The 230,686-nt window shown below is 65.5% G+C and carries 167 protein-coding genes, 1 tRNA gene and 2 pseudogenes (2 of these 170 cut by a window edge); 71 read left to right on the top strand and 99 right to left on the bottom strand.

Annotated elements, in window-relative coordinates; all coding sequences use genetic code 11:
- On the top strand, nucleotides 1-1,712 hold the 3' portion of the coding sequence (locus tag AC6RV7_RS05630) for a glycoside hydrolase family 2 protein (protein WP_500092928.1). The gene continues 1,012 nt to the left of window position 1, outside the view; only the last 1,712 of its 2,724 coding nucleotides appear in the window; its start codon lies off the left edge, out of view; the stop codon is at nucleotides 1,710-1,712.
- Between the two features lie 100 nt (nucleotides 1,713-1,812).
- Here the strand turns inward: AC6RV7_RS05630 and AC6RV7_RS05625 are convergent, their stop codons facing one another.
- The 18 genes from AC6RV7_RS05625 to AC6RV7_RS05540 form a co-directional block, all read right to left on the bottom strand.
- A complete protein-coding gene (locus tag AC6RV7_RS05625) occupies nucleotides 1,813-3,084 on the bottom strand; it encodes an L-rhamnose isomerase (RefSeq protein WP_500092927.1) in 1,272 nt (423 codons plus the stop codon).
- 86 nt (nucleotides 3,085-3,170) lie between these two features.
- The gene (locus tag AC6RV7_RS05620; RefSeq protein WP_500092926.1) at nucleotides 3,171-4,610 is read right to left on the bottom strand and encodes a rhamnulokinase; all 1,440 of its coding nucleotides are present in this window, start codon (nucleotides 4,608-4,610) and stop codon (nucleotides 3,171-3,173) included.
- A gap of 205 nt (nucleotides 4,611-4,815) precedes the next feature.
- Nucleotides 4,816-5,745: a lactate/malate dehydrogenase family protein gene (locus AC6RV7_RS05615; protein WP_500092925.1), complete on the bottom strand. Its 930-nt coding sequence runs from the start codon at nucleotides 5,743-5,745 to the stop codon at nucleotides 4,816-4,818.
- 108 nt (nucleotides 5,746-5,853) lie between these two features.
- Nucleotides 5,854-6,981 carry a class II aldolase/adducin family protein gene (locus tag AC6RV7_RS05610; RefSeq protein WP_500092924.1) on the bottom strand — a complete coding sequence of 376 codons (1,128 nt, stop codon included), beginning with the start codon at nucleotides 6,979-6,981 and terminating at the stop codon, nucleotides 5,854-5,856.
- A 36-nt stretch (nucleotides 6,982-7,017) separates the two neighbouring features.
- On the bottom strand, nucleotides 7,018-7,314 hold the full coding sequence (locus AC6RV7_RS05605) for a EutN/CcmL family microcompartment protein (RefSeq protein WP_500092923.1): 297 nt from the start codon (nucleotides 7,312-7,314) through the stop codon (nucleotides 7,018-7,020).
- 115 nt (nucleotides 7,315-7,429) lie between these two features.
- Entirely contained in the window at nucleotides 7,430-7,705 is a 276-nt protein-coding gene (locus AC6RV7_RS05600; RefSeq protein WP_500092922.1) for a EutN/CcmL family microcompartment protein, read from the bottom strand.
- Nucleotides 7,702-8,118: a DUF3788 family protein gene (locus AC6RV7_RS05595; protein WP_500092921.1), complete on the bottom strand. Its 417-nt coding sequence runs from the start codon at nucleotides 8,116-8,118 to the stop codon at nucleotides 7,702-7,704. The genes AC6RV7_RS05600 and AC6RV7_RS05595 overlap by 4 nt, the downstream gene beginning before the upstream one ends.
- A 17-nt stretch (nucleotides 8,119-8,135) precedes the next feature.
- Nucleotides 8,136-9,593: an aldehyde dehydrogenase gene (locus AC6RV7_RS05590; RefSeq protein WP_500092920.1), complete on the bottom strand. Its 1,458-nt coding sequence runs from the start codon at nucleotides 9,591-9,593 to the stop codon at nucleotides 8,136-8,138.
- Nucleotides 9,594-9,692: 99 nt separating this feature from the next.
- Entirely contained in the window at nucleotides 9,693-9,992 is a 300-nt protein-coding gene (locus AC6RV7_RS05585) for a EutN/CcmL family microcompartment protein (RefSeq protein WP_500092919.1), read from the bottom strand.
- A gap of 68 nt (nucleotides 9,993-10,060) precedes the next feature.
- Nucleotides 10,061-10,354, bottom strand: coding sequence for a BMC domain-containing protein (locus AC6RV7_RS05580; RefSeq protein WP_500092918.1), 294 nt, complete (start codon nucleotides 10,352-10,354; stop codon nucleotides 10,061-10,063).
- A 79-nt stretch (nucleotides 10,355-10,433) separates the two neighbouring features.
- Nucleotides 10,434-11,627 carry an acetate/propionate family kinase gene (locus AC6RV7_RS05575; protein ID WP_500092917.1) on the bottom strand — a complete coding sequence of 398 codons (1,194 nt, stop codon included), beginning with the start codon at nucleotides 11,625-11,627 and terminating at the stop codon, nucleotides 10,434-10,436.
- 80 nt (nucleotides 11,628-11,707) lie between these two features.
- Nucleotides 11,708-11,986, bottom strand: coding sequence for a BMC domain-containing protein (locus AC6RV7_RS05570; RefSeq protein WP_500092916.1), 279 nt, complete (start codon nucleotides 11,984-11,986; stop codon nucleotides 11,708-11,710).
- Between the two features lie 43 nt (nucleotides 11,987-12,029).
- Entirely contained in the window at nucleotides 12,030-12,302 is a 273-nt protein-coding gene (locus tag AC6RV7_RS05565) for a BMC domain-containing protein (protein WP_500092915.1), read from the bottom strand.
- A gap of 94 nt (nucleotides 12,303-12,396) precedes the next feature.
- Nucleotides 12,397-13,074, bottom strand: coding sequence for a PduL/EutD family phosphate acyltransferase (locus tag AC6RV7_RS05560; RefSeq protein ID WP_500092914.1), 678 nt, complete (start codon nucleotides 13,072-13,074; stop codon nucleotides 12,397-12,399).
- Between the two features lie 138 nt (nucleotides 13,075-13,212).
- Nucleotides 13,213-13,995 carry a DeoR/GlpR family DNA-binding transcription regulator gene (locus AC6RV7_RS05555; RefSeq protein ID WP_500092913.1) on the bottom strand — a complete coding sequence of 261 codons (783 nt, stop codon included), beginning with the start codon at nucleotides 13,993-13,995 and terminating at the stop codon, nucleotides 13,213-13,215.
- 193 nt (nucleotides 13,996-14,188) lie between these two features.
- On the bottom strand, nucleotides 14,189-15,472 hold the full coding sequence (locus AC6RV7_RS05550) for a class II aldolase/adducin family protein (RefSeq protein WP_500092912.1): 1,284 nt from the start codon (nucleotides 15,470-15,472) through the stop codon (nucleotides 14,189-14,191).
- Nucleotides 15,473-15,649: 177 nt separating this feature from the next.
- The gene (locus AC6RV7_RS05545; RefSeq protein ID WP_500092911.1) at nucleotides 15,650-17,842 is read right to left on the bottom strand and encodes a bifunctional rhamnulose-1-phosphate aldolase/short-chain dehydrogenase; all 2,193 of its coding nucleotides are present in this window, start codon (nucleotides 17,840-17,842) and stop codon (nucleotides 15,650-15,652) included.
- A gap of 128 nt (nucleotides 17,843-17,970) precedes the next feature.
- The gene (locus AC6RV7_RS05540; RefSeq protein ID WP_500092910.1) at nucleotides 17,971-19,143 is read right to left on the bottom strand and encodes an MFS transporter; all 1,173 of its coding nucleotides are present in this window, start codon (nucleotides 19,141-19,143) and stop codon (nucleotides 17,971-17,973) included.
- Between the two features lie 168 nt (nucleotides 19,144-19,311).
- Here AC6RV7_RS05540 and AC6RV7_RS05535 point away from each other — a divergent pair, with 168 nt between their 5' ends.
- On the top strand, nucleotides 19,312-19,827 hold the full coding sequence (locus AC6RV7_RS05535) for a GNAT family N-acetyltransferase (RefSeq protein ID WP_500092909.1): 516 nt from the start codon (nucleotides 19,312-19,314) through the stop codon (nucleotides 19,825-19,827).
- 260 nt (nucleotides 19,828-20,087) lie between these two features.
- Here the strand turns inward: AC6RV7_RS05535 and AC6RV7_RS05530 are convergent, their stop codons facing one another.
- Nucleotides 20,088-21,581: an alpha-L-fucosidase gene (locus tag AC6RV7_RS05530; protein WP_500092908.1), complete on the bottom strand. Its 1,494-nt coding sequence runs from the start codon at nucleotides 21,579-21,581 to the stop codon at nucleotides 20,088-20,090.
- Between the two features lie 4 nt (nucleotides 21,582-21,585).
- Entirely contained in the window at nucleotides 21,586-22,323 is a 738-nt protein-coding gene (locus AC6RV7_RS05525) for a DUF434 domain-containing protein (protein ID WP_500092907.1), read from the bottom strand.
- A gap of 129 nt (nucleotides 22,324-22,452) precedes the next feature.
- Here AC6RV7_RS05525 and AC6RV7_RS05520 point away from each other — a divergent pair, with 129 nt between their 5' ends.
- Together AC6RV7_RS05520 and AC6RV7_RS05515 are read left to right on the top strand one after the other, a co-directional pair.
- Nucleotides 22,453-22,752, top strand: coding sequence for a hypothetical protein (locus AC6RV7_RS05520; protein ID WP_500092906.1), 300 nt, complete (start codon nucleotides 22,453-22,455; stop codon nucleotides 22,750-22,752).
- Nucleotides 22,753-22,924: 172 nt separating this feature from the next.
- On the top strand, nucleotides 22,925-24,352 hold the full coding sequence (locus AC6RV7_RS05515; protein ID WP_500092905.1) for an MATE family efflux transporter: 1,428 nt from the start codon (nucleotides 22,925-22,927) through the stop codon (nucleotides 24,350-24,352).
- Nucleotides 24,353-24,445: 93 nt separating this feature from the next.
- Here AC6RV7_RS05515 and AC6RV7_RS05510 read toward each other — a convergent pair whose 3' ends face one another.
- On the bottom strand, nucleotides 24,446-25,207 hold the full coding sequence (locus AC6RV7_RS05510) for a TSUP family transporter (protein ID WP_500092904.1): 762 nt from the start codon (nucleotides 25,205-25,207) through the stop codon (nucleotides 24,446-24,448).
- A 197-nt stretch (nucleotides 25,208-25,404) separates the two neighbouring features.
- Between AC6RV7_RS05510 and AC6RV7_RS05505 the strand changes: the two genes are divergently transcribed.
- On the top strand, nucleotides 25,405-26,775 hold the full coding sequence (locus AC6RV7_RS05505) for a TolB family protein (RefSeq protein WP_500092903.1): 1,371 nt from the start codon (nucleotides 25,405-25,407) through the stop codon (nucleotides 26,773-26,775).
- A gap of 181 nt (nucleotides 26,776-26,956) precedes the next feature.
- Here the strand turns inward: AC6RV7_RS05505 and AC6RV7_RS05500 are convergent, their stop codons facing one another.
- From AC6RV7_RS05500 to AC6RV7_RS05465, 8 genes are all read right to left on the bottom strand, one after another.
- Entirely contained in the window at nucleotides 26,957-27,319 is a 363-nt protein-coding gene (locus AC6RV7_RS05500; protein WP_500092902.1) for a DUF1428 domain-containing protein, read from the bottom strand.
- A gap of 238 nt (nucleotides 27,320-27,557) precedes the next feature.
- Nucleotides 27,558-28,349 carry a 3-ketoacyl-ACP reductase gene (locus AC6RV7_RS05495; RefSeq protein WP_500092901.1) on the bottom strand — a complete coding sequence of 264 codons (792 nt, stop codon included), beginning with the start codon at nucleotides 28,347-28,349 and terminating at the stop codon, nucleotides 27,558-27,560.
- Nucleotides 28,350-28,537: 188 nt separating this feature from the next.
- Entirely contained in the window at nucleotides 28,538-29,683 is a 1,146-nt protein-coding gene (locus AC6RV7_RS05490) for a Gfo/Idh/MocA family protein (RefSeq protein ID WP_500092900.1), read from the bottom strand.
- Between the two features lie 167 nt (nucleotides 29,684-29,850).
- On the bottom strand, nucleotides 29,851-30,675 hold the full coding sequence (locus tag AC6RV7_RS05485; protein WP_500092899.1) for a sugar phosphate isomerase/epimerase family protein: 825 nt from the start codon (nucleotides 30,673-30,675) through the stop codon (nucleotides 29,851-29,853).
- Nucleotides 30,676-30,865: 190 nt separating this feature from the next.
- Nucleotides 30,866-32,248, bottom strand: coding sequence for a glycosyl hydrolase (locus tag AC6RV7_RS05480; protein WP_500092898.1), 1,383 nt, complete (start codon nucleotides 32,246-32,248; stop codon nucleotides 30,866-30,868).
- Between the two features lie 203 nt (nucleotides 32,249-32,451).
- A complete protein-coding gene (locus AC6RV7_RS05475) occupies nucleotides 32,452-32,988 on the bottom strand; it encodes a helix-turn-helix domain-containing protein (protein WP_500092897.1) in 537 nt (178 codons plus the stop codon).
- A 139-nt stretch (nucleotides 32,989-33,127) separates the two neighbouring features.
- Nucleotides 33,128-34,504 carry an oligogalacturonate lyase family protein gene (locus AC6RV7_RS05470; RefSeq protein WP_500092896.1) on the bottom strand — a complete coding sequence of 459 codons (1,377 nt, stop codon included), beginning with the start codon at nucleotides 34,502-34,504 and terminating at the stop codon, nucleotides 33,128-33,130.
- 133 nt (nucleotides 34,505-34,637) lie between these two features.
- A complete protein-coding gene (locus AC6RV7_RS05465) occupies nucleotides 34,638-35,990 on the bottom strand; it encodes a Gfo/Idh/MocA family protein (protein ID WP_500092895.1) in 1,353 nt (450 codons plus the stop codon).
- A gap of 203 nt (nucleotides 35,991-36,193) precedes the next feature.
- Here AC6RV7_RS05465 and AC6RV7_RS05460 point away from each other — a divergent pair, with 203 nt between their 5' ends.
- Nucleotides 36,194-40,132: a two-component regulator propeller domain-containing protein gene (locus tag AC6RV7_RS05460; RefSeq protein ID WP_500092894.1), complete on the top strand. Its 3,939-nt coding sequence runs from the start codon at nucleotides 36,194-36,196 to the stop codon at nucleotides 40,130-40,132.
- 19 nt (nucleotides 40,133-40,151) lie between these two features.
- Here the strand turns inward: AC6RV7_RS05460 and AC6RV7_RS05455 are convergent, their stop codons facing one another.
- From AC6RV7_RS05455 to AC6RV7_RS05405, 11 genes are all read right to left on the bottom strand, one after another.
- Nucleotides 40,152-41,405, bottom strand: a complete 1,254-nt coding sequence (locus tag AC6RV7_RS05455) for a rhamnogalacturonan acetylesterase (protein WP_500092893.1) — start codon at nucleotides 41,403-41,405, stop codon at nucleotides 40,152-40,154.
- Nucleotides 41,406-41,503: 98 nt separating this feature from the next.
- Nucleotides 41,504-42,370 carry a hypothetical protein gene (locus AC6RV7_RS05450; RefSeq protein ID WP_500092892.1) on the bottom strand — a complete coding sequence of 289 codons (867 nt, stop codon included), beginning with the start codon at nucleotides 42,368-42,370 and terminating at the stop codon, nucleotides 41,504-41,506.
- 174 nt (nucleotides 42,371-42,544) lie between these two features.
- On the bottom strand, nucleotides 42,545-44,203 hold the full coding sequence (locus AC6RV7_RS05445; protein WP_500092891.1) for a rhamnogalacturonidase: 1,659 nt from the start codon (nucleotides 44,201-44,203) through the stop codon (nucleotides 42,545-42,547).
- A 36-nt stretch (nucleotides 44,204-44,239) separates the two neighbouring features.
- Complete coding sequence (locus tag AC6RV7_RS05440) at nucleotides 44,240-45,931, bottom strand: GH35 family beta-galactosidase (RefSeq protein WP_500092890.1); 1,692 nt, start codon at nucleotides 45,929-45,931, stop codon at nucleotides 44,240-44,242.
- A 27-nt stretch (nucleotides 45,932-45,958) separates the two neighbouring features.
- On the bottom strand, nucleotides 45,959-47,110 hold the full coding sequence (locus AC6RV7_RS05435) for a PKD domain-containing protein (protein WP_500092889.1): 1,152 nt from the start codon (nucleotides 47,108-47,110) through the stop codon (nucleotides 45,959-45,961).
- 36 nt (nucleotides 47,111-47,146) lie between these two features.
- Nucleotides 47,147-49,093, bottom strand: coding sequence for a rhamnogalacturonan lyase (locus AC6RV7_RS05430; RefSeq protein ID WP_500092888.1), 1,947 nt, complete (start codon nucleotides 49,091-49,093; stop codon nucleotides 47,147-47,149).
- Nucleotides 49,094-49,193: 100 nt separating this feature from the next.
- On the bottom strand, nucleotides 49,194-50,567 hold the full coding sequence (locus AC6RV7_RS05425; RefSeq protein WP_500092887.1) for a glycoside hydrolase family 88/105 protein: 1,374 nt from the start codon (nucleotides 50,565-50,567) through the stop codon (nucleotides 49,194-49,196).
- A gap of 28 nt (nucleotides 50,568-50,595) precedes the next feature.
- On the bottom strand, nucleotides 50,596-51,513 hold the full coding sequence (locus AC6RV7_RS05420; protein WP_500092886.1) for an alpha/beta hydrolase: 918 nt from the start codon (nucleotides 51,511-51,513) through the stop codon (nucleotides 50,596-50,598).
- Nucleotides 51,510-54,341 carry a glycosyl hydrolase gene (locus AC6RV7_RS05415; protein WP_500092885.1) on the bottom strand — a complete coding sequence of 944 codons (2,832 nt, stop codon included), beginning with the start codon at nucleotides 54,339-54,341 and terminating at the stop codon, nucleotides 51,510-51,512. Before AC6RV7_RS05415 ends, AC6RV7_RS05420 begins: the two co-directional genes overlap by 4 nt.
- Before the next feature lie 185 nt (nucleotides 54,342-54,526).
- Nucleotides 54,527-54,697 carry a hypothetical protein gene (locus AC6RV7_RS05410; RefSeq protein ID WP_500092884.1) on the bottom strand — a complete coding sequence of 57 codons (171 nt, stop codon included), beginning with the start codon at nucleotides 54,695-54,697 and terminating at the stop codon, nucleotides 54,527-54,529.
- Nucleotides 54,694-56,079, bottom strand: coding sequence for a purine-cytosine permease family protein (locus AC6RV7_RS05405; RefSeq protein WP_500092883.1), 1,386 nt, complete (start codon nucleotides 56,077-56,079; stop codon nucleotides 54,694-54,696). The genes AC6RV7_RS05410 and AC6RV7_RS05405 overlap by 4 nt, the downstream gene beginning before the upstream one ends.
- Before the next feature lie 421 nt (nucleotides 56,080-56,500).
- Between AC6RV7_RS05405 and AC6RV7_RS05400 the strand changes: the two genes are divergently transcribed.
- The 5 genes from AC6RV7_RS05400 to AC6RV7_RS05380 all read left to right on the top strand — a co-directional run bounded on the left by AC6RV7_RS05400 (nucleotide 56,501) and on the right by AC6RV7_RS05380 (nucleotide 70,045).
- On the top strand, nucleotides 56,501-60,241 hold the full coding sequence (locus tag AC6RV7_RS05400; RefSeq protein WP_500092882.1) for a TonB-dependent receptor plug domain-containing protein: 3,741 nt from the start codon (nucleotides 56,501-56,503) through the stop codon (nucleotides 60,239-60,241).
- Between the two features lie 129 nt (nucleotides 60,242-60,370).
- Nucleotides 60,371-62,521 carry a tetratricopeptide repeat protein gene (locus AC6RV7_RS05395; RefSeq protein WP_500092881.1) on the top strand — a complete coding sequence of 717 codons (2,151 nt, stop codon included), beginning with the start codon at nucleotides 60,371-60,373 and terminating at the stop codon, nucleotides 62,519-62,521.
- Between the two features lie 162 nt (nucleotides 62,522-62,683).
- Entirely contained in the window at nucleotides 62,684-64,714 is a 2,031-nt protein-coding gene (locus tag AC6RV7_RS05390; protein ID WP_500092880.1) for a sodium:solute symporter family protein, read from the top strand.
- 229 nt (nucleotides 64,715-64,943) lie between these two features.
- The gene (locus AC6RV7_RS05385) at nucleotides 64,944-68,240 is read left to right on the top strand and encodes a glycosyl hydrolase family 95 catalytic domain-containing protein (RefSeq protein WP_500092879.1); all 3,297 of its coding nucleotides are present in this window, start codon (nucleotides 64,944-64,946) and stop codon (nucleotides 68,238-68,240) included.
- A 242-nt stretch (nucleotides 68,241-68,482) separates the two neighbouring features.
- Nucleotides 68,483-70,045, top strand: a complete 1,563-nt coding sequence (locus AC6RV7_RS05380; protein ID WP_500092878.1) for a rhamnogalacturonan acetylesterase — start codon at nucleotides 68,483-68,485, stop codon at nucleotides 70,043-70,045.
- A 48-nt stretch (nucleotides 70,046-70,093) separates the two neighbouring features.
- Here AC6RV7_RS05380 and AC6RV7_RS05375 read toward each other — a convergent pair whose 3' ends face one another.
- Nucleotides 70,094-71,152, bottom strand: coding sequence for a LacI family DNA-binding transcriptional regulator (locus AC6RV7_RS05375; protein WP_500092877.1), 1,059 nt, complete (start codon nucleotides 71,150-71,152; stop codon nucleotides 70,094-70,096).
- 161 nt (nucleotides 71,153-71,313) lie between these two features.
- On the opposite strand from AC6RV7_RS05375, the gene rhaM reads away from it, so the two are divergent.
- The 3 genes from rhaM (at nucleotide 71,314) to AC6RV7_RS05360 (ending at nucleotide 76,992) form a co-directional block, all read left to right on the top strand.
- Nucleotides 71,314-71,628, top strand: coding sequence for an L-rhamnose mutarotase (gene rhaM, locus AC6RV7_RS05370; RefSeq protein ID WP_500092876.1), 315 nt, complete (start codon nucleotides 71,314-71,316; stop codon nucleotides 71,626-71,628).
- A gap of 63 nt (nucleotides 71,629-71,691) precedes the next feature.
- Complete coding sequence (locus AC6RV7_RS05365; protein ID WP_500092875.1) at nucleotides 71,692-74,448, top strand: exo-rhamnogalacturonan lyase family protein; 2,757 nt, start codon at nucleotides 71,692-71,694, stop codon at nucleotides 74,446-74,448.
- Nucleotides 74,449-74,727: 279 nt separating this feature from the next.
- Nucleotides 74,728-76,992: a glycoside hydrolase family 88/105 protein gene (locus tag AC6RV7_RS05360; RefSeq protein WP_500092874.1), complete on the top strand. Its 2,265-nt coding sequence runs from the start codon at nucleotides 74,728-74,730 to the stop codon at nucleotides 76,990-76,992.
- 76 nt (nucleotides 76,993-77,068) lie between these two features.
- On the opposite strand, the gene AC6RV7_RS05355 is transcribed toward AC6RV7_RS05360, so the two are convergent.
- From AC6RV7_RS05355 to AC6RV7_RS05340, 4 genes are all read right to left on the bottom strand, one after another.
- Nucleotides 77,069-77,902 carry a sugar phosphate isomerase/epimerase family protein gene (locus AC6RV7_RS05355; protein WP_500092873.1) on the bottom strand — a complete coding sequence of 278 codons (834 nt, stop codon included), beginning with the start codon at nucleotides 77,900-77,902 and terminating at the stop codon, nucleotides 77,069-77,071.
- A 129-nt stretch (nucleotides 77,903-78,031) separates the two neighbouring features.
- Nucleotides 78,032-79,807, bottom strand: coding sequence for a glycoside hydrolase family 27 protein (locus AC6RV7_RS05350; RefSeq protein WP_500092872.1), 1,776 nt, complete (start codon nucleotides 79,805-79,807; stop codon nucleotides 78,032-78,034).
- A 301-nt stretch (nucleotides 79,808-80,108) separates the two neighbouring features.
- A complete protein-coding gene (locus AC6RV7_RS05345) occupies nucleotides 80,109-82,550 on the bottom strand; it encodes a beta-galactosidase (protein WP_500092871.1) in 2,442 nt (813 codons plus the stop codon).
- Nucleotides 82,551-82,585: 35 nt separating this feature from the next.
- A complete protein-coding gene (locus tag AC6RV7_RS05340; protein ID WP_500092870.1) occupies nucleotides 82,586-84,523 on the bottom strand; it encodes a family 43 glycosylhydrolase in 1,938 nt (645 codons plus the stop codon).
- Nucleotides 84,524-84,644: 121 nt separating this feature from the next.
- Between AC6RV7_RS05340 and AC6RV7_RS05335 the strand changes: the two genes are divergently transcribed.
- Together AC6RV7_RS05335 and AC6RV7_RS05330 are read left to right on the top strand one after the other, a co-directional pair.
- Nucleotides 84,645-86,396, top strand: coding sequence for a DUF885 domain-containing protein (locus AC6RV7_RS05335; RefSeq protein WP_500092869.1), 1,752 nt, complete (start codon nucleotides 84,645-84,647; stop codon nucleotides 86,394-86,396).
- A gap of 68 nt (nucleotides 86,397-86,464) precedes the next feature.
- Nucleotides 86,465-86,641: an FmdB family zinc ribbon protein gene (locus AC6RV7_RS05330; protein ID WP_500092868.1), complete on the top strand. Its 177-nt coding sequence runs from the start codon at nucleotides 86,465-86,467 to the stop codon at nucleotides 86,639-86,641.
- Nucleotides 86,642-86,644: 3 nt separating this feature from the next.
- On the opposite strand, the gene AC6RV7_RS05325 is transcribed toward AC6RV7_RS05330, so the two are convergent.
- Genes AC6RV7_RS05325 through soxR form a run of 3 tightly spaced genes read right to left on the bottom strand, consistent with a single transcriptional unit; the run spans nucleotide 86,645 to nucleotide 88,511 of the window.
- Nucleotides 86,645-87,505, bottom strand: a complete 861-nt coding sequence (locus AC6RV7_RS05325; protein ID WP_500092867.1) for an RNA polymerase sigma-70 factor — start codon at nucleotides 87,503-87,505, stop codon at nucleotides 86,645-86,647.
- A 14-nt stretch (nucleotides 87,506-87,519) separates the two neighbouring features.
- A complete protein-coding gene (locus AC6RV7_RS05320) occupies nucleotides 87,520-87,993 on the bottom strand; it encodes a carboxymuconolactone decarboxylase family protein (RefSeq protein ID WP_500092866.1) in 474 nt (157 codons plus the stop codon).
- Nucleotides 87,994-88,052: 59 nt separating this feature from the next.
- Entirely contained in the window at nucleotides 88,053-88,511 is a 459-nt protein-coding gene (gene soxR, locus AC6RV7_RS05315; protein ID WP_500092865.1) for a redox-sensitive transcriptional activator SoxR, read from the bottom strand.
- 65 nt (nucleotides 88,512-88,576) lie between these two features.
- Between soxR and AC6RV7_RS05310 the strand changes: the two genes are divergently transcribed.
- Genes AC6RV7_RS05310 through AC6RV7_RS05300 form a run of 3 tightly spaced genes read left to right on the top strand, consistent with a single transcriptional unit; the run spans nucleotide 88,577 to nucleotide 90,652 of the window.
- Nucleotides 88,577-89,182: an NADPH-dependent FMN reductase gene (locus tag AC6RV7_RS05310; protein WP_500092864.1), complete on the top strand. Its 606-nt coding sequence runs from the start codon at nucleotides 88,577-88,579 to the stop codon at nucleotides 89,180-89,182.
- A 39-nt stretch (nucleotides 89,183-89,221) separates the two neighbouring features.
- Entirely contained in the window at nucleotides 89,222-89,617 is a 396-nt protein-coding gene (locus AC6RV7_RS05305) for a muconolactone Delta-isomerase family protein (RefSeq protein WP_500092863.1), read from the top strand.
- 60 nt (nucleotides 89,618-89,677) lie between these two features.
- Nucleotides 89,678-90,652, top strand: coding sequence for a S1C family serine protease (locus AC6RV7_RS05300; protein WP_500092862.1), 975 nt, complete (start codon nucleotides 89,678-89,680; stop codon nucleotides 90,650-90,652).
- A 27-nt stretch (nucleotides 90,653-90,679) separates the two neighbouring features.
- Here AC6RV7_RS05300 and AC6RV7_RS05295 read toward each other — a convergent pair whose 3' ends face one another.
- Nucleotides 90,680-93,499 (bottom strand): M16 family metallopeptidase, encoded by a 2,820-nt coding sequence (locus tag AC6RV7_RS05295; RefSeq protein WP_500092861.1) that lies wholly within the window; start codon nucleotides 93,497-93,499, stop codon nucleotides 90,680-90,682.
- 256 nt (nucleotides 93,500-93,755) lie between these two features.
- Between AC6RV7_RS05295 and AC6RV7_RS05290 the strand changes: the two genes are divergently transcribed.
- Nucleotides 93,756-93,962: a hypothetical protein gene (locus AC6RV7_RS05290; RefSeq protein ID WP_500092860.1), complete on the top strand. Its 207-nt coding sequence runs from the start codon at nucleotides 93,756-93,758 to the stop codon at nucleotides 93,960-93,962.
- A 129-nt stretch (nucleotides 93,963-94,091) separates the two neighbouring features.
- Here AC6RV7_RS05290 and AC6RV7_RS05285 read toward each other — a convergent pair whose 3' ends face one another.
- The 9 genes from AC6RV7_RS05285 to AC6RV7_RS05245 all read right to left on the bottom strand — a co-directional run bounded on the left by AC6RV7_RS05285 (nucleotide 94,092) and on the right by AC6RV7_RS05245 (nucleotide 107,589).
- Nucleotides 94,092-94,277, bottom strand: a complete 186-nt coding sequence (locus AC6RV7_RS05285; protein ID WP_500092859.1) for a hypothetical protein — start codon at nucleotides 94,275-94,277, stop codon at nucleotides 94,092-94,094.
- A 51-nt stretch (nucleotides 94,278-94,328) separates the two neighbouring features.
- Entirely contained in the window at nucleotides 94,329-96,797 is a 2,469-nt protein-coding gene (locus tag AC6RV7_RS05280; RefSeq protein WP_500092858.1) for a glycosyl hydrolase 115 family protein, read from the bottom strand.
- 80 nt (nucleotides 96,798-96,877) lie between these two features.
- Nucleotides 96,878-98,296 (bottom strand): arylsulfatase, encoded by a 1,419-nt coding sequence (locus AC6RV7_RS05275; protein WP_500092857.1) that lies wholly within the window; start codon nucleotides 98,294-98,296, stop codon nucleotides 96,878-96,880.
- Nucleotides 98,297-98,354: 58 nt separating this feature from the next.
- Nucleotides 98,355-100,058 carry a uridine kinase family protein gene (locus tag AC6RV7_RS05270; RefSeq protein ID WP_500092856.1) on the bottom strand — a complete coding sequence of 568 codons (1,704 nt, stop codon included), beginning with the start codon at nucleotides 100,056-100,058 and terminating at the stop codon, nucleotides 98,355-98,357.
- A 195-nt stretch (nucleotides 100,059-100,253) separates the two neighbouring features.
- Nucleotides 100,254-100,634, bottom strand: a complete 381-nt coding sequence (locus AC6RV7_RS05265; protein WP_500092855.1) for a GxxExxY protein — start codon at nucleotides 100,632-100,634, stop codon at nucleotides 100,254-100,256.
- A gap of 371 nt (nucleotides 100,635-101,005) precedes the next feature.
- On the bottom strand, nucleotides 101,006-102,055 hold the full coding sequence (locus AC6RV7_RS05260; RefSeq protein WP_500092854.1) for a glycosyl hydrolase: 1,050 nt from the start codon (nucleotides 102,053-102,055) through the stop codon (nucleotides 101,006-101,008).
- Between the two features lie 88 nt (nucleotides 102,056-102,143).
- Nucleotides 102,144-103,391, bottom strand: a complete 1,248-nt coding sequence (locus AC6RV7_RS05255) for a glycoside hydrolase family 28 protein (protein ID WP_500093009.1) — start codon at nucleotides 103,389-103,391, stop codon at nucleotides 102,144-102,146.
- 41 nt (nucleotides 103,392-103,432) lie between these two features.
- Nucleotides 103,433-105,001 carry an alpha-N-arabinofuranosidase gene (locus tag AC6RV7_RS05250; RefSeq protein ID WP_500092853.1) on the bottom strand — a complete coding sequence of 523 codons (1,569 nt, stop codon included), beginning with the start codon at nucleotides 104,999-105,001 and terminating at the stop codon, nucleotides 103,433-103,435.
- A gap of 149 nt (nucleotides 105,002-105,150) precedes the next feature.
- On the bottom strand, nucleotides 105,151-107,589 hold the full coding sequence (locus AC6RV7_RS05245; protein WP_500092852.1) for a BNR-4 repeat-containing protein: 2,439 nt from the start codon (nucleotides 107,587-107,589) through the stop codon (nucleotides 105,151-105,153).
- A 218-nt stretch (nucleotides 107,590-107,807) separates the two neighbouring features.
- Between AC6RV7_RS05245 and gnpA the strand changes: the two genes are divergently transcribed.
- The gene (gnpA, locus tag AC6RV7_RS05240; RefSeq protein WP_500092851.1) at nucleotides 107,808-110,030 is read left to right on the top strand and encodes a 1,3-beta-galactosyl-N-acetylhexosamine phosphorylase; all 2,223 of its coding nucleotides are present in this window, start codon (nucleotides 107,808-107,810) and stop codon (nucleotides 110,028-110,030) included.
- A gap of 182 nt (nucleotides 110,031-110,212) precedes the next feature.
- On the opposite strand, the gene araD is transcribed toward gnpA, so the two are convergent.
- The 5 genes from araD to AC6RV7_RS05215 all read right to left on the bottom strand — a co-directional run bounded on the left by araD (nucleotide 110,213) and on the right by AC6RV7_RS05215 (nucleotide 119,147).
- Nucleotides 110,213-110,911, bottom strand: coding sequence for an L-ribulose-5-phosphate 4-epimerase AraD (gene araD / locus AC6RV7_RS05235; protein WP_500092850.1), 699 nt, complete (start codon nucleotides 110,909-110,911; stop codon nucleotides 110,213-110,215).
- Between the two features lie 38 nt (nucleotides 110,912-110,949).
- Nucleotides 110,950-113,154, bottom strand: a complete 2,205-nt coding sequence (locus tag AC6RV7_RS05230; RefSeq protein WP_500092849.1) for a hybrid sensor histidine kinase/response regulator — start codon at nucleotides 113,152-113,154, stop codon at nucleotides 110,950-110,952.
- A 118-nt stretch (nucleotides 113,155-113,272) separates the two neighbouring features.
- Nucleotides 113,273-115,681 carry a TonB-dependent receptor gene (locus tag AC6RV7_RS05225; protein ID WP_500092848.1) on the bottom strand — a complete coding sequence of 803 codons (2,409 nt, stop codon included), beginning with the start codon at nucleotides 115,679-115,681 and terminating at the stop codon, nucleotides 113,273-113,275.
- Between the two features lie 172 nt (nucleotides 115,682-115,853).
- A complete protein-coding gene (gene araA, locus AC6RV7_RS05220) occupies nucleotides 115,854-117,374 on the bottom strand; it encodes an L-arabinose isomerase (RefSeq protein WP_500092847.1) in 1,521 nt (506 codons plus the stop codon).
- 111 nt (nucleotides 117,375-117,485) lie between these two features.
- Nucleotides 117,486-119,147 (bottom strand): ribulokinase, encoded by a 1,662-nt coding sequence (locus AC6RV7_RS05215; RefSeq protein ID WP_500092846.1) that lies wholly within the window; start codon nucleotides 119,145-119,147, stop codon nucleotides 117,486-117,488.
- A gap of 217 nt (nucleotides 119,148-119,364) precedes the next feature.
- Between AC6RV7_RS05215 and AC6RV7_RS05210 the strand changes: the two genes are divergently transcribed.
- On the top strand, nucleotides 119,365-120,468 hold the full coding sequence (locus AC6RV7_RS05210) for a LacI family DNA-binding transcriptional regulator (protein WP_500092845.1): 1,104 nt from the start codon (nucleotides 119,365-119,367) through the stop codon (nucleotides 120,466-120,468).
- 577 nt (nucleotides 120,469-121,045) lie between these two features.
- Here AC6RV7_RS05210 and AC6RV7_RS05205 read toward each other — a convergent pair.
- Nucleotides 121,046-121,903, bottom strand: a complete 858-nt coding sequence (locus AC6RV7_RS05205; RefSeq protein WP_500092844.1) for a DUF72 domain-containing protein — start codon at nucleotides 121,901-121,903, stop codon at nucleotides 121,046-121,048.
- A 239-nt stretch (nucleotides 121,904-122,142) separates the two neighbouring features.
- Between AC6RV7_RS05205 and AC6RV7_RS05200 the strand changes: the two genes are divergently transcribed.
- The 11 genes and pseudogenes from AC6RV7_RS05200 (at nucleotide 122,143) to AC6RV7_RS05150 (ending at nucleotide 140,096) form a co-directional block, all read left to right on the top strand.
- Nucleotides 122,143-122,700, top strand: a complete 558-nt coding sequence (locus AC6RV7_RS05200) for a sigma-70 family RNA polymerase sigma factor (RefSeq protein WP_500092843.1) — start codon at nucleotides 122,143-122,145, stop codon at nucleotides 122,698-122,700.
- Between the two features lie 59 nt (nucleotides 122,701-122,759).
- On the top strand, nucleotides 122,760-124,922 hold the full coding sequence (locus AC6RV7_RS05195) for a serine/threonine protein kinase (RefSeq protein WP_500092842.1): 2,163 nt from the start codon (nucleotides 122,760-122,762) through the stop codon (nucleotides 124,920-124,922).
- A gap of 149 nt (nucleotides 124,923-125,071) precedes the next feature.
- A complete protein-coding gene (locus tag AC6RV7_RS05190) occupies nucleotides 125,072-127,960 on the top strand; it encodes a TonB-dependent receptor (RefSeq protein WP_500092841.1) in 2,889 nt (962 codons plus the stop codon).
- A gap of 248 nt (nucleotides 127,961-128,208) precedes the next feature.
- Nucleotides 128,209-130,980: a TonB-dependent receptor gene (locus AC6RV7_RS05185; protein WP_500092840.1), complete on the top strand. Its 2,772-nt coding sequence runs from the start codon at nucleotides 128,209-128,211 to the stop codon at nucleotides 130,978-130,980.
- A 96-nt stretch (nucleotides 130,981-131,076) separates the two neighbouring features.
- Nucleotides 131,077-132,099: an arabinan endo-1,5-alpha-L-arabinosidase gene (locus AC6RV7_RS05180; RefSeq protein WP_500092839.1), complete on the top strand. Its 1,023-nt coding sequence runs from the start codon at nucleotides 131,077-131,079 to the stop codon at nucleotides 132,097-132,099.
- Nucleotides 132,100-132,109: 10 nt separating this feature from the next.
- A complete protein-coding gene (locus AC6RV7_RS05175) occupies nucleotides 132,110-133,504 on the top strand; it encodes an MFS transporter (protein WP_500092838.1) in 1,395 nt (464 codons plus the stop codon).
- Nucleotides 133,505-133,517: 13 nt separating this feature from the next.
- A complete protein-coding gene (locus AC6RV7_RS05170) occupies nucleotides 133,518-134,468 on the top strand; it encodes a glycoside hydrolase family 43 protein (protein WP_500092837.1) in 951 nt (316 codons plus the stop codon).
- Nucleotides 134,469-134,532: 64 nt separating this feature from the next.
- Nucleotides 134,533-135,915 (top strand): annotated as a pseudogene (locus AC6RV7_RS05165) (glycoside hydrolase family 43 protein); the annotation flags it as partial.
- Nucleotides 135,916-135,933: 18 nt separating this feature from the next.
- Nucleotides 135,934-136,176: pseudogene (locus AC6RV7_RS05160) on the top strand (immunoglobulin domain-containing protein); the annotation flags it as partial.
- A 958-nt stretch (nucleotides 136,177-137,134) separates the two neighbouring features.
- Nucleotides 137,135-138,289 (top strand): aldose epimerase family protein, encoded by a 1,155-nt coding sequence (locus tag AC6RV7_RS05155; RefSeq protein ID WP_500092836.1) that lies wholly within the window; start codon nucleotides 137,135-137,137, stop codon nucleotides 138,287-138,289.
- A 118-nt stretch (nucleotides 138,290-138,407) separates the two neighbouring features.
- Complete coding sequence (locus tag AC6RV7_RS05150) at nucleotides 138,408-140,096, top strand: sodium:solute symporter (protein ID WP_500092835.1); 1,689 nt, start codon at nucleotides 138,408-138,410, stop codon at nucleotides 140,094-140,096.
- An 86-nt stretch (nucleotides 140,097-140,182) separates the two neighbouring features.
- Here the strand turns inward: AC6RV7_RS05150 and AC6RV7_RS05145 are convergent, their stop codons facing one another.
- The 4 genes from AC6RV7_RS05145 to AC6RV7_RS05130 form a co-directional block, all read right to left on the bottom strand.
- Nucleotides 140,183-140,794: a LutC/YkgG family protein gene (locus AC6RV7_RS05145; protein ID WP_500092834.1), complete on the bottom strand. Its 612-nt coding sequence runs from the start codon at nucleotides 140,792-140,794 to the stop codon at nucleotides 140,183-140,185.
- 19 nt (nucleotides 140,795-140,813) lie between these two features.
- Nucleotides 140,814-142,244, bottom strand: coding sequence for a LutB/LldF family L-lactate oxidation iron-sulfur protein (locus AC6RV7_RS05140; RefSeq protein WP_500092833.1), 1,431 nt, complete (start codon nucleotides 142,242-142,244; stop codon nucleotides 140,814-140,816).
- Nucleotides 142,241-143,017 (bottom strand): (Fe-S)-binding protein, encoded by a 777-nt coding sequence (locus AC6RV7_RS05135; protein WP_500092832.1) that lies wholly within the window; start codon nucleotides 143,015-143,017, stop codon nucleotides 142,241-142,243. Before AC6RV7_RS05135 ends, AC6RV7_RS05140 begins: the two co-directional genes overlap by 4 nt.
- Nucleotides 143,018-143,188: 171 nt before the next feature.
- Nucleotides 143,189-145,237: a sodium:solute symporter family transporter gene (locus AC6RV7_RS05130; RefSeq protein ID WP_500092831.1), complete on the bottom strand. Its 2,049-nt coding sequence runs from the start codon at nucleotides 145,235-145,237 to the stop codon at nucleotides 143,189-143,191.
- Nucleotides 145,238-145,490: 253 nt separating this feature from the next.
- On the opposite strand from AC6RV7_RS05130, the gene AC6RV7_RS05125 reads away from it, so the two are divergent.
- Together AC6RV7_RS05125 and AC6RV7_RS05120 are read left to right on the top strand one after the other, a co-directional pair.
- Nucleotides 145,491-147,371, top strand: coding sequence for a putative glycosyl hydrolase (locus AC6RV7_RS05125; protein WP_500092830.1), 1,881 nt, complete (start codon nucleotides 145,491-145,493; stop codon nucleotides 147,369-147,371).
- A 124-nt stretch (nucleotides 147,372-147,495) separates the two neighbouring features.
- Nucleotides 147,496-149,568 (top strand): carbon starvation CstA family protein, encoded by a 2,073-nt coding sequence (locus tag AC6RV7_RS05120; RefSeq protein ID WP_500092829.1) that lies wholly within the window; start codon nucleotides 147,496-147,498, stop codon nucleotides 149,566-149,568.
- A gap of 33 nt (nucleotides 149,569-149,601) precedes the next feature.
- Here AC6RV7_RS05120 and AC6RV7_RS05115 read toward each other — a convergent pair whose 3' ends face one another.
- The 13 genes from AC6RV7_RS05115 to AC6RV7_RS05055 all read right to left on the bottom strand — a co-directional run bounded on the left by AC6RV7_RS05115 (nucleotide 149,602) and on the right by AC6RV7_RS05055 (nucleotide 166,202).
- Complete coding sequence (locus AC6RV7_RS05115; RefSeq protein WP_500092828.1) at nucleotides 149,602-150,111, bottom strand: ORF6N domain-containing protein; 510 nt, start codon at nucleotides 150,109-150,111, stop codon at nucleotides 149,602-149,604.
- A gap of 58 nt (nucleotides 150,112-150,169) precedes the next feature.
- Nucleotides 150,170-152,191 (bottom strand): TonB-dependent receptor, encoded by a 2,022-nt coding sequence (locus AC6RV7_RS05110; protein WP_500092827.1) that lies wholly within the window; start codon nucleotides 152,189-152,191, stop codon nucleotides 150,170-150,172.
- Between the two features lie 152 nt (nucleotides 152,192-152,343).
- Nucleotides 152,344-153,600 carry a 6-phosphofructokinase gene (locus AC6RV7_RS05105; RefSeq protein ID WP_500092826.1) on the bottom strand — a complete coding sequence of 419 codons (1,257 nt, stop codon included), beginning with the start codon at nucleotides 153,598-153,600 and terminating at the stop codon, nucleotides 152,344-152,346.
- 311 nt (nucleotides 153,601-153,911) lie between these two features.
- The gene (gene purB, locus AC6RV7_RS05100; protein WP_500092825.1) at nucleotides 153,912-155,351 is read right to left on the bottom strand and encodes an adenylosuccinate lyase; all 1,440 of its coding nucleotides are present in this window, start codon (nucleotides 155,349-155,351) and stop codon (nucleotides 153,912-153,914) included.
- A 247-nt stretch (nucleotides 155,352-155,598) separates the two neighbouring features.
- On the bottom strand, nucleotides 155,599-157,083 hold the full coding sequence (locus tag AC6RV7_RS05095; RefSeq protein ID WP_500092824.1) for a DUF7305 domain-containing protein: 1,485 nt from the start codon (nucleotides 157,081-157,083) through the stop codon (nucleotides 155,599-155,601).
- Nucleotides 157,084-157,090: 7 nt separating this feature from the next.
- A complete protein-coding gene (locus tag AC6RV7_RS05090; RefSeq protein WP_500092823.1) occupies nucleotides 157,091-157,657 on the bottom strand; it encodes a prepilin-type N-terminal cleavage/methylation domain-containing protein in 567 nt (188 codons plus the stop codon).
- Nucleotides 157,626-158,123: a type IV pilus modification PilV family protein gene (locus tag AC6RV7_RS05085; RefSeq protein ID WP_500092822.1), complete on the bottom strand. Its 498-nt coding sequence runs from the start codon at nucleotides 158,121-158,123 to the stop codon at nucleotides 157,626-157,628. The genes AC6RV7_RS05090 and AC6RV7_RS05085 overlap by 32 nt, the downstream gene beginning before the upstream one ends.
- Nucleotides 158,124-158,253: 130 nt before the next feature.
- The gene (locus AC6RV7_RS05080; RefSeq protein ID WP_500092821.1) at nucleotides 158,254-158,925 is read right to left on the bottom strand and encodes a response regulator; all 672 of its coding nucleotides are present in this window, start codon (nucleotides 158,923-158,925) and stop codon (nucleotides 158,254-158,256) included.
- Entirely contained in the window at nucleotides 158,922-160,517 is a 1,596-nt protein-coding gene (locus AC6RV7_RS05075) for a CHASE4 domain-containing protein (RefSeq protein ID WP_500092820.1), read from the bottom strand. The genes AC6RV7_RS05080 and AC6RV7_RS05075 overlap by 4 nt, the downstream gene beginning before the upstream one ends.
- 125 nt (nucleotides 160,518-160,642) lie before the next feature.
- On the bottom strand, nucleotides 160,643-164,089 hold the full coding sequence (locus AC6RV7_RS05070) for a hypothetical protein (RefSeq protein WP_500092819.1): 3,447 nt from the start codon (nucleotides 164,087-164,089) through the stop codon (nucleotides 160,643-160,645).
- A gap of 3 nt (nucleotides 164,090-164,092) precedes the next feature.
- The gene (locus AC6RV7_RS05065) at nucleotides 164,093-164,842 is read right to left on the bottom strand and encodes a type IV pilus modification PilV family protein (RefSeq protein WP_500092818.1); all 750 of its coding nucleotides are present in this window, start codon (nucleotides 164,840-164,842) and stop codon (nucleotides 164,093-164,095) included.
- A complete protein-coding gene (locus AC6RV7_RS05060) occupies nucleotides 164,839-165,444 on the bottom strand; it encodes a type IV pilus modification PilV family protein (RefSeq protein ID WP_500092817.1) in 606 nt (201 codons plus the stop codon). The genes AC6RV7_RS05065 and AC6RV7_RS05060 overlap by 4 nt, the downstream gene beginning before the upstream one ends.
- Before the next feature lie 89 nt (nucleotides 165,445-165,533).
- The gene (locus tag AC6RV7_RS05055; protein ID WP_500092816.1) at nucleotides 165,534-166,202 is read right to left on the bottom strand and encodes a response regulator transcription factor; all 669 of its coding nucleotides are present in this window, start codon (nucleotides 166,200-166,202) and stop codon (nucleotides 165,534-165,536) included.
- A 155-nt stretch (nucleotides 166,203-166,357) separates the two neighbouring features.
- Here AC6RV7_RS05055 and rpsT point away from each other — a divergent pair, with 155 nt between their 5' ends.
- The 10 genes from rpsT (at nucleotide 166,358) to AC6RV7_RS05005 (ending at nucleotide 181,076) form a co-directional block, all read left to right on the top strand.
- The gene (gene rpsT, locus AC6RV7_RS05050) at nucleotides 166,358-166,618 is read left to right on the top strand and encodes a 30S ribosomal protein S20 (RefSeq protein WP_500092815.1); all 261 of its coding nucleotides are present in this window, start codon (nucleotides 166,358-166,360) and stop codon (nucleotides 166,616-166,618) included.
- A 124-nt stretch (nucleotides 166,619-166,742) separates the two neighbouring features.
- On the top strand, nucleotides 166,743-169,580 hold the full coding sequence (locus AC6RV7_RS05045; protein WP_500092814.1) for a PD-(D/E)XK nuclease family protein: 2,838 nt from the start codon (nucleotides 166,743-166,745) through the stop codon (nucleotides 169,578-169,580).
- A complete protein-coding gene (locus AC6RV7_RS05040; protein WP_500092813.1) occupies nucleotides 169,577-172,786 on the top strand; it encodes a UvrD-helicase domain-containing protein in 3,210 nt (1,069 codons plus the stop codon). The genes AC6RV7_RS05045 and AC6RV7_RS05040 overlap by 4 nt, the downstream gene beginning before the upstream one ends.
- Before the next feature lie 67 nt (nucleotides 172,787-172,853).
- The gene (locus AC6RV7_RS05035) at nucleotides 172,854-172,955 is read left to right on the top strand and encodes an AURKAIP1/COX24 domain-containing protein (RefSeq protein WP_220163614.1); all 102 of its coding nucleotides are present in this window, start codon (nucleotides 172,854-172,856) and stop codon (nucleotides 172,953-172,955) included.
- Nucleotides 172,956-173,212: 257 nt separating this feature from the next.
- Complete coding sequence (locus AC6RV7_RS05030; RefSeq protein ID WP_500092812.1) at nucleotides 173,213-174,265, top strand: hypothetical protein; 1,053 nt, start codon at nucleotides 173,213-173,215, stop codon at nucleotides 174,263-174,265.
- Entirely contained in the window at nucleotides 174,237-174,863 is a 627-nt protein-coding gene (locus tag AC6RV7_RS05025; protein WP_500092811.1) for a hypothetical protein, read from the top strand. Before AC6RV7_RS05030 ends, AC6RV7_RS05025 begins: the two co-directional genes overlap by 29 nt.
- Nucleotides 174,864-174,889: 26 nt before the next feature.
- Nucleotides 174,890-175,435 carry a hypothetical protein gene (locus tag AC6RV7_RS05020; RefSeq protein WP_500092810.1) on the top strand — a complete coding sequence of 182 codons (546 nt, stop codon included), beginning with the start codon at nucleotides 174,890-174,892 and terminating at the stop codon, nucleotides 175,433-175,435.
- The gene (locus tag AC6RV7_RS05015) at nucleotides 175,432-175,962 is read left to right on the top strand and encodes a hypothetical protein (protein ID WP_500092809.1); all 531 of its coding nucleotides are present in this window, start codon (nucleotides 175,432-175,434) and stop codon (nucleotides 175,960-175,962) included. Before AC6RV7_RS05020 ends, AC6RV7_RS05015 begins: the two co-directional genes overlap by 4 nt.
- Entirely contained in the window at nucleotides 175,959-177,707 is a 1,749-nt protein-coding gene (locus AC6RV7_RS05010; protein ID WP_500092808.1) for a secretin GspD/PilQ domain-containing protein, read from the top strand. Before AC6RV7_RS05015 ends, AC6RV7_RS05010 begins: the two co-directional genes overlap by 4 nt.
- A 36-nt stretch (nucleotides 177,708-177,743) precedes the next feature.
- The gene (locus tag AC6RV7_RS05005; protein WP_500092807.1) at nucleotides 177,744-181,076 is read left to right on the top strand and encodes an Ig-like domain-containing protein; all 3,333 of its coding nucleotides are present in this window, start codon (nucleotides 177,744-177,746) and stop codon (nucleotides 181,074-181,076) included.
- Between the two features lie 30 nt (nucleotides 181,077-181,106).
- Here the strand turns inward: AC6RV7_RS05005 and AC6RV7_RS05000 are convergent, their stop codons facing one another.
- Entirely contained in the window at nucleotides 181,107-181,718 is a 612-nt protein-coding gene (locus AC6RV7_RS05000; protein WP_500092806.1) for a CPBP family glutamic-type intramembrane protease, read from the bottom strand.
- Nucleotides 181,719-181,855: 137 nt separating this feature from the next.
- Here AC6RV7_RS05000 and AC6RV7_RS04995 point away from each other — a divergent pair, with 137 nt between their 5' ends.
- From AC6RV7_RS04995 to AC6RV7_RS04970, 6 genes are all read left to right on the top strand, one after another.
- Nucleotides 181,856-182,935: a polyprenyl synthetase family protein gene (locus tag AC6RV7_RS04995; RefSeq protein ID WP_500092805.1), complete on the top strand. Its 1,080-nt coding sequence runs from the start codon at nucleotides 181,856-181,858 to the stop codon at nucleotides 182,933-182,935.
- Between the two features lie 49 nt (nucleotides 182,936-182,984).
- Nucleotides 182,985-183,620 carry a sigma-70 family RNA polymerase sigma factor gene (locus AC6RV7_RS04990; RefSeq protein ID WP_500092804.1) on the top strand — a complete coding sequence of 212 codons (636 nt, stop codon included), beginning with the start codon at nucleotides 182,985-182,987 and terminating at the stop codon, nucleotides 183,618-183,620.
- Entirely contained in the window at nucleotides 183,617-184,417 is an 801-nt protein-coding gene (locus AC6RV7_RS04985) for a hypothetical protein (protein ID WP_500092803.1), read from the top strand. Before AC6RV7_RS04990 ends, AC6RV7_RS04985 begins: the two co-directional genes overlap by 4 nt.
- A 125-nt stretch (nucleotides 184,418-184,542) precedes the next feature.
- Nucleotides 184,543-185,952, top strand: coding sequence for a class II fumarate hydratase (locus AC6RV7_RS04980; protein ID WP_500092802.1), 1,410 nt, complete (start codon nucleotides 184,543-184,545; stop codon nucleotides 185,950-185,952).
- A 210-nt stretch (nucleotides 185,953-186,162) separates the two neighbouring features.
- Nucleotides 186,163-186,534 (top strand): RNHCP domain-containing protein, encoded by a 372-nt coding sequence (locus AC6RV7_RS04975; protein ID WP_500092801.1) that lies wholly within the window; start codon nucleotides 186,163-186,165, stop codon nucleotides 186,532-186,534.
- A 50-nt stretch (nucleotides 186,535-186,584) separates the two neighbouring features.
- Complete coding sequence (locus AC6RV7_RS04970) at nucleotides 186,585-187,007, top strand: secondary thiamine-phosphate synthase enzyme YjbQ (RefSeq protein WP_500092800.1); 423 nt, start codon at nucleotides 186,585-186,587, stop codon at nucleotides 187,005-187,007.
- Between the two features lie 107 nt (nucleotides 187,008-187,114).
- Here AC6RV7_RS04970 and AC6RV7_RS04965 read toward each other — a convergent pair whose 3' ends face one another.
- From AC6RV7_RS04965 to AC6RV7_RS04955, 3 genes are all read right to left on the bottom strand, one after another.
- Complete coding sequence (locus AC6RV7_RS04965; RefSeq protein WP_500092799.1) at nucleotides 187,115-188,758, bottom strand: fumarate hydratase; 1,644 nt, start codon at nucleotides 188,756-188,758, stop codon at nucleotides 187,115-187,117.
- 94 nt (nucleotides 188,759-188,852) lie between these two features.
- On the bottom strand, nucleotides 188,853-190,103 hold the full coding sequence (locus AC6RV7_RS04960) for a Gfo/Idh/MocA family protein (protein ID WP_500092798.1): 1,251 nt from the start codon (nucleotides 190,101-190,103) through the stop codon (nucleotides 188,853-188,855).
- Entirely contained in the window at nucleotides 190,100-191,086 is a 987-nt protein-coding gene (locus AC6RV7_RS04955) for a KpsF/GutQ family sugar-phosphate isomerase (RefSeq protein WP_500092797.1), read from the bottom strand. The genes AC6RV7_RS04960 and AC6RV7_RS04955 overlap by 4 nt, the downstream gene beginning before the upstream one ends.
- A gap of 76 nt (nucleotides 191,087-191,162) precedes the next feature.
- On the opposite strand from AC6RV7_RS04955, the gene AC6RV7_RS04950 reads away from it, so the two are divergent.
- From AC6RV7_RS04950 to AC6RV7_RS04935, 4 genes are all read left to right on the top strand, one after another.
- The gene (locus tag AC6RV7_RS04950; protein WP_500092796.1) at nucleotides 191,163-192,071 is read left to right on the top strand and encodes a Cell division protein CpoB; all 909 of its coding nucleotides are present in this window, start codon (nucleotides 191,163-191,165) and stop codon (nucleotides 192,069-192,071) included.
- An 18-nt stretch (nucleotides 192,072-192,089) separates the two neighbouring features.
- A complete protein-coding gene (locus AC6RV7_RS04945; RefSeq protein ID WP_500092795.1) occupies nucleotides 192,090-193,241 on the top strand; it encodes a pyridoxal phosphate-dependent aminotransferase in 1,152 nt (383 codons plus the stop codon).
- Nucleotides 193,242-193,350: 109 nt separating this feature from the next.
- Complete coding sequence (locus AC6RV7_RS04940) at nucleotides 193,351-193,851, top strand: Dps family protein (protein WP_500092794.1); 501 nt, start codon at nucleotides 193,351-193,353, stop codon at nucleotides 193,849-193,851.
- A 55-nt stretch (nucleotides 193,852-193,906) separates the two neighbouring features.
- Entirely contained in the window at nucleotides 193,907-194,068 is a 162-nt protein-coding gene (locus tag AC6RV7_RS04935; RefSeq protein WP_500092793.1) for a DUF1328 domain-containing protein, read from the top strand.
- 58 nt (nucleotides 194,069-194,126) lie between these two features.
- On the opposite strand, the gene AC6RV7_RS04930 is transcribed toward AC6RV7_RS04935, so the two are convergent.
- Genes AC6RV7_RS04930 through AC6RV7_RS04920 form a run of 3 tightly spaced genes read right to left on the bottom strand, consistent with a single transcriptional unit; the run spans nucleotide 194,127 to nucleotide 196,986 of the window.
- Nucleotides 194,127-195,050, bottom strand: a complete 924-nt coding sequence (locus tag AC6RV7_RS04930; RefSeq protein ID WP_500092792.1) for a PH domain-containing protein — start codon at nucleotides 195,048-195,050, stop codon at nucleotides 194,127-194,129.
- Nucleotides 195,043-195,600 carry a PH domain-containing protein gene (locus AC6RV7_RS04925; protein ID WP_500092791.1) on the bottom strand — a complete coding sequence of 186 codons (558 nt, stop codon included), beginning with the start codon at nucleotides 195,598-195,600 and terminating at the stop codon, nucleotides 195,043-195,045. Before AC6RV7_RS04925 ends, AC6RV7_RS04930 begins: the two co-directional genes overlap by 8 nt.
- Before the next feature lie 45 nt (nucleotides 195,601-195,645).
- Complete coding sequence (locus AC6RV7_RS04920; RefSeq protein WP_500092790.1) at nucleotides 195,646-196,986, bottom strand: aspartate aminotransferase family protein; 1,341 nt, start codon at nucleotides 196,984-196,986, stop codon at nucleotides 195,646-195,648.
- Between the two features lie 173 nt (nucleotides 196,987-197,159).
- Between AC6RV7_RS04920 and AC6RV7_RS04915 the strand changes: the two genes are divergently transcribed.
- Nucleotides 197,160-197,426 (top strand): hypothetical protein, encoded by a 267-nt coding sequence (locus tag AC6RV7_RS04915; protein WP_500092789.1) that lies wholly within the window; start codon nucleotides 197,160-197,162, stop codon nucleotides 197,424-197,426.
- A gap of 108 nt (nucleotides 197,427-197,534) precedes the next feature.
- Here the strand turns inward: AC6RV7_RS04915 and AC6RV7_RS04910 are convergent, their stop codons facing one another.
- The gene (locus AC6RV7_RS04910) at nucleotides 197,535-199,112 is read right to left on the bottom strand and encodes a methyl-accepting chemotaxis protein (RefSeq protein WP_500092788.1); all 1,578 of its coding nucleotides are present in this window, start codon (nucleotides 199,110-199,112) and stop codon (nucleotides 197,535-197,537) included.
- Between the two features lie 134 nt (nucleotides 199,113-199,246).
- Here AC6RV7_RS04910 and AC6RV7_RS04905 point away from each other — a divergent pair, with 134 nt between their 5' ends.
- A complete protein-coding gene (locus AC6RV7_RS04905; protein WP_500092787.1) occupies nucleotides 199,247-199,981 on the top strand; it encodes an MBL fold metallo-hydrolase in 735 nt (244 codons plus the stop codon).
- Nucleotides 199,982-199,993: 12 nt separating this feature from the next.
- Here the strand turns inward: AC6RV7_RS04905 and AC6RV7_RS04900 are convergent, their stop codons facing one another.
- The 8 genes from AC6RV7_RS04900 to AC6RV7_RS04865 all read right to left on the bottom strand — a co-directional run bounded on the left by AC6RV7_RS04900 (nucleotide 199,994) and on the right by AC6RV7_RS04865 (nucleotide 210,164).
- Entirely contained in the window at nucleotides 199,994-200,986 is a 993-nt protein-coding gene (locus AC6RV7_RS04900; RefSeq protein WP_500092786.1) for a dihydroorotate dehydrogenase-like protein, read from the bottom strand.
- A gap of 108 nt (nucleotides 200,987-201,094) precedes the next feature.
- The gene (gene nifJ, locus AC6RV7_RS04895) at nucleotides 201,095-204,709 is read right to left on the bottom strand and encodes a pyruvate:ferredoxin (flavodoxin) oxidoreductase (RefSeq protein WP_500092785.1); all 3,615 of its coding nucleotides are present in this window, start codon (nucleotides 204,707-204,709) and stop codon (nucleotides 201,095-201,097) included.
- 152 nt (nucleotides 204,710-204,861) lie between these two features.
- Nucleotides 204,862-206,241, bottom strand: a complete 1,380-nt coding sequence (locus AC6RV7_RS04890) for a glycoside hydrolase family 15 protein (protein WP_500092784.1) — start codon at nucleotides 206,239-206,241, stop codon at nucleotides 204,862-204,864.
- A 62-nt stretch (nucleotides 206,242-206,303) separates the two neighbouring features.
- Nucleotides 206,304-207,569 carry a cysteine desulfurase gene (locus AC6RV7_RS04885; protein WP_500092783.1) on the bottom strand — a complete coding sequence of 422 codons (1,266 nt, stop codon included), beginning with the start codon at nucleotides 207,567-207,569 and terminating at the stop codon, nucleotides 206,304-206,306.
- Between the two features lie 7 nt (nucleotides 207,570-207,576).
- A complete protein-coding gene (sufU, locus tag AC6RV7_RS04880; RefSeq protein ID WP_500092782.1) occupies nucleotides 207,577-208,032 on the bottom strand; it encodes a Fe-S cluster assembly sulfur transfer protein SufU in 456 nt (151 codons plus the stop codon).
- A gap of 78 nt (nucleotides 208,033-208,110) precedes the next feature.
- Nucleotides 208,111-208,530 carry a 6-pyruvoyl trahydropterin synthase family protein gene (locus AC6RV7_RS04875; protein WP_500092781.1) on the bottom strand — a complete coding sequence of 140 codons (420 nt, stop codon included), beginning with the start codon at nucleotides 208,528-208,530 and terminating at the stop codon, nucleotides 208,111-208,113.
- A 19-nt stretch (nucleotides 208,531-208,549) separates the two neighbouring features.
- Nucleotides 208,550-209,938 carry an oxygen-independent coproporphyrinogen III oxidase gene (hemN, locus tag AC6RV7_RS04870; protein WP_500092780.1) on the bottom strand — a complete coding sequence of 463 codons (1,389 nt, stop codon included), beginning with the start codon at nucleotides 209,936-209,938 and terminating at the stop codon, nucleotides 208,550-208,552.
- Nucleotides 209,939-210,074: 136 nt separating this feature from the next.
- A tRNA-Ser gene (locus AC6RV7_RS04865) sits at nucleotides 210,075-210,164 on the bottom strand.
- A gap of 299 nt (nucleotides 210,165-210,463) precedes the next feature.
- Between AC6RV7_RS04865 and nuoB the strand changes: the two genes are divergently transcribed.
- The 14 genes from nuoB to AC6RV7_RS04795 all read left to right on the top strand — a co-directional run bounded on the left by nuoB (nucleotide 210,464) and on the right by AC6RV7_RS04795 (nucleotide 228,256).
- Complete coding sequence (gene nuoB / locus AC6RV7_RS04860) at nucleotides 210,464-210,979, top strand: NADH-quinone oxidoreductase subunit NuoB (RefSeq protein WP_500092779.1); 516 nt, start codon at nucleotides 210,464-210,466, stop codon at nucleotides 210,977-210,979.
- Nucleotides 210,980-211,094: 115 nt separating this feature from the next.
- Entirely contained in the window at nucleotides 211,095-211,718 is a 624-nt protein-coding gene (locus AC6RV7_RS04855) for an NADH-quinone oxidoreductase subunit C (protein ID WP_500092778.1), read from the top strand.
- 116 nt (nucleotides 211,719-211,834) lie between these two features.
- Entirely contained in the window at nucleotides 211,835-213,076 is a 1,242-nt protein-coding gene (gene nuoD / locus AC6RV7_RS04850; RefSeq protein ID WP_500092777.1) for an NADH dehydrogenase (quinone) subunit D, read from the top strand.
- 114 nt (nucleotides 213,077-213,190) lie between these two features.
- A complete protein-coding gene (locus AC6RV7_RS04845) occupies nucleotides 213,191-213,679 on the top strand; it encodes an NADH-quinone oxidoreductase subunit NuoE family protein (RefSeq protein ID WP_500092776.1) in 489 nt (162 codons plus the stop codon).
- A gap of 41 nt (nucleotides 213,680-213,720) precedes the next feature.
- Nucleotides 213,721-215,082, top strand: coding sequence for an NADH-quinone oxidoreductase subunit NuoF (nuoF, locus tag AC6RV7_RS04840; RefSeq protein WP_500092775.1), 1,362 nt, complete (start codon nucleotides 213,721-213,723; stop codon nucleotides 215,080-215,082).
- Between the two features lie 124 nt (nucleotides 215,083-215,206).
- Nucleotides 215,207-216,958: an NADH-quinone oxidoreductase subunit G gene (locus AC6RV7_RS04835; RefSeq protein ID WP_500092774.1), complete on the top strand. Its 1,752-nt coding sequence runs from the start codon at nucleotides 215,207-215,209 to the stop codon at nucleotides 216,956-216,958.
- Nucleotides 216,959-217,059: 101 nt separating this feature from the next.
- Nucleotides 217,060-218,211, top strand: a complete 1,152-nt coding sequence (locus tag AC6RV7_RS04830) for a complex I subunit 1/NuoH family protein (RefSeq protein ID WP_500092773.1) — start codon at nucleotides 217,060-217,062, stop codon at nucleotides 218,209-218,211.
- A 110-nt stretch (nucleotides 218,212-218,321) separates the two neighbouring features.
- Complete coding sequence (locus AC6RV7_RS04825; RefSeq protein WP_500092772.1) at nucleotides 218,322-218,870, top strand: NuoI/complex I 23 kDa subunit family protein; 549 nt, start codon at nucleotides 218,322-218,324, stop codon at nucleotides 218,868-218,870.
- A gap of 111 nt (nucleotides 218,871-218,981) precedes the next feature.
- A complete protein-coding gene (locus tag AC6RV7_RS04820) occupies nucleotides 218,982-219,503 on the top strand; it encodes an NADH-quinone oxidoreductase subunit J family protein (RefSeq protein ID WP_500092771.1) in 522 nt (173 codons plus the stop codon).
- A gap of 93 nt (nucleotides 219,504-219,596) precedes the next feature.
- Nucleotides 219,597-219,905, top strand: a complete 309-nt coding sequence (gene nuoK / locus AC6RV7_RS04815) for an NADH-quinone oxidoreductase subunit NuoK (protein ID WP_500092770.1) — start codon at nucleotides 219,597-219,599, stop codon at nucleotides 219,903-219,905.
- Nucleotides 219,906-220,073: 168 nt separating this feature from the next.
- A complete protein-coding gene (gene nuoL, locus AC6RV7_RS04810; RefSeq protein ID WP_500092769.1) occupies nucleotides 220,074-221,951 on the top strand; it encodes an NADH-quinone oxidoreductase subunit L in 1,878 nt (625 codons plus the stop codon).
- A 118-nt stretch (nucleotides 221,952-222,069) separates the two neighbouring features.
- On the top strand, nucleotides 222,070-223,587 hold the full coding sequence (locus tag AC6RV7_RS04805) for a complex I subunit 4 family protein (protein ID WP_500092768.1): 1,518 nt from the start codon (nucleotides 222,070-222,072) through the stop codon (nucleotides 223,585-223,587).
- 82 nt (nucleotides 223,588-223,669) lie between these two features.
- Nucleotides 223,670-225,184 (top strand): NADH-quinone oxidoreductase subunit N, encoded by a 1,515-nt coding sequence (locus AC6RV7_RS04800; RefSeq protein ID WP_500092767.1) that lies wholly within the window; start codon nucleotides 223,670-223,672, stop codon nucleotides 225,182-225,184.
- 189 nt (nucleotides 225,185-225,373) lie between these two features.
- Nucleotides 225,374-228,256 (top strand): TonB-dependent receptor plug domain-containing protein, encoded by a 2,883-nt coding sequence (locus AC6RV7_RS04795; RefSeq protein WP_500092766.1) that lies wholly within the window; start codon nucleotides 225,374-225,376, stop codon nucleotides 228,254-228,256.
- Between the two features lie 107 nt (nucleotides 228,257-228,363).
- On the opposite strand, the gene AC6RV7_RS04790 is transcribed toward AC6RV7_RS04795, so the two are convergent.
- A complete protein-coding gene (locus AC6RV7_RS04790; RefSeq protein WP_500092765.1) occupies nucleotides 228,364-229,974 on the bottom strand; it encodes a ShlB/FhaC/HecB family hemolysin secretion/activation protein in 1,611 nt (536 codons plus the stop codon).
- An 11-nt stretch (nucleotides 229,975-229,985) separates the two neighbouring features.
- Nucleotides 229,986-230,686: the 3' portion of an MBG domain-containing protein gene (locus AC6RV7_RS04785; RefSeq protein WP_500092764.1), read on the bottom strand. Its footprint extends 3,868 nt past the window's final position; 701 of the gene's 4,569 nt are visible here — the last part of the coding sequence; its start codon lies beyond the right edge, outside the window; its stop codon occupies nucleotides 229,986-229,988.

Here is a 230,686-nt window from a genome sequence, read left to right as displayed (position 1 = left end):
TGCGGATGTCGCATTATCCGCCGGACGAACGCTTCCTCGAACTCTGCGACGAGGAGGGACTCTACGTGATCGACGAACTCGCGGGCTGGCAGAAGAGCTACGACACCGAGGTCGGACGCCAACTCGTCGAGGCCATGATCAAGCGCGACGTGAATCACCCGAGCGTGCTGCTGTGGGACAACGGCAACGAAGGCGGTTGGAACACGGATCTCGACGCGGAGTTCGTGCAATGGGACCCGCAGCGCCGCGCCGTGCTGCACCCATGGGCGACGTTCAGCGGTGTCAACACGGCTCACTACCGGCCGTTCTCGCAACTGGCCACGCTCGTGCAGGGACTCGAGATCCCGCGCGGCGCCAAGCCCGACGCGCCGCCGGTCGAGCATCCGCAGCCGCTGATTTATCTGCCGACGGAATTCCTGCACGGCCTCTACGACGGCGGCATCGGCGCGGGCATGGAAGATTATTGGACGCTGATGCGCAGCGGAAAAACCTTCGGCGGCGGTTTCGTCTGGGCGCTGGTCGACGAGGGCGTGCTGCGTCCCGACACCGGCGAGATCGACGTGAAGGGCAACCAGGGGCCTGACGGCATTCTCGGGCCGCGCCGCGAGAAAGAGGCGAGTTTTTACACCTTGAAGGAGCTGTGGTCGCCGCTCGTCGTGCACGAACGGACGCTGCCGCAAGAGTTCGCGGGAACTTTGTCGTTGAAAAACCGATACAGCTTCACCGATGCGTCGGCGTGCCGCTTCGTCTGGCAACTCCGCCGGCTGCCTGAGCCGGGCGCGACGAATGCGGCGACCCTGGCTTCGGGCGTGACGACGAGCCCCGCGATCGCTCCGGGCGAAACGGGAACGCTGCGGTTGGAACTGCCCGCGAACTGGCGCGAAGCGGACGTGCTCGCGCTGCGGATCGAGGATCCGCGCGGACGCGAAGTGTGGACCTACACGTGGCCGCTGCCGGGCGTGCAGCGTTTCGCGCAGCTTTCGGAAACGACGCCGGCGAGTGGCGTTCGCGCGGTGACGATCGGAAAAGCAGGCGCGCTCGATTTTGACGACGTAGCGCGCGGCATGCGTCTGCGGCCGGCGGGTGGCGCGGCGGAGTTGGTGGCGAGCGACATGCGCGAGGAGAACGGCGACCGGATCGTGACGCAGCGCTACACGGGTGGATTGAAAACGGTGGAATGGCGCCTGCGGGCGAACGGCTGGGTGGATTGCACGTATGAAGTCGCCGGCGTGAAGGGCGCGACGTTCCAAGGCGTGAGCCTGGACGCGTCCGACGTGGAAGTGCGCGGCAAAAGCTGGGTCGGCAACGGTCCGTATCGCGTGTGGCAGAACCGGCAGCGCGGCGTCACCTTCGGCGCCTGGGCCAATGCCTACAACGACACGATCACCGGCTGGCGCGGTTTCGTGTATCCGGAATTCAAGGGCGTGTTCTCCGACGTGCGCTGGCTCACGCTCGAGACGAGTGCCGGCCGGTTGACGGTGGTGCCGAAAACCGCGGGCCTTTACGTGCAAGTGATGAAGCCGGACGAGCCGCCCGCCGAGCTCGTCGCGAAAACGGCTGCCGCATTGCCCGACGGCACCTTATCGTTGCTGCACGTGATTCCCGCGATCGGGACGAAGTTCACGCGCCCTGAAGAAGGCGGTCCGCAAGGCATCGCCCCCGACGCGCAGGACACCTACCGCGGCAGCTTCAGCTTGCGCTGGGAAAAGTGAGCGGTTCGTCGGCGTAGACGCGCACGGCGGATTACACTGCGAAACGAAAAAAGGCGGGCCGGAAGGGCCCGCCTCTTTTGTGGGAAACGGAAGAGGTCGCTCAGCGCTGGGCGAGGACGGTGGTTTCGTAGCGGGCGACGTCGGCGAGCCAGTCGGCACCGGCGGGCACGCCGTCGCGCGCGCAAAGTTCGTCCCACACCGCGCCCCACGGCAGCGCCTTCGCGTGCTCCATCAGCGCGAGGCGCTCGTGGCCGCGGCCGGCGGTTTCCGCCTGGCGGAGCGTCTTCGACGGATCGAGCAGGCCGAGCAGGATCGCCTGGCGCGTCGCCCGCGCGCCGACCACGTAGGCGGCGATGCGGTTGATCGACGCATCGAAGAAATCGAGCGCGACGAACACGCGATCCCAGGCATTGCCGCGGGCGATCTCGAGGAAGAGGTTGCGCACGGCGTCGTCGAGGATGACCACGTGATCGCTGTCCCAGCGGATCGGGCGCGAGGTGTGCAGGAGGATGCGCTCGTGGAACTGCATCAGCGCCGAAACCTTGTCGGCCACGGACTCGGTCGGATGGTAGTGACCGAGATCGAGGCAGAGCACGAGATCGCGGGCCTGCGCGTAAGAGGAATAAAACTCCTGCGAACCGACGACATACTCCTCGCTGCCGAGGCCGAAGAGCTTGCCTTCGACGGCGTCGACGCAGAGTTTCCGGTCGACGGATTTGTCGGCGAAGATCGCGTCGTAGGATTCGACGAGCCGGCGGCGCGGCGACCAGCGGTCGGCAGGCGCGTCCTTGGCGCCGTCCGGTATCCAGTGATTATGGACGCAGGGCGTGCCGAGTTTCTTCGCGAAATGCTGCGCGATGCGGCGGCAGGCCTTGGCGTGATTGATCCAGAACTGGCGGATGGATTTGTCGGCGTGGGAGAGCGTGAAGCCCGACGCGGCCTTCGGGTGCGCGAAATAGGTCGGATTGAAATCGAGCCCGATGCGGCGTGACTTCGCCCAGTCGACCCAGCGGGAAAAGTGCGCGGGCTCGAGCGCGTCGCGGTCGACGTGGGCGTCGCCGGTCTCGGCGTAAAACGCGTGCAGGTTGAGCCGCTGTTTGCCGGGGAGAAGTTTCAGCGCGAGGTCCAGATCGGCGCGCATCTCGTCGCCGTTGCGGGCGCGACCGGGATAACCGCCGGTCGCCATGATGCCGCCGGAGTCGACGCCGGGCAGCGGCGTTTCGAGGCCGCGAACGTCGTCGGCCTGCCAGCAATGCAGCGAGATCGGGATGGAGCGCGCGCGCTTGATCGCGGCCTCGGTGTCGACACCGAACTCGGCGTAAGCGGCCTGGGCGAGCTTGTAGGCGGAAGAGATTTTTTTGGCGGAAGGCATGGGATTGGAAGCTATGTGCTAAGAGTCTAGAGCCGAGAGCAGGAGAGAAGAACGGAGGGAGAAATCGAAGGTTTCGCTCTGGGCCCTCAGCTCTGGGCTCTGGGCTTATAAACGGTCTGTTGAATGTTTTTCGCGAGCAGCGCGCGGAAGGTCGCGAGGTCTTTCACGGCGCGGAGCGCGATGAGCTGGCTGGCGAGGTTGCCGACCGCGGTGCCTTCGAGCGCGAAGGACACGACTGGCACGCCGGCGGCGTCGGCGGTGGCCTGGCAAAGGAGACGATTCTTCGAGCCGCCACCGACCATGAGGATGCGCGCGAAGCGGCGATTCGCCAGGCGTTCGAAGGCGCGCATCGCGTCCGCGTGGCCGCGGCCGAGCGAGTCGCAGATGAGGCGCATGTAGCCGGCGAGATGCTTGGGCGGCGCGGACTTTTTCTTTTTCAGCTGCGCGTCGATGGCGGCGCGCATCGATTTCGGATTGCTGAAAACGGGATCGGTGACGTCGAGGAGCGTTTTCGGCGCGGGGAGTTTTTCGGCGGCCTTGATGAGCGCGGCCCACTCGGCGTCGGTCTTCGGCCGGGCGGCGAATTCCTTCAACGTGCCCTCGAGGAGCCAGAGACCGATGACGTTGGTGAGCGGACGATACCGTCCATCGCCGGTGCGCTCGTTCGAGATGCGCGCGGCGAGCGCTTCGGCACCGAGCACGGGTTGATCGCTTTCGAAACCGACGAGCGACCACGTGCCGGAGCTCAGATACAGGTCGGTGCCGGCGGGATCGGCGGGCATCGCGTCGTAGGCCGCGGCGGTGTCGTGACCGGGCACGGCGATGACTTGCGTGCCTTTCAGTTCGGGCAACGAGGAGACCTTGCCGAGCTTCGTGCCGGCGAGGACGGGTTTGCTGAACCACTGCGGCGGCAGGCGGAAGTAATCGAGGGCGGGACGCGACCAGTTCGTCGAGTGGACGTCGATCAGCTGCGTGGTGCTCGCGATGGTGAACTCGTTCTCCATCCGGCCCGAAAGCAGGTAGTTGAAATAGTCCGGGAGGAAAAGGCAGCGCGTCGCGAGGTCCTCGATCGCGGGGCAGTTCGCCACGGTTTCGGCGAGTTGGAGGCTGGAGTTGTAGAAGACGTTCGGGATGCCGGTCGCCTCGTAAATACGCGCGAGCGCGGCGCGGGTGTTGGCGAGCTTTTGCAGGCCGGGCTGCGTGCGGGCATCGCGATATGCGTGGGCGGGAAAGACGAGCCGGCCGTCGTCGTTGACGAGCACGTAGTCAACGCCCCAGGTGTCGACGCCGACGGACGCGATGGACTTGAAGCGCGCGGCGGCTTGGCGGAGGCCGGTTTGGATTTCCGCCCAGAGGCCTGGGAGATTCCAGTAATCGTGCGACCCGAGCGACTGGAACGTATTCGGAAAACGGTGAACCTCGGTGAGCGTGAGCTTGTTCTTGGCCCAGGTGCCGACGATCACGCGACCGCTGGTCGCGCCGAGATCCACGGCGGCGCAATGAAGGGAGGAGGTGGAGCGGGGCATCGCAAAAATGAAAATCTCATGTGAGCGATATCGCTCATATAAGTCCAGCGCGATGACACCTCCCGCCACGCGCGGTTTCCTGCGGAGAAAAACAAAGTGTCATCTATTATATGACACTCTGCTGTTTCACGGGCGCGGGCTGGCTCGCAGGCTGGCGGGTGGGGCGGACGCGTGGCTCGCGGGCTTCGCGGTTAGGGGCGCGAGGCTAGCGCGGATTTACTTTGGTCCAGATCTCGCGGAGGGCGCGGGCGCTGGCTTGGAGCGACTGCTGTTCCTTCGGCCAGAGCGGCACCTCCACTTGCGCGAGAACGCCTTGGCGACCGACGATGCAGGGGACGCTAAGCGCGACGTCGTGCAGGCCGTATTTACCCTGCTGCAGCGAGGAAACGGGTAGCAACTGACGCCGGTCGAGCGCGACGGCGTGCAGGACCTCAGCAATCGTGACGGCGACGGCCCAACCCGCGCCGCCCTTGCGGCGGATGACTTCGGCGCCGCTGGTTTTCGTGCGCTCGAACACCTGCTGCTGAAAACTCGCGGTTGCGCCGGGCATCTTCTCGATCGGCAGGCCTCCCACGGTCGCGCTGGACCAGATCGGCACCATCGTGTCGCCGTGTTCGCCAAGGATCAGCGCCTTCACTTGCGTAGGCGCGAGCTGCAGCGAGTCGGCGATCAGCGAACGGAAACGCGCGGTGTCGAGCATCGTGCCGAGACCGAACACCTGCTGCCATGGCAGGCCGAGGCGGACGACGGCGAGCTGCGTGAGAATGTCGACCGGATTGGAGACGACGAAGATGAGCGCGTCCTTGCGAAACCCGGCGGCTTTCACCGACGCAAGAATCTGGTCGAAGAGCGCGATGTTGCGGTTGATGAGATCGAGCCGCGATTCGTCGGGTTTGCGCCGCAGGCCGGCGGTGATGAGGAAGACATCGCTGTCGGCGGCGCGGGTGTAATCGCCGGCGTAGATGCGCTGGTCGGCGATGGAAGACGCGCCGTGGACGAGATCGAGCGCCTCGCCGGCGGCGAGCTCGGCGTTGGCGTCGAGCAGTTGAATTTCGGATACGATGCCGGCGCACTGGAGCGCGAAAGCGGCGTTGGATCCGACGCGGCCGCCGCCGCCGATGATGGTGACTTTCATGGGATGGGAAGTAGCGAGTAGTGAGTAGCGGGTAGCGAGTAGCTGGATGGGCGGTAGTGACTGGGTGGCCGTGATGCTCGCTACTCGCTACTCGCTACTCGATGCTCGCTACTTCGTTGCGGTGAGCTGCTTCAGGATTTCGTTGGTGATCTGGCGGACGAGCGGTTCGAGCTCGGGATTCGATGCTGGCTCGGCGGGCGCGGGGGTGGCGGGCGAGGCGCAGACGGCGCCGGGGCGAAACTCGCTGTTGTCGTCGCAGAGCTCGCATTCCTTCAGATTCGCGCGCGGGTCGGGCATGCCGAGTTTCTGGCGGAGGTTGATCAGGTCGCGGAGCTTGTCGGGCCCGAAGCGGTGGAGGCCGCTGCCGAGGCCGGCGGCGATCGCGACGGTGCGGCAATACGCGTCGATGTTTTCCATCTTCCAGTAGGCGTCCTCGACGTCCTTGCCCCAGCAGATGACGCCGTGGTTCTGCATCAGCACGGCTTGGTGATCGACGCCCACGCGGCCGACCTCGTCGGCGTTGGCGGCGGTGCCGGGGGTCTCGTATTTGGCGAGGCCGATTTTCCCGAGGAAGACTTCGGCTTCGGGGATGAGGCGCGACGGGATGGTGGCGTTGGAGATGGCGAACGCGGTGGCGTGCGGCGGGTGGGCGTGCACGCAGGCCTTGGCGGCCGGCTGGCGTTTCATGATGCCGAAATGCGTCTTGGCCTCGCTGGTGCGGACGCGCGTGCCGGCGAGCTGGTTGCCGTCGAGATCGACGAGGCACATGTCCTCGGGCGTCATGAAGCCCTTGCAGATGAGCGTGGGCGTGCAGAGCGCGAGATTGTCGCCGACGCGGATGGTGATGTTGCCGCCGTTGCCGTCGGTATAGTCTTTCAACCAGAGCCGGCGTCCCATGTCACACATGCGGCGTTTCAGCTCCTCGATCGCGGGCGAGCGGAAGAAACGCTCGATCTCGGCGGGCGTTTTCGGATCGGTGCCGGGCGTCCAGCGGAACTCGTAATCGGGAATCGACGGGACCGCGGCGACCGCGGGATTTGAGATTTCAGATTTGAGATTTGAGATGGCGGCCGCAGGCGCGGGGCTTGCCACGACGAGGGCGGCGGAGCCGGGCTTCGCGCGTTTCTGGTCTTCGAGGAAGTCGCGCGCGGACGGCGTAAGCAGCGCGTCGGCGGGCACCGGTTGACCGGAGCGGACCAGGGTTTCGACTTCGCGGGCGGTGAGGACTTGAGGCATGTCGGTAAAGTGAAGGGTTGGCAGACTGGAACGGGTTCAGCGCGGCGGCGTGTAAGCGAGCTGGTCGACGATGCACGCGCAGTAGGCGTCGACGGGCGCGTCGCCGGGAAACGGCTGGGCGGCTTCGGCGCCTTCGGTGAAACCGATCGCGCTGCCGAGGCCGGCGCCGAGTTCGTCGTAAACGATCACGCTCGAGCCCTTCGGCAGCGGTGGCACTTTCGCGCCGGCGAACTGCGCGCGCGTCCACGGCTGCACGATCAGCAGCCGGCCGCCGGTGTAAACCGGCTCCTTCTGCGTGAGGGTGACGCGACCGATGACGGTGCCGAGGCGCATGGGAGTGAAAGTGAAAGGGAAAGTGAAAGGGACGGTGAAAGTGAGGGTGGTGGTGGAAGTGGAGGTGGAGGTTTCAAGTGGAGCTAGGCGGACACTTTCACTTTCCCTTTCACTTTCACTCCCGCGCCGAAGGCGCGGGATCGACGACGCCGATGATGAGGTTGCGGAGCGGGGATTTCGGATCTTTGACGAACTCGCGGGTGGCGGAGCCGTCGGTGGACAGGATCACGCGCTGGTGGAGTCCGGCGCCGAGCGGATCGACGGCGAGCACCGGTGCACCTTCATCGCGGCCGTCACCATCGAGCGGCTGGCAGACGACGGTGCGCGTGCCGGCCATGCTGGGATGGCAGGCGCTCGCCACGAGGGTGCCGTCGATGCGCGCGAGGATCATGCGGTTTGGGGCGCGAGCTTCAGCTCGACGAGCTGAAGGAGCGTGCCGACGTCGGATGATGTCGGATGAAAACGGATACCGCGGCCTTCGACGTAGGGACGCGCGTCGGCGACGAGCTGCTTGAGCCGGGAGGGCAGCGGGCTTTTCGCCGCGGCGGCGGCGGCTTTCTCGCCGAGCACGACGGCGACTTCGAACGAATGCGGCGTGGGCAGAAGATACAGCAGCGTGCGGCGGTGATGTTTCAGCCGGCAGAACGCCCCGAAATCCGTCTTCGCCGCCTTCCACTCCACCTCGAGCGGCGCATAAGCCTGCGAAAAGGTGGCGACGATCTCGTCCCAAAGCGTCGCCGCCGATTTCAGCGCGGCGCCGAGTTGCTGCGGAGTGGGCGCGGGTTTCGGGGATTTCGTTTTCACGGTGAAAAGCGGGCGGCTCAGTAGATCTTGAGGTTGTCGACCATCACGCAGCGGCGCGTGCGCGTGAACGTGCGCGGCGTGGTGATGCCCTCGCCGGTGGTGGTCGCGATCGAGTAGGAGAGGTAACCCTCGCCGCCGAGCCCGAGGCCGGCGACGCAGGCGCCGTTCTTGATGAAGATCGTCGTGTCGAGCGCGCGCGCCATGAGCGTCATGTGATCGACATTGAGCGAGTGGATGATGGCGGAGTGCTTGTAGCCGTGTTCGGCGCGGAGCGCGGCTTGCACGCCTTCCTCGACGGATTTCACGCGCACGATCGGAAGCATCGGCATCATCTGCTCCTCGACGACGAACGCGTGTGACGCGTCGGTCTCGGCGAACAGCAGCGGCGTGTCGGCGGAGACCTCCGTGCCGGCGTGGCGGGCGAGCACGGCGGCGTCGACGCCGACGAGTGCGCGGTTGAGCACGGGGTGCGAGCAGCCCCCGGCGTCGGCCTTGGTGGTGAAGGCGGCGGCGGTGAGCTTGTCGAGTTGCGCGCCGTTGAGCTGGCGCGCGCCGCGGCGGGCGAGCGCGGCGAGAAAGGCGTCGGCGACGGCGTCGAGGACGAAGACCTCCTTTTCGCCGATGCAGAGGAGATTGTTGTCGTAGGCGGCGCCGTGGATGATGTCGCGCGCGGCGGCGTCGAGGTCGCGGGTGCCGTCGACGAGCACCGGCGGGTTGCCGGGGCCGGCACAGATGGCGCGCTTGCCGGATTTCATCGCGGCGGCGACGACGGCCGGGCCGCCGGTGACGCAGAGCACACGGACTTCCGGCGCCTGGCAGAGGGCGTTGAAGGAATCGAGCGAGGGCTGCTCGACGGTGCAGACGAGATTCTCGATGCCGGTGGCGGCCTGGATGGCTTCGTTGAAGGCGCGGACGGCGAGCGCGGCGGAGCGGGCGCCGCCGGGGTGCGGGTTGAAAACGACGGCGTTGCCGGCGGCGACGATGTTGATGACGTTGCCTGCGAGCGTGGGGATCGAGTGCGTCATCGGGAGGATGGCCGCGACGACGCCGTAGGGCGTGTATTCCTCGAGGGTGATGCCGTGGTCGCCGCTGCGGGCGTCGGGGTGGAGCCACTCGACGCCGGGCACGAGTTTCACGATCTGGAGCTTCTCGATCTTGTGGTCGAGCCGGCCGATCTTGGTTTCGGCGAACTCGAACTGGCCCCATTCGACGGCTTTGTCGGAGCAGAGCGTCTTGACGATCTCGACGACCTTCGCGCGGGCGGCGACGCCTTTGTCGCAGAGTTGTCGATACGCGGCCTGGGCGGCGGCGACGGCGGACGGGGCGTCGGGAAACACGCCGAGGCGCGGGCCGGTGGCGCGCACCACGGCCGGGGCGCTGCCGGAGGCGAGGGTGACGCCCGGGCGCGTGAAGTTGCGGAGAACTTCTTCGACGACGGAACGGACGACAGATTCGTCGAGGGTGAGGGAGGACATCGGAAGAGGAGCGAGTAGTGGTAGCGGGGAGCGAGTAGATCGGGGACGCGGCGTGATTGGGAATGTCGCGACTCGTTGCTCGATGCTCGCTACGACGGTTTACACCAGGCGCTTGCCGAGGACTTCGACGGTGTCGACGTGGCCGACGACGGCGGCGTCGATCGGAAGCGTTTTCATGCCGGTGGTCTGGCGCGCGGAACTGCCCTGACAGAAGAGCACGAGGTCGCCGGTGCCGGCCCCGAGGGCGTCGACCGCCACGATGGTGTTCGCGCCTGGACGCAGTTTCGCCGGATCGGACTCGTCGACCAACATCGGGCGGAGGAGTAGTAGTTTCCGGCCGCGCATGGTTTCGTCCTTCTTGGTCGAAACCACGGAGCCGATGACACGGGCGAGGAACATGGATTTGAGGCGAGAGGCTTGAGGCTCGAGGCGAGAGGACGCGCTAAAGCCCCGGGAGGCGGCGCGGATTATTTTTTCGCGGCGGCGAGTTTGGGGAGGACGGCAGCGACATCGTCGTGCGGGCGGGCGATGACCTGTACGCTGACGACTTCGCCGTATTGGCGGGCGGCGGCGGCACCGGATTCGGTGGCGGCTTTGACCGCGGCGACGTCGCCGGCGATGACGGCGGTGACGAGCGCGTTGCCGACTTGTTTCATCGGGCCGACGAGCGTGACGTTGGCGGATTTGAGCATCGCGTCGGTGCCGGCGACGAGCGCCGTGAGACCGCGGGTTTCGAGGAGACCGAGGGCGGGTTGAGCCATGTTGGTTGGGAGTTGAGGGTTGAGAGAGAGGGGCGGACGAAAGGCGGGCGGAGGGAGCGCGAAAAGCTTACGCTTTCCGCTACCGAAGAGAGGCGGTGCGGGCGGAGAGGAGGCGTGCGGCTTCGCGGGCGACGACGAGTTCCTCGTTGGCGGGAATCACGAGCACGCGCGTGCTCGAGTCGGGTGCGGCGAGATCGGTTTCCGGGGCGGCGTCGGCGTTGATCTCGGGATCGAGCCAGAGGCCGAGCCCGCCGAGTCCGGCGCAGGCGGCTTCGCGGATCCAGGCGTTGTTCTCGCCGATGCCGGCGGTGAAGACGAGGGCGTCGCACCCGCCGAGCTCGAACCAGAACGCGCCGATCCAGTGGCGCAGCGAGTGGACGAAGGTGTCGATCGCGAGCTGCGCACGGGCATCGCCGCGATCGGCGGCGGCCTTGATATCGCGGAGGTCGGAGCCGACGCCGGAAAGCCCGAGCAGGCCGGACTCTTTCGTGAGCTGGCGCTCGGCTTCGGCGAGGGAGAGATTCAGGCGACGCATCGCGCACGGCAGCGCGGCGGAATCGAGGTCGCCGACGCGATTGTTCTGGGGCAGGCCGGATTGCGGGCTGAGACCCATGCTGCTCGCGACGGCGACGCCATCGACGATCGCGGTGACGGAACTCGAGCCGCCGAGATGGCAGGAGATGACGCGGAGCGGATCGCCGGGAACGACGCGGGGACCGTGGAGGTAGAGCCCGCGCACAATGTCGGCGACGTCGTTGCGGCCGAGCAGTTCGGCGGAGCGCTCCGCGACGTATTTGTGACTCGCGCCGTGGAAGCCGTAGCGGCGGATGCCGGCGCGGTGCCATGTATCCGGAATGGCATAACGCCGCGCGTAGTCCGGCACCCATTGATAAAACGCGGTCTCGAACAGCGCGACGCGCGGGACGTCCGGCAGGCGTTCGCGGAACAGCCGCAGGCCTTCGGCGTAGGGCGGGTTGTGCGCCGGCGCGAGGTCGGCCGTGTCGCGGAGCGCCTGCTCGACGGCTTCGTCGGCGAGCACGCAACCCGTGAGATCTCCGGCGAAGACGGTTTTGAAACCGACGCCGTCGAGGTCTGCCGCGCGGCGCACGTGGCCGCCCTCGGCGAGCTCGGTGAGCGCGCGATCGATCGCCGCACCGTGATCCGTCACCCGTTCGCTGCCGCCGCGCGCGAGCAGCTCCGCCTGCGCCCCTTCGATCGAGAAGAGGCGGTATTTGAAGGAGGTGGAGCCGAGGTTCGCGACGAGGAGTTTCACGGCAGAGATACGGCGGTGGTGCGAGGGCGAGGCGGGTGGCGGGGTCCAGTCAGGACGGTGGTGACAACCGGCCTACTTGGTCAGGCGAGCCATTTGCCGAGATTGGCGAGGTCGTCGTGTGGACGCGGAATGACCTGGAGGGCGATGACCTCGCCGACGCGCTTGGCGGCTTCGGCGCCGGCATCGACGGCGGCTTTCAGCGAAGCGACATCGCCGCGGAAAAAAGCCGCGACGTGGCCGGAGCCGACGGCCTCGTAGCCGGTCATCGTGACGTTGGCCGCCTTGAGGGCGGCGTCGGAGGCCTCGACGAGTGCGCAGAGGCCTTTGGTTTCAATCATGCCGAGAGCTTCTTGAGCCATGGGGCGAAAAGTTGAGAGTTGAGGGATGAGGGTTGGGAGCCGGTCAGCTGAGATTGAACTGCTTCAGCAGTTCGGCGTGCGGCCGCGCGATGACGTGGGCGCAGACGAGTTCGCCGACGCGTTTGGCGGCTTCGGAGCCGGCTTCGACGGCGGCCTTCACGCTGCCGACGTCGCCGCGGACGATTACGGTCACGAGACCGCCGCCGATCTGGACCTGACGGGCGAGCGTGACGCCCGCCGCTTTGACCATGGCATCGCTGGCTTCGACGGAGCCGACGTAGCCTTTGGTTTCTACCATGCCGAGTGATTCGCTCATGAGGAGTGGGGTTTGGCTGAGTTGCTAGTTACGAGTTGAGAGTCGAGTGCTGAGAGTTGAGAGGAGGGCGCGGGAGCGCGGCGGAGGTCGGACGTTAGCGGAGGAGCTCGCAGATCGTGTCGGGGCCGAGCTGGCAGGCGTTGGCCTCGTCGGTGTCGATGTGCACCTCGAGTTTGAAGTCGGGCGACACGCGCACGAGGAGTCGGTCGAACGTGATCGCGCACGTGCCGCTCACGCGGAGGCGGATGAACTCACCCGGTTTCACGCCGTAGAACGCGGCGTCATCGGGATGCATGTGCACGTGCGGCGCGGCGCGGATCACCCCTTCGGGCAACTCGAGAAAACCCGCCGGGCCCATCAGCATGCAACCGGGCGTGCCCTTGATCTGGCCGGACTGACGGACGGGGATGTCGAAGCCGAGCGAGATGGCGTCGGTGAACGCGAGCTCGACCTGGTTAAGATCGCGGCACGGCCCGAGGATGCGGAGATTCGAGATGACGCGACTGCGCGGGCCGATGAGCGTCACGGCTTCCTCGGCGGCGAACTGGCCTTCCTGATACAGCCACTTCTTCGGCGTCAGCTGGTGACCGCGGCCGAAAAGCGTTTCGACGGCCTGCGGCGTGAGATGACAGTGACGCGCACTGGCGTTGACCACGAGCGGGCGCGGCGCGCGGACCGACCGCGGGAGCGGTTGTCCGAGCCGTTGATAAAGCAGCCGGCGCACGACGTGCTCGATCTCTGCACGGTGAGGGGTGGCGGGTGCGGGCGACATCGCCCGGCGAGCATGCCAAAATCGGGCGCAACCGACTCGGCGGATTTTGTCGGAAACTGCGCATTATATGATCGGGAGTGATCATATAAATAGCCTAGAGCCCAGAGCTGAGAGCCCAGAGCTGAGAGCCCAGAGCGGCTAGCGGGCGGGGAGGTAGTGCGTGAGCGGGAGGGGAATCGCGGCTTGGGCGAGCGCGGCGGGCGGGGCGTCGGTGATCAGCGTGATGGGCTGGTCCCAGCCGACGACGCGGTGCGGCGTGGCGCGTCCGAGCTTGGTCGCGTCGAGGCAGAAATAGGCTTTGGCGGCGTGGCGCACGACGGCCTGCTGAAAGGCGGCGATTTTCGCGTGCGAGTTCGTGATACCCTTTGCGTCCATGCCCTCGCCGCCCAGGAACGCGGCGTCGAACTTCCACGCTCCGAGGGCGCGAATCGATTCCGTCCCGAGCAGGACAGCCTGCCGGTGCAGAAACATCCCGCCGAGCACATGGAGTTCGAGGCCCATCGTGCCGCCGAGCACGCTGGCGATCGGCAGGCTGTTGGTGACGACGATCAGTTCGGAGAAGCTGCGCCGGGTGAGGAGCAGGCGGGCCAGCGCCTGAACAGTGGTGCCGGCGTCGAGGAAGATCACGCCCTTGCGCGGCAGCTGCGTGAGCGCGACGGCGGCGATGCGAGACTTGGCCGTGCGGGCGCGGTGCGCGCGCTCACCGAGCGAGGCGAAGGTGGTGTTGTAGTCCGCCAGGGCCCCGCCGCGCGTGCGCGTGATGTGGCCGTGCGCGGCGATGGACGCGAGATCGCGGCGCGCGGTCGCTTCGGAAACGTCAAGCCGACGGCAGATCTCGGCGATCGGCAGGAAGCCGTCGGTGCGGATGAGCTGGCGGAGTTTCTCGCGACGCTGCTCGACGATGTGCAGGGGCACGCGCATGCGGCCGCGACGATGCGCGGCCGATATGGCGGGATTCAATCATGAAATGGCGGCGGGCCGCCGGACGAAAAAGCAGTGTGTGGCCGAGGCGGACCCAAAGTAGGACGGGTCTTTGACCCGCCTTTTTCGCGCTCCCCTGTAATCGAAGGCGGGTCAAAGACCCGCCCTACGATGGTGCGCGGGCTGACTCCTGCTACGGAATGTTGAACGCGGCGCGGAGTTCGTCGATCGACGCGGCGGGCATCGGCACGATCGGGCCGAGCGGGCGCGCGAGCAGCAACGCCTCGGCGGTCGCTTCGAGAACTTCGAGCCGGTCGAAGGCTTCGAGCAGCGTGCGGCCGACGACGACGGCGCCTTCGTTTTCGATCAGCACCACGGGGCAGTGCGTCGGCGAGAGCTGCGTCGCGATCTGCGCGGCGTCCTCGACGATGCGCAGGAACGGCAGCTTGGGCGCGTTATTGAGCACGACATAGCTCTCCGGGATCGTGTGCGTGCTCAGCGGCGCGTCGGTCATGCAGAACGCCGAGGCGTGCGCGGGCTGGGCGTTGATGATCGCGCCGATGCCGGGATGGCGCGCGTAGATCTCGGCGTGCAACCGCGCGGCGCGGCTCGGCTGCTGGCCGGAGGAGCAGGAGTCCCAGCGGACGCGCACGATGCCGGGGGGGCGGACTTCGAGCCGGTCGCGGCGGCGCGGGGTTATCAAAAAATCCTCGCCGGACAAACGCGCGGAAAATGCGCCCGCGGTGCTGATGAGCAGGCGTTGCTGATAGGCGCGGTGGAGGAAACGGCAGATCTGGCCGCGCAGGTCTTTTTCGTCGTTGCTCGGGAGCTGCAGCGGCAGGTCGCGGTAGACCGGCATCGTGTCGACGGCGAGGGCGTCGGTCGGCAGCACCTTGATCGGGCCGAGCGTGGCGGCGCGGATGAGCGTCTGGGCGGCGAACTCCAGCGTCTCGAAACGCTGGAACGCCTCGCGCAAATCGCGTCCGCCGATCACGACGCCGTGGTTCTCCAGCAGCACGCAGTCGGCGCCGGCGGCGAAGGTCTCGGCGATTTTGTCGCCGAGCGCCTGCGTGCCCGGGCACGCGTAAGGCGCGAGGGCGACGCGGCCGCAAACGGCGTGGACGTGCGACTGGACGCGCGTATCGGGAATTTTGCGACAGATGGAAAAGGCGACGAGCGCGCCGGGGTGCGCGTGGACGATCGCGCGCAGGTCGGGGCGGCGGCGGTAGATCTCGCGGTGAAACGGAAACTCGGACGACGGCGGGTGCGCGCCCTCGCGGCGGTCGTCGGGGCGGACGCGGACGATGTCGCCGGGCGTGAGCGCGCCCTTGTCGACGCGCGAAGGCGTGATCCAGATGCTGCCGTCGGGATCGAGGATCGACAGGTTGCCGCCCGAGGTGGTCGTCATCCGGTAGCGGTAGATCCGTTGCATGGTGGCGACGAGTTCGTCGCGGGGATGTAGCCAGCTTGCGTCCATGCGGATGAACTTACGGGTGAGCGTCGCGAATGCACGCGAATGCGCTCGCGGACAGTGACAATCCGGCGAAATCCGGGGTCACGTTTCGCGAATTCTGAAACAAAAAAGCCGCGACGGTCGGTCGCGGCTGAGAGGGCGGCGGGGGGCGCCGCCCGGGTCGAATTTTGTCGAAGGCGTTTACCGGAGAAACGCCTCGTGGAGACCGCCGTCGACCGTGATGATCTGGCCCGTGGTCTTGCTGAGACGCTGGCTGACGAGGAGGAAATACGCCTCGGCCTGATCGGCGGGCGTGATCGGCGCCTTCGTCAACGTGCGGTCCGCGTAGAACTGCGCGAGCTTCTTCACGAGCGACTCGGTCGCCTCGTCGTCGGTGTAGGGGATGTTGTATTTCGCGAGCGAGCCGATGACGCGGTCGCGCGGGAACATCGCCGAACCCTGCACGACGGTCGCGGGGGCGACGCCGTTGACGCGCACGAGCGGGGAGAGCTCGATCGCGAGCTCGCGCACGAGGTGATTGGCGGCGGCCTTCGAGGTGTCGTAGGCGAGCGAGCCCTTCTTCGCGACGGCGGCGTTGGCGGACGTGGTGAGGACGAGATTGCCGCGCAGGCCCTGTTCGCGCCACGTCTTCGCGGCTTCGTCGCCGACGAGATAGCTGCCGGTGACGTTGATGGCGAACGTGGTCGCCCATTTTTCGTCGGGGATGTGGCCGGTGGTGTCGCTCGGCACGAAGATGCCGGCGGTGACGCAGATGGAGTCGAAGCCGCCGTAGGCGAGCGCGACGTTGTCGAGCATCGCGCGGATCGAACTGCGGTCGGTGATGTTGGCGGCGAGGCCGAGGGCGGGGCCGCAGTTGGACAAACCTGTTCCGGCGACGCCGATGCCGACGCCGTATTTGTCGGTGATTTCCTTGGCGGTCGCCTGCGCAGCGCCCTCGATCAGATCAACGCACACGATGTGGGCGCCTTCCTTGACGAGGCGGTGGGCGGTTTCCTTACCGATGCCGGAGCCGGCGCCGATCACGACGACGACCTGGCGGGCGAGTTCCTTCTCGGCGGGCATGCGCTTGAGCTTCGCCTCCTCGAGCAGCCAATACTCGATGTCGAACGCCTCCTGCTGCGGCAGCGAGATGTATTCGTCGATCGCCTCGGCGCCGCGCATGACCTCGACGGCGCAGTTGTAGAACTCGGCGGTGACGCGCGACTCGGACTTGTCCTTGCCCCACGCGATCATGCCGAGGCCGGGGATGAGCACGACGGTCGGATTGGGATCGCGCATCGCGGGCGAGTTGGCGTGTTTGCACGCCGTGTAATAGGCCGCGTAGTCCTTGCGGTATTGCTCGAGGCCGGCGGTGAGCTTGGCCCTCAGCGCGGCGACGTCTTCCGACTGCGGATTCCAGTCGACGTAGAGCGGCTTGATCTTCGTGCGCAGGAAGTGGTCGGGGCAGGAGGTGCCGAGTTCCGCGAGCCGCGCGGCGTCCTTCGAGTTCACGAAGCGCAGGATCTTCGCGTCGTCCTGCACGGTGCCGATGAAGCGCTTCTGTTTCGAAACCTGGCCGCGGAGCCACGGCAGGATGGCGGCGAACGTGGCGCGGCGCTTCGCCTCGTCGAGCGTCTGGTATTTTTGTCCGCCGAACGCGGCGGCGTCGCCACCCTTGGCCGCGTATTTGTTTTCAATATACGCCGCGGCCTTCTCGATGAAATTGAGCGTGTCGGTGTAGCACTGCTTGTCGTCGTCGGCCCACGAGATGAAGCCGTGCTGGCCCATCATGATGGCGCGGATCTTGGGGTTTTCGCGCGCGATCTTCTGCATGGCGAGGCCGAGCTCGAAACCCGGGCGCATCCACGGAACGTAGGCCATCGCGCCGCCGAAGATTTCCTGCGTGAGCTTCTCGCAATGCTTCGAGGCGGCGATGGCGATGATCGCGTTCGGGTGCATGTGGTCGACATGCTTGCCCGGCAGGAAGGAGTGCAGCGGCGTGTCGATGGAGGACGCCCGCGGATTGAGATTGAAGGTCGCGTGCGTATACATGCCGACCATGTCGTCCTCGGCGGCGGACTTCAGGCCCTTGTCGGCGCGCGCGGCGTAAAGCTTTTGGAGGTCGAGCAGCTTCTGCTGGTAGAGCGACGAGAAATTCTCGCGCGTGCTCGTGCGGAGATCGCCGCCGGAGCCCTTGACCCAGAGGACCTCGACCGGCTGGCCGGTGAGCGGGTCCTTCTCGGAGATCTTCGACGACGTGTTGCCGCCGCCGGTGTTGGTGATGCGCTGGTCGCTGCCGAGGAGGTTGGAACGGTAAACGAGACGCGCGACCGGATCGAGCGACGCGGCCTTGGCGTCATCCCACAGGTAATTGACGAATTGGTAGGAGGGCATGGTGGAAAAGGAAACGGAGCGCCGACGGACGCCGGCGCGGGGGGAGGGACAGCTTCGCCCGGATATGATTGGGATCAATCATAAAACGGCGTTGGGTCCGGGGCCGACGGGAGATCCCCGTGGGGGTTTCAGGTGATCCGGTCGAGGCGGCGGATGGTGGCAAACAGCAGGACGGCACCCGCGGCAATGAGGCCGCAGATCGCCTCGAGCGAAAACGCCGCCAGCGAGCCGGCGGCGGCCGGGAGGAAGGCGCCGCCGATATAGGCGGCGCCGGACTGGCGGCCGATGACGGTCTGCACGGATTCGGGAGCGAAACGTCGCGGCACCTCGTGCATCAAACCCGGATAGACCGGCGCAAAGCCGAGGCCGGTGATCACCAGGGCGACCGCCGCGACCGGCGTCGACGGCGCGAAGGCGAAGAGCAGTGCGCCGACGATCGCCGTGAGAGCGCCGCCGGTCACGAGCCGGCGGTTGCCCCAGCGGTCCACCACGAAGCCGCTGCTGATGCGCCCTACCGTGATCGCGCCGTAATAGGCGGCGCCGCAGAGGCCAGCGATCGGGGCGGCGACGCCGCGGGACTCGACGAGGATCGAACTTGCCCACAATCCGGTGGTGCCCTCGATGGCCACGTAGATGGCGAGGATGGCGGCGGACAACCAGCCGGCGGGCGAGTTGGCGACGGTGGTGGGCGCGGGGCCGGTCTGATGCTCGACAGATGCGGCGATCTTCCGCTCGGGGACCGCGTTCCAGAGCCGGAGCGTGAGCAAAAAAAGACCGGCGAGCGAAAGCTGAACGCTGCCGAGCAACATGTAGCCGCCGCGCCAGCCGCCCGAGGAATCGAGCGCGCGCGCCATGATCAGAGGTCCGCAGGTGGCGCCGATACCCCAGCAGGCATGCAACCAGTTCATGTGCCGGCCGCTGTAGTGGCGTGCCACGTAGCCGTTGAGCCCCGCGTCAACGGCGCCGGCGCCGAAGCCGAGCGGCAGCGCCGCGACCACGAGCCAGAAGAGATTGGTGGCCAGGCCGAGGCCGAGGAGGGCAGAGCCGGTAAGCACGCAACTGACGAGGACGACCGGGCCGGTCCTGAAGCGCGCGATGATGCGGCCGCTGTTGAAGCCCGAGATCGCAGCCAGCAGCGTCACGAGCAGCAGCAGCACGCCCGCGAGCCCGATGGGCAGTTGCAGCGACTGGTGCATCCGCGGCCACGCGACGCCCAACGTGCCGTCCGGTAAGCCCAAACTGATATAGCCCAAATAAATGATGGGCAGCAGAAAGGCGGCGGCACGGGCGGACGGAGACATGACGGCAACGTGTTGGGCACGACCTCTCGCGCAACGCGAGCGATTTTCGAACATTGGAGAGCGCGCGGGGAGTTCGTCGATGGGTTGCAACGTCCGGATTCAATCGGCTGGCGCAACCCGGCCCGGCATGCGAGGGTCGCGGGCGTGGCGAGGCTGGACGAACGAACGATGGCGATCAGGCGGTGCGTGCCGGGCGACGAGGGCGCGTTGTCGCTTGTAGGCCAGGCGTCGTTTCTCGAGGCGTTTGCCGGCGTGCTCGACGGCGGCGACGTCGTGGCGCATTGCACGAAGCAACATTCGGTGGAAAACTATCGCGCGTGGCTGAGCGATCCGCGCACGAGCATCTGGATTGCCGAGGTGGCTCGCTGTCCGGTGGGTTATCTGGTGCTGACGACGCCCGACCTGCCGCTGCCGGACGTCGGGCCGTCGGATCTCGAAGTGAAACGCGTCTACCTGCTGCACCGGTTTCAACGTGAAGGCGTCGGCGCGCGGCTGATGGAAAAAGCGCGGACGCACGCGCAGGATCTCGGGATGAAGCGCCTGCTGCTGGGCGTATATGCGGAGAACAAGCGCGCGATCGCGTTTTACGAACGGCTCGGCTACGTGGTGGTGGGCGCGCGCGATTTTCGGGTCGGAGAACACACGTATCACGACCTCGTGCTGAGCCTCCCGCTCCGCGGCTGAACGCGGCCGCGCCCGGTCGTCACGCGGACGTGGAATCGAACGCGTTCAGACTGACACCGGTCCCGCTCCTCTGCGGCGCGAGCCCCGGCAGAGTGTCATACATTATATGACACTCTGCTGGGAGCGCGGCGCGTGACCGCGGGGCGGCTTTAGGCGGGATGGGCCGGGGGGGCGCGCGAAAGCAGCGGGGCGGAGGCGGCGTGGCGCGGTGCGGGAATGAGCGGCTGGCGCAGGCGGTGTCTGGGCGAGTTGCGGGCGAGCTAGCGGGACTCGGGTCGAACGGACGCGCCGGGGATCTTGAAGCTGTAGGCGTGGTCGCAGGGCGTCTCGCCGGGGGCGAGCGCGGGGACCGTGATCGTGAGCGTGGTGCCGTCGACCCGCGCGGCGAGCGGTTCGTCGAGGCCAAGCATCGTAACGACGGGATTCGGCGGACAATCGATACCGCGCAGCACGAGCTCGCGACCGGGCCAGCCGGCGGCGATCGCGTAGAGCGCGTCGGGTTTTTGAGTGAAGAAAACCTGTTTCACCGCGCGACCGTCCTTCGGTTGCTGGCCGACCTGGTCGAGCAGGTTGTAGTTCACCTTGTATTCGCCGTAGGCCTGCTCGGGACGCTGGCCGTCGGTCCATTGGCACGAGCGACCGGCGAAGCGCGTGCCGTAGATGGCTTCGCCGTTGATCTGCAGCCAGGCGCCGATGTCGAGGAGACGCTGCTCCATGAGCGGCGGGATGGTGCCGTCGGCGGCGGGGCCGATATCGAGGAGGAAATTGCCGCCGCGGCTGACGAGGTCGATCAGCACGAGGATGAGCTCGCGCGAGGATTTGTAATCGGTGGCGCGCTCGGCGCGGTTGAGACCGTAGGAAAACGCCATGCCGCGGCTTTCCTCCCACGCGTGCGAGTCGTCCTGGAGGCCGGCGGCGTATTCGGTGGTCCAATACCCGCCGTGGCGGTGGCGGGTCTCGCTGCCCCAACGGTCGTTGACGACGACCTCGGCACGGGCAGGGCTGTCGTTGAACAGCCACGCGAGCAGTTCCTCGCTGTGCCAGTCGCGGGACGGCAGATCCCATTCGCCGTCGCTGAAGATGATCGCCGGTTCGTAGCGCGTGACGACGTCCTTGAACTGCGGGATCATGTGTTCCGTGACGTAGCGGGCGCGGTCGGCGGTCCAGAGCGGGTTGAACCATTCGTAGAGCGAATAATAGAAACCGAACTTGAGTCCGCGGGCGCGCGAGGCGTCGGCGAGCTCGCGGAGGAGATCGCGGCGCGGTCCGATTTCGGCGGCGTTCCACGGCCGGCCCCAGGTGCGGGAGGCTTCGGCGCTGGGCCAGAGCGCGAAGCCGTCGTGGTGTTTCGAGGTGGGCACGACGTAGCGGACGCCCGCGCGCGCGAAGAGGTCGGCCCATTGCGCGGGGTCGAACAACTCGGCCGTGAAGCGCGGCGCGAAGTCGCGATAGTCGAAATCCTCGCCGTAGTTGCGCCGGTGAAACTCGCGGAACGGCGCACCCTCTGACTTTGAAGTTTGGATACGCTGCCAATACCATTCGGCGTATTGACCGACTTCCGCCCAGGCGGGAACGGAGTAGACACCCCAGTGGATGAACACGCCGAACTTGGCGTCGAGGAACCAGGCGGGCGTGGGCCGTTGGTCGAGCGAGGCCCAGTTCGCCTCGTAGCGCGGGGAGGCCGGAGCGGCGGCGGGGCTGGAGTTCGAGAGCAACACGAAGGCGAACGCGAGGAGCGGGCGAAGTCGGGGCATGGGCTTACGTTTTTTGGAGAGAAGAACCGTCGAGCACGAGGAGGGCGGGCGGGGGGTGGAGATCGCGGAGGATTTCGCGCGCAACATTGCACCACGCGCCGCAGTGGTCGAGGACAACGCTGTCGGTCGTGGCGATCGGGTCCGGCGTTTCGCGCAGAATTTTGTCGGGACTGAATTCGAGGCGAACGTCCCAGGGCCATTGATGTTCGGCGGCGAGGGTGGAGAGCAGCGTCTTGAGTCGTCCGCTGTTGCCCACGGGGCGGTCGAGCAACCAGTGACAGGCGGCGACGCCCCAGCGGGCGGTGGCGAGACCGACGAACCCGGCGGCGGCACGCGTTTCGGCGACCTCGCGGTAGGTGCCGTGCAGGCTGGCCATGTCGCGCACGCAATCGTCGCGTCCCTGGAGCAGCACGCCGCCGCCCAAGGCGGCTTCGAGCGTGATGAGCAAATTGTAGCCGTCGATCCACAGTTCGCGGCCGGCGAGTTCGGAAGGTTCGAGTTGGTGCGCGAGGCGCCGCGCGCGTTGGGCAGCGGAGCAGGCGCAGCGCGCGACGGCGAGCCGCTGCCTTTGCGTGAGTCCGTGACGGTCGCCGGTCAACGAGAGCGACGAGCGCAGCGCGTAGCCGCGATCGAGCAGCCAGCAAAGATCGGCGCTCGCCGCCTCCAGCGCGGGGCGGTGCGATGCGGAAAACTGCTCCGCGTCTTCGGGATGGGCCCCGCGGTGTTGGCGGGTGTCGGACATGCGATCAGTTTGACCGGAGCCGCGGGCTGCACAAATTCTCCGGCCGGCGAGGTGGTCGGTCGGTAACAAAAAACGCACGGGAAGGTCTCTGCGGATCCGCCCCTTCGCCTTTCGAAAGCCATGCAAATCATGTCCATTCTTCGCGCTCTCGCGCCGCTGGCGGCGCAAGCCGGCCGGCTCGTCGTGGACCTGCGCGCCTCGAGCACGAACGCGAAGCTCGACGAGCGTTTCGGGAAACTGGAGCAGGAAACCTTGCGCGCGGGCGAAGTGCTGGCGGGCGTCGCGCAGCAGTTGCAGGCGCTCGCGGAGCAGCTGCGCGTGCAAGCGGAGCAGGCGGAGGCGCTGCGGCGGCGCGCGAATGCGATGATGATCGTCGCGGGCGTGAGTTTGGCAGCTGCGGTGACCGCCCTCGTGTTGGCGGCAAACTAACGACGCGGCCGCACAGACGGCTTCCTCGATGAAATCATCGGGGAAATTCCGGGCGGCGTATCCGGTTTGAGGCGAACTACCGGTGGGCGCGCGAAATTTTTAAATTCTTTTGGACGGCGGTCGACTCCGCGGAGGTTCGAACGTCGTAGTCATCAAGCCCTCTTTCCCGCCGATGTCTTCTCCCGACGCCGTTCCCGCACCGCCCGTCACGCTCGAAACCCCCTCGCTGGCGCGGGCGGTGTGGCAGGCGTTCAAGGGCGAACAACACGATTACACGACGGCGCCGCTGAATCGCGCGGTGCTCCTGCTCGCAGTGCCGATGGTGCTGGAGATGGTGATGGAGTCGTTGTTCACGGTGGTCGACGTCTTCTGGGTTTCACGGCTGGGCCAGGAGGCGGTGGCGGTCGTGGGCCTCACGGAATCGGTGATGTCGCTGATTTATGCGGTGGCGATCGGACTCTCGATCGCGGCGACCGCGGTGGTGGCGCGGCGCATCGGCGAGAAGGCGCCGGAGCAGGCGGCGCAGGCGGCGGGACAGGTGGTGATGCTGGGCGCGGCCGTGGCGCTGACGATCGGAGCGGTGCTGGGTGTATTCGCGCCGGAGATACTGCGGTTGATGGGGGCGGATGCGGCGACGGTGGCGATCGGCGGCAACTACACCCGGATCATGCTGGGCGGAAACGTCACGGTTTTCCTGATCTTTCTGATCAACGCGGTGTTTCGCGGTGCCGGCGATGCAGTGCTGGCGATGCGCACGCTGTGGATCGCGAATGCGCTGAACATCGTGCTCGATCCGTGCTTCATCTTCGGCTGGGGACCGTTTCCGGAAATGGGCGTGGCGGGCGCGGCGGTGGCCACGAATATCGGCCGCGGCATCGGCGTGCTGTATCAGCTCTGGCACCTTATGGGTCGCGGGCGCGTGCACGTGCGGGCGCGGCATTTCGCGCCGGATCGCGAGACGATCGCGACGATCCTGCGGCCGGCGTGGAACGGCATCGGGCAGCTGCTGATCGCGACGACGAGCTGGGTGGGATTGTTCAAGATCCTGTCGGTGTTCGGCAGCGCGGCCCTGGCCGGTTACACGATCGCGATTCGCGTGGTGATTTTTGCGTTGATGCCGTCGTGGGGACTGGCGAATGCCGGCGCGACGCTCGTCGGGCAGAATCTCGGCGCGGAAAAACCGGACCGCGCCGAGCGGGCGGTGCGGATCGCGACGCGCTTCAACATGATGTTTCTCGGGGCGGTGGGACTCGTGTTCGTCGTGCTGGCCGGGCCGATCGTGAGCTTGTTCACGACTGAGCCGGACGTGCACGCCTTCGGGGCGCGGGCGCTGTGGGTCGTGAGCCTCGCGTTTCCGCTCTATGCGGCGGGGATGTGTTTCGAAGGGGCGTTCAATGGCGCGGGGGATACAGGCACGCCGACGAAACTGAACTTCTTCTGCTTCTGGCTCGGGCAGGTGCCGCTCGCGTGGGTGCTGGCGCATCCGGCGGGACTCGGACCGCTGGGCGTGTTCATCGCGGTGCCGGTGTCGTTTTCGTTTTTCGCGCTCTGGGCGGCGGTGCTTTTCCGGCGCGGGAAGTGGAAGCTGAAGAAGGTGTAGGCTAGAGGCTAGAGGTGAGAGGCTAGAGGTGAGAGGCTAGAGGTGAGAGGCTAGAGGTGAGAGGCGAGAGGCGAGAGGCTAGAGGCGTGAGGGTCAGCGGGTGTGGTTGGTCCAGAGGAGGCGGGCGAGGGTGAGGGTGACCATGGTAAGGAAGAGGGGACGGATGAAGCGGGCGCCGCGGGTCATGACCAGATGGGCGCCGAGCCGGCCGCCGAGAAGCTGGCCGGCGGCCATCGCGAGGCCGGCTCCGAGGTGCACGAGACCGGCGGCGGCGAAGAGGGCGAGCGCGGCGACGTTGCTCGTGGCGTTCATGATTTTCGTGAACGCGGTGGCGCGGGTGAAGTTCTGGCCGAGGAGCAGGACGAGCGCGATCGCCCAGAACGAGCCGGTGCCGGGACCGAAGAAGCCGTCGTAGAAGCCGAGGCCGAGGCCGAACGCGATGAAGAACAGCGACGCGGGGAGTTTCGGCGGATGGTCCTCGGTGCCGATCCGCGGGCGGAACAGCGTGTAAACGAGAATCCCCGCGAGCAACCACGGCACGAGGTCGCGCAGGATGCCCGGATCGATCTGCTGCACCGTGAAGGCGCCGAACAGGGCACCGGCGAGTGTCGCGAGAATTCCGATACGGCATTCGCGCAGGTTGACTGCGCCATGGCGGAGGAAGTGCGCGGAAGCCGAGACGCTGCCGAAGCTGGATTGAAACTTGTTGGTGCCGAGCGCGAGCGGGACGGGCAGGCCGAGATTGAGCAGCGCGGGCACGGTGATCAGCCCGCCGCCGCCGGCCACGGCGTCGACGGTGCCGGCCACCAGACCCACGAGGAAGAGCACCGGGTAGTGCCAGAGCGCCAGTTCCATGCGAAACCGGAGCCTCGCGGGCGGGCCGGGCAAACGGAAGCCTCTTTCAGCAGAGCGGTTTGACTGTCCGCCATGGCATCGTGGCCCAGCTGAGGTTTTCGATGCATCCGCGAGGGCCGGAGCGCGTCAGTTCAACGCAACGGCAACCAGTGGCGCGACGTCCTGGCTGCGATCGTTGTCCCCTCCCCTGTCTTTTCATGAAACGAACTGCTTTGCTCACGGCGGCGCTGGCTCTCGGCGCGCTGGCTTTCACCGCTCCCTCCGCGCAAGCCCAGATCGGGCGGCGCTTTCCCTCGGAGAAAAAGGTCGTGATCGATCCGGTGACCGGCACGCCGCTGACCTTCCTGACGAGCACGCCGGCCGGCGACTCCAAGATCTATCAGACGCATCACCAGTGGACGGCGGACGGCAAGTGGCTCGTGTTTCGCTCGAATCGCGTGAAAGGCCAGGCGATGGCGGTGAACGAGGAGACGGGCGACATCGTGCAGGTGACGGAAAACGGCTACACCGGCATGCTCTGCCTCGCGGACCATTCGATGAACCTGTATTTCCTGCGCACGCCGCGGGTGATTCTGGAGAACGCTTCCGGTGCGGCCGCGGTGCCGGGCACTCCGGAGAAGCCGACCGAGCCGTCGCAGATCGTCCGTGTGGATCTGGCGAAGGTGTTCGCCGACAGCGCCGCGGGAAAAATGAAACCGGCGAGCGAATACGAACACGTGTGCGGCACGGTGCCGCTCGAGTATGGTGCGGTCGGCGATGTGGCGCTCGATCCGACGGAAGAGTTCGTTTATTTCCGCGTCGGCAACAAGGAGATGGCGGGGAAACACCTGCCCGCCGGCACGAAGATCGAGGCCAACTACGGTCCGCGCAACATGGGCGCCGGTCCGACCGGGCTCGCGAGCATGAATCTGAAGACCGGCGAGGTGAAGTTCATCGTCGCGGTGCCGTTTCAGATCGGTCACGTGCAGACGAATCCCTGGGTGCCGGGCGAAATCGTTTTCTGCTGGGAAACCGGCGGCAAATCGCCGCAACGCACGTGGACCGTTCGTTCCGACGGCACGGGGCTGCGCCCGCTCTACGTCGAGCCGGAATACGACTGGGTCACGCACGAGGCGGTGATCACGAAGGATGAAGTGGCGATTGCGATCATGGGTCACCGCAAGGTCGGTGTGGACGACGAGTGGGGCCGGGGCGGCACGCGCGAGCATGCGACCGGGCTCGGCATCGTGAACCTGCGCAGGCGCGAGATGCGGATCGCGGGGCAGACGCCGTCGGGCAGCGGGCTGTGGCACGTCCACGGTTCCGGCGACGGACGCTGGGCAGTGGGCGACGATTTCTCGCGCAGCCTTTACCTCATCGATCGTCACACCGGCGAAATGATCATGCTCACGACCGGTCACAAGACGACCGCGGCGGATCACCCGCATCCGACCTTCAGCCCGGATAACACGCGCATCCAGATCCAGTCGGCGATGCTGTCGGAGGACAACCGCTCGATGAACATCTGCATCGTGCCGGTGCCGAAAACCTGGCTCGCGCGGACCTACAGCGAAAAGGCGCCGCAGTAAGGCGCCGGTTCGCGCTTCAATTTACCTCCCGCGATTTAAGCGCCCGCGACGAAAGCTGCGTCCGATACTGCAGGTGCCTGCCTGGGGGGCGGGCGGGACGAAGGCCTTCGCGCGGCGCGCCATCGCGGGAGCAATTTTTCAAGACCACGGCAGCCCGCGGCGGATGCGGCTGCCGTCGCGCTCAGGCACTGACTTCGATGGTGAAACCGCCGTAGGACATGCGGTCCGCGTCGAAGGGCGAATCCTTCGGATCGCACATCGCGGCGATGCGAGGGTCCTTCATGACCTTGGCGTTCACCTTGTCGCGGTGAGCGCGGGATTTGTAGACGATCCACGAGAAGACGACGGTTTCCGTGGGCTTGGTCTTGGCGAGTTTGTTGAAGGGAAGGCCGAACTTGGTCTTGAGGTCCTCGCCGACGGCCTCGCGGTATTCGAGTGCGCCGTGATCCTTCCAAACCTTCGAAGCGGCCTTCGCCATCTTGAGGTAAGCTTTGAGATTTTTCTTGGGAACGGGGATGACGAAGCCGTCGACGTATTGAGGCATGGGAGGTCCTTGGTTGAGGGTTGGGGTTTGATTAACGGAAAAGGGAGCGGGTCGTCTGTTGATTGACGTTTGGAGGCAGCGAAAACGGACGTCGCGACGGGATGGAACCACGAAAACACGAAAAACACGAAAGGGAAGGCGGAGAAGCTGGTCCACGGCTTGCACGGAAGTCACAGAAACGAAAAAGCCGCGCGGGAGGCGCGGCTCGGTGAGGAATGAAGTGGGGTGTTCCGCGCGATCACAGTCGCGGCAGCGTGAGGCCGCCGTCAACCATGATGACCTGGCCCGTTGAATACGGGAAGTCGCCCCGCGCGAGGGCGGCGACGGCGCGACCGACGTCGTCGGGCAAACCCCAGCGCGGCTGCACGCAGAGGCCGTCGGCGATGAGCTTGTCGTATTTCTCCGTCACGCCCGCGGTCATGTCGGTTTTGACCACGCCCGGCCGCACTTCGTAAACGGGAATGCCTTCGGCGCCGAGCCGCGTGGCGAAGAGTTGCGAGAGCATCGAAAGGCCGGACTTCGCGATGCAATATTCGCCGCGGTTGATCGAGATCACGGTCGCGGAGATCGAAGTGATGTTCACGATCGTGCCGGAGAAGGAGGCATCCGCTTTCTTCGCCGCCACCATGTCGCGCGCGACGGCCTGCGTGAGGAAGAAGACGCCCTTGAGATTGGTATCGAGGACGCGGTCGTAGCTTTCCTCGGAGGTTTCGAGCAAGTCGGCGCGGACCTTCGGCGCGACACCGGCGTTGTTGATGAGTAAGTTGAGAGTTGAGGGTTGAGAGTTGAGAGCGGCGACGAAGTCGCGCGTCGTTTTGAGGATGGCGGCGCGGCCTTCGGCGCTGGCGATGTCGCCTTGCGCGTAGGCGACGCGAATGCCGCGGGCGCGAAGTTGCGCGAGCGGTTCGGCGACGTCGGCCTCGGGACGCACGCCATTGATGACGAGGTCCCATTTCTCGGCCGCGAGCTTTTCGGCGATGCCGAAACCAATGCCGCGCGAGCCACCGGTGATCAGAGCGATTTTAGACATGAGGATCTGTTAACCACGAAACACACGAAATACACGAAAGTCGGAGTGGAGGAGTGCCCACGGAACACACGGAAGAATCAAAACGTGTCCGACGGAAACGACGGCCTGGCGGAAGATTCCGTGTTTTCCGTGTGCTCCGTGGGCCACAATCTGGTTTTCGTGTGTTTCGTGTATTTCGTGGTTTCGTTCTAGAGCTTCGGGACGTCGACCCACTGGCGTTCGGACCAGGATTTCAGGCCGAGCTCCGCGAGCTGGACGCCTTTCGCGCCTTCATACAACGACCAGGGGAACGGGCTGTCGGTGACGACGTGCTTCAGGAACAGCTCCCACTGCACCTTGAATGCGTTGTCGTAAGGACCTTGATCGGGCACGCGCGTCCAGCCCTCGAAATACTTGATCGGGCTGTCGATATCCGGATTCCAGATACAACGCGGTGTCGCGGAGAGGTGTTGCGCGGTGCAGTCGCGGAGACCCGCGACGGCGGTGCCGTGCGTGCCGTCGACCTGGAGCGTGAGCAGATCGTCGCGGCGCACGCGGACGGTCCACGAAGAGTTGAAATGGCAGATCGTGCCGTTGGTGAGCTCGAACGTCGCGTAGGCGGCGTCGTCGGCGGTGCAGCGATATTTCTTCCCGGCTTCGTCCCAGCGCTCGGGGATGTGCGTAGCGCCGAGGCAGGTGAGCGACTTCACATCGCCGAAGAGATTCTGGATCACATACTGCCAGTGGCAGAGCATGTCGACGATGATGCCGCCGTCGTCCTCCTTGCGGTAGTTCCAGGACGGGCGCTGGAGCTTTTCGTGTTCGCCGGTGAACACCCAGTAGCCGAACTCGCCGCGGACGGAGAGGATTTTGCCGAAGAAGCCGGTATCGATGAGATACTTCAGCTTGAGGAGGCCGGGCAGCCAGAGCTTGTCCTGCACGACGCCGTTTTTCAGGCCGGCGGCGGTGACCTCTTTCGCGAGGGCGAGGGCTTCGGCGGAGGTGGTGGCGGTCGGTTTCTCGCAGTAGATGTGTTTCTTCGCGGCGATGGCCTTGCGCACGCCGATGGGGCGCTGGCCGGTGAGGGTCGCGTCGAAATAGATCTGGTTGGCGGGATTCGCGAGTTCGGCATCGAGGTTGGTCGAGATGCGCGAGACGCCGGTGCGCGCGGCGAGCGCGCGGAGCTTGTCCTCACTGCGGCCGACGAGCACCGGATCGGGCAGGATGACCTCCGAGTCGGAGAGCTTCACGCCGCCCTGATCGATGATCGCCTTGATCGAGCGGATGAGGTGCTGGTTGGTGCCCATGCGTCCGGTGACGCCGTTCATGATGATGCCGATGCGGTGGGTTTTCATTGGTAAGAGATTCGAAGACGGAAAGTGTATCGGAGGCGGAGGAGGTTACACTGAGGTCACGGAGGAGGCACAGAGGCCACAGAGAGAAACACGATTTTTGCTCTGTGCTCTCCGTGATCACCTCCGTGCCCTCTGTGTCATGGATCGGATGGATCGGATGGATCGGGTCAGACGTGCTGGCGGTAGGCGGCGACGATGTTCCGGAGAAACTCGTCCTGGTCGGTCGCCCAGAGGCGGGTAGAGAAGATCTCGACTTCGTTGAAGCCGCGGAAGCCGGCGGCCTCGACCCAGCCGCGAATCTGGCGGAGCGGGATGCAGCCTTCGCCCATGAGGCCGCGGTCGAGGAGCAGATCCGTGGTCGGAGTGCGCCAGTCGCAGACGTGGTAGGCGAAGAGTTTCCCGAGCCGGCCGCAGCGGGCGATCTCCTGCTCGAGCGCCGGGTCCCACCACAGGTGATACACGTCGACGGCGACCCCGACCCACGGCGAGTTGAGCTGCTCGGCGAGGTCGTTGGCTTGGCCGAGGGTGTTGATGGCCGAACGGGAGTCGGCATACATCGGGTGGAGCGGTTCGATGCCGAGCTTCACGCCGGCGGCCTCGCACTCGGGCAAAAGCGCCGCGATGCCGTCGCGGATGTGCTGGCGGGCGTCGGCGAGCGGCAGACGCGGGACGGCACCGCAGACGAGCACGACGAGCGGCGCGCCGATCGCGTGCGCCTCGGCGATGGCGCGGCGGTTGTCGTCGAGCGCGCGGCGGCGATCGTCGGCGTTGAACGCGGGAAAGAATCCGCCGCGGCAGAGCGAGACGACCTCGAGTCCGTGGTCGCGGAGCAGCGTGCCGACGCGGGCGGGATCGCGGCCCTCGAGGGCGTCGCGCCAGACGGTGATGCCCTTGACGCCGGCGGCAGCGTAACGGGCGACGGCGGTTTCAATCGGCCACGGCTTCGTGGTGATCGTGTGGATACAGAGGCGTTCGAGCGAGGCAGGCGTCATGAGGAGGGAGGAACCACGAAAAACACGAACTACACGAAAACGGACTCAGAAGAGGGGCCCACGGAACACACGGAGGACACGGAAGGGAAAAAGGTCATCGCGAAGTAGGTCTGATTCTTCCGTGTCTTCCGTGTGTTCCGTGGGCCTATGGTTTGGTTTTCGTGTGTTTCGTGTTTTTCGTGGTCTGAATTCAGCGGTGGGGCAGGCAGCCGAAGAAGGTGAGGTAGGGCTCGTTGCGCGCGAGGCGTTGCACATAAAGCGCGAGTTCGCGGATGTGGTAATCGCCCCACATGCAGGCTTCGCCGCAGGGGACTTTGCGTCCGGCGGGGATGTGGTCCCAGCCGTTTGGACGGTGGTAGACCGTGTGCAGCAGCAGGCCCTGGTGGTCGGAGGCGGTGGAAAGGTAGGGCTCGGACAGAAGCGTGCGGAGCGTGGTGAGACCGGCCTGAGAGTAGCGGCGTCCGGCGGGTGTATCCAAACCGATGACACGACCGAGCCGGAGCAGACCCTGCGCGCCGATCGCGGCGGCGGAGCTGTCGACCGGTTCGTGATCGTTGAACGGTTCCGCGGGGCGATTCCGCCAGTCGCCGAGCTTGGCGAGGTTTGGCGCGCCGCCATCCCAATAGGGAATGCCGTCGGTGGCGGTGTTGGCGATATACCAATCGCAGGTGGCGGAGGCGGCTTCGAGGAAGAGCGTGCGCCAGCGTTCGCGTCCGCCGAGCGGGGCGAATTCGTGATCGGAGAGGGCGGCGAGGAATTCGAGCTGTTCGGCGAAGCCAAGCATCGCCCAGGCGAGTCCGCGGGTCCAGGTGGTGAAGCCGGAGTAGCCTTGCTGCGAATTCGGACAGCGGTAGCGGCCGTCGTTGGGGTTGAAGATGCTCTCGTGTGCGGTGCGGCCGCGCTCGTCGTAGGCGTCGCGGCCCTTGCCGTAGTAGACGGAGAACTTCGCGGTGGCGTCGGCGTGCTGCAGCGCGCGCTCGAGGAGGTTGATGGCGGCGTCGTTTTCGCCCATGAGCCGGTGGCCGAGCGCGTGGGCGACGAGCACGATCCGGCAGGAGCGGATCGTATCCACGAAAAGACTATGCGGACCGTTGAACGAGTAAATGTAGCCGCCGCCGCCGTGGATCGGAGACCAGCGGGCGGCCTGGACGGCGCCGGAGACCTTCAGCGCGAGCTCGCAGAAATCGAGGCGCGCGGGGTCGGTCGCGAGGCGGTTTTCGCGGAGGAGGCGCAGCCAGTTGCCGTAGGTGGAGAGATTGTTGAAACCGTGGTCGTGCACGCCGATGTGGCTGACGTGCGAGGCCATGCGACCGACGGTGTATTGTTCCGCGATGCCGGCGAAGCGGCGCTCATTGGTCGCGTCGAACTGAAGGAACGCGGAGCCGTAGTGAAAACCCTCGGTCCACTCGGTCCAACCGCGCGTGGTGTATTTGCCGGCGACGGTGAAGACGGGCGAACCCTTGGCGGGATCGTAGTGGCGGACGAGTTGGTCGATCTTGTCGCCGGAGAGTTTCCAGAAACGCTCAAGCGCCGGCAGAAGCGCGGCGGGTTGGAGGGAGTCGTCGATGCGCATGGGAGTCTAGAGGGGAGAGGGGAGGAACCACGAAATACACGAAACACACGAAAAGGAGCTGCGGCGTGGCCCACGGAACACACGGATTACACGGATTACACGGAAGGATGATGAAAACGGATCTGCGGGACGGCGATTCCGTGTGTTCAGTGTGTTCCTTGGGCTGATGGAGTTTTTCGTGTCTTTCGTGGTTACTGCACTGCTCAGTATCTTTTGTCTTTGCGGAGGTGGAGGATGATGAGGCGGACGTCGGTGAGCGCCTCGTAGGAGTGCTCGAGGATGGCGTCGAACTGGATGCTTGTGCCGCTCTCCAGCTCGAAAGTCTCGTGCGGGAGCGTGAGCCGTAGCCGGCCGGAAATGATCCAGCAGACCTCGGTGTCGTCGTGGTGAATTTCCGGTCGTTTGATCGACGCACCGGCGGGCGCTTCGCCGAGCAGGCCTACGACGTTCGCGAACCGGATCTGGCGGAACGTGAATTTGTCCGAGCGATACGTCGTTTCGTCGACCTGGTGCGCGAGCGGCGACTCCGTGAGCGCGAGCAGATCGGTGGCGCTGAGTCCGAAAGCGCGCGCGAGCCGGAAGAGCGTGTCGAGCTCGGCGGTGGCTTGATTGCGCTCCAGCTTGGAGATGACGGCGATGGACACCTTCGACGCCTCGGAAAGCGCGGCGAGCGTCATCTCGTGCTGTTCGCGCAGGCGGCGAATCACGCTGAAATCGAACTTGGGAGGCGGGGCGGCCATGTTTCGCTGACAGCAACTCTTAAGGCCGAGTGTTTCTGTCAACGAAAATAGCGAATCGGGCTGTTCCGGGCGAGGGAGCGCAAAAAAAAACGCCGCGCGGTGAGCGCGGCGTGGTCGTTGGGGAAAGCGCGGCTGGGGTTTACCAGCTCGCGGGAATTTCGATGGTCATCAGGTCGAGGCTTTTGCCGTCGGTGAGATGGCCGGACTGGATCAGCACGCGTTTGCTGTCGGGGCTGAAGATCGGGTGCGTGTGATCGGGCTTCATCTTGTGATCGGTGGTGAGCAGGACTTGGCGGCCGTTATTCCGATCGATGACGAAGATGTTACCCTTGAACGTGTCGGCCACGGCCCAGCGACCGTCGGGCGAGCCGTTGCAGTGCCAGTAACCACCGAGCTGGCCGTTGCCCATGTCTTCCTCGGTCTGGCCGATGATCTTCATGTCGTCGGTGCGGAGGTTGATCACGGCGACGCCGGTCGGGTGTTTCCGCAGGTAGGGCAGGTGGCCGATGATGAGGAACATGACCTCGTCGGGCTGCGAGACGGTTTCGTGCGTGATCCACTCGTCGGGCGTCTCGACGTAGAGAGGGCGGTTGCCCGAGCCGTCACCGCGCACGGTCCACATGCGCTGCGGGGAGTCGCCGGTGGTTTCGTGGCAATAGATGATTTCGCCGGCGACCCACGGATTCGTCTGCACGTGGCCCATGCGGAATTCGGTATCGATGACCTTGGTGATTTCGCCGGTCTTCAGGTCGATGCGGCGGATGCCGCCGGGGCCTTTGCCGGCCTCGGCGAAACGTTTCCGGGCGGCCTCGCGGGCCTCGCCCGGGTCGGTGTTGCGCGAGTCGACGACGGAGCGGCCGTCTTTCGTGCGATTCGCGTGGGTCGGCGCGGGGCGGGCGGGGGGCGGGCCCCAGGCGACGCCCCAGTAGGCGCAGGATTCGTCGGCATCGAGTGCGAAGCCGCCGGCGTCGCGCAGATCGGAAGGCAGCGTGCAGACGATGCGCTCGTAAGCGGACGCTTCCTTCACTTTGCCAGCGAGAGAATCGGGGATGAGTTTGCCGAGATCGATCTCGACGAGCTGGCGCGGGAGCGGCGGGGTGGCGTTGGCGTCGTTGGCGTTTGCGCCCCAAACCGGACCGCCGCGCATGACGTAGAGCTTCATCTCCTTCCGGGAGAGATTGAGGCTGCCGGTGCCGGACGCGGGACCGTCGGTGACCTGGATGATGTCGCCGGTCTTTTCGTTGACGAGAAACGCCTGCGGGCCGCTGCCGGCGCGGTCGGAGCGGAAGATGATCCACTGGCCGTCGGCGGTCCAGGTGGTGTGCGTCTGGTAGGGCTTGGCGTCGTTGGCGGCGTCGGACGTCAGCACCGTGACGGGCAGCTGGGTCACCGGATCGGTGTAGCTGCGCTTTTCGGAGGGGAAATGCCGGCCGAGATTGCCGGCGTAAACGGCAGTGGCGGCGAGTGCGGTGCAGGCGCCGAAGAGCGCGACACGAAGGAAACGAGAATTCATCATGCGGGGGTCAGGATTGGGTGAATCGGGGTGACGTCACCGGTCGCAAAAGGGTGCACCCACTGCGCGCGCGCCTTGGTCGGACAGTTTGGGAAACGCGTCTGCCTCCGATCGCAACCGGCCGCAGGCCTGCCGCCTAAACCAGCTCGCTGAGGCGCGTCGCTTCCGGGCGCAGCGCGACGAGGTCCGTCAGGTTCACGGGCTGGTTGCGCTGGATCGATTCGACGCCGGCAATGCCGACGAGGATGGACGCGGCGCCCTGCTCGTGGCCGGCGAAGCGGCCGAGCGGATCGGTCTGCGGCGAGGCGGGATCGTAGAACGAGCGGCAGAGGATCTCGTCGGCGCCGCCGTGGGCGCCGCCCTGCGCGGCGACGGGCACGAGGTAGCTGGATTTGAAATGGGGATACACGCGGATCCACTCGCCCTCGGCCTCGGCGCCGGGCTTCTCGTCGAGCTTGAAATCCTTCGGGCGCACCGCGCGGTTCATGTGGGTGCCGATGAACTCGTGGTATTCGAGGCGGCCGCGGTCGCCGTTGAACGACACGCGCATGCCCTCGCGCGGACTGTAACAGACGAGCGAATACGTGAGGAGCTGCCCGGTGCGGTAGCGGACGTTGAGCGACATCTGGTCGTAGATGGTGATGTCGTCGCGGAAGACATTGCGGTCGCGCAGATAGCCGGAGTCGCCCTCGCCGGCGCGGTAGATGCGGCGGAACGGCTCGCTCTCGTCGAGATCGAGGCGGAAGGGATCGTCCTTGGCCAGCGGTTCGCCCGTGTAGCGTTCGTAGCGCGTCAGGTGCGCATCGCCGCGGGCGACTGCGTTTTGTTTTCCGTAGAACACGAGATCGCCGTAGGCGAAGACCTGCTGTGGGATGGCGTCGAGCCACCAGTTCACGAGGTCGAAGTGATGCGTGCTCTTGTGCACGAGCAGCGTGCCGGACTCGTCAGCGTGGGCGTGCCAGCGACGGAAGTAGTCGGCGCCGTGATTGGTATCGAGGAGGTATTCGAGGGTGACGGAGTGCACGCGGCCGATCGTGCCGGCGGCGAGCAGCTCCTTCACCTTGGTGCGGAACGGCGCCCAGCGGTAGTTGAACGCGACGCGCAGCCGGCGGCCGGAGGCCTTTTGCGCGGCGAGGATGGCGCGGCATTTTTCGGCGTCGATCGTGAGCGGCTTTTCCGTGATCACGTCGCAGCCGGCGTGGAGCGCGCGGACGATGTAGTCGTGGTGCGTGGAGTCCTTCGAGCAGACGAAAACGACGTCGGGCTTGGTGGTGCGCAACAGCTCGTCGAATTTGTCGGCGGTGAAGGTCGGCACGGCGTGATAGGCCCATTCGCCGGCGAGCATGTCGTTGTAATACGCCATGCGGGCGGGGCTGAGATCGCAGAGCGCGACGAGCTCGTTGTGCTCGCTGTAGCTGGTGACGAGGGGCTCGACGAAGCTGATGGCGCGGCCGCCGGTGCCGACGAAGGCGTAACGTGTCTTGGACATTCGCGGGGAGTAAAAAGCAGGAATCTGGCAGCGTCGCGGCACCTGCAAACGACGTTGACCTCGGACCGTTGGAACCGGGTCGACGACGGTTGGAGAACCGCCCTCGGGGGAGGACCGGAGGGGCGAAATGAGCCCCGCGGCTTTATTTGGCGTCGCGCTGTGACGAAGGAAACGGAAAACCCCTCACGTCCACTTTTCTCCGCGTGCCGTCTTCCCGCCTTCCCGCGTCCGTCGCCCGCTGTTGCGGCCGGCGCCGGCGTGCTCATTTCCTGTCGATCAGCCTGATGTTGTTGGGCTGGCTGCTGGCGGGTGCCTGGGTCCGGGCGGCGGCGCCGGTCGCGAGCTGGGTGCAAATCACGGAGGACGAAGGCCTGGCGCATTCTGATGTTCGCGCGATTGCGCAGGACCCTGCCGGCTTCATGTGGTTCGGCCTGCGCCTCGGTGGGCTGGCGCGCTACGATGGCTACGAGCTGGTGGTGCGCCAGCACGATGCGGCGGATCCGCAATCGATGGGCAACCAGATTGTCTGGGCGTTGCTCGTCGACCGGGCCGGTGCGCTGTGGATCGGCACGGAAGGCGGGCTCGATCGTTACGACCGGCAAACGGATACGTTTCGGCACTACCGGCACGAGCCAGGCCGCGCCGAGGGTTTGCCGAACAATGTCGTCACCTGCATTTACGAGGATGCTTCCGGCCGGCTGTGGGTCGGCACCCGCGAAGGGTTGGCGCGGCTGGACGATCGGGAACGCGGCACATTCCGGACCTTTCTGCGGCCGCAGGTGGTCGAGGGTAGCACCGCGAAGGATACGATCCGTTCGATCGTCGAGGATCCGACCACCGGCTTGTTGTGGCTCGGCACGAGCGACGGCCTCGCGGCGTTCGATCCGCGCACGGGCGCGTTTCTGACCTGCCTGCACGATCCCGGCGATCTCCGCAGCCTGAGCCACAATGCCGTCAACAAAGTCGTCCGCGACACGGACGGCGCGTTCTGGGCGTTGACCGAGCAGGGCGCGAACCGCTTCCGTCCGCGGATCGAACGCGTCGAACGCCACGCCGTGCAGGAACCGCGCCTGAGTTTCGACCGCGTGTATGTTCCCGGCGACGCCGGTAATCCCGGTGCGAATTTCGTGCGCGATGCGCTCGTGGATCGCAAAGGCCGGCTGTGGTTCGCTACCCGCGGCGGCGTGCACCTGTTCGATCGCGCGACGGGCAAGTTCACCTCCTACCGGCGCGTGCCGGGCGATCCGAGCAGCCTCAATGACGATCTCGTGCAGGCGATCTTCGAGGATCGCGCGGGCAACATCTGGGTCGGCACGTATGCCGGCGGGGTGAATCGGCTGCGCAGCGACGTGAAGCCGTTTCGCACGCATCGTCACAATGCCGGCGATCCCCGCACGTTGAGCGAAAACCGGATCGCGGGCCTCGCGTTCGACCCCGCCGGACGCTTGTGGGCGAGCACGGTGAATGGGCTGAACCGACTCGATGACGACGGGTGGACTCGTTTCCTGCACGACCCGCAGGATTCCGCGACGCTGCCCAGCAACGATCTGTCGACGATCGCGATCGGGTCCGACGGCGTCGTGTGGGTCGGCTCGAACTATCGCGGCATCTATCGCTACGACGGCGTGCGCTTCAGCACCTACGCGACCTCGCCGTCGAATGTGCCGGCGCCGAACGGCACCTATTCGTTTACCGGCGGGCAGGTGAATTCGCTGCTGCCCGATCCGGCCGGCGGCGTGTGGGTGGGCGCGCGCAGCTACGGGCTCGACTGGCTCGAGGGTGAGCGGTTTCGGCACTATGCTCCGCAGGCCGCGGCACCGGGCCAGGCTTCGCAGCCGACGACGAATCCGTTGCTCGGATGGCTCGCGGAGAACGGCGAACTTTGGTTCGCGACCGAAACCGAGGGACTCGTGCGGCTCGACCGGACCACCGGTCGGTTTGCCACGTATGTGCCGCCGGACGAGGCGGGCGGAGGAAGCCGGAGCCTGCACTGCCTCGCGGCAGGAGACCACGACACTCTCTGGCTCGGCGCCGCGGATGGACTGCTGAAATTCGACCGGCGCGAACAGCGCTTCGTGCGCCAGTATGGCGTGCGCGACGGACTGCCGAATCCGGCCGTGATGACGATCGTGCGCGACCGCCGGGGACACCTCTGGCTCGGCACCGCGAATGGGTTGTCCGATTTCGATCCCGTGCGGGAGACATTTCGCAACTACGATAAAGCCGACGGCCTGCCGGCGAGCGTGTTCGCCCAACGCGCCGGCGCGCTCGGGCCCGACGGGCGCGTGTATCTCGGCACGCGCGCCGGCATCGTCGAGTTCACGCCGGAAGAACTCGAGGACAACCCGGTGCCGCCGCCGGTCGTGCTGACGGAGCTGCGCTGGATCGGCGCCCCGCCGAATACGGCAAATGGCCGGCCCCCGGCGGCGATCGTCAACCTCGGCGACATCCTTCACGTTCCCGCGGGGCAGCCCGGATTTCACCTGCGTTTCTCGGCGCTGGATTTCTCGGCGCCGGAAAAGAATCAGTTTCGCTACCGGCTCGAAGGCTGGGACAACGACTGGAACACCACGTCGGCGCGCGCGCGTTCGGCCACCTACACCTCGCTGCCGCCGGGGAGCTACACGTTCCGCGTCCAGGGGAGCAACGCCGATGGCGTTTGGAATACCACGGGCGCCGCGGTGCGGATCGAGGTGGCGCCACATTGGTGGCAGACGCTCTGGCTGCGCCTCGCGGCCGGCGCGATCGCTTTCGGCGTGATCGGCGGCGGCTTGCGCTGGCGCATGCGGGTGGTGCGGCAGCGCAATGCGGAGCTCGAGCGCCAGGTGTCGTTGCGGACCGCCGAGCTGCAATACGAGGTCACCGTGCGCCAGCAGGCCGAGGCCGATCTGCGCGAGTCGCATGCGCGGCTGGAGCAGCGCGTTTCGGAGCGCACCGCGCAACTCGCGCGGATCAACGCCAGCCTGCAGGAACAGATCGCCGAGCGGCTGAAAGTGGAGGCGCAGCTGCGGCAGTCGCAAAAAATGGAGGCGATCGGCCAGCTCGCCGGCGGCATCGCGCACGATTTCAACAACCTGCTCACCGTCATCCTCGGGCAGAGCGAATTGCTCAACGAGCCCGACCTGACGCCGGTCGAGCGGGAAAACGCGGGCCGCGACATCCGCGCCGCCGCGCAGCGAGCGACGAATCTCACGCGGCAGCTCCTGGTGTTCAGCCGCCATCAGGCGATGCAGCCGGAGACGCTCGATCTCAACGACGTGGTTGCGGGCGTGGGCAAGCTCCTGCGCCACGTCATCGGCGAGCGCATCGAGCTCGAGAGCCGCACCGCGGGCGAGCCGCTGCGGACGCATGCCGATCTCGGCATGCTGGAGCAGGTGGTGTTGAACATGGCGGTGAACGCCCGCGATGCGATGCCGAAGGGCGGGCGGCTCGTGATCGCGACGTCCGCCGCGACGGTCACCGCGGAGCATTGCCAGCGTGAGCCGCGCGCGCGGCCCGGCCCGCACGTGCGTCTCACCGTTTCGGATACGGGCTGCGGCATCCCGCCGGAGGTGCTGCCGCAGATCTTCGAACCTTTCTACACCACCAAGGCCGCGGGCAAGGGCACCGGGCTCGGGCTGGCGATTTCACTCGGGATCGTGTTGCAGCACCAGGGTTGGATCGAGGTCGACACGCGCCTCGGCGAGGGCACGACGTTTCACGTTTATCTGCCGCGCAGCGAACGGGTGGAGGCGACCGGCGATGCCGAGGCGGCGCCCGCGAGCTGTCCGCGCGGCGATGCCACCGTGCTGGTCGCCGAGGACGAGGTGGCGGTGCGCATGCTCGTGACGTCGATCCTGCGGCGCCAGGGCTATCGCGTGATCGAGGCGAAGTGCGGGACCGATGCGCTGGAGCAGTGGGCCACCCACCGCGACGAGGTCGATCTGCTGCTCAGCGACGTGGTGATGCCGGGCAAGGTCGACGGCCACGAACTCGCGGCCCGGCTGGCCGCCGACAAACCCGCGCTTCGCGTGCTGCTGATGAGCGGCTACGATCCGTCGCAACTCGCGTCGGCCGGCGAGACGCTCAAGCCGCAGCTGCGCAAGCCGTTCACCGCGGACGAACTGCTTGCGGCGGTCGCGCAGGCGTTGCGCGGCGGCTAAGCGGCCGCCGCGCGGGTGCTCAGTTGCCGCGCAGGCGCGTGTCGCTGCGGAGCGGACTTGCGGCGAACTGAAACGTCTCGGGCGCGTCGGGCTGGCCCGGGTCGAAGCCGGCGAAATCCGCGACGATCTTTTTTGCGAGCGGCAGGTTGGCGTCGCGGATGCCCTGCACCACGCACTTGGCGAGTTCGTAGGCGCCGTAGTTGTTGTGATGCGTGGCGTCCTTGCCGCCCTGGTTGAAGGCGAGCGGCGCGCGTTTCTGGCCGAGCGCTTCGTAGAACGCGACGCTCATGCGATCGAGATCGATCAGGGCGACATTCTCCTCGGCGGCGACGATCCGAACCGCCTCGGTGTAGTCGCCGTGCGTATTGCGGATTTTGCCCTGCTCATCGAACGTCCGGCGCTGCATCGAGGTGACCAGCACGGGCGTCACGCCGCGCAGGCGCGCTTCCGCGATGAACACGCGCAGGTAGGCGCGGTAGGTTGTGTGGGCGTCGACGTAGGTTTGCGGCCAGTTGCGCTTCTCGTCGTTGTGACCGAACTGGATGAAGAAGTAATCGCCCGCCTTCGCCTGGCTGAGCACCTTGGCAAGGCGCAGGCCGGAAATGAACGACTTCATCGTTTCGCCCGACTCGGCGTGATTGGCGACGGCGACTTTCTCGAGAAAGCGCGGTAGCATCTGGCCCCAGCTCGCGGCCGGCTCGTAAGGCTGGTCAGTCACCGTGGAGTCGCCGAGCAGGAACACGGTCGGAACGGCGGCCGGTTCGATGTCGATCGCGGCGACGCGCGGCGCGGAACCGTTGAACTCGAGCGTGAGCTTGTCGTCCCAGCGCAGCAGGTCGGTTTCGCGTTCGTTCAACACGACCGCGGTGCCGCCGGGAGCGAATTTCTCGGGCGGCGGGATCTGGCGGTTGCGGACGTTAACGAAGAAGCGGCGGGTGACGAATTCGCCGGCACGGGTGGTCACGCGCTCGAGCATGAGCTGGCGCGATTCGGCTTTCACGGTGTTGTCGGACGCGGTGGCGGCATCGCCGAACGTGACGCTCACGCGATAGTTGCCCTCCGGCAGCGCGACCGAAAAGAAGAACGGCCGGCCTTCGGCGCTCGGTGCGGTGCCGAGATCGAAGCCCGCGCCGTTTTCTGCGGGGAAGGTCGCGGTGGGTGCCATCGCCGCGAGATCGTAGTGCCGGGGCCACGACGCCTCCGCACGGGCGGTGGCGGCGAAGGCAGCCGCGATAATGACGGTGCGAAACGCACGGAGAAGCGAGGCGGTCATGGGCAGGGGCGCGGAGCCTCGCCAGGTTTCGGACGGCGCGCAACCTGTACCGTGCTCCGGTCAGTTCGAACGCCACCCGCTACGTCCGCCCGCGCCGCTCACCGCGACAGGTCGACATCCGTTTCCACTACCTGCGGTTCGCCGAACTCGACGACGCCTCGCCGCAACCGGCGGAACACGAACTCGGGCTCGGGCATCTCGCGGCCGAAATACGGGCCGCCGCTGAGGAGGAGCGCAGGCATCGACTCGCGCAGCGAGATGCCGGTGGCTCCGGCGGTGAGGCTGGTGCGCCAGAGCAGTCGGCGCCGGCCGTTGCTGAGAGCGGCGTAATCGTAGGCGGATACGATGGCGAAATAGATATCCTGCATCGCCTGATCGTGCAGATTCTCCTGCTTGGAAGGCAGCGGCACCAGACCTTCGGCAAACTGGATGCGCCGGAGGAGGAACGTTTCGAAACGCCGGCCGCCGACGAGTCGCATCCGCTCCAGGCGGTGCCGCAGCGCCAGTTCCGGAAACATCCGGCGCATCTCGAAATCCATCTGCGAGTGGACGCCCCAATGCAGAACCAGGAACACGGAGGGGGCATGTTCCGGGCCCGCCGGCAGGAAACCGCTGGCGCGAAGTGCGCGCCGGAGCACGTCTTCCAAATAGACGGGGTCGGGGGCGGTGAACCCCGCCACCGGTTGTCCGCGCTGCTGCATGCCGGAGTTATAGATCGCGTAGTAGGCGGGGCGCTCCGGTGCCGGGGCTGGCTGCGCTCGTCCATCGGGGGTGACCTCCGTCAGCACGGTCATTTCCAGCTGCGGATTGCGCTGAAACGCTTTGGGCAACAGCTCCAAATGGAAGCCCGGTTCCCGCTCGTTGGTCGGAGTGGTGAGCGCGGGCAGCGGCAGGTTTGATGCGCCTGCGACACGGGTCGCGACGGCCAAGCCGAAAACGGCTCCGCAACGGATGAAGGCATTCATGTTCGACTGAAGACTCTAGGCGTCAGTGAACCGGGGTGCGTGTGTGAACCTGGAGAGGATTGTCGTCCCTCCCCGCGCGTGGAGCAAGGAAACGATGCCGCAAGCAATCGAAGGCGGGTCAAAATCCGCCGCTACCGCGGAGTGCCGGAAGCCACCGAGCGGGACGAAGCCGCCCTAAAAGCTGCGATCGGACACGGCGTCGAAGCGGACGTCGTCGACGCCCGAACACCGGTGCGCTTCGAAATCGGCGACCTGTCGCAGCACGAAGCGCGGCGAAGCCGGGTCGGCGGGCAGGCGGACATTTTCGAACGTGACGCCCTCCGCCTGTTCGAGCACGACCAGCGGCCGGGTGTCGGCCGTCTGGAAGCGTAACGTAACCGCGGATACGGTCAGCGCGCGCACGTGACGCGCGTAGACGAAACTGGCGGGCAGCAGCCCGAACATGCTCGGCTCGGGATAAGCGGCGGCGCGCTGGGGCACCGCGAACGGATCGCGCGGACCCGTGATGCCTGCTTCATCGCCGCGGAGGAAAAACGGGTTCACGAGCTCCGCGGGCTGACGCGCGACGATCTCGGGAGAAAGGCCGCCGCGGGAGACGAGATGCAGGTCGCTGAGCGTGAGGTCCTCGATCGGATAATTCTCGAGCCCCGCGATCAGGATCGGATAACGCGCGTCGCAGTCGTTGACGGTGACATGGCTGATTTGCACCCGCCGGATGGCGCCGATCGGCGTGCCGGCGGGGCCGCGGGCGCGGTTGCCCAGTCGGAGGAAGATCGGCGCGTTCACGATTTCGCTCATCGCGAGATTCGTGACGGTGACATCCTCGATCACCCCGCCGTCGACGCTTTCGAGCGCGAGGCCGCGGGAGCGGACAAAGATGCAGTTCGCGATGGTGATGTTGCGAAAATCACCGTTCGACTCGGTGCCGAACTTGATGCGGCCGGTCGGACCGTCGCGATCGGGCGCGCGTTCCTGCGTGCGACGGAACGTGCCGTCGAGCATCGAGCCAACGTCGAAACCGCTCACCGTGCAGTTGGTGATGGTGACGTTCTCCGTCGAGCGGCGCTCGCCGAGCGCGTAACTGGCCTTGAGCACGATGGCGTCGTCGTTTGGCGTGTTGACGCTGCAGTTCGAGATGCGCACGTGGCGGCAGGCGTCGATGTCAAAGCCGTCGCGATTCGAGTCGACCTTGACGTTGTCGATCGTGAGGTGGTCGACGCCGGTGGCGAGGAGCGCGAAGTGGCCGGCGTTGAGCACGGAGAAATCGCGGAGCGTGACGTTGCGGCAGTTCTTCAGCGCGATGGCCTTGTTGCCGATGCCGCTCATGTCGCGTTCCGGGCCGCGGGCCTGGCCGCTGCCGGGTTCGCCGACCGGGCGTTTCGGCGGCGGTCCGTGGCGGACGAGTCCCGCAGTGCCGTCGATGAAGCCGGGACCGACGATGGAAACGTTTTCCAGGCCCTCGCCCCAGATCAGGCTGTTGCGCCAGTGACTGTGCCCGAAATCCTGATACAGATTGGAGGGATTCGGTTCCGGGTCGTCGTAGCGGCCGAGCCCGGAGGCGGGGTCGACCGCGACGAGGACGGCGCCGGGATCGAAGCGCAGCTGCAGGTGGCTGCGCAGCCGGAGCGAGAAGCTCAGGTAGCGGCCAGCAGGAAGGCGGACGACACCTCCACCGGCGGCGGCCGCCGCCTCGATCGCGGCGTTGATCGCTGGCGAGTCGAGGGCGACACCATCGCCCTTCGCGCCGAAATCGCGCACATTGAAATCGACGGGCGTCATGGCGAGAGCGGCGCTGGCGAGAAACGGCAGCAGGAAGAAACGGAGGAACGACATGCGTGACGGCGGGCGGAGCGTGGAGTGCGCGGCGGTTTACCGGTAGCGGTAGAGCGTCACGCGCTGGCTGGTCGGGCCGTCAGGACCGAAGCGGAGGCCGGCGCCGGACTGGCGCGCGGCAGCTTGTTCGGCGAGATGATAATTCAGCATGATGTCGTCGCCGCTCATCTTGCGGGTCGCAGTCCAGCGACCGTCCCGGAACGTGCCGGTTTCGGCGTCCGCGATGCCGTCGATCGGATCGCCCGGCGTGGCCGGAGAGAACGTGATCTGCACGTCGGTCGCGGTGACGAGGAATTCGTCGGGACCGAGCGCGGCGATGAGCGCGTAACCGGTGTCGCTCATGAAACTCTGGTCGCGGGAATTGCGGCGGAGTTCGACGTGCAAGGTGTGGTTGCCGAGTTTGATGTCTTGCGCGGGCTTGTCGCGGTTGAGCCAGGCGGCGCGGAGGGTGCCGGCGGATTGGTGTTCGAGAATAAAGGCGGACTGGTCGCGCAGCACGGCGTAGGCGCGGGCGAGCGGCAGGTTTTCGAGATCGGTCGGCGCGGGCGTGCCGGGAGGCGGGCGGAGGCCCACGAGACGCGCGGTGTTGTCGATGCCGAAGGGCGAATAGCCGATCGCGGCGTGCGCGCCGATGGCGTAGAACGCGTTGGCGACACCGGCGCGATCGCCGCGCGATTCGGGCACGAAGAGCGGATTGTCGGAACGGTGGAACGCGGCGACGTGCTCGTCGAAATTCGGCAGGTAGATGTCGGGGCAGTTGAGATCGATCGCGGGCGCGCCGGCTTTCCAGACGTCGAGCGAAAGCGGTTGCGGACCGCCGCTCGGATAATCGCCGGGGCGCTTGTCCTCCGGTTGCACGATCCAGGTGTTGGTGAACACGGGCAGCGGCAGCACGGCTTTGCCGGCCGCGGTCATGTGATGCATGTAGCGCGCGTAGTGCCACGCCATGAACAGTTCATCCGTTGCGGGCGAGTGGCCGAAGACCTCCGTCCAAGTGCCTTGAGCTTTCTTGCCGGCGGCGGTCCAGAGGCGGAGCAGCGCGGGCGAGAGGGTGGCTTCGTTGCGTTGCAGCGCGGCCATCAACTCCGACGGCACGGGCGCGGCGAAGGCGGTGTTGGCAGCGTCGCCGCGATCGCGGGAGTCGCCGAGGACACCGACCTCGTTCTGCATCTGAATCATGACGACCGTGTGCTGCGGATCGACGTCGCGCAGATGCTCCATGAATTTCACGTAGGCGCGGGTGTCGGCATCGCGCGCCGCGGTCGAAAACGGGCTGAGGATCTCGACGGAGTCGCCGCTCGCGAGGCGGACGCGCGGGAAGCGTGCCTGGTCGTGTTTCACCCAGGTGGGCACGAAGCTGGAAACGCTGTTCTTCCAGCTGCCGAACCAGAGAAACATGACGCGCAGGTCGTGCTCGCGCGCGCCGGCGAGCAGCTGGTCGACGAGGGTGAAATCGAAGCGGCCTTCCTCCGGTTCGACCCACGCCCAGGCGACGGCAACGAGCACGGTGTTGAGATTCAGCCGGGCCATGTTCGGCCAGACTGAGGTTTTCATGTATTCGAGATCTGACGACGCGGTGTTGGCGATCTCGCCGCCGCGGACGAGATAAGGCCGCCCGTCGACGATGAGCTGGGTGGCCTGGCCGCGGACTTCCAGCCGCGGGAGCTCCGGAGCCGCCTGCACCGAACAGGCGAGCAGCAGGGAGCCGAACAGGGAGCGGAGTTTCATGGGGAGAGAAAGCGACGGACGCTGGAATCAGCGGAGTTGCACGTCCCAGACTTTCGAGCGGCGGGCGGTGCCGTCCGGGCCGGAGACTTCGAGGACGATGACGTAGCTGCCGGGTTTGGCGTAGGCGTGCTGCGGGTGCTGCTCGGTCGACGTGGAGCCGTCGCCGAAGGTCCATTTCCAGGAGGTGACATTGCCGACCGAGAGATCCTTGAACGCGACGAGGCGTCGATCCATGTCGACGACCTGCCAGCTCCATTGCGCGGCGAGCTTCGGCACGAACTCGGGTTCGAGCGGCATGAGCCGGAAAGCGCACAACTCCGACGCGTGGCCGTAGGACGTGCGTTGCGGCGACAGTACCCAGAAGCCGCGCGGCGAGGGCCCGTCGTAGTCGATCACGATATAGGAAAGACCGATGATCTTGTCTTCGCGGAGCACGGATTCGACGGCGCGCTGCGGACCTTCGGGTCCGGCGTAGTCGAAGGGCGTGATCCAGAATTCGAGGGTGAGCTTGCCGGATTCGCCGTGTTTGAACTGGAAGGATTGCGCGGCATTCGCCCAGGGAAATTCCTTGGTCCATGTCGGCGCGCCCCACATCAGCGCCCAGTCCTTGTCCACCGCGGGCGTGAAAATATGATAGTTCTGTGCGTGCACCCCGTGAACCGTCCAGTTGGCGTCGTCGACGCTGATGCGGTCGTCCGGACGGGCGGCGGCTTCGCCCACGCGGTCGGGCGTCCAGAATTCCTTGTGGCCCTTGTCGATGAACGGGCCGCCGGAGGCGTCGCCGTCGACCATGATCTCGAAAGTGTCGTTGCGCAGGTCGGGCGAGGCGAAGTCCCAGTAATCGTCCTCGGCTTCGTAGAGGAAATAGAGCCGGTTGAGGCCCTTCACCCAGCCCACCTTCACGCTGAAGGCGAGGGTGCGGTCACCGGCGGCGGGCTGCGACTGCGACGTGTTGTGCATCTGGTCGCGGTGCACGGCGTAGCGCTCGGGCACCATGGCCCAGTCCGAGGCGTCGCCGTCGATGCGCGGGATCCGGTCGGCGGGGAATTGAAAGATTGGATACGTCATGTCCGGCTTCTCGAGGGCGGAGGCGGTGGACGCGAGGAACAGGCCGGACGCGGCCAGGAGCGCGCCCCGCAGGAACGGGGCGCAGCGAAGCACTTGTGGCAACGAGGACATCGGTCGGGCGGGTTGAAAAAGACGGCGGGCGCGCCCTTATGGATAACGGATCGCGGGCGGCGCAGGCAGCGGGGCGGATTCGGCGAGGTAGAAGCTGGGATGCGGCGGCTGGTTGTAGGCGACGTTCTGCCAGGCGACGCTCAGGCGATATTGCGGATCGTGCATCAGCGTGAAGAGCCGGTGCTTCGTCGGGATCGTGCTCGTGTAGATGCGCAGCTCGCGATTGTCGCGCGTGCGCCAGATGACCTCCTCGCGCCAGTCGCCCCAGAGGTCGCAGCTCACCGCGGGCGTCGCCTTGGTGCCGTTGTTCGAGGTGCAGGCGTGGGCGACGAGGAGCGGGTCGATGGTTTCCGTTTCCCAGTTCCATTTCACGATGCGGTTCTGATCGAGCAACTCGTGGAGTAGATCGCCGTCCCAGAGGAGGCCGAAATTGCACGGGAAACCGCGCGGACGGCGTTCGAGGAAACGGCGGCCGGTGGCGTCGTAGAGGCCGTCCATTCCAGCGCCCGCGGCCCAGCTCTCGGCGCCGGGGAAACGCGGATCGATGTTGAACGCGTTGCCGCGGCCGGGGCCTTCGCCCTTGTCGCCACCGGAATCGGCGGCTTTCACGGAAGGAATGGTGAAGATGGGGCGTCCCGTGCGGGCGTCGCGGAGGCTCATGCCTTGCTCATCGAAACGCTCCTGGATGTCGAAGATCTCGAGGCCGGGATTCGACGGCACGAGGTCGCCGACGTGCAACACGTCACCGTGTCCCCAGCCGGTCGAGTAGAGGCCGGTGCCGTCGTCGTCGATCACGGCGGCGCCGTAGACGATTTCGTCGCGGCCGTCGCCATCGACGTCGGCGACGGAAAGGTTGTGATTGCCCTGGCCGCGATAGGCGCGGTTCTCGGGCGAGGCATCGCTGTCGAACACCCAGCGTTGCGTGAGCGTGCCGTCGCGCCAGTCCCACGCGGCGAGCACGGCGCGCGTGTAGTAGCCACGGCACATGACGAGGCTCGGGCGTTCGCCGTCGAGGTAGGCGATGCCGGCGAGATAGCGGTCGCTGCGGTTGCCGTAGCCGTCGCCCCAGATTTCGGCGAGTTCCTCCGGTGTGGGATCCGATTTCGTCGGATGCCGCGCGGGGACGTAAGGCGTGGTGGCGAGCTCGGCACCGGTGCGGCCGTCGAAGATCGTGAGATACTCCGGACCGCGGAGAATATGGCCTTGCGCGTTGCGGTGATCGGCCTGCGGGTCGCCGATGACGCGACCGGTGCCGTCGATCGTGCCGTCGGCGGTCTTGCACGCGATCTCGGCGCGACCATCGCCGTCGAGATCGTAAACCATGAACTGCGTGTAATGCGCGCCCTCGCGGATGTTGCGACCGAGGTGAATCGTCCAGAGCAGCGTGCCGTCGAGCTTGTAAGCCTGCAGCAGGGTGTCGCCGGTGACGCCGGAGCGGGAGTTGTCCTGCGGATTTTGCTCCTGCTTCAATACGATCTCGTAATCGCCGTCGCCGTCGAGGTCGCCGACCGAGGCATCGCCTGGCGTGTAGCCGTCGGGGGTTTGCAGCGGGATCGCGTGATAAGGCAGCGGCGCGGCGTTGGCGGAAATCACGAACGGCGCGCTCGGCTCGCCCTCGCGGCCATCGATCACAGGGCGGACGAAGTAGCGCGTCTCGCGTTCGAGCCGCGCGTGCGCGTCGACCAGCCAGGTGACGTCGGCGAGGGGAGCGTCGTTCAATTTCCGGGTGCCCGTCCAGGGGTCAGGGCGCGAGCCGAAGGGCCCGGTGTCTTCGGGCGAACCGGCGCCGGTCGTGCGATAGACGTTGAAGGCGATGTTGGCCGGGTCGGTGGCGAACAGTCTCCAGGAAACGAATACGCCGCCGTCCGGCTGCTGGACGGCGACGACACCGCGGGAGAGGCGCTCCATGACGCGCGGGGCCGGCGCGGCGGCGGCGGCGATCGAAAAGAAAAGGGCGAGCGTAAGGCCAAGGATCGATTTCATGGCGAAAGAGACGGGTGGAGACGGCCGGACTCGCAGAGCCCGGATTTAGGAGAACGCGGCCGGATTTACGGCTCCGGCCGGAGAAAAAGGAACGAACGGCTCAGTGTCCGGTCGCGCGGTCGAAGTGCACGCCGCCGTCGTGGATCACCGCGACGGCGCCCTTGCCGCGGCGCAGCGCGATCATCTCGGCGCCGGCGAGCAGCACGGGACCGTAGCCGTGCGCGGCGTGGACGTTGGTCGGGCGGTAGTAATAGAACATCGGATCGAAGCCCATGCCGGTGCCGACGCAGGTGCCCTCGACCTGGCCTTGGGCGTTCACCTTTTGCGCGACGGCGTTCCAGCCGAGCGAGACGATGGGGCCGTAGGCCTTTTCGTCGAGCCAGCCGCGATTGATGCCGCGGGCGATGGCGTAGACGAACATCGCGGACGCGGACGTTTCGAGGTAGGAATCGTTGCGATCGAGCAACTGGTGCCAGAGCCCGGCGCCGCCTTGGCGCGTCGCCAGCCCTTCGACATGCGCGCGATATTGGGCGAGCACGTTTTCGCGGGCGGGATGATCGGCCGGCAGGACTTCAAGCAGTTCGGCCATGGCGACGATGGCCCAGCCGTTGGCCCGCGCCCAGTAGAAGGCCGGGTGGGGATCCATTTCCTGGATCCAGCCGTGGCGGTAAAGCTTCGTATCGGAAACAAACATACGCTCGGAGAACTGCGCGATCTGGCGGGCGGCGTCGTCGAAATAGCGCCGTTCGCCGGTCAGCGCGCCCATCTGCGCGAGCGCCGGGACGCTCATGTAGAGATCGTCGAGCCAGAGCGCGTTGGGCATCGGGCGGTTGCGGGCGAGGGTGCCGTCGGTCAACCGGAACTGGCGGTTCGAGATGAAATCGAGGAAGCGGTCGATGCTGGGGCGCAGGGCAGCGGTTTGCACGCCAGCGCGCGCGGCCTTGATCATGCCGGCGGCCATCGCGCCGGAGTCGTCGAGCGTGCGCGGCTGCCGCACCGAGCGGAGGCTGAGCATCGCCTCGCGCGGCGGCAGGTCGGCCGGGAGCGGCTGCGCACCAAAGTGGTTGGCGAGCGCGGCGAGGGTGCCGAGACGGCTGTCAACATAGTCGCGATAGCGCGCGTCCTCGGTCACGGCCGCGACATGCATCATACCGGCGTAGGTGACGCCCCATTCGTAGCTGGTGAGCAGAAACGTCGTGCGGGTGAGCGCGGGGTGCGCGGGAAGGTGGGCGAGATCGGTGACCGGCTGACCGGAAGCGCGATCGACGATCTGCGGCTTGGTCTCGGCGTCGACGTAGGCGAGGACGCGATCCAGCACGGTCTTGATCTCCGCTTCGGTCGCCGGCTCGTAGGCCACCGGATAATCGGGCCGCATCATGTGCAGCGCGGTGGGGGGCGGCGGCGTTTGCGCGAAAACGGGCAGGGTCGTCGCGAGCGTGAAGGACGCCAGGAGGAGGGATCGAAGGATGGACATGATGAAGTGAAGGCGGGGCGGTCGCCGGTCAGGATTTGGCCGGCGTCAACAGGTCGCGGGCGCGCAGCCATTCCTCGGCGCGTTTCGGCCACGCGGAAGAGGTGCCGAGTCCGTCGCGCATGCCCATGCCGTGGCCGCCGCGTTCGAACAGATACATTTCCGCGGGCACCTTGGCGCGGGTGAGCGCCTGGAAGAACAGGATGCTGTTTTCCACCGGCACCGCCTGATCGGCCTGCGTATGGATAAGCAGCGTCGGCGGCGTGTCGTTCGTCACTTGCTTCTCGACGGACATCAGCTGCAGCAGCGCGGGATCCGGATTTTTGCCGAGCAGTTGCTGGCGCGAACCAGCGTGAGTGTAGGGATCGTCGAGCGTGATCACCGGATACATCAAAATCAGGAAATCAGGACGCGCGTTGACACTGTCGAGCGGCGCGCCGGTTTTGCCCGCGGGATGATTGAAGAGCGTGCCGGCGCTGGCGGCGAGATGGCCGCCGGCGGAACTGCCCATGACGCCGATGCGCGCGGGATCGATTTTAAACTCAGCCGCGCGCGAACGCACGATGCGCACGGCGCGCAACACATCCTGCAGCGGCGCGGGGTGACCGAAATCGCCGACGCGATTCGTGAGGATGAACGACGTGACGCCGAGCGTGCTGAGCCAGTTCGCGTATTGTACGCCTTCGCGCTCGCGCGAGAGCCCGGAATAACCGCCGCCGGGACAGATGATCACCGCGGTGCCATTGGGGCGATCGATGGCGGGACGCACGAACGTGAGCGTGGGATTCGCGATGTGCGTGACCCAGCCTCGCCCGTCGACCTGCTCGGGGCCGACCTCCGGTTTCGCATTCGGCACGCCCTCGGGCCAGAGGGGAAACGTGCGGTCGTCGGTGACGGCGAATGCGCTCGAGAGCGCGGCGGAGAACAGGGCGAGGCGGAGGAATTTCATGGGGTCGATGGCGGTTGCAGCGGAACGAGGACGCCGAGCTTGACGGGGCCGAGCAGTCCGGAGTTGCGCGGCGTCCACCGCGCGGCGGTGAAAAGTCCGTCGGGGCCGACATTCTCGCGCCGCCGGGCGGGCATGTTGGCGTTGTAGAATTTTTTCCACGTGACGCCGCGCCGATCGAGATCGGCGATCCGGTTCGCCGCGAGGTTCGTGACGGAAATCGTCAACGTGTTCTCGTCGCGAAGCTGGTCCGCGGGAATCGTCACACGCCACGGCGCGCGAATCAGCGTGGCGAGCTCGCGGCCATTGAGCGTGACGCGCGCGCTGTCGGCGACGTGGCCGAGATCGAGCTCAAACGCGGACGCGCCGCCGGAGGGGCGCGGAAACGTCGTCGTGTAGGTCGCGGTGCCGGAGAACGCGCGGCCGAGATCGCCGGCGAAATCGGTCCACGAGCTCAGGGCCGTCAACGACGCATCGGCGGGGAGCTGCGGACCGCCGCGGACGAAATGCACCTGCCACGGTTCGCGGAGCTCAACCGCCTCGCCGTTCGCGCGCCAGTAGGACCACGCGGGGGCTTGGGCGGTGTCGTGGCGGAATTGCACGATCGTCGACGCGCCGGGTGCGAGTTGGAGGTAAACCTCGGAGACGGCATGCGAAGCGGAGTCCTGGTTTTTGCGCAGCGCGGCGAGGCCGAGTTGCCCCGTCATCGGTTCGAATTGCGCGGCACGGTCGGCGGAAGTGTTGAACGGGACCCACGCGTCGAGCGGACGATCGCTGCGGTTGACGAGGAAATACGCGGCGCCCTCGGGCGTGCGGCGTCGGACATATTCGAGGCCCAGGCTCACGAGTTTTTCCTGCGGGAGCCGGGACGCGGCGAGCAGCGCGTCGACGTCGGGGGCGAGGATGAAGCGTCCGCGGCCGACCGGGGCGACGCTCGTGTCGCCGTGGCGTTCAAGCCGGGCGCGAATCTGCGCGAGCAGGCGGTCGAATTCCGGCTGGCGTTGCGGGCCGAGGAAACCTGGCGCGCGGCGAGGGAGCTCGCCGACTACGAGGACGGTCGCGCCGTCGGACGCGAGCTGCACGAGCCGCGCGAGCGTATCCACGGGCATGTGACGCGTGTCGGGCAGGACGATGGCGCGGTAGCGCGAAACCGGAGCGGACGCGAGCAGCCGGTCGGAAATGAAGTCGAAGCCGACGCCGCGCTCGAGCAACGCGGCGCCGGTGGCGGCAGCGCTGGTGCCGATCGGATCGCGGCCGTGGCCGAAGTGTGGCATCGTGCCCTCGCCGCGCTCGGCCCAGCGGTCGTGGATATTGTAATACAGCAACACGTCCTCGTCGCCCTCGCCGTGTTGCAGGAAGGACTGGACGCGGGCGACGTAGGTGTTGAGCGCGCCGAAATCCTGCCAGAATGGATTCGCCGGGCTGAGCTCGACGGAGGCGTAGAACTGGAAACCCGGCCACGGATCGTCGGCGGGCGAGAGAGCCGTGCCGTGGTAGACGACATGGTTGATGCCGCCGAGGAAGAAGTCGTCGGCGTTGTCCTTCAGTTCGGACAAGGTGGTCAGGAAATGCTCGTTGAGCCAGGTGGCGATTTCGGCGGCGGCGAGCGGCTTGCCGGTGAGGTGCGCGGCGGAAGAGGCGAGCTTCATGGCGAGCCGGCCGTTGCCCTCTTGCTCGGGGATGTCGCTGGCGACGTAGAGATCGAGAATATTGGCGGGTGCGTTGTGCGCCTGATTGCGAATGAGGACGCCGCGACGGTTGGCCCACGCGCGCCAGGGCTGCGTGAATTGCTCCAGCAGGAGATCGGAAACGGTTTCGCGGTAATCGCTCAGCACCTGCTCATCGCCGTGGAAGAATCGCGGCAGCTGCTGGCGCAAATCGTAGCCGCGGAGCCGTTGGAACTCGGCGAAGAAACGCGGGGTGAAATCGGATTCGCCCTCGGAATCGTCGACTTCGTAGGAGTCGTTGAAGAACGCCCGCAGGCCGGAGAGATCGCGACCCGCGAACGCCTCGTCGAAGCGGGCGAGATAGTGGTCGAGCGCGGTGGAGGACAGGTGGTCGATGGCGTAGCCCTCGGCGCCGGGCGCGGCGCGCTCGACCATCTTGCCGTGCTGGCCGAGGAAAAGCGCGTAGAGCGTCCATCGCCCGCTGCCGGCGGGCGCGGTCCAGTTGAGCTCGCCCCGGGCGTCGACGCGATCGGTGAGGTCGATCGCGGGGCCGGTGTTGTCGCGATAGGCCATGAGCGACACGAGCGGGAGCGGCGTTTTGAAACGGACCTGGTCGATCGCGAGCTCCTGCAGGTTGTCGTTGGTGGCGACCGGTTGTTTCAGCGTGTCGAGGGCGACGCGGCGCGGGCCGGCGAAACGAAGGACGGGCTTTTGTTCGAAGGCGACGCGTTGTGTGAACGAGCTGCCGGCTTCGACTTCGAAGATGCGGTGTGCGAGATAGTGGGCGGCGTCGCGATCGGTGACCCACGGTCCGCCGAACGGCCAGCCGGTGCCGTTGGCGAGATCGATTCCGAGCTCGAGCCGCCGACCCTCGGCGAGCGTGTGTTCGAGCAGACCGACCCAGCGCGGCGAGAGAAAGGGGACGAATTGTTTTTCGTAACCGTGCACGCCGTAGATCGGCGTGATCTCGAGACCTCCGAGGCCGACCGACGCGCACGCTTCCATTGAAGCGGTGAGGGATTTTTCGTCGGCGATGTTGCCGAGCCACCACCAGCGGGTCCACGGCTTCGTCTCCGGGCGGACGGCGGGCCAGGCGAGATCCGTGGCGAACGCGGACGGAACGGCAATGAGCAGGGCAAACGAAAGCAGCAAGCGGGAGGGCATAAGGCGCGGGGAACGGCGCGGACGGGGAATGTCGTGCGCGTGGGGGAAGTCGCAAACGAAGGATCGTCGGATCGTCAGGAGCATGGGAGTTCTCCCGTAAAAGCAACCGGGCCGGTCTTGCGACCGGCCCGGCGTGGAAGCGTTGCGGATGTCGGCAGCGGTGGCCGGCGGAGGAGGTCGGTGTCTCAGGCGGTGCCGCCGTGAAGCCAGCGCGGTGCGGCGATGAACCACAGAAGCGTGCCGACAAGCATGGTGTGTTTCATGGCGGCGTCGGAGAGGACTCCGGCGGCGAAGAGGATGGCGGGACCGAGCGTGAGGACGAGCGCGAGAAGGGCGACGAGGCGGGCGAGTTTCATGAGGCGACGGCGACGGGCGCGGGGTTGCGGAGGAAGAGTTTGGAAAAAACAATATACAGGATGCCGCAGGCGATCCACACCGGCACGGTCATGTAAGATGCAAAAATGTTATATTGCTTGTACAAATAGAAGAAGACGGCGACCGGAAGCACCCACGCGAGGAGCGCGGCGACATTGAAGGGCGAGCCGGTGCGTTCGGCCCAGTTGGACGTGAGGTTCAGCCGCCGCGCGAAGTAGTGGTCCACGACGATGATCGCGCCGACGGGGGCGAGCACCGTCCCGTAGATGCCGACGAAATCGAGGAGCTTCATGGCGAACGCGGGGAAAAGCCCGGCGATGGTCGCGACCGTGCCGGCGATGATCGTGCCGGTGTTGCGCGAGATCGCGGGCAGCACGCCCTGGAAGGCGAGGCCGGCGCGATAGATGGTGGGATTGGCGGTGGTCCAGCCGGCGATGACGACACAGATCAGTCCGGCCCAGCCGGTGGCGGAAAAGACCATCGGACCGGGGGCGTTGGAGGCGTCGGCGCCGCGCTGCTGCAGTTCGAGCGCGAAGAGCAGCGAGGCGCAGATCCACGCGACGTAATGGCCGAGGAACATGCCGGCGGCGGCCGCCCAGCCGGAGGAGTTTTTCCGCGCGTAGCGGAAGATGGAAAGATCCGACATGCCGAGGTGCATGGCGGCGTTGCAGAGCCAGGAGAACAGCACGATGCCCACGAAGCCGATGCTGGCTTGGCCGTTGAGGGCGACGCCGGTCCAGATCTTCGACGGCTCGAGCGAGGCGAGCTTCGGGAGCGTGCTCAGTCCGCAGGCGACGAAAACGAGAAACATCCACGGCGCCGCGAGATGGCCGACGCGGGCGACGAAGGAATAGCCGCGCACCGCGACGACCGTCTGGAGCGCGCCGAGGATCACGACCACGACGCACCACGCGAGACCCGTCGGCATCGTGTCGGTGAAGGTCGGCATCTGCACGCCGGGGAAGGGGACGCCCACCGCGGTGGCCGACACCGTGACCATCGCGCCGGCGAGGAAACAGAAGAGGACGCCGTTCGCGAGATTGTATAACGACACGAGTTTGCGGCCGCAGATCTTCTCCAGCTTATAGTAAAGCGTCATTCGCAGGTCAGTGGCGATCGGCGTGGTGAGATAGCGCCAGGTGAGGACCGCGAGGATGTTGCCCAGCAAAAGTCCGACGATGACGTCGACGGCCGAGGCGCCCCACGCGATGAAGAGCGGCCCGAGCATGAACTCGGTGCCGGCCGTATGCTCACCGGCATACATGCCCCAGAAGGAGCTTGGGCCCTTGAGCGCGTGATTGGGCACGCGCTCGCGTTCGTATTCGTTGACCTCGGTGGTGGCGGTGGTGGATGCGTCTGCCATGATGACGGGGGTTCGGGCCGCGGTGATCCGGCGGCGGAGTGCGCCGATGCCGCACGAGCGCGCCGCGGCTGTCAATCTGCGCGTGCGCTCGCGCAATCGTGCCGGTCCGGTTGAACAATGCCGCGCGTCCGCTATGGTGGCGCCCTTACCCGGCGGATTTTCACCGGCACGAGCGCCCCTTCTCGTGAATCCCTTTTTTTGATACACCTCGCCGCAGCGGCGGATCGGACCTATTCCTTCGGACTGTCTGAGGGCTCGTTCGGTTGAGGCCATCCGACGAAGCGGCTTCACGTCAGGGCACGAAGTGCGAATCCCCGGACCCCGCTGCACCTTGGCGAATCCGTTTCGTCTCCCTCCGTGTCTCGTCGTCGCTCGGTTCGACGAGGTGCGTTTTTAAATAGTCCCCTTAGCTCCTAAGAACATGACCACACCACTACATACCTCGCAGTCATGCGTGCGATACCTCTCGGTATCTTTGTTGGCGATGTTGTCGGCGACCGTGGGCTGGGCGCAGACCGCTGCGCCGGCACCCGCGACGACGACGAATCAGGAAGAAGAAGATTTGATTGTGCTGTCGCCCTTCACGGTCGATGCCTCCAAGGACAAAGGCTATTTCGCGCAGAACACCCTCGCGGGTTCCCGCATGCGCATGAACCTGTCCGACCTCGGCGCCTCCATCAGCGTGGTGACGAAGCAGCAGATGGAGGACACCGCCTCGGTCGACATCAACGACGTCTTCCGTTACGAAATCAACACTGAGGGTTCGCTGACCTACACGCCCTCGACGCCGACGATGCGTGGTGACGGCGTGCTCGACGTGAGCGCGGGCGGCACGCAGGGCAGCTCCGTGTCGAGCTTCACCAATGCCACCGCGAATCGCGTGCGCGGTCTGGGCGCTCCCAGCACGGCGATCAACTACTATCCGTCGATCGCGTCGATCCCGATGGACGCCTATAACGTCCAGTCGCTCGAAATCAGCCGCGGTCCGAACTCCATGATCTTCGGCTTGGGCAGCCCGGCCGGTATCGTTAACCAGAGCACGGCGCAGGCGGTGTTGAACCGCAATAACAACCGCGTGACGGTCCGCGTCGACCAGTATGGCTCCTATCGTGGCACGCTGTCGTTCAACCGCGCGCTGATCGACGACAAACTCGCGATCTATGGCGCGTTCCTGTACGACAACCGCGAATTCGATCGCAAGCCGTCGTATGATATTACCAAGCGGCAGTACGGCGCGCTCACGTTCAAGCCGTTCTCGAAAACGGTCATCCGTGCGGACGTCGAAAACTACCGTAACGACAACCGCCGCCCGAACACCCTCACGCCGCGCGACTTCGTCACGCAGTGGAATCTGGCCGGTCAGCCGTCCTACAATCCCGTGACGCGTGAGTTCCGACTGGCCAACGGCCAGCTCGCGAGCGTCAACGTCAGCCACGCGACCTCGGCTCACATCCAGCAGGTGCGGAACTTCATCATGTCCCGCCCGGGCTATGATCCGACGAAGTGGAATGCCGCGCAGACCCAATACAATGGCATCAACATCTTCGGCCAGACGGCCCTGACGAGCCTCGGCGGCTTCAGCCCCGCGACCAACACGCCGTCCACGAACCCCCTCTACGTCCCCGGCATCGGCTGGTCGACGAACCGCACGGTACAGCAAATCGGCGGCGGTCAGCTCCAGAGCTGGTTCCAGCCGCTCTACGGCTACAACTACCGCTCGGGTTGGGGCACGCCCACCGATCCGGCTGCCACCGCTCCCTTCATCGTCACGGAAGCGCAGATCCTCGCCAACCCGACCTGGGCTGACATTTACAGCCGTGGCTGGACCCGCTCCGAAGGCTGGACCGCGATCAATAACGGTATGATCAACTACCGCTATCCCGGTGTGAGCGACAAGTCGGTCTACGACTGGGAGAAGGTTAACATCAACCAGATGAACTGGGGCGAGGAGAAGAACCAGAACTACCACGTCGAGCTGGAGCAGGAAATCCTCCCGAACCTCCACCTGAGCGGCGGCTGGTTCCGTCAGGACTACACCCAGAAGACGAACTACACCGTGGCCCAGCTGAACGTCGCCACGCTGTTCGTCGACACGAACACGCATCTGCCGGACGGCTCGGTGAATCCTTATTTCGGCAAGCCCTTCGTCGAGGACGTCGATCCCGACCGTTATATCAACAAGGCGCTCGACGATCACTATCGCGCGATGCTGGCCTACACGCCCGACTTCACGCAAAAGGACGGCTGGATGAAGTGGCTCGGCCGCCATCAGATCCTCGGTCTGTGGTCGCGCGACGAGTCGATGCGCACGGCGATCCGCCAGCGCTTCTCGTTCGTCGACAGCCCCACGCTCGAGGGGAAGGTCCGCTACATGTCCAACCAGAACAACAACGCCGCCGGCGCTCCCACCGGTTGGAACATGCAGGGCTCCTATCGCCGCCAGTTCTATCTCGCCGCTCCGGGCGACGCCAACGGTGTCGTGACCCGCTCTTCGGGCGAGTGGAACTACGTTGACTACACGGGTAACATCAAGACCTACGACTACCCGTCGAGCAGCTTCAAGGACATCACGATGCGGACCGCGTACAACACGTTCGACGGTTCGGGTCGCAGTCAGCAGCAGACCGACTCGATCAGCGCCTCCATGACCAGCTTCCTCTGGAAAGAGCGCCTGATCGCGACCTGGGGCGTTCGTAAGGACAAGTTCAAGGCCCGCACCAATGCGACCACCAACCCGGCGGTCCTCGATGAAGACGGCACCGTGCTGTATCCCGCCCTCACCAACGCCGATCGTTGGGTGAACGGCCAGTATCAGACCGATCTCCTCTTCAACCGTTGGAACCGCTGGTCGCGCGTCGAAGGCACCACCCGCACCCTCGGCGGCGTCCTCCGTCCGTTCCAGAATTGGAACAACATCGACCGCCGTGCCGGTCAGGGCTCGCTCTTCTGGCAGTTCGTCCGCGACCTGGGCTTCAGCTACAACAAGTCGGACAACTTCAATCCTCCGAACGGTGCGTTCGGCGACTTCTTCGGCAATGCGCTCCCGAAGCCGTCCGGCGAGGGCAAGGACTACGGTGTCCAGTTCTCCCTGCTGGATAACCGGCTCTTCGCTCGCATCACCTGGTTCGAAGCGAGCAACGAGAACGAGCAGTTCGGCGCCAATACCACGCTGAGCCGCCTCTCCGGCCACATCGACACGACCGCGTTCCGGAACTGGGCCCGCACGATCGCCATGATCAACCTCGGCCGCAATCCGACGTCGGCTGATTTCGCCACGGATATCTCCGAGGCGGAAGAACAGCGGATCCAGGCGGCGGCGGCTCAGATCTGGCAGCAGCCCTACGAGTATTACAACAGCCTCCCCTACAGCACCGCCAACGCCACGCGTAGCGCGGAAGCGACGGGCTACGAGGCCGAAGTGAACTACAACCCGACGCCCAACTGGACCCTGCGTCTGACGTTCGGTCGTCAGGACACCAAGTACGCCGGTGTGCTGAAGGAATATGAAGCTTGGTTCGCCGTCCGGAATCCCATCTGGCAGGCGGCCAAGGCCTCGAACTTCCTCCTGCCGCAATACCAGAACTTCGCCACCTACACGACGTCGGGCGGTCGCCCGGTCGATCTGACCAACTTCTGGACCAGCTACGGCTTCACCTCGGATATCACGCATGACAACGTCAACGGCTGGACGAACGTTGAGAACTACTACAACGCCGTCCTCGCTCCCCAGGTGACGCTCTCGCGCGATCTCGAAGGCCAGTCGGCTCCGGGCCAGCGTAAGTATCGCGGCGCCCTCCTCACCAACTACAACTTCACTGAAGGCCGCTTCCGGGGCTTCTCGGTGGGTGGTGGTCAGCGCTGGGAGAGCAAGGCCTCCATCGGCTACTACGGCCGCGCCAGCGGTGCGAACGGCACCTCGCTCGACGTCTCCGACGTCTCGCGTCCGATCTACGACGATGGTAACAGCTACACCGACCTCTGGATCTCCTACAGCCGCCGCATCCTCAACGACAAGGTGCGCTGGAAGATCCAGCTGAACATCGACAACGTGTTCGAAGATGGCGGTCTGCGCGTGGCTGGCGTCAACTATGACGGTTCGCCGTATGCCTTCCGCATCATCGATCCGCGTGGCTTCAAGTTGACCAGCTCCTTCGACTTCTAAGTCGGATCCCGGTTTGTCTCTCTACAAAGCTCCCTCCTCGTGAGGGAGCTTTTTTATTGATGACGGGCGAGCGGGCGACGCTTGCCCGCACCCCCGCAGCGGTCACGCTGCGTCTCGCTGAAACCCGTAATGAATCCCACGGCCGCAGCCTCCGCAAAACCGCGCGTGTCCGGGTGGTGGCCCGCCGTCCTCCTCGCGCTCGCGATCTTCGCCGCGTGGAGCAACAGCCTGAGCGCGCCTTTTCTCCTCGACGATCAGGAGTCGATCGTCGCGAACGCCACCTTGCGTCAGCCGCCGTCGCTCGCGTGGCTGCAACCGCCCGCCACCGCCGGCGAAACCGTGAGCGGCCGGCCGCTGCTCAATCTTTCCTTCGCACTCGACTACGCGCTGCACGGGCTCGATCCGCGCGGATTTCGCGCGACGAACCTTTCGCTTCACGTCACCGCCGCGCTGCTCCTCTTCGGCATCGTGCGTCGCACCCGGATCGACCGCCACGAGCCTGCGCCCGGCCAAACCGGCGCGGCCCTCGCCCTGGCCGCAATCTGGGCATTGCATCCGCTGCAGACCGCCGCCGTCACGTATATCGTGCAACGCGCCGAGGCGCTCGCGGGACTTTTCGTCCTGCTGACCCTCTACAGCTTCATCCGCGCGTCGGCCTCCGCTCCGGCCAAGTCCCGCTGGTTCGTCCTCGCGGTGGTCGCGAGTTGGTGCGGCGTGTTCACCAAGGAAACCGCCGCGATCGCGCCGCTCCTCGTGCTGTTGTATGACCGCACGTTCGTTTCGGGTTCTTTGTCCGCGGCGTGGCGTCGACACGCCCGCGTCCACGTCGCGCTGTTCGCGAGCTGGCTGCCGCTCGCCTGGCTCGTGCTGGCGAATCGCGGCCGCGGCGGCTCGGCCGGGTGGGACGCGGCGATTCCGCCGCTCGATTATTTCCTGACGCAGTGCGGCGCGATCGTGCACTACCTGCGGCTCGCCGTCTGGCCGGCGGGACAAGTCTTCGACTACGGCGTCACGACGGTCACCTCGGCCGCCGCGGTGGCGGGACCGCTGGTGTTTCTGCTGGCGCTGGGGGCGGCGACGCTTTGGGCGCTGATGCGGAATCGACCGGTCGGGTTCGCGGGCGCATGCTTTTTCCTGCTCCTCGCGCCTTCCTCGAGTTTCGTGCCGGTCGCGACGCAGACCATCGCCGAGCACCGGATGTATCTGCCGCTCGCCGCGGTGCTCGCGGCGGCGGCGCTCATGAGTCGAACGTGGCTCCAGGCCACCCGCGCGCGCGCCACGGCCGCGACCGCCATCGCGGCGGCGGTCGCGGTGACGCTCGGCGCGACGACCTTCGTCCGCAACCAAACCTATCGCACCGAGGAAACGCTGTGGCGCGATACCGTGGCCAAACGGCCGGACAATCCGCGGGCCCGCAACAATCTCGGCCGCGCCCTGGCCGAGGCCGGCCGGATCGACGACGCGATGACGGAGTATCGCGCCGCGATCGCCCTGCAGCCGAATCATGCCTTCGCTCATTTCAATCTCGGCACGTTGCTGCTGGCGCAAGGGCGACCCTTGGAGGCGGTCGATCACTTCCGTGCCGCGCTTTCCTCCGATCCGGATTACGTGAGCGCGCGAGTGAATCTTGGCGAGGCGTTGACGCAGCTCGGCCGGTCGGACGAAGCCGTGGCGGAATTTCGCGCGGCGCTGACGACCGATCCCGGCGCGCAGGACGCGCGCACGAACCTGGCCGCGCTGCTGCTCGACGCGGGAAACACGGCCGAGGCGGAGTCGCTGCTGGGGCAGGCGATCGCGGCGGATCCGTCGATCGCGGAAGCGCATTATCATCTCGCCCGAGCGAAGGAACGCCGGGGTGACGCGACCGCGGCGGAGCGCGACTATCGTGAAGCGGCACGCCTCAAGCCGGCCTGGGCGCCGCCGCGGCTCGCCTTGGGAAATCTCCTCGCGCGCCGCGGCGAAACCGCGGCCGCGTTGAGTGCGTTGCGCGAGGCGGTGACACTCGACCCGCGCTCCGCCGAGGCGCATTACGGCCTCGGCAATCTTTTGGCGAAGACCCGCGATTTTCGCGCAGCGATGAACGAATACCGCGCGACGCTCGAGCTGGCGCCGGCGCACATGGAGGCGCGGGTCAATCTGGCGAACTGCCAGCTCGTCACCGGCGCCGTGCGCGACGCAGTGGCGAGTTACGAGCAGGCGTTGCAGTTGCGGCCCGGCGACGAAACGGTGCGACGCAACCTGGAGCTCGCGCGCGAGCTGTTGCGCGGCGGGGCCCCTTGAGGCGCGGTGCGCTTGCGCTATTCTGACGGGTCGCGAACTGTCAGAGGGGTCCATCCGTCGCCGGTGTTGAACGCCATTCGTTTCGCTGCATGGTCTCAGCCGCCCCGGCGCCCCCCTGCCGTGCAGCGGTTTTTCTTAGCAACGCTCAATCCAACTTCTTTTATGCGCTTCGGCAGTCTCCACATCTTGGACATCGCGATCGTCGTCGCCTACCTCGCGGCGGTGGTTTACATCGGCAAGCGCGCGTCGGGCGGCAACAACTCCGAGGAGGGGTTCTTCCTCGCCGGCCGCAAGCTCGGCAAGCTCTACCAGTTCTTCCTCAATTTCGGCAACGCGACCGAGCCGTCGGGCGCGGTCAGCACCGCGAGCTTCGTCTATCAGCAGGGCGCGCCGGGTTCGTGGCTGTCGTTCCAGACCGTTTTCATGAATCCGTATTTCTGGTTCATGAATGTGTGGTTCCGCCGCGCGCGGCTCACCACGGTGTCCGATCTGTTCGAGGACCGTTTTGCCAGCCGCAAGCTGAGTCTCTTTTACGCGATGTTCCAGATTCTCGTCGCGTGCGTGTTTCTCGGATTCGCGAACGTCACCGCCTACAAGATCGCCTCCTCGCTCGTCGTGAAGCAGGAAACGCAGTGGACGGCTGAGGATCGCGCATCGATCGAAGGCTATCATCAGCTGAAGGTGCTGGAGAAGCAGGCGGCGGCGCAGACGTTGACGCCGGAGCAGTCGCAGGAACTCGAGCGGCTGCACGACCGCAACGCCCGCGGCGAGTTGCACAGCTACATCACGCTGCTGCCGGATTACCTTTTCTATGTCGTGTTCGCGGCCGTGGTCGGGAGCTACATCGTCCTCGGCGGCATGTCCGCAGCCGCCATCAACGAGGGGCTGCAAAGCGTGCTGATCATCGTCTTTTCGCTGCTGCTGATACCGGTCGGCCTGAACGCGATCGGAGGTTGGAGCGCCCTGAGCGAAAAGGTGCCCCAGCGAATGTTCGATTTGTTCGGCTCCGGTGACGTCGGCCAGTTCTCCGTGTTCAGCCTCTGCGCGATCCTGCTCGTCAGCATCGTCCAGAACGGCGGCCTGAGTCACAACATGGGCATCTGCGGATCGGCCAAAAACGAATTCGCGGCGCGCTCGGGCGTGTCGGGCACCTACCTGAAGCGCCTGATGATCATCCTGTGGGCGTTCGCCGGACTGATCGCCATCGCGGTCTTCGGCGTCGGCGGCCTGTCCGATCCGGATGCGGCGTGGGGCGCGTTGTCCAACCGCCTGCTCGGTCCCGGCCTGATCGGCCTCATGCTCGCGGGTGTGCTCGCCGGCACGATGTCGACCCTGGCGGCCAAGGCCCTCGCGATTTCGTCGCTCTTCGTCCGCAATGTCTACCGCCAGATCTGGCCCAACATCTCGCAGCAGCAGGGCGTCTTCTACGCGCGCTGCACGATCGTCGTGGTGCTCGTGCTCGGCGCGATCTCCGCGTGGCTGATGGGCGATTTTCTCTCGATCGTGAACATCGTGCTCACGGTCAACGTGCCCTTCGGCGCGTGCGTGCTGATGACGTATTTCTGGCGCCGGTTGACGGCGACGGGCGTCTGGGCGTGCGTGGTGCTTTCGACGATCACGATCCTCGTGATTCCGTGGACCGCGTCGAAGATTCCGGCGCTCTCCGAGAATCAAAACCTCACGCAGGTGGCGATGACGCCGACGGGCAAGCCAGCCGGTGTGTATTTCGCGACCGTCGTGCACGAGGTGCCGGACGACCTTTCGAGTCGGCTGGTCGGCAGCGGCCGCTTCAATCTCGAGTGCTGGCTGATGAGCAAGGCGGGCCTCGACGTCGCGTCGCTCTCGCCCAGCCAGCGGCTCACGGCGCAGTTCTTCTTCGACGCGCTGTTCCCGTTCATCGTCCTGATCGTCGCCAGCTGGCTCAGCCGGCCGACCGATCCGGCGCGCGTCGCGCAGTTCTACGGCAAGATGAAGACGCCTGTCGGCGACACGCCCGAGCTGGAAGTCGCCAACATGGAGGAAACGCGCCGCAATCCGACGCGCTTCGACCACACCAAGCTCTTCCCGCGTTCGAACTGGGAGTTCTGCAAGTGGGACAAGGTCGACACCATCGGTTTCCTCGCTTGCTGCGCGATCTCGTTCGGCATCGTGGGTCTCTTCGTGTTCGTGCTGCGCCTCGCCGCCCGCGGCTAGCGCGGAGCGTCAATTCCCCGTATGCCGAAGTAGGGCGGGTCTTTGACCCGCCCTCGATCGCAGGAAACGAGAAAAGGCGGGTCAAAGATCCGCCCTACTCAACATCGCAGGTGACTGACGGCGTCCGACTCCGCCCGCACTCTTCCACCCAGCCGCCGGCGCCCGAAGTTGCGGACGATCCTTCGCCCCGAAAAGGTGTCTCTCGCCTGCTCATTAGGCTTCTTTCCCCATGAACTCACTTCGCTGGTTCCGCCTGCTGAGCGCAGGCCTCGCCCTCCTGCTCGCGTCGGTCGGACTTCGCGCGTCCGATGACGTTTACCTGTTCACCTATTTCACCGGCAACGGCGAAGACGGCCTCCATCTCGCGTGGAGCGAGGATGGCTACCGCTGGGAGGCGCTCGACGGCGGCGCGAGTTTCCTCCGTCCCGCCATCGGCAAGGACAAGCTCATGCGCGATCCGTGCGTGCTGCGCGGTCCCGACGGCACGTATCACCTCGTGTGGACCTCGGGCTGGTGGGACAACCACATCGGCTACGCGTCGACGCGCGATTTTCTCACCTGGTCCGAGCAGAAATCGATTCCCGTCATGGCGCACGAGCCGGGCGTGCGCAACTCGTGGGCGCCGGAAGTCGCATGGGATCCGAAGCGGCAGCGGTTCATTATTTTCTGGGCGTCGACCGTGCCGGGGAAGTTTTCGGAAACGGCCGGTGCGTCGGAGGACGAACTCAACCACCGCATCTACTGCACGACGACCACCGACTGGAAGACGTTCACCCCGACGCGCGTGTTCGTCGACCCCGGTTTCAGCGTCATCGACGCGACGATCCTGCCGGATGCGAACGGGACGTTTCACCTGATCGTGAAGGACGAAACGCGCACGCCGCCGAAGAAGCACCTGCGGCTCGCAACCTCTGACGACATCGAAGGCCCGTGGGGCACCTTCGAGCCGCCGTTCACCCGCGACTGGGTCGAGGGCCCGACGGCGATCGGGGTCGGCGCCGATACGCTCGTGTATTTCGACGTGTATCGAGAAAAGCACTATGGCGCGCTGCGCTCCCGTGACCTCCGCACCTGGGAGGACGTGACGTCCGAGATCTCGCTGCCGCGCGGCGCGCGTCATGGCACGATGATCCGGGTGCCCCGCGAACTCGTGGACAATCTTCGCCAACGACGGCCCGGCCCCGAGCGGCTCGTGACCTTCGCCGCGCCCGCGACGCATTTCACGCAGTCGAGTCCGCTCGGCAACGGCCGGCTCGGCGCGATGGTGTTCGGCGGCACCGATCGGGAACGCATTGTCTTGAACGAAGCCGGCATGTGGTCGGGCTCGGTGCAGGACGCCGACCGGCCCGACGCCGCCGCGGCGCTGCCGGAGATCCGCCGGCTGCTGCTCGAGGGCAAAAACGCCGAGGCCGAGCGCCTCGTGGCGGAACATTTCACCTGCGCCGGCGCCGGCTCCGGCCGCGGCAGGGGCGCCAACGTGCCCTACGGCTCGTATCAGCTGCTCGGTAATCTCGAGCTCGTGTTCGAGGGCGATAGCGCGGCGAACGCGTATGGCCGCGAGCTCGACATCGGCGACGCCGTGACCCGGATCGCCTACGAGCGCGACGGCGTGCAGTTCGAGCGCGAAGCGTTCGTCAGCGCCCCGGACGAAGCGATGGTGATGCGGCTGCGCGCCAGCCGGCCCGGCGCACTTTCGTTTGAAGTGAAGCTCGACCGGCCCGAGCGCGCGACGACCGCCGCCACCGCGGACGGCACACTCGTGATGAAAGGCCGGCTCGCCGATGGCAAAGGCGGCGAGAATGTCGGCTTCGCGGCCGCCGTGCGCGTGCTGCCTCGTGGTGGAAAAGTGGAGACGCGCGGCGACTCGCTGCGCGTGACCGGCGCCGACGAAGTCCTGCTGCTCGCCACCGGCGCGACCGACCTTAAGAGCTTCGCCGGCCGTCCTGTGGACGATGCGGAAAAAGCGGCGCTCGCGGATCTGAATTCCGCGGCGGAGAAATCCTATGCGGCGCTCCGCGCGCGTCACGTCGCGCACTATCGCTCGTATTTCGATCGCGTTTCGCTCCGACTCGCCGGCACGCCGCCGGAGGCGCGGGCGGCGCTCACCGAGGAACGACTCGGCATTCAGGCGGCGGGCAGCGACGATCCCGGGCTCGCGCAGCTGTATTTCGATTTCGGTCGCTATCTGTTCATTTCGTCGACGCGCCGCGACGGTCTCCCGCCGAATCTGCAAGGCCTCTGGGCCGACGGTGTCCAGACCCCGTGGAACGGCGACTGGCACCTGAACATCAACGTGCAGATGAATTTCTGGCCGGCAGAGGTGTGCAATCTTTCAGAGCTGCACGAGCCGTTGTTTGCGCTCACGCGCTCGTTGCAGGAACCCGGCGCGCGCACCGCGAAGAAATATTACAACGCCCGCGGCTGGGTCGCGCATGTGCTGGCGAATCCATGGGGCTTCACCTCGCCCGGCGAAGGCGCGAACTGGGGCGCGACGACGACGGGCTCCGCCTGGCTCTGCCAGCATTTCTGGGAGCATTACCTGTTCACCGGCGATCGTGAGTTTCTCGCGACCGCGTATCCGACGCTGAAAGGCTCGGCGCAATTCTACCTCGACATGCTGATCGAGGAACCGACGCACCGCTGGCTCGTGACCGCGCCGGCTAACTCGCCCGAAAATGCCTTCCGGCTGGCGGACGGCACCGTGGCGCACGTGTGCCTCGGACCGACCTTCGACAACCAGATCCTGCGCTATCTTTTCAACGCCACCGCCGAAGCCGCGCGCATCCTTGGCGTCGACGCGGACCTGCAGCGTGAGCTCACGGAGAAAGTGAAACGCCTGCCGCCGACGCGCATTGCGAAGGACGGCCGCGTCATGGAGTGGCTCCAGGATTATCCGGAGGTCGATCCGCATCACCGGCACATCTCGCATTTGTGGGGACTGTTTCCCGGCGACGAGATCAGCCGCACCGGCACGCCCGAGCTGCTGGCCGCGGCGCGCCAGACCCTCGATGCCCGCGGCGACGGCGGCACCGGCTGGTGCCTCGCGCACAAGCTCGCGCTCTGGGCGCGGATCGGCGACGGCGAGCGTGCGAGCGACATCCTGCGCTCGCTGCTGGCGCCGGCCGGCGGCGGGGACGGAATCTCGACACAGGGGGGCGGCACGTATCCAAATCTTTTTGACGCGCACCCGCCGTTTCAAATCGACGGCAATCTCGGCGGCACGGCCGCCATCGCGGAACTGCTCCTGCAGAGCCGCGGCGCGCCCGGCGGCGTTTGGGAGATCGATCTGCTGCCGGCATTGCCCGAGGCCTGGAGCTCCGGCACGATGCGCGGCTTGAGAACCCGCGGCGGGTTCGAGGTCGATCTCGTCTGGCGCGACGGCTTTCTGGAAGCGGCGACGGTGCGCAGCCTGCGCGGCGAGCCGGTGATCGTGCGCTACAACGGAGAGACGCGCGAGCTGAAGGATCTCGCGAAAGGCAAAGCCGCTCAACTCGGCCCCAACCTCACGCTGGCCGCGACGCCCTGAACCACTAGTCTGGGAACACCATGCAAAAGGAACTGCGAATGACCGCGAATCGATGCGAAAGATCGAACTCTCCCGCCGCGCAGAAACGGGTAGGGACGGCTCTCCGAGCCGTCCGCGTCGTTAGCGCGCAAGCGCCTTTGCGCGCGCCGTTCAAAGCGCGAGGGGACACGCGCCCCTGCCTGTTTCCTCGTTGGAAATTTGCCGTCTCCGTTGTTTTTGGGTCGCTGTTCGCGATCAGCGCGGTGGCGCAGACGCCTGCGCCCGACCTCACGTCCAATCCCGCGGCCGCCCGGACGGAGTTGAATCCGGATCTGCCGACCGTGTTCATCGCCGGCGACTCGACGGCGGCGAAAGGCAGTGGCGCGGAGCAGCAGGGCTGGGCCGTGCCGTTCGCGGATTATTTCGATCCGGCGAAGATCAATGTCGCGAACCGTGCTCGTGGCGGGCGCAGCAGCCGCACGTTCATCACGGAAGGATTGTGGGAGCAGCTGCTCGCCGATGCGAAACCGGGCGATTTCGTGCTGATCCAGTTTGGTCACAACGACGGCGGCGCGATCAACGAGGAGCCCCCGGGCTCCAATCGTCCGCTGCGCGCCCGCGGTTCGCTGCCGGGCATCGGCGAGGAGACGCAGGAGATCGACAATGTGCTCACGAAGCAGCACGAGGTCGTGCACACGTTCGGCTGGTATCTGCGCAAGATGATCGCCGACGTGAAAGCGGTCGGCGCGACGCCGATCGTGCTCTCGACGACGGTGCGCAACATTTGGAAAGACGGAAAAGTGGAGCGCGGTCCGGGCGGTTATCGCGCCTGGGATCGCGAGGTCGCGGAAGCGACCGGCGTCGCATTCGTCGATGTCACACGCATCATCGCGGACCGTTATCAGGAGATGGGGCCGGAGCGCGTGGCCGCGCTGTTTCCGAAGGACCACACGCATACGAATGCGGAAGGCGCGGATCTGAACGCGGCGTGCGTGGTCGCCGGCCTCAAAGGCTTGCGGCGCGGACCGTGGGACAAGTTCCTGTCGGAAAAAGGCGCGGCGGTGACGGCCGATCGCATTGGTTGGCTCAATCTGCCGGAGCCGCGGAATCCGGAGTTGCCGACGCTTTTTCTGGTCGGCGATTCGACGGTGCGCAACGGTCGCGGCGACGGCGAGGGCGGGCAGTGGGGCTGGGGCGACGCGCTGCCGGCGCTGTTCGACCTGGATCGCGTCAATGTCGTCAACCGTGCGGTCGGCGGCCTGAGCAGCCGGACGTTTTTGACGCAGGGGCACTGGAGCCGCGTGCTGATGCTGGCGAAGCCGGGCGATTACGTGATCATGCAATTCGGCCACAACGACAACGGCCCGCTCAACGACGATTCGCGCGCGCGCGGCACGATCAAGGGCACCGGCGAACAGAGCGAGACGATCGACAATCTGCTGACGAAGGAGCGTGAAGTCGTGCACACCTACGGCTGGTATTTGCGCCGTTATATCCGCGAGGCGAAGGAGCGCGGCCTGAATCCGATCGTCTGCTCGCTCGTGCCGCGCAAGACTTGGAAAGACGGCAAGATCGTTCGCTCGGCCGACGGTTATGCCGGCTGGGCCCGACAGGTGGCGGAGCAGGAACGCGTGCCCTTCATCGATCTCAACGAACGCGTCGCCCAGGTCTACGATCGCATGGGGCCGGAGAAGGTGGATCCGCTGTTTGGCGATGCGCACACGCACACGAGCCGGCTGGGCGCGGAGTTGAATGCAGCCGTCGTGGCGACCGGTCTGCGCGACTTGCGGGATACGCGGCTGAAGGAATTTCTCCGCAGCGAATAGGCGCGGAGAGGGCGGCGGTGCCGCGATCGTTGGGACGGGCGCCGGGCTTCAGACCGGCGCCTCGACCGTGGATTCCTCCGGCGAGGAAACGGGCGGACGGAGGGTTTCGCCCTCGATCAGTTTCGCGGGGATCGTCGTCAGCGATGCTTCGTCGGGAATGCCGAATTCGTTATGCAGCAGCTGGCCGATCACGAGTTCGGCGGCGCGGGCGCCGAGTTGGGCCGCCTGCAGGTCGAGCGAGGCGCAGCCTTCCTCGGCGCGCAGCGAGTTGAGGCAGACGAAGCCGTGCGTCTTCGGGATCTTCGCGCCGCAGGCCTTCATCCAGGCCATCGCCTCCGGATAGTGGCCCATGACGACGTCGGGATCGTATTTCTTGAACCACGCCTCGAAGTCGGCACGCACGACCGACTTCATCCGCAACGCGGGCACCGCGGTGATTTTCGGCAGGTATTTCTGCAGGGCGAGGAAGGCGCCCTCCCAGCGAAACTGCAGGCGCTCGTCGAGTTGGATGTCCATGAACAACCCCGGCCGGCGGTAACCCCGCGCGTGCACCTCGCGCAGCAGCGTGATCATCGAGCGGTAATGGTCGGAGCACACGCAATGCAGCGACGGATGATCGATGAAGTAGTCGGCGTAGACCGCGGTGTAGCGCTGCCAGCTGAGCGACGAAAGATCCGGGAACCCCGACGCAGGCAGCACGACCAGCGCCTGGATGCCGCGCGTGTGGAGAATCGTATCCAGGCGGTTGAGACGCACCCCGTTGGGTCCGATCTCGAAACGCTCGACCTTGAAGCCGAGTTCGTTCGCGCGCTCGGAGACGCCCGCGAGCACGCTTTCGTTGTAGCGGATGGCATGCGAAGGCCGCGGCCCATCGACCATCTCGAGCGCGGCGAGGACGCCGCGAAACTTCTGGCCGCGCGAACGGCGAAGCAGCGACATGACGGCGCCGGTCAGTGGATTGCGCTCGTAGCCGGCCGCACGGGCGGCGGCGCGGACCCGCGCGACGGTGTCGGGGTTCACGCGCGGAGAGCCGCGGAGAGCGTCCGAAACGGTCGTGCGCGACAGACCGAGTTCTTTTGCCAGCGTGCGTAGGGTGGGAGCGGGCATCGGGGTCAGGTTCGTCAGGAGGGAGGCGAGTTCAACGTTAATTCGGTCAGTCCGAATTTTTCGGCGCGTTTCCACGAAAATTCGAACTGTCACCGCGGCAGGACGTGGCAACGTCGGGCAGGTTTCATTCGTCTTCTCTCAACCCTGACCCCTTCCCAACGATGATTCGCAAAGCGTTCGTCATGTCCGTCCATGCCGGCCACGAAGCCGAGTATGAGCGCCGTCACCGCCCGATCTGGGCCGACCTCGAGGCCGTGCTGAAATCGCATGGCGCTCACAATTACTCCATCTTCCTGCATCCGCAGACGCGCCAGTTGTTTGGCTACGTCGAGATCGAGGACGAGGCGCGCTGGGCCGCCATCGCGGCGACCCCCGAGTGTCAGCGCTGGTGGAAACACATGGCGGATGTGATGCCGAGCAATCCGGACAACAGCCCCGTCTCCACCGAGCTGCGCGAGGTCTTTCATCTCGCCTAAGCGCCAGGGCGGTTTGCCCGATCTTCGAACTCCAATCTCCGAACTGCGATCTCCGAAACTCCCATGTCCCAATTTACCCGCCGCCAATTTGTCCGTAACACCGCGCTTGCCGCCGCGGCTGCGAAACTCACGTCGTCCCTGCTGGCGCAGCAGAGCCCGGCCTCGTCCGCCACGACTTTTCGCGCCGGCGGAAAATCGGGCGTGTCGTCGGTGCACTGGCTCGACGGGACGGCCCCGAAGGCGTTGCCGGGAGTGACCTGGGGCATGCCGTGGCCGCGCGGCCGGCATCAGGCGGGGACGACTTTCACGCTGCGTTCGGGAGCCGGCGCGGTGCCGGTGCAGAGCTGGCCGCTCGCCACCTGGCCGGACGGTTCGCTGAAATGGACCGCGCATGCGGTGCCGGCCGATGCGGCGGTCGCCGACGGCGCCGAACTCGCGCCGGGCACGCCCGCCGCGCCGGCGAAGACGCTCCGCGCGAGCGACGCAGGCGGCGAGATTCACATCGATACGGGCGTGATCGCGGTGCGGGTGGCGAAGAAGGGCCGCGCGTTGATTCCGCTCATCCAGCGCGATGGCCACGATCTGCTGCGCAACGGCCGGCTGGTGTTGCTGCGGCAGGAATCGGCCGACGCCGTGGCGGCGCCGGAAAACTTCGAAGGCGAAATCGGACGCGTGACGCTCGAGCAGGACGGCCCGGTGCGCGCGGTGGTGAAGATCGAGGGCCGGCACGCGCCCGCGGGCAACGCGACGCGGGCGGCGTGGCTGCCGTTCGTCGTGCGGCTTTATTTTTACGCCGGCGGCGACGCCGTGCGGGTGATGCACACGATCGTTTACGATGGCGACGAGCGGAAGGACTTCATTCGCGGACTCGGCGTGCGCTTCGACGTGCCGTTGCGCGGGGAATTGCACGATCGCCACGTGCGTTTTGCCGGCGAGGGTGAGGACAACTTGTTCGGCGAGGCGGTGCGCGGGATCACGGGCCTGCGGCGCGATCCGGGCGCGGCAGTGCGTGCGGCGCAAATCGCGGGCGAGGCGACGCCGCCGGTCTCGGAGTGGGACAAACGCGTGTCCTCGCGTTTGCACTACGTGCCGGCGTTCGGCGACTGGAGCCTGTTTCAATCGAGCGCGGACGGTTTCGAGATCCGGAAGCGCACGAAGCCGGGCTTCACCTGGATCGGGCCGGGCCGCGGGCGTCGCGCGGGCGGATTCGGCTATGTCGGCACGCCGCAGGGCGGGGTGGCGTTCGGTTTGCGCAATTTCTGGCAGAGTCATCCGAGCGAGCTCGAGATTCTCAACGCGACCGGCGACGCCGCGGAGGTGACGGTGTGGTTGTGGTCGCCGCAAGCGCCGGCGATGGACCTGCGCGGTTATCACGACGACATGGACCTCGATACCTACGCGAAGCAGGTCGACGCGATGGAGATCACCTACGAGGACTACGAGCCCGGCTTCGACAAGCCCGAGGGCGTGGCGCGGACGAGCGAGGTTTATCTGTGGGCGGTGGCGGCGACGCCGTCGCGCGAGCGTCTCGTGGAGCTGGCGCAGGTGGTGCGCACGCCGCCGCTGCTGATCGCGTCGCCCGAATATCTGTCGTCGTGCGCGGTGTTCGGCGGCCTGTGGTCGCCGGTCAGCCGGGAAACGCCGGCGCAGATCGCGCTCGAGGAGCAGCTCGACTGGCATTTCCGGTATTACGAAACGCAGCGCGAGGAGCGGCGTTGGTATGGATTCTGGAACTACGGCGACGTGATGCACAGCTACGACGCCGATCGCCACGAGTGGAAATACGACGTGGGCGGGTTCGCTTGGGACAATTCGGAACTCTCGACCGACATCTGGCTCTGGCTGTATTTCCTGCGGACGGGGCGCGCGGACGTGTTTCGGTTTGCCGAGGCGATGACCCGGCACACGGGCGAGGTCGACGTGCATCACCTCGGCCGCTTCGCGCCGCTCGGGTCGCGTCACAACGTCCTGCACTGGGGCTGCAGCGCGAAGCAGCTGCGCATCAGCACGGCGGCGAACCGGCGCTATTATTATTATCTGACCGGCGACGAACGCGTGGGCGACCTCATGCGCGAGCAGATCGAGGCGGTGCGCGCGCTGGCGGTGATCCAGGCCAATCGCAAGGTTGCGCCCGACCGCGTAACGAAACCGGATCCGAACGCGAAGGAGGTTTACGCCGGCTTCGGCACGGACTGGGGCTCGGCCGCCTCCGCGTGGCTCACCGAATGGGAGCGCACGGGCGATGCGAAGATTCGCGAACGCCTGCTGGCGAGCATGCGGACGATCGCGGCGCAGCCGCGCGGTTTCTTCACCGGCGGCGCCCGCATCAATCTCGACAGCGGCGCCTTCGCGATCTCCGAGAGCGATCGCGTGAGCGTGTCGCACCTGAGCGCCGTCTTCGGACTGGTGGAGGTGTGCGCGGAGCTCGTGCAGTTGTTTGACGAGCCGGCCTTCCGGCAGGCGTGGCTCGATTACTGCATCTACTACAACGCGCCGGCGGACGAGCAGGCGAAGCGGTTTGGCCAGCCGCTGCGCGGAATCAGTTTGCAGCAGGGGCACTCGCGCCTCACGGCGTTTGCGGCCCGCGAACTCAACGATCCCGCGCTGGCGAAACGGGCCTGGTCGGAGTTTTACGGAGCCGAAGGCAGCGAGGGTCGCGGCCGCCGGGCGACGCCGGAAGCCAAGGTGGTCGACGGACCCGCGGTGCTGAAGCCCGTGCACGAGGCGGCCTGGGTGTCCACCAACGGCACGGCCCAGTGGGGCCTCGCGGCGATCGAGTGCATGGCCCTCGTGCCGGACGCGATGCCGTCCCGCCGGTGAACCCTTCGGCGGCCGCTTCGTGCTGACGAGGCGGCCCGCCGGCGACGTTTATTCTTACGGTCAGATTTCGCCTCAGTTGTCTCGCCGGCTCATTACAGGCGCATTCGAATGATCTGCCAAACGCACCTGCAAACCCGCTCTTGATCTCCACCCCTCTGTCCGGCTCTCGCGGTCCTTCGTGGTCGCAGAAACCCAGCCGGATCGCCGGAAAGTCACAAGCCTCCGAGTCACTGCAGCGAAAGCGTTCCCGCTGAGATCACCGTCACTTTCCGAATTCGTATGGGCTTCTATTTCGAAGATCACCAAAGCATGTTCGCGCAGGCTGGCCTGCAGGTTGAGCGCACGCTCGACGTCATCGTGCGGCGCTACCGCGGTCACAATCCGCCGCACCCGCCGACCTTCCGCGCCTACCGTCGCAGCGGCATCGTGCGCGGCCAGGACTATCGTTATCACGCGGATTTCAACGCCGAGTATCCGCAGGCGCCTGACGGCGCCTATGTCTACGCCTGGGGGCGGATCTGGTCGGAGGGCGAATCGGAGATCAAGTTCGACGTTTCGTGCCATTGCCCGACGGTGGTGTATCGCAACCAGCAGTGCGTCTTCCGGTCGACGATCTTCGAGGAACGCTATCCTGACGAGCGCCAGAGCCTGCACATCCGCCTCGACGCGGGCTGGAATCACCTCGTCCTGCGTTTCAAGAAGACGCGCGGCGGTTTCGGCGGGGTGTTCGGCACCTGGCTCGGCAAGCTCCCGTATTATTTCATCATGCCCACCCCGGATCGCGCCGGGCAGGAGGGCTGGCTGTTCAGCGAGCCGACGCGCACCGAGCTGCCGCTGGTCCCGGGCAAGAACTCGACCGAAGCGGAAACGGGCTTGAAGTGGCGCCCTGTGGCGACCTGGCCGAAGGCGCTGCAAAACGCCGGACAGTGCCGCCGGATCTTCGGCCTCGTGCCGAACGCCTGGGCGGTGGGCTGGACCCGTGGCCTTTTCCTGCGCCCCGGCCCCGGCGACTACACGCTTGCGGGCCAAAGCCACGGACCGATCACGGTGACGATCGACGATGAGGTCGTGTTCACATCCGCTCGCGGCGGCAAGTTCTCCGCGACCGTCCGCGTGCCGTTCGGCCAGCACGACGTGATGGTTCGCACGAAGGCCCAGGGCCGCGAGTGGGGCTTCACGCTCCAGCTGCGCGACGGCCGCGAACCGGTGGCGTTCGCGAGTCCCTGCAATATCCAGGGCTCGGCGGAAACCTGGATCTACACGGGACCGTTTGCCGACGAGGCAGCGGTGTCGGCGGCGAAGCTGCGCGATCTGCACCGGCTCGTGCCGGCGGAGGGGGGCGACACCTACTGGCGTCTCGACGAACCGGATACGTGGGTGCGGGTTTATAACGACAACGCGCTGTATGGCCGCTGGAACTACCCGCTGGGCGTCACGCTGTATGGCTTGCTGCACAGCGCGCGGGCGATCGGGTCCGACGAAACCCAGCGCTACCTCGTCGATCACATGCGCTTTTGCAGCGACATCTTCGACTATGCGCTGTGGGACCGGAAGCAGTATGGCGGCGCGACGAATGTCCACCACCTGCTGACGAGCATCGACAGCCTCGACGACTGCGGTTCGTTCGGTTCGTCGCTGCTCGAGGTGATGAAATATCACGACATCCCGGGCGGCCGCGAAATCGCGGACTACGTCGCGGATTTCATCAGCAACCGCCAGGTGCGGCTGCCGGACGGCACGTTCTTCCGGAAGCACCTGATGCACACCTTCCACGAGGACACGCTCTGGGCCGACGATCTCTACATGAGCGTGCCGTTCCTCTGCCGCTATTTCGAGCTCACGGGCGAGCGACGCTATATCGACGACGCGGCGCGGCAGTTCCTCGGTTTCAAGAAACACCTCTATCTGCCGGAGCTGAAGCTGATGGCGCACGTCTACGACTTTTCGCGCCAGCTGGCGACGGGCGTGCCGTGGGGCCGCGGCAACGGCTGGGTGATCTTCTCGCTGTCCGAGTTGCTCGCCGTCCTGCCCGCGGATCACGAATTGCGTCGCGAGCTGCTGGCCATGTTCCGCGATCTCTGCTCCGGCTACCTTGCGCAGCAGGACGCCGCGGGCATGTGGCACCAGGTCCTGCACGAGCACGATTCGTATCCGGAAACCTCATGCACCTCCATGTTCGCCTACGCGTTCGCGCGGGGCGTGCGCTACGGCTGGCTCGAGGATGCCGCGCCGTATGTGCGCGCCGTGATCAAGGCCTGGGAGGCGCTCAACCGCACCTCGATCGATCGCCTGGGCAACGTCCACGGCGTCTGCCGCGGCTCCGAGTTCTCCTTCACCTCGGAATATTACAAACGCGATCTCCTCTGGAACCTCAACGACACCCACGGCATCGGCATCGTGCTGCTCGCGGGCGTCGAGGTCCTGCGGCTGACGAAACACCTGCAGGAGACGCCAGCGGCGGCAACGTTGGCGGCGCCCAAGTCCCGCGCGAAGAAAAGCCGTCCGACGCGCGAGCGGAATCGCGCCCGCGCGGCCGCGAAGTAAGGCGAGTCAACCGGCCGCGGCGATCGTCGCGGCCGGCCGATCGCGCGGCGCCGGATTCGCCCGGCCGACGAGCGGCTCACGCCGCCGCGTATGCCTGCCGCATGAAGGCGATCGTCCCGGCGATGGTCGACGGATGGGTGTTCTCGAGGAGCACGTCGACGCCGGGTTTCTGCTGCTTGATCCAGCGCATCAGCTTCGGGTAATTGAGCCGGCCTTGTCCCGCCGGGTGCTCCTGAAACTGCCCCTCGGTCACGGTGAAGTCTTTCGCGTGAACGATGCAGATCCGGTCGCCGAGCAACGAATGGGCTTCGTCCATGATCTCGTCCTGCCGCTCGTGGTTCGTCGACCAGAGCAGGTTCACCGGATCGTAGATCACCTGAAGATTCGGCGAGTTCACATCGTCGATCAGCCGGCGCAGTCGCTGCGGTGAGGAAATCACGTAGCGCTCCACCGCCTCGATGCACACGAAGACGCCGAACTTCTCCGCCTCGCGGACCAACTCGCGCACGTTCGCGAGCACGTTCTGATAAGCTTCATCGCCGCCGTTTTCCGGGTGACGCGAGAAGTCGGCATTGAGCGAACCGGTTTCCGTGCCGACCACGCTGCAGCCGAAATCGCGCGCGAAGCGGAGATGCTCCTTGAAACGTTCGAGCTGCGGACGCTGCGTGGCGTCGCGCCGGCCCAGATTGATATAGCAGCCGAGCACGGCGATCTGGATATCCCGCTTCTGCAGCGCCGCGCGCACGGTGTTCGCGAAGCCAGGACTCAGACGGCCCGCATCTTCATCGAAGCCCGCGATGGCTTTCGTGACGGCCAGCTGGATGGAGCTGAGCCCGTGAGCCGCGATCCGGGCCGCGAGTTCGTCGACCGGAAGTTTGCCAAAATCGTGAGCGCGAACACCGAGTTTCATCAGAGTGGGAGCAGGGGGGAATCCGGCGCACCGGCGCCGGGGCACGCTACGGCAGATCAAATCGGCCGGCCCGGCGAAGGCCGCGTCGCCGGACAGTCTGGCAAAAGCGGCCGCCGCAAGAGCCGCCGGTCAGCGCGCCGGCGAAAGTCGGAACAGGCCCGCGCCGTGAAACGCGATCTCGGGCGCGAATTCGCCGCTGACTTCGCCGACATCACGGTGTGTCCAAAGGTCGCGCACCCGGACCGGGCCGGAAAAACCGAGATCGGCGAGTCGGACCGCGACCGGCACGCCGGCGGTTTTCGCTTGGTTTTCGTTCGTCGCCACGACCACCATGAACCGCGTCGGGCCCGGCTCGCGTCCGCGTCCATTTGACTCGACCACCGGTGTCACCCGAAAACCGACGACGCCGGGGGGCAGGTCGAACTCGACCACCGCGGGAATTTCGGCGGCGACGCCGAGCGCTTCGCCGGCGTCGTTCTTCTTCACCCGCGTGCTGTCCCACGCGGCGTCGGCCTGCGTCCACGTCAGCTCCGTGAGCGGTCGCTCGCTGCCGTCGGCCAGCACGAGTCGGGGTTGTTGCCAGACGATGCGGTTCCATTCGCCCGACGGTTCGATCGGCTCGGCGCTGAGGATGAGCCGTTTCCCGCCGCGCAGATCCGCCTCGAGCTGTTGCGAGGTGACGGGATCGCGCGTGACGGCGCCGCTGACGGCGCGGGCGTTTTCCGCGGTGAGCGCGACGCGGTCGCGTTTGTTGAAAACAGCGAGGTATTTGTCGTAAGAGTCCGGGACGTCCGCAATCCACGCGACGAGGCCGTCGCGGTCGAAGAGCGGGCGGTTATTCGCGCTGTGCTGATTGACGGCGAGCACCTCGTCGTTGGTGAGCAGGGACAGCGTGAAGCCGTCGGTCTTCGTCAGGTCGCCGCCATGCATCAACGGCGAGCGGGCGATCGACCACAGCGTCATCAACGTGACCTGTTCGTCGGGCGTGAAGCGCGTGCTGCGCGTGCCAAGGTTGAGCACGCCCAGCGGTAGCATGTCGGCATCGGGCCACGCGCCTGACCGGCGATGTGGGTTCCACGCGGCAAGGCGCACGAACTGATCGCGCAGCGCGAGCCAGCGGTCCCAGAAATCGTCGCTGATGCGCCAGAGATTCGCGTGCTGCTGCGCGTGCGCGGCCGCGCTGAGCGGCGTCTCGCCGGGGGAAAGGCTCAGCACCATCGGCCGGCCGGTGCGATCGATCGCGTGCCGGATCGCCTCGATCTCGTCCTGGTGATCGTGATACGGCCGCGAGATGTCATCGACCTTCACGTAGTCGACACCCCACGAGGCGAACAGGTCGAAGACGGAGTTGTAATACTCCTGCGCCCCCGGCTTCGACATATCCACGCCATACATGTCGGGATTCCACGGGCAGATGCTGGCGCGGTTCGCGATGTCCTGCGCGCGATACGATGTGCCGAGGATTGGCAGGTTTTTCTCCACCGCCTGACGCGGGATGCCGCGCATGAGATGGATGCCGAACTTCAGTCCGAGCGAATGCACGTAGTCGGCGAGCGGCTTGAAACCCGCGCCGTTCGCGGACGAGGGGAAACGATTCGGCGCGGGTTGGAGCCGACCGTAGTCGTCCATCACCAACACGGCGTCGCTGCGATACGCGTGGCTCTCCGCGCCGGGCTCATACCACTGGATATCGACGATGATGTAGCGCCAGCCGTGCGCCTTCAGTTTCGCGGCCATGAAATCGGCCTGCTGCTTCGTCTGTTCCTCCGTGACGGTGGTCGCGAAATTGTCCCAGCTGTTCCAGCCCATCGGTGGTGTCGGCGCCCAAGAAAGAAACGCCGGCTCGGCGGCGGACAACGAGGCGGCGGCAGACAGCGCGAAGGCGAGGGCGGGCAGGGTTTTCATTGGGGAAAAAAGACTTCCGGCTTGTGCGGCCGACACGAGGCGGGCGCAAATCCCTCGCTCCTGAACCGTCACGTGACCGCGCGCCCCGCGACCGCGGGAAGACGTCACGCCGCGGCTTTCCTCCCACGGCCGCGTCCCATCGCGCGCGCCTCCCGCTCTCCACGCCCCAAACAGAGTGTCATATAATGTATGACACTCCGTCTGGGCTTTCCGCGGTTAACGGACGCGGTCCGGTCGTTTGAGGAAGAGCGGTTTCTCGTGGGTTGGCGGCTTCGTCAGCCAGCGGCGGCGGGCGGCGCGCTTAGCGGGCGGCGGTGGGATTTGACGCGCGCGTGAGCTCGGTGGCCGGCCGGTAAACAATCTCGGCGTCCAGCAACTCGGCGACGGCATCGGAGCCGCGGAAATCCGGCTGGGCGGAGGACGGGAGGAAGATCGGCGCACCGCGCTGCAGGGGCAGCACGACGACGGTGAGCTCGCCGTCGCGCAATTGCGCGGCGTGGCGCGCGAGCCCGATTTCGAGCGGTTCGCCGTTGTAGTAATCGTCCATCACAAACGTATCGCCAATCCGGATGCGCGCGACATCGCCGCGATAGCGCAAGCGGAGCAGGGGGTCCGCGGCGAGGTCGAGATCGCGCGGCAGGACGATCCGCCATTCCGCGGCGGCGGCGAAGTCGGCGTCGACCGGCGCGGCGGCGACCGGCTTCGGCGACCGCCCGAGTTGGATCTCGCGCAGCGGACCCGCGGTTCGAAGCGGCTCGATGCGGCAGGTGACGGACGGAAGCGAAGGAAAACTCAACGGCACGCGCGAGAACAGGCCGTCCGCGGCGTCACCGGTCTTCTCGGGCGCAGGATAGACGAGGAGCGAACTTGCATCGCGCGATCCGGGCGACTGGCGAACCCGCACGGCATCGCGGTCGAAAACCAGTTCGTGGTGCGAAAGGAAGGTCCGGTTGCGGCCGAGCCACGGACCCTTCCACAGTGCGAGCGAGTCGGCTTCGTCGAGCACGACGATCTGGAGCGCGCCCGTTTCGGTTTTCAGCCGCAGGGCGATCGCGCGGCCGGGCTGAAGATGGCGGATTACGGTGCGTTCACCGCGGCGGAGCGTTTCGCCGGAAAAGGTTTCGATGCCCTCGACCGCATCGAAGGCGAATTCCACTGGCACGCCCGGCGTGGCGGCGAAGAACAGCGTGCGCACACCGTCCTGCGTCAGGTGCGTTACCGGTTGTGCGGTGGCATAGGCGAGCGTGACGCCGCCGAGATCGAGTTCAAACGGCCACAGCGCCACGGTGTGCGGCGGGATCGTGATCGGCTGCGAGGGAAACACGAGCGGCGCGGCGTCGTCCGCGGCGACGCGCAGTGAGAACTGCACGCCCGTTTTCGCCGGCAGCTCGCGGCCGCGTTCGTGGTTGTTGATGAAAACGAAACCGCGTCGGCCATCGGAGCGCGCGGACCAGCGCAGCGTCGTCGCATCGTCGCGTCCGGATGGTCGCGCGTCGGGTAGCGCGACGGCCATGTTCGCGAAGTCGGAACCGTAGTCGTGCAGAAAATAATGCAGCCGTCGCAGCGAATGATATTGCGGACGGATCTGGCCGTATTGGCCGAGCGGCGCCTGGAAGTCGTAGTTTTTCACCGGCATGTCGTTCCAGTTGGTGATCGCCGTGGACTGCTCCTCCATCAGCGTCGTCAGGCGGCCCTCGGGATTCGTGCCGCCGTGATACATGTAGTAGCCGGGGGAGACGCTGCCGGAGCCGAGCTTCACGAGCGTGGTCGACTCGATGTCGCGGGGATCGACGAGGATGCGGCGGTGATAACTGCTCATCATGCCGCCACCGATCTCGCAGGTGAGATACGGATAGCGGCAGACGTCGGGATCGTCCTGCACGTCGCGACGCCCGAGCGCCTCGTTGGCGATGTTGGCGTCGGTCCGCAGCTGCGAGAAATGAAAGCCGGCCCAGTAGTTGCCCGGCATCGGCGTGAGCTCGCGATCCCAGAAGCCCTCGGCGTAAACGCCGTAGAGCGGAAGAATCTCGCCGAACGGCATCGGCGTTTTCAACGCCGGCCAGCCCGTCCGTGTGTAGAGCGGCGTGTCGAGGCCGACCTCGCGCGCGAGGCGCTTTAACGTGAGCAGGTGTGCCGCCGGGCCGCCGTATTCGTTTTCCAGCTGGATGCCGATGACGGGGCCGCCGTCCTTCCACAGCAGACCGCGGAGTTGCGCGGCGATTTGTTGGTAGAGTTTCGTGGCGCTGGCGAGGTAGGCGGGATCGTCGGAGCGGACGTTGCCGCGACGCACGATCCAGTCGGGCAGGCCGCCGTTGCGCACCTCGCCGTGACACCACGGACCGCAGCGCACGATCGCTTTCAAGCCGACGTCGCGCGCCGTCTCGATGAAGCGCCGGAGATCGTGGGAGCCGCGCCAGTTCCATTCGCCCTCGATCTCCTCGTGGTGAATCCAGAAGACATACGTCGCCACAATGTCGATACCGCCGGCCTTCATCTTGAGCAGCTCCTCGCGCCACTCGTCGGCGGGATAACGCGAATAGTGAAACTCGCCCATCGCGGGCGTCCAACGCTGCCCGTCGAGCAGGAGGCTGCGGCTGTCGACGGTGAGCGACGAACCGGCGGGATTGCGCGCGGTGCCCATGGCGAAACCGGAGGTATCGGCGGACGGCGATTGCCGCAGCGTGAGAGTCAGCGGCTCGGCGGCGAGCGCGAGCGGCAGGGCAAGGAGGAGGAGCGGGCGCATGGCAGAAAGGAGAACGCCGCCCGGGCGGCGCGGCGTCAGGGATGTTTCAAGACCAGGGTGTCGTCGCGCTCCTCGATTTCGAGGAACACCTCACGCGTCTCGCGGGGCTGGCGGTTGGGCCGGTGGAGCGCGAGCATCAGCTGGCCGTCGAAACGGCGGAAGAGCATCGGGTGACCGCCGTCGTCGGTATAGAGCGGCGTGGGTGATTGTTGCCACGGTCCGGCGAGCTTGCCGGACTCGGACGTGGCGAGGCCGACGGCATAGCCGTCTTTTGTGAACGACGACCAGAGCATGAGGAGCTTGCCGCCCTGCGTGCGGTGGAGCCACGGACCATCCGTGACGCGGCCGCCGTGATCCGGGTTTTTCACGGCCCAAGGCGCGTCGCTGGCGTCGAAGAGCCGCTGCGGTTCGCCGACGGTGGCGGAGAGATCGTCCTGCAATTGGATCATCTCGACGGTGCCGTCCTTGATCTGCACCCACTCGTGGCAGAACACCATGTAGGGCACGCCGTCCTCCTCCCACAACGTGCCGTCGAGCGTCATCATGTCCTCGGGCAAAGTGGGGCCGTTGGCGAAGGGCCGGAACGGACCGAGCGGCGAATCGGCGACGAGGATTTGCGAGCCGCGTTTCACCCGCGGCAGCCAATTACGCCATTGCTCGGGAAACAGGTGCGACGAATCGAAGGTGAGGAACAGGTAATACTTTCCTCGATACGCGTGCATCTCCGGCGCCCAGATGCCGCGGTCGGCCCACCACTTTTCCGGGCGTTCGAAGACGAACGTCGGGCCGGTCCAGTGTTCGAGGTCCTTGCTCGTGTAGGCGGCGACGGCCGCGCGGCCGGCGGGTCCGCGCGAGGAGAAATACATCAGGTAGGTCTGCGTGGCCGGATCCGGATAGATGCAGGCGTCGCGCGCCCAGAGTTCGCTGCGCGCATAGGTGCCGAACTTCGGCGGCGTATCCGGCCGCGGCACGCCGAAATCCGGCATGCCGTCCGCCCGCCACGCGAGGGGCTGCACGCGGGTGTGACGGTTGGGATCGCGGAGCGGATCGCCCGGGATGTCGCGGTAGCTGCGAGCGTGATAAACGAGCACGTCGGTCGTGCCGTCCTCGGCGACCGTGAAGCTGTTGTGACCCGGACCGAAGATCCGGTTTTCCTCGCTCGTCGCGAACACGGGTGCGGGCGATTTCGTCCACGAGCGCGGATCGAGGAGATCGGCGTTTTCGTCGGCGCTGAGCAGGCCGAGGCAGTATTCCGCGCCGGTGCCGGCGGCGGAGTAGGCGACGAACACGCGGCCGTGGCGGATCAGGACGGCGGGACCCTCGTTGACGGCGTAGCGGACCTTTTCCCAGTCGAACTCGGGCCGCGAGAGCAGGACCTGGCGGCCGACGATCGACGTCGGCGTATCCATTTCCGCGATATAGAGGTCGGTGTTGTTCTTCACGTTCGGGTCGCGCTGGGCCCAGATGAGATAGCGCTTGCCGCGGTGCGCGAAGGTCGTCGCATCGAGGCTGAACGATTCCCAGTTGGTCTTGAGCTGGCCGCGCTCGATCCACTCGCCCTCCAGCGGATTGGGGGAGGCGTTTTCGAGCACGAACATGCGGATGTTCCAGACCTTCTCGGCTTCGCCGGCGGCGAAGTAGATGAACCACTTGCCGTCGATGAAATGCAGCTCGGGCGCCCAGATGTGCGCGCCCATGACACCCGTGGTGTGTTTGCGCCAGATGATCTTCGGCTCGGTGTCGGGGAGGCCCGCGATCGTCGGCGCGCGCCGCAGCTCGAGCCGGTCGTATTCCGGCACGGTGGCGATGAAATAGTAAAGGCCATCCGTGTGCCGGAGGATCCACGGATCCGCGCGCTGGCGGATGAGCGGATTGGGCGGCTCGGCGGGGGTGGCGGACGCGACGAAGGGCGCGGTGGCCAGCAGCAGGAAGAAGAGACCGAGGGTGGCGAAGAGGGAAACGGGGCGGAGCATCGCAACGTGAACTCTGCGCCGGCCGGGACGCGCGGCAACGAGGCGTTTGCCTTACAGTCAACCATGATGCCCGAGGAAAAACGGACGTTGTGAACGAGACGGGGCGGGGCTAGCCTGCGCCATGAAGTTTCGTTTCGGTGGGTGGCTGAGCGGACTCGCAGCGGTGACGCTGCTGCTGGGCGAAACGGGTGCGGCACAGACGCGGACACCGGCGGACTCGGCCTTCGAGAGACTCGCCGGCGAATGCATCGAGGCGCTCCTGCGGGCGCGGCCGGAAACGGCCACCCAGCTCGGCGATCATCGGTTCGATGGCAAGCTGACGGATTTCAGTCCGGCCGCCTTGCAGGCGCGGGAGGAAGAGCTGCGCGCGCAACGGGCCGCGCTGCAGCAGATCGATGTCGCGGCGCTGACGGGCCCGAATCGTGTCGATGCGCAGATCCTCGCGCTCGAGCTGGAATCAATGTTGTTCACGCTCGTGGAGGAGCGGCCGCACGAGTGGAATCCGCTTTCGTATAACGACAGCCTCGCGACGAGCATTTATCTGCTGACGGCGCGGGAGTTCGCGCCGGCGGAGACGCGGCTGCGGAGCGCGATCGCGCGGTTGAACGCGATTCCCGGAGTGGTCGCGCAGATCAAAGCGACGCTGCGCCATCCACCGCGCATTCACACGCAAACGGCGATCGGTCAGACCGCCGGCGCGATCGCGCTGGTGCGCGACGAGCTCGAGCCGCTGATCGCGTCGGCGCCACCGCTTCGGGAGGAGATCGCGGCAGCGCAGAAAACGGCGATCGCCGCGCTCACCGATTACAAAGGCTGGCTCGAGCAAGAGGTGCTGCCGCGGGCCGACGGCGACTTTCGTCTCGGCGCGGAACGGTTTCGGAAAAAACTCCGGTTCGCACTGGCGTCGGAACTTTCGCCCGAGGAGATCCTCGCGCGGGCGGAACGCGAACTCGACCGCACGACGGAGGAGATCTACGCGACGGCGCTGCCGTTGTTTCGCCAGACGCATCCGGAGGCCGGGGAACGCGAGCAGGCTGATCGCGCGCGGGTGATCAAGGCGGTGCTGGATCAACTCGCGGCGAAACACGCGAACGACGACACGGTGGTGGCGCGGGCGCGTGAGATCACGGACGCGGCGACGGCGTTCGTCAGGGCGCAGGATTTCGTCACGGTGCCGGACACGCCGCTCAAGATCATCGTGCTGCCGGAGTTTCAACGCGGGGTGGCGATCGCTTATTGCGATTCGCCGGGCGCGCTGGAGCCGGACGGCGAGACGTTCTTCACGGTGTCGCCGACGCCGGCGGACTGGACGCCGGAGCGCAAAGCGTCGTTTTTTCGCGAATACAACGATTACATGCTGCACGACCTCGCGGTGCACGAAGCGATGCCCGGGCATTACCTGCAGATCGCGCATTCGAACCGGTTTCGGGCGCCGACGCTCGTGCGCGCGGTGTTTGCGAGCGGCACGTTCATCGAAGGCTGGGCGGTTTACGCGGAGCGGGTGATGGCCGAGGCGGGTTTTGGGGGGCCGAAGGTGAAGATGCAGCAGCTGAAGATGCGGTTGCGCGCGATCATCAATGCGATCCTCGACAACCGGGTGCACACGGCCGGCATGACCGAGGAGCAGGCGCTGGAGCTGATGATCCGGCGCGGATTCCAGGAGGAAGGCGAGGCGGTCGGCAAGTGGCGGCGGGCGTGTCAGAGCTCCACGCAGCTCTCGACGTATTTCGTCGGCGCGGTCGAGCACGACGACCTCCGCGCCGAGGTAGAGCGGCGCGAAGGTGCGAACTTCGATTTGAAGCGTTACCACGACCGCCTGCTCTCGCGCGGCAGCCCGGCGACGAAATACGTGCGGCAGGAACTGGGCTGGTGACGGTCCGGCCGCGGGATTGCCGGCGCAGGCGCAATCCGTCAGACTCCGGTCAAAGCCCAGGAGGAGTTATGCCGGAATACGATTATCGCTGCGCGGACTGCGAGCACACGTTCTCGCTCGAACTCACGATCACCGAACACATGGAAAAGGAGCGGAAGCGCGAAATCCGTTGTCCAAAATGCGACAGCCACAACGTGCGCCGGGTGATCGGTGCCGTCTTCGTCACGACCTCGAAGAAGAGCTGAGCGTCAGTCGACGCCCCGGAGCTTTTCCGGGTTGTTGACGAGGTAGATCGCGCGGATGCGACCGCCGTGCAGCGCGAACGCGGTGACGCTGCGGCGGCCGTCGCGGCGCCGCAGGAGCACGCCCACGGTGCCGTTGACCTGCGCGAGCCGGGATTCGCCGTGAAACGCGCCGCGCTTGCCGATGCCGAGGAAGAAGCGGCTCACGCGATCGGCATTGACGATCGGACGGAGCGCCGACGGCACGCGACCGCCGCCATCGGAATAAAGGACCACATCGTCGGTGAGCACGGCGAGCAGTTCGCCGAGGTTGCCGGTCGTGCACGCGTGCAGGAATTGTTGCACGATCTCCTCGGCCTGGCGCGGCGGCTCCGGCTCGGCGATCGGTTCGTCGCGGCGGCCGAGCGTGCGGCGGGCGCGGCTGAACAGCTGCCGGCAGTTGGCTTCGCTTTTGCCCACCATTTCCGCGATCTCCGAATAATCGAAATCGAACGCCTCGCGCAGCAGGAAGACGGCCCGTTCCACCGGCGAGAGCTGCTCGAGCATGAACATGAACGCCATGCTCAACGAATCCGCGAGTGCGCCCGCGCGCCCGGGAGGAGCCGCGGGCGCGTCGAGCAGCGGCTCGGGCAGCCAGAGGCCCTTGTAGTCCTCGCGTTGACGCCGCGCGGAGCGGAGCTGATCGATGCACCAGCGCGTGGTGGCGGCGATCAGCCACGCGCGTGCGGAGTCGAGCCGCGTGGCGTCCTGTTTTTGCCAACGCAGGTAAATCTCCTGCACGGCATCGTCCGCTTCGGCGACGCTGCCAAGCATGCGGTAGGCGATGCCGAACAGGAGCGGACGGTGCTCGAGAAACGTGTCGGTCACCGGCGGATACGCGTTCAGCCCGCGAAACGCGGCGGCACGCGGAAGCCGACGCTGAAGCGGTTCCAGCCGTTGATGGCGACGATCGCGAGGGTGAGGTTGGCGAGTTCCTCTTCGGAGAATTCGGCGCGCACGCTTTTGAACAGCGCGTCGGACACCGGGCCGTCGGAAAGCCGGGTCAACGCTTCCGTCCAACGGAGCGCTGCAAGCTCGCGCGTGGTGTAGACGCCGGCTTCCTCCCAGGCGTTGAGGAGGTGGAGGCGGTCGTCGCGTTCGCCGGCGGCGCGGGCTTCGCGCGAGTGCATCTCGATGCAGAAGGCGCAGCCGTTGATCTGCGACGCGCGCAGTTTCACGAGCTCGAGCAAGGAATGCTCGAGACCGCAGCGGTTCACGGCGTCCTGCAATCCGCGCATGGCGGGGATCACGAGCGGCGAGGCCGTGCGGTAATTGACGCGAGGCGCGTGCGAAGGAGAGGGAGATGGAGTGCTCATACGCCAATAAGGACGAAACCGGGATTCGTTTTGTGACAGCGGCAAAAAAACCGTAGGCATCAGGGTTCGAGGAGCCGCGGCCCCGCGCCTTCTTCGGCGAGCTCATCGAACGGATTGCGCAACGGGCAGTCGCTCATGGAAAGGCAGCCGCAACCGATGCAGCCGGTGAGCTGGTCGCGCAGCTTGGTGAGTCGTGCGATGCGGTCGTCGAGTTCGGCGTGCCAGCGCACGGAGAGTCGCGCCCAGTCGCGCGCGGTCGGCGTGCGGCCCTGCGGCAGGGCATCGAGCGCGCGGCGGATTTCGGCGAGCGGAAACCCGAGGCGTTGCGCGACCTTGATGATGGCGACGCGCCGCAGGACCTCGCGCGGGTAGCGGCGCTGGTTGCCGGCGTTGCGCCAGCTCAGGATGAGACCCTTGGCCTCGTAGAAATGAATTGCGGAGACGGCGACGCCGCTGCGCTTCGCGACCTCGCCGACCGTCAGCTCCCGGGGAAACGTTCCTCGCTCGCAGGATTTCATGGTGCACCTCTTGACCTCAAGTAAGGTTGAGGTCGTAGCGTCGCGGCGTGTCAACTCACGAATCCATGAACACCTCTTCCGAATCCGGAGCGGCGCCCGCGCCGCTCCATGTGGCCGTGATCTACGGCAGTGCGCGCGAAGGCCGGCTCGCTGACAAAGTCGGCGGCTGGGTCGTGCAGGAGATGCGCCGCGAGGCCGGATTCACGATCGATGTGGTCGATCCGCTGACGCTGGGCCTGCCGGCGCATTTCGCCGGCGAGCAGGATCCCGCCGTGGCGGCGCTACGCGAACGGTTGGCGCGCGCCGACGCGTTCGTGATCGTCACGCCGGAATACAATCACAGCTTCCCGGCGACGTTGAAGGCGATCGTCGATGCGGCGCATGACGAGTGGGAGGCGAAGCCGGTCGGTTTCGTGTCCTACGGCGGGATGTCCGGCGGGATCCGCGCGGTCGAGCAGCTGCGGCAGGTGTTTGCCGGTTTCAACGCCGTGTCCGTGCGGGATGGCGTGGCGCTGACGAGCGCCTGGGAGCGCTTCGGGCCGGACGGCGCGCTGCTCGCCCCGGAGCGTCCCCGCCGGACGCTGCACCTGATGCTGGCGCAGCTGCGCTGGTGGGGTCGCGCGCTGCGACGCGCCCGCGAGATCGAGCCGCTCTCGGCCCTGGCGGCCTGAAGACGACGACTGTCACGAAAAACCAATTACAGATTGAAAATGGAAACCTTGAACGAAACGGATCGCGGCGCGGAGATGCATTATCTGGTCGAAATGAAACTGGTGCCGGTAAGCGTGATTCCCACGCCGGCGGAGGCGCTGGCGTTCAGCGAACGCTTCGTGCTGCCCACGCTTGAGGGGCTGCAGCGGCTGCACGAGTCCGGCCGGATCGTGGCCGGGGGCCCGGCGGCGGCGGGGACGGCGTTTGCCTTTGTCATGCGCGCCGGGTCGCCGGACGAGTTGGACGCAACATTGGGAGCCTTGCCGCTCTGGCCGCGCTGCGAGACGAAGGTCACGCCACTGGTGCGCTTCGACCGCCGCCTCGCGCGAGCGAGAGAACGGCTGGTCGCGCTGCGGGCGAGGATCGCGGAGGCGGAAACCGCGCGGTCGGCGTGAACCGGCTGGCGCCGGCGGACGATTTGCGGAAATGGGCGATCGGAGCTTCTTGCCCGCATCATGAACGTCGATTTCACGCCGGTCTCGAACGAGTCGGGGGATGAAGTGTTGCTGGACGCCTATTCGGATGCGGTCTCCGGTGCGGTCGCGGCGGCGCATCCCGCCGTGGTGCACATCGAAGTTCGCGGCTCCGCGGCGTCGGGAGGCTCGGGTTCGGGGTTCTTTATTTCGCCGGACGGTTACTTGTTGACCAACAGCCATGTCGTTCATGGCGCCCGTGAGTTGAAGGTGTTTCTGGCCGATGGGCGCAAGCTCACCGCAGATTTGATCGGCGACGATCCGGACACGGACCTCGCGGTCTTGCGCGTCGGGGCGGCGGACGAGATTCCGTTTCTCCGACTCGCGGACAGCGCCTCGGTGCGGCCAGGACAGGTGGCGATCGCCATCGGCTCGCCGATGGGTTTCCAGCAGACGGTGACCGCGGGCATCGTGAGCGGGCTCGGGCGTTCGCTGCGCGGCGCATCGGGACGGCTGATCGACAACGTGATCCAGACGGATGCGGCGCTGAATCCCGGCAATTCGGGCGGGCCGCTCGTGAATGCCCGCGGCGAGGTGATCGGTGTGAACACCGCGATCATTCGTCCGGCGCAAGGCATCTGTTTCGCGATTGCGAGCAACACGGCGCGTTGGGTGGCGGGCTGGCTGATCAAGGATGGCCGGATCAGGCGGAGCTACATTGGCGTGGCGGGGCAGAACGTGCCCTTGCTGCGGAAGCTTGTGCGGCATCACCGGTTGACTCAGGAAACGGGCGTGCTCGTGGCCGGGATCGAAACCGGCAGCCCGGCGGCGCGGGCGGGAGTCGTCGAGGGCGACATCGTGATCTCGCTCGATGGCGCGGCCACGCCGTCGGTCGATGCGTTGCACAAGCAGCTGACCGGCGACCGGATCGGCGAGCGGGCGATCCTCACCTTTTTGCGCGGCGTCGAGTTGCGTCGTCACGCGATCATTCCGCTGGAGATGCCGGCTCGCGACTGACGCGCGCCTCAACCGGCGGTAACACGCTTATTTGCTTTCTGGATACAGCGTGAAGCGGAGGGCCTGCTTCAGGTCGAGGTAGCGGTTCGCGGCGTGCTGGAGATTGGGCGCGGTGACGAGTGCGATCAGCTCCTCCGGATGTGCGGCGCGGCCGAAGGTCTCGTGGTCGCGGTAGATCTTGTCGAGTTTCCAGCGCCAGGCGTTGTTGTTTTCGTTGTCCTTCTCGACGTTGCGCCGCTGCGTCTCGACTTCCTTCTGGATCTCGTCCGGCGTGGGGCCCGAGGTGCGGATCCGGTTGATCTCGGATTCGGCGGCGGCGATGAGCTTGTCGACGTTCTCCGGCGAACACGGGATCATGAGGTCGAAGCGGTAGTGCGCGTAGGGCACCTGATCCATGCCGGCGTTGACGTTGGCGTAGTAGACGCCGCCGAGCTCGAGGCGGAGTTTGTCGATCATCGCGCGCTCGAGGATGTTGCCGAGCGACCAGAGCACGTGTCCCTCGTCGCGCGTGTAGGCGGCGGGGCCTTCGAGGCCGAGCACCACGAGGCTTTTCGGATCGGAGCCGCGCTGGATCTTTTCGGCGAACGGACCCGTGATCGGGCGGATCCCGAGGTCGCGCCAGCCGGCGGGCGCGGCCCGGCCGGGCAGGCTCCCGAGATACGTTTCGAGCAGCGGTGAGAGCGCGTCGACCGTGAAGGCGCCGACGAAGACGAAGGTGAAACCGGCGGCGCTGCCGAAGCGTGCGCGGTAAGCGTTGAACGTCTTATCGAAGGTGATCTGCGCCCAGTCCTCGTCGCTCGGCAGGACGTTGGGATTGCGCGGGTGATTCCGGTAGCGGATTTTTTCGACCTCGTTGAAGAACGCGGACTGCGGATTGAGCAGGACGTTCTTGAGGATCGCGCGCTGCCGATCGATGACGGACTGGTAAACGGCCGGATCGGCGCGCGGCGCCGTGAAATACAAATGCGTGAGCTGCAGGGCGCTCTCGAGGTCCTTGGCGGAGCAGCTGCCGTTCACGTTGTCGAAGTAGGTCGAGAGATTCGGGGTGACGCTCACGACCTTGCCCGCGAGGATTTTTCGCAGGTCCGGTTTGCTGAACGGTCCGACGCCGCTCTCGTCGATGCAGGCGGCGGCGAGCATGGCGGCGAGGTGATAGTCGTTGGGGAACACCGACTGGCCTCCGGGACGAAACGCGCTGAAAACGATCTCGTCGTTCTTGAACGTCGTGGGCTTGAGCACGACGCGAACGCCGTTCGATAGCTCCAGCTCGGTCACGCCCACTTCGGGGATGGTTTTGCGGCCGACGATTTTGCCGGGAGGCGGGGCTTTTTCGATCAGCTGCGAGGGCAGTTGTTTCTCGGCGTAGGCTTCGATCTTCGACTGCGCGACCTCGGCGACGACGGCCTGCAATTCGGCTTCGGCGGGCAGCTTCACGTCGGGTTTCTCGACACTCTGCACGAGCATCACGCGGTTCTGCGGCGTGATCCATTTGGCGGAGAGTTGGTTGACCTCGTCGAGCGTGACGCCGCCGAGGTGTTGTTGCGCGAAGCGATAATCGAATTCCGCGCCCGGTGCGGGATCGTTCATGAGGAAATGCGCGACGTAGGACTGCACGAGCTGGGCGGACTCGGTTTTCTCGCGTTCGATGAAGCGCTGCTCGGCGCTCCGCAGCAGGGTTTGTTTGGCGCGCTCGAGCTCGGCGGGCGTGAAACCGTGCAGGCGGACGCGCTCGTTTTCAGTGAGCACCGACGCGAGTCCGCGGCTGACGCCGTTGTCGGGCACGACGGCGAACAGCTGGTAGGCGCCCTTCTGGCGGACCCAGAGGCGGCTGTAGTTGGCGCGCGCCATGATGAACGGCGGGTTCGGCTTCTGTGTGAGCTCGGCCAGGCGCAGGTTCATCAATTGCACGAAAAGCTGCTCGACGAGCAGGCGGCGGTAATCGGCGGACGTCTCGTAGCGCGGCGGCTCGGTCTTGAAGGCGAGAACGACGAGGTTGTAGGGATTCTCGCGATCGGAGACGATCGCGTAGAGCGGCGCGTCGTTATCAGGAACTGGATACGTTTCCTTCGCGCGATCCTGCGTCGGGGCGGCGATCGCGCCGAACTCCGTGCGGATCTGTTGCTCGATCTGGTCGGGATCGATGTCGCCGACGACGATGAACGCCATCAGGTCCGGCCGATACCAGTCGCGATAGTAACGCTGGATCGTCGGGTAGCTCATGCCCTCGATCGATTCCTTGGTGCCGATCGGGAGGCGCGTGGCGTATTTCGAGCCCTTGAAGAGGACGGGCAGCGCCTTGTCCATCATGCGCTGCTGCGCGCCGCGGCCGAGGCGCCACTCTTCGACGACGACGCCGCGCTCGAGATCGATCTCGGCGGGATCGAAGGTGATGTCGCTGGCCCAGTCGCGCATGATCTTGAGGCCGTTCGCGAGGATGTCGGGTTTGTCGGTCGGGAGCGTCAGCAGGTAAACGGTTTCGTCGAACGTCGTGTAGCCGTTGATATCGGGGCCGAAGTTGGCGCCGACGGATTGGAGGTAGTGAATGAGGTCGGCTTTCGGGAACGTCTTGGTGCCCTTGAAGCAGAGGTGTTCGATCAGATGCGCGAGGCCGAGCTGGTCGTCGTCCTCCTGCACGGAGCCGGTGTTAACGGCGAGGCGGAGTTCGACGCGTTTCTCGGGCTTTACGTTTTTACGGATGTAATAAGTGAGGCCGTTGGAGAGCCGGCCGAGGCGGACGGCGGAATCGAGCGGGATTGTGTCATCGGCGGCGGGTGCGATCGATGGCAGCACGAAGTCGAGGGCGAGCAGGCAGACGATGGCTTTGAGCCAACGCACGGAGGTTTTCATGGGGAGAAGCGTCCGTCCCGGCGGCGGCCCAACAAAAGCGAACGACGGCGCGTCGCGGCGGGCGGGCAGCTCAAGTCTCTTTCACCCGCCCGCTTCAGACAAGGGCAATGCGGTGGCAGGAAGCGGGCGGTGAAGGGATGGCTCCGGCAACGCGCGGCGCGTTCCCGCCAAGAACTGCGGAGCCAGAAAACGTGTCATCTGCGAGACTGCGATCGCCCCGCGGAACGATGGGCGCTGCGCCGGGGCGGCGATGGCGATGGACCCCTATTACGTCAGCAAGACCGCGCAGTTCAACGGCGACCACGAAGTGCACAAGCATGGCTGCCAGTTCATGCCCGAGCCGCACGACCGCATTTACCTCGGCGAATTCTATTCGTGTCACGAAGCCATGAAGGACGCGCGGCGTCATTTTCCGCAGGTCAACGGATGCTATTTCTGCGTGCGCGAATGCCACACGCGATGAACCGCGAGGGGGGCGACGACGGTTTCGGAGAAAGCGCGGAGACGCGACGGGGCGACGTTTCGCGAAGAGGATTAACGTCGGCCTTCGCGGATCTTGCCGTTGCTCCGCACCTTCGCGCCGAGGGTTGGATCAGCGCGGCGAGCGGCCGCGGGAAATACTGGTGAGGTGCCAGAAGCCGCAGAGCGGACACCGATACGCCGTGCGTTCACGGGCAAAGCCCACCAGCGACGCGGCATCGAGCGCGTCGGCCTGCGTGCGATAGCGGCGCTTGCGGGTGCACATGCGATCGCGTTCGTCGCGGGTGGGCTGCTTCATCGGCGGTGAGTTTACGATTCCGCGCTCCGAACGAAAATCACGAAAGCGTCGTTACGGCTGCGGCGAATCGAGATCGAGGCTCAGCCGGTCGAGCACGATTCCCGGATCGAGCGCGAAGAGGCGCAGCGTGTGCGCGCCGGAGCGCGTGACGTTGAGCGAGGTCGCGGCGGTGCGGACGTTGCTCAACACCCCCTGCGCCCAGCGCGCGCTGCCATCGTCGTTGCCCAGTGTGATCACGACGGGCGGTTGGTCGTCGAGCGCGACCGCGAGTCGCTGGGACTGGCCATCGAGCGGATGCGTGGGCAGCAGCTCGAGCTCAAGGCGAAACGTGCCCGCGGCGGGAAACGTGACGATGTAGTCGAGCCGCGGCGCGCTCGCGGTGGCGTCGCCGGCGTCGACGGACGCGAACGTCGTGGGCAGCGGCGTCGCGGCCCGGCCGCTGCGGCCGAGTCCGGGCACGACGGTCCAGACGGCACCGCCGCGCGGCGCGGCCGAGACGAACTCGGCGGCGTCGAGCGTGAGACGCGTGCCGGGTGCGGACGCGGGGATGGCCGGACGCGGTTCGGCGGGCGGCGACCACGGCGCGATACGCATGGAGGCCCACTCGTTGCTGGCTGGCTCGAGCGTCATGAACCCGCGCCATTTTCCGCCGGCGAGCTCTTCGTTGAAATAGCGCGTTTCCCCGATCAGCCGGGCGTCGGCTGAACGAGCCACGTCGAGCGCGCCGCGCTCGCCGGCGAAAAAGCGTTCGTTGGCCAAGGCGGCGCCGACCACGGGATAGTAGACGAGTTCGTAAAACGCGTCCTGGCGTGACGGAGCCATCCGCGCCCGGAGCGCGGCGACGTGCGCGGAGAGCCGGGAAAACGCGGCGAGGCGCTGGTCGATTTCCGCGTCGGTGAAATTATTGAACCGGCGGGGTTCGCGCGGCAGCCACCACTGCAGGTGCTCGGGTTTGCGCGCGAAGTTGAGCACGTAGAACTCGTTCAAGATCGCCGCGATCTCCGGCGCCGAGTCGGCGCCGAATTCGCGAGCGGCCCACTCCTCCAGGAATTGCGGCAGAGTGTCGGGCTGCCAGCGACGGATGTCCCAGGCGAGTTGGAGGAAAAACTCGGTGCCGATCTCGGCGGGTTTCAGATCCCCGACATTGGCGATCCAGATCCGGTCGGCGCCGTGTTCGAACGCCTTGTGCATTTCCGTCCAGATCAGCGCCGGCGGCGTGGTGCCGAGCCACAGGTAGGAGAGCGGCCGGCCGAGATATGAAAGGTGATAGTAAACGCCGCCGCCACCGGGTCGCGTGCGCTCCGTGGGGCTGAGGAAATGGCGGATGTAGCCAAAATTGTCGTCGGGCGAGACGATCGTGACATCGTCCGGCACGCGCAGGCCCTGGCGGTAGAGATCGAGCACTTCCTTGTAGGCGCAGAACATCTGGGGCACGGCGGTGACGTCGGGCCGGACGTAGCGCGCGATCAGCGCCCGCTGGTCGGCGAACACCTGTTCGAGGACGCGGATGCGCTCCGCGTCGGTGGTCGGGCCTTGCATATTCGAATCGTGAATACCGCGCATCCCGAGCGTGTAGATGTTCTCGTAGCGGCCGTTTTCGGCGACGCGCTGTTCCCAGTAACGCAGGACGCCCGCGCGGTTCGTGACGTAGTTGTAGTCCTCCTTCGGCGCGGTCCACTCGTCGACGTTGTTGCGCAGCATCGGTTCGGCGTGCGACGACCCCATGACGATCCCGTAGGCGTCGGCGACCTCCTTGTTGCGCGGGTAATGATTGAACGCGCGCGTGGTGGGATGCATGGCGGGCCAGACGGTGTTGGCCTTCAGGCGCAGCAGAAGTTCGAACAGTCGCGCGTAGGTTTTGGGGCCGATGTCGCCGGTTTCAGGCTCCAAGGTTTTGGCGGCCCACGGCTGAAGGCCCCAGTCCTCGTCGTTGAGGAAGATGCCGCGATATTTCACCGACGGCGGACCGAAGCGACGAAACTCGCCGGGGAGCGCGAGGCGAGCGCGGGGCGGCGGTGTGACGTCGGCCCACCAATGCCAGGGCGAAACGCCGATCGCGGCGGAGATTTCGTAGAGTCCGTAGATCGCGCCGCGGCGGTCGCTGCCGGCGACGATCAGCGCGCGATCGACGCCGGGAAACGGATTTTCGACGGTCGCGAGCACAAAACTTTCCCACGCGCCGCGAAGGGCGGAAAGATCGAGCCGCCCGGAGCGGGCGAGTTGGTCGATCGCAGCGCTGTGGCCGACCACGCCGGCGAGCACCAGCTGCCGCGGCGGCGTCGTGGGCAATTCCCCGAGTAAGGCTGGCCGGGCATCCGCCACGCGGGCGATATCGCTGCGAACATCGTCGGCCGCCCGCGCGATGGCGCGATCGGTCGAGGCTTCGATCCAGAACGGAATGGCCTGCTGCTGATCGGCGAGAACGAACTCGGCGGCGGGAGGAGAGGAGGTGTCCGCGCGGGCGAGCGAGCACGCCGCGAAGGAAAACAGGAGAACGAAAACGCGACAAAAGCGGGGCATGACGCAATGAAGGAAGCGGCAAACCCGCCGCGCCGCGCGGACGAAAACGGCTGAACCGTCCGAAAACGAGACGACGCGCCTCAGCGTGCGGCGTTCAGGCGCCAGTGTTCGTTGGGCACGTGCGCGTCGTGCATGATCGCGGCGATGCGTTGCGCGACGTCGGCGTGCGCCGCGGCGACGTCTTTTGTTTCGGCGGGATCGGCGGCGAGGTCGAAGAGCTGCAGCGGCGCGTCGGGGCTTTTCAGCCGGATACCTTTCCACCGACCTTCGAGCAGGACGGCCTGGCTGACGCCGCTCTCGTAGAATTCCCAATAGAGAAACTCGTGCTGCGGTTGCGTGCCGCGGCCGAGCAGCGTCGGCACGAGGCTGATGCTGTCGCGATCAGGCGGCAGCGGCGCGCCGGCGAGATCGGCGAAAGTCGCCATCATGTCGCCGAAGTAGCCGACCTGCGCCGACACGGCGCCGGCGGGAATGCGACCGGGCCAGCGGGCGATGAACGGCACGCGGATGCCGCCTTCGGTGAGGTCGCGTTTGAGTCCGCTGAACGGCCCGCTGACGTCGAAGAACGCCGGATCGTAATCGGGGCCGCCTTCCTGGTGCGGTCCATTGTCGCTGGTGAAAATCACGAGCGTACGTTCGTCCAGACCGATGTTTTTTAGGTGCGCCATCAACTCGCCGATATCGCGGTCCATGCGCGTGACCATTTGCGCGTGATTGCGGGTGGAGTCGTTCCATGGTTCGAGCGCATACTGGCCCTGGTCGGGCACCTCATGGCCGTCGCCGAGCTCGCGGGCGCGCTCGTTGTTGGCATGCGGCGAGACGAGCGAGAGGAACAGGAAGAACGGCCGCTCGCGGTGCGCGTCGACGAACTGGCGCGCCTCGCGGGCAAAGAGGTCGCCCTCGTAGACGAGACGTTTCGTGGCGTAGCCGACGCCCTCAACCTCGCCGACCGGCACGAGGTCGTTGGGCAACTTCACCCGCTGGCCATTGCGAAAGAGGAAATTGGGGTAGTGATTGTGCGCGTGAGTCTGGTTCGTGTAGCCGAAGAAGTAATCGAAACCCTGCCGGTTCGGATCGCCGCTGGTGCCGGTTTCGCCGAGGCCCCATTTGCCGACGAGCGCGGTGGTGTATCCGGTTTTCTGTAACACCCGCGCGAGCGTGGGCTCGCCGGGGCGGAGGGTTTGTGCGGCGAGATTGCCCGCACCGGCGTTGCCGCGGACCGTCGTGTGACCCAAGTGCTGGCCGGTCATGAGAACGCTGCGCGACGGCGCGCAGACGGTGCTGCCGGCGTAAAATTGCGTGAACCGCATCCCCTCGGCGGCGAGGCGGTCGAGGTGCGGCGTGCGGATCTTCGTCTGTCCGTAGCTGCCCAGTTCGCCGTAGCCGAGATCGTCAGCGAGGATGAAGACGATGTTCGGTCGCTCAGGTGCGGCGGCGGCGGCGGAACTCAGCTGCAGGAGAATGGCGGCGAAAACGAACGGCAGGTGGAGCAGACGCATGAATCGAGGTTCGGTTCGGCGAGAGGGCGAGGCAAGGCTCGCGGGCCGTGGAGATGCCCTAAACGCCCCACACCCTGAAGTCCTTGAGGATCGAGCCGCCGATGAATTCGCGGAGAATCGAATGGTCGGGAATGAACTCGGGGTCCATCGGCGAGAACCATTCGAGAAACGCGAGCAGCCGACGGGCCTCGACATATTCCGGCGAGCGCGGGGAGATCTGGCGCAGGAGCGGTTCGGCGAGCGGGCGCAGGGCGGAGAGTTCGTAGGCGAGCGCGGAGTTGAACATCACGTGCGCGTTTTCCTGATACGGGAAAATGTGGAGCTTCTCGCCGCGGCGAACGGATTCCCAGCGGCCGATCGTGTCGTTGCCGTTGTAGCCGCGGTCGCGCGCGTCGCGGACCAGACGCCGGATGAGGCGGGTGTCGGTGGTGGAGACGCGGTTGGTGCGGTCGAGGTTCAGCTGCGTCAGCGCGGACGCGTAGATCAGGAACGACTGGGCGGCGAGCGCGGGCGGGATCAGCCGCGGATTCAGGCCGTGAATGCCTTCGAGGATGATCAGCTGGCCGGGGCCGAGCTGAGCGACGTCGCCGGGGAGTTGTTTCCCCTCTTGAAAGTTGTAGCGCGGCAGCTGCACCTCCTCGCCGGCGAGGAGCCGTTCGAGGTGCTCGCCGAGCTGGGCGAGGTGCAGGGCGTCGATCGTCTCGTAATCGAGCTTGCCCTCGGCGTCGCGCGGCGTGAACGCGCGATCGACGAAATAGTTGTCCAGCTCGAGGGTGTAGGGCGACAGCCCGAGCGTAAGCAGCTGCACGGCGAGCCGGCGCGAGAAGGTCGTCTTGCCCGACGAGGACGGTCCCGAGATCAGGACGAGTCGCGCCTGCGCGCTGCGATCGGCGATTTTGCGCGCGATCTCGGCGATCGTCTGCTCGTGCAAGGCTTCGGAAACGAGAATGACCTCGCGGCTGCGACCGGACTGGATCGCGTCGTTGAGTGCGCCGACGTGGCCGATGCCGAGCCGGTCGAGCCACGCGCCGTATTGGCGGAACGAGGCGAGGAGTTTCGGGTAACTCGTGAGCGGGGTGAGCTTGTCGGGCGAGTGCTGGCGCGGATAGCGGAGCGCGAAGCCGCCATTGATCGCAACGAGATCGAACTGCGTGAGGTAGCGCGTGGACGGCACCAGGAAGCCGTGGCGGTCGTCGATGCAGTCGCCGAGCCGGTAGAGCGTGATGGTGGGCTTGCGGCGGTAGCGCATCAGCCGCGCCTTGTCGGGCTGGTTCTGTTTTTCGAAGATCGCGATCGCTTCGGTCACGCTGACCACGAGGCGCTCGAACGGCAGGTCGAGGGCGACGAGCTGGCGCATCTCGTTTTCGAGCGTGGCGAGTTCTTCCGGCAGCAGCGGATCGCGGCCGCTGACGTTGCAAAAGTAACCGCCGGACGCGAGCGAGTGATCGATCGTGAGTGCGGCTTGCGGATACAATCGGGTGAAAGCGGTCTGCAGCAGGAACGTGAGCGAGCGCCGGTAGATGCGGGCGCCGTCGGCTTCGCCGAGTGTCACCGGCCGGATCCGCGCCTCGAGTTCGATGGGGAACGTGAGGTCGTGCAGCTCGCCGTTGACGAGCACGCCCACGAGGGCCGCGGGCAGGGTGCCGGCGATCGGCTGCAGGAGCGTTTCGGCGGTCGCGCCGCGCGGACCTTCGAGCGTGCGGCCGTCCGGCAGGTGCAGCTGGATCGTGGGGGCGGGTTCGACGAAGCGAATGTCGCTCATGGGACGCTTCCTACTTATCGTCACGTCACGCCCGAAGTCGAAGGAGAACGCTGCGCGGAATTTGCGGGAGGGGTAGGGCCCACCGGTGAACTTACCTTCGAACTCTGCGCACGCCGTGCAATCCGTGGTTTGATTCCGGAGTTTTGACCACGGAATGCACGGAGTGCACGGAATCAGAATGTGGATACCGGGTGCCTAGTTGGAGACGCGTTTGATGCCGAGGGTGGCATTTTTGAAATTCAAAAGGAGCGCGGTTTTCAGACCGGTGATATTGAGGTAGCCCAGCATCTGTGCGAGGTGAGTATCGTTGAAGGCTACGACTACTTTCGGGTCGACGATCACGGTTTCCTCAACGATCAGGTCCGGAACGAGCGTCCCGATGAGTTCACCATCGTAATGAACGGGAAACGGTTTCTGGGAATCGCAACGAAAGCCCTGCCTGGTAAGTTCGAGGACGAGGGCGCGTTCGTAGAGCTTTTCGTCGAGCCCCGGCTTAAGCGCAAAGAGCACCTTGTGCGCGGCCCCAATGATCTTCTCGGTGAGCTCGTTGAGTTTCACGTTCGGGGTTATGACCACGGAGTAGAAGAATTGGGATTCCGTGCGCTCTGTGCAATCTGTGGTTCAATTTGAGGGATAAGGGCCTCGTGGGCGGCGGAAAACGGGACCAGGTCAGAGTTTTGACCACAGAATGCACGGAATGCACGGAGTACAGAGGCTTGGATTCTGTGTGCTCCGTGCAATCTGTGGTTCAATTTGAGGGATAAGGGCCTCGCGGGCGACGGAAACGGGACCAGCTCAGAGTTTTGACCACAGAATGCACGGAATGCACGGGAGTACAGAGGCTTGGATCCGTGCGCTCTGTGCAATCTGTGGTTCAATTTCAGGAGCAGCCACAGAACTCACAGAGTGAATGGATTTGAGATCCGTGTGTTCCGTGGGCTCGGCTTTCAGCGCAGATCGACGAAGGTGGGCGTGTCGCGGTCGCAGGTGAGGCGGCCGTTGCGCTCGTGGAGTTCCACGACCTGGATCGAGCTGCGGCGCAGGTCGAGCGAGTCCTTGTCCTCGGGCTTGATCGTGCCGGCGCGGCCGGGGTGCGTGAAATAAAAACAGAAGACGCGATCGTCGCGCACGACGACGCAGGCGTGGCCGCCGTTGACACCGTCGTCAGGTCCACGACCGGGCGTGGCGAGGAGGTTTTCCTCCTGCGCGGTCCAGTGAGTGAGGTCGTCGGACCGATACACGCCGAGCCCGCGCCAGAGGTCGACGATCATCCAATAATGGTCACGCCAGCGGAAAACATACGGGCCCTCGCCAGGGCGCTCGCCCACGCCCTCGCATTTGCCCCGGTCGGTCCAAGTGACGAGGTCGGCGCTGTCGGCGTAGTAAATGGATTTGCGGTCGCGTTCGTTGTTATACCAAAGCCGCCAGCCGCCGTCCGGCAGCGGAAACACGCAGGCGTCGATCACGCGGTCGGAGGCGAGCGTCAACGGCCGCGGATTCCGCCAGGTGCGGAGGTCGGTGCTGGTGAGGTGGACGATGGCGCGCGGGTGTTGCCAGTTTTCGAATACACCCGGGACGACGGTGAGAAACATGTGATGCGTGCCGTCGGGCCCGGTGATCACGTCCGGCGCCCACAAGGTCGGCTCGGCGCCGCCCAACTCCGGCGGCAGCTCGATGTCGGCGGTGCCAAGATAGTTCCACGTGGTGCCGTGATCCGCGGACTCGGCGAGGCCGATCTTCGTGCCGTGCACCCAGGCGACACCGGAGAGGCCGGGAACGTTGGCGCGCCGGTTCGTGTAGAACATCCACCAGCGTTGCACGGTGGGATTCCAGATCACGACGGGATCCGCGGCGCCGTCGAAGACCGGGTCGCGAAAGAGCGGTTTCGGCGCGGCGAGCGGCGACGTGCGCGCGGATTCCGCGGGCGAAGCGGCGGAAGCGCTCGCAAACCCGGCGAGGATCAGGAAGGCAGAAAGGAAAAAACGGCGGAGATGCATCGGGGCGGAGGGATTGCGGGGCAGGCTGTCGCCGTTGGATGCGGATGAAAGGGGAATTCGGCTGGACTGTCCGCGGGCGGTCGGCGGCTCATGGCGACAGCGGCTGACCGTTGATCGTGACGCGCTCGATCGCGAAGCCATCGATCGGGTCGCGGCGAAACGCATCCTTCTTCAAAGTCAGTTCGATGTCGTCGAGCCGGAAGGCGGCAAACGTGTCGCCGGGGTTGCCCACGATCCGGCCGAGCTCGCCGAAATGGCCGCGGATCCGGCGCAGCGTCAAGCGCGCGACGTGGTGCGTCGGCGGGGCTTCGCCGCGAAGATCGAAGAATTGCTTCCACGGACCGATGTCGAAAACGCGTGCGCGACCGTCGAGCTGGAGGTCTTCGAACAGCAAGTCCTCGTAGCGCTGCGGCGTGTCGGAGCGGAGTTTGAGCCGCACGAGATGGGCGTCGCCGGCGACGCGGCAGCGCCGCACGGTGACGCGACGCACGACCGTTGCTTCGCTGCCGCACGTGAGCGTGCCGTGACCGGCCGCGAAATCGCAGTCCTCGATCAAGATGTCTTCGACCGGAGGGCTGTCGGTGTCGCGGTCGGCGTGTGGACCTTTCGTGCCTTTCAGCGCGATGCAGTCGTCGTTCACGGCGATGGTGCAGTGGCGGACGGTGATGCGTTGCGAGGAATCGAGATCGATGCCGTCGCTGCTGGGCGCGAGGAGCGCGGCGCCGGTGGTGGGCGCGAGGATGCGCAGATTTTCCAGGAGAGCGTCGCGGCAGCGGTAAAGGTGGAGATTCCAGAAACCGGAATTCTGCGCGGTGAAATCGCGCAGCTCGATATCGCGGCAGTCGTCGAGAAACAGGAGCCGCGGGCGCTCGACTTCGAGATTGGTGCACGCGGGATTGGCTCGGCGGCGTTCCCAGAAAGCGGTCCAGAAGACGGCGCCGTTGCCATCGATCGTGCCGGGGCCGGTGAGGCGGACGCGTTCGAGGTGTTCGCCGTTGACGAGCGCGAGCCGCCATTCGACGCGCTGGCCTTCGATGCGCGTGAGGCGCTTGGGATAGTCCTCGATGTTATCGGAGCCGAGCAGGACGGCGCCTTCGGCGAGATGAAGTTCGACGGCAGAGCGGAGGAAGATCGAGCCACTGCGAAAAACCCCGGCGGGCAGGACGACGCGACCACCGCCTTGCGCGGCGGCATCGTCGAGCGCGGACTGGATCGCGGCGGTGTCGAGTGTGCGGCCGTCGCCGGTCGCGCCGTAAGCGGTGACAAAAAAATCGCGTGCGACGGCGGAGGCCGTGCACGCGATGAAACAAAGGATCGAGCTGAGGAAAAACCGCATCACGGACGCAACGAGTCCGTGGCGCGAGGGATCGTCAAGGCTCAGAGTTCGAGGACAACGACGGATTTCGCGGGGAGCTTCACCGTGAGCGTGTCGCCGTTGAGCTGCGCGTCCTTGAACGGCGCGGGCTCGACGGTGTGCGGGGCGGCGAAGGTGTTGTGCGAGTTGACCGCCGGCGCGGTGAGCACGCGGCCCTGCGCGGACGTCGCGCGGATGCCGTCGAGCCGGCAGGCGACGGTGACGTCGGCGTTCGGGTTGGTGTTGGCGAAGGAGACGTGGACCTTGCCGGCCTTGTCGCGCGAGGCGGAAACGCTGACCGCGGGGATCCGCTCCTCGCCGACGGTGTAGTCGGGCGTGAGGAGCTGGACGGGCAGGTGGGTGGCGTCCTGGTGGACCTTGAACATCTCGAAGACGTGGTAGGTCGGCGTGAGGACCATCTTCTCGTTGTCGGTGAGGATCATCGCCTGGAGCACGTTGATCATCTGCGCGATGTTGGTCATCGAGACGCGATCGGCATGCTTGTGGAAGATGTGGAAGTTGAGCGCGGCAAGGATGGCGTCGCGGAGCGTGTTCTGCTGGTAGAGGAAGCCGGGATTGGTGCCGGGCTCGACGTCGGTCCAGATGCCCCATTCGTCGATGACGAGACCGATCTTTTTCTCGGGATCGTATTTGTTCATGACGGCGCTGTGGCGGGTGACGAGTTCGTCCATGCGCAGCGTGTTGCGAAGGGTGGCGAAGTATTCGGTTTCGCCGAACTGGGTGGCGGACCCTTTCGAGCCGCGCCAGCTGCCGCTCGGAAGCGTATAGTAATGGAGCGAAAGACCGTCCATCCGGCGGCCGACGTCGCGCATGAGGACCTCGGTCCAGTTGTAGTCCTCACCGTTCGAGCCGCAGGCGATGCGGTAGAGCGGGTTGGCGCGGTCGTAGTTTTTGACGAAGGTGTTATAGCGCCTGTATTCGTTGGCGTAATACTCGGGCGTCATGTTGCCGCCGCAGCCCCAGCTTTCGTTGCCGACGCCGAAGTATTTCACTTTCCAGGCCTTGTCGCGGCCGTTGGCGCGACGGAGATTGGCGAGCGGCGAGTCGGCGTCGGAGGTCAGGTATTCGACCCACTCCATCATTTCCTGGACGGTGCCGCTGCCGACGTTGCCGGAGATGTAGGCTTCGCAACCGAGCTGCTCGACGAGGTCCATGAACTCGTGCGTGCCGAAGTGATTGTTCTCGGTGACGCCGCCCCAGTGGGTGTTGATCATGGCGGGGCGCTTTTCGCGCGGGCCGATGCCGTCGCGCCAGTGATACTCGTCGGCGAAGCAGCCGCCCGGCCAGCGGAGGACGGGGATCTGGATCTTCTTGAGCGCGGCGACGACGTCGTTGCGGATGCCGCGGGTGTTGGGGATGGACGAGTCCGGGCCGACCCAGATGCCGCCGTAGATGCAGTGGCCGAGATGTTCGGCGAACTGGCCGTAGAGATTGCGGTTGATGACGGCGCCCGGCTGGTCGCCGCGGATCACCGCGGAGGCGGTGAGTGGCGGGGCCGCGGAGGTGGAGTTTTGGGCGAAGGCGCCGGCGGAAACGCCGAGCGCAAGCAGGGTGGAAACAAGGTATTTCATGGCGAGGTAGCGGGGAACACGGACGCGCGCGGAAACCGAAAGCGCGGTTTCGGCGCAGGGAGGAAGGAAGTGTGGGCTGCCGTCGTCGGTCCGACAAACGGCGGCCCACTTGACCGTCACCCGTCGGGGACGGCGGGCGCGCGCGGCGCTTATTTGGCGCGACCGCCGGCGAGCTGGTAAACCTCGCTGGCGGCGAGCACGAAGGCGCCGACACCGAACGGCTCCGTGTGTCGCGGGCTGAAGCCTTGCGGCGCGGCGCCGATCGGCTGCACATGCTCGAGCTTGCCCTCGGGCGTCACGCAGCTGGCGAGGGCGTTCCACGCGCGGCGGACGGCAGGTTCGACCTGGGCGCGATCGAGCAGGCCGCGGTTGAGGCCCCAGGCGAGACCGTAGGCGTAGAAGGAGCTGCCGCTGGTTTCGCGCACGTCGTGGGCAGCGGGGTCGAGCAAACCGGGCCGCCAGAGGCCGTCGGGTTGTTGCGCGGCGAGGATGGCGGCGGTCATCTCGCGATAAAGCTGCTGGTAGCGCGGGTAATCGGCGTGATCCTTCGGGAAATGATCGAGCACGCGGGCGAGGCCGGCGTAAACCCAGCCATCGCCGCGCGACCAGTAGATGGATTTCCCGTTGGGCTCGCGGAGATCGAGGTAGGATTCGTCGCGGGCGTAGAGGTGGTCCTTTTCTGAATACAGGCGGTCGGTCGTGATCCACCAGTTGCGGTTGGCGAACTCGAGATAGCGGGCGTCGCCGGTGACTTCATACATCAGCAGCCACGACATCGGCCCCATGAACAGCGCGTCGCACCACGACCAGTGGTCGAGACAATCGGGCGTGCCCCAGTCGAAGACCGCTTTGGTGGGCTCGGCGAGAATGCTGTCGAAACGGGCCTGCGACGGCGCGAGCATGCGCGGGTCGCGATCCTCGCGATAGAGCTCGAGGTAGGGTTGGATCACGCAGTGGTCGTCCGCGAAATATTTCCGATCGTGCGGCTGCCAGCCCATTTTCTCCGCCTGGGCTTTCACGCGCTCGCGATTGTGCCGGTCCGGGGAAACGCGATCGAGGGCGAGCGCGCCGATGTAGAACGGAGCGATGACCCAGTCGCGCGGATCGCGTTTATCGGGCGCGGGAAAGTTCGCCCATTGCCAATCGACGGCGCTCTGGCCGAGCCGGAGGATCGCGGCCGCGTCGAGCGCGCGCTCGAGGTCGACCGGGGGCGTGGCCTCGGCGTGGCCGGCGCCACCGCGCATCCGATCGATGGCGGGCGACCAGATGAGGCTGGCGATCGCGGCTTCGGCGGTGGACGCATGACGGTCGTCGCCGTCGCGCTGTTCGACGAATTGGGTGAGGAAGTGCGCTTGGGTGAAACGTTCCCAGGCTGGCGGATCCTCGGAGGGCTCCCAGGCGCCCACGGAGGTGGAGGTCAGGTCGCGCACGTTCCAATCGGTCTGTCCGCTGCGCAGCGTCGCGACGACCACGCGGCCGCCGCGGGCGTCGTCACGGTAAACGAGGTGCAGCGCCGCCGCCTGCCAGGTCGGATCGACAAGGAGGGCGGCGCGGGAGATCGGCGGACGTTTCGTGCCGGTGCCGGCGAGGGTAAACGCATCGGTGCGGGCCGGGCCGGCGATGACGTTCCACGCTTTGCCGTCGTGGTGGACGATGTTGAACTGCGGCGCGGCGTCGGGTTGCGCCGACCAGTAGGAACAAATATAGGGCCGGCCGGAGCGGTTGGCGGCGACGACCGGCGGATTCATCAGGTTGCTCCCGGTCGGGATGCGCAGCGCGTAATCGGCGGTCGCCGCGGTGATGGGCAACGCCAGTGGGGTGCCGTCGACGCGCGTCCAGGTGACGCCGCCGTCGGCGGAGCGGGCGTAGGCGAGGTCGTGATTGGTCGCGACATCGGGCGAATCGCGCCAGGTCCACGCGAGGTGGAGCTGGCCGCGAGCATCGACGGCCATCGACCAGTAGGGGCTGCGCCGGCCCTCGCCGTCGATGAGGTTGGGCTGCACGGCGGACCATTGTTGGGTCTCGACCGAGTAACGGTTGAGGATGAGCGACCCGCGGCCGGAGGAGCCGTCGCGATAGAGGAAAAGCAGGTCGCCATTGGGCAGGCGGTGGAATTGCGGATACGTGACGCTCGCTTCGCGCTGGCCGGTCATGGGGGATTTCGCGCCGAGTTCCAGCGAGCCGGGAGCGACGGAGCGCGCGTAGTTGAGCGCGCCATTGTGGTGATCCCACGCCACGTGCAGGAAGCCGGCACCGTCGACGGCGAGGCTGATGGCGTTGTGGGCGTCGGCGACCTGGCCGCGGTGGCCGGTCCGACGGGTTTCCCAGGTGTCGGTGCCGATCGTGCGGCGGGCGAGGATCATCTCGCCGTCGGTCGCGTAGAACGCGGCGTATTGCGTGCGGCTGTCGGTGAAGAGCGCGCTGCGGATGTTGGCGACGACGTTGACCGAACTGCCGGCGTAGGCGTTGTCTGCGATCGGCAGGACGCGGCCGATGGCGGTGGGCGTGGGCGCGGGCGAGCCGGCGTGGGAGGTGAGCGCCGGGAGCAGCGCCAGACCGAGGACGAGGGGCAAGGGGCGGAGTCGCATCGCCCTCAAGATGCAAAAATAAATCTGCGGCCGACAACCGAAACTTAAGGCACACGTTGCAGACGGATGCCGGAGTTTGCCGGACAATCCGAAGCAGGCGGGCTTCCGTCCGGGGCGGGGCGCGGTTGCGATCGGCGGTTCCCGCCACTATCCGATGAGACGCGCGACTTCCCGCGCGGATCGCCCGGGCGGCGGGCTTGCCTCACCTTACTTCCCTCATGAGCCAGACCAATTTGAAACAGGGCGATTTCACGCTGCCCGGCGAAGCCGGCTTCGAGCAGCTCACGCTGCGCCTCGCGAAAAAATGGGGCGCGGACACGATCCGCGATTCCGACGGCACGCAGCTCTCGCCCGAGATCGTCCAGGCGGGCTACGACATCTATTCCACGCTCTGCCTCGTGCGCTCGGTGCAACCGTGGGCGCGCGAAAACCGCGACAAGCTTCAGCAGAATTTCCTGATGAGCTTCCCGGTCGTCGCAGAAAAAAGCACGACGACGATCACGCTGCTCGCGGGCTATTTCACCGAGCAGTTCGAGGTGAACTTCAAGGACAGCCCGAAGCAGTGGTGGCAGGTGTTCGACCGCACGACGGGCGAGGAAGTCGCGAAGGCGAAGTGGTCGTACAACGAGAAGAAAGGCACAGTCACGATCGCGGGCACGGTGCCGGGCCACAGCTACACGGTGAACTTCCTCGCGTTTCGCATCTGGGAGGAGATCTCGATGTACAACCACCTCACCAACGACTGGGGCGATCGCGAGCACCTGGCGGCGGTGGATCCGATGCAGCCGGCGACGCAGAAGGTGCTGCTGGCGTTTCTCGAGCGCTGGCTGCGCGAGCATCCGGACACGAAGGTCGTGAGGTTCACGTCGATGTTCTACAACTTCTCGTGGTTCTGGGGCGCGGACCGCGCGACGCTGCGCGATGTGTATTCAGATTGGGGAGACTACGAGATGACGGTCAGCCCGCGCGCGCTGAAGCTCTTCGAGAAGAAATACGGCTACCGGCTCACGTCGGAGGATTTCGTCAACGGCGGCCTCTACAACTCGACCCACAACGCGCCGTCGCGCCGCTACCGCGACTACATGGATTTCATCCACGATTTCGTGATCGCGTTCGGCCGCCAGTGCATCGACCTCGTGCACCGCCACGACAAGAAGGCGTATGTGTTCTACGACGATCACTGGATCGGCGTGGAGCCGAGCAGCGCGCGCTTCCACGAGTTCGGTTTCGACGGGCTGATCAAGTGCGTGTTCAACGCGTTCGAAGTCCGGCTCTGCGCGCATGCGAAAGGCGTGAAAACGCACGAGCTGCGGCTGCACCCGTATCTGTTTCCGACGGGCCTGAAGGGCGAGCCGACGTTCAAGCAGGGCGGCAACCCGACGCTCGACGCGAAGAATTTCTGGATCGATGCCCGCCGCGGCATCGTGCGCGCGCCGATCGACCGCATCGGCCTGGGCGGCTATCTCTCGCTCGTCGAGCCGTTCCCGGATTTTCAGGATTACATCGAGGGACTCGCGCAGGAATTCCGGCTGTTGAAGTCGTTTCATGCGAGCGGCCAGCCGTGGGTGGCGCCGTTCAAGGTCGCGGTGCTGACGGCGTGGGGCGATCTGCGCGCGTGGACCTGCTCGGGGCATTTCACGCCCGGCGTGGAGCTTTACGACGTGCTCGAATCGCTCGCGGGTCTCGCGCTCGACGTGCAGTTCATCAGCTTCGACGATCTCGTCGCGAACGGCGTGCCGAAGGGCGTGAAGGTCATCCTCAACGCGGGCCGCGCCGGCTCGGCGTGGAGTGGCGGTCATTACTGGAGCGATCCGCGCGTCGAGGCGACGCTGACCGAATGGGTGCGAAAAGGCGGCGCGGTCCTCGGCATCGGTGAACCCAGCGCGCTGGCGCAGCCTGGCCGGTATTTCCGGCTCGCGCGCATGCTCGGCCTCGATCGCGACCGCGGCGAGCGCATTGCGAATGGAAAATTCAAATACACGGCGCCTGCGGGGAAGAAAGGCGTGCCGGGCCTCGCGGAGCATTTCATCACGCAGGACCTGACGGCCGCGCCGGATTTCGCGAAGGACGTCGACGGCCTTTACGTGTTCGACGCGAGCACGCAGGTGCTGGCGGAGCGCGCCGGCGAGAAGTCGCCGACCATCGCGACGCACCCGTTTGGCAAGGGCCGCAGCGTGTATTTCAGCGGGTTCAAGTTCAACTACGAGAACACGCGCCTGCTGCACCGCGCGCTGTATTGGGCCGCCGCACAGGAGGAAAACTGGGCGGCATGGAACACGACGAACGTGAAGACCGAGGCGACGTATTTCGCGAAGGTCGGGAAGCTCGTCGTGATCAACAACGCGGGCACGGACGAAGCGACGACGGTGACGCTCGGCGATGGCCGCACGAAGAAAAAGGTGAAGCTCGCCGCGCACGGCATCGCGATCCTCGACGTCTGACGCGCCCGCGAATCGCGAAAGAACGGAAGATCGGCTAAACCGAACCGAGGAGGCCCACGGAAGACACGGAAGAAAGATCGACCCGACGGGGTCATCTTCCGGCGCGAGCTGAGCCGTTTGGCACGGCGGAATTTTCCCGTGTTTTCCGTGTGTTCCGGGGGCTCTCTCGTCCCCCCGTCGCTTTACTTCTGGCCGTAGTAGGCGCCGGGGCCGTGCTTGCGCTTGAAGTGCTTGTTGAGGAGTTCGGGCTCGATCGTCGCGAGCGACGGATTCAGCTGCAGGCTCATCAACGCCATGTCGGCGATGCATTCGACGGCGACGGCGACCTCGACCGCTTTGGCGACGGTCTTGCCCCAGGTGAACGGCGCGTGGCGATTCACGAGGACGGCGGGGAAATCGTGCGGATCGAGCGTGCGCTGCGTGAAGAGCTCGACGATGACGTTGCCCGTTTCCCACTCGTAGGCGCCGCCGCCGATCTCGGTCGGCGTCATTTTGCGGGTGACGGGGATGTTGCCGTAAAAATAGTCGGCGTGCGTGGTGCCGAAGATCGGAATCTCGCGGCCGGCCTGGGCGAACGCGGTCGCGTGCGACGAATGCGTGTGCACGACGCCGCCGATCTCAGGAAACGCGAGAAACAGCCGCCGGTGCGTGGGCGTGTCGGAGGACGGCCGCAGTGCGCCTTCGACGATTTTGCCGTCGAGATCGACGAGCACCATGTCGGCGGGCTGGAGCGCGGTGTAGTCGACGCCGCTGGGCTTGATGGCGAAAATGCCCTTCGCGCGATCGATGGCGCTGGCGTTGCCGAACGTGAGATTGATCAGGCCCTCGCGCGGGAGGGCGACATTGGCTTCGTAGGCTTCGCGCTTGAGGTCTTCGAGCATGGTAAAAGCGAAACCACAAAACCGCCGGAAGCGCACGATCAGAAGTCCGGCTGCGCTTGACCGTTCAGGCCCGCGATCGGGGCGCGGGCGAGGGTCTTCTCGAGCGCGGTGAGCTGGACCGGCTTGGTGAGAAAATCGTCCATGCCGAGCGCGAGACAGCGCTCGCGCTCGCCTTTGAGTGCGTGGGCAGTGAGCGCGACGATGTAGGCGCGCGGCGAACCGGCGGATTCCTGGGCGCGAATCCGGCGCACCGCCTCGTAACCGTCCATGACGGGCATTTCGAGGTCCATCAGCAGGACGTCGAAGCGCTCGCGGCCCATCGCCGCGAGGCCTTTTTCGCCGTCGGCTGCGAAGTGGGTTTCGTGCCCGAGTTTGGCGAGAAACGCGCCGATGACCTTTTGGTTCACGAGATTATCCTCGAAGACCAGAACCTTGAACCGGCGGGAATCGGCGGCGGCTTCGGGCCGGGCGGCCGCAGGAAGGGCGGCCGGGGCGGGGTCGGCCGGGGCGGCGCGAAACGTGGCGGTGAAGACGGAGCCGCGGTCGGGCTCGCTGCGCAGGGTCAGGGCACCGCCCATGAGTTCGCAAAGCCGCCGCGTGATCGAAAGGCCGAGCCCGGTGCCGCCGAAGCGTCGCGTCATCGAGGCGTCCGCCTGGCTGAACGGCGTGAAGATCCGCTCCTGCTGCTCCGGCGCGATGCCGATCCCGGTGTCGGTCACCGCGAGCTCGATCAGGTCCGGCCCGGCGGCGCGGATTTCCAGCGCGACGCCGCCTTCGCGGGTGAACTTGATGGCGTTGCCGAGAAGGTTGGTAAGGATTTGCTGAATACGCACGGGATCCCCGACGATCCGGTGCGGCGTTCCCGGCAGGATCCGCGTGGTGAACGCGAGTTTTTTCTCGACGGCGAGGGGCTGCAGCAGGCGCTGCGTATGGCTGACGATCGTGCGCAAGTCGCAGGGGATCTGCTCAATTTCGAGCTGGTTGGCGGCGATCTTCGAGTAGTCCAGGACGTCGTTGATGATGACGAGGAGCGAGCGGGCGCTGTCGTCGACCAGGTCCAGGTATTCGCGCTGTTTCGGATCGAGGGACGTGGCCTGGAGCAGCTGGAGGAAGCCCACGACGCCGTTCATGGGCGTGCGAATCTCGTGGCTCATGGTGGCGAGGAAGCGCGACTGCGCCTGGCCGGCGGCTTCCGCGGTTTCCTTGGCGAGGCGCAGCTGGGTTTCGGTTTCCTTGCGCCGGGTGATGTCGCTCAGCACCAGCACGCGTGCGTGCGGACGGGCGTCGCCATCGCCGTCCACCGGAAACAGCGAGGCCTCGAAATCGGCGTCTCCCAGGCGGACTTCGGTGCGCTGATGGCCCGCGGAGGAAAAGAGTCCCATGAGCTCGGGTGAGTCGCCGAAAATCTCGCGAGCGCGCCGGCCGACGAGTCGCGGACGGTCGGGAGCGACGCGGACCGCCGCCTGGTTGTGATCGACGATGCGATCGTCGCTGTCGAATACGAGAATGCGGTCCTCCAGCCGCTCGATGAGCGCCGCGCGGGCGACGGGCGCGAGATTCAGCATCCGGTGCCGCAGGAGCGCGAAGGCGATGAGCGTGCTGGTGACGGGAAACAGCGCCGGTGCGTAGTTGAGGCCGGCGGGCTGGGTGACCTGGAGCAGGTGCAGCAGGTCGGCCGTCCAGCCGATGAAAGCGGCGGCGAGAAAAATCTGCCGTCCGCGCCGCTCCCATGCGCTTTGGTTTTTCCGCGGATAAAGCAGCAGAAAGATGATCGTCCAGGCGCCGTAGTTGAAGAGGTAATAGATCTGACCCCAGGGCCCGAGGCCGTTGCGCAGCACCGCGAGGCCGCTGCTGGCATCGAGCCAGAAGGAGTGCCGCAGCAGCGGATTCTGGCCGGGACCGGGCAACCACAGCAACGCCAGCGAGACCACCGGCACGAGCATGACCGCCGGGATCATCCAGCCGCGAAGCAGCGAGCGGCCGCGCGTCATCCGATGGACCATCTCGAGCCATGCCGGCGCGTAAAAACAAAGGAGGGAGCAGCGGATCTGAAACACGAGGAGCTTGTCCTCCAGCGAGGGCAGGCTGAGCTCGATTGCGTAACCGAGGGCCCAGGACGAGTTGAGCAGCAGCGCGAGGCAGAACGGCGCCGCCGTGGGCGTCCGCAGCCGGCTGCGGACGAAGAACGCCATGATCAGTTCGAAAACGGCGGAAAACAGGAAGGCGGTGATCTGCCAGGCCACGTGGGCTGTAAACGAGGGCAGGCGGGCCGGATTGCCAAGCAGGGAGATGTTCCGGCCGCCGTTTTCACGGCTGTTTCGTCGCTAGAACTGGCGGATGGCGAGCGGCTTGAGCCCAGGTTCACCACCGGCGGGTGACGTTCACGCCGAGGAGGCGCGGGGCGCCGCGGATCAACGTCGGCAGACCGAAGCTCGCCCCGATATTGCCGCCGTCGACGAGGTAATTCCGGTCGAAAAGATTGTCGGCGTAAACGGTCATCTCCCAGGCGCGGTCGAGAGAGGTCCACGTCAGGCGAAGGTTCACGACGGCGTAGCCGGACTGGCGGAGCGTTCCGCCGAGGAGGCGGTTGTCGTCATCGAAGAAATGCGGCGACTTATACTGCCAGACCGGCGTGAGCGCGAAGCGTCCCCAGCGGTCGGAACGATGCTCCACCGTCGCGCCGAACGACGCGGTGTGACGGGCCGTGAGCCGGAACGTGGAGCCGGCGTAGAGCTGCGGCGCGCCGTTGCTGCCCGTCGTGTCGAACGTGGCGTCGGTGTAGCCGTAGGTCGCGAAGGCGCTCAACGTATCCGTGATCAGGTTACGCAGCGACACCTCGGCGCCGCGGCCGGTCGCGCGACCGGCGTCGGTGATAATGAAGCGGCTGAGATTGGCCGGATCCTGAACTTGGGTTTGGAAATGGCCATAGCGGTAGAGAAACACCGCCGCGGACCACGCGAGCCGTCCGGCGAGCGCGCGGCCCTTGGCGCCGATCTCGCCGTTGACGATCGTCTCCTCGGCCGCACGCAGCGGGCCATCGGCGTTGACCAGCAGCGCGGCGGGGCGCCGGCCCCGCGAGACGCTCGCGTAGGCGTTGAGCGATTCGGTGAAAACATAGCGCGCGATCGCGCGGGCGGCCCAGCCGGAGGCGCGATCGGTGTCGGTCAGCGGGCCGGGCGTCGGCCGCGTCGCGAAGTTGGGCGCGTTGCCGAGCAGAAAGCCGAGCGTCGAAGGACTCGCGCTGCGGGGCGCGTCGTAGCCTCCGGCCTGTTTTTCAAAAGAAACGCGCGCCCCCGCGGTGAACTCCAGCCGTTCGGTAACCCGCCAGGTCCCGTCGGCGAACACGTCGAACGCGTCGAGCTCCGCGGTGTTGATCGAGCGGTCGGCGTGGAGCGGTTTCAGCGGCGCGCCGGCGAGCGTGGCCAGATTTGCGAGCGAGGGGACGAGCGCAAACGCCGCGAAACCGGTGGGGAGATGCGATTGCGGCGCGAGCGGAGACATCGCCGGGACGGCGGTGTGCGCGAGTGGCGCGGGTACGCCGGCGGCGAGCAGGCCGTCGCGGAAATTCGCCGACAGAAACGGCCAGGCCGAGCGTTCGTCGACGGACACGCCGTTCTCCTCGCGGGCGCGTTCGCGCGCGTAGGCGGCACCGACAAAACCGCTGATGCGGCGGTCGTTGTCGAAATTGAGCCGGATTTCCTGGCTGAATTGGTGACCCGTGGAGTCGTGGGCACCTTCCAGCAACGCGAACGCGGAGCCGTCGACGTCGAGCTGCTCGAACGCATCGTAGGCGCGCCATGCGGTGACGGCGTTGAGGGTCAACGTATGGGAAATCCGGTGCTCGAGCAGCGCGGTCGCGCCCCAGACCGTGCGGTCCACGCCGAGACGGGCGCCACGGGTGAGCGCGGCCGGCGTGAACGGGCTGGTGTCGCCGCCGGGCGGCGGAATGACGCTGCTCTTGAACGCGGTGCCCGCCGGCGTGTCGCGCTGGAATTCGAGCACAAGATCGACCGTCGTGGCGTCGTTCGGAAGCCAGCGCAGCGAAGGGCGAACCGCGATGGTTTCGCGGCTTTGCAGGTCGGAGCCGTCGACGCGGTTTTCGACATAACCGTCGCGGGTCTCGGCGGTGAACGCGACGCGGCCGAGCACGGAGTCGCCGGCGAGCGGTGCGTTGACGAAGCCCGCCGCGTGGCGGCGATCGTAGTTGCCGGCGCCGAGAGTGAGCGCGGCTTCGCGGAGGGCGGACGGCTTGCGGGAGATCAGCGAGATCGCGCCGGCGCCGGCGCTGCGGCCGAAGAGCGTGCCCTGCGGGCCTTTCAGCACCTCCACGCGTTCCAGATCGAAGAGTTCGGTGGCGCTGCCCGGCGTGCGGCTGATCGCGACGCCGTTTTGAAAGATCGAGATGCGGGCGTCCTGGCGCGGATCGGTGGTGTCGGAGCCGACGCCGCGGAGATTGATGCTGGGATTATCCGGACTTTGCGCGGAAACGAAAAGCCCCGGCACGAGCGGCGCGAGATCCTCGTAGCGTGTGACGCCGAGCGTTTCGAGAAACGAACCCGTGTAGGCGGTGATGGCGATCGGCACCTCCTCGATCGATTGCCCGCGCTTTTGGGCGGTGACGACGAGCGGATCGAGTTGGGCGGGGGGAGCTTCGGCGGCGGTGGATGCGGCCGGCAAAACGGCGAGGGAAAACGCAACGGCGAAGCGGAAGGGTGAATACGGGCGGCCCATGAACGGCGAAAAAGAAAGATCCGCCCATGGCTGGGTCAATGGATGAAAATTTGCAGAAACTCTGGCGCGGGTTCGGTTCTTTCGAGGCCGACGGTCGGCCGAAAACAAAAAGCGCCGCCTCTTGGGGGCGGCGCTCGTGAAAGAATCAGACGTTGTGCGCTTTTCTGTAGGACGGGGTCAGGAGACCCGCCCTACGACTCATCGTTGGCCGTTATACGCGGATGCCTTGCGCGAGGTGGTAATAGACCTCGTTGTTGCGGAGGTTTTGGCGGAAGTCGGCGAGGCGGGTGTCGGCGTTGATCAACGCGAGCTCGATCCCGGCGATGTTGGCGAAATCCTCGAGCATCTCGGAGGTCACGCTGTAGCTGTAACCCGTGTGATGCGCGCCGCCCGCGTAGATCCAGGCCGCACAGGCGGTCTTGAAATCGGGCGCGCATTCCCAGACCGCGCGGGCGACGGGGAGCTTCGGCAGCTTGGGCGTCTTCACGGCCTTGACCTCGTTGACGATCAGGCGGAAGCGGTTGCCGAGGTCGACGAGCGACGCATTCAGCGCGGGGCCGGTCGCGGCGTCGAAGACGATGCGGACCGGGTCTTCCTTGCCGCCGATGCCGAGCGGGTGGACTTCGACGGTCGGTTTCGTCGCGGCGATCGTCGGGCAGACCTCGAGCATGTGCGCGCCGAGCACCTGGTGGCCCTTCGGCGACATGTGATACGTGTAGTCCTCCATGAAGGACGTGCCGCCGGGCAGGCCTTCGCCCATGACCTTCATCGCGCGGAGCAGCGCGGCGGTTTTCCAGTCGCCCTCGGCGCCGAAACCATAGCCATCCGCCATCAGGCGCTGCACGGCGAGACCGGGCAACTGGCGCAAGCCATGAAGATCCTCGAACGTGGTGGTGAACCCCTTGAAACCGCCCTCCTCGAGAAACGCGCGCAGGCCGAGCTCGAGTCGCGCCGCGTAGCGGAGCGAGTCGTGGCGCTTGCCGCCGCGGCGGAGTTCTTTCGCGACCGCGTAAGCCTTTTCGTAAACGGCGCAGAGATCGTCGATGTGGCGATCGTGGATGCCGACGTCGGCGGTTTTGGCGACGAGATCGCCCACGCCATAACCATTCGTCGAGAAACCGAAACGCAGCTCCGACGCGACCTTGTCGCCCTCGGTGACGGCGACGTAGCGCATGTTGTCGCCGAAGCGGGCGAACTTCGCGCCCTGCCAGTCGTGCCAGGCGCGGGCGGCGCGCACCCAGGCGCCGAGCCGCTCGTGCACGTCGGGATCGGACCAGTGGCCGACGACGACCTTGCGATTGATCCGCAGGCGCGTGTGGAGGAACCCGGCCTCGCGGTCGCCGTGCGCCGCCTGGTTCAGGTTCATGAAATCCATGTCGATCTCACCCCACGGCAGGTCGCGGTTGAACTGCGTGTGCAGGTGGCAGAACGGCTTCTTCAACGCACTCAGGCCGCGGATCCACATCTTCGCCGGGGAGAACGTGTGCATCCACAGGATGAGGCCGGCACAATTCGTGTCGGCGTCGGCTTCCTGGCAAAGCTTCGTAATCTCGTCGGGCGTCGTGAGGAGCGCCTTGTAGACGATCTTCAACGGGATCTTCTTCGAGGCGGCCAGGCCGGCGGCGACCTTCTGCGCGTTGTCGGCGACCTGCTGGAGCGGGCCCGGGCCATAAAGGTGCTGCGAGCCGCAGACGAACCAGATTTGGGGTTCAGACAAGTTGACGAGAGGCATGGGCGAGGACGTTCGAGTTGAGGGTTGAGAGTTGAGGGATGAGAGCTGAACGCACGAAGACGGAAAGGGGCGGCTCGTGGGGCCTTTCTCGTCTTCGCGCGCCGGTCGGAATCAGCGACGGGCTTCGTCCTTGAGGGCGAGCAGGTCCTTCATCACGCGGCCGAGGTCGGCGCTGGCGTTGCGGCCGCCGAACGCGTCGTGGACTTGTCGATACAAGGCGTAGAGCCGGTCGTAGGTTTTCTGTGCCTTGGCCTTCGGCTTGTAGGAGACCTTTTTCAGCGAGGTCATCGCCGCCTGGGCGCTGGGGAAGTCCTGGTGCGCGCCCGCGAGGACGGCGGCGGAGATCGCGGAGCCGAGGGCGCAGGCCTGCGACGAGCCGGCGACGAGCATCGTGCAGCCGGTGACGTCGGCGTAGGTCTGCATGAGGAACGGATTTTTCTCGGCGATGCCGCCGGCGCAGACGACGCGCTCGATCGGCACGCCGTATTCGCGAATGCGCTCGATGATGGCGCGCGCGCCGAAGGCCGTGGCCTCGATGAGCGCGCGGTAGATCTCGGCCCGAGTGGTGTGCAGCGTCGTGCCGAGGAGCAGGCCGGTGAGCATCGGATCGACGAGGATCGTGCGGTTGCCGTTGTTCCAATCGAGCGCGAGCAGGCCGGATTCGCCGGGTGCGAGGCGGGCGGCTTCCTTCGTGAGCTCCGCGTGCAGGGCGCCGTCGCCCTGGCAGACGACCTCGACCCACCATTTGAAGATGTCGCCGACGGCGGACTGGCCGGCTTCGATGCCGTAGAAACCGGGCAGGATCGCGCCCTTGACGATGCCGCAGATCCCGGGGATGTCGGGGACGGATTTTTCCGCGGAGACGACGCCGCAGTCGCAGGTGGAGGTGCCGATGACCTTGACGAGTGTGCCTTCCTTCACGCCGCTGCCGATCGCGCCGTAATGGACGTCCATCTCGCCGATCGCGATCGGGATGCCGGCGCGCAGGCCGAGCTTCTTCGCCCATTCGGGGCTGAGGTTGCCGGCGGCGACGGTGGCGTCGTGCGCTTCTGAATACAAGCGGTCGCGCAGGTCGGCGAGCTTCGGGTCGAGCATCGCGAGGAACTCCTTGTCGGGGAGGCCGCCCCAGTCCTCGGCGTAGAGCGCCTTGTGGCCGGCCATGCACACGCCGCGGCGGATTTCCTTCGGGTCCTCGATGCCGGCGAGGACGGACGGCACCCAGTCGGCGAGCTCGACCCAGGAATACGCGGCGTCGAAGACCTTCGGGTCGACGGCGAGGCAGTGCCAGAGCTTCGACCAGAACCATTCCGAGGAATAGGTGTTGCCGCACTTGGCGATGAACTGCGGGCGGTGCTGCGCGGCGAGCTCGGTGATTTTGGCCGCTTCACGCCAGCTGGTGTGGTCCTTCCAGAGCCAGCACTGGGCGTTGAGGTTTTTCGCAAACTTCTTCGAGAGGCCGAGCGGCACGTTGCGGGCGTCGACGGGAATCGGCGAGGAGCCGGTCGTGTCGACGCCGATGCCGACGATCCGGTCCGCGGAGAAACCGCGCTGCTTCTTCGCCTGCGCCAGCGAGCCCTTCACCGCCTTCTCGAGGCCGACGAGGTAATCGCCGGGATGCTGACGCGCGAGGTGATGATCGCGCGGGTCGAGGAGGATGCCTTGCGAGCCGCTGGGATAGTTGACGATTCCGGTGCCGAATTCCTTGCCGTCTTTGACGCGCACGATGAGCGCGCGGACGGAGTTGGTGCCGTAATCAAGGCCGAGGGTAAACATGAGGCGGGGAGCTTTCTTGGTGACGAGGGTTGTAAGGTGACGGAAACAGGGTCAACCCGGGTGCGGGCGTGACCGTAAAGCCAATCGTGCCATCCGGCGTCGAGGATGGCACGGCGGAAGTGGGGGATTTTCACGAGCGGGAAAGCGCCCGCGTGCGCTCCGTTACTTGACGGTTCAGTAAAACTGGCCGAGAAGGCGGGACGTTATTCCATCCGCGATGCCCCGACCGACCCTCAAAGACATTGCGCGCCAGGTAGGCTTTTCGAAGAACACCATCTCGTTGGCGCTGCGCGGCGACCCCCAAATCCCCGAGTCCACGCGTGCGCGCATCCGCGCCGTGGCGGAGCAACTCGGTTATCAGCCGAACGCGGTCGTCTCGCAATTGATGGCGCAGCTGCGCGCGAGCCGGACCACGCGGCTGCAGGCGAAGCTCGCGCTGGTGAACGCGAACCGCGATCCAGACGCGTTTCGCTCGCATCCGACGATTCCGACCTACGTCGAAGGCTGCGAGAGTCGCGCGGCGAAGCTCGGCTACAGCTTCGACCGTTTCTGGCTGCACGATCCGGCCCTCAACGCGGCGCGCTGGCTGCGCATTCTGCAGACGCGCGGCATCAAGGGCGTGGTGCTGGTCGGCCTGATGGACACCAACCGGCTGCCGCCGGAACTGCGTCCGGTGTGGGAACAACTCCCGACGGTCGTGACGGGCGTGCGCACGCGCGATCCGGCGCTCTCGTTCTGCTCCGTCGATCATCACAACCTTGCGTTGATGGCGCTGGAACAGGCGCTCGCACTCGGCTACCGGCGTCCGGGCCTCGTCTTGGACGACGTCATCGACGCCCTGGTGGAGCGGCGGTTTTCGGCGGGATATCTCACGGGGCAACGGACGCTCCCGCCGGCGCAGCGCATGCCGATCTTCGACGAGCGCGTCGGCGCCCAGCACGAGTCGCAGCGATTTCAAACCTGGCTCGAACGCCATTCGCCCGACGTGGTGTTCACGCTCTACAACCACGTGCTCGGCTGGATCCGGGAGAGCGGCCGGCGGGTGCCCGAGGACATCGGCGTGATTCAGCTCGAATGGCGGGCGTCGCGACCGGAAATCGCGGGCATGAACCAGCACAACTTCGTCACCGGCGAGGCGGCGGTCGACATGATCGTCAGCCAGATCCACAACAACGACGTCGGGGTGCAGCCGTTTCCGCGGGCGACGCTGATCGGCGCGACGTGGGTGGACGGTCCGAGCGTGCGCGCGCAGATCGAAACGCCGGCGGTTCGCAAGGCGGCCGCGCCGCGGCGCCGCACTTCCCGCAAAATTGCGGCGTAATCGCGAAATGGTGGAGCCTGACGCCCCCCCTCTTTGGACCAGGGACAAGGGTGCGTCGGGCTCCACCGATTGCAGAAACCGAATGAAAGAGGTGGAGGCGCGTGTCCCCACGCGCCTTGAGTTCGGCGGACGCCTCGGATCTGTGCGTTCCGTGCCTTCCGTGATCGGAATTCCGGGATTGAACCACGGATTGCACAGAGTGCACGGAGTGCCGGTGGCGCGCTCGCATTCGGTAGCGGCCGTCGTCCCGACGGCCAGATGCGGCCTCATCCGCCGGCGGACATCCACAGCCCGACGGGGCGTCGGGTTCACCGATTGCAGAAACCGAATGAAGGAGGTGGAGGCGCGTGTCCCCACGCGCCTTGAGTTCGGCGGACGCCTCGGATCTGTGCGTTCCGTGCCGTCCGTGGTCGGAATTCCGGGATTGAACCACGGATTACACAGAGTGGACGGAGTGCCGGTGGCGCGCTTGCATTCGGTAGCGGCCGTCGTCCCGACGGCCAGGTGCGGCCTCATCCGCCGGCGGACGTCCACAGCCCGACGGGGCGTCGGTCTCCACCGGGAACGCCGCACCGGCTTAATCCAAAAACGAAAGCTGTGAGCCGTCGTTGCTGGCGGCGGACAGCGGCGGCGGCACGGGCTGGCCCAGCAGACGCCGGAGGGCGAGCGCAGCCCGCGGCGCATAATCGGCGTAGTGAGTGTTGACGCTCACGTGGACGTCGGCGGCTTTTGTCGCGAGATGGCGGATACGTGCGGCGATCTCGTGCAGCTCCTTTTCGGAATAAACGTAATTGTGCCGCGCCTTCGGATCGGGGGAATACTCGAGATACTTCGGATTGCGGCCGTGCAGCCGGAGATAAGCGAGCGTCGGATGCGTGACCTCGTCGAGCGGCGGCAGGATTTGCGGCGCATCGAGCCGCGGTAGATCGGTGCACACCCAGGCGAAACGCCGCGCGCGAAGATAGGCGAACGTCGCCGCGCGAGCCTCGCCCTCGACCCAGCCGCGGTGGCGCAGTTCGACGGCGACGGGCGCGACGTCGCCGAACGCCTCCGCGACGCCGTCGAGTCCCTCTAGGCGATGTTTTTGCGGGCCGAAGCTCGGACTCAGCGTGAGCAGGAACGCCCGCAGCTTTCCGGCCTCGACGAGTGGAGCGATGGCGTCGCGGAAGCGCTGCGGCCGGCGCGCCGCGGCCTGCGGATCCTTCGAGAAGTCCTGGTGGAATTTGACGTCAAAAAAGAAGTCCGGGCCGGTCTGCGCCAGCCACCCGGCCATCTGTGCCGCGGATGGAATGGCGTGATACGTCGCGTTAAGCTCGATGCGGTCGAACCACTTCGCGTAGTGGCTGAGCCGCTGGGTTTCCGGCACGCCTTTAGGAAACAGCAGCCCGACATACTCCTTGTCCCGCCAACTGCCGCAACCGATGTGAATCGCCATGAGCTGACGGTGGCGTCCGCGGTTCGGCGGGCAAGTGCGGGCGACGCGTTTCTTCCGACCGCATTACGGTGAAGTGCCTTTCAGCTGGCCGCGACGGCCGGCGAGCGCCCTTGATGCTGGGCGAAGCCGTCGCCCCCTCGATCGCCGCCTCGCGGATGGACAGACCCCGTCTTTTCCCGTAGCTTGCCTTCATTGGAGCTGATCGGCCGATCCGAACCCCCAACCCCGGTTTCCTCCGCATGGCTGACATCACGTATGCACTGCAGGCGTTCGGGCTGAACGACCCCCGCGCGTCCGAGGAGATTCTGCCGCTGGTCTACAACGATCTGCGCCGGCACGCCGGTATGCAGATGGCGCGGGAATCGGGTGGGCAGACGTTGCAACCGACCGCGCTCGTTCACGAAGCCTGGTTGCGGATGGTCGGCGGCGGCGAGCAACGCTGGCAGAATCGCGCGCATTTCTTCGGCGCCGCGGCGGAAGCGATGCGGCGCATCCTGATCGAAAACGCCCGCCGCAAGGCGCGGCTGAAACGCGGCGGCGGCCAGCAACGTGTCGATGTCGACGACGTCGAGCTCGCGGCGACGAGTCCCGAGGAAAAGGTGCTGCTGATCGAGGAAGCCGTGGAAAAGCTCGAGGCGGAGGATCCGGAGCGCGCGAAGATCGTGGTGCTGAAATTTTTCGGCGGCTTCACCAACGAGGAAGTGGCGCGCAGCCTCGGCGTGACCGAGCGCACGATCGAGCGGCATTGGGCCTTCGCGAAAGCGTGGTTGTTCCAGACGATCCGCGCGTCGCAGTAAACGCCGGCGGAGTCATGCGGCGAACGGAGCGAGAAGAGGAACTTTTCGACGCGGCGCGGATGCTCGCTGCAGGAGCGGAGCGGCGCTCGTTTCTGGAGCGCGCGTGCGCCGGCGATCGCGCGTTGCAGCAGCGCGTCGAGGACCTGCTGGCGGCCACGAGCGACGCGGAGGCGTTTTTCGCCGCCGGCGGTTCGGTCGTGCACGAGACGGTCGCGCCGCTGCAGGTGCTGGCGCGGACGCAGATCAACCGCTGGACCGGACCGGCGGCGGACGTCGGCGAGGAGCCGATCGGCGCGAAGATCGGCCGCTACAAGCTGATCGAGAAGATCGGGGAGGGTGGCTGCGGCGTCGTTTACATGGCCGAGCAGGAGGAGCCGGTGCGGCGGCGCGTGGCGTTGAAAATCATCAAGCTCGGCATGGAAACGAAGAGCGTGATCGCGCGTTTCGAGGCCGAGCGGCAGGCGCTCGCGATGATGGATCATCCGAACATCGCACGGGTGTTCGACGCCGGCGCGACGGATCGCGGGCCGCCGTATTTCATCATGGAGCTGGTGCGGGGCGTGCAGATCACGAAATACTGCGACCAGCACCGTCTCGATGTCGGCGAGCGGCTCGATCTTTTCATCCAGATCTGCCACGCGATCCAGCACGCGCACCAGAAAGGCATCATCCACGGCGACATCAAACCGTCGAACATCATGGTCGCGCTGCACGATGGGAAACCGGTGCCGAAGGTGATCGATTTCGGAATTTCGAAGGCGACCGAGGCGCGGCTGCGCGACCGGCAGTTTTTCACGGCTTACACGCAACTCGTCGGCACGCCCGCCTACATGAGTCCCGAGCAGGCGGAGATGGGCGGTGTCGACATCGATACGCGCAGCGACATCTACAGCCTCGGCGTTCTGCTCTACGAGTTGTTGACCGGCCGGCCCCCGTTCGAAACGCCGGATCTGCTGGCGAGCGGACTCGACGGGATGCGCAAGATCCTCCGCGAGCGCGAGCCGCAGCCGCCGTCGGCGCGGCTGGCGGCATTGCCCGCGGCCGAAGTAAGAATCGTGGCGGAAGGTCGGAACGTGGAGCCGGCGAAACTGCTGCCGCTCGTCCGCGGCGATCTCGACTGGGTGGTAATGAAGGCGCTCGAGAAGGATCGCGCGCGACGCTACGAAACGGCCAACGCGCTCGCGACCGATCTGCAGCGGCATCTCGATCTCGAGCCGGTCGTGGCGCGTCCGCCGAGCTGGTCCTACCGGCTCGCGAAACTCGTGCGGCGCAATCGCGGCGTGTTCATCGCGGGCGCGGCCGTCGCCGCCGCGCTCGTGGCCGGCACGAGCGTATCGACGTATCTGTTTCTCAAGGAACGCGACGCCCGGCAGCGCGCGGTGGCGGCGGAACAGCAGCAGGCGCGGCTGCGGCACGAGGCGGAGGCGCGCGAGCGGATCACGCAGGCGGCGCTGCTCGTGAGCCGCGAGCGTTTCGAGGAGGCGGACGGCCTGTTGAGCCGGATGGAGCTCACGCAGCCGACGATGGAAGGCGCGGCGGTGTTCCGTTCGGTCGGCGAATGGCACGCGGTGCAGAATCGCTGGAAACTCGCCGCGGATCGCTTCGTGTCGCTCGTGGCGGTCAACCAGCTGGAGGGCTCCGACGTGGCGACGATGGATTATCTTCGCTGCGGCCCCGCGCTGCTCGAACTCGGCGACGCCGCCGGCTACGAGCGTTTCCGCCAGGAGGCGATCGCGCGGTTTTCGGCGGCGCCGTGTCCATTCGCCGACCGGATCGTGAAGATCAGCCTGCTGCTGCCCGCGAATCCGCGCGTGCTCGAAGCGCTCGCGCCGCTCGCCGGCGCGACGGTCGAGGCGCTCGCGGCGGCCGACGCCGGCGGCGACACGTTTACCGCAGCCTGGCGGTCACTCGCGATTGCGCTGCTCGAGTATCGACGCGGCAACTACGTGGAGGCGCTGCGGTGGAGCGAGCACTGTCTCGCGTATCGCGAGGTGAATGCGCCGCGCACGGCGACGGCACAGCTCGTGGCGGCGATGTCGTGTTTCCAACTCGGTCGCAGCGCGGAGGCGGCGCAGCGGCTGGCGGCGGCGCGCGAGCCGATCGAGGCGAAGTTGAGTGGCCCGAACGATCGCGGCAGTCCGATCCAGGGATTCTGGTTCGACTGGGCGTTCGCGCGGGTGTTGTGGCGGGAAGGGATCGCTCTGATTGCCGGCGGGCGCTGAGGCGCGCGGCTGAATTCGGAAAAAGTTGCGGACGCGTGTCGGGTTCCGGTTCGGAACGGCGCATGAGAGGCATGTAGCCCTGTTGTGCCGTGTCGTTTCTTTTTGGAGACGCGGGCATGTGGCGCCACGCAATCGTCCGACCCAAAACTATGACCCCCCATCCAACCCGTTCGCGCCGCGGTCTTCCGGTTTCCCCTCGGAAGCTCGCGGCTTTCGCCCTTGGCGCCTTTGCGCTCGGGCCTCTCGTTTCCGCGCAAACCACGGTCTCGGCGACGAATTCCGAGGACGAGCCGGTCACGCTCGACACGTATGTCGTCTCCGGCCTGCGCTCCAGCACGATCAAGGCGCTCGAGATCAAGCGCAACTCGCCGCAGATCCTCGAGTCGATCGTTGCGGAAGACATCGGCAAGTTCCCCGACAACAACGCCGTCGAGTCGCTGCAGCGTTTGCCGGGCATCCAGGTGACCGACTACGGCGCGGGCAACATCGCCTCGGTGACGATTCGCGGCCTGCCCGATGTCACCACGACGTTGAACGGCCGCAATATCTTCACCGCGTCCGGCCTCAGCCTCTCGCTGCAGGATGCCCCGACGAGCTTGGTTAAACAGATCGACGTGATGAAAACGCGTTCCGCGGCCCACATCGAGTCGGGCATGGCGGGCGTGATCGATATCCAGACATTTCGTCCCTTTGACTTTCCGGGGCAGAAATTCGCGATCGCGGCGAAGGGCACGTATCAGGAACAGCGCGACCACTACGATCCCAACGTCAGTGCCCTCGCCAGCAAGGTGTGGAAGGTCGGCTCCGAGGGGAAATTCGGCGCGTTGATCAATGTCTCGTATCTGACGACGACCTACCGCGATCAGAGCGCGACGCCCGGCGCGCAGGTGCCGTTCGCCAAGGGTGCGCAGCCGCCGCCGGCCTGGCCCGAGCCTTACGCGCGGCTGTTCCCGGACGTCGTGCCGTGGACGCCCGGCCTCGAGGAAGGTTTGCCGACGACGCCCGGTTCCAAGGTTTCGGGCGTTGAATACGTGCTCGCGCGCGATGCGATCTTCTTCAACGAGACGAAAGGCCAGACGAAGCGTCCGGCGGCCAACGTCTCGCTCCAGTATGCGCCGAACAAGGATTCCCAATACACGTTCGAGGCGTTCTACACGGGTTATCGTAACAAGAACTTCAGCAATCTGCTCTTCTCGTTCGTCGACTGGTGGGTGAACTGGACGCCGGCGACGCTGAACATCGAGCTGTATCCGGGCACCAACATCGTGAAGAGCCGCGAGTATATCGGCGCGGTGTATTCGTTCACCAGCGGCGACTTCGTCAAGGCCCAGACCGACAGCTTCCAGTATGCGCTGAACGGTAAATGGAATATCACCCCGGACTTCCGCCTCACCTCCGAAGCGGTTTACCAGACGAGCCAGTTCCACCGCGTGAACTACTTCTCGCGCGCTTATCGGAATGTGCGCAACGACGTGTCGGTCGATTTCAATGCCGGCGAAGGCCTGCCGGCGTTCCGCTATCTCGACATCCCCGGAACGACCAACGTGAACGAGAGCGACGTCTCGAATCCGGCGACGTGGAGCGTGCAGGATGATGGCGCGGTGCCTGAAGTCTGGTTCCAGGGCTACAAGAACAAAGGCAGCGCCGCGACCGTCACCACCGACGGCGTGCTCGATACCGACTGGGGCTTGATCAAGCGGCTGAAGTTCGGCGTGCGTTTCGACGACCGCAAGGCGTCCGAAGCTTCGCGTTTCGCGGAAGCCGACCGGCTCGCGCGCAATGGCGGCCCGATCTCGCTTTCTGCGCTGAGCCAGCAGTTCCCCGGCATCGTGAGCGTCAACAACGGCTTCTTCGACGGCCGCGCGGACATTCCCACGTCGTGGGCGTCGATCGACGGCGAGTATGCGTATAACAACCGCGAGAAGCTCGCTCCGCTTTACACCTGGCGCACGGGCCCGAACCTGAATTCGCCGCTCCGAAAGACCTTCGACGTAAACGAATTCACGTCGGCCGCTTACCTCCAGGTCGATCGGCTGGAAACGGAGATCGGCGGTCGCCGGCTCACTGGCCAGTTCGGCCTGCGCTTCGTCTCGATCAAGAACGAGTGGGATTTCACGAACCCGGCGATGACCACCAACAACACCCGCTCCGGCGACACCACGGTCGAAAAACTGCTCCCGAGTGCGGCGTTCACCTATGAGATCACGCGCAACTTCCTCGCGCGACTCGCTTACGGCGAAACGATCCGCCGTCCCAACTTCGGCGACCTGAATCCGTTGACCACCTACAACCGTGACGTGAGCAACATCGGCTACGGCACGGCGTCGTCGGGCAATCCGAATCTCCGCGCGACGACCTCGCGTAACTACGACCTGACCTTCGAATATTATTTCGACGAAGCGACGTCCGCGCACTTCGCGCTCTTCCGGCGCGAGATCGACGGTCTCGTGGTCAGCACGCGCCGTCGTATCAGTTATACGGATAACATCGGACCGTATGATTACATTCTGTCCGAGCCGACCAACGCGTCGAACGGCGAACTCGAGGGCTTCGAAATCGGCGGCAGCTACTTCCCGAAAAATCTGCCGGGCCTGCTCCAAGGCTTCGGCGTGCAAGGCAGCTACACGCACCTGAGCTCGTCGCAGGACACGCCGCTCTTCGATTCGGCCGGCGTGCAGACGGGCGTGCGGACGACCGACTTCTTCCTGGTGTCCGACAATTCCTTCAGCGCCACGCTCGCCTACGAACGCAGCAAGTTCAGCGGCCGCGTCTCCTACACGTGGCGCTCGGCCTTCCATCACCACAACGAGGCCGCGCTGTTCGCGAATCCGCTTTCGGTCTGGAACGCGCCGGAGCGCAGCGTGACCGCGCAGATCAGCTATCGGCTGGCGGACAACTTCGTCCTGACGCTCGAGGGCACGAATCTGACGGACGACACGCAGCACAGCTACTACGGCAAGAATGGCCGCACGACGAATAACTTCGGCAACTGGATCGTGGGCCGGACGATCTCGTTGGGCGCGCGGTATTCGTTCTGAGGCGGTCGTTCGAGGTTTCCCCCGGCCCTCTGGCATTCAGCTTGTAGGGCGGGGTCTCCCGACCCCGCCCTACATTGGATCCTGGACCGCGAGGGGGGGCGGGTCGAAGAACCCGCCCTACTTGGGGCGGCTCCCGGTCCGGATCCGCCCGCTCCTCTGTCGGATTTCACGGGCGAAAGGCGCATGTAGATCAGGAGGAGAAATGCCTCCTCCCAGTTAACTCGATTAACTCCAGAAAGGGTCGCCCCATGACTATCACCATCAGAACCGAGCGACGGCAGCAGCCGACGCTTCGCGGGAAAACGTCGGCGTTCCTAAGTGCCACGCTGACTCTGCTTTCGTTCCTCGCTTCGCCGGCACCCGCCCAACCGGCCAGCTCGCTCACTCCCGGCGCCGCCGAAGACGAGCCGGTTGTGCTCGAGGAATATGTCGTCTCCAGCCTGCGCGCCAGCCTCGCCTCGGCGCAGGAGATCAAGGCCAACTCCGTGTCGCTCATCGACGCGATCGTCGCGCAGGACGTCGGCAAGTTTCCCGACAACACCGTTGCGGAAGCGTTGCAGCGCGTGCCGGGCATCCAGGTCGGCCGCGCCAATGGCGAAGTCTCGTCCGTCGTGATTCGCGGGCTGCCCGGCATCTCGACCACGATCAACGGCTACGAAGTCTTCACCGGGACCGGCCGCGGCGTGGCGTTGCAGGACATCCCCGCCGACATGATCGGCGCGCTGGAAGTGCACAAATCCACGCAGCCATCGCTGTTCGAAGGTGGTGTCGCCGGCACGATCGATATCCGGCTCCGCCGGCCCTTCGACTTCAAGCAAGGCATGTCGGCTGCGACCACGTTGAAAGGCGGCTATGCCAACCAGGCCGACAACTACAGCTACAACGGCAGCTTCCTCCTGAACAACCGCTGGAAGAACGAGGCCGGCGAGTTCGGCGCCCTCGTGAACGTCTCCTACATCCGCCGGCAGTATCAGGACCAGGTGATCGATAACTACGTGCACTTCGGCGCCAACGGCGAGACGTTCGACATCGTCACGGATGCCTCCGGCACCCCCGGGTTCTACGCCGACAATTTCGGCTGGCAGATCATCCCTGGCGATCGCAAGCGCGCCGGCGTTTCCCTCTCGCTGCAGTGGAAAACCAACGGCGGCGTCGAGCTCTATTCGGACACGTTTTTCACCAACTATCGCGAGCGGCGTGACGTGAACTTCTTCATCGGCATCCCGAGCTGGGGCGGGTTCCGCCCGCCCGCCGAGGTCACGCTCTTCCCGGCGGGCGCCGGAGGGTGGAGCAACGACGGCAACAAGGACGGCCAGCCCGACCGTTTCGTCAAAAGCTTCACCGCGCACGACACTGTCACGCTCACCAGCACGCAGGCCTTCGACAACTCCACGGACACCGTGCAGGGCGCGTTCGGCGGCAAGTGGGCGACGGACCGCCTCAGCCTGAACGGCGAGGTCAGCTACAGCTTCAGCACGGTGAAGACCAAGGGCATCATCCTCGACACCGGCATCACCTCGCCCACGCAGCAACTCGCGATCACTTACAACGAAAACGATGCGCCGACCGTGAAGGCGTCGGGCGTGGATTACGCCGACGTGAACAATTACTTCATGACGCAGTTCTACGATCAGTGGTCCCGCGCGCACAGCGACTTCGTCGCGGCCAAGCTCGACTCGGTGATCACCCTCGAGAACCCGACGTTCCGTTCGCTGCAGGTCGGTGCGCGCGTGACGCACCGCAAGGTCAACTCCCGCGCGGACAGCCCGGGCGGCACCTTCATCTGGGACGCCGCGCGCGCAAAGGACGTTGCGGGCCTCGGCATGGTCACCGACACCGAACCGTTCGTGTCGGCCGATCATTTCAGTATCCGGAAATTCTGGACGCCGAACTCCGACTGGATGCTCGCGGAGGAGAACACGAACAAGCTGCGCCAGATCTTCGGCAAACCAGCCGGCCGGCCTGACCCGGAGCTCGGCAGCGCCTTCAACGACACGGAGAAATCCTACGCGCTGTATGGCACGGCGAACTTCCACTTCAACGTGGGCGACATGCCGCTCGACGGCTTCGTCGGCGTGCGCGCCGTGCGCGCGGAGCAGCAACTGAGAGGCTACCAGCGGGCGATCGTCGTGGATTCCACCGGCACCGCCACGCAGTCGCCTTACTTCGAACCCACCGAGAACAGCAAAAAGCGCTGGGAGATTCTGCCGATGATCAACGGCCGGTTGAAGGTGACCGACAAGTTCTTCGTGCGTGGCGCCGTGACCAAGACCAACCGCCGCCCGAACTTCAACGATCTCAATCCGGCGCTTTCCGTGACGGCCGCGACGATGACGGTTCCCGGCTCCGGCAGCGGCGGCAATCCGGACCTCGATCCCGTCGATTCGGTCAACTACGACCTCGATTTCAACTACCTGCTGACGAGCACGAGCTCGATCACGGCCACGGCCTTCTATCGCGCGATCGACGGCTACATCCAGAGCTACTCGTCCCCCGAGACGATCGGTGGCCGCACCTACAATGTCACGCGGCCGCGCAATACGAAGAACGGATACCTCCAGGGCTTCGAAGCGGGCTGGACCCAGTTCCTCGATTTCCTGCCCGACGCGTTCAACGGCCTCGGCGTGCAGGCAAACTACACCTATATCGAGGGCGAGAGCGAGAATCCGCTCACCGGGCAGCAGCAGAACATCTCGCAGGTCGCCAAGCATAACTATAACGTCGTGCTCATCTATGAACGAGGCCGCGTCTCGACGCGGCTCGCCTACGGCTGGCGCGGCAAATATATCGACGCCTTCAACCAACCCGGACTGCAGCCCAACACCGTCTGGGTGCAGCCCCGCGGCCAGCTCGACTTCTCCGCGAGCTACGAACTCCGCAAGGGGCTTTTGCTCACGCTCGACGTGACGAACCTCACGCAGAGCAAATACCGCGACAACTTCGGCGACATCTCGATCTTCTCGCGCGACGTTCGCAACTACGACCGCTTCATCGAACTTGGGGTGCGCTATCGCTATTAACCGCGTGCGCCTTGTCTGGCCTTCGAACGGGAACGGCCACGCCGCTCCCGTTCGAATCCACGGCGCCCGACGTCGCGGGAGGAAAAGTTTTTATTTATGCGTTCACTGATCTTCCGAGTGCTCGGCCTGGCTGGTGTCGTCCTCGCGGCGGCAAACGGCGAGGCGCGCCAGGTGAGTATCCACGATCCCGTGATGGCGAAGGAGGGAGATGCGTTCTACCTCTTCAGCACGGGCCCCGGGATCACGTTTTATAGTTCAACGGATCTGAAAACCTGGCAGCGACGCGGCCGGATTTTCCCCGGCGAACCCACGTGGGCGAAACAGGTGGCGCCGAGCTTCAACGGACACATCTGGGCGCCCGACATCGCGCACCGAAACGGGAAATATTATCTATATTATTCCGTTTCCGCATTCGGGAAAAACACCTCTGCGATCGGCGTCACTGTCAACCGCACGCTCGATCCGGCCTCCCCGGACTATCGCTGGGAGGATCAGGGGATCGTCGTGCGCTCGGTGCCGAATCGCGATCTGTGGAATGCCATCGATCCCAATCTGATCGTCGATGAGGAGGGCACGCCATGGCTGAGCTTCGGCTCCTTCTGGGGCGGATTGAAACTGGTGAAACTCGCGTCGGACGGGCTGTCGGTCGCGCAGCCGGAAGAATGGCATTCGATCGCGAAACGCGAGCGCTCCGTGCTCGTGCCCGACGAAGAACCGGAGCCGGCGGAAATCGAGGCGCCGTTCATTTTCCGCAAGGGCGACTACTATTATCTTTTTGTCTCCTGGGACAAATGCTGCCGCGGCGCCGAGAGCACTTACAAGATGGTCGTCGGCCGGTCGAAGGGTGTCACCGGTCCATATCTCGACCGCACCGGCAAGGATCTCGCGAAGGGCGGCGGCACGCTGCTGCTCGCGGGAAATCCCGCGTGGCCGGGCGTCGGCCACTGCAGCGCCTACACCTTCGACGGGAAGGACTATCTGGTGTTTCACGCGTATGAAACCGCGGATCGAGGGCTGCAGAAACTGAAAATCGCGGAACTCACCTGGGACGATGCCGACTGGCCGCACGTGGATCCAAGCGTGCTCGAACATTACGTGAGCGAGTTGAAGCCCGAGTGAGGTCCTGCCCATGACAAACCCTTCCAGCTCCGCCCAGAAACTGCCCGTGCTCGAGAAGATCGGCTTCGGCGCCGGCGACGCCGCCGTAAACGTCGTATGGTCCGCGCTCGCGATCATCATCACGTTCTTCTATACGGATGTATATAAATTGAACGTCGCGCACATCGCGATGCTCGGCCTGATCCCGCGGCTGATCGATGCGTTTGCCGACGTCGCGATGGGCATCTTCACCGACACCCGCACGACGCGCTGGGGTCGTTATCGTCCGTATCTGTTGATCTTTGCGGTGCCGTTTGGGTTGTCGGTGATGCTCGTGTTCACGACGCCCGACCTGCCTTATACCGGCAAGCTGATCTGGGCCTACGCGACCTACATCCTGATGATGTTGGTCTTCACGGTTGTCGTTATTCCTTACATTTCACTGCCGGGCGTCCTGACGGCGGATCCACAGGAGCGCCTTTCGGCCAACGGTTATCGCTTGTTCTTCGCCAAGGGCGCCTCCCTGCTGGTGAACACGTTCGTGCCGGTTTTCGCGGCGCGCTGGGGTCAGGAACATCTTGCCCGCGGCTATCAGGTCTCGATGGCGGTGATGGCGGCGATGGCGACGCTGCTGTTTATCTTCTGTTTCTTCACGACGAAGGAGCGGGTGCAGTTCAAGAACGACCGCAAGCCGCTGGGCGAGCAGGTGAAACTGCTCTATCACAACGACCAGTGGGAGGTCCTGTTCTGGGTCTGCCTCGTCGGCACCATCGGCTATGTGATTCGCGGATCGGCGGCGCTGTATTATGCAAAATATTATCTGGGCGGCGACGCACGGTTGCAGGCGGGGTTTGTGACCACGGGCATCGTGGGCAATATTCTCTCCATGGTGGCGTCGACCTGGATCACGAAGAAGTTCTGCAAGATTCAGCTCTTCCGCTGGTCGCAGCTCATCACGTTTGCGTTGAGCGTGATCATGTATTTCGCCGTCGCTCCCGGCGGCGTCGCCCTGGCCTTCGTGCTCTATTTCCTGATCAACTTCATCGTCGATCTGCAGGGCCCGGTCTTCTGGTCGATCATTTCGGAATCGGTCGACTACGGTCAGCTCAAGAGCGGCAAGCGCGTCGCCGGCATGGCCTTCGGTGGAGTTTCGTTCGCGCAGAAAATGGGGATGAGCCTCGCGGCCGGGATGGTCGGCTGGCTACTCACGTATTTTCACTATCAGCCGGATGTCGTGCAGAGCGCGTTCACGCTGGGAGGGCTCGCCGCGCTGCTTACCGTAATCCCAGGCGTATTTCACCTCGGGATGGGACTGTTGATGTATCGCTACAGGATCACCGACGCCCGCTACAACGAGATCAAGGAACAGCTCGCCCGCCAGGGAAAGCTGGTCTTCTCCGCGACCGACGAAACGAAACCGGCCTGAACGCAGCTTTCCCATGTCGACTCTTCTCAAACCCCTCATCCTGCAGCGCGCCGACCCGTGCATCCGCCGGCACACCGATGGATTCTATTATTTTACCGCCTCGGTTCCCGCCTACGACCGCATCGAGCTGCGCCGCGCGTCCACCATCGCCGGCCTCGCCACGGCAGAAACGGTCGATGTTTGGCGCAAGCCCGACACGGGCGCTTATAGCGAGCTGATCTGGGCGCCGGAACTTCATTATATCGCGGGCGCCTGGTATGTTTATTTTGCGGCGGCCCCGTCGCGCGAGATCAAGGACAACCTGTTTCAACACCGGATGTATGTGATCTCGACGTCCGCCGAGAATCCGCTCGCGGGCGCGTGGCGTTTCAACGGTCAGGTGGATACCGGCATCGACAGCTTCTGCCTCGACGCGACCACGTTCACGCATCGCGGCATGCTGTATTACGTATGGGCGCAAAAAGACCGCGCCATTCCGGGAAACTCCAATCTTTATATCGCGCGGATGATGACGCCGTCGCGGCTCGCGACGCCGCCGGTGCGTCTGTCGATCCCGGAGCTGGACTGGGAGACGCGCGGCTTCTCGGTCAACGAAGGTCCGGCGGTGCTCGTCAGCCACGGCAAGGTGTTCATCAGCTACTCGGCGAGTGCGACGGACGAGAATTATTGCCTCGGCCTGCTGCATGCCGACGAAAAGGCGGACCTGCTCGATCCGCGCAGCTGGACCAAGCTGAAGGAGCCGGTGTTCGAGACCTGCTACGAGTTCGGCATCTTCGGCCCGGGGCACAACAGCTTCACGGTTGCGGAGGACGGAAAGACGGACCTGCTCGTGTATCACGCGCGGACCTACCGCGAGATCGTCGGCGATCCGCTGTGGAATCCGGACCGCCATACCTTTGTGAAACCGATCGCGTGGGGCGCCGACGGCTTGCCGGTGTTCGGACGCGCGTCGTGCGTGGAATGAGGGAAGAGCGATGACGCGTCGAAGCAGCTATTGGCATCGATTTCTTGTTGGCCTGGTAATTTGCATGCTCCCGCCGGCGGCCGGAGCCATGGAGTCCTCCGTAACGCTTGGACCTGGCCCGACCTTCAGCAATGTGACGGTGCACGATCCATCGGTGGTTCGCGCCGGAAATACGTTTTATGTGTTCGGTTCGCATCTCGCGTCGGCCAGCACGACGGACTGGATGCATTGGACGCAAATCTCGACGAGCGCGGCGGCGGGCAATCCGCTTGTGCCGAATCCGCAGGTCGAATTCGCGGAGGTGCTCACGTGGGCGCAGACGAACACGTTTTGGGCGCCGGATGTGATCCGCCTGGGTGACGGGCGTTATTATATGTATTATTGCGCCTGCCGCGGCGATTCGCCGCTGAGTGCGATGGGCCTCGCCGTCGCCGATGCGATCACCGGACCTTATCGTCATGTCACTGTGCTGCTGAAATCCGGGATGGTCGGCACGAGCGAAGACGGCACGCCGTATAATGCCACGATTCATCCCAATGTCGTCGATCCCAGTGTGTTCTTCGATGCGACCGGGCGACTCTGGATGGTTTACGGCTCCTATTCCGGTGGCATTTATATCATGGAAATGGATCCGGCCACGGGAAGGCAGAAGCCAGGTCAGGGCTACGGCAAGAAACTGATCGGCCGCAATCACTCGCGCATCGAAGGTCCGTATATTATTTATAGCCCGGAGACGGAGTATTATTATTTGTTTCTGTCGTTTGGCGGGCTGGCGGCCGATGGCGGCTACAACATCCGCGTCGCCCGTTCCCGGAATCCAGACGGACCGTATCTGGATGCGCAAGGCAACGATCTGACGAATGTCGGCGGCGCCAACGGGACGTTTTTCGACGACAATGCGATCGCGCCCTACGGCGTGAAGCTGATGGGCAACTGGCAGTTTTTGCATGCGAGCGGCGAGCTAGGCACGCTGAGCCGCGGTTATGTTTCGCCGGGGCACAACTCCGTCTATCGCGATCCCGATACGGGGAAGTATTTCCTCGTGTTTCACACGCGGTTTGTCGGACGCGGCGAGGTTCATGAAGTGCGCGTGCATCAGATGTTCATCAACGACCAGGATTGGTTCGTGGTCGCGCCGCAGCGCTACGGGGGCGAGACAATCAACAAGATCACCGCGCGGCAGATTCCCGGAAACTTCAAGTTGATCAATCACGGCAAGGACATCACCGCGACGGTGAAAACCTCGTCGCTCGTGTCGCTCAATGCCGATCAGACCGTGTCCGGCGCGGCGAGCGGCACGTGGGCGTTGTCGGGCGATTGGTTTGCGACCCTCATGCTCGGCGGCACGACGTATCGCGGCGTGTTTGTGCTCCAGTGGGACGACGACAATCGGGAATGGGTGCTCGGATTCACGGCGGTGTCGGACAGCGGCGTGTCGATCTGGGGCAGCAAGGTCGCGACGTTGATGGGCGTCGCTGCGCCCGCGCTCACGAGCCAGCCGGTGGCGCAAACCGTGGCGGAGGGCGGGGCGGTGACGTTGACCGCCGCGGCGACCGGCGCGCCGTCGCCCGATTTGCAGTGGGCGCGCAACGGCGTCGCGCTCACCGGCGGGACCGGCTCGACGTGGACGATCGCCAATGCCGGACCGGCGGACGCGGGCGTTTACACGATCGCCGCGTCGAATTTCGCAGGTGTCGAGACCAGCACGCCGGTGATCGTGGGGTTGAGTTCGACGAAGAAGGTGATCGGCGACGGTTACGAGATCGATGCCAACGTCGTGCATCCCAACCACAACGTTTACGATCAGGTCCTGCTCACCGGCGCGGCGGAGGCGGTGACGGCCGATTGGAACGAAAAGCAGATCGTGCGCACGTCGTTCATCGATTTGGATGACGACATCGTGCAGGTGGAGATGTCCGGACCGGGGACGTTGAGCCTCGTGCTTACGGAGACGTCCCCTCCGGCCAAGCCGGCGAAATACATTCAGGACGTGAGCTACATGAAAGGTCACGCGGGCATCGTGATCACGGGCGCCGATGAAAATACCAACGTTTCGGTCTTCACCGTCGGTCGAAAAACCGCCGTGAACCCCGCGCTTTTCCCGCCCGGGATGGACTACGACGGGATCGCCGATATCGCGTTCATCGCGATCGCCTCGACGAACGGAAAGTTCGGCGGCGTGCGCACCGGAAACGCGAACTATTTCGCGGCCGATGGCGTGACGGGGATTTACGCGCCCGGCGTGGCGTTTCAGGGACCGGTGTATGTGGGCAACATCACGGCGCATGACGCGGCGATGCCGGTCCTCAAGTTCGGCGCCAGCGGCGACGTCCAGATCACGGGCGGCGATCTCTGGCAGGCGAACGGCCGGCCGGTCGAAGTCGGTGGGCTCACGCGGCTGCAGTTTTCGGACGGCACCGATTCGCACGGGAATCTCATCCTCAAGAAAGCCAATCGCGGCGTGCTCGTGCAGGACGGGCAGGACGTGACCGCGCAGGTCGTCTCCGGCCCGTGAGCACGCCGGCGGCGTGCGCCGCGTGGGGCGCCCCACTGAACGGGACTGTAATTTTCCCGCCAAGAGGGATTGCGCTGCTTCGAGCCGTGATCTTTTGCTGGAGGACCCCGCCGCCCTCCAGCAGGTGCGCGGCCTGAGCTTTCAATTCCCTATGAAAACTGTTGTGCGCTTGTTCTATTGTTGTGCGGCCGTGTTGTCTTGCGCGGCTACGTCGCTCTTGGGAGCGTCCGCCACCCCTGTGATCACCGTGAAATCCTTCGGTCAACTGCCCGACGGTCGGCAGACCCACCTCTACACTCTGGAAAACGCGAGCGGCTTTCGTGCCGACATCAGCGATCTCGGCGGCGTCGTCGTGAACCTGCTGGTGCCCGACAAGGCCGGCCAGCTCGCCGACGTCTCGCTCGGTTTCGACAACGCTGCGCAATACCTGAAGGAGTCGCCGTTCTTCGGCGCGCTCATCGGCCGCTACGGCAACCGCATCGCGCACGGCAAGTTCACGCTCGACGGGAAAACGTATTCGCTCGCGACGAACAACTCGCCGGGCGGCATCCCGTGCTCCCTGCACGGCGGCCTGGTCGGCTTCGACAAAGTCGTCTGGCAGGCGCGTCCGACGATCGTCGACGGCAACCCGACGCTGGTCCTGAACTACCTCAGCCGCGACGGCGAGGAGGGTTACCCCGGCAATCTCTCCGTGGAAGTGACCTACACGGTCACGCCGAAGAACGAACTGCGGATCGATTACAAGGCGACGACCGACAAGGCGACGCCCGTCAACCTGACCAACCACACGTATTTCAACCTCCGCGGCGAGGGCAACGGCACGATCCTCGATCACGTGCTCACGATGCACGCGAGCAAGACGACCCCGGTGAACGCCGGCCTGATCCCGACCGGCGAAATCGTCCCGGTCGCGGGCACGCCGCTCGACTTCACCCAGCCGCACGCGATCGGCGAGCGGATCGACGCCAACAACGAGCAGCTGAAGTTCGGCGGCGGCTACGATCACAACTGGGTCCTCGACAACCAGAGCGGCAAGCTCGCGCTCGCCGCCACCGTGCACGAACCGAAATCCGGCCGCTTCATGGAAGTCCTCACGACCGAGCCCGGCTTGCAGTTCTACTCGGGCAACTTCCTCGACGGCACCCTTACCGGTAAAAGCGGCAAAAAGTATCCGTTCCGCAGCGGTCTCTGCCTCGAGACGCAGCACTATCCGGACTCCCCGAATCACGATAACTTCCCGTCCACGATCCTGCGTCCCGGCGAAACGCTCCGCAGCACCACCATCTATCGTTTCAGCACGAAGTGACCGGCGCCCGGCCTTTGACTGTCAGGCGGCACTCCGCCCGGCCGCAGCGGCCGATCCGGATTCTGGATACCTTTTGCGCAGACCTCATTAACCCCAACGACGGCTTCTTCGGAACTTCATGCAACCTCTAGACTGGATCGTCATCACCCTCTATTTCGGCCTCATCGGCTGGGTCGCCTGGTGGTATGGGCGACATCAGAAAGACAGCGTCGACTACTTCCTCGCCGGGCGAAACGCCGGCTGGGTCGTGATCGGCTCCTCGATCTTCACGTCCAACATCGGCTCCGAGCACATCGTCGGACTCGCCGGCCAGGGCGCCGCGACCGGCATGGCCATGGCGCACTGGGAGCTTCACGCCTGGTGTCTCATCGTGCTCGCCGGCTTGTTCGTGCCGTTTTATTACAAGTCCGGGGTGCAGACGATCCCCGAGTTTCTCGAGCGGCGCTTCAACGCCCGCACGCGCACCATTCTCTCCTGCGTCTCGCTCGTCGCGTATGTGTTCACCAAGGTCAGCGTGACCGTCTACGCCGGCGCGATCGTCTTCCAGGCGCTGTTGCCCGACACCTTCGGTTCGCCGCAAAACGCGTTCTGGTTCGGTGCGTTTTTCACCGTGATCGTGACCGGTATCTACACCGTGTTCGGTGGCATGCGCGCGATCATGTATACGGCGACGCCGCAAGCGGTGATCATCCTGTTCGGCTCCTTCGTCATCACGAGCATCGGTCTTTCGAAACTCGGCGGCTGGAGCGAGCTCGTGACCGTCACAAAAGCCAACGCGGAAAACTTCGCGCTCTGGCGGCCGTTGTCGGATCCGAACTTCCCGTGGCTGGGCGTCCTGATCGCCTCGCCGATCATCGGTCTGTGGTATTGGTGCACCGACCAATACATCGTGCAACGCGTGCTGTCTGCAAAGGACCTGCCGACCGCCCGCCGCGGCGCGCTGTTCGGCGGTCTGCTCAAGGTCTGGCCGGTGCTGATCTTCCTTATTCCCGGCATGATCGGCTGGGCGTTGCACCAGAAGGGCATCATCCAACTGCCGTTCAAGATTGGCGTCGATGGCCTTCCGACCGACGTCATTGATGGCGACCAGGTGTTCCCGACGCTGGTCAAAACACTCCTGCCCGTCGGTATTCGCGGCCTGATTGTGGCGTGCTTGCTGGCGGCGCTGATGAGCTCGCTGGCGTCGCTCTTCAACTCGAGCGCCTCGCTCTTCACTGTCGATATCTACGAAAAACTGCGCCCGAACAGCTCGGCGAAGCATCTCCTCCTGGTCGGCCGCATCGCGACGACCGTCGTGGTTGGCCTTGGCATGATCTGGATCCCCGTGATGGCGAAGATCTCCGGCGGCGGCTTGTATCAATACCTGCAAAGCGTGCAGGGTTATCTCGCTCCGCCGATCACGGCCGTGTTCTTCCTCGGCCTCTTCTGGACCCGCATCAACGCCACCGGCGCCACGTGGGGTCTCGCGGGCGGCTTCCTGCTCGGCATGGCCAAGTTGACCATCCAGGCCTTCTTCGGCGCGGGCAAGATCGAGAATCCTGCGTTCCTCGCGTGGATCGGCGATTTCAACTTCCTCTATGCGACCGGCGTTCTGTTCGCGCTGAGCGCGATCATCATGGTGATCGCCTCGTTCCTCACGCCGCCTCCTCCTCCGGAAAAGCTCCACGGCGTCACCTACGGCTCCGTCCACCGCGAATCGCACGAGGAAATCGTCAAGAGCTGGGATGCTGGCAACAAGCTCATGGTCGTCCTGATCGTCGGCCTCGTGCTCGGCCTGTATCTCTACTTCTCCTTCTGGCTGAAGTGACGATCGCTCCAAGCGACGCACAAAAAAAAGACGCGGCGAAAACGCCGCGTCTTTTTTGTTGGTCTGGAAAACCGTCGCGACGTCCGTCAGCCGAGCAGCAGCGCGGCTTGCACGCCCGGGCCGTGCACGCCTTCGATCAAAATGCCTTCGACGTCGGCAGTCTTCGACGGGCCGGTGCACCAGACGATGTTCGGATCGGCCGGCAGGGCGGCGAGCGCCGCGGGGATGTCGAGAAACAGCTGATCGCGTCGGACCGCCGCGATGTGCACCCACGGCGCGAGCGCGCCGAGACGCGTGGACGAACTCGCGTCCGACAGGATCAACGTGCCCGTTTCCGCGATCGCCCCGGCCGCGGCCGTGAGGCCGAATTGATAGTCGTCGACGCGCGTCCGATCGAACGTGGTTTCAACCGTAAACTCTGTCGGAAACGCGGCGCCGATCTGCGCGTGCAGCGCCGGATCGCAGTAACCGTGAAAATGGCGGTGCTGTGCGAGAAACGTCACCAGTTCGGCGACCGACGACAGCGGCGTGCCATTGACGAGTTTCAGGCGCTCGGAAAACAGCGTCCACGCATCGACCGCGCCACGGGCTTCGCGCAGGATCACGAGATCGCGTTCCCATTCCGGCAACGCCACCCGTTGCGGGAGCGGCGCGAGGGCGGAACGGACACGGCCCAAAATTTGTTCGCGAGAATTCATGAGAAGGAGCTCGTTGTCCTCAACGGGCTTGGGAGGTGCTGGCGGAGCCGGAGCCGTCCGCGTGGGGACGACGTTGCTTCATCCAACTGCGGAATTCACCGCCGCGCCACGCCGGCAGCGTCCGCTTGTTTTCCCACGCGCGGAGGGCGGGGATCGGCATGAGCTTGGTCGGCAAATAATTCATCACCTTGCCGCCGATCAACGCGGCTTTCCAGGCGGTCGGTTGCGACGCGAGCAGCGCCCACGCGCCCATCGGCGGCGTCGCGGCGGAGGCGAGCGGGGCGTGCTCCTCCTTGCCCTTGTTGCGCAGCCGCAGCAGCAGATCGGGAATCGGGATGTCGACCGGGCAGACTTCGTTGCACGCACCGCAGAGCGACGATGCCTTCGGGAGGTCCGCCAGTTCGGGAAACTTTTTGCCGGCGAGTAACGGCGAAAGCACGGCGCCGACCGGGCCCGGATATACGCTGCGATAGGCGTGGCCGCTCGCCTGACGGTAAACGGGGCAGACGTTGAGGCATGCGCCGCAGCGGATGCAGCGCAGGATGTCGCGGCATTCGGTCGCGAGCACGTCGGTGCGGCCGTTGTCCACGAAGATCACGTGCATCTCCTCGGGGCCGTCGGGCTGCGTTGCCGATTTCGGACCGGAGACGAACTCGGTGTAAACCGTGAGCTGCTGCGCTGTGGCGGAGCGGGCGAGGAGATTGAGGACGAGCCCGAGATCGCGGTCGCGCGGCACGAGTTTCTCGATGCCGACGAGCGCGATGTGGCACTTCGTGGCGGCGAGCGAGAACCGCGAGTTGCCCTCGTTGGTGACGATCACGAGCCGGCCGCTTTCGACCGAGACGAAATTGGCGCCGGTCAGACCGACATCGGCCGCGAGGTATTTCTGACGCAGATACGCCCGGGCGCGGCGGGTGATCGTTTGCGGATCGTCGTTGTAGGCGCCGAGACCCTCGCGCTCGAAACTCCGCGCGATCTCGCGGCGGTTCTTGTGGATGATCGGGCGGACGATGTGGCTCGGGTGATCGTGGTCGATCTGGACGATGAACTCGCCGAGGTCGGTTTCGAGCGCCTCGATGCCGTGCTGCTCGAGGTAATGGGCCAGCTCGATCTCCTCGCTGACCATGGTCTTGGCCTTGACCATTTTCTTCGCGCCGCGGGCCTGCATGATCTGCAGCACGGCGGCGCAGGCATCCTCGCCGGTCGAGGCCCAGTGCACCTTCACGCCGTTGGCCTGAAGCTTCGCTTCGACCGCGGGCAGATACGTATCCAGATTTTCGATCACATGCTGCTTCATCTCGCCGGCGAGATGGCGCAGGTGATTCGGATCCTCGAAATGATCCCACAGCAGCTTGGTGCGCTTCTCGTGGGTGACCTTCGTGCCGTTGTAAACCGCGGCGCGCTTGTCGCCCGGCAGCACGGTGGCGAACGTGTCGATCGGTTGCTTCATGAGCGGGGAGGTTGGGCGTTTTTCAGCGCGTCGCGGAGCACCTGCGCGAGGTGCAGCGTCTTGATCGGCTGGCCTTCCTTTTCGGCGAGGCCGCCGAGGTGCATCATGCAGCTCATGTCGCCGGAGACGACGACGTCGGGCTTGGCCGCGCGGATGTGTTCGAGTTTCAGCGTGCCCATGCCGGCGGAGATGTTCGGAAACGCGACGGAGAAGGTGCCGCCGAAACCGCAGCATTGTTCGCCCTCGCCGAATGGCACGACGCGCGCGCCGGCGATGGAGTTGAGCAGCGTGAGCGACGCCTCGCCGCTGGGCGTGCCGCGGGAATGACACGAGCGGTGAAACGCGATGGCGGCATCGTAGCGGCCGGGCCAGGAGGTGACGCCGAGGCCGTTGACGATGAAGTCGGCGAGCTCCCAGGTGCGCCGGGCAACGGCTTCCACTTCCGGCAGATCCGGTTCCTTTTCGAACTCGAGCAGCGCGCCGTGAAACATCATCGCCGCGCACGAGCCGGAAGGCACGACCACCGGGGCATCGCCGGCGAAGGTCTTGACGGTGTGGCGGACGACCTTGCGCGAAGCGGCCCAATCGCCGCCGTTGAAGGCCGGCTGGCCGCAGCACGTCTGGGCTTCCGGGAAATCGATGCGGCAGCCGAGGTAATCGAGCACCTCGACCGTGGCGCGGGCGACATCGTCGTAAAACGCGTCGCACAGGCACGTGGCCATGAGTTGCACGCGGCGTTCGGCGTCGGGGCGGCGGCGGTGGGAGAGATCCATGAGCAGGGTGGAAGCGGAGGCGCGGCGCCAGTGGGCGGCGATCGCGGATCCGGTTTATGACTGAGTTCGATCATAAAGACCGAGGCCCGCGTGCGGCGCAACCCTCATGCGTGCAAAAAAGAAAAAGGCGGACGCTGTGCGTCCGCCTTTTGAGCGCGAGAAAAGTTTCTTTTACTTCGCGATGCCCCACGGGCTGAAGATCACGTAGAACAGCAGCGTGACGGCGACGACGCCGTAGCCGGCGAGCCGCGCGCCCTTCGACGACTCGACGCTGATGGTCGCGTTGTGCCGGAATTCGAACGGCTGCGGGAGCGGCTTGAGCACGCGCAGGAGCGCCATGACCGCGAGGCAGAGTGCGAAGCACAGCGCCATGCGATTGAGAAACTGGATACCGGGCGCGGCGAATTTCAGCGCGCCGTAAGCGACGACGTTGGTCAGCAGGCCGACAATGCCGCACACTGGCGGGGCCTTGCGCACGAGCAGGCCGAAGACGAACACCGCCAGGATGCCCGGCGAGATGAAACCCTGGCCTTCCTGGATGATCGTGAAGATGCTGTTGCTGATCTTCGGATTACCGAGCGCCGGGGCGAGGAACACAGCGACCATCGTGAAAACGACCACCGAGATGCGGCCGAGCAGGACGATGCTCTTCTGCGTGGCGTTGGGCGACAGGTGCTTCTTGTAGATGTCCATCGCGAAGATCGTGGACGCGGCGTTGAGCATGGCGGCGAGCGAGCTCACGACCGCGCCGAGCAGCGCGGCGAGCACGAAGCCGACCCAGCCCTGGCCGCGCGGGAGCACGTGGGCGAGGAGCTGTGCGAGCGCGGTGTCGTATTTGTAGGCGATGAGCTTCTCCGTCGCGGTCGGCTGGCCGGCGGCTTTCGCAGCGGCCTCCGTGCGCACGTTGAAGGCGTCCATTTCCGCGGCGAGCGCAGGATTCACATGGCGCCAGGCATGATCCTCGGTGGTGAAGGTGGTGAACGGTGCCGCGCTGAGGCTGTTGAAACGGTCCTGCGTGATGGGCAGCACGAAAGGATTACGGGTTTTGACGGCGGCGACGGCGGCCTGGTCCGGATAAATCGCGATCAGGTATTTGCCCGTTTCCCAGCCGGCGATCTCGGTTTCCGACGGCGCCTGGGCGGTGCTGACGAGTTGGGATTCGGGGTTGGCCTTGATGTAGCGGGTGAGGCTGACGGTTTTCTCGGCATTGGCCTCGAGTCGCATCTCGTTCGAGAACAGGTTGAACGCGATCATGCCGGGCACGACGATCACGAACGGGATGATCAGCTTCATGAACGCGGCGAATACGATGCCCTTCTGGCCCTGCGCCAGCGAAGCGGATCCGAGCGTGCGTTGCGTGATGTATTGGTTGAGGCCCCAGTAGTAGAAGTTCGGAATCCACAGGCCCAGGAGCAGCGCGGTCCACGGGAGCACGTTGTCGGTCGCGGGCAGGAACATGTTCAGCCGCGGGCCGTTCAGTTCCATGAAACGGTCGAGGCTGCCGGAGCCGGCGGCGAGCTGCACCGTCTCGATTGCGCCGGTCTGGGTGCTGACGACGGTGGCGGCTTCGGTCGCGAGGCCGAGTTTGTTGAACGCAAAATACATGATCACGCCGCCGCCGAGGATCAGCGCGCTGCCCTGAATCAGGTCGGCCCAGGCGCAGGCTTTCAGGCCGCCCGCGGTGACGTAGACCATCGCCACGATGCCGATCGTGAGCGAGGCGTTGAGCATGCTAATGTTGTAGCCGGCGGTGCCCGCGAGCGTGGTGATCGTCAGCGCGCCCGAGTAGGTCACGGCCCCGAGCAGGAGCAGATAAATGAAGATCGTTGCGATCGCCATGAACGACCGCGCGCTCGCGCTGAAACGGTATTCGAGAAATTCCGGCATCGTATAGATGCCGGCGCGGAGGAAGTAGGGGAGAAAGCAAAACGCGACGACCACGAGGGTGATCGCGGCCATCCACTCATAGCTGGCGATCGCGAGACCGACGTGACTCGCGGCGTTGCCGGACATGCCGACGAACTGCTCCGTCGAGATATTGGCGGCGATCAGCGAGAAGCCGATCAGCCACCACTTAAGTCCGCGGCCGGCGAGAAAGTAGTCCTCGCTGCTATCGGAGCGCTCGCCTTTGCTTTTGATCATGCCGGTGGCGACCACCGCGATGACGAACAAGACGAAGATAACGATATCGATCGGGTAGATACGGAACGCGTCAGACATAGGGCTTGGGGGTTGGACGGCCCGAAACGTCGCCTGCCGGACGGATGAGAGCCGTTCCGCGGTTCAATCCGGACGGTTTGAGCGGAGCAAACCAAAACACTGCGCACGGATTGCGAATCCCCCTTTCGGGTGATCCGCCGATCAGGTTCGCCCGCGGGGCTTCCGCCCGTCCGGGCGCAACTGATAGAGTGGCCGGAAGCGGAACGGCGCTCCAGCGATCGCGTCAGGCCGCGGCGTTCAACCCCTCCGCCCCATGATTCTTCCGCGTATTCGTTTCGCCGTCACCGTGGCCGCAGTCACTTCGCTGGCCACTGGGTCGATCGCCGCCCAGTATCGGCATTTTCGCGCTGCGACGTATGTCCGCGCCTACGAGGTGCAGAAAATGAAAGACCTCGAATGGCTGCGGACCAACTGGGCGATCGTCGAGCGCCAGGTGAAGCTCGACAAGGTCTACCTCGAAACCCATCGCGACGGCATGGTGATCGACGACGCGACCCTGCAACAGGCGAAGCGCTTCTTCGCGGAGAAGGGCATCGAGACCGCCGCGGGGATCGCCTACGTGCGCAATGAGCGCAATCTCTTCGAGACCTTCTGCTACACGCGCCCCGAGCAACGCGCCGAGGTGAAACACATCATGGAGGTGTCGGCGCGAAACTTCGACGAGGTGATCCTCGATGATTTCTTTTTCACCAGCTGCAAGTGCGACGCCTGCGTTCGCGCCAAGGGCGATCGCAGCTGGACGGAGTATCGCCTCGCGCTGATGACCGACGTCTCGCGCGAGCTCATCGCCGCCGCGCACGCCGTGAATCCGCGCGTGAAGCTCACCATCAAGTATCCGAACTGGTATGAGCATTTTCAGGGCATGGGCTACAATCTCGAGGTGCAGCCGCGGCTGTTCGACCAGATCTACACCGGCACTGAAACGCGCGACTCCGTCTACAATCACCAGCACCTGCAACCGTATCAGAGTTTTCAACAGGTCCGCTATTTCGAGAACATCAAACCTGGCGGAAACCTCGGCGGCTGGGTCGACACCGCCAACCGGCTGGTCGCCGACCGCTACGCGGAACAGCTCTGGCTGACGCTCTTCGCCAAGGCGCCGGAGATCACGCTCTTCGCGCTGCACGAACTCCTCGAACCGCTGCCGGCGAGCGATCGCGCGCCGTGGCAGGGGCAGGGCACGAGCTTCGATTACGACGCGATGGCGAAACCGCTCGCCGGATTGAAGGAAACGACGATGGCGCGCGTCGCCGGTGTCGCGCTGGAGCAGGCGGACCGTTATCTCGGACTGCTCGGTAGGCCGGTCGGCATCGCGAGCTATCGGCCGTATCATTCGTCGTCGGACGAGGATTTTCTGCACAACTATCTCGGCGGAATCGGACTGCCGATCGACCTGCATCCGGAGTTTCCGGCCGACGCGCCGCTCGTGCTGCTGACGGAAGGCGCCGCGGCCGATCCGGAGATCGTGACGAAAATCCAGCAGCGACTGCTCGCCGGAAAGGACGTCGTGATCACGTCAGGCCTGTTGCGCGCGATCCAGGACCGCGGCTTCCGCCGCGACATCGCCGACGTGCGCGTGACGGAGCACAAGGCGCTCACGCGCGAATTCTGGGGTTGGCCGCTCGGTCGCGGCGTGAAGGCGCGGCTCGACCGCGACATCCTGATCCCGGAGCTGCATTTCAACACGAACGATTCGTGGACGCTGATCGCCAGCATGACGAACGGACTCGGATATCCACTTCTCCACTACGTCCCTTATGGCGAAGGGAAACTCCATGTGCTCACGATGCCGGAGAACTTCGGCGATCTCTACGAACTGCCGGCGCCGGTGCTGAACGTGATCCGCCGGACGGCGTCGAAGGGCTTGTTCGTGCGGCTCGAGGGTCCGTCGAAACTCGCGCTGCTGCCCTACGACAATCGCGCGATGATCGTGCAATCGTTTCGCGATGAGCCCGCAGAGGTGAGGCTCGTCGTCGGGTCCGAAGTCACGCGGCTGAAAAACGAGCTCACGGGTGAGGAGATGACGGCGCAGGTGGAGAAAACCGGCGGCGGCTTCATGGCGCCCGTGGAGGAGCAGCGGGTGTTTACGCTCACGGTGAAGCCGCATTCCTTTGTCGTGCTGACGGCGAAGTGAGCGGGACGGGGTGAGCTGCAGGCAGAATTCGGTGGCGAAGGAGGGCGGGTCTGAGACCCGTCCCACGAGCGGCTTGCGCTGGAGAAAGCGCTGTCGCAGCGTCGCGGGCGCTTCCCTTTTCCCCATGACGGTTCCTGCTTCCGCCTCGAAACGAAATTGGCTGCGCGTGCTCGGTTGGTCCGGCGTCGTCGCGCTCGGCACGTTTTCCATCGCATTACTTGCCTTCTCGCGCGGCGAACCGGTGAACGCCCTTTGGATGGTCGTGGCGGCCGGCTGCGTGTTCGCCGTGGCGTATCGTTTTCATTCCGCGTGGCTGATGGCGAAGGTGCTCACGCTCGACGAACTGCGGGCGACGCCGGCGGTGGTGCGCGAGGACGGCAAGGATTTCGTCAAAACCAACCGCTGGGTCGTCTTCGGCCATCATTTCGCCGCCATCGCCGGACCGGGTCCGCTCGTCGGTCCGGTGCTGGCTGCGCAGTTCGGTTATTTGCCCGGCATGCTGTGGATCCTGATCGGCGCGACGCTCGGCGGCGCGGTGCACGACTGCGTGGTGATGTTCTGCTCGGTGCGACGCGGCGGGCGCTCGCTCGGGCAGATGGTCCGCGATGAAGTCGGGCCGTTCGCGGGCTTCATCGCGCTCGTGAGCATCATCGCGATCATGGTGATCCTGCTCGCGGTGCTTGGACTCGTGGTGGTCAATGCCCTCGCCGAAAGCCCATGGGGTCTCTTCACGATCGCGGCGACGATGCCGATCGCGGTCGTGATGGGCTGCGCGATGCGGTTCGGCGGACACAGCGGGAAATGGCTGCTCGTGGTCAGTGTTTTCGGCGTCGCGGCGCTGCTGGCCGCGGTTTACGGCGGACAATTCGTCCACGCCTGGGGCTGGGATGCGGCGCTGACGCTGAAAGGCACGACGCTCGCGTGGTGGATCATTGGATACGGCGTGCTCGCGTCGGTCCTGCCGGTCTGGCTGCTGCTCGCGCCGCGCGATTATCTGAGCACGTTCATGAAGATCGGCACGGTGGCGCTCCTCGGCGTGGCGATTATTTTGCTGGCGCCGGTGCTGAAGATGCCGGCGATCACATCGTTCATCGATGGCAGCGGTCCGGTGTTCGCGGGGCCGGTGTTTCCGTTTTGTTTCATCACCATCGCGTGCGCGGCGGTGTCGGGTTTTCATTCGCTGATCGCCTCCGGCACCACGCCCAAGCTGCTGATGCGCGAAAGCGACATCCGCGTCGTCGGCTACGGTGCGATGGCGACCGAGATGGTGGTCGGCCTGATGGCGCTGATCGCCGCGTGCGCGATGGAGCCGGGGCAATATTTCGCGATCAACATGAAAGGGGAAGTCGCGGCGGTGACGGCGAAGATCACCGCGCTCGGCTTTCCGGTGACGCCGGCCGACATGGCGGCGCTCGCGGCGGAGGTCGGGGAGAAAACGATGATCGGCCGCGCGGGTGGCGCGCCGACGTTTGCGGCGGGCATGGCGCAGATGTTTGCCGGCGCGTTCGGCGGCGGCGCGCTCGCGCTGTGGTATCACTTCGCGATCATGTTCGAGGCGCTGTTCATCCTGACGACGATCGATGCCGGCACGCGCGTCGGGCGTTTCATCGTGCAGGATCTGCTCGGGATGGTGGCGAAGCCGCTCGGCGAAACGAAATCGTTCGCCGGCAATGTGCTCGCGACGGCGCTCTTCGTCGGCGCGTGGGGCTGGTTTCTTTATCAGGGCGTGATCGATCCGCTCGGCGGCATCAATTCGCTGTGGCCGATTTTCGGGGTGGCGAATCAGTTGCTAGCGGTGATCGCGCTCGCGCTCGGGACGACGGTGCTGATCAAGATGGGCCGTGTGCGCTACGTGTGGTGCACGCTGCTGCCGCTGGTCTGGCTGCTCGCGGTCACGATGAGCGCGGGCTGGATCAAGATCTTCAGCGCCGATCCGCGGCTCGGCTTTCTGGCAGCGGCGCGGGACTTCGCGGCGAAGATCGCCGCCGGCGGCGACGCGGCGCAGGTGAACCAGTGGGAGCGGCTGCTTTTCAACAACCAGGTGAACGCATTCGTCACCGGTTCGTTCCTCGTGCTGGTCGCGATCGTGGTGATCGCCAACGCGCGCGTCTGGTGGCAGCTGCTCGCCGGCAAGCGCACGCCGGTGCTGCACGAGGAGCCGTATGTGGCGGTGCCGGCGGCGGAGGCCGTGCGCTGATCGCGCCGCAGCACTGACGCACGCACGAAACCGCTACGGCTGCTGAAAACCCATGCGCCGGCCGTGGTGCGGCTCGGGCGACGCGAGCAGCGCATTGATCGCCTCGAAGACCTGCTCGAACTGCCCGTCGTAGCGCGATTCGAGTTCGGCGATCTGGCGGGCGAGTTTTTCGTTCGTGAGCGCGAATTTCCGCAGCTGGATGAAGGCGCGGACGATCTCGACGGATACGGCGACGGCGCGCTTGCTGCGGAGAACGTTGGCGGCCATCAGCGCGCCGTGTTCGGTGAAGACCCGCGGCGCATATTTGAGATTGGCGCCGCGTTTCTTCGTCACGGTTTGTGATCTTGAACGCACAAGCTCCGCAGCCTCGGTGGCGGTCAGCCGAAACGCGAAATCCGCGGGAAAGCGCGCCTGATTCCGTTGCACGGCCTGGTTCAGCGCGCTGGTGGAAACCCCATACAGCGCGGCCAGGTCGGAATCGAGAATCACACTTTCGCCGCGGATCGCGACGATCAGATCGGGAACGATGACGGCGGGTTTCATGCGGCAGGTTCAAGATCACAAACTGTGATCTTGAACGTCAACGGCCGCGGCCGGCTCCTCACCACTTGATCACGGCTTCGACGCCGTAGATCCGCGGCGCGCCGGGCACGGCGTGGCCGACGCCGGGGATGATCAGCGAGTAGTATTCCTCGTCGGTCAGATTTTCGCCGAACAGGCTGACGCGCCAGCGGGGCGCGTCGAAGCCGATCCGCGCGTTGAGCGTGCCGCGGGCGTCCTGCGCGAAGGCGGCGCTTTCCGACTCGTCGTAAAACGTCTTGCCGGCGAAGGCCGCTTCGGCGCCGGCGAACCAGCCGGACGCGTGGCGATACGTGACGCTGAGATTGGCGTCGTAGGTCGGCGCATACGGCGCGCGTTTGCCGCTGTAGTTGATTTGGGTGAACGGATCGGTGAACTCGCGGAGCGTGATCTCGGTGAGACCGAGCGAGGCGGCGACCGTCAGCTCGGGAATCGGACGCCACGTGGCTTCGAGTTCGGCGCCGAGCGAGCGCGCGCGGGGCGCGTTCACGACGAGATAATCGGTGAACGTGAACGAGCGCTCGATTTGGTAATTGTCGATGTCGTAGTAGAACGCGCGCGCGGCGAGCTTCACGGTCTTGGCGGCGAGCGTCGTGTCGATGCCCGCTTCGAAGGCGACGGTTTCCTCCGCGGCGAAACGCGCGAGCGAGGGACTGCCGGTGAACGCCGACCAGCCGCCGGGCTTCGTGCCGGCCGAGACGCTGGCCGACGCGGTCGTATCGGAAGAAAGCGCGTAGCTGACCGTGAGTTTCGGCAGCAGCGCCTTGAACGTGCGGTCGGATTGGTAGTTGCCGGGGCTCGGCACGATCTCGGAGCGGTCAAAGGATTTCTTCACCTGCTCGGCGCGCAGGCCGAGCGTCACACGCCAGTCCTGGCGGGCGACGACGTCGATCTGGCCGAAGAAGGCGAACTGTTCGGTGTCGAGGTCGTAGCTCGAGATCTCGATCGGAAACAGGCCCGTGAGGGCGCGGTTCACGGCGCCGCGGGTCTGGCTGTCGGAATACCAGAGGCCGGCGTTCCACGCGAAGGCGGAGCCGGTGGCGGAGGTGAGGCGGATTTCCTCGTTCCAGCCGCGCTGCTTCAGCGTGACGCTCGAATCGAGGGACGGCGGCAGCACGAGTTGGTTGTTATAAGGATCGAGCGTGAAATCCGTGTAGCTCGTCGTGGCGGTGAGACGGCCAAGGTCGGTGTCGAACGCGGCCTTGCCGGCGATCGCGCCGAAATCGATTTCGGTGCGGCCTTCTGCGGTGCGATCCACGGTGAAGAGCGGGCCGCCGAGCGGCACGAGCGGCTGCGCGCCGTTGCGGAGCCGGCTGCCGAGCAGCTGGAGCGTCAGCTCGCTGGTTTGCGTCGGGCGATAGCGGACGCGAGCGGACGCGGCGGCGGATTCGTAATCGTCGACGCGCGTGTTGAGCTGCGTGTTGGTGATGTAACCGTCGCGTTCGTTGAACGAAGCGGAGACGGTGGCATCGGCGGTTTCGTTCTTGCCGGTGCGCGCCGTGAGGGCGGCGGAGCGGGCGTGAAAGTTTCCGATGCTGCCGCGGAGCTCGCCGCCGGCGGTGGCGGACGGCTCGGTCGATTCGAACACGAGCACGCCGGCCTCGCCGCCGCGACCGAACGCGGTGGCTTGCGGGCCGCGGTAAATCGTCGCCGAGCCGAAGCCGAAGAGCGTCGTCGGATACGTGAAGCTGCTGCCGAGCGGGATGTCGTCGAAATAGAGGGTGACGGACGGGTCGCTAAAATACGGCGTGTTCGCGAGGCCGCGCAGCGTGAAGAGATCGCCGTAGGAGCCGGCGCCGCCGGTGTTGATGTGGAGATTGGCGACGCGGCCGGAGAGGTTGCCGAGCGACTGCGTGAGCGGCACGGCGGGATCGTCGAGCTGCACGCGGGTGGTGCCGTCGGCGTCGGCGGAGAGGCGCGGTTCCTGGACGACCATCGTTTCGCCGCGGAGCGGCGGCGTGTGGTCCGCGGTGGTTTGCGCCGCGGCGGTCAAGGTCGCGGCGAGAACTGCGAGGAGGGCAGTGTGCTTACGGGTTTGGGTCATGGTAAGGTCGGGATGGGACGCCGGCGGCGTCCTTGAGTTGCACGAAACGGCGTGAAATCGCGCGTCCGGAGAAGCAACAGGCCGGTCACAAAGGACCGGCCTGGTAAAAAGCGCCCGCGGGGTGGTCGGGCGCGAAAAAAACAAACGCGGTCTCAGCCGGCGAACGGCGCGAGCTGCTTGTCGACGCGGACCTTGTCGAGACGGGCGAAAACCGGAACGCCGTTTTCGTAGGGGACGGCGATTTCGCCCTGGATCAGCGGCTGTGCGTAGCGGAGGAACTGGAAGTTCATGCTGGTGCCATCCTCGTTGATCCACTCGCGCGGGAGCTTCTTCACGCCGTTGGCGATTTCGCTGAGCGGTGCGAGTCCGGTCTCACAGGTGTAGTGGTCGGTGTCGCCGCGGACGAGGGTGACCATCTTGTCGGTCTGGCCATCGATGGCGGCTTCGACGGCGGCCTGGCCGGCGAGAAAGGCCTCGTCGGCGTCGGTCTTCGAGCCGGAGTGCGACGCGGCGCGCTGGATGATGCCGGGTTTGGCGACGCGGGCCTTTACGCCGGGGATGTTTTGCTCGACGAGTTCCTTGAGGAAGTCGCCGGCGCCGCCGAGCTGCGCGTGGCCGAAGGCGTCGGTCGCGGTCGCGGCGGAAACGTAATTGCCATCCGCATCGATGAGGCCCTCGCCGACAACGATCATGCAGTATTTCTCGCGCTTGAGGACGCGTTTGATGTCCTCGATGCACTTGTTCTGGTCGAACGCGATCTCGGGGAGATAGATCAGGTGCGGCGGATCGTGCGGGTGATCGCGGCGTTTCGCGAGCGCGGCGCCGGCGGCGATCCAGCCGGCGGAGCGGCCCATGACCTCGACGATCGACACGAGATCGCCCTGGCCCATCGCCTCGTGGTCACACGCGAGCTCGCGGATGGTCGTGGCGGTGTATTTGATCACGCTGCCGTAGCCGGGCGTGTGGTCGGTGGTCGGAAGATCGTTGTCGATCGTCTTCGGGACGCCGATGACGCGCAGCTCGTAGTTCTGTTCCTGCGCGAGCTTGGAAATCTTGTCGGCCGTATCCTGCGAGTCGTTGCCGCCGATGTAGAAAAAGTAGCGGATGTTGTGCGCCTTGAACACCTCGAGGACGCGTTCGAAATCGGACTGCTTCTTGAGCTTGTAGCGGCAGGTGCCGAGGGCGGCGCCGGGCGTGTGGCGGAGGGCGCGGATCTGCTGTTGGGATTCGGAGGCGAGATCGATGAGATCCTCGTTGAGGATGCCGAGCACACCGTTCAGGGCGCCGTAGATTTCCTCGATGCACTCGTGGTTAAGGGCCTCGGCCACGATACCGGCGACGCTGGCATTGATGACAGCAGTGGGGCCGCCGGATTGGCCCACCAAGACATTTCCTACGAGTTCAGCCATGACGAATGTAAGTAAAGGGTTGGAAACAACGTGAGGGCGCATGGAAGCGCGCCGCGCAGGGGGGACGCAAACTCAAATTTCCCGCGCCGGGAGGTTCGGGGAAACGCCCGAACGTTGCGTCGCACCCACAAAAATTCGTCAGCGCACGCGCGCTGCCGCAGGGAGCGAAAGGAGGGGGAAGCATGGACCCCGACACAGTGCGAAAGCGCGCGCGACGGTTCCGCGAAGGCGCAAGATTGTCGCGAGCGGACGTAGCGTCGCGCGTGTAGAATTGTCGGGCAGGGTGGGGAGACGCCCGCCCGACATCGCGATCAGAGCAGCCGGCCCGGCTTGTAGTCGGCGGCGCCCTTGTAACGCTTCGCGAGCGGTTTCACCTCGTCGAGAAACGCGTCGACCTGATGCGGGGCGGCGCCGACGAAGCGGGCGTTTTCGGACAGGATCGCCTGCAGCGCCTTCTTGCCGAGGCCGACCCGTTTGTCGCCGGCGAGGCGCGAGAGCAGGTCGGCGTCGCCGCCGCCGGAGCGCAGCGCTTTCGCCGCGGCGAGCGCGTGCTCCTTGATTGCCTCGTGCGCGGTCTCGCGGCCGGCGCCGCGTTTCACGGCTTCCATGAGAATCGTGGTGGTGGCGAGGAACGGCAGGTTGCGCTCGTTTTCGGCAGCGACGGCGGCGGGAAAAACCTCCATCTGGCGCAGCACGGTGAGATACGTTTCGAGCAGGCCGTCGATCGCGAAGAACGCGTCCGGCAGCGCGACGCGGCGCACGACCGAGCAGGAGACGTCGCCCTCGTTCCACTGATGGCCGGCGAGGCCGCTCGTCATCGCGACGTAGCCGGAGAGGATCGTCGAGAAGCCGCAGATGCGTTCGCAATTCCGGGCGTTGACCTTGTGCGGCATCGCGGACGAGCCGACCTGGCCTTCCTGGAACCCCTCGGTCAACAGCCCGGCGCCGGCCATGAGTCGCAGCGTGGTCGCGCAGCTCGCGGCGGCGGCGCCGATCTGGTGGAGCGCGGTGACAGCTTCGAAATCGAGGCTGCGCGGATACACCTGACCGACGGCGAAGAACGCCGCGCGGAAACCGAGATGGCGCAGCACACGGCGCTCGAGCTGGTCGACCTTTTCGGTGCTGCCGCCGAGGAGCGTGAGCTGGTCGAGCTGCGTGCCGACGGCGCCCTTCAACCCGCGAACGGGATAGCGTTCGATGAGTTCCTCGAGCCGGTTGAACGCGACCAGCAGTTCCTGGCCGAACATCGCGAGCCGCTTGCCGAGCGTGGTCGGCTGGGCAGGGACATTGTGCGTGCGGCCGGTGATCATGAGATCGCGGTGCGCCTCGGCCTGGCGACCGAGCGCGAGGAGCGCGGCGGCGACTTTGAACTGCACCGTTTTCAGCGCGCGGAAGATCTGGAGTTGTTCGACGTTTTCCGTGAGGTCGCGGCTGGTGAGCCCGAGGTGGATGAACTGGCGCTTGGCGAGATCGGAGAACTCCTCGATGCGCGCCTTCACGTCGTGGAGCGTCACGCGCTCGCGTTTGTCGATCGACGCGAGGTCGATCTGATCCTTCACGCGCTCGTAATCCTTGATCGCTTCGGCGGGAATCGGCACGCCGAGATCGCGCTGGCCTTTCATGACGGCGATCCAGAAATCGCGCTCGAGGGCGACGCGGCCGGTTTGCGACCAGATGTCCTTCATGGCGGCGGACGCGTAGCGTTCCGCGAGAACGTTGGGAATGGGAGCGGGAGCAGGAGAGTCGTTCACGGAGGCTGGGGAGCGAAGTGCTCCGGACGCCGGTTTGCGAAGCAAAAGTAGGGCGCGAGCAAGGACAGTTCGCGGAGCGAACTCAAACCGGGGATCGGCCCACGGAACACACGGACGACACGGAAAAGGACCAATCCTTTCCGCACGAAATTCCGCGTGGACTGACGCTCCTCAGAAAATGCGCTCTCTTCTTTCCGTGTCTTCCGTGTGTTCCGTGGGCGCGATCGGTTCGGGGTTTCGTTCCGATTTAGAAATCGAGGTCGGCGGCGTAGAGGGAGCGTTCGGCGGCTTTCGTGAGCTCCTTCCATTTCGTGACGCGGTAGGGATTGCCGGCGGACATGGCGGCGAGCGACTCATCGTAGTGGAAGGCGGCGTTGCCGACGAGGGTGATGTTGTTCGCCACGACGGAACCGGCGACGCTGCCGTTGCCGTTGATCTTCACGGTGCCGTAGGGCGCGTAGACGGTGCCGCTGAGGGTGCCGTTGCCGGCGATGTCGATCGATTGGGTGCCGCTGGTCTTGGTGCCGTAGATCTGAAACTGAATGGGCTGGCCCATCTCGTTGTCCGAAATGGAGCCGTTGCCGTTGAGGTCGGTGCCGTTGGAGACGCCCTTGCCGGCGATCTTGATGCTGCCCGGCGTGTAAACCTGAAGCTGGCCGGTGCTGCCGATCGAGATCTCGCCGCTGCCGCCGCCGATGTTGATGCCGGTGGAGGTGTTGGTGAGCTTGAGCACGACCTTGTCGGAGACGATGAGCTTGGCGTTGTTGAAGTTGATCTGGTCGGCGGTGTAGTAGTAGTAGCCGTCGTCGGCGGGCGTCGAGGTGACGAGCGGGAGCGTCTTGCCGCTGGTGATGGCGGCGATCGCCTCGTAGGAGATCGTGGTGCCGTTGACGGTTTTTTCCGGCGCGCTGACGTCGTCGAAATTGGCGGAAAACTCCGTGGAGATGCGGGCGGGATCGACGGTGTTTTTGACCCAGGTCCCGGCGTCGTAAATGGAATCCTCTCCGAGGACGGAGCCGTTGTTGCCGACGTTGTCGGTGGGGTCGTCGCCGCCGGTGGAGACGTAGCCCCAGATGTCGGCGTTCTGGACGAGCACGGAATTGACGGAGACGGAGATGCTGCCGACGCTGCCGTTGTCGTTGCGCACGCCGGGGCTGTATTTCACCGGCGGGGTGGAAGGGTCGTTGTCGGGGTCGGAGTTCCAGCTGTCGACGGTGGCGTTGTTGCCGTTGAAGACGATGGAGTTTTTGGCGACGAGCCCGTTGGCGAATTTCGAGGTGCGGCCGAGCGTGACCTCGATCCACTTTTCGATCGGCGCCTCGTTGCCGGCGCCGAGCGCGACGGTGGCGCGGGCGACGATCTTCGGTGCGCCCGAGCCGGCGTAGTTGTAAACCATGACGCGGTTGAGCCCGGTGGCGTTCTGGCTGGCGAGCGCGAGGTTCTCCCACTTGCGGTGGGCGTTGAGTCCGGAGGTGGACCAGCCGTCGGCAGCCCAGTTGTAAGTGGGATCGGCGATCTTTTGATTGAGCGAATAGATCGCCTCCTCGAGGCCGCTCTCCGCGAGGTTCATGGCGCCGTTGTTGTAGAGGGCGCGGTTGGAGATCTTCAGGGTCGTCGACGCGAGGCTGAGATAGCTGGCGAGCGCGAGGCCGATCACGGCGCAGAGAATCAGCGCGACGATGAGCACCGAACCGCGCGCGGAGGAAAGCGGAGAGGAAGGCGAAGCGGGCATGGCGGGATCAGGCGGTGACGCGTTTGTTGCGGAGAATGAAGCGCGCGGAGAGGACGGTGTTGGTCGTATCCGTGGCGGTCTGACGCGCGCGCAGCGCGGCGAGCGAGATCTGGATCTGCTTGGTCGTGCCGTTCGCGGTCAAACGCGCGGCGGCGGTGCTGAAGTCGGAGATCTGCGTGCCGTTGATCGTGTAGGCCAGGAAGGAAAAACTCGTGATGCCGTCGACGAGCGTGGTCGTCGTGCCGGCGGACGTGCGGGCGAAGGTGCCGGCGTTGTAGGCGTAGGTGACGGATGTGGCGTTCACGACCAGGGTCACGGATGTCGAGCTGTTCCAGGTGACGGCGCTGGCCTGGCGGGTGTCCTCGGCGAAGACCTCGAGGGCCTTGCGGGCCTGCGTTTCCATCTCGTTGTAGCTTTGCAGGGCCCAGCCGCTGCGACCGAGAAACAGGAACGACGAGAGCACGGCGAGGAGGACGGCGCCGGCAAGCGTGGCGGCGATGAGGACCTCGACCAGGGTGAAGCCGCGGCGGCGGCGCGCGGGGTCACGTCTTGGCGAGCGTGTAGTAATAATCATAGAGGCCGTTCTTCGCATACATGCTGGTGAAGGCGCGCGTGTGGGAGCGGCCGTCGTGCGTGTGCCACTGCACGGAAACGGTGATGTGGCGGACGTCGCTGCGGCTCGCGTCGACGGTGACCGTGCGGGTGACGGTGAAACGCGCCGCGAGATCGGGGTTGCTGGTGAACATCGTGCTCAGGTCGACGGTGGCGGACGCATCGAGCGCGGCGATTTGCGTGAAGCTCATCAGCCGCAGCCGCTCGATCTCGCTTTGCATGATCTGCGACGCGAGGGTGTTGCCGCGGGCGACGTCCAGATTTCGGAAGCCCATCTGCAGGGCGACGATCGACGACGCGATGCCGAACATCATCACGAAGCTCGCCATCGCGACCTCGACGATGGTGAAGCCGCGCGCATCGCGCAGCGAGCGGCGCGCGGGCGCGTGGCCGGAGGAAGAGGCGGGTGTCCGAAACGTTCGAACCATGCCGCCATGTTAACGCGCGGCGGCACGACGAGGCAGAGGCGACGGTCCCGGTTTTTCGGAGGTAGCGGCCCGGGGCAAACGGCCCTCGGCGATAGGCCTGTTTGGGTGGTGACGCCGGCGAGGCGAAAAACTAGCTCTGCGCCTTCGACTGCACGTAGAGCGCGGCGGCTTGGGAGCGGCGCTTCACCTGCAGTTTCTCGAAGATGTTCACGAGGTAATTCTTCACCGTGTTCTCGCTCAGGCCGAGTTCCTGGCCGACCTGTTTGTTCGTGAGGCCGTTGGCCACGAGGGCGAGGACGCGGTGCTCCTGTTGGGAAAGATTGCTCAAGCTGCCGTTTCCTCCGGGGGTGCTGGCGTCGCGAATGAAGCGCAGCACGCGATCGGTGATGTCGGGCCCGAGGACGGAGCGGCCGGCCGCGGCGTCGACGATCGCCTGCACCAACGCGGCCGGGTCGATCTCCTTCATGATGTAGCCCTGCGCGCCGGCGACCACCGCATCGTAGACGAAGTTGTCGTTGCTGAAGGAGGTGAGGACGAGCACGCGGATGTTCGGGTGCTGGCGGAGGATTTCCTTGCAGGCATCGAGGCCCGAGCCGTCGGGCAGGCGGATGTCGAGCAACACGACATCGGGCAGCAGTTCGTGGGCGAGACGCACGGCCTCGGCGACCGTGCCGGCTTCGCCGACGACCTCGAACGAGCGGTCGTGATTCTGGAGGCTCAGGATCGTGCGGATCCCTTGACGGACCAGGGTGCTGTCATCGACCAGCAGAAGGCGGATGGAACGGGTGAGAGTCGTGCTCATAACGATGGACGTGAAAGCGGGATAGTCAGCCGAATCCGCGTGTTGTTGCCCGGAGCAGACTCAATGGTCAATTGGGCCGCAAGGTCCTTTGCTCGCTCGGTCAGATTTGCGAGACCTTTGCCCTTGGCGCGGCGCGCTTCCAATTCCGGATCGAAGCCCCGGCCGTTGTCGGCGACCTCGAAGACGGCGGCGTTCTCCACCGCCTTGAGGGAAACGTGCAGCCGCGTCGCGCCGCCATGCCTCAGGGCGTTGCTGATGGATTCGCGCAGGATGTGGAGGATGTTGATTTGCTGGTGCGCGGTGAGGCGGGTCGAGACGGCATCGTCGAGATGCAGTTCGGTGCGCGTGCGGTGGAGCGAATCGAGATTGGCGACCACCGCGCGAACCGCTTCCCGAAAGGTGCGGTGGCGCAGTGTGTCCGGCTCCAGGCCGGTGATGAAGCCGCGCAGCTCGTGGATGACGTCGTTGAACTGCCTCCCGATCTGCTCGAGCATTTTCTCCGCACCGGCGGGATCGCTGCGCACGGTCATGCGCGCGGACATCACACCCATGCCGCAGGCGTAGATCGTCTGGATGACGCTGTCGTGGAGGTCGCGGCCGAGCCGCGCGCGATCCTCGAGCATGGATTGCAGGGAGAAGCGCTGCTCCGCGGACGTCTGGATCAGGCGGGCGACGCGGCCGAACTCGTCGCGGCGGCCGATCAGCGGCAGAATCGACGTCGGCTGCTCCTGCGCGAGGCTTTCGCTCACGAGATTGAGCGGTCGCAGGACCCAGTGGAACAGCGCGATCATGACGAGTCCGATCGTGACGACGCCATAGACGACGAAGAGTGTGAGTTCCTCAACGTCGGCGTTGAGGATGCTGTGCAATTTCTCGACGTGATAGTCGAGGTGCAGCACGCGGACCGGATCGCCGCGATAGTCGCGCAGCGTGTGCTGCACGAGGAGTTTGACGGGGTGGGATTGAAAGCCGGGGGACTCGCCGGGCCGCGTCAGGCGCACCTCGCTTTCGTTCAGGTGGGCGATCGTCGCGAGGAATTTTTCGTCCCAACGGCGGGCGACGAAGAGCCAGCCCTGCGGCGGCGACTGGCGGTCGTAGTCGTTGGAGGGTTGCAGCGGGGCGCCGCGCACCTCGACGACGCCGACGGGCGTTTCCATGAAGAAATGCGGCGTGCGCGACCGGCGGGTGAGTGCCTGCACGTCGGCGTGGTCGAAGAGGGAAACGATGTCGGGCTCGGCGTGCGGGAGGTTGGCCACGGCGTAGACCATTTTGCCCTCGGCGTTGAACACCCACGCGCCGACGGCGTTGAAGGTGGGCAGGCTCGCGTCGAGGTTGACCGCGGCCCATGCCTTTTCCGGCTTCCGCGAAAACGCGATTATGTCGTCCCACAGCGAATAATCGACGGCGAAGGTCTGCAGCGACGCGCCGATGAGCGTGAGCACGCGATCCAGCAGCTGCTCGCGATCGACGCGCGTCGATTCGAGGACGTTGCCGATCGCGGCTTTGCTCAAGGTTTGAAGCCAGAGCACCGAACCCAGGAACAAGGCGAGCAGCAGACCCAGAACGGCGATGAAGCGGGCTTTGAGGCTCATGCGGTCGGGCGAGATCATTTCGCGGAATGCGGTGCCGGTAAAGGCCGCGATTGCGGGGAACGCGGGTGCGCTTGCCCGCTCGTGGCTGGGAAGCGCGCGCGCCGTGGCGAAACGCAAACGCGAGCTTAGTGCGGCAGCGCCTCGATGACGGCCTTCTGCGCGGCGTATTGTGCGGGCGTGAGCTCGCGGTAGCGCATGCGCTGGCCGTTCAGCACGATCGGTTCGAGTGGAAGGTCGTGCGCGCCGTTTTCGGCGCGAAGGTTTTGGTGCAGGCCCCAGTAGCGGCCGGCGCCTTGATAATAGCGAATGCTCCACGGTTCGGTGGCCACCTGGCTCTCGAACATCGCGACCATCGAGCCGCGAATGTAGAGGCCGGTGCCGTTCCAGTTTTCGAGGAGGCGCGGGAAATTATGTACGCCACCGCTGGTCTGGGCGGAGGTCGTATGCACGATGCCGGTGAGCAGGCAGGTGGAGATTTCGGTGACGCTCGGGTCGAACTTGGTGGTCTCGGTCGACGCGGACGCCCAGCCGGCGTTGGTGCCCGTTTCGCTCGTGAAATTCGGCAGGCGGGCGGGACGGATGGACGCATTCGTGCCGTCGACGCTGTTGCTGCCGCTGGGATTCGAGGTTTGCCAGGAGCTGCTCCAGCCGCTGCTGCTGCGGCGGTGGCCGCTCAGCGAGTCGGACCAGCCGCTGGATTGATAGTAGTTCGAGCCCGACTTGGTGTAGAGCGGGTGCGAGAGCAGCGTGATGCCGTCGCCCATCACCGCGCAGAGCATCTCGTTCGCGGATTCGGGGTAGCGCCCGCTGTAGCCGCCGACGCCGGTGGAGGCGGCGTTGGAGTTGACGGAGCCGTCGGCGTTGAAGTGGCCGACGATGTAAACGGCGTCGTTGCTCGAGAAACAAAAACCCGTGCGTCCGGGATACGCGGCGCCGTTCAGCGAGATGACGGGGCCGCGGCCGTTCCAGAGACGCACGCCGGAATCGACGCGATCGGGCGCGCCGGCGGTGCGGGTTTTCACCTCGGCGTCGACCGAGTGGATGTAAACGGTGACACCGTCGAACCACGGGCAGGAACCGCTGAGACTCACAAGATTGCTGGCGCCGACCTTGAAGGCGTCCGGATCCGACGCGATGCGGGTGTCGTCGGGATCGCCGGGCGCGACGTAGATCTTGAACGGATCGGCGCCGATGCCGGGCCGCAGCCGGTCGCCGCCCGCGCCGAGCGAAATCCAGCGGGTGTTGTTAGCGGGGGTTTTGTAGACGTTGCGGCTGCTTTGTTTGTAGAGGCGAAAATCCCTCGTCACACTGGTCCCGCCCTTGGTGGCGGTGAGGCGGACGGTGGCGGCATCGGTCGAGAGTGAGCTCAGTTGATAGCGGTTGGCTTTTGCGCCGGTGCCGAGAGCGCCGGAGGCGGTGCCGGAGGTCAGGCTGGCGGTGAACGTCCAGTTCGCGGTGTCGTCGACACCGCCGACGTAAACGCGCATGTCGGTATAAGCTTCGGCCAGATGGGCGCTGGGAATGGAGCCGCTCGCGGAGATGGCGATGACGTGGTACTCGTTGCTGAGGGTGGGAACGACGGCGGAGCCGCTCACGGGGAGGATCGGGATGATCTGTTCGTCGAGCAGGCGTGTGGTGGCAGCGGTGGACCCGTCGTCGGCCGGATTCGGCGCGGCACCTTCGTAATACTGGCGGATGCGCAGGTGCGTCGTGCCGTCGTTGATCGTGTAGTTCACCGACGATTCGTTGGAGCTGGAGGTGTAGCGATCGACCCAGTTCGCGCCGTTGTCGGAGGATTCGGCGATGATGAAACGGCCGTCGTAATCCTTGATCGTGCCGTTGCCCGGGCGTTCGTAGCCCTTGATCGTGAGCGCGCTGGCGGACACGGTGGTGTAGTCTTCGCCGAGGCCGAGACCGTAGGCGGCCGGGGTCGCGGACGCGTTGAGGATCGAGTGAGTCCAGTTGGCGTCGGACGGCATGTCCGGATTGTAGACCGTGCTCGTGGTGGCGTCGGCCATGCTGCGCTCGACGGCCATTTTGAAGCGCGTCAGATCGAAATCGATCTTGGCGATTGGCCGCGGGGTGAAGGGATCGGCGGAGCGGTTGAAGGGATGACCGTTGCTGCCGTCGCCGCGGCGCAGGTCGTAGAAATAGGAATCGGCGCGGGTAGGAAAAGCCGGGACCGCCGGGCTGGCGTAGCCGGTGTCGCCGGTATCGCCGTTGGGGATACGCAGCACCTGGTTGGAGCCGACGGAGGTGTCGGTGCGGTAGGCGTTGGGCAGGTTGTTGGCGTAGGCGTTGAGCGGGCCGTAGCTCGGCTGGCCGGGCAGGATCACCTCGGTGATGGTGTGGCCGCCGGCGGCGCTGACGGTGTTGAGGAAGCAGCGGTAGGAGCGGGCGCGCATCGCGACGGAGGAGCCGTCCGGCAGGCGGCCGTTGCGCTCGGTGTCGTCGGGATTGACGACGATGTAGAGGCCGCTGCGGCGGGCGAGCTTGGCTTGGATGAGATCGGCGGTGTCGGCGGGATCGGACGGCTCGATGAGCTGGCGTCCGTTCTTGGTGTCGTCTTCGGGCGTGAGCGGATCGTCGACCTCCTTGTAGCCGCCGATGGACGGGAGCTCGAGGGTGGTGACGCCGTGGACGCTGGTGCGGAGGTTGCCGCCGTAAGTCGACGTGGCGAAGGTCTTGAACTGGTTCTTGGTGGTGGTCGTTTCGGATGAGGTGCCGAACTTGTGGTCCCGCCACGCATTGCTGGAGTTTTTGATATTGGTGGCCGTGCCGGCGGGGTTTTGGAAATACAGCGGGCCGGTGCCGCCGGGGCCGTCGTCGACGCCGCCGTCGCCCATGTAGGTTTTCCCCTTGTGCGCGGTGTTGGCGTAGAAGCCGCCGGCGGCGGTGACGCGCTCCTTGAACTGCAAGGTGTTGTTGAAGCCCGTCTGGATGCGGGCGATGAGATTGCCGTTGGTGTGGACGGGGCCGCTGATGACCATGTTGGGGCCGGGGCCGAACTCCATGTCCATGTTGTAGAACACGGCGAATTGGAACAGCGGGATCATCGCGATCTGCAGATCCTGCTCGGCGTAGGCGGTCACGCTGCCGAGCGACGGATGGCGCATGGTGGCCTTGGCGACGATCGGCACGGTGCTGGTGCTGACGCTGAGGCCGGCGTTGGGATTGTTGGCGTTGGCGGCGTCGTTCGGATCGATGTAGACGAGGCCCGTGCTTTGCGTGAGACCGGCGCGAACCTCGACGTCGGCCGGCGTCGAGAACGCGGTCGTGAGCACGTCGTCGGGCGGCAGGTAGATCTGGTTGGTGCCGGACATGAACGCCATCGGGCTCGCGCTGCGCAGCCGGTAGAGCTTGGTGGTGAGCTGTTCGGAGGCGTAGAGCGCGACGTTCTCGGCCATGTTGCGCGCGCGCAGGAGCAGACGGTTGCGCTCATTGAGCCGGCGTTCGCTGCCGCTGTATTTGAGCATGCTGGCGGTGAGCAGCGCCATGATCCCGAGGAAAATCATGACGGACAGGAGCGCGTAGCCGCGGGCGTCGCGGCGCAGGAAGCGGGACAGTTTCATGGCTTACCTCCGAGGGGAGATGGTGTAGTTGAAGCTGGAGCTGGAGAGCATCCTGGTCGCGGCGGTGCCGTTCATGACCTCGATGTTGAGGGAAACGCTTTCGTTGGTCGCGGTCGGCACGGTGGCTTCCGTCGAGAACACGGGCAGGTAGCCGCTGCCGCCGGTGCGGGGCTTGCCGCGGGTGATGGCGGCGAGGAGGCGCGAGCCGGGATAATTGGGCGCGGACTTGAGGTTGACGCCGTTCAACAGCTGCGTGAGCGAGGACGAGGAGCCGGTCGTCTCGGTGCCGTAGAGCGGGCTTTCGTAGTAGCGCAGCGCGCTCTGGGTGGCGGGGGACGTCGTCGTGCGATAATAGATCCGGAACTGGCGGACGTTGGAGGTCACGTCCGTGGTCACGCGGGTGACGAGCACGAGGCAATCGCCCATCGCGAGCTGCGTCTCGTCCTCCGCCGGCTCGTCCGGCTCGAGCGCGGAGATGTCGTTCGCCAGGTCGACGTTGCCGTCGAGGGCGGTGTAGTTGGGAAACACGTAGAACTCCGTCGAATCGATGGTCTCCTTCGCCACGTGCAGCGTGAGGCGGCGCAGGATCGAGTCGGTATTCAAACGTTCGATATCGCGATACATCGACCGCATCCCGAGGATGAAGACGGCGAGGGTGCCGGCGGTGACGAAGCCGAGGATCGTCGTGGTGATCATCACCTCCGACAACGTGAACGCCGCCAGCCGGCGGCGGTGCGGGGGGCGCGATTTCATTGGTCGAAGCGGGTGCGCAGGATGACCTCGCGATCGCGCACCGTGCGCACGCGATTGCCGTCGTTGAAGGAGTAGGTGTAGACGACGGTGATCTTCTTGACCTCCTTCACATCGCGGTCGGCGTCGGGAATCTCGTCGACCCAAACCCAAAGGTTGATCGTCAACGGCTGCGAGCTCGTGCCCGACGTCGACGAGAGGCTCAGCGGCCCGATGAGATTGTTGATCGCGCCGAGGCTGGCGGCCGTGGCGGACAGAGTGGGCGTCGTCGCCGGACCTGCGGGCGCGGCCGGCGCGCGGGTGTAGACCGTCTGCAGTTCCACGATGTCGTTGGGCGTGACGCGCACGCGGATGAGCGGCGGACTGCCGCTCGGCACCGACGGATAGTCCAGCCCTTTGATCTGCTCCAGCAGGCCGTAGACGAGGCTGCTGGCGGCCGCGTGCAACACGCTCGATTCCGTGACGCGCCGCGACTGGATGAAGCTGCCGAGGAAGCCGAGCAGGCCGGTGGCGAGGATGATCATGGCGATCATCACTTCCACCAGCGTCATGCCGCGCCGGCGGCGACGCGCGATCGGAAAGGAAACGGACAGGGTGCGGGACATCTGCCGTCGATCATATCCGGTGAACCCCTACGAACGTAAGGGCCGGGATGCCCGCAAGGAAGTCCCGGAAAGCCTAGGGCCGGTCGGCCCTAGCTGCTGCGTGCGGCGGCCTTGGCGTAGAGCGCAGCGGCTTGCGCGCGACTGCTGACGTGGAGCTTTTCGAACGCCGTGCTGAGATAGTTCTTCACGGTCTTCTCCGCGAGGCCGAGTTTTTGCGCGGCTTCCTTGTTGGTGCACCCTTCGGCGATCAGCGCGATGATGCGCTTTTCCTGCGGCGACAGACTGCCGAGCGCGTCCGCGACGCCATCGCTCGCCCGCGCCATCTGCATCACGCGCGCGGTGACCGCCGGATCGAGGATCGACTTGCCCGCGCTCACATCGATCAGCGCGTTAACCAGGCCGCGACTGTCGATTTCCTTCAACAAATACCCATGCGCGCCGGCGCGGATCGCATCGAGCACCAGCGCGTCGTCGACCACCGAGGTCAGGATCAACACGCGCAAATCCGGCATCCGGCCGAGCATCTGGCGACAGGCGTCGATCCCGGAGCCGTCCGGCAGGCGGATGTCGAGGAGCACGACGTCCGGCCGCAGGCGACGCGCGGCCTCGACGCCGTCGGCGATCGTCGCCGCTTCGCCGGCGACTTCGATTTTTCGCGGGCCCTGATGGCTGCCCAGGACGGCGCGGAGTCCTTCGCGCACCAGGGTGCTGTCGTCGACGATGAGCACGCGGAGTGCGGTGGGAGGGGAAACCGACATGGCGGCGAATCAAACGGTCGGCCGGCTGAAACACGAGTCAGTTTCCCGCCCAATCGGCACGCGACGCGTCCCTCGGTCCCGGCCGAGACGGATAAAACCCTTGACTCACTGGCGGGGGTTTGAGTCTTTGGCGGGCTTCCAATCTTTTTTCGATCATGGCCAACACCAAATCCGCCATCAAAGCCGCGCGTAAATCCGTTCGTCTCCGCGACCGCAACCAAGGCGTCAAGACCCGCTTGAAGACCCTGCACAAGAAGTTCGAGGCGGCGACGAAGTCCGGCGATGCGACGGCGGCCAAGGCCGCGGCCTCGGCTTATGTGTCGGCCATGGATCGCGCGGTGAAGTCGGGCGTCGTTCATCGGAACGTTGCGGCCCGCGTCAAGGCGCGCACCGCCAAGGCGGTCTTCGCGAAGTAAGTCGCATCCGCGTTTCGAATTTTCCTTCCCCTGCGTTCCCTGCGAGCGCGGGGGTTTTTGTTTTTGCGTCGCACGATCGAGGAAAGGGTTGAGATCGGGCGCACGGTCGGTGCTATCGATCTTCGTGGTCACTCCGCCTGAATCCGTCCGCCGCCGCTTCCTCGACTGGCAACGGCCGCTGCTGGCGCAGGCGATCGAGCATCTTGCCGCGGATTGGCGCGGCGACGGGCCTCTGGATCTTTCGCGTCTCTTGGTGGTGGTGTCCACCCGGCAGGCCGGACGCCGTCTGCGCGAAGGTCTCGCGGCCCATGCGGCCCGGCACGGCCAGGCGGTGTTTCCGCCGCGGGTGCTGCAACCGGAGTCCTTGGTCCAACTCGCCGCGGGTGAGGCGAACGACGCCGCGACGCGCCTGGAATCGCTGCTCGCCTGGGCGCAGGTGCTGCGCGAGTTGCCGATGGACGCGTTTCGCGCGGTCTTTCCGGTCGATCCGCCGGACCGCAGTTTCACGTGGGCACTTGGGCTCGGTCGCGAGCTGGCGCGTTTGAAACGCACACTCGCGGAGGGCGGCTTGCGTTTGCAGGACGTCGCGCGGCGCGCGGGCGAGAATTTTTCCGAGGCCGATCGCTGGCTCCAACTCGCCGAACTCGAAGCCCGGCATCGCGACGTGCTCGCGCAGCTCGGACGGCGCGACCCCCAGGATGTGGAGCTGGAGAACGCGAGTGCGCCTCCCGTGCCGTCCGGGATCGAGCGCATCGTCGTCCTCGCCGCGCCGGATCCGATGCCGCTGTCGCTGATCGTGCTGGACTCGCTGGCGGCGGCGTTGCCGGTCGACGTTGTGATCTTTGCGCCGGAAAACGCCGCCGACGATTTCGACGGTTGGGGCCGGCCGAAAGCCGACCGCTGGGCGCGGCGCGAGCTGGAGTTGCCTGAATTCGAGCAGCGCGTGCACCTGTGCGCGGACCCGGCCGCGCAAGCGGAACGTCTCGTCGCGATCGCGCGAAATTATCGCGACCCGGACGCGGTGCTGGGCCTCGGCGTCGCGGATCCCGAAGTGTTGGGCGCGCTGGAAAACGCGTTCGAACAGGCACAGCTCGCCGCGTTCAATCCCGAGGGCCGCCACCGCAAAGGCGACGCGCTGCACCGGTTGCTTTCGACGCTGTCGGCGGTGGCTCGCGACGGCTCGTTTGCGCAGGTCGAGGCCCTCGCGCGCTGTCCGGATTTTCTCGCATGCCTGGAATCGCGTTTCCGCAATTTCAGCGCCGCGCGGTTTCTGCAGGACCTCGACCGGCTGCACGCGGAGCATCTGCCCGCAACGCTGGCGCAGGCGCGCGAGCACGCGACGAACCGGCCGCTCGCGGCGGCGGCGCTCGATCTGATCGACGAGTTGCGCGGGCGGCTTCAGGGCGACGATTTTGCCGCGGGCGCGGCGGCGGTGCTCGGGACGATTTTCGAGCGCCGGGCGTTCGACCTGGCGAATCCCGCGGACGAACGCACCGCGGCGGCCGCCGAGGCATGGAGCACGGTGCTGCGCGAGATCGGCGCAGCGGCGCCAATGTTTCCCGCGCTCGGCGCGGCGGAGTGGTGGGAGGTCGCGCTGCGCTGGTATGCGGACTCGATGCACTATGACGACAAGCCCGACGGCGCCGTCGAGCTGCAGGGCTGGCTCGAACTTTTGTGGGATGACGCGCCGCATCTCGTCGTCGCCGGCATGAACGACGGCCGCGTGCCCGACGCGATCGTTGGCGATCCGTTTCTCCCCGAGGCGCTGCGCGAGCGGTTGGGATTGAAGACCAACGCCGATCGCTTCGCGCGTGACGCGTATCTGCTGCAGGCGCTCGCCGCTGGACGCGGCGCGGGCCGGCTGGATGTGTTTCTCGGCAAAACCTCGGCCGCGGGCGATCCGCTGCGGCCGTCGCGTCTGCTGCTGCGCTGCGCCGATGAGGAGCTGCCGCGGCGGGTGCGTTTTCTGTTTCGGCACGTCGAGGGCGCCCGCGCGATGCCGGCGTGGCAGCGCGCCTGGCTGCTCACGCCGCCGCGCGTGTCGCCGCCAGCGAAGGTCGCCGTCACAGGCCTGCGCGCGTGGCTCGAATGTCCGTTCCGGTTCTATCTGCAACGCGTGTTGCGCATGGAGCCTGTCGATCCGGCGAAGAACGAACTCGACGCCTTCGATTTCGGCACGCTCTGTCACGCCGCGCTCGAGGCGATGGGCAATGAAGCTGCGCTGCGCGATTGCACCGATGCGACGACGCTGCGCGCGTTTCTGCTTGAGCGGGTCGAGCTCGAGGCGGCGCGCCGCTACGGCGCCGAGCTCACGCTGCCGTTGCTCGTGCAGGTCGAATCCGCGCGCCAGCGACTGTCGCGTGTCGCGGACATCCAGGCGCAGCACCGCGCCGAAGGCTGGGTGATCGAACGCGTCGAGCAGCCGTTCACGCTCGAGATCGACGGGCTGACGATCAGCGGAAAAATCGATCGCATCGACCGCCACGAGACCTCGGGCGCCGTGCTCGTGCTCGACTACAAGACCTCCGACCGGCCGGTCGATCCGTTTGACGCGCACGTGCGCGGAGCGAAACGCGAGGAGACCGCGCCCGAATTTGCGCGCTTCGTTTATAACGGCCGCGAATGCGTGTGGACCGATCTGCAGCTGCCGCTCTATCTGCGCGCGATCGCGGGCGGTGCGGTGACCGGCGACCGGCCGGCATTGTTGAACGGAGGTTATTTTAACCTGCCGAAAGCGTCGACCGAGACGTCCCTCCGTCCATGGGAGGATTACACACGCGAACTCGAGGACGCGGCGTGGCACTGCGCCGAAGGCGTGGCGCGCGCGATTCGCGCGGGCGAGTTCTGGCCGCCCAACGAAAAGATCCGGCCGGAACGCGACACGTTCGGGGCGCTGTTTCATCGCGGCGTGGCCGACAGTGTGGCATGGAGCGTCGAGCTGCGCGAGGAGGCATCGCGATGAAGCCGCTGCAGCACGTGATGATCCTCGCGTCGGCGGGCTCGGGCAAAACCTACGCGCTGACAAATCGCTTCGTGCGTCTCCTCGCGGGCGGTGCGCGGCCCGAGCGCATCGTGGCGCTGACCTTCACGCGGAAGGCCGCGGGCGAGTTCTTCGACGAAATTCTCAACAAGCTCGCGCGCGCTGCGGCTGAGGAAAAAGCCGCGCGCCAGCTCGCCGCGGACGTGGGCCTGAGTTCCGGCGAGGATCCGCGCGCGCCGTTTCGGCGAATGTTGCGGGACGTCGTGGATGCGATGCACCGGCTGCGGCTCGGCACGCTGGACGGATTCTTCGCGCGGATCGCGTCGAATTTCCCGCTCGAGCTCGGACTCGGCGGCGAGTTCGAGATCCTGCAAGCGCACGCGTCGCAGGTGGAGCGTGGTCGTGTGCTGCGGCGGATGTTCGAACGCTCCGGTGAACTCGGCGAGGCACAGCGCGAGTTCATCGAGGCGTTCAAGCGCGCGACCTTCGGCGTGGATGAAAAGCGTCTCGCGGCGCAGCTCGACGGCTTTCTCGATCGGCACCAGGAAATCTTTTTGTCGGCGCCGCGCGCGGAGTGCTGGGGTGCGGCCGAGCGCATCTGGCCCGACGGCGCGGACTGGCGCGGGGCGTCCGCGCGACGCGACGCGGCACTGCGCACGCTGCAAAGCGAGATCGAACGAGCCGAGTTGAACGACAAGCAGCGCGCGCGCTGGCGGGGATTTTTCGACGAGCTGGCGGTCTGGTTGCCGGGCGCGCCGATGGGCGATGCGCTGGAATATCTGATCAACAACGCGCTGAAGGCCTGGCCGGAGTTGGCGGAGATCGTTGTCGAACGGAAGAAGCAGCTGCTCACGCCCGCGCTGCGCGAGGCGCTGCGGGATGTGCTGCTGGCGATGTTCGAAATGGAGTTCGCGCGCCGGCTCGAGATGACGCGCGGCATTCATGAAGTGCTCGCGAGCTACGACGCGGTTTACCATCAAATCGTGCGTCGCGCGGGCAAGCTGACCTTTGCCGACGTGCAGCGGCTGCTCCAGCCGGACTGCGGCGCGCCGCGGTTGAGCGCGGCCGCGGGCGAGGAGGACGAGGCGGACGCGTTGGAAGCCGCGGAACGCCGGCTGCTGATCGACTACCGCCTCGACGGCGAGATCGATCACTGGCTGCTCGACGAGTTTCAGGACACGAGCTTCGGGCAGTGGTCGATCCTGCGTAATCTGATCGACGAGGTGGTGCAGGATCCGACGGGCGCGCGGAGTTTCTTTTACGTCGGCGACGTGAAGCAGGCGATTTTCGCATGGCGCGAAGGCGATCCGCGGCTGTTCCGCGAGATCTTCAATCACTACAATTCGATCCAACCCGGCACGATCGCGGAAGATCATCTCGTGCAATCGTGGCGGTCGGGGCCGGCGGTGATCGAGGCGGTGAATCAGGTTTTTGGAGACGCGGCCGTGCTGGCGGAGCTGTTTCCCGGCGAGGCATCGAAAACCTGGAATACGGAGTGGCGGCGGCACGACTCGGCGCGGCCGAAGCTCGATGGCCAGGTGGCTTTGTTGCAGGGCGCCGACGAAGCGGAGCGCTTCGCGCTCACGGTCGGCATCCTGCAGGAGATCGATCCTTTGGGGCGCGGTTTGAGTTGCGCGGTGCTGGTGCAGGGCAACGCGATGGCGACGCGGCTCGCGGATTACCTGCGTCACGAAGGCGGATTGCCGGCGGTGGCGGAATCCGATCTGCACGTGTGCATCGACAATCCGCTCGGCGCTGCGCTGCTCGCGCTCGCGAAGGCGGCGGCGCATCCGGGCGATACGCTGGCGCAACAGCACGTGCGGATGACGCCGCTCGGCGCGTTGCTGGACGCGGATGGTCTCGCGGCGCCGGAAGCGGTGACACGGCGCGTGCTCGGGGATATCCATGCGGAAGGTTTCGAGCGCGCGCTGTCCGGCTGGACCCGGCGGCTGTTGGCGCAGCTGCCGGCCGGCGACGCGTTCACGCGGGAGCGGGCGGGGCAGTTTCTCGCGGCGGCCGCGGCGTTCGACGAAACCGGCAGCCGGGACGTGGCGGAATTTCTGGCGTTCATGGAGCGGCATACGATCCGGGAAATGGATACGGCGGGATCGGTGCGCGTGATGACGATCCACAAATCGAAAGGCCTCGGCTTCGACGTCGTCGTGCTGCCGGACCTCGAAGGCATCCGGCTCGACTGCCGGCGCGACGGACTCGCGGTGCAGAAATCCGTGCAGCGCGAAGTCGAATGGGTGCTGGATCTGCCGCCGAAGACCTTTCACGCGCAGGACCCGGTGCTCGCGGCGCACGTGAAGGCGGCGGAGGCGGACGCGTGTTACGAAGCGTTGTCGCTGCTTTACGTGGCGATGACGCGGGCGAAGCGGGCGATGTATCTGGTGACGAAATCCGCCGCCGGATCGACCTCGCGGAATTATCCGAAACTCCTGGCCGAGACGCTCGGCGACGAGGTTCGGCCGGTGCGCATCGGCGCGCGGGAATTCGCGGGCGTGTATGCGAACGGTAACTACAACTGGCACGTCGGGGTGACCGCGCCGGCGGCGGTGGTTCGCGAACCGGAGGCGCCGGCGGTTTCATCCGAGCTGGCCGCGGGGGTGCGCCGGCGGCGGTTGCCGGCGCGGCAGCCGTCGGCGGCGAAGACGGCGCGGCTGAACGGTGCGCAGTTGTTTTCGGTCCAGCGCGGCGCCGCGGCGGCGTTCGGGACGGCGGTGCATGCGCTGCTCGCCGAGGTGGAGTGGTTCGATCGCGACACGGCCGGGCGTCTGCGGGTCGCGAGCGCCGGGGAGGAAGGCGCGGGGGCGGCAGCGGAGGCGCTCGCATGCCTGGAGGAACCCGCGCTGGCCGGCGTGTGGCGGCGTCCGGGGGCGGCGGCCGAGGCGTGGCGCGAGCGTGCGTTCGAAGTGGTGATCGACGGCGCGTGGATTACGGGTGTCTTCGATCGCGTGGTGGTGGAGCGGGATGCGGCCGGCCGGGCGAGGCGCGCGACGGTTTACGATTTCAAGACCGATCAGCCTGCCTCCGGCGAGGTGGCGCCGCTGGTCGAGCGTTATGCGGCGCAATTGAATCTCTATCGCCGGGTCGCGGCGATCCTCGCGGCGGTGCCGGAACGTGAGGTGGAGGCGGTGCTGGTCTTCACGCGCCTGCGGCGGGCCGTGCCGGTGGGCGGCAGGTGACGGCCTCAGATTCGGCTTTACAGGGGCTCCGGCGAGTCGCAGCGTGCCGCATTTATTTCTCTAACACATGGGTAATCTGAAAAAGAAACGTCGGTTGAAGATGTCGAAGCACAAGCGCCGCAAGCGCCTGAAGTCCAACCGGCACAAGAAGCGCACGTGGCAGAAGTAAGCCGCAGCGTGCGGCCGATTTGATTTTGCGCCCGCCGCGAAAAACGCGGCGGGTTTTTTGTTCATCCGCGGGCGCGAGCGCTTGCGGAGGATGAACGTGAAGAAAGGGTTAATAGGGCGGAGCCCGATGTTCCCATAGGGGAATAGTCTTGTCTTGAAAACGTCGATACCCGACGTTTCGCGCCCGGTTCGAGGCGTCGCGACGGAGATTTTCCGTGGAGGCGGCGTCACCGGTTTTCCTGATCCGCAACCCTTCGCATGTTCTTCGCTGCCAAGACCAAAGGCTTTTTCGTCGAGCAAAACGATCATGCCGTTTTGCTGGCGCGGACCTCGTCCGCGCGGGCGCCGCTTGAGGTCGAAGAGTTGATCGAATGTGCGCCCGGCGATGCGGCGGCTTTGGCCGCGGGAATCGCGCGCTTGCAGCCAAAGAAGAGTCCGAGCGGCTACCTCAACGCCATCTGCGGTCTTTATCCGGTGCGGCGCATGGTGCGGCGGGCGACATTGGAGCCGAAGCGCGTGAAAGAGCCGGGGTATCTGGCCGAAGTGTTGTCGACTCAGTTTCGCGTGGAGCCGGACAAGCACGTGACGCACGTGTTGAACTCGGCTGACGGGACGGATTTCGATCCGGCAAAGAGCGTGCAGAAGGAAGTCCTGTTCTGTGCGATTCCGGCGGAGGACGTGATCACAGGCCAGGACGGCTTGCTTGCCTGGGGCATTTATCCGGAACGCGTCGAGCTGGGCTCGGTGGCGATGCTGGGCGGCATCGTCGACTATCTTGGTTTCAAAAAATCGAAAACGCCCACGCTCGTGCTCGAGATTGGCGCGGAAACGACCCATTCGTTCATCGTCACGGCCGGCGGCGTGGAGACCTCGCGACCCATTGCCCAGGGGCTCGATGCGATGGTGCCGGTGGTGCAGAAGGAACTCGGGCTCAAGGATCTCGAATCCGCGCGAAAACTGTTTTTCTCGAACACCTTCGACTTCACCGGCATGGGCCCGCTGCTGGTGAAAAAGCTCCTGAAGGAGCTGCAGTCCTCGATCGGTTTTTACGAGGTGCAGACCGGGCAGTCGGTCGGCCACGTGCTGTGCACCTCGCTGCCTCCCACGCTCGCGTGGCTGGAGGGCGCGGTCGCTGCGGCGCTGGGCGTCGGGGCACTGCCGCTCGAGTTGGCGCCCTGGCTGCAATCGCGGCAGGTGACGATCGCCGGCGGGGCGACGACTGTGCCGCTGGACGTGCGCTGGCTGGGCCTGTTCAGCCTCATGGTTTCATCAACGGTTTCCGATGCTGTCGCTGCGGAGAAAAAAGACTGACGCGGCCGTTTCGCAGGAGCCGCCGTGGCATCCGAACTTCCGCAATTTCGAGCGGTTGCCGGACACGAAGGTGGTGCGCACGGCGTTCTTCATCAACGTGGGCGCGATCGCGCTCACGGTGATGGTGGCGTTGTGGTTCGCGTTCCAGGAATACCAGCTGCGCGACCTGCGGCTGCAGATCGACGCCTGGCAGCAGGAGATCGATCGCAACAAGCCGCCGAGCACGCGCGCCGTCGCCCAGTTCAAGAAGTTCCAGGAGGAGGCGTCGCGCATCCAGGAAATCAATACCTTCGTCACCGCCAGGCCGGCTGTCTCCGACCTGCTGGTGCAGCTGGGCCAGACGCTGCCGGCGAACATCGCGATCGACGGGCTCGAGCTGCGCGACACCGGTCTGCGGTTGATCGCGTCCGTGCGCGGCGCGCCGGAGCTGGCGAGCGGCCACGCGTCGACCTACCTGGCGCAGCTGCGCGCGAATGCGCGCCTCGCGGAGTGGTTCGAGCAGATCGAGCTGCAGAGCATCAACCGCAACCAGCAGACCGGCCGGCTGGTGGTCGAGTATCTCCTGAAGACGAAGAAGGAGAAGGGGGCGAAAAAATGATGTCGAACGAGGAGCTTTTCGCGTTCGTGAAAAAGAACCGCCTTGCCGTGGCCTGCGGCGTGTTGTCGGTCGGGCTCGCGCTGGCCGCTTATTATCGCGGCGACGGGCTGGCGGAAAACCAGGCGGTGCTCGACCAGAAGGCGGTCGAAGGCCGCCGCCTCGCGCTCAACCTCAAGAATGCGGCGCAGCTGGATGAGCAGCTCGCGGCCGTCTCGGCCGCGGCGGCGGAGATCAAGCCGCGGCTGGTGCGCGTCGACGAGCTCGCTAACAACCTGCAGTATTTCTACAAGCTGGAGGCCGAAACGGGCACGCGGTTGAGCCAGCTGCAGCAGACGGCGAATGCCGCGAGCGTGGCGCGTTGGACGAAGGCCAATCCGAAGGCTGCTTTCGTGCCGATCGGTTTCAGCCTCTCCGTCGAGGGCGAGTATCCCGCGCTGCTCGATTTTCTCCGCCGGCTGGAAAACGGCACGCACTACGCCCGGGCCGTCGCGGCTTCGGTTAACATTCTCAAACCAGACCGTAGCGGGCCTTACGTGCTCCAGCTGAACGTCGAACTGCTCGGCACGCCATGAACACGATGCCTTTTCGCGCCGGTTTGATGTTGTTGCCGGCCCTGCTCGTCCTGGTTCGCGCGACCGCGGCGCCCGCGTCGGATCTGAACCCGCCGCAGCTGCGCCGTCCCGTCGTGGAACTCGCGCAGAAACTCGCGACGCCGATCACGCCTGCGCCGCTGCCGGAGAATCTCGTGCAGCCGTTCAACCCGGCCGCCTTCGGCGCGCCCGATCCCGAGGAGCTGCGCGCGCTCGCCGCCGCGCAAGCGGCCGCCAACAACGCCGCCGCCAACGCGAAGCCGACCACCGATCGCGAACTCCTCGACGTGATCGCCGCGCGTATCACGCCCTCCGGCACGTTGATCCTCAATGACGAGCCGCTGCTGATTTTCGGCCAGAAACGCCTGCGCGTCGGCGACCGCTTCGCCGTCGCGTATGATGGCCAGACCTACGACCTCGAGCTGGCTGCGATCGATCGCACCACGTTCACCCTTCGCCTGAACCGGGACGAAATCACGCGGCCCATCAAACCAGGAAAGTCCAAATGAAAACCCGCCACTTCGTTTTGCCCGTCGCGCTGATCGCCTTTTCGCTCGCGCGAGTTGACGCCCAGACCGAGCCCGCCGCACCCGAGGAGGCGATGCCGGCGATTCCGGTCGAGCCGCAGGTGACGATCCAGGAAACGCACCCGGCCGCCAGCCCCGCCGTGCGCGGACGCGACAGCGCCGGCAAGGACACGCTCTCGGTCGATTTCCCCGACGAGGAGATCCGCAACATCCTGCGCAACGTGGCCGATCTGTTTGAGTTGAACCTCGTCATTCCGGAGACGTTGCAGGGCAAGGCGTCGATCAAGCTGCGCGACGTCACGTGGCGGCAGATTTTCCAGGTGGTGCTGGCGCCCGTGGGTTACACCTACATCGAGGAAGGCAACATCATCAAAATCGTCGCCAACGAGACGCTCCTGCAGGAGCCGGTCGCGACGGAAGTCTTTGTGGTGAACTACGCGCGCGCGGCGGACATCATGCCGACGATCACCTCGCTCGTGGATCCCGCCGCCGGCGGCAAGATCGTGGTCGATGCGCGCACGAACAGCCTCGTGATCACGGAGCGCCCGTCGCGCATGAACCGCATCCGTCCGATCATCGAGCAGCTCGACCGCGCCACCGACCAGGTGATGATCGAATCGAAGTTCGTCGAGGTGACGGACCGGGACTTGAAAAATCTCGGCGTCAATTGGGCGTCGTTGAGCGGCTACAATATCGGGGTGGGCGGAGATGAAGACAGCATTGTTGGCGGCTATACGCGTGGACAGACCGGCGACCGCAGCAACTCCCGCAATGCCACCTCCGGCAACAGCAGCGGCACGACCGGATCGACCACCGGCACCCAGACCAGCGGTTCCAGCACTTCGAACACGGTGACCTCCGCCAATGGCGTGACGACCGCCAACTCCACCACCGGCACGAATTCGTCTCTCACCAACACGAGCACGAGCGGCACCAACAATGCGACCTCGGACGCGTTGAATTTGCTCAACTCGATCGCCGGAGGCACGACCACCGAACGCACGCTGAATGCAGTGTTCAGCGCGGATCAATTCAAGGTGGTGCTCAGCGCGCTGCAGACGCTGAATAACACGAAGATCGTCTCCAATCCGACGATCGTGACGCTGAACAACACGGAGGCGACGATCAACGTAGGCGAAGAGCGACCGATTCCGAATTATACTTTCAGCGAGCAGACGGGCACGTTTCAGATCAGCGGCTTCACCTACAAGCCGATCGGCGTGCTGCTCAAGGTCACTCCGCAGGTCAACGCCCGCGGGCTGATCAAGCTTACGCTTGCTCCTGAAGTCAGCCAACCCAACGGCACCGTCACCTTCGGCGGCGCGAGCGGAACGGAGATTCCGATCGTGGCCACCCGCAAGGCCACGACGCAGGTATCGATGAAGGACGGCTATACGATGGGTATCGGCGGATTGGTGACATCGAATGCCACGAAGGGCGAAAGCCGCGTGCCGGTGCTCGGCTCGGTGCCGGTGCTCGGCCGGCTGTTCCGTTCGGACAACCACAACGTTACCACCAACAACCTGATTATCTTCATCACCGCGAAATCGATCAGCGCCGAAGGCGCGCCGGTGGAGCAGATTTTCGATTCGTCGCGCGTCAGGCAGCTCGACCTGCAGCGCGAGGACCTGCCGGGTTATCGTGACGGCACCGATCCGTTCGTGAAACCCGAGCCGCCGAAGGAAGAGACCGCCAAGAAAAAAGGCGGCCTGTTCAGCCGCAAGTAAGCGCCCGCATACGACCGCAACCGACGAGGTGACACCATGAACCTGAGATACACAGCTTTTTTCACCGCGACGCTCGGGCTCGCCTTGCTTTTCTCCGCGCGGGCACAGCAGCAGCCCGTCCTGTCGGTTGCGATCCAGCGGATCAATGTCGGTGGTGTGGTCGATAGTTCAGGGGCGCCCGCCATCCCCTACGGCACGGTATTTACCGGTGGCACAACGTTTGAACCCGATGTTGTCACCGAATCGTTCGGGGACAATGGGCAGACGATCAACATCGCCGCTTTCGCGACTGGGACGTATCTTAATAGCAGTTACACGTATTCCTTTTTCGTAAACGGCATTAACATCGGGAGAACTAGCAGCCCGGTAGCACCGCCGAATCTAGCCGTGGTGCAGTGGACTCCGCCGCAGCCTGGCTCCTATTTTCTGACGGTCACCGCCACCGATGGTTCCAATACCGCGACCTCGCTTCCGATCCGCTTTTTTGTGACCGGCACGGTGATCAACAGCCCGATCACCAACACGCTGGTTCCAGATGGTTCGTCCGTGGTGCTCAAAGCGGACGCCGCGGTCGCGGGTGGCTTCATCAAAAACATCGAGTTTTTCGACAACGGCCAGTCGGTCGGGTCCGACTCCACGATTCCGTATTCGTTCATCTACAAAGTTCCTGGCGGTGCGGGCAGCCTCCATCAGATCACCGCGCGAGCTACGGACAACGAGGGGAACGTCGGCTCCATTAGTCCTGCGGTTCAATTGAAGGTCGTCCAGGCGATCACGCCGCTGCCCAAGGTTGCGATCAGCTCGCCCAGTGACGCGGCGGTCATTGCCATCCCGGTGGCGACGAGCACCGCGGAGCCGGCACCGATTCCGATCACCGTCGATGCGACCAGCCCGACCGGACTGATTGGCAAGGTGGAGCTCTATATCGACGGCGTGTTGTTCGACACGAAGACTACGTTTCCCTACAAGTTCAACTGGACGCCGACCGTCGTTGGAACCTACCGGATTGTGGCGCTCGCTTCTGACGACAAAAACAATGTCATTGCTTCGTCGCTGGCCGCGGTCCTGATCGCGGCGCCGCCGTCTATCGGCGTGGTGAGTCCCTCCAACAACGGGACGATCGGCGGTGGCGTGCCGACGGTGCTCAGCGCAATTGCGACGGATAGCAACGTCGATGCCGCCGGCAACCCGCTCGGTATCGCCTCCGTGCAATTCTTCGTGGACGGCACTTTCGCCGGCATGGCCACTACGCCCTCCTCCGGCAACATTTACTCGGTCACCGCGACGATCACGCGCAAACTCGACGCCGACGGCAATCCGAAGCCCTCCGTCATCAATGCCGTCGCGACCAACACCGGCGGCATCGCCGGAACTTCCAGCAATGTGGTCGTCACCGTCACGGAAGGTGGCGGCGGCAACACCACGATCGGCGAACCTCCGACCGTGGACGTCAACTGGCCCGCGGCGGACACCCAGCTGGCAGTGAACAAACCCGTGCTCGTGACGGCGTTTGCGAACGATGAGGACGGCAATATCGTGTCGGTCCAGTTCTTCGCCAACAACACAGCGATCGGCAGCACGCAGAAATATCCCTACAGCGCAACTTGGACGCCGGGCAGTCTCGGCGCGTATGCGCTCACGGCCAAAGCGACGGATAGCGATGGCAATGTCGTGACCAGCGCGCCGTTGCGCGTCTCGGTGATTGATCCCGCGCCGAATCCGCCGCTGGTGAAAATTTCCTCCCCGCAGAATGGCCTCACGATCGGCGTCGGCTCGTCGCAGACCCTCCGAGCGACCGCGACCGATCTGGTGTCGGTCGCCAGCGTGCAGTTCTTCGTGAATGGCGATCCGCTGGGGGCGGCGGTGAAGACGTATCCGTTTACCACCTCCTGGTCGCCGGCGACTCCCGGCGTCTATACCATCAGCGCGCGGGCGCTGAACGCCAGCGGGAATCAGACGACCTCGGCTCCGACGATGGTGATCGCCTCCGAAGGCGCGGGCGATGCGGTCTTCACCGGCACATATCAAGGTGCGGGGGAGGCGGGAAATTTTGCGGTGATCTCCGGTTCGGACGATCGCGCGACGTTGCTGGCGTATTCGACGCAGTCGGGCGTCGCGATGGCCTATCGCTATGCGGATATTGCGGTGGATGTTGCCGGTGGCTTCGCCCTGACGGATGGCGCCGGTCGCGTGTTGGTGTCCGGTGGCTCGGGCCAGACCGGCACGAGCGGCACGTTTGACGCGGGACGGCTCACGTTCATCGGCATGGACACGCGCTACTTTCCGACGACGGTTCCGGTGGCGTCTGGTTATTTCAAAGGGGGTTTGTCCGGCCGTGCCTCGAGCTCGGTGGACGCCCTCGTCGGCGCCGACGGCTCGATCATGGTTTACGTTTCCGACGGCGCGTTCAGCGACGCCGGTTCCGGCAAGGTCGATGCCGCTGGCAGCTTCAATTTTGCGAGCACGCGCGGCAATCGATTCACCGGCAAAGCCGACCCGGTCACGCGATTGCTCACCGGCTCGTTGAGCGGCGGCAATGGCGGATCTTTCACCGGAGCGCCCGCGCTCGAGGCGGGGGCGGCGAACAAAGTGTCCGGTCTCGCCGCTGAAGTCGGATCCGACATTTACCTCGCGTCGAGCGGACGCACTTACGATCAGGTGCTGCTGCAGGGTGTAACCGCCAGTGTGGCCGCCGATCCCGGTCAGGTGACGCGCATCTCGTTCCTCGATTTGAGCAACGACATCGTGCAGGTCGAGTTCTCGGGAGCGGGACGCCTGGCAATTACGCTGGAGAATGCCGCGGGTCCGATGGCGGCGCTCAACTACAATCAGCCCGGCGTCGGCTATATGAAAGGTCACGCCCGGTTGGTGGTCACTGGCGCGGACGAAACTACCAACGTGTCGGTGTTCACCGTCGGAAAAGTCACGGCGGGGAATCAGAGCTTGATCAAGAGCAACATCGACTACGACGGCGTGGCGGACATCGCCTACCTCGCGATCCTCAGCCCGAGCGGTAAGTTTGGCGGTATCCGCACGGCGAACGCCAACTATGTCGCGTCGACCGGGTTCGCCGGCATCTGCGCGCCCGGGGTGACGTTCAGCGGGCCCGTGTATGTGGGTGACATCAACGCGGCGGGATCGGCAGATCCGGTTATCCTCGTCGGCACGGCCGCCGATGTGCGGGTGACCGGCGGCGATTTGTGGCAGGCCAATGGGCGGCCCGTGCAGGTGTCGGGCATCTCTAGATTGAAATTTGTCAATGGGACCACCTCCGCCGGCACGTTGCTCAGCGCGCAAGTGGACAAGTCTCGCCTCGTTCAGGAAGGCGTGGACGTGACGACTCAGGTCGTCGTGAATCCTGCATTTTGATCAGGCTCGGGCCGGATCACCGGCACGATTTCACCACAGGCCGTGCACGAAACCCGTGGCGGCCTTGATGGCGATCACGCCGGCGTTTTTCGCGGCGTGAGCGGCGATGCAGGGTAGGAGGGAATGCGTTGGATTCCACGCGGCGAACCGCGCGTAATACAACCAGAGCGAGGTCGCGAAAACGATCGCGGTGCTGAAAGCGCCCTTGCGTGTCAGCGTGAGCGCGAAGCCGGCGTCGTCCCACTGCCAGAGAAACGGGTGCAGCAGCGCGAAAAGCGCGGACGCCCCCACGATGCCCACCCAGCGCAGGGCCGGGCCGCGACCGTCGATCACCAGATATCCGCGGAAGATGATCTCCTCGATGACCGCGGCGGTGAGCGTATAAAGCGCGAACAACCCGGTGATCGTCGACTGTTCGTCTGAAAGGCCCAGGTGGTGTTCGCCCAGCGTTTCCGCGATCAGGATCGCGATCGCGCCGGCGCAGGCATACGCGATCGCGCGGCCGGAGGCGAAGGTCGCGCCCGGCAGCGCGCGGGGATTCGCGCGACCCGCGCGCGCAGCGCGGGCATCGTCGAGCCAGAGCTTGCCGAAATACAGCCCGGCCGCGCCAAGCAGCAGCAACAGAAGAGGATTGTTCGCCATGGGGTGGGCCGATTGCGGCGGGCGAACACGCAGAAAGCAACCCCGCTCATCTCCGCGCACGCCCGGCTTATATGTCTGACCGGCCGCGCCAGTATTGATTAGCCATTTCCGCGACGGTTCGTAGCGTTTCGGCCAGTATGAACGGGCGCCCGGTCGACACTTCTCCCCGCAATGGCCACGCTTTCGCCGGCGTTTTCGGCCTGCTCGCACCGCAAATGGCAGCGCTGGACGAGTTCCTGCGCGCGCAGGTCGCCGCGTTCGAGCCCGAGATCCGCAGCATGGCGGATTATTGCATCGACACGTCCGGCAAACGCATCCGCCCGGCGCTCGTGTTTCTCAGCGGCTGGCGGGGGCAGCAGGTCGTTTCGCCCGACCTCGTGCGGGTCGCGGGCGTGGTGGAGCTCGTCCATCTCGCAACGCTCGTGCACGACGATATCATGGACGACGCGGAGGTCCGGCGAAATCGCAGCACGGCGGGACGCGAATACGGGCTGACGCCGGCGGTGCTGCTGGGCGATGCCCTGTTCGCGCATGCGGTGCACCTGGCCACTCAGTTTCCCACCACCGAGGTATGTGCGGCCGTTTCGGAATCGATGCGCAAGGTCTGCGCCGGCGAAATCGTGCAGACGCTCCGGCGCGGCTCGACGAATGTGACCCTCGCCGACTACCGGCGGATCATCGACTTGAAGACGGCGGAGCTGTTTCGCGTCTCCTGCTTTCTCGGCGCCCGGTTGTCCGGGGCCGCGCCGGATTACGTCGAGGCGGTCACGCATTTCGGACGCCACCTCGGCGTCGCTTATCAGATCTACGACGACTTGGCGGATTTCTTCGGCGAGGAAAAGCGCATCGGCAAGACGCTGGGCACGGATCTGGCGAGCGGGAAACTGACCCTGCCGCTGCTGGTGCTGATGGATCGCCTCCCGGCACCGGAACGCCAGAGCCTGACCCACGAGATCCTCGGGGAACGTCCTCCGCAGCTCGCACGACGCCTTGCGCAGATGAACGAACTTGGCGTGTTCGGTGCGGTCAGGGAGGCCGTGAAAACCGAGATTTCCGCGGCGCTAAGCCGTTTGCAGGCCTGGCCGGACGAACCGCCGACGCCGCTGCTGCGGGGGCTTTGCGACGTGCTTGAGGGACAGATCGCCAGCCTGCGTCCGCACGCGGTTCCGGGCGGAGCGGAAGAAACCGTTAAAATGGGCAAGGAGAACGCTTCCTAGGGAGTTTCCATTTGCGCCGTCACGGCGTTCGCGATTTCCTTTGTTGACCATGGATGCGGCCAAAACCCTCGGGAAGACGCTTGTCGCTTCGCCGGACCGCCAGCAAGAGGCGGACTCCGACATGGCCGTCGTGCGCAAAGTCCAGGCTGGGGACGTCGCCGCCTTCGATCAGCTGGTCATGAAATACCGCGAACGCGTCTACGGCGTGGTTTATCATCTGACCTCGAATCGCGAGGATGCCGCCGATCTGACGCAGGACGCCTTCATCAAGGCCTTCCAGTCGGTGAACCGATTCCAAGGGCAATCGTCGTTCTTCACCTGGCTTTATCGGATCGCGGTCAATTCCACGCTTTCCCACCTGCGCAAGAGCCGTTTGCGGACGTTCTTCAGCTTCGAAAAAATCGACGAGGAGGACCGGGTGTCGGCGGAAGTCATAGCCGCTTTGACGGATGCGACGGGCGCCGATCGGGAGACGTTCGCCCGGGAGCTCCAGGAAAAATTGAACGAGGCGATGCAAAAACTGTCTATCAAGCACAGAACCGTGATTACGCTTTTTGAGATCGATGGCCTCAGTCATCAGGAAATTGCAGAAGTGATGGAGTGCTCGGTTGGCACGGTTCGCTCCCGGCTGCACTACGCGAAACAGCTCCTCCAATCCGAGCTTCAGCCCTATATTCGTCGATGAATCAGAAGAAGCAGACGGTTTCGCTGGAAGATTTGCTGAAGGTAAAGCGGGCTGAGCGGCCGCCCGCGGAGTTCTGGGCCGAGTTCGACCGCGAATTGCGGGCCAAACAACTCGCCGCCATCGTGACGCCGCGCCCGTGGTGGGCTCCCTTTATCCGCGTGGGTGCGCGGCTTTCGAATTATCAACTTCCCGTCGGGGCCGCCGCGATTCTGGCGCTTTCCCTGATTACGCTGAGGGAAACCCAGACGCCGGCTGCGCGACCAGCGACGCTGCCGGACATTGCGATGCCCGCGCTGGCGGTGGGTGCCACCGCCCTGACGCAACACCGCGCCGAGCTGGCGCCCGCGTCGGCCGCGCCGAGCGCGAAGCAGATCGCCGAATTGGCGGCGCCGGTCGAACTCGCCGCGACGATCGCGCCCGGAGCGTCGTCGCATGCGGTGCCCCTGGAGGAGGAGCACGCCGAGCCCGCTGAGCCGTCGCCTTCCGCCCGCTACATTGCGGCCAATCTTGCCGCGGCGCAGGCGGACGATCCGGGTTTGATGAAACAGCTTTTCGGCGCGATGGTCCGCCGCACGGAAGTTCGCGAACCGGTGCGCGATCCGCTCACCCAAGTCGCGGCGCCAGGCGAGACGCGGCGTTCGCGATTGCTGGCAACGGCTCTTCCGGCCATGGCCACCACGAGCGACGTGATGCTGGAGCCCAACGATCGCGCGGCCCGTCACCTGACCGAAGAACGGCTCTACGACTCGATCAGCCGTATCGGCGTGAAGGGCGATCGCGTGGCGATTCGTTTCTGACGCAGGTCGCCGCGTTGCGACAATTGCAGCTCTTTCGAGGCGGCCGTCGGCCGCCTTTTTCTTTGGGCTCGCGTGAACGAGTCGCCGTTTTGCTTTTCGCCGGGAAGCGTTAAGCTGCTGCCGCGATGCGCACGGAAAAAGACTCGATGGGCGAAATGCTCGTGCCGGAAAGCGCGCTTTACGGCGCTTCCACGCAACGGGCGGTGTTGAACTTCCCGATCAGTTTCCGGCCGCTGCCGGAAAACTTCATCCGCGGTCTCGGCTTGGTGAAGCTCGCCTGCGCGAGGGCCAACGAGGAACTCGGTCTGTTGCCGGCGGAAAAAAGCCGGCTGATCCAGTCGGTCGCGCGCGAGATCGCGGACGGAAAGCTGAGCACGCACTTTCCGATCGACGTCTTCCAAACCGGCTCCGCGACCTCGTCGAACATGAACGCCAACGAGGTGATCGCGAATCGCGCCAGCGAGCTGTCCGGACTGCCGATCGGCGCGAAAAAGCCGCTGCACCCGAACGACGACGTCAACCTTGGCCAGTCGTCGAATGACGTGATCCCGACCACGCTCCACGTGAGCGTCGCGATGGCCCTCGATCGTGCGCTGGTGCCCGCGCTGGAAAAACTGGCGGACGCCCTCGAAAAGAAAGCCACCTCCTTCGCGGACATCGTGAAGATCGGCCGCACGCATCTGATGGATGCGACGCCGCTCACGCTCGGCCAGGAGTTTTCGGGTTACGCCGCGCAGGCGCGGAAGTCGGTCGAGCGCGCGCGGCGTGCGACCGCCGCGCTGGCGGAACTGGCCATCGGCGGCACCGCCGTCGGCACCGGCATCAATTGTCATCCGGAGTTCGCGGCGTGCGTTTGCCGGCATTTGAGCGAGGAGACGGGACTGCGTTTCCGCGAAGCGGCGAATCATTTTGAAGCGCAGGGCGCGCGCGACGATTGCGTGGAGGTGGCGGGACTCCTGTCGGCGATCGCCGCCAGCCTGACGAAGATCGCGAACGACATCCGCCTCCTCGGCTCGGGCCCGCGGGCCGGACTCGGCGAGCTGCGCCTGCCGGCGACGCAGCCCGGATCTTCGATCATGCCGGGCAAGGTCAACCCGGTGATGAGCGAAATGCTCGTGCAGGTTTGCCTCTACGCGCAGGGCCTCTCGCAGACGGTGGCGATGTGTGGGCGCGACGGACATTTCGAGTTGAACGTCACGCTGCCGCTGATCGCGCACTGTCTCCACGAGTCGATCCAGTGCCTGGCCAACGGCGCGAAGGTGTTTGCCGAAAAGTGCGTCGAAGGCCTGGAGGCCGATGCGGCGCGATGCCGCGAACTGGTCGATCGCTCGCTGATGCTCGTGACGGCGTTGAATCCGCACATCGGATACGACGCGGCGGCGGCCGTGGCGAAGGAGGCGTTCGCGAGCGGACGGACGCTGCGCGAGATCGTGCTCGAACGCGGCTTGCTGGATGCGGCGACGCTCGATCGCGCGCTGGATCCGCTGAGCATGACGCAGCCGGGCGCCGGTTCGCCGGTCGCAGGCGGAGGTTGACCCTTCGCGGCGCCGGTTCATGCTGGTGGCGGATGATGCTGACAGCAGAGATTGTCTGAGGGACACGTTGATTCGGCGCCGCCGGGCGGCGGGGGCTTATTCGTGCCCCGGCAATGGCTGTTCCCGCGCTCTCCGGAAAGTTGAATCAATGTGCAGGCGGCCGCGCGCTGGCGCGGATTTTCGACCCCGCCGGGGTTTTCCGCATCCCACATGTCACATTCCGATTCTGCTCGCGAACGCGAGCGTCGCGCGGAGTCAGCCGCGCGTCCGGCGTATTTGAAATGTCGTCACTGTCGCATGGAGTTTTCCCTCGATGCGCCGGGCACCCGGCATCGCAATCATTGTCCGTGGTGTCTTTGGAGCGTGCATCTCGACGAAACGCCAGGCGACCGTGCCGCGAACTGCGGCGGCAGCATGGAGCCGATCGCGGTCAGCGCGCGACCCGACGGCGAGTGGCTGCTCGTGCACCAGTGCAAGACCTGCTTCGCGGTGCACGTGAACCGCATCGCCGGCGACGATAACGAGCGCGATCTTCTCGCGCTGGCGGTCCGCCCGTTGCGGCTGGCTCCGTTTCCGATCTAGCGTGGCGACAGGCGACGCGCGTTCGCGTCCGCCTGCCGCTCTTCCCCTTTATGCCTGTTCATCAACAAACGCTCACCGTCCGCACGCGCGGGTCGGGATTGCATGAGATCACCGAAGAGGTTGCGCATGTCGTGGCGCAATCACGATTCCGGGTGGGGGTCGTGCACGTGTTTTGTCAGCACACGAGCTGTTCGCTCGTGATCATGGAAAACGCGGACCCGTCGGCGCGGCGCGATCTCGAAGCGTGGTTGAACCGGCTCGTGCCGGAAAACGACCCGCATTTCCAGCACACGCTCGAGGGCGCTGACGACATGCCGAGTCACATCAAGATGGCGCTGACGCGCACCAGCGAAAGCGTGCCGTTCGCTGACGGGACGATGCAGCTCGGGACCTGGCAGGGAATTTTTCTTTGGGAGCACCGCCGTGCCGCGCACTCGCGTCGCGTGGTGGTGACGGCGATGGGAGAAATGTAGAATTTGTCGGGCGGTGTTTCCTGACGCTGCCGTTGCGCGCGGCGATACGTTACGGCGGCGGAGTCGGGAGACCCCGCCCGACAACGGCAAAACGGACGGAGTGTCCGCTACTTTTTCGTGGGCACGCAGGCGCCGCAGCCGTTCACGAAGAAGTCGTTGCCCTTGTCATCGACGAGGATGAAGGCGGGGAAATCCTGCACTTCGATCTTCCACACCGCTTCCATCCCGAGCTCCGGATACTCGAGCACCTCGACCTTCTTGATGTTCTCCTTGGCGAGGATCGCAGCGGGACCGCCGATGCTGCCGAGATAGAAACCTCCGTGTTGCCTGCACGCGGCCGTGACCTGTGCGCTCCGATTGCCTTTCGCGAGCATCACCATCGAGCCGCCCAGCGACTGGAAGAGGTCGACGTAGCTGTCCATGCGGCCGGCGGTCGTCGGGCCGAACGATCCCGATGCGTAACCCGTCGGCGTCTTTGCCGGACCGGCGTAGTAAACGGGGTGGTCCTTGAGATACTGCGGCAGGCCCTGGCCGGCGTCGACGCGCTCCTTCAATTTCGCATGCGCGATGTCGCGCGCAACGATCATCGGGCCCGTGAGCGACACGCGGGTCGTGACCGGGTGGCGCGAGAGCTCGGCGCGGATCTGCTCCATGGGCTGGTTGAGGTCGATTTTGACGATGTTGTCGTCCTTCAACGTGCGCTGCGCCGCCGGGATGAAGCGTCCGGGATTGGTTTCCATCTTCTCGAGGAAGATGCCGTCCTTCGTGATCTTGCCCTTGATGTTGCGGTCGGCGCTGCACGAGACCCCGAGGCCGACGGGGCAGCTGGCGCCGTGACGCGGGAGGCGGACGACGCGCACATCGAGCGCGAAATACTTGCCGCCGAACTGCGCGCCGATGCCGCTCTTCTGCGCGATCTCCAGGATCTGCTTTTCCATCGCGAGATCGCGAAACGCCCGGCCTTGCTCGTTGCCCGTCGTCGGCAGCGCGTCGAGGTATTTCGCGGACGCGAGTTTCACGGTCTTCAGGCAGGCCTCGGCGCTGGTGCCGCCGACCACAAACACGAGGTGATACGGCGGGCACGCGGCGGTGCCGAGATACGAGAGCTTGTCGGCGACGAACTTCTCGAAGCTCTTCGGGTTGAGCAGCGCCTTGGTTTCTTGAAACAGGAACGTCTTGTTCGCGGAGCCGCCGCCTTTGGCGACGAAGAGAAATTCGTATTTCGCGCCCTCGGTCGCGTAGAGGTCGATCTGGGCGGGGAGATTCGTGCCGGTGTTGACCTCTTTCCACAGGTCGAGCGGCGCGGTCTGCGAGTAGCGGAGATTCTCCTTGGTGTAACAATCGTAGACGCCGCGGCTCAGCCACTCGGCGTCGTTGGCGCCGGTCCAGACCTGCTGGCCTTTCTTGGCCACGATCGTCGCGGTCCCGGTGTCCTGGCAGAACGGCAGGATGCCTTCGGCGGCGATCTCGGCGTTTTTCAGGAGCGTGAGCGCGACGTAGCGATCGTTTTCCGAAGCGTCGGGATCGTCGAGAATTGCCGCCACCTGCTGGAGGTGTTTCGGCCGAAGCATGAACGAGCAGTCGTGAAACGCCTGTTGCGCGAGAAACGCGAGGGCCTCGGGAGCGACTTTCAAGATCTCCTTTCCTTCGAACGTCGTCGTGCTGACGCCCTCCTGCGACAGGAGGCGATACTCGGTTTCATCGGCGCCGAGCGGAAAGGGATCCTGATAGGTGAACGACGGGGTGGCCATGATGCAGAAGCGTCATGATTTCGCCGCGCGAGTAAAGCTGCCGCAGGGGCCCGCGCGCGGTTTGAAGTTTCGCGCGGCGAGGGTCGTTTCCCGCCTAATTGGCGATCATCGATCGCACGACCTCGTGAAAGCGCGGGAGGTCGGCGAGCGTCGCGATCGCGCCGGGCGCACGCTGCCAGCCCGTGACGCTTGGCCAGGTGCCACGCAAAACGAAAGCTTCTTGCGCGGCGGTGAGGCCGGAGACGTCGACGTAGTCCTGCTGTTCCTTTTCGTCGCGCACCCGACTGATGCGCTCGGGCGGAACGGGTGCGATGACGCTGCTCGAAATATGAGCAAGGTCGTTGAGGGCGACGAACGCGCGGGTGTCGGCCAGGGTGGTCGCCGGACGCGGCGACTCGCTGCGGAGATAGCGATAGTAGTCGAGATGGTTTTCGCGCAGACCGTCGAACGGCTCGAGGGCGATGCGCTCGACGCGGCCGTCGATCCAGCGCACCTCGGCGTGCTGCCCGACGACGTAACGCAGCGTGGCCTTCTCGAAGATCACGACTTCGGATTGGGAGCTGCCGCCGGAGCACGCGTGAGATAGCGCGAAGCGCATCGTGACGCCCGAGGCGGTATCGGCCTCGACGAAAAAGGTGTCGGCCCCCTCGATCGCGTGCGCGCGGAAAAGTTCGGCGCGCACCGCCACCAATTTTGCCCAGCTGAACAGTTCGCCGCGGCCGGCCCAGAAAAGCTGGTTGTGCACGAAGTGGGCGAGCGCGTTGCCGAGACACGAGTCGAGCACGATATGGCCGTCGACCATGAGCCGGCCGGCCCACGAATTGCGATTGAAGTAGCTGGTCGGCCGCGGCCACAGCGCCGTGAGCGTGGCGCCCTGCATGGCGCCGAACTCGCCTGCGAGGATGCGTTCTTTCAACGCGAGCCGCGCCGGCTCGATGATGAAGTTGAATCCCACCAGCGACGCCCGCGGCAGCCGCGCATCGGTCGCGATCATCGCCTCGAGTTCGAGGTGATCGAGCGTCGCGGGTTTTTCGAGATAGGACGGCAGGCCGAAGGCGGCGGCGGCCGCATGCGTTTCGGCGTGGAGTTGAATGGGCGTGGGCGAAACCACCAGGTCGAGCTCTGCGTGGCAGGTTTCGAGCATCACTCGATAATCGCTGAACACCTGCACGCCGCGCGCCGGCAGCCCCCAGAGCTGTTGCTGGGTGGCGAACTCCTCCGCCCGCGGATCGCAGGTGCACACCAGCTTCGCCTCGCCGCGCTCCTCGAGCTGCGCGACGGTCCCGTGGTGCGAAGCGGCGAAGCCGCCCATTCCGATGATGCCGATGCGGATGGGCCTCTTCACACGATTTTCAGCTTCGGGAGATCCTGCCCGTCGACGAGTCCGACGGGGCGGCGCTGCGCGTTGATGACAATGAGGTCGTCGATCTTATGCGTCTCGAACAAGCGAAGCGCGTCGACGCCGAGCGCGTTCTCGGCGATGACCTTGGGGTTGCGGGTCATGAAGCGGGAGACAGGTTGCTGGAGAAAGTCGGGGCCCGTGAGCGCGGCGCGGCGGAAATCGCCGTCGGTGAGAATGCCGCTGAGCTTGCCGGTGCGCGGGCTGACCAGCGCGATGCTGCCGGATTTGGCGCGCGTCATCGCGAGGATCGCGTCCTGCGTCGGCGTGTGCTCGGGCGCGATCGGCAGACGCTCGCCGGTGCGCATGATGTCGCGCACGCGGAGGAGCAGCGCCCCGAGATTACCCGCGGGGTGATAGCGGGCGAAGTCGTCGCGGGTGAGTCCGCGCGCTTCGAGGAGCACCATCGCGAGCGCGTCGCCCAACGCGAGCGCGGCCGTGGTGCTGGCGGTGGGGGCGAGCAGCAGCGGACAGGCCTCGCGGCGTGCGCGGTAGATCAGGCGGAGGTCGGCGTTCTTCGCGAGGTCGGAGTCGGCGTGCTTGGTGAGCGCGATCAGCTTCAGGCCCTGCCGTTTCAGGATCGGCACGAGCCGGAGGATTTCCTCGGTCTGGCCGCTGTTGCTCAGCAGGATCGCGAGATCGCCGTCGGCGCAGAGTCCGAGGTCGCCGTGCAGGGCCTGGGTGGCGTCGAGGAAGCAGGAGGAAACGCCGGTGCTGTTGAACGTGCCCGTCAACTTCTGCGCGATGTGGGCGGATTTGCCGACGCCGGTGAAGATGAGTTTGTTGCCGGAGGCGATCATCGCTTCGACGGCGCGCACGCACTCGATGAATTCCGCGCCGAGGCTCTTCGCCGTCTCGGCCAGGGCGTCGGATTCAATGCGAATGCAAGCGCGCGCCCGGGCGAGGATGGTTTTCGGTTGCAGCGGCATTTAGAGTTTGAGTCGCAATGAGAGACTGCGGAATTTACCGCCAAAGAGCAGCCATTCAATCCCATTCCCGTCGCTGATGGATATCCGCCAGATCGTCACAATCGCGCTCGCCTGCGTCGCGCTCTTCGCCGCCGCCGGATGCGACCGCAATCGCGACGACCTGTCGATCGCTTCGGAAACGGATGAGCCATACTACCGGCAAGGGCAGCAGCTGGTGAAACAGGGGCGCAGCCAGGAGGCGCTCGCCTCGTATCTGAAGGTGATCGCCAAACGCGGCGAGTCGGCGCCGGAGTCGCACCTCGAGGCCGGGCTGCTTTACCTCGACCAGGTGAAGGATCCGCTCGCGGCGATCTATCATTTCCGCAAATACCTCGAGCTGCAGCCGAACTCCCGTCAGGCGGTCTATGTGCGCGGCCGTATCGATGTCGCGAAACGCGAATTCGCGCGCACCCTGCCGGCGGCGCCGCTGGAAAGCCAGGCCGAGCGGCTCGACATGCTCGAACAGGTCAACCGGCTGCAGCGCGAAAACGACGAACTCCGGGCCGAGGTCGCCACGCTGCGGGGGGGCGTCCCCGTTCCTTCAATACGTTCGCGCGCCGTGCTGAACCCCGCCGGCGCGCCGGCGACGGCGCAGGCCGATGAGCCGCCGCGATCGTTTTTCCCCGCGCGGACGGAGGCGGTGCCGGAAGCGGCGCCGCTCGCGGGCGAGTCGCCGATTTCCCTCGCGCTGGAGCCGGAGCCATCGCGCGTGGAGGCCGCTCCGGCCGCGCTGACGCCGGCTCCGCGGGTGGCGCCGACCAAGCCGACGGCGCCGGCGGCCGTGGCCGGACGGAGACATATCGTCGTGAAAGGCGACACGTTGTTCAGCCTGGCGCAGAAATATTACGGCAACCGCTCCCGCTGGCGCGACATCTACGCTGCGAATCGCGACCTGCTGCCGAACGAGAACTCGTTGCGGCTCGGGATGGAAATCCGGATTCCGTAAACGCGTGGCTGTTTCTGCATGCCCAAAACCTCCGTCCGCACCTCGCGGTTTACCGAGTCGTTGATTCGCGAGATGTCGCGCGTGGCTGCCCGCCATGGCGCGATCAATCTGGCGCAAGGGTTTCCCGATTGGGATCCGCCGGCGGCGCTGGTGGCAGCGGCGAAGGAGGCGATGGATGCGGGCCGGCATCAGTATGCGGTCACGTGGGGTTCGCCGGAACTGCGGACGGCGCTGGCGGCGAAGCTCGCGCGCTTCATGGGGGTGCCGGTGGATGGCGACCGTGAGCTCGTGGTCACCTGCGGCGCCACCGAGGCGATGATGGTCGCGATGATGACGGTGTGCGATCCGGGCGACCGAGTCGGCCTGTTCTCGCCATTCTACGAAAACTACGCGGCCGACGCGATTCTCGCGGGCGCGACTCCGGTGCACGTGGCGCTGCATCCGCCGCAGTATCGCTTCGATCCGGCCGAGTTGCGGCGGGCTTTTGCCGGCGGCTTGAAAGCGTTCGTGTTGTGCAATCCTTCGAATCCCTGCGGCCGCGTCTTCACGCGCGAGGAGCTGGCGCAGATCGCGGCGCTGGCCGAGGAGTTCGACGTGTTTGTGCTCACCGACGAGGTGTATGAGCATATCGTTTTCCCGCCGCATCGGCACACGTATTTCGCCACGCTGCCCGGCATGGCGGCGCGGACGCTGATGTGCTCGTCGCTTTCCAAGACGTTTTCGATCACCGGCTGGCGCCTCGGTTATGTGCATGCTTCGCCGGAGATCATCGCGCAGGCGCGGAAGGTGCACGATTTCCTGACGGTCGGCGCGGCGGCGCCTCTCCAGCATGCGGTGGTGACGGCGCTGGGGTTTCCCGCCTCGTATTACGAAGGCCTGGCGGCGGAGTATGCGGCGTCGCGCGACGTTCTGCTGGGTTATCTCGATCGCACGGGACTTCGTTATACGCGGCCTGAGGGCGCCTACTTCGTCATGCTCGACATCTCGCCGTTCGGCTATGCGAGCGACGTGGAATTTGCGCATTGGATGACCCGGGAGATCGGGGTCGCGCCGGTGCCGGGCTCGAGCTTTTTCGCCCACGGCGAGAATCGTTACGTGCGGCTCAATTTCGCGAAAAAGCCGGAGACGCTTCACGCGGCCGGCGAGCGGTTGTTGCGGCTGAAGCGTTGAGGGGTGGGGGGAAGCGGAGCGCGGTACCGGAAGTTCCCCGATGGACATCGCGGGGCGGCACCGCGAACCGCCGCTGCTTTGGTTGGTCTGTAAGCGAAAGACCCGCGCCATGTATCTCAACGTACACAACGACATCACGCCTGAAGCTCGCGAATGCGTGGGGGCGATGATCAACCAGACTTTGGCCGACGAATTTGCCCTGTCGGCGGCGACCCGCGACTACCACTGGAACGTCACCGGCCCGTATTTCCGCAACCTCCACGAATTGTTCGACGAGCAATATCATCAGATCGACAGCTGGATCGAGAAGCTCGGCGAACGCGCGCGTGTCCTGGGCATCGTCGCGCAGACCGGCTGGACGGATTTGATCAACGCGCCCCGCTTCACCCCGGCGCGTGGCGCCGATCTCAGCGCCCGGGCGATGATGTCGAATCTTTCCGAGCTGCATACCCGCATGGCCGGGGAACTCCGGAGCGACCGGCGCATTTGCAGCGAACAGTGCGCCGATGGCGTCACGGCCGAACTGCTTGATGAGTTGATCGAGTATCACGAAACCACGGCGTGGATACTCGGCGAACTGCTTCAGGATCGCGATCGGGCGCAAGCCTGACCGCATCGAAGGATCCAGCTTCGATCCCACGATAACTCCCAACCCCACGTTTCACATGCTAAGCTACGCTGTACTCTTTCTCATCATCGCCTTGATCGCAGGTGTTCTCGGTTTCGGAGTCGTGGCCGGCACGGCCGCCACCATCGCGAAGATCTGCTTCGTCGTGTTTCTGATCTTGTTCATCATCTCTCTGCTGCGCGGACGCCGCGTGCCCTGATCTGGAGTGTGTCGGCCGCCGGCCGGCCGCCCCTCACCGGCGGCCGGCTGGCGGTTTTTTATTTTTGGAAGACGGCCTTTAACCTCCGTACTTCCTCGAGCACGCGGGTTGCGGCTACGACGCTGGCCGCACGCCCGGGGTCGGTCAGAGTGCCGACAAGGGCCGCAGGCGAGTCCCGATGATCTTCGGGATCGCCGAGCCCGGTCGCGCGAAAGTGGCGGAGGCGTTCCAGGATGAGATCGCGGATTTCGACGGCGTTGTCGACACCGTGGAAGACGCCGCTGTGCATCGAGTCATCCTTGTGCTCGTGCGGGTTACGGGCCGAGCCACCACCGCCGGCGGACTGCACGCGCACATTGGCAATGCCCAGCAGGCGCTGGAGCGGTCCTTGGCTCACCGTGACCTGCTGAATGTTGGCGAAGCTCATCGTGGCTTCGCGCACCGTCATCAGCCCCCAGCGGATTCGGAGACTTCGGTCGGTGACCACATACCAGTGCGATTCGTACTCGAGCCGCACCATCGCATAGGTGAGCGGCAGCTGTGTGAGGAAGAGCAGGATGCCGCCAAACTCGAACAACGCGATGCCCGGGAACAGCCACCATGGGGTTCGCTCCACGATCCGGCCCAGCGGGTTCTGCGGATCGCGCCAGAATTCGTCGCGCTCCTCGTCCCAGCGGCTCCGCTGCGCCGGTGTTACCGGGCGCTCGGGTGTTGAATCATTGGATACGCCGACAGCCGCCGAGGCCTGGCGGTCGAGCTGCACGCGTTCAGCCTCGTGTTTCACCTCGGCGAGAAATGAGAGCGAGACGACGATGCCGAAAAGCGTGGCGGCCTGTCCGGCACCCCAGGCGAGCAGTTTTAGTTTGAAGTAATTGCGACCCGCGCGGAAGACGCGCACCGATCCCGGTGCGCCGGCGGGCGGTGTCGGCGTGGGGGGGACGCGCAGAAGCGCGTACAGGCCATGACGGGCGCGTTCAAACATGGGGCGGGTCGCGGTCCGGTTTGGGGACGCGCGCCTCGAGCGTGACGCGCAGCCCGCGCAGCTCGTCGGCGATCTGGTGCAGGGTGGTCGCGAGGTCGTCGGTGGACGCGGTCTCCGCTGACGCCGTGGCGGCGGGGTTTGGGTGCGCGCGATCCTTCACCCCGCGCATGCGCTGGTAGAGAAAATCGCGCACCGCCTCGTAGTCGAGCAGGCCTTCAAGCGTCATCTCGGCCGCGGCGTTTCCGCTCGCGGTCTGCACCAGTACCTTCGCCAGGCCGAGCCAGCGTTCGACCACGTTGGACCGCAGATGAATGTCCTGGATGCGCGCATACTGGATGATCACTTCGCGCCGAAAAAGAATTCCCCATCGCATCGAGATGCCTTCGTCGGTGAACCGGTAGCGCATCGTGTGATAGCGGAACCACAGCGGCAGCGCCACCAGGGGAAACAGCGGCGGCACGACGAGGCTCGTCAGGAGGTAATAGGTCCAGAGTTTCGGGTGCGGCCGTTCGATCGCGAAAATGGCCGCGTCGTGGTGGGGCGGGGTCACGGCCGTCGATCACAGCCGGAGCGACGGCAGATCGCAAGCGCGACGTCAGAGCGCGCCGATGGCTTCGTCGAGCACCGCCAGAATGAAGTCCGCATCCGCGTCGTTGATACACATCGGCGGACCGATCCGGATCGTCTGACTCCACAGTCCGCCCTTGCCAAGGAGGAGGCCGAGGTCGCGCGCGTTTTCCACGATTTGGGCGCAAGCTTCGCGATGAGGTTCCTTGGTCGTGCGGTCCTTCACGAACTCCAAGCCGAGCATCAGGCCACGGCCGCGCACGTCGCCGATGATTTCGTATTTCTCCTGCAGGCGCCGGAGTCCGGCGAGGAGACGCTCGCCGAGCCGGTGGGCGTTGGTCTGGAGGTTCTCGCGTTCGATGACCTCGAGCACCGCGCGTCCGATCGCGCAGGCGACCGGGTTGCCACCGAAGGTGTTGAAATGGGCTTTTTGCGTGAGGGCGGCGGCGATTTGAGGCGTGGTGACGACCGCTCCGAGCGGCGTGCCGTTGCCGATGCCTTTCGCCAGGGTGACGATGTCCGGCACGACGCCTTGGGTTTCGAAACCCCAGAAATGCGAGCCGGTGCGGCCGAAGCCGGTCTGGACTTCGTCAGCGATGCAGACGCCACCCGCGGCGCGGGTGTGCGCGTAGGCCTCGCGCAGGTAGCCGTCCGGATAGAAAACAAATCCGCCCACGCCTTGAATCGATTCGGAGATGAAGGCGGCGATGCGTCCCGGCGTGGCGTAGTCGATGAGCGCCTTGACGTCGTCGGCGTAGCGGCGGCCGGCGTGCGGGTCGTCGTAGCCGAAGGGGCCGCGATACGGATACGGCGCCATCGCGTGGTGCACGCCGAACGCGTGCGGCGTATTGAATTTCCACGAGCTGTGTCCGGTGACCGCCATCCCGGAAGCATTGCCGCCGTGGTAGCCGTTGCGCAGCGCGATCACGTCGAAGTTGCCGGTGTAGGCACGCGCCATGAGCAGCGCGAGATCGTTGGCTTCGGAGCCGGAGTTGACGAAATAACAAACCTTCAGCTCGCCGGGCAGCTTCGACGCGAGCTTGGCCGCGTATTCGACGATGCGAGGTTGGAGGTAGATCGTGGTCGAATGCTGCAGGGTCTGGTTTTGGGCGTTGGCGGCCGCCACGACGTGCGGATGACAATGGCCGACGCTCACGGTCAGGATGCCGCCGATGCCGTCCAGGTAGCGACGACCGGTTTCGTCCCAGACGTATTGCATGCGCCCTTCCACGAGCATCAGCGGCCGCTGGAAATAGAGAAACAGTCCGGGATTCAGGTGCTCGCGCCGGAGAGCCAGCACCTGCTCCGCCGAAGGGCCTTCGTAAGGCAGCGGCGCGAAAGCGGTGGGCGGCAGGGGAATCGACTTCATGGCCCCACGATGGCGCAGCCGCGGACAACGGCACGCGGAAATTTCAGACGCGGCGGGACCAAGTGCTGAATACAGAACCTAAGGACGACGAATTGGTTGGCGTTGCCGGGGAGACTCGCTTCACGATGCGTTTCCCGTCTCCGGTCTGGTGTCGGAGCGGGCGACATGGTTTTGTGAATACAAATTGGGCGGGCCTCATCCTGGCACAACGCACCGGAGAAATCGTCGGTGTGCTGGCGGTCGCCATCATGTTGGTCGGCGTCTGGCTCCAGTGGCGCCGACATGATCACGTCGCCGACGTCGAGGACGACATCAAGAATGCGAAGCTCACCGAGGAGCAGGGGTGGCGCCGCGCCCGCTGGATCGGACGGCGCGCGAACGCGGTGCTCGTCGTCGGGGTGTTGCTGCTCCTGGGCGCGGCCATCATGGTGTTCGAATAACGAATCCGCCATTCCGGAGCCGCGCGGCGAGGCCCTGTTTGAGAGGGTGCTCTCGTTGTCCTGAGCGCGGCGGGGATTTGCCGCCGGGTTCGTTTTCGACCGGAGAGGTCAGTTCGCGAAAAAGGCGTCGTGCTCCGTTTTCGCCACGGCCGGCGTCCGGACGACATGCTCCGACCGGGTGGCGGTGGGCGGAGGGGTGGAAGGGCTGGCCGGGCGCCTCAGCGCGACGGCCTGGGCGCCGAGCTTGCCCCCGACGATGCGGCAAAGACCGACGACCGCTTCCTGCAGGGCGGTCGATTGCTGGCTCAGCTGTTCCGCGGCCGCGGCGGTTTCCTCGGCGTTGGCGGCATTGGATTGCGTGACCTTGTCCATCTGCGACACGGCTGTATTCACCTGCCCGATACCCTGGGTCTGCTCGTGCGAGGCGCCGGCAATCTCGGCGACGAGGGTGTCCATGCGACGCGCGCGCTCGACAATCTGTTGCAGCGATTCGGCGACCTGGGCGGAGATGCGGACGCCCTGTTCGCTCCGCGTCACCGAGTCCTCGATCTTGGCGGCGGTTTCCTTCGCCGCCTGGGCGGAGCGATGCGCGAGGGCGCGCACCTCCTCGGCAACGACGGCGAAACCCATGCCGGCCTCGCCGGCGCGCGCGGCTTCGACGGCGGCGTTGAGGGCGAGGATGTTGGTTTGAAACGCGATCTCGTCGATCGTCTTCACGATTTTCGCGATCTCGCCGGACGATTGCTTGATGGCATCCATCGCGGCGTTCATCTGCTCCATGTTGGCGGCGCCTTGCTCCGCGGCGGCGCGGGTTTCGCTGGCGACGTCCTTCGTTTGCGCCGCGTTGTCGGCGTTGCGCTGCGTCATGGAGGACAGTTCGTGCAGCGAGGCGCTGGTTTCCTCGATCGACGCGGCCTGTTCGCTCGCGCCTTCGGCCAGCGACTGGCTGCTGGAGGAAACCTGGTTGGCGGCGGCGGCGGCCTGGCCGGCGCCCTGCTCGAGCGTGCGGGTGATGGTTTCGAGCGGCTTGGCGAGCGACCGGGCGAAGAGCACGGCGCACACGAGCCCGGCGACGATGACACCGATGCTGCCCCACAAGGTGACACGGAGCAGGATCTGCGAGGAGGCTTCGCTCTCCTTCTCGCGCGCGAAGAGCAGTTGCTGCTCGGTGGCAATCGCGTCCGCGAACACGGCGCGGATGCCGTCGAAGATCTGTTTGCCGCCGCCACCGGCGGTGAAGATTCCCAACTGCTCGAAGCCGGCTTCGCCGGCGGAGACCTGGCGCCGCAGCGCGATGCCGCGTTCGGCGAACTCCGTTTCCCACTGGAGGGATCGGCCGCGAATGTCGTTCCATCGTGCGACCTGTTGCGGGTTGTCGTCGGTGAGCTGCAGAAGCGCATCCAGCCGGGCGCGATACGCGCTCTGGCCGGCCTGGTAGGGCTCGAGGAACTCGTCCTTGCCGGTGACCATGAAGCCGCGGAGACCGGTTTCCATGTTGACGAGTCCGGTCAGCGCGTCGTTCGCCGTAGCGACCACCTTGTTCGTGTGATCGACCCAGGCGGAGGTCTCCAGGTCACGCTTCGTGGTGCGATACGCAAACGCGTTGATGCAGGCAACCATCAGGAGGACGAACCCGAAGGTGACGAGGAGCCGTGACTGGACGTGAAGACGATGAAATGAATTCATGAAGAATGGCGCTTCATTCGGATGGAACGCCGGCGGCTGAAGGGCGGACACGGTGGAATTTGCGATCCTCGCGCTTTGTCGTGGAGTTGCATCGTCGTTGCGGTCGAAGACCGCGGGCGGAAGATGCCACTCATATGAATCCCGATCCCGAAACGACACGGGTGTGGCCGCCCGGCCTGCATCCGGTCCGCGGGTGGATGAGCGTGCCGCAGGTGCTGGTGGATGGCGACGGGGCGGTGTTGCTCGACACCGGATTCCCCGGCGATGACACGCGTATCCGCCGCGTCATGACGCGAGCTGGCGTCGGCCCGCGCGACGTGCGGGCGATCCTGCTGACGCACGGCCACATCGATCATGCGGGCAACGCCGCGGAACTGCGCGCGTGGACCGGCGCTCCGGTCTATGCGCATCCGGCGGAACAGCCGCATCTCGATGGCGCGTATCCCTATTCCGGCGCGGCGCGGGTTTGTGGCGTGCTGGAAGGCCTGGGACGCGCGGCGACGCGTTATCGGCGGGTGGCGATCGACGTCGAGCTGCACGACGGCCAGGACTTGCCGTTCTGGGGCGGCTTGCGCGTCGTGCATTTGCCGGGACACACCGTCGGGCATTGCGGGTTCTACAGCCTGCGGCACGACCTTCTTTTCAGCGGCGATCTCTGGGTGCGCTTCCTGATGCGCACGCAAGTGTCGCCGGCGATCTTTTCCGATGCGCTGGAGTTACGGCTCGCCAGCTTGCGCAAGGCCCGCGCGCTGGGTGCGCGCTGGATCGTGCCCGGTCACTATGATTTCCCGGACGCCGCGCGGCTGCTGCGGCGCTTCGAGGAGCTTTGCGCGGAGATCGAGCGGCGGCTGTCGCCGCGCGTGGTCTAGGTGCCGGACGCGTCAGATCCGCCAGCTCTGGAGAATGCGAACGTAATTGGCGCGCTCCAGCGCGGCAGGATCCGGACAACGGCTGAGGTTCATCGCGCCGCGGAATTCGGCGACGCTGCGGTAGTCGCGCTCGCTCATCCAGCGGCGCAGGTCCTGCAGCAGCGTGGTGACGATGCGCGGTCCGTGTTTCAGCAGGACAGAGACTGTCTGCACGGCGTGCGCGCCGGCGAGGATCGCCTTGATGACGTCCTCGCTCGAGTGGATGCCTCCGGACGCGATCAGCGATCCGCGGGTGTGGGGCGAGAGGATCGCGAGCCAGCGCAAGCGGAGCAGCAGCTCGTTGGAATCCGACAGCCGCAACGTCGGCTGCGCCTCCAGATCCTCGAGATTGAAGTCGGGTTGGTAAAAACGGTTGAAGAGGACGATGCCCGCAGCTCCGGCGCGATCGAGCTCCTGCGCGAACCACGGGAGGGCGGTGTGAAATGGCGACAGCTTCACGGCCACCGGCACGCGGACCGACTGGACCACGCTGCTCACCGTTTCGAGCATCGTGGCCTCGACGTCCTCGCTCGAAAGCGTAGGATCGGTGACGAGCTGATAGAGGTTCAGCTCGATCGCATTCGCGCCGGCCGATTCCATGCGCCGCGCGTAATCGATCCAGCCGCCGGGCCGCCGGCCGTTCAGCGAGCCGATGACGGGAATGGAAAGCTGGGATTTCAGGTGCTCGAGCTGACGCAGGTAATGGTCCGGCGTGAGTTGATACTCCTGCACCTGCGGGAAAAACGAAGACGCCTCGGAGAAGCTGTTCTCCGCGGTCTCGACGTTCTCGACCAGCGCCCGCTGCTCGGCGTCGATCTGTTCTTCGAACAACGAGCGCATCACGATCGCGGCGGCGCCCGCATCCTGGAGCTTGCGGGCGACATCGGCGTGGTCGCAGAACGGGGACGCGCCGACAACGAGCGGGTTGCTGAGCGGCAGTCCGAGATAGGTGGTCGATAAGTCCATGATGGGAGGAGTGAGCGGAGGCTCAGTCGCGCTCCTCGTCGGTGTGGCGCCACGCCAGGGGCAGGACGACCAGCAGCACGACGAGAAACGCGAGGGTGAGGTGCACGATCAGGAAGCGGCGGCGGGTTTCGAGGCGGGCGCGGGGCCGTGACCGTTGCCGCTGGCGGCGGGCGGGGTGGCGAGGCGCTGGTAGAGCGCGTAGTGCTGTTTCACATACGCCTGGGCCTCGGCGGCGAGTTCCTCGGCGCGGGCGGGCGCGATGTTCTTGAGGATCCCGAAACGCGTCTCGTTGGCGGTGAACTTGGCGAGGTCCTGCTTCGGCGGCGCGGAATCGAGCCGGAAGGCGGTTTCGCCCTTCGCGGCGAGTCGCGGGTCGTAGCGGAAGAGCGGCCAGTAGCCGGTGTCGACCGCGAGCTTCTGCTGCTCGAGGCCGAGGTGCAGCGGATAGCCGTGCGCGATGCAGTGCGAGTAGGCGATGATGAGCGCCGGGCCGTTGTAGGCTTCGGCCTCGCGGAAGGCGGCGAGCGTCTGGCTGTCCTTCGCGCCGAAGGCAACGCGCGCGACGTAGACGTGGCCGTATTGCATGGCGATGAGTGCCAGATCCTTTTTCGCGACGGGCTTGCCCGAGGAGGCGAACTTGGCGACGGCGCCGAGCGGCGTGGATTTCGAGGACTGGCCGCCGGTGTTCGAGTAAACCTCGGTGTCGAGCACGAGCACCTTCACGTTGGCGCCGGAGGCGAGCACGTGGTCCAGGCCGCCGTAACCGATGTCGTAGGCCCAACCGTCGCCACCGATGATCCACGTGGTTTTCTTGACGAGGTCGTCAGCGAGGGCGTCCAAGCGTCGAGCGACGGGATCGTCGCGCAGCGAGGAAAGCCGGGCGCGCAGCGCCACGACGCGTTCGCGCTGCAGCGCGATGCCGGACTCGGTGGATTGATCGGCGGTGGCAAGGGCGGTGACGAGTTCGTCGCCCAGTCGCGCCGCGAGACGGCTCAGCAGTTCGCGCGCGGTGCGGGCGCGTTGCTCGACCGCGAGGTGCAGGCCGAGACCGAATTCGGCGTTGTCCTCGAAGAGCGAGTTGGCCCACGCGGGGCCGCGGCCGTCGCTATTCGAGCAATACGGTGTGGTCGGCAGGTTGCCGCCGTAGATCGAGGAGCAGCCGGTGGCGTTGGCCATCAGCAGGCGGTCGCCGAAGAGCTGCGTGAGGAGCTTGAGGTAGGGCGTTTCGCCGCAGCCGGAGCAGGCGCCGGAGAATTCGATGAGCGGAGCGAGGAACTGCGAGTTCTTGATGGTCGACGAGTCCAGCTTCGTGCGGTCGGGATCGGGCAGCTTGGTGAAGAAATCCCAGTTCGCGCGCTGGGCGTCCAGCAGCGGAGCCTGCGGCGCCATGTCGATGGCCTTGTGGCGCGGGTTGGTTTTGTCCTTGGCCGGGCAAACCTGCACGCAAATCGAGCAGCCGGTGCAATCTTCGGGCGCGACCTGCAGCGTGTAGCGCTGGCCGGGAAACTCGTTGGAACGGAACGGCACCGAGAGAAAGTCCGCCGGCGCACCTTCGAGCGCGGCGGGTTCGACGAACTTCGCGCGGATCGCGGCGTGCGGGCAGACCATCGCGCACTTGTTGCACTGGATGCAGAGCGCGGCGTCCCACACCGGAATCTCGAGGGCGATGTTGCGCTTTTCGAAACGCGCGGTGCCGGTCGGCCAGCAGCCGTCGAGCGGCATGGCGCTGACGGGCATGAGATCGCCTTCGTTGGCGAGCAGGCGGGCGGTGACGCTGCGGACGAAGTCGGACGCGCCGGGATAGCTCGGCGGGACCGTGGCGCGGGCTTCGGAGTCCGGCGTCGCGGGAATCGCGACCTCCTTCAATCCGTCGAGCGCGGCGTCGACGGCGGCGTGGTTCATCTTGACGATCTGCTCGCCCTTTTTGCCGTAGGTTTTGGTGATCGCCTTCTTGATCTGCGCGATCGCCTCCTCCTGCGGGAGCACGCCGGACAGCGCGAAGAAACACGTCTGGAGCACGGTGTTCGTGCGCCGGCCCATGCCGCTGGCTTGGGAAACGTGCGTCGCATCGATCACGAACAATCTGAGCTTCTTCGCGATGAGCGTCGCCTGCCATTCGCGTGGAAGTTTCTTCCAGGTTTCCTCCGGCGAGTAGGGAGAGTTGAGCAGCACGGTCGCACCCGACGCGGCGTAGCCGAGCACCTCGGTGCGGCCGACGAAATTGAACTGGCTGCACGCGACGAAGCCGGCCTGGCGGATGAGATACGGCGCGCGAATCGGGCGCGGCCCGAAACGCAAATGCGAGGTCGTGACGGAGCCGGATTTCTTCGAATCGTAAACGAAATAGCCCTGGGCGTAGAACGGCGTCTGTTCGCCGATGATCTTGATCGAGTTCTTGTTCGCGCCGACGGTGCCGTCCGCGCCGAGGCCGACGAACACGCAGCGGCGGACATCGGCGGCTTCGAGATCGAAATCGGCGTCGAAATCGAGCGAGGTGCCGGTGACGTCATCCTTGATGCCGACGGTGAAGCGGTGCTTCGGCTCCCATTGCGCGAGGTTGTCGAACACGGCGCGGGCCATGCCGGGCGTGAACTCCTTCGAGCCGAGGCCGTAGCGGCCGCCGACGACGCGCGCGGAACCCGCGAGCGGAGATCGGCTTTCCGCGAGTGCGGTCACGACGTTCTGGAACAGCGGCTCGCCGATGCTGCCAGGCTCCTTCGTGCGATCGAGCACGGCGACGGCCTTGGTGGTCTTCGGCAAGGCGGCGAGGAAGGATTTGACGTGGAACTGCTGGAACAGCCGGACGGAGATGACGCCGACCTTTTCGCCGTGCGCGATCAGCCAGTCGGCGGTCTCGTTGAGCGTCTCGATGCTGCTGCCCATCGCGATCACGACGCGCTCGGCCTCCGGGTGGCCGTGGTAATCAAAAAGGTGATACGAGCGGCCGGTGAGTGCGGCGAGCTTGTCCATCGTTTCCTGCACGATGGCCGGCAGGGCGTCGTAGAACCGGTTCACGGCCTCGCGTCCCTGGAAATACACGTCGGGATTCTGCGCGGTGCCGCGGAGCGTCGGCCGGTCGGGCGTCATCGCCCGGGCGCGGAAGGCGGCGAGGTCCTTCTCGTCGATGAGGGCGCGCAGATCGTCGTCGGAGAACGGAGAGATCTTCTGCACCTCGTGGGAGGTGCGGAAGCCGTCGAAGAAATGGATGAACGGCACGCGGGCCCGGTAGCTGGCCACATGCGCGACGAGCGCGAGGTCCTGGGCTTCCTGCGGCGAGTTGCTGCAAAGCAGCGCGCAACCCGTGGCGCGGCAGGCCATGACGTCCTGGTGATCGCCGAAGATCGAAAGTCCCTGGGCGGCGAGGGCGCGCGCGCTCACGTGCAAGGTCAGCGGCAGCAGTTCGCCGGCGATCTTGTAGAGATTGGGGATCATCAGCAGGAGGCCCTGCGAGGCGGTGAACGTGGTCGTCAGCGCGCCGCCGAGCAGGCCGCCGTGGACGGAGCCGGCGACGCCGGCCTCGGATTGCAGCTGCACGACCCGCGGCACCTCGCCCCAGAGGTTCTTTTTCCCGGCGGCGGCCCATTCGTCGCACGATTCGGCCATCGCGGACGATGGGGTGATCGGATAAATCGCGATCAATTCGTTGAGCCGGTAGGCGACCGAGGCCACGGCCTCGTTGGCGTCGCAGATGGCGAAAGCGGGTTTGCGAGCGGAAGAATTCATGGAAAGCGCGCCCGTCGGGGTCGCCGGTGGGGCGCTTTCATCTTCGCAATCCTCGGCGTCACGGGCTGCGCATCCGTTGGCTTTGCCGCCGCAGAAGTTGGCGGAAGGCGCCAAAAAACGCGGGCCGACGAACGCCCGCCCGGTCGGCCGGATCAGCGCAACCGCAGTTGCGAGAAATTGGCGGACGAACGGTGCCAGGCTTCGCGCTCCAGGATGGCCGTGAGCAGCGCGGCGTAGCTCCAGCTGTGATCGCGGGCGGAGCGCGGCGCACCGGTGTCGCCGTCGAATTGGAACGCCACGAGACCGTCCGCGCCGATCTGCTCCAAGGCCGTCGACAGGAACGCTTCGCCTTTGCGCGCAAAGGCTTCGGCGAGCGTGCCGTCCGGCAGCGGGAAAGACGCGTCGCGCTCGAGGGGGCTCCCGAGGACGTCTTCCAACGTGGCCCGCCGGTCGCGGTCAGCGATCAATTCGCCTTCCGGCCCGTCGCGCAGGGCGCGGGCGATCCGGAAGCAGTGCTCGGCGCGCGCCGCGGTGGCGATGAAGGAGCCCCGGCCGGCCGCGGCATCGGCGGGGTGGCGTCCGAGCGCGGGGCCGCGGACGTGCCGCTGATTCAGCGGCAGAGTCCGGCGGAAATATTCCTCGAACGAATGGGCGGTGCTCCAGAGGCGCTCATCGAGGGGTGAGAACGCGCCGTCCCGGAGTCGGGCATGGTTGGCCGCCAGCACGAATGCGATGTCCAGCCCCACACGGGGCTCGGTCACGGGATCGCCCTGCTGGTCGAAGAGGGCGCCGTCGCTGAAGGCATAGGCCCGGTCCGCCTCGCGCCAGTGCGCCGCGAGGTCGCGGCGTAGTTGTTTGACGGATGCAGACCACAGCGGGTGGGCCTGGCCGCCGAAGACGCGGATGCCCGCCTCCAGCGCTCCCAGTTGCACGACGCGCGTGTAGTAGTGGAATCCGTAGGACGTCTCCCAGAGGTCGAAACTGCGCGCGCTGCAGGTCCGGCCGACACTATCGAGATCGCGCTCCACGACGATGCGCGACAGCGGCTCGATTTCCGCCGATAGCTTCCCGCGCTGCAGCTCGCGATAGCGCATGAGCGCGAGCGCCCGCAGCGCCGGGCCGACGTGTTGCGGACGCGGCCAATCGGACACGTCGAGCGTGCCGGCGACGTTGTAGCGCGTATCGCTGAGGCCGTATTTCGAGGGCAGCGACTGCAGCTTCGCGACGAGCCGCACGTGGTTCTCGAGGAAGCGCGTGAGCGCGTCGTCCGCGGGCGTGTTCTCGACATACGGCAGCAGCTGCACAAGCGCGTCGACCACGAGCGCGGCGTCGCGCGTCCAGTGAAAATACAGGTTCGGGTCGTAACGCGACGGCGCGGCGAGCACCGAGCCGAGATCGCCGACCGCGAGATTGCGGCCGAGCCTTGGCAGCGAGCGGTCGAGGAACTGTTGGACGCGCGCGTCGAGGTCCGACGGCTGCGCCCACACGGGCGCGAGGACGCAGCAAAACAGAAGGAAGCGGAGGAGACGCACGAAAAGGGTAAGGCGGCGCGCCGCGTGAAACACGCGGCGCGAAGAAGCGGCCGGCGCGACGTTCAGCCGGCGAAGAACTTCAGGATGCGCTGGAGGCTGGCGACGAGCACGTCGATTTCCTCCGGCGTGTTGTAAACGTAGAAGCTCGCGCGCGTCGTGCTGGTCAGGCCGAGCTTGCGCATCAGCGGCTGGTTGCAGTGATGCCCGCCGCGCAGCGCGAGGCCGTCCTCGTCGGCGAAGGTGACGACGTCGTGCGCGTGCACGTCGGCGAACGCGAAGCTCACGAGTCCGCTGCGATCGGTCCGCGGCCCGAGGAGGCGGATGCCCGGCAGTGCAGAGAGTTTCTCGTAGGCGAGCTGGGCGAGCTCGGTGTCGTGCCGCGCGATCGCGACGCGATCGAGACCATCGAGATAATCGCAGGCGGCGGCGAAGGCGGTGGCGTCGGCGAAATTCGGCGTGCCGGCCTCGAAGCGTTCGGGTGACGGTTTCCAGCGCGCGGTCGTGTAATCGACCTGGGCGATCATGCCGCCGCCGCCCTGGTAAGGCGGCATCGCGTCGAGGAGTTTTTGCCGGCCGTAAAGCGCGCCGATGCCGGTCGGGCCGGCCATCTTGTGCGCGGAAAACGCGTAGAAATCGCAGCCGATCGCGCGGACATCGACCGGCATGTGGCCGATCGATTGCGCGCCGTCGACGACGGTCACGATGCCGCGCGCGCGCGCCTCGGCGCAGAGCGAAGCGGCGGGGTTGATCACGCCGAGTGTGTTGGAAACGTGAGTGAACGCGAAGACCTTCACCTCGGGCGTGAGCAGTGCGTCGAGTTGCGCGAGGTCGAGTCCGCCCTCGGCATCGGCGCCGACGACCGGCACGAAACGGAGCGTCGCGCCGGTGCGCTGGGCGAGGAGCTGCCACGGCACGAGATTGGAATGGTGCTCCATCTCGGTGAGCAGGATGACGTCGCCGGCTTTCAGATTCGCGCCGCCCCAGCTCGAGGCGACGAGGTTGATCGATTCCGTGGTGCCGCGCGTGAAGACGATCTCGGCGGGATCGGCGGCGTTGACGAATTTCGCGACGCGGGCGCGCGCGCCTTCATACGCGTCAGTGGCGCGCATCGAGAGCGCATGCAGGCCGCGATGGACGTTGCTGTTGTCACGTTCGTAGAAGCGGGACAACGCGTCGATGACGACGCGCGGTTTTTGCGACGTCGCGGCACTGTCGAGATACACGAGCGGCTTGCCGTGGACCTGCTGGTGGAGCGTGGGAAAATCGGCGCGGACGTCGCGCCAGGCGGCGCGGGGATCCGGGTGCGGGAGGCCGGAGGCTGGGTTCACGGAAAAATCAGTCGGTGTGGCTTTCGGTGGTGGTCGTGGTCGGATCGTTCTTCAGCGCGTTGAGCGCAGCGTGCCAGCCGAGCGTCGCGCACTTGATCCGGGCGGGAAACGCATGCACGCCGGCGAAGGCCGCGAGATCGCTGATCTCCTCGGGCGGCTGGCCGGTGGTGACGATGTCCTTGAACTGCTCGTAAAGGTTTTCCGCCTCGGCGGCGGTCTTGCCTTTCAGCTGCGTCGTCATCAGCGACGCGCTCGCCTGCGAAATCGCGCACCCGGAGCCGTCGAACGTGATCTCCGCGATGCGATCGCCGTCCAGCCGCAGGTAGACATTGCACTGGTCGCCGCAGGACGGGTTGTCGCCGTGCGCGACGCGATTTGCGGTGGGCAGTGCGCCGCGGTTTCGCGGGCGCTTGTTATGATCGAGGATGACCTGCTGGTAGAGCTCGGTGAGATCGGCGGACATGGCGTGGAAAACCGAATCTCGCGCGGCCGCCCACCGTTGGCAACTCGCGAGAAGGGACGCGCCCCGGCGCGGGCGACGCTATTCCCAGTATTCGCCCCAGCTCGTCGCGGTCTCGGTGACGCGCACGCGTTCGAGCTTCGCGTGAGGTAGTTGCAGCCGGGCGCGCACGGCGCGGAAGATCTCCCGCGCGAGCACTTCCGTGGTCGGGTCGGTGTTTTCGAACGGAATCACGCGCTCGCCGTAGGCGGCGTGAAGTTCGGCGAAACGCGGATCGGCGGTGTTGAGCGCGAACGTGTGATCGAAGCGCTCGACGGCCGCGGCGGCGGCGGCCTTGAGGGCCTTGAAATCGCACACCATGTCGTTGGGGTCGAGGGCGTCGCTCGTGACGACGATCTCGATCGTGCGGCTGTGACCGTGCGGGAAGCGGCAGCCGCCCGCATGTTTCGTGAGCAGGTGGCCGCTTTCGACGGTGAAGGATTTGGCGATGCGAAACGGCATGCGACGCAGGCGGCAGCCGTTAAATCGTTTTGGAGTGACGGTGCGCGCTGCCCGCGAGGTAGGCGTCGAAGCGCATCGCGATCACGCGCAGCAGCGGCGCGCCGAGCGTGGTCACGCGCACGCCGGTGGCGTCGCGTTGCAGGAGACCGTCGGCCTCGAGATCCGCGAGCGAGGCGATCTCGGTGGCGTAGCGTTCGCCGAAGTTGAAACCGAAGGTTTGCGACAGCGCCGCGTAGTCGAGCCGGCGGTCGCACATCAGCTTCATGACGATGCTGCGGCGGCGAACATCCTCGTCGGACAGACGTAGTCCGCGTTCGGTCGGCAGCTGGCCAGCGTCGAGCGCGGCGCGCCAGGCGGGGAGGGTTTTGTGATTCTGCCGATACGTCGTCGGCGTCGACGAAATTGAGGACATGCCGAAGCCGTAGAGCGAGGCGCCGGCGTGCGTGCTGTAGCCTTGGAAATTGCGGTGGAGGGTGCCGTTGCGCTGGGCGACGGCGAGTTCGTCGTTGGGCCGGGCGAAGTGATCGAGGCCGATGTCGATGTAGCTGGCGGCAGTGAGCTTGGCGTGTGCGAGCGCGAACATCGCGAGCTTTTCCTCCGCGGTGGGCAACTGATCGCGATCGTCGAAGATCTTTTGCGCGGGTTTGATCCACGGCACGTGAGCGTAGCTGAAAACGGAGAGCCGGTCGGCGCCGAGCTCGAGGACATCGTCGATGGTCTTGTCGAACGAGGATGCGGTCTGGAGCGGCAGACCGTGGATGAGATCGACGTTGATCGAGGTGAAGCCGTTGGAGCGCAGCCATTCGAACGCCTGCTGGTTCTGCGAGTGCGGCTGGATGCGGTGAATGGCGAGCTGGACGCGCGGATTCGTGTCCTGGACGCCGAGCGAGGCGCGGGTGACGCCGATCTCGCGCAGGGCGACGATGTGGTCGAGCGTCAGCCGCCGCGGATCAATCTCGACGCTGAACTCGGTGTCGGGGCGGAGATTGAAGGAGTCGTGCAGCAATGCCCCGAGCCGGCGCAGCTGGTCGGGCGGGAAGAATGTCGGCGTGCCGCCGCCGAGATGGATCTGGGCGACGGGCCGCGAGCGATCGAGGCGCGCGGCGGTGAGGCTCACTTCGCGGACCAGGTCGTCGAGGTATTCCTTGGCCGAGTCGCGGCGGCGGGTGATGACGGTCGTGCAACCGCAGAACCAGCAGCGCGTTTCGCAGAACGGCAGGTGGAAGTAGAGCGAGAGCGGCGTGGCGCCGCGGGCGTTGTCCTCGGCGATGGCGCCCTCGAGATCGAGGGACGCGAGGTCGTCGGTAAACTGCGTCGCGGGCGGGTAAGAGGTGTAGCGCGGGCCGGGAACAGAGTATTTGCGAACGAGATCGAGGTCGATCGGGGCAGCGCCGCTGGGCACGGACATTTCTTGCGGGGAAATCATGGTGTGTGTCCGCCACTGTGCCAGTGTCTGGCGGATCCCGCTGCGCGCAGTTTGGCTTTGGGTGTGCGGTTTTTGGACTCCGCTCGAAAACCAAATACCGGCCTTAAACGAAAAAGACTGGCGGAGAGGGAGGGATTCGAACCCTCGGTAGGGTTTCCCCTACACGTGATTTCCAATCACGCACATTCGACCACTCTGCCACCTCTCCGGGTGTCCTGACGCCCCGTTCCAAACGGGGCCGCCATCTGTCGAAGGGGCGAAAGCAAAGTTGCCGCGGGCCGCGGGTCAACGAGGAATTGCCGGGGAGGCCGCCGATCCGACTGAAAACGTCCTTCAGAGCGCGTGAGGACCGCGTGCCGCGCTTGGCGTTTGCGTTAATGTGGTCAGGTTAGTTGCACGTGCCCGCCACGTTCGAAGACGAACTAATTTTTCCAAAACCGTCTTGCGCGAGGGGTGACCCCCATCAACCCTGCGACGGATTTTCCCTTTTCACACGCATCCTTTCACATGGTCTCGTCGAACACTGAACTAGCCTACAACAGCCGCATCGAGGGCGAGGTGGTCGTCTCGCGGGCCGACGCGGTCGTGAACTGGATCCGCACGAATTCGATCTGGCCGATGCCGATGGGCCTGGCTTGTTGCGCGATCGAGCTGATGGCGGTGGGCAACGGACGCTTCGACATCGCGCGCTTCGGCGCGGAGGTGATGCGTTTCTCCCCGCGGCAATCCGACTGCATGATCGTCGCGGGCACGGTGACCTACAAGATGGCCCCGCAGCTGCGTCGCATTTACGATCAGATGATGGCGCCGAAATGGGTGATCGCGATGGGCGCCTGCGCGAGTTCGGGCGGCATGTATCGCAGTTACGCGACCTTGCAGGGCGTAGACCGCATCGTGCCGGTGGACGTCTATATCAGCGGCTGCCCGCCGCGTCCCGAGGCGATCCTCGACGCGATCATCAAGCTGCAGGCGAAGATCCGGAAAGAGCCGGCCGCGAAAAACCTGTTCAAGGAGTCGGCTTGATGCAGCCCATGACCGGGAGTCCGGTGCTCCGAGTGAGCAGGCCAGCCCGCTGGCGGGCGCGTCAGCGAAGGTCCGGCTCTCAGCCCTCAGCTCTCAACTTTCAGCTTTTGATCACATGACCGCACCTGTCGATGCCGCCACCACGCTGAAGGGACGCTTCCCGCAGGCTGCCGACCGACCGAGCAGCGATCACGCCGCGCTCAACGTGCCGGTCGGCGATCTCGTGTCGGTGCTGAAAACCCTGCGCGACGAGCTCGGCTACAACTTCCTCGCCGATCTGACGGCGATCGACAACGGCGAGAACGTATCGCCCCGCTTCACCGTGGTGTATCACGTGTATTCCACCGCCACGGCGCAATATGTGCGCGTCGCGGCGGACTGCGCCGACGATACCGATCCGTCGGTGCCGAGCGTGGTGGCCCTCTGGCCGGCGGCGAACTGGCACGAGCGGGAATGCTACGACATGTTCGGCATCAAGTTTGCCGGACACCCGGATCTGCGGCGCATCCTCATGTGGGACGGCTATCCCGGATGGCCGTTGCGCAAGGAGTTTCCGCTGGCGGGCGTCGAGACGGCGCTGCCCGATCCCGAGATCGCGACCAACACGGGCACGCCGGTGATCCCCGCGCCGATGGCTGGTGGCCCCTTCGTCGCATCGTCGGGCGAAATCAACCTCACCGAAGCCGAGCCACGCGCGAAAGACGAGAGCTGGAACGAGCGCGTGGAGAAACCGCTTTGAATTCTTAACCACGAAACACACGAAAAACACGAAATGAAACCCTCCGGACCCACGCCTCCAACGCGGATCGAGTTTCGTGTAGTTCGTGTGTTTCGTGGTTTTCAAATTTCCGCCTAATGGCCACTGAATTTTCCGTTCCCGAGTCCGCTGCCAAGATCGCCGCCGCTCCCGGCGTCGAGCCGGAGTTTGCCGGCGACAAGATGTCGCTCTCCATGGGCCCGTCGCACCCGTCGACGCACGGCGTGCTGCGCATCCAGATGGAACTCGACGGCGAGATCCTGACCAAGGCCGATCCAATTATTGGATACCTGCACCGCGGCGACGAGAAGATCGCGGAGAACATGACCTACAACCAGTTCGTGCCTTACACGGACCGGTTGGACTACCTCGCGCCGCTAGCCAACAACATGGCCTACGCGATCGCGGTCGAAAATCTGGCCGGCCTCACGGTGCCGCCGCGCTGCCAGGCGATCCGCGTGATCACCGCGGAGATGGCGCGCATCTCGTCGCATCTGATGGGGCTCGGCGCCTTCGGCCTCGATGTCGGCGCGTGGACCGTCCTCGTGCTGTCGCTCAACCAGCGCGAACATCTCTACAAGCTCTTCGAAGAGCTCACCGGCGCGCGCTTCACCACGAGCTTCACGCGCATCGGCGGCGTCACGCGCGATATCCCGCCCGGCTGGCTCGATGGCGTGGGCAAGTTCTGCGACCAGTTTCTTCCCGCGCTCGAGGAGATCCTCGCGCTGCTGACCCGCAACAAGATCTTCACTGACCGCACGGTCGACGTCGGCGTCATCACGAAGGAAGACGTTTACGCCTACGGCCTGACGGGCCCGAATGCGCGCGGCAGCGGCGTCGCGACCGATCTGCGCAAGGACCGGCCTTACTCCGGCTACGAGCAATACGAGTTCGACGTGCCGGTCGGCACGAAGGGCGATTGCTACGATCGCTACCTCGTTCGCGGCGAGGAGATGCGCCAGTCGGTGCGGATCATTCGCCAGGTGATCAAGACCTTCCCCGGCGGCGACTGGTATGCGAAGGACGCGCGGAAGATCTTCGCGCCGCCGAAGGGCAAGATTCTCTCCTCGATGGAGGAGCTGATTCAGAATTTCATGCTCGTGACCGAAGGCCCGCAGATGCCGGCCGGCGAAGTTTACTTCGAGGCGGAAAACCCGAAGGGCATTCTCGGCTTCTACGTCGTGAGCAAGGGCGGCGGTGTGCCGTGGCGCCTGAAGATCCGTTCACCCTCGTTCTGCAACCTGTCGATCGTGCCGAAACTGTGCACCGGCATTCTCATTTCGGACGTCGTCGCGATCCTCGGCTCGCTCGATTTCGTGATGGGCGAGTGCGACCGATGAAAACCAGTAGCGAGCATGAAGTAGCGAGTAGCGAGCATCCGGGCTGCGGATGCGTTGACTTACGTTTGGGCTACTCGCTACCCGCTGCTCACTACTCGCTACTTTTCCGCTAGAATGAATCTTAAACCTGAAACCCTCCAGCGCATCGACGAGGTGATCACGCATTACCCGTCGAAGCGGAGCGCCACGCTGCCGTTGTTGCACCTCATCCAGGAGGACCTCGGCTACATCCCGCCCGAGACATTCGAGTGGGTCGCGGCGAAGCTCGAGATTCAGCCGATCAACGTCTATGACGTGGTGACGTTCTACCCGATGTTCCGGCAGAAGCCGATCGGCCGCCGCCACATCAAGGTCTGCCGCACGCTCTCCTGCGCGCTGCGCGGCGGCTACAAGACCTGCGCCGAGTTCGAGAAGCAGTTCGACACGAAGGTCGGCGAGATTTCGCCCGACGGCGAAGTCACCGTCGAGTTCGTCGAATGCCTCGCCAGCTGCGGCACCGCCCCCGTCGTGCTCATCGACGACGATCTCCACGAAAACGTCGACTGCGCGAAAGCGAAGCAGCTCAGCGACCAGATCAAAAAAGAGGCCGCGCAGCGCCGCTGACCTTCTTTCAACTCTCAGCCATCGACTCTCAACTGGTCGTCATGCCCATTCCCGAACAACGCCGCATCATCTTCCGTCACATCGACGAGCCCGGCTACACCAACGACATCGAGTGCTACGTGCGCAACGGTGGCTACGAGGTATTGAAGAAGGCCGTCACGATGCAGCCGCAGGCGATCATCGACGAGGTCAAGAAGTCCGGCCTGCGCGGTCGCGGCGGCGCGGGTTTCCCTTGCGGCGTGAAGTGGGGCCTTGTTGACCGCAAGAGCGGCAAGCCGATTTATCTCATCGTCAACGCCGACGAGTCCGAGCCCGGCACGTTCAAGGATCGCTACATCATCCATCAGGACCCGCACCAGCTGATCGAGGGCACGATGATCTCGTGCTTCGCGAACAACGTGCAGCAGGCCTATATCTACATTCGCGGCGAGATGCCTCACGGCGCGCGCATCCTCGAGCGCGCGATCCAGGAGGCCCGTGACAAGGGCTTCGTGGGCCAGAACATTCTCGGCACCGGTTATTCGTGCGACATCTTCGTCCATCGCGGCGCCGGCGCCTACATCTGCGGCGAAGAAACCGGCCTGATCGAATCGCTCGAGGGCAAGCGCGCCAACCCGCGCATCAAACCGCCGTTCTTCCCCGCGGTGCTCGGCCTCTACCAGTGCCCGACGATCGTCAACAACGTCGAGACGCTCTGCCACGTGAAATACATCGCGGAGCACGGCGGCGACGCCTTCGCGAAGATCGGCACGCCCAACAACACCGGCACGCGTATCTTCTGCGTCTCCGGCCACGTGCAGCGTCCTGGCTATTACGAATTTGAGACCGGCAAGATCACGATGGGGCAGCTGCTCTACGACGTCTGCGGCGGCCCGCTGCCGGGACGCACGTTCAAGGCGGTGATTCCCGGCGGCTCGTCCGCGAAAATCATGCGCTTCGGCGAACGCTACAAGGGCAAGCGCAAGGTCGGCGCCGACCTGGTCGATTACGATTGGGGCGTCGAGGACGTGCCGATGGATTTCGATTCGCTCGCGCTCATCGGCACGATGGGCGGCTCCGGCGGAGTGATCGTGATGGACGACTCCGTCAACATGGTCGAGGCGCTGGCCAACATCAACGCGTTCTACTCGCACGAGAGCTGCGGCCAGTGCACGCCGTGCCGCGAGGGCTCGCTGTGGATGAAGCGCATCACCACGCGCATGGTGCACGGCAACGCCCGCGAGGAGGATGCCACGCTGCTGAAGAGCGTCGCCGACCAGATTCCCGGCCGCACGATCTGCGCCTTCGGCGAAGCGTGCTCCTGGCCAACGCAGAGCTTCATCGCGAAGTTCGGCGACGAATTCAAAACCTACCACGAAACCAAGAAGGCGCCCAAGTCGGCCGATGCGCCCGAATTGGTCTGAAGTTGTTAACCACGAAATACACGAAACACACGAAAATCAGATGAACCCGAAACGGCCGAAGTCCTCTTCCGACTTTCGTGTATTTCGTGTGTTTCGTGGTTAACTCCGCCTCCGTTTCTTTCCGATGATCGCTCCGCCCAAACCCGACCTCGTCACCGTCAACATCGACGGCAAGGAGATCGCCGTGCCCAAGGGCACGAACGTCATCGAGGCCGCGCGTCTCGTCGGCGTCGACGTGCCGCACTATTGCTACCACCCGAAGCTCTCGATCGTGGGCAATTGCCGCATGTGCCTCATCGAAATGGGCATGCCCGCGGTCGATCCCGCCACGAAGGCGCCGATCATCGATCCCGCCACCGGCAAGCAGAAGATCAACTGGATGCCCCGCCCGCAGATCGGCTGCGGCACCAACGCCTCGCCCGGTCTCCACATCCGCACGACGTCGCAGCTCGTGAAGGACTGCCGCGAGGGCGTGATGGAGTTTCTCCTCATCAATCACCCGCTCGACTGCCCGATCTGCGACCAGGCCGGCGAGTGCAAGCTCCAGGAACAGGCCACCGGCTACGGCCGCGGTTACTCGCGCTACATCGAGCCGAAAAACGTGAAGCCGAAGCGCACGCAGCTCGGCCCGCGCGTCACGCTCGACGACGAACGCTGCATCCTCTGCTCACGCTGCATCCGTTTCTGCAAGGAGGTCGCGAAGGACGATGTCTTGGGCTTCATCGATCGCGGCAGCTACACGACGCTGACCTGCTTCCCGGGCAAGCAGCTCACGAACAATTACTCGCTCAACACCGTCGATCTCTGCCCCGTCGGCGCGCTCACCTCCACGGATTTCCGTTTCAAGATGCGCGTCTGGTTCCTCAAGCAGACGAACAGCATCGATACCGAGAGTAGTGTCGGCGCGAATACGATCGTCTGGTCGCGCGAGGGCGTCATCCACCGCCTCACCCCGCGCAAGAATTACGAGGTCAACGACGAGTGGATGGCCGATAGCGGCCGCATCCTCTACAAGCAGGCGCAGTCGCCAAACCGCCTGATCGTCGCGAAGGTCAACGGCACCGACAGCGCGCTCGACGCCGCGGTCAGCGCCGCCGTCGAAATCTTCAAGGCGTCCGCCGGCGCGATCGCCGTCGTCGGCTCCGGCCGCAGTTCGGTCGAGGAACAGTTCCTCACGAAGAAACTCGCCGACGCGCTCCACGCGTCGACGCAGCTCGTCAGCCGGGTGGGCGAGGGCGACCAGCTCCTCATCTCCGCCGACCGCAACCCGAACGTCCGCGGCGCGCTCGTCACCGGTCTGATCCGCGAGTTGCCCGCGCAGAAGCTCACGGCGCTCGCCGCCGCGATCGATGCCGGCAAGGTCAAGGCGGTCCTCTCCGTCGGCGAAGACCTCGTCGCGGCCGGCCTTACGCCCGCGCAGCTCGCGAAAGTGTCCGTCGTTTATCTCGGCACGCAGGCCGATGCGACCAGCGCCGTCGCGCGCGTGCTGATCCCGACGCTGACCGTGTTCGAGAAGAACGGCACGTTCGTGAACCAGCAGTTCCGCATCCAGAAATTCCACCGCGCCGTCCCCGGTCCCGCCGGCACCGCCGACGACCTCGTCGTGCTCGCGAAACTGCTCGCGGCGGTGACGAACACCGCCGCGCCCGCGAGTGATATCCACGGGCTGTGGAAAACGCTCACTGCCGAAGTGCCCGCGCTGGCCACGATGACCTTCGCGAATCTCCCCGAGACCGGCCTGCTGCTCGATCGCACGCCGTGGGCGAGCCTGCCGTTCGTCGAGGGCGAGACGTTGCACTATAAACCCGAGGCGCCGGTGCCGCCTGCCGACAACAGCGTCCCGCCGCCGCGTCCGCCTGCCGGCACCACGACATGAGCACGCCTGCGGCCCACTTCAATCTGCGTAGCGAAAAGCGTGAGCTTTTCGTTCCCTCCTGCGAAAACCGCACGGTTTCCGCTACTTCATAAGCGCCCGCCATGCTGGCTGACTTCTACTTCAATCTTCCGCTGATCGTGCAAGGCTTCCTCAAGGGCCTGGCCGTCATTCTCGTGATCTTCCCGATCGCGGGCGTCTGTTCGATGGCCGAGCGCAAGGTCGCCGCGTGGGTGCAGGATCGCCCTGGCCCCAATCGCGCGATCGTGCCTTGGGTGGGCTGGATTCCCTTTGTCGGCCGCTTCCTGCAGCGCCTCGGCCTGTTTCACGTCATGGCCGACGGCGGCAAGATGCTCTTCAAGGAAGACTCCACGCCCGGCCACGTGAACAAGTTCTACTTCATCGCCGCGCCGCTGCTCGCGATGATTCCCGCGCTGACGACCGTTACCGTCGTGCCGTTCGGCGCGTATTTCGACGCCGCGGGCCGGACGATTCCGCTCGGCCTCGCGCCGCTCGACATCGGCATCCTCGCCGTGTTCGCGGTGTCCTCGCTCGGCGTTTATTCGCTCATCCTCGCCGGCTGGGCGTCGAACTCGAAGTATCCGTTTCTTGGATCCGTCCGCGCCTCGGCGCAGCTCATCTCCTATGAGTTGTCGATGACGCTCGCGGTGCTGCCGGTGTTTCTCTGGATCAACGCGCCGGGTCAGGACGCGACGCTCGGCTTTGGCCGCATCGTCGAGTTCCAGAGCCAGCCCGGCTTCCTCGGCGGCATGTGGTTTATTTTCCTGATGCCGGTGTCGGCGTTCATCTTCCTCACCGCGCTCTTCGCGGAAACGAACCGCCAGCCGTTCGACACGGTCGAGTCCGAGGCGGACCTCGTCGGCAGCTTCCACACCGAATACGGCGCGTTCAAGTGGGGCCTGTTCTTCGTCGCGGAATACTCGCACATGATCGTCGGTTCCGGCGTGTTCATCCTGCTCTTCTGCGGCGGCTGGAATCCGCTGCCGTGGGTGCCGCTCGAACTGGTCGCGAACGCCTTCGGCATCGCCGACAACGCGCTGCTCACCGGTCTGCTCTCGATCGTGATCTTTCTCGGCAAGGTCATCGCGATGATCTTCTTCTTCATGTGGATTCGCTGGACCGTGCCGCGTTTCCGCTACGACCAGGTGATGAAGCTCGGCTGGCAGAAGCTCCTCCCCGCCTCGATCGCCAACCTCCTCTTCTACGCGATCGCGATCGCGTTCATCGAAAAATGAAGCTGTTGAAGCGCAAAGACGCAAAGATGGCGAAGGTGATGCAAAGATCACTGCTTCGCGTGCTCGGCGCCTCTTCGCGTCTTCGCGCTTAAACCGAACCCTTACCGCTCATGGCCGTCGTCCCTCTCGAACGCAAACCGCTCACGCTCGCCGAGCGCACCTATGTCCCGCAGATCGTCAGCGGGCTGAAGACGACTTTCAAACACCTCGTCCGCAAGAAGCAGACGCTCGAGTATCCCGAGCAGCGCCCGGAGATCCCGGCCGGCTACCGCGGCGTGCCGACGCTCGTGAAGGATCCGAACGGTCGCGAGAAGTGCGTTTCCTGCCAGCTGTGCGAATTCGTCTGCCCGCCCAAGGCGATCCGCATCACGCCCGGCGAGATCGATCCCGCCGCGCCGACCTCGCACGTCGAGAAGGCTCCGCGCGAGTTCGAAATCGACATGCTGCGCTGCATCTACTGCGGCATGTGCCAGGAGGTCTGCCCCGAGGAGGCGATCTTCCTCCAGCAGCAGTATACGATGACCGGATACACGCGGGCCGAGATGGTGAACAACAAGGAACGTCTCTACGAACTCGGTGGCACGCTGCCCGACCAGCATTTCAAGTGGGACAAGAAGAAGGCCGCCGAGCAGGCCGCGTCCGCCCAGCATCACCATTGATATGAACTTATCGAAGCGCAAAGACGCCAGGCCCCGAACCAAGGTTGGCAAAGTCCGGAAAGAGTATCTTGGCGCATCTTTGCACGCTTCGCGTCTTCGCGCTTAATCCTCATGGGCCCGATTCTCTTCAACGTCTTCGCTCTCCTCACGGTCATCGCCGCGCTCGGCACCGTGCTGAACAAGAACGCCGTCAACGCCGCGATGTCCTTCATGCTCTGCCTCGTCGGCGTGGCGGGCCTGTTCGTGCTGCTCGAAGCCTACCTCCTGGCCTTCGTGCTCCTGCTGGTTTACGCCGGCGCGGTCGCGGCGCTGTTCCTCTTCATTGTCATGCTGCTCGACACGCATGCGCTGCGGCGGCCGTTCCAGTCCACCTCGGTGGTCGCGGCGACGATCGCCGGCGCGTTGCTCGCGGTCGGCGTGCTCGCGATCTACAAGCAGCCCGAGCTTGCGGCCGTTGCTCTGCCGGAGGGCGCCGGTGTCGGCGCCTCGCTGAAGGGCTACGCGTATCAACTTTTCACGACGTATCTGCTGCCCGTGCAGATCGTCGGCTTCCTGCTGCTGATCGCGATGCTCGGCGTGATCGTGCTCAGCAAGAAATTCGAAACGGAAACCAAAGTAGTGGGTAGCGAGTAGCGTGCAGCGAGCATTCCAACCTCCCGATCGTCTCATGGAACTCTCACGGCAAACTACTCGCTACTCGCTACTCGCTACTCGCACCTTCGGGTTATGATTTCTGCGACCCTCAATACCTACATCGTCCTGAGCGCGCTGCTCTTCGCGATCGGCTTCTTCGGCGTGCTGCTGCGGAAGAACACCCTGATCCTTTTCATGGGACTCGAGCTCATGCTCGTGGCGTCGACCCTCGCGCTGGCCGCCTTCTCGCGCTTCAACGGCACCAACGACGGCAACGTCTTCGTGTTTTTCATTCTGACGGTCGCCGCCGCCGAAGTTGCGGTGGGCCTCGCGATCATCGTCACGCTTTTCCGCCGGCGTCAGACGATCGAAGTCGACGAGCTCACCGCTCTCAAAAACTGAGCGGTTGATTGAGCCCAGAGTTCACCGAGCTCCCACCCAGAGAACACCGAGCCATTTCATCATGAACCCGAGCACCCTGCACCGACGCGTCTCCGCCTGCTTGCGGACCTTCGTGTCCCCCGCGGGCCGCGCTCCGTGCCCTCTGCGTTCCTAATCTTTTCGCCTTCAATGTCGCCCGTTCAGCTCGCTCTTCTCGTTTTGCTCCTGCCGCTCGGTTCGGCCGCGCTCATCGCGTTGTTCCTGCGTCGTGCCGGCTCGCTGGCCGCGTTGATTTCCGTGCTGGCCGCGACCGGCATTGCGGCCGGCTCGCTTTATCTGGCGCTGGGCCATCACCGTTTTGACACCGCGGTCGAGTGGCTGCGGCTGGGCGATTTCTCGCTGTCGCTGGGCTTCAAGTTCGACGACCTCGCCGCGCTGATGCTCACGGTGGTCGGCGTCGTGGGTCTTTGCGTGCACGTCTTTTCGCTGGGCTACATGCACGAGGACGCGTCGAAGGCCCGCTACTTCGGCGGGCTCTCGATCTTCATGTTTTCGATGATCGGCATCACTCTCGCCGACAATCTGTTCATGATGTTCATTTTTTGGGAGCTGGTCGGCTATAGCTCCTATGCGCTGATCGGCCACTGGTTCGAGCGGCCGTCCGCCAGCGCGGCGGCCAAGAAGGCATTCATCGTCAACCGCGTCGGCGACTTCGGTTTCCTGCTCGGCATCGTAATGTGCTACTGGACGAACGGCACCGTGAACCTCAGCGAACTCGGTGACAGCCATGTCGCGAGCACGTTGATTCCGCTGCTGCTGTTCTGCGGCGCGGTCGGCAAGTCCGCGCAGATGCCGCTGCAGGTGTGGTTGCCCGATGCGATGGAAGGCCCGACGCCCGTCTCCGCGCTGATCCACGCCGCCACGATGGTCGCCGCCGGTATCTACATGCTGTGCCGGATCAACGTGCTGATGGTGCCCGAAGCGCTCAACGTCATCATGTGGGTCGGCACCGTGACCGCGCTCTACGCCGCGCTTTGCGCGATCGTGCAGAGCGACATCAAGAAGGTCCTCGCTTACTCCACGCTTTCGCAGCTCGGCTACATGGTTGCGGCGTTCGGACTCGGTTCGCTGGCCGTCACGCACGAGATCGACGGACACGCTCACACGATCGCGATCGCCGCGGGCGTCGGCGCCGCGATGTTTCACCTGACCACGCACGCTTTCTTCAAGGCGCTGCTCTTCCTCGGTTCCGGCTCCGTCATTCACGGCTGCCATCACGAGCAGGATATTTTCAAGATGGGCGGACTCGCGAAGAAGATGCCGCTCACGTTCGTGACCTTCACGATCGGCGTCGCCGCGATCGCGGGCGTGCCGTTCCTCGCGGGGTTTTATTCGAAGGACGCGATCCTGCACCTCGCGCAGGAGAAGAACACGGCCGTCTTCGTTATCCTCACGTTCACCGCGGTGCTCACGTCGTTCTACATGGTTCGCATGTGGAAACTCGTTTTTCTCGGTGCGCCGCGCAGCGAGTCCGCTTCGCATGCGCATGAAGGCGGCCTTACGCTCACGCTGCCGCTGGTCGTCCTGGCGGCGCTCGCGATCGTCGGCGGTTACACGACGCACGAAGGCACGGGGCTGATCTACGGCAGCGCGTTTCAAGGCGTATGGTCGCAGATTCCGCATGCGGTCGGCGCGAGTCCGTTTGTGATCAGCGCGCTGATTCTCGCGGTCGGCGCGGGCGCGGCGCTTGCGTTTTACCAGCACGGTCCGCAGGACACGCTTGCGGTGCGCGCGCCGCTGGCGTTTGGCGGACTCACGGCGCTGAAGGAATCCTTCGACAAGCTTTACGACTACTACGTCGCGAAGGTGCAGCAGCGGTTCGCGATGCTGCTCAACTTCCTGGAGCAGATTTTCCTCGCCGGCCTGATCATTCGCGGACTTGCCGGAGTGGTCGGCTTGTTCGGTCTCGGCGCACGCGCGCTGCACGTCGGCAAGCTCAACGTTTACGTTTACTGGTTCCTGGGCGGCGTCGTCGCGCTCTGGCTGTTTGCGGCGGGAGTCCTCTGATCATGAACCGCAATCCTGTCTTGCCGCAAAAAGGCGCAAAGATGCACAAGAACCAGAATCTTCGTTTTGCGCATTTTTGCGCCTCTTTGCGGCCAGCTCGTTTGGTCCGAATTTCGCGATGAGCAATCTGCCCTTCGATCCTCTTCTCGTTTCGATCGCCGCGCCGCTGGTGCTGGCGCTCGCCATCGCCGCCGGCCTGCCGAAGCGGTGGTCCGTGCGCCTCGCCTACGTGGCGTTCGCGATCCCCGCGTTGCTCGCGCTGCATGTGTGGTTCCATTTCGCGGACGCCCCGAAGGAGTCCGGCTACGCTTTTCTGGAAACGTATTCCACCGGTCTCACGGCCTACGGCATCAGCCTGAAACTCGGACTCAACGGAATCTCGCTCCCGCTCTTTGTCCTCGCCGGCATCGTCGGCCTCGCCGCCGGACTCTACGCGATCCAGTCGCAGGCGGAGCGGCTGAAGATTTATCTCATGCTGCTGCTGGTGATGCAGGGCGGCTTGATGGGCGTGTTCGCGAGTGTGGACGTTTTCTTTTTCTATTTCTTCCACGAACTCGCGCTGATCCCGACCTTCATCATGGTCGGCGTCTGGGGCGGCCGCGATCGCGGTTACGCTGCGATGAAGATGACGATCTATCTGACCGCGGGCGCGATGCTCTCGCTGCTCGGTCTGATCGCGTTGTATGCCAAGAGTCCCGCGGCGTCGTTCGATCTGATCGCGTTGCGCGAGGCGCTCACGGCGCAGCCGATCGCCGACACCGTGCAGAACAACATTTTCGCGCTGTTGCTGTTTGGCTTCGGCATTCTCGTTTCGCTGTGGCCGCTGCACACGTGGGCGCCGCTTGGCTACGGCGCGGCGCCGAGCTCGAACGCGATGCTGCACGCCGGCGTGCTGAAAAAGTTCGGGCTCTACGGCCTGATCCAGATCGCGCTGCCGCTGCTGCCCGCCGGTGCGCTGCACTGGTCCGGTCCGCTCGCGTGGCTGGCCGTGATCGGCAACGTGCTTGTCGTCGGCTTCATCACCATCGCGCAACGCGACCTCAAGCAGATGGTCGGTTACAGCTCCGTGATGCACATGGGTTATGCGTTCCTCGGCCTCGCGGCCGGCACGACGCTCGGCATCGGCGGGGTGGTGTTGATGATGGTGGCGCACGGTTTCTCGGTCGCGCTGCTGTTTCTGCTGTCGACTTCGATTTATCACCGGACGCAGACGTTCGCCATGGATGAGATGGGCGGGCTGGGGCAGAAAGCGCCGGTGCTCGCGGCCTTCTTTGTCGCCGCGACTTTCGCCAGCATCGGCCTGCCGGGCTTCGCCAATTTCTGGGGTGAACTCACGATCTTCGTCGCGCTCTGGAAGTTCTCGCCGCTGGTCACGGCCTTCGCCGTGTCCGGCATCATCATCTCGGCGATCTACGGTTTGCGTGCGGCAGCGAACGTCTTTTTCGGTCAGCCGACCGAGGCCTTCGCGAAGGTGATCGCGCAAACGCCGCCGTCCGACCTCCGCTGGTCGGAGAAAATCCCCGCGCTTGTGCTCCTCGCGGCGCTCCTCTTCCTCGGTTTCTGGCCCAAGTCGGTTTCGACCCAGATCGATGCGGCCCTCACCTCACCCGCGGTCGTCACCGCGCATGCACGCTGATGCCGGCGCCGCGTTCCATGCGTGATTTCATTTTTTCATTCGCGACCGTTTCCGTGAGTTCGCGGGTTACTTCTCTTCTGCAATGAATCTCGAAGCCGTCAAAGTCGCCGCTGAGGCCAATGAGTGGGCCGCCATCGCGCCCGAGCTGGCACTCGGTTGCCTCGCACTCCTGTTGCTCGTCGTGGAAATGGTGCTGCCGAAGAAGCAGCATCACACGATCGGTGCGCTTTCGATTCTCGGCCAGGTCGGCGTGCTCGGCTGGGTGGCGTGGGATTTCCACTCCGTGTATCTCGGCCGCGACACCTTCAGCGGATTGCTGCACCACAGCTACGTGGCGCAGGCCTTGCGGGTGTTCTTCCTGCTGTCCTCGATTTTCGTCAGCATCCTCGCGCGCGTCGCGCTGGCGAAACAGATCATGCCGCGGGTGGAGTTTCACCACATCGTTCTCGTGGTCACCGGCGCGATGATGCTGCTCGCGCAGGCGAATCACTTCGTCCTGCTCTTCGTCGCGCTCGAGACGCTCACGATCGGCCTCTACATCCTCGTCAGTTATTTCCGCACCAACCCGCTCTCGCTCGAGGCGGGTTTGAAATACCTGATCATGGGCGCGTTGAGCTCCTCGCTGCTGCTTTTCGGCATCGTGCTGCTCTACGGCGTCGCGGGAAATCCCGGCCTCGCCGGTCACTCGGCGGAGGGCATGAACTTCGCCGATCTCTCGCGCTTCCTCGCGCTGAATCCGGACAACTTCCTCGCGAGCGCGGGCATCGTGCTCGTGCTGTCCGGCATCTGTTTCAAGATCGGGGCGTTTCCGTTCCAGATCTGGATTCCCGATGTGTATCAGGGGGCGCCCACGCCGGTGACGGCGCTGCTCGCCGTGTCGTCGAAGGCAGCCGGTTTTGCGATGCTGCTTCCGCTCGTGCTGAACGTGTTCGCTGCCTACGCCTGGCTGGTCACGCCGGTGCTGACGGCGATGGCGGCGGCGACGATCCTGTTTGGCAACATCGCCGCGCTCACGCAGCACAACGTGAAGCGTCTGATCGGTCTTTCCGGCGTTTCGCACGCCGGTTTCCTCCTGCTCGGCGTCGTGGCCGCACCGGTCGCGCCCGGCGCAGTCGGCGCGATTTTGTTCTACCTGTTTGCCTACCTGCTCGCTTCGTTCGCCCTCTTCGGCGTGATGACGCACCTCGCGGGGGTCGACGATGCCGACCAGGATCTCGATCACTACACGGGTTTGGCGAAGGAAAACCCGTTTCTCGCGGGCGTGCTGGCGGTGGCGCTGGGGTCGCTCGCGGGCATCCCGCCGCTGGCCGGTTTCATGGGCAAGTTCTTCGTCTTCATCGCGGCGTTCAACGCCGGCCTCTACGGTTTGCTCGCGATCGCGATCGTGGGCGTGGTGATCTCGATCTACTACTACTTCGGCTGGATCAAGGCCGCGTTCTTCGAAACGTGGATGCCCGCCGATGGCGCGCTCAACCCGCGTCCGGCGCGCACGCCCGTCGGCGCGCTCGCAGGGGTGTCGCTCAGCCTGCTGGCGTTGAGTTCGATCCTGTTCGGCCTCTATCAAGGCCCGCTGGGCGCCTGGCTGCTGGCGCGGTGAGTCTTCGCAGCTTCGATCGCATGCGCCGGACGACGCGGCACACGGCATCGAGCGCATGACTGACTAGCCCGGATCTCCATTCGCTCACGCGGCGAGCCCGGCCGCGGGCACGTTCACGGTAACGAGAGGTGTCCTGCGGCATGTATCGGATTGGCGGCGAACCCGCCGTCCGTTACCCAAACGCCGCCAATGCCGCACGTCTGTTCCAGCCCGACGTCCCGCCGCGTCGCGCGCCTTTGTCTCTGGCTCGCGGTGCACGCTCATGCCGGCGCGGCCGCAGTGGGTGACGAATCCGCCGCCGACGGCTTGCCTGAAGCCACGATCCTGGCGCGGGTCATTGTTTTGGGTTCGCACATCCGTCGCCCCGACATCGAAGGGCCTTCGCCGGTCAGTCGCTACGATCGCGACTACATTGAAGCCTCCGGCGCACTGAGGCTCGCGGATTTTTTGAATCTTCTGCCGCAGAATTACACCGGCTCCGGCTCCGGTCGCGGCAGCGCGCCCAACGACTTCAATCCCGAGTTCGGCGTGCGCACCGAAACCGGTGTGCCGCCGTTCAGCTTCATTTTCGGCGCCGCCGTCACGCCGCTCGGGCAGTCCGGTGTTTCGGGCGCCAATCTCCGCGGATTCGGCAGCGGATCGACACTCGTGCTCGTCGACGGACGCCGTCGTGCGATCGCCGGGCAGGGAAATCGTTCCACGGATTCGCGCCAGGGTTTCGTCGATCTGAACACCATTCCCCTCGGGATGGTGGAGCGCATCGAGGTGCTCGCCGATGGCGCTTCCGCGCTCTACGGTTCCGACGCGATTGGCGGGGTGATCAACGTCGTCCTGAAGAAAAACTACACCGGCGCCGAATTCTCCACCGACTACAAAGGAGCGTTCGACGGGGGAGGCCGCGAGCGGCACGCCACATGGCTCGCCGGTTTCACTTCGAAAGATGCCCGCCTTCGCGGCATGATCGGCGTCGATTTCTACGATCGCGCCCGTCTTTCCGCCGCGCAACGGACTTTCTCAGCCAACCAAGACCACACCGCGCGAGTGGTCGGTTATGCGCCGGACGGCAGGCCCGTCCGGGGCCGCGATTTCCGCCTCAACTGGGGTTACCCGGCGGTCGTCCAGGCGCGCAACGGCTATCTGCAGGGCGTGACCAATCCCGACGGCACGCCGGCGAGCGTTGCGCTCGTGCCGGACGGCGCTGGTGTCACGCCGGCACCCGCGCAGTTCGTTGCGACCTCGCTCACGTCTGTAAGCCGCGCGCGAGTCATGAACACCGCCGATTACCTCACGCTCGTTTCGCCGCAGGAGTCGTTCGGCATTGGCGGTGCGGTCGAATACGTGCCGGGCCGGGGCGCGCGCGTCTACGGTGGTTTTTCCCTGAGCGATGTCCGGGGCGTGTTCGAGGCCCAACCGCCTGTGAGCGCTGCCAGTGCCTCCACGGGGTTCGGCCGTTTTGCCACGATCGTGCCCGCGATGATCGACGGTCAGCCGAACGCATTCAATCCCTTCGGGCAGGATGTGTTGGTCGGACTCGTGCATCATGAGTTTGGGCCGACGCGCCAGACCACGCGCACCGTGAGCCGCGGGGTCTACGCGGGCATTGCCCGCGACGTTGGCGATGGCTGGGAGTGGGACGCGGGTGTGAGCAGGTCGCACGAGCGTTTCGCGCAACGCAACATCACGCTCGATCACGCGCGGTTCACCGCCGCACTCGCCGCGCCCGATCCGGCGCAGCGCTTCAATCCGTTCGTCGACGCCCGGGCCGGCGCTCCGGCGAATGCGCGGATCTACGCCGGGCTGACGGCGATCGACGCCGACGACGGCGTGTCCGAATATACGGCGGCCCATTTTGCCGCGAGCGGCCCGCTGCTGGCCCTCCCGGGCGGCGACCTCCAACTCGCCTTCGGCGGAGATTACGGTTTTGCGGAACACCGGGTGCAAACCCGCCCGTCCGCCGGTGCGGTGGTCGATGCGGCCGCCGGGCGGCACAGCCACGCGGTGTTCGCGGAACTGTCGGCGCCCTTGGTCGGGCGCGCCAATGCCCGCCGGTTCGCGCGCCGCGTGGAGCTCCAACTTGCCGGTCGTTACGAACACCACGGCGAGGCGGGAGACACCGCCAATCCCAAATTCTGCGCTCTCTGGTCGCCCGCGCCCTGGCTGCTCGCGCGGTCTGGTTTCTCGACGGGGTTTCGCGCTCCGTCACTTTCGGAATACGAGACCACGCACACCGTGGAGACGTCGACGCTCACCGATCCGCGCCGCGCCTCGGGGCGCACGGCCAACCTGTCCGTGCACCGCGGCTCCAACGCCGGCGCCGGACCGGAAACCTCGCGCAGCGAGTTTCATGGCGTCGTGTTGACACCTCTTCTGGCGCCCGGGCTCTCGATCGCGCTCGACTATCACCGCACCCGCCAGCGCAACCTGCTTCAGTTGTTCACCGCGCAGGCCATCGTGGATAACGAGCGGCTTTTCCCCGGGCGTATCACGCGGCTAGAACCCACCGCGGAGGACATTGCGCTCGGCCAGCCCGGCCCGCTCGCCAGCGTCGATGCCACGTTCGTCAACTTCGGCGCCTCGCACCATGAAAGCCTGGATCTCGCGCTCGAGTATGAGCTGCCTTGGCGCGAATTCGGGCGCTTCCGCGTGAGCCTGGGCGGTTCGCATGCGCTCGTCGCGCGCGTCGAATTGCAGCCCGGCGTCGAGGCGTCTGACCTCGTCGGCGACACCGCGGCGCCGCCGCGCTGGCGCTGGGCGGGCTCGGTTTTCTGGCGGTATCGCGCGTGGAATGCCTCTGTCTTCGCCAGCTACACCGGCGCATTCGCCAGCAATTTCGCCGGCAATCTGCTCGCGCCGCAGGGCTATCCGGGCGTCACCGTCGTGAATGTGAATGTTGGATATACCTTCCGGTCGGGCCTGTGGCACGGTCGTGGCAAGGACACGAAAATCGGCATCGGCATCGGCAACGTGTTCGACCACGAGCCGCCGTTTTCCGACACGATCTTTGGCTTCAACGGCGCGCTTCATGCCGCCCTCGGCCGCACATATTCCGTTTCGGTCCGGCTTCCGTTCTGAAGCGCCGCGCCGCCCACGCACCGAGGGCGGGTGTCCTTGACCGCGAGGTGGCGGGCGGGCGATCGTTGCGCAGCCAGCCTTGATGGTTGGGGCGTGGTTTATCCGGACTAAAACCTGACGCTGGCGCTGATGTGTCCATGCCCGGCGCCTTGGTCGGCGAGGTCGGGGATCTCCTTCCATTGCCAGCCGTAAGCGGCGCTCAGCGTGAAACCGCGTCCGAGCCGGTAGTTCACGCCGATGCCGGAAGATGCCAGCTCCGCGCTCGTCGCGCCGGAGCCAAGATCCCACAACGCCGCCGCGTCGATGAAGGCGAACACGTCCGCCTGGCCACGGCCTTTGAATGGCGAGAACGCTGGCAGGTGCAGCTCGGTGTTCACCAGCACGCCTTCGTCGCTGAAGGCGGAACTTTCGCGATAGCCGCGCACGCCGGCGCTGCCGGCGCCGTTCACCTGCTCGGTGCCGAGCAGCGGGCCGCTGGCAAGCTGCAGGCTCGCCGTGGTGCTCAGCGAGAAGCCGGCGGGCAGCGCGCGTGAATACTGGCCCTCGATCCGGCCGTAAACATACGCCGCCTTCGCTCCGAAGCGCGAGCGTTCGAACGCTTCGTTGTTGTTCGCGGAGGTGAGTCCGCCCGGACTGGCGTAGAGCGAGGCGGACCACGCGAGTCCCTGCGTCGGCGTGCGATGCGAAGAGGAGAACGTCGCGCCGAGTTGGGCGATGTGCGTGACGTTGTTGGTAACGGGGATAGCGGCAAACTCGAGGTTGTTGTCGGCGTATTTGAAGTCGGCGGCGAAGTTCAGGCCGCGTTCCCAGCCGCCGGCGGTTTTCGCTAGCGGCACGGTGTAGCGCAGGCCGGTCTGCCAGGATTTGCCGTCCTGCGTGAGTGGAGCGGGCAGGGCGGACTCGATGGTCGAATAGGAACCGAACGCGGTGAGCGAGTGGCCCGATTTGAAAATCGTGCCGTAGTTGGCGCTGTGGCTGAGCGAATGTTTCAGAGCCGGATCGGCCGAGAAGCTGTAGCCAAGCGTGTCGCCGCGATCGAAGGCGTTGCCCCAGACGACGCCGGCGGTGACGCGATCCTCGTCGGTCAGGGCGGTGCCGGTGTTGTTGTAACCGGCGCTGAGCGTCCAGGGCCGGGTCTCGAGCGTGCGAAGGACGAGTTTCGTCGTGCCGGAAGTCGCGCCCGGTTCGGCGGCAACGACTACGCGCCGATAGCCGCCGCGATTCAGTCGATCCACGCCGGCTTGCACGGCGGCGGCATCGATCTCGTCGCCTGCGGCCAACGGCACGGCGGCACGGTAGGAGGCCTCGGAGAAATAATTCGCACCCTCGATCCGGAGAGCCCCGTCGAGTTTCGCCCGTTGCACGACGACGCGCAGAATGCCGTCGGTCACATCCTGCGGCGGCACATAAACCGTAATGAAGGAATGCCCGTGCTGTTGCAGCCAGTTGCGTAATGTCGCCGCCACCAGCTCGGAAACTTGCGGTGTGAGTGGCACGCCGATGTAGGGCTCAACCAGCGTCGCCACCGCCGGCTCCTGCAGGACCGGCGTGCGGGAAGCATCGAAAGGCGCGGGGCCGCGCGACGTGGTGGTCAACTCACCCGGCTCGGCGATGCACACGACGCCGCGCACCAGCACCCGTGGTGCCGTCGGCGTGGTTGACGCGTGCATCAAGCCCGCAAGCCAGAGCCAAAGAATCAAACGGATCCTGGTTTTCATAGTGGGTCCGGTCACAGGCTCCCGTTATACAATCCCTGCACGACGTTTTTGATGGCACTCGTCACCTCACGGGAGATCTCGCCTCTGGTCCTGGCGGTGAGGGAGTCCGTCCCCTTCGGCAGAGCGTAAGCCTGGAGAAACTGTTCGGGGGTGGCATCCCGCGGAAGAATTCGGAGCGCCGCAATCTCCCGTGCCAACTCGTTTCCTGCTTCCATGAGTTGCGTTCCGCCGTGGCCGGTGGTGATGACCCCGGCGGCTATGATGGAGCTGACGTCGGTAGCGGAAGCGTCGGGCGATTGTGATTTGTAGCGCGCTACGATTTCGGCGGCCTGCTTGAGCTTCGGTGCGTTGAGTTCGTCGATGATTGCCGGCAGCAGCTTGGCCATCCCGGGCAACAGCTCCGTGTTGTTATCAAGGCAACGTTGAAAAGCACGGTAGAGGGTGGTCGCGACCTGGTCCCGTGCGCCTGGCCGATTCGCGTCGGCGTCCATCATGAGCTGATTGACGTTCGTTTCTCCGCTGGAACCCACCAGCCCCAATCCATCGGTCACGGCATCCGCCAGAATTCCTCCGAATTTTACCTTCACGCCGGTGGTCGGGGAAAAGTGGAGGAGGTCGCTTTTGTTCAGGTCAGAGAGGTTGAAACTGCCATTGATGATGAGGCCGCCGTCAGTGACGACGGTAGAGGCATCGAGTTTGGTGAGGTCGAGTG

The organism is Opitutus sp. sgz309028, from assembly GCF_059821195.1.
Note: the sequence above shows the minus strand (reverse complement) of the source record. Positions and strands in the feature narration are given on the sequence as shown.

Excerpts from the sequence above, each read along its gene's own strand:
- AC6RV7_RS05135 (WP_500092832.1), bottom strand. The coding sequence starts at position 143,017 with ATGGATCTCTCCCACCGCCGCCGCCCCGACGCCGAACGCCGCGTGCAA.
- AC6RV7_RS05520 (WP_500092906.1), top strand. The coding sequence starts at position 22,453 with ATGTCCATTCTTCGCGCTCTCGCGCCGCTGGCGGCGCAAGCCGGCCGG.
- AC6RV7_RS05355 (WP_500092873.1), bottom strand. The coding sequence starts at position 77,902 with ATGAAACTCGGTGTTCGCGCTCACGATTTTGGCAAACTTCCGGTCGAC.
- AC6RV7_RS05485 (WP_500092899.1), bottom strand. The coding sequence starts at position 30,675 with ATGACGCCTGCCTCGCTCGAACGCCTCTGTATCCACACGATCACCACG.
- AC6RV7_RS05300 (WP_500092862.1), top strand. The coding sequence starts at position 89,678 with ATGAACGTCGATTTCACGCCGGTCTCGAACGAGTCGGGGGATGAAGTG.
- AC6RV7_RS05345 (WP_500092871.1), bottom strand. The coding sequence starts at position 82,550 with ATGCGCCCGCTCCTCCTCCTTGCCCTGCCGCTCGCGCTCGCCGCCGAG.
- AC6RV7_RS05585 (WP_500092919.1), bottom strand. The coding sequence starts at position 9,992 with ATGTTCCTCGCCCGTGTCATCGGCTCCGTGGTTTCGACCAAGAAGGAC.
- AC6RV7_RS05330 (WP_500092868.1), top strand. The coding sequence starts at position 86,465 with ATGCCGGAATACGATTATCGCTGCGCGGACTGCGAGCACACGTTCTCG.
- AC6RV7_RS05150 (WP_500092835.1), top strand. The coding sequence starts at position 138,408 with ATGCAACCTCTAGACTGGATCGTCATCACCCTCTATTTCGGCCTCATC.
- AC6RV7_RS05260 (WP_500092854.1), bottom strand. The coding sequence starts at position 102,055 with ATGCATCTCCGCCGTTTTTTCCTTTCTGCCTTCCTGATCCTCGCCGGG.
- AC6RV7_RS05250 (WP_500092853.1), bottom strand. The coding sequence starts at position 105,001 with ATGAAATACCTTGTTTCCACCCTGCTTGCGCTCGGCGTTTCCGCCGGC.
- AC6RV7_RS04905 (WP_500092787.1), top strand. The coding sequence starts at position 199,247 with ATGAATCCCGATCCCGAAACGACACGGGTGTGGCCGCCCGGCCTGCAT.
- AC6RV7_RS05090 (WP_500092823.1), bottom strand. The coding sequence starts at position 157,657 with ATGATTATTACTACACGCTCGCCAAGACGTGACCCCGCGCGCCGCCGC.
- AC6RV7_RS05110 (WP_500092827.1), bottom strand. The coding sequence starts at position 152,191 with ATGACCCAAACCCGTAAGCACACTGCCCTCCTCGCAGTTCTCGCCGCG.
- AC6RV7_RS04990 (WP_500092804.1), top strand. The coding sequence starts at position 182,985 with ATGGATGCGGCCAAAACCCTCGGGAAGACGCTTGTCGCTTCGCCGGAC.
- AC6RV7_RS05255 (WP_500093009.1), bottom strand. The coding sequence starts at position 103,391 with ATGCGGTTTTTCCTCAGCTCGATCCTTTGTTTCATCGCGTGCACGGCC.
- AC6RV7_RS05415 (WP_500092885.1), bottom strand. The coding sequence starts at position 54,341 with ATGCCCTCCCGCTTGCTGCTTTCGTTTGCCCTGCTCATTGCCGTTCCG.
- AC6RV7_RS05590 (WP_500092920.1), bottom strand. The coding sequence starts at position 9,593 with ATGTCCTCCCTCACCCTCGACGAATCTGTCGTCCGTTCCGTCGTCGAA.
- AC6RV7_RS05105 (WP_500092826.1), bottom strand. The coding sequence starts at position 153,600 with ATGGCTGAACTCGTAGGAAATGTCTTGGTGGGCCAATCCGGCGGCCCC.
- AC6RV7_RS05450 (WP_500092892.1), bottom strand. The coding sequence starts at position 42,370 with ATGAATGCCTTCATCCGTTGCGGAGCCGTTTTCGGCTTGGCCGTCGCG.
- AC6RV7_RS04805 (WP_500092768.1), top strand. The coding sequence starts at position 222,070 with ATGAGCAATCTGCCCTTCGATCCTCTTCTCGTTTCGATCGCCGCGCCG.
- AC6RV7_RS05510 (WP_500092904.1), bottom strand. The coding sequence starts at position 25,207 with ATGGAACTGGCGCTCTGGCACTACCCGGTGCTCTTCCTCGTGGGTCTG.
- AC6RV7_RS05145 (WP_500092834.1), bottom strand. The coding sequence starts at position 140,794 with ATGAATTCTCGCGAACAAATTTTGGGCCGTGTCCGTTCCGCCCTCGCG.
- AC6RV7_RS05310 (WP_500092864.1), top strand. The coding sequence starts at position 88,577 with ATGAACACCTCTTCCGAATCCGGAGCGGCGCCCGCGCCGCTCCATGTG.
- AC6RV7_RS05400 (WP_500092882.1), top strand. The coding sequence starts at position 56,501 with ATGACCACACCACTACATACCTCGCAGTCATGCGTGCGATACCTCTCG.
- AC6RV7_RS05435 (WP_500092889.1), bottom strand. The coding sequence starts at position 47,110 with ATGTCCTCGTTGCCACAAGTGCTTCGCTGCGCCCCGTTCCTGCGGGGC.
- AC6RV7_RS05270 (WP_500092856.1), bottom strand. The coding sequence starts at position 100,058 with ATGAGCGACATTCGCTTCGTCGAACCCGCCCCCACGATCCAGCTGCAC.
- AC6RV7_RS05015 (WP_500092809.1), top strand. The coding sequence starts at position 175,432 with ATGAACACGATGCCTTTTCGCGCCGGTTTGATGTTGTTGCCGGCCCTG.
- AC6RV7_RS05540 (WP_500092910.1), bottom strand. The coding sequence starts at position 19,143 with ATGTCTCCGTCCGCCCGTGCCGCCGCCTTTCTGCTGCCCATCATTTAT.
- AC6RV7_RS05205 (WP_500092844.1), bottom strand. The coding sequence starts at position 121,903 with ATGGCGATTCACATCGGTTGCGGCAGTTGGCGGGACAAGGAGTATGTC.
- AC6RV7_RS04845 (WP_500092776.1), top strand. The coding sequence starts at position 213,191 with ATGAATCTTAAACCTGAAACCCTCCAGCGCATCGACGAGGTGATCACG.
- AC6RV7_RS04955 (WP_500092797.1), bottom strand. The coding sequence starts at position 191,086 with ATGCCGCTGCAACCGAAAACCATCCTCGCCCGGGCGCGCGCTTGCATT.
- AC6RV7_RS05445 (WP_500092891.1), bottom strand. The coding sequence starts at position 44,203 with ATGTCGTTCCTCCGTTTCTTCCTGCTGCCGTTTCTCGCCAGCGCCGCT.
- AC6RV7_RS04790 (WP_500092765.1), bottom strand. The coding sequence starts at position 229,974 with ATGAAAACCAGGATCCGTTTGATTCTTTGGCTCTGGCTTGCGGGCTTG.
- AC6RV7_RS05195 (WP_500092842.1), top strand. The coding sequence starts at position 122,760 with ATGCTCGCTGCAGGAGCGGAGCGGCGCTCGTTTCTGGAGCGCGCGTGC.
- AC6RV7_RS05535 (WP_500092909.1), top strand. The coding sequence starts at position 19,312 with ATGGCGATCAGGCGGTGCGTGCCGGGCGACGAGGGCGCGTTGTCGCTT.
- AC6RV7_RS05245 (WP_500092852.1), bottom strand. The coding sequence starts at position 107,589 with ATGCGACTCCGCCCCTTGCCCCTCGTCCTCGGTCTGGCGCTGCTCCCG.
- nifJ (WP_500092785.1), bottom strand. The coding sequence starts at position 204,709 with ATGAATTCTTCCGCTCGCAAACCCGCTTTCGCCATCTGCGACGCCAAC.
- gnpA (WP_500092851.1), top strand. The coding sequence starts at position 107,808 with ATGAGCCAGACCAATTTGAAACAGGGCGATTTCACGCTGCCCGGCGAA.
- AC6RV7_RS04950 (WP_500092796.1), top strand. The coding sequence starts at position 191,163 with ATGGATATCCGCCAGATCGTCACAATCGCGCTCGCCTGCGTCGCGCTC.
- AC6RV7_RS05055 (WP_500092816.1), bottom strand. The coding sequence starts at position 166,202 with ATGTCGGTTTCCCCTCCCACCGCACTCCGCGTGCTCATCGTCGACGAC.
- sufU (WP_500092782.1), bottom strand. The coding sequence starts at position 208,032 with ATGTCCGCCGATCTCACCGAGCTCTACCAGCAGGTCATCCTCGATCAT.
- AC6RV7_RS05005 (WP_500092807.1), top strand. The coding sequence starts at position 177,744 with ATGAACCTGAGATACACAGCTTTTTTCACCGCGACGCTCGGGCTCGCC.
- AC6RV7_RS04940 (WP_500092794.1), top strand. The coding sequence starts at position 193,351 with ATGTATCTCAACGTACACAACGACATCACGCCTGAAGCTCGCGAATGC.
- AC6RV7_RS05425 (WP_500092887.1), bottom strand. The coding sequence starts at position 50,567 with ATGTCCATCCTTCGATCCCTCCTCCTGGCGTCCTTCACGCTCGCGACG.
- AC6RV7_RS05390 (WP_500092880.1), top strand. The coding sequence starts at position 62,684 with ATGCGCTTCGGCAGTCTCCACATCTTGGACATCGCGATCGTCGTCGCC.
- AC6RV7_RS04985 (WP_500092803.1), top strand. The coding sequence starts at position 183,617 with ATGAATCAGAAGAAGCAGACGGTTTCGCTGGAAGATTTGCTGAAGGTA.
- AC6RV7_RS05610 (WP_500092924.1), bottom strand. The coding sequence starts at position 6,981 with ATGCCTCAAGTCCTCACCGCCCGCGAAGTCGAAACCCTGGTCCGCTCC.
- AC6RV7_RS05305 (WP_500092863.1), top strand. The coding sequence starts at position 89,222 with ATGGAAACCTTGAACGAAACGGATCGCGGCGCGGAGATGCATTATCTG.
- AC6RV7_RS05170 (WP_500092837.1), top strand. The coding sequence starts at position 133,518 with ATGTCGACTCTTCTCAAACCCCTCATCCTGCAGCGCGCCGACCCGTGC.
- AC6RV7_RS05475 (WP_500092897.1), bottom strand. The coding sequence starts at position 32,988 with ATGGCCGCCCCGCCTCCCAAGTTCGATTTCAGCGTGATTCGCCGCCTG.
- AC6RV7_RS05275 (WP_500092857.1), bottom strand. The coding sequence starts at position 98,296 with ATGCGTCTGCTCCACCTGCCGTTCGTTTTCGCCGCCATTCTCCTGCAG.
- AC6RV7_RS05465 (WP_500092895.1), bottom strand. The coding sequence starts at position 35,990 with ATGTCCAAGACACGTTACGCCTTCGTCGGCACCGGCGGCCGCGCCATC.
- AC6RV7_RS05490 (WP_500092900.1), bottom strand. The coding sequence starts at position 29,683 with ATGAAAACCCACCGCATCGGCATCATCATGAACGGCGTCACCGGACGC.
- nuoD (WP_500092777.1), top strand. The coding sequence starts at position 211,835 with ATGGCCACTGAATTTTCCGTTCCCGAGTCCGCTGCCAAGATCGCCGCC.
- AC6RV7_RS04875 (WP_500092781.1), bottom strand. The coding sequence starts at position 208,530 with ATGCCGTTTCGCATCGCCAAATCCTTCACCGTCGAAAGCGGCCACCTG.
- AC6RV7_RS05505 (WP_500092903.1), top strand. The coding sequence starts at position 25,405 with ATGAAACGAACTGCTTTGCTCACGGCGGCGCTGGCTCTCGGCGCGCTG.
- AC6RV7_RS05620 (WP_500092926.1), bottom strand. The coding sequence starts at position 4,610 with ATGCCCCGCTCCACCTCCTCCCTTCATTGCGCCGCCGTGGATCTCGGC.
- AC6RV7_RS05040 (WP_500092813.1), top strand. The coding sequence starts at position 169,577 with ATGAAGCCGCTGCAGCACGTGATGATCCTCGCGTCGGCGGGCTCGGGC.
- AC6RV7_RS04795 (WP_500092766.1), top strand. The coding sequence starts at position 225,374 with ATGCCGCACGTCTGTTCCAGCCCGACGTCCCGCCGCGTCGCGCGCCTT.
- AC6RV7_RS04945 (WP_500092795.1), top strand. The coding sequence starts at position 192,090 with ATGCCCAAAACCTCCGTCCGCACCTCGCGGTTTACCGAGTCGTTGATT.
- AC6RV7_RS05185 (WP_500092840.1), top strand. The coding sequence starts at position 128,209 with ATGACTATCACCATCAGAACCGAGCGACGGCAGCAGCCGACGCTTCGC.
- AC6RV7_RS05495 (WP_500092901.1), bottom strand. The coding sequence starts at position 28,349 with ATGTCTAAAATCGCTCTGATCACCGGTGGCTCGCGCGGCATTGGTTTC.
- AC6RV7_RS05500 (WP_500092902.1), bottom strand. The coding sequence starts at position 27,319 with ATGCCTCAATACGTCGACGGCTTCGTCATCCCCGTTCCCAAGAAAAAT.
- AC6RV7_RS05065 (WP_500092818.1), bottom strand. The coding sequence starts at position 164,842 with ATGAAATCGCGCCCCCCGCACCGCCGCCGGCTGGCGGCGTTCACGTTG.
- AC6RV7_RS05000 (WP_500092806.1), bottom strand. The coding sequence starts at position 181,718 with ATGGCGAACAATCCTCTTCTGTTGCTGCTGCTTGGCGCGGCCGGGCTG.
- AC6RV7_RS05290 (WP_500092860.1), top strand. The coding sequence starts at position 93,756 with ATGGACCCCTATTACGTCAGCAAGACCGCGCAGTTCAACGGCGACCAC.
- soxR (WP_500092865.1), bottom strand. The coding sequence starts at position 88,511 with ATGAAATCCTGCGAGCGAGGAACGTTTCCCCGGGAGCTGACGGTCGGC.
- AC6RV7_RS05025 (WP_500092811.1), top strand. The coding sequence starts at position 174,237 with ATGCTGTCGCTGCGGAGAAAAAAGACTGACGCGGCCGTTTCGCAGGAG.
- AC6RV7_RS05280 (WP_500092858.1), bottom strand. The coding sequence starts at position 96,797 with ATGCCCCGCTTTTGTCGCGTTTTCGTTCTCCTGTTTTCCTTCGCGGCG.
- AC6RV7_RS05395 (WP_500092881.1), top strand. The coding sequence starts at position 60,371 with ATGAATCCCACGGCCGCAGCCTCCGCAAAACCGCGCGTGTCCGGGTGG.
- AC6RV7_RS05190 (WP_500092841.1), top strand. The coding sequence starts at position 125,072 with ATGACCCCCCATCCAACCCGTTCGCGCCGCGGTCTTCCGGTTTCCCCT.
- AC6RV7_RS05200 (WP_500092843.1), top strand. The coding sequence starts at position 122,143 with ATGGCTGACATCACGTATGCACTGCAGGCGTTCGGGCTGAACGACCCC.
- nuoL (WP_500092769.1), top strand. The coding sequence starts at position 220,074 with ATGTCGCCCGTTCAGCTCGCTCTTCTCGTTTTGCTCCTGCCGCTCGGT.
- AC6RV7_RS05030 (WP_500092812.1), top strand. The coding sequence starts at position 173,213 with ATGTTCTTCGCTGCCAAGACCAAAGGCTTTTTCGTCGAGCAAAACGAT.
- AC6RV7_RS04900 (WP_500092786.1), bottom strand. The coding sequence starts at position 200,986 with ATGGACTTATCGACCACCTATCTCGGACTGCCGCTCAGCAACCCGCTC.
- AC6RV7_RS04935 (WP_500092793.1), top strand. The coding sequence starts at position 193,907 with ATGCTAAGCTACGCTGTACTCTTTCTCATCATCGCCTTGATCGCAGGT.
- AC6RV7_RS05115 (WP_500092828.1), bottom strand. The coding sequence starts at position 150,111 with ATGAAACCCGCCGTCATCGTTCCCGATCTGATCGTCGCGATCCGCGGC.
- AC6RV7_RS05515 (WP_500092905.1), top strand. The coding sequence starts at position 22,925 with ATGTCTTCTCCCGACGCCGTTCCCGCACCGCCCGTCACGCTCGAAACC.
- AC6RV7_RS05125 (WP_500092830.1), top strand. The coding sequence starts at position 145,491 with ATGATTCTTCCGCGTATTCGTTTCGCCGTCACCGTGGCCGCAGTCACT.
- rpsT (WP_500092815.1), top strand. The coding sequence starts at position 166,358 with ATGGCCAACACCAAATCCGCCATCAAAGCCGCGCGTAAATCCGTTCGT.
- AC6RV7_RS05120 (WP_500092829.1), top strand. The coding sequence starts at position 147,496 with ATGACGGTTCCTGCTTCCGCCTCGAAACGAAATTGGCTGCGCGTGCTC.
- AC6RV7_RS04995 (WP_500092805.1), top strand. The coding sequence starts at position 181,856 with ATGAACGGGCGCCCGGTCGACACTTCTCCCCGCAATGGCCACGCTTTC.
- AC6RV7_RS05405 (WP_500092883.1), bottom strand. The coding sequence starts at position 56,079 with ATGGCAGACGCATCCACCACCGCCACCACCGAGGTCAACGAATACGAA.
- AC6RV7_RS05555 (WP_500092913.1), bottom strand. The coding sequence starts at position 13,995 with ATGCGCGTGCCCCTGCACATCGTCGAGCAGCGTCGCGAGAAACTCCGC.
- AC6RV7_RS05420 (WP_500092886.1), bottom strand. The coding sequence starts at position 51,513 with ATGAAATTCCTCCGCCTCGCCCTGTTCTCCGCCGCGCTCTCGAGCGCA.
- AC6RV7_RS05080 (WP_500092821.1), bottom strand. The coding sequence starts at position 158,925 with ATGAGCACGACTCTCACCCGTTCCATCCGCCTTCTGCTGGTCGATGAC.
- AC6RV7_RS05130 (WP_500092831.1), bottom strand. The coding sequence starts at position 145,237 with ATGTCTGACGCGTTCCGTATCTACCCGATCGATATCGTTATCTTCGTC.
- AC6RV7_RS05350 (WP_500092872.1), bottom strand. The coding sequence starts at position 79,807 with ATGAAAACCCTGCCCGCCCTCGCCTTCGCGCTGTCTGCCGCCGCCTCG.
- AC6RV7_RS05560 (WP_500092914.1), bottom strand. The coding sequence starts at position 13,074 with ATGTCGCCCGCACCCGCCACCCCTCACCGTGCAGAGATCGAGCACGTC.
- araD (WP_500092850.1), bottom strand. The coding sequence starts at position 110,911 with ATGCTCGAAGACCTCAAGCGCGAAGCCTACGAAGCCAATGTCGCCCTC.
- AC6RV7_RS04825 (WP_500092772.1), top strand. The coding sequence starts at position 218,322 with ATGGCCGTCGTCCCTCTCGAACGCAAACCGCTCACGCTCGCCGAGCGC.
- AC6RV7_RS05440 (WP_500092890.1), bottom strand. The coding sequence starts at position 45,931 with ATGAAACTCCGCTCCCTGTTCGGCTCCCTGCTGCTCGCCTGTTCGGTG.
- AC6RV7_RS05600 (WP_500092922.1), bottom strand. The coding sequence starts at position 7,705 with ATGATCCTCGCGCGCATCGACGGCACCCTCGTGGCGAGCGCCTGCCAT.
- AC6RV7_RS05210 (WP_500092845.1), top strand. The coding sequence starts at position 119,365 with ATGCCCCGACCGACCCTCAAAGACATTGCGCGCCAGGTAGGCTTTTCG.
- nuoF (WP_500092775.1), top strand. The coding sequence starts at position 213,721 with ATGCCCATTCCCGAACAACGCCGCATCATCTTCCGTCACATCGACGAG.
- hemN (WP_500092780.1), bottom strand. The coding sequence starts at position 209,938 with ATGTCCGTGCCCAGCGGCGCTGCCCCGATCGACCTCGATCTCGTTCGC.
- AC6RV7_RS04980 (WP_500092802.1), top strand. The coding sequence starts at position 184,543 with ATGCGCACGGAAAAAGACTCGATGGGCGAAATGCTCGTGCCGGAAAGC.
- AC6RV7_RS04930 (WP_500092792.1), bottom strand. The coding sequence starts at position 195,050 with ATGTTTGAACGCGCCCGTCATGGCCTGTACGCGCTTCTGCGCGTCCCC.
- AC6RV7_RS04970 (WP_500092800.1), top strand. The coding sequence starts at position 186,585 with ATGCCTGTTCATCAACAAACGCTCACCGTCCGCACGCGCGGGTCGGGA.
- AC6RV7_RS05360 (WP_500092874.1), top strand. The coding sequence starts at position 74,728 with ATGGGCTTCTATTTCGAAGATCACCAAAGCATGTTCGCGCAGGCTGGC.
- AC6RV7_RS05295 (WP_500092861.1), bottom strand. The coding sequence starts at position 93,499 with ATGAAAACCTCCGTGCGTTGGCTCAAAGCCATCGTCTGCCTGCTCGCC.
- AC6RV7_RS04920 (WP_500092790.1), bottom strand. The coding sequence starts at position 196,986 with ATGAAGTCGATTCCCCTGCCGCCCACCGCTTTCGCGCCGCTGCCTTAC.
- AC6RV7_RS05605 (WP_500092923.1), bottom strand. The coding sequence starts at position 7,314 with ATGCGCCTCGGCACCGTCATCGGTCGCGTCACCCTCACGCAGAAGGAG.
- AC6RV7_RS05180 (WP_500092839.1), top strand. The coding sequence starts at position 131,077 with ATGCGTTCACTGATCTTCCGAGTGCTCGGCCTGGCTGGTGTCGTCCTC.
- AC6RV7_RS05140 (WP_500092833.1), bottom strand. The coding sequence starts at position 142,244 with ATGAAGCAACCGATCGACACGTTCGCCACCGTGCTGCCGGGCGACAAG.
- AC6RV7_RS05410 (WP_500092884.1), bottom strand. The coding sequence starts at position 54,697 with ATGAAACTCGCCCGCCTCGTCGCCCTTCTCGCGCTCGTCCTCACGCTC.
- AC6RV7_RS05320 (WP_500092866.1), bottom strand. The coding sequence starts at position 87,993 with ATGAGCACTCCATCTCCCTCTCCTTCGCACGCGCCTCGCGTCAATTAC.
- AC6RV7_RS05095 (WP_500092824.1), bottom strand. The coding sequence starts at position 157,083 with ATGCCCGCTTCGCCTTCCTCTCCGCTTTCCTCCGCGCGCGGTTCGGTG.
- araA (WP_500092847.1), bottom strand. The coding sequence starts at position 117,374 with ATGCCTCTCGTCAACTTGTCTGAACCCCAAATCTGGTTCGTCTGCGGC.
- AC6RV7_RS05155 (WP_500092836.1), top strand. The coding sequence starts at position 137,135 with ATGAAAACTGTTGTGCGCTTGTTCTATTGTTGTGCGGCCGTGTTGTCT.
- AC6RV7_RS05615 (WP_500092925.1), bottom strand. The coding sequence starts at position 5,745 with ATGAAAGTCACCATCATCGGCGGCGGCGGCCGCGTCGGATCCAACGCC.
- rhaM (WP_500092876.1), top strand. The coding sequence starts at position 71,314 with ATGATTCGCAAAGCGTTCGTCATGTCCGTCCATGCCGGCCACGAAGCC.
- AC6RV7_RS05085 (WP_500092822.1), bottom strand. The coding sequence starts at position 158,123 with ATGGTTCGAACGTTTCGGACACCCGCCTCTTCCTCCGGCCACGCGCCC.
- AC6RV7_RS05570 (WP_500092916.1), bottom strand. The coding sequence starts at position 11,986 with ATGGCTCAAGAAGCTCTCGGCATGATTGAAACCAAAGGCCTCTGCGCA.
- AC6RV7_RS05060 (WP_500092817.1), bottom strand. The coding sequence starts at position 165,444 with ATGTCCCGCACCCTGTCCGTTTCCTTTCCGATCGCGCGTCGCCGCCGG.
- AC6RV7_RS05530 (WP_500092908.1), bottom strand. The coding sequence starts at position 21,581 with ATGCCCCGACTTCGCCCGCTCCTCGCGTTCGCCTTCGTGTTGCTCTCG.
- AC6RV7_RS05070 (WP_500092819.1), bottom strand. The coding sequence starts at position 164,089 with ATGAAACTGTCCCGCTTCCTGCGCCGCGACGCCCGCGGCTACGCGCTC.
- AC6RV7_RS05455 (WP_500092893.1), bottom strand. The coding sequence starts at position 41,405 with ATGACCGCCTCGCTTCTCCGTGCGTTTCGCACCGTCATTATCGCGGCT.
- AC6RV7_RS05340 (WP_500092870.1), bottom strand. The coding sequence starts at position 84,523 with ATGCTCCGCCCCGTTTCCCTCTTCGCCACCCTCGGTCTCTTCTTCCTG.
- nuoK (WP_500092770.1), top strand. The coding sequence starts at position 219,597 with ATGATTTCTGCGACCCTCAATACCTACATCGTCCTGAGCGCGCTGCTC.
- AC6RV7_RS04830 (WP_500092773.1), top strand. The coding sequence starts at position 217,060 with ATGCTGGCTGACTTCTACTTCAATCTTCCGCTGATCGTGCAAGGCTTC.
- AC6RV7_RS04835 (WP_500092774.1), top strand. The coding sequence starts at position 215,207 with ATGATCGCTCCGCCCAAACCCGACCTCGTCACCGTCAACATCGACGGC.
- AC6RV7_RS05525 (WP_500092907.1), bottom strand. The coding sequence starts at position 22,323 with ATGTCCGACACCCGCCAACACCGCGGGGCCCATCCCGAAGACGCGGAG.
- AC6RV7_RS05545 (WP_500092911.1), bottom strand. The coding sequence starts at position 17,842 with ATGCCCTCCTACCAATTCGTCAATTACCTGTGGGATGACGCCAAGGCC.
- AC6RV7_RS05625 (WP_500092927.1), bottom strand. The coding sequence starts at position 3,084 with ATGCCTTCCGCCAAAAAAATCTCTTCCGCCTACAAGCTCGCCCAGGCC.
- AC6RV7_RS05175 (WP_500092838.1), top strand. The coding sequence starts at position 132,110 with ATGACAAACCCTTCCAGCTCCGCCCAGAAACTGCCCGTGCTCGAGAAG.
- AC6RV7_RS04820 (WP_500092771.1), top strand. The coding sequence starts at position 218,982 with ATGGGCCCGATTCTCTTCAACGTCTTCGCTCTCCTCACGGTCATCGCC.
- AC6RV7_RS05565 (WP_500092915.1), bottom strand. The coding sequence starts at position 12,302 with ATGAGCGAATCACTCGGCATGGTAGAAACCAAAGGCTACGTCGGCTCC.
- AC6RV7_RS05430 (WP_500092888.1), bottom strand. The coding sequence starts at position 49,093 with ATGAAATCGATCCTTGGCCTTACGCTCGCCCTTTTCTTTTCGATCGCC.
- AC6RV7_RS05470 (WP_500092896.1), bottom strand. The coding sequence starts at position 34,504 with ATGATGAATTCTCGTTTCCTTCGTGTCGCGCTCTTCGGCGCCTGCACC.
- AC6RV7_RS05215 (WP_500092846.1), bottom strand. The coding sequence starts at position 119,147 with ATGTTTACCCTCGGCCTTGATTACGGCACCAACTCCGTCCGCGCGCTC.
- AC6RV7_RS05075 (WP_500092820.1), bottom strand. The coding sequence starts at position 160,517 with ATGAGCCTCAAAGCCCGCTTCATCGCCGTTCTGGGTCTGCTGCTCGCC.
- AC6RV7_RS05385 (WP_500092879.1), top strand. The coding sequence starts at position 64,944 with ATGAACTCACTTCGCTGGTTCCGCCTGCTGAGCGCAGGCCTCGCCCTC.
- AC6RV7_RS05285 (WP_500092859.1), bottom strand. The coding sequence starts at position 94,277 with ATGAAGCAGCCCACCCGCGACGAACGCGATCGCATGTGCACCCGCAAG.
- AC6RV7_RS04975 (WP_500092801.1), top strand. The coding sequence starts at position 186,163 with ATGTCACATTCCGATTCTGCTCGCGAACGCGAGCGTCGCGCGGAGTCA.
- AC6RV7_RS05365 (WP_500092875.1), top strand. The coding sequence starts at position 71,692 with ATGTCCCAATTTACCCGCCGCCAATTTGTCCGTAACACCGCGCTTGCC.
- AC6RV7_RS04910 (WP_500092788.1), bottom strand. The coding sequence starts at position 199,112 with ATGAATTCATTTCATCGTCTTCACGTCCAGTCACGGCTCCTCGTCACC.
- AC6RV7_RS05375 (WP_500092877.1), bottom strand. The coding sequence starts at position 71,152 with ATGCCCGCTCCCACCCTACGCACGCTGGCAAAAGAACTCGGTCTGTCG.
- nuoB (WP_500092779.1), top strand. The coding sequence starts at position 210,464 with ATGGTCTCGTCGAACACTGAACTAGCCTACAACAGCCGCATCGAGGGC.
- AC6RV7_RS05580 (WP_500092918.1), bottom strand. The coding sequence starts at position 10,354 with ATGGCTCAACCCGCCCTCGGTCTCCTCGAAACCCGCGGTCTCACGGCG.
- AC6RV7_RS05035 (WP_220163614.1), top strand. The coding sequence starts at position 172,854 with ATGGGTAATCTGAAAAAGAAACGTCGGTTGAAGATGTCGAAGCACAAG.
- AC6RV7_RS05480 (WP_500092898.1), bottom strand. The coding sequence starts at position 32,248 with ATGCGCATCGACGACTCCCTCCAACCCGCCGCGCTTCTGCCGGCGCTT.
- AC6RV7_RS04800 (WP_500092767.1), top strand. The coding sequence starts at position 223,670 with ATGAATCTCGAAGCCGTCAAAGTCGCCGCTGAGGCCAATGAGTGGGCC.
- AC6RV7_RS05010 (WP_500092808.1), top strand. The coding sequence starts at position 175,959 with ATGAAAACCCGCCACTTCGTTTTGCCCGTCGCGCTGATCGCCTTTTCG.
- AC6RV7_RS04965 (WP_500092799.1), bottom strand. The coding sequence starts at position 188,758 with ATGGCCACCCCGTCGTTCACCTATCAGGATCCCTTTCCGCTCGGCGCC.
- AC6RV7_RS05550 (WP_500092912.1), bottom strand. The coding sequence starts at position 15,472 with ATGGACGCAAGCTGGCTACATCCCCGCGACGAACTCGTCGCCACCATG.
- AC6RV7_RS04855 (WP_500092778.1), top strand. The coding sequence starts at position 211,095 with ATGACCGCACCTGTCGATGCCGCCACCACGCTGAAGGGACGCTTCCCG.
- AC6RV7_RS05335 (WP_500092869.1), top strand. The coding sequence starts at position 84,645 with ATGAAGTTTCGTTTCGGTGGGTGGCTGAGCGGACTCGCAGCGGTGACG.